This is a genomic window from Haloarcula sediminis (genome assembly GCF_035656455.1).
Taxonomy (GTDB): Archaea; Halobacteriota; Halobacteria; order Halobacteriales; family Haloarculaceae; genus Haloarcula; species Haloarcula sediminis.
Genome location: NZ_JAYMGA010000007.1, coordinates 1 through 219,566 on the forward strand (window position 1 = coordinate 1; position 219,566 = coordinate 219,566).

Annotated in this window: 230 protein-coding genes, 4 tRNA genes and 1 rRNA gene (1 of these 235 running past the window's edge); 99 read left to right on the forward strand and 136 right to left on the reverse strand. The window is 67.0% G+C overall.

Features of this window, described 5'->3' with window-relative positions; all coding sequences use genetic code 11:
• Both VJ162_RS12445 and VJ162_RS12450 read right to left on the reverse strand, forming a co-directional pair.
• A 16S ribosomal RNA gene (locus VJ162_RS12445) occupies positions 1–933 on the reverse strand; the annotation flags it as partial.
• A gap of 675 nt (positions 934–1,608) precedes the next feature.
• On the reverse strand, positions 1,609–1,917 hold the full coding sequence (locus VJ162_RS12450) for a non-histone chromosomal MC1 family protein (RefSeq protein ID WP_324664711.1): 309 nt from the start codon (positions 1,915–1,917) through the stop codon (positions 1,609–1,611).
• A 218-nt stretch (positions 1,918–2,135) separates the two neighbouring features.
• On the opposite strand from VJ162_RS12450, the gene VJ162_RS12455 reads away from it, so the two are divergent.
• Together VJ162_RS12455 and VJ162_RS12460 are read left to right on the forward strand one after the other, a co-directional pair.
• Complete coding sequence (locus VJ162_RS12455; protein WP_004516407.1) at positions 2,136–2,333, forward strand: hypothetical protein; 198 nt, start codon at positions 2,136–2,138, stop codon at positions 2,331–2,333.
• A gap of 51 nt (positions 2,334–2,384) precedes the next feature.
• A complete protein-coding gene (locus VJ162_RS12460; protein ID WP_324664718.1) occupies positions 2,385–3,437 on the forward strand; it encodes a quinone-dependent dihydroorotate dehydrogenase in 1,053 nt (350 codons plus the stop codon).
• Positions 3,438–3,717: 280 nt separating this feature from the next.
• On the opposite strand, the gene pheT is transcribed toward VJ162_RS12460, so the two are convergent.
• From pheT to VJ162_RS12490, 6 genes are all read right to left on the reverse strand, one after another.
• Complete coding sequence (gene pheT, locus VJ162_RS12465) at positions 3,718–5,574, reverse strand: phenylalanine--tRNA ligase subunit beta (RefSeq protein ID WP_324664720.1); 1,857 nt, start codon at positions 5,572–5,574, stop codon at positions 3,718–3,720.
• Positions 5,574–7,085: a phenylalanine--tRNA ligase subunit alpha gene (pheS, locus tag VJ162_RS12470; protein WP_324664722.1), complete on the reverse strand. Its 1,512-nt coding sequence runs from the start codon at positions 7,083–7,085 to the stop codon at positions 5,574–5,576. Before pheS ends, pheT begins: the two co-directional genes overlap by 1 nt.
• A 247-nt stretch (positions 7,086–7,332) precedes the next feature.
• The gene (locus tag VJ162_RS12475; protein ID WP_324664724.1) at positions 7,333–7,584 is read right to left on the reverse strand and encodes a hypothetical protein; all 252 of its coding nucleotides are present in this window, start codon (positions 7,582–7,584) and stop codon (positions 7,333–7,335) included.
• A gap of 59 nt (positions 7,585–7,643) precedes the next feature.
• Positions 7,644–9,263, reverse strand: a complete 1,620-nt coding sequence (locus VJ162_RS12480; protein WP_324664727.1) for a tryptophan--tRNA ligase — start codon at positions 9,261–9,263, stop codon at positions 7,644–7,646.
• A 233-nt stretch (positions 9,264–9,496) separates the two neighbouring features.
• Positions 9,497–10,492, reverse strand: coding sequence for a tRNA-intron lyase (gene endA / locus VJ162_RS12485; protein ID WP_324664730.1), 996 nt, complete (start codon positions 10,490–10,492; stop codon positions 9,497–9,499).
• A 53-nt stretch (positions 10,493–10,545) separates the two neighbouring features.
• Entirely contained in the window at positions 10,546–11,268 is a 723-nt protein-coding gene (locus VJ162_RS12490) for a PDDEXK family nuclease (protein WP_324664732.1), read from the reverse strand.
• A 96-nt stretch (positions 11,269–11,364) separates the two neighbouring features.
• Here VJ162_RS12490 and VJ162_RS12495 point away from each other — a divergent pair, with 96 nt between their 5' ends.
• The gene (locus VJ162_RS12495; RefSeq protein ID WP_324664735.1) at positions 11,365–12,015 is read left to right on the forward strand and encodes an HAD family hydrolase; all 651 of its coding nucleotides are present in this window, start codon (positions 11,365–11,367) and stop codon (positions 12,013–12,015) included.
• Positions 12,016–12,057: 42 nt separating this feature from the next.
• On the opposite strand, the gene VJ162_RS12500 is transcribed toward VJ162_RS12495, so the two are convergent.
• Both VJ162_RS12500 and VJ162_RS12505 read right to left on the reverse strand, forming a co-directional pair.
• Complete coding sequence (locus VJ162_RS12500; protein WP_324664737.1) at positions 12,058–12,306, reverse strand: hypothetical protein; 249 nt, start codon at positions 12,304–12,306, stop codon at positions 12,058–12,060.
• A gap of 212 nt (positions 12,307–12,518) precedes the next feature.
• On the reverse strand, positions 12,519–14,891 hold the full coding sequence (locus tag VJ162_RS12505; RefSeq protein ID WP_324665115.1) for a DEAD/DEAH box helicase: 2,373 nt from the start codon (positions 14,889–14,891) through the stop codon (positions 12,519–12,521).
• 359 nt (positions 14,892–15,250) lie between these two features.
• On the opposite strand from VJ162_RS12505, the gene lipA reads away from it, so the two are divergent.
• From lipA to VJ162_RS12520, 3 genes are all read left to right on the forward strand, one after another.
• The gene (gene lipA, locus VJ162_RS12510) at positions 15,251–16,207 is read left to right on the forward strand and encodes a lipoyl synthase (protein WP_324664738.1); all 957 of its coding nucleotides are present in this window, start codon (positions 15,251–15,253) and stop codon (positions 16,205–16,207) included.
• Positions 16,208–16,338: 131 nt separating this feature from the next.
• Positions 16,339–17,031, forward strand: coding sequence for a 2-phosphosulfolactate phosphatase (locus VJ162_RS12515; protein ID WP_407066862.1), 693 nt, complete (start codon positions 16,339–16,341; stop codon positions 17,029–17,031).
• Positions 17,031–17,801, forward strand: coding sequence for a PHP domain-containing protein (locus tag VJ162_RS12520; RefSeq protein ID WP_324664741.1), 771 nt, complete (start codon positions 17,031–17,033; stop codon positions 17,799–17,801). Before VJ162_RS12515 ends, VJ162_RS12520 begins: the two co-directional genes overlap by 1 nt.
• Positions 17,802–17,888: 87 nt before the next feature.
• On the opposite strand, the gene VJ162_RS12525 is transcribed toward VJ162_RS12520, so the two are convergent.
• From VJ162_RS12525 to VJ162_RS12535, 3 genes are read right to left on the reverse strand one after another with little or no spacing between them, the layout of a single operon-like run.
• The gene (locus VJ162_RS12525) at positions 17,889–18,728 is read right to left on the reverse strand and encodes an energy-coupling factor transporter transmembrane component T family protein (RefSeq protein WP_324664743.1); all 840 of its coding nucleotides are present in this window, start codon (positions 18,726–18,728) and stop codon (positions 17,889–17,891) included.
• Entirely contained in the window at positions 18,728–20,434 is a 1,707-nt protein-coding gene (locus tag VJ162_RS12530; RefSeq protein ID WP_324664744.1) for an ABC transporter ATP-binding protein, read from the reverse strand. The genes VJ162_RS12525 and VJ162_RS12530 overlap by 1 nt, the downstream gene beginning before the upstream one ends.
• A gap of 25 nt (positions 20,435–20,459) precedes the next feature.
• Positions 20,460–21,314, reverse strand: coding sequence for a hypothetical protein (locus VJ162_RS12535; protein ID WP_324664746.1), 855 nt, complete (start codon positions 21,312–21,314; stop codon positions 20,460–20,462).
• Positions 21,315–21,693: 379 nt separating this feature from the next.
• Between VJ162_RS12535 and VJ162_RS12540 the strand changes: the two genes are divergently transcribed.
• The 4 genes from VJ162_RS12540 (at position 21,694) to alaS (ending at position 27,733) form a co-directional block, all read left to right on the forward strand.
• Entirely contained in the window at positions 21,694–23,136 is a 1,443-nt protein-coding gene (locus tag VJ162_RS12540; RefSeq protein ID WP_324664748.1) for a dihydrolipoamide acetyltransferase family protein, read from the forward strand.
• 62 nt (positions 23,137–23,198) lie between these two features.
• Complete coding sequence (locus VJ162_RS12545) at positions 23,199–24,176, forward strand: replication factor C small subunit (protein WP_324664750.1); 978 nt, start codon at positions 23,199–23,201, stop codon at positions 24,174–24,176.
• A gap of 90 nt (positions 24,177–24,266) precedes the next feature.
• Positions 24,267–24,887 (forward strand): archaellin/type IV pilin N-terminal domain-containing protein, encoded by a 621-nt coding sequence (locus VJ162_RS12550; protein ID WP_324664752.1) that lies wholly within the window; start codon positions 24,267–24,269, stop codon positions 24,885–24,887.
• Positions 24,888–24,943: 56 nt separating this feature from the next.
• Complete coding sequence (alaS, locus tag VJ162_RS12555) at positions 24,944–27,733, forward strand: alanine--tRNA ligase (RefSeq protein ID WP_324664754.1); 2,790 nt, start codon at positions 24,944–24,946, stop codon at positions 27,731–27,733.
• Here the strand turns inward: alaS and VJ162_RS12560 are convergent.
• The gene (locus VJ162_RS12560) at positions 27,730–29,592 is read right to left on the reverse strand and encodes a cation:proton antiporter (protein WP_324664756.1); all 1,863 of its coding nucleotides are present in this window, start codon (positions 29,590–29,592) and stop codon (positions 27,730–27,732) included. The genes alaS and VJ162_RS12560 overlap by 4 nt on opposite strands.
• Before the next feature lie 80 nt (positions 29,593–29,672).
• Between VJ162_RS12560 and VJ162_RS12565 the strand changes: the two genes are divergently transcribed.
• Both VJ162_RS12565 and VJ162_RS12570 read left to right on the forward strand, forming a co-directional pair.
• Positions 29,673–30,443 carry an alpha/beta fold hydrolase gene (locus tag VJ162_RS12565; protein ID WP_324664758.1) on the forward strand — a complete coding sequence of 257 codons (771 nt, stop codon included), beginning with the start codon at positions 29,673–29,675 and terminating at the stop codon, positions 30,441–30,443.
• A 76-nt stretch (positions 30,444–30,519) separates the two neighbouring features.
• On the forward strand, positions 30,520–31,233 hold the full coding sequence (locus VJ162_RS12570; RefSeq protein ID WP_324664760.1) for a type 1 glutamine amidotransferase: 714 nt from the start codon (positions 30,520–30,522) through the stop codon (positions 31,231–31,233).
• 32 nt (positions 31,234–31,265) lie between these two features.
• Here VJ162_RS12570 and VJ162_RS12575 read toward each other — a convergent pair whose 3' ends face one another.
• From VJ162_RS12575 to VJ162_RS12585, 3 genes are all read right to left on the reverse strand, one after another.
• The gene (locus VJ162_RS12575; protein WP_324664762.1) at positions 31,266–31,742 is read right to left on the reverse strand and encodes an HPP family protein; all 477 of its coding nucleotides are present in this window, start codon (positions 31,740–31,742) and stop codon (positions 31,266–31,268) included.
• A 114-nt stretch (positions 31,743–31,856) separates the two neighbouring features.
• The gene (locus VJ162_RS12580; protein WP_324664764.1) at positions 31,857–32,021 is read right to left on the reverse strand and encodes a DUF6757 family protein; all 165 of its coding nucleotides are present in this window, start codon (positions 32,019–32,021) and stop codon (positions 31,857–31,859) included.
• Positions 32,022–32,075: 54 nt separating this feature from the next.
• Positions 32,076–32,873, reverse strand: coding sequence for a PHP domain-containing protein (locus VJ162_RS12585; protein WP_324664766.1), 798 nt, complete (start codon positions 32,871–32,873; stop codon positions 32,076–32,078).
• 131 nt (positions 32,874–33,004) lie between these two features.
• Between VJ162_RS12585 and VJ162_RS12590 the strand changes: the two genes are divergently transcribed.
• Complete coding sequence (locus tag VJ162_RS12590; protein WP_324664768.1) at positions 33,005–33,292, forward strand: DUF5789 family protein; 288 nt, start codon at positions 33,005–33,007, stop codon at positions 33,290–33,292.
• Between the two features lie 195 nt (positions 33,293–33,487).
• Here VJ162_RS12590 and VJ162_RS12595 read toward each other — a convergent pair whose 3' ends face one another.
• From VJ162_RS12595 to VJ162_RS12620, 6 genes are all read right to left on the reverse strand, one after another.
• Positions 33,488–33,724 (reverse strand): ribbon-helix-helix domain-containing protein, encoded by a 237-nt coding sequence (locus VJ162_RS12595; RefSeq protein ID WP_324664769.1) that lies wholly within the window; start codon positions 33,722–33,724, stop codon positions 33,488–33,490.
• Between the two features lie 171 nt (positions 33,725–33,895).
• Entirely contained in the window at positions 33,896–34,306 is a 411-nt protein-coding gene (locus tag VJ162_RS12600) for a hypothetical protein (protein WP_324664771.1), read from the reverse strand.
• Positions 34,303–34,989, reverse strand: a complete 687-nt coding sequence (locus VJ162_RS12605; RefSeq protein ID WP_324664773.1) for an RAD55 family ATPase — start codon at positions 34,987–34,989, stop codon at positions 34,303–34,305. The genes VJ162_RS12600 and VJ162_RS12605 overlap by 4 nt, the downstream gene beginning before the upstream one ends.
• A gap of 75 nt (positions 34,990–35,064) precedes the next feature.
• Positions 35,065–35,781 (reverse strand): Nmad3 family putative nucleotide modification protein, encoded by a 717-nt coding sequence (locus VJ162_RS12610; RefSeq protein ID WP_324664775.1) that lies wholly within the window; start codon positions 35,779–35,781, stop codon positions 35,065–35,067.
• Between the two features lie 30 nt (positions 35,782–35,811).
• Positions 35,812–36,060, reverse strand: a complete 249-nt coding sequence (locus tag VJ162_RS12615) for a DUF7577 domain-containing protein (protein WP_324664777.1) — start codon at positions 36,058–36,060, stop codon at positions 35,812–35,814.
• Between the two features lie 71 nt (positions 36,061–36,131).
• A complete protein-coding gene (locus VJ162_RS12620) occupies positions 36,132–37,034 on the reverse strand; it encodes an acyltransferase (RefSeq protein WP_324664778.1) in 903 nt (300 codons plus the stop codon).
• Positions 37,035–37,178: 144 nt separating this feature from the next.
• On the opposite strand from VJ162_RS12620, the gene VJ162_RS12625 reads away from it, so the two are divergent.
• The gene (locus tag VJ162_RS12625) at positions 37,179–38,198 is read left to right on the forward strand and encodes a CPBP family intramembrane glutamic endopeptidase (protein ID WP_324664780.1); all 1,020 of its coding nucleotides are present in this window, start codon (positions 37,179–37,181) and stop codon (positions 38,196–38,198) included.
• A 220-nt stretch (positions 38,199–38,418) separates the two neighbouring features.
• A complete protein-coding gene (locus tag VJ162_RS12630) occupies positions 38,419–39,471 on the forward strand; it encodes an aldo/keto reductase (protein ID WP_324664782.1) in 1,053 nt (350 codons plus the stop codon).
• Positions 39,472–39,782: 311 nt separating this feature from the next.
• On the opposite strand, the gene radA is transcribed toward VJ162_RS12630, so the two are convergent.
• The 5 genes from radA to htpX form a co-directional block, all read right to left on the reverse strand.
• Positions 39,783–40,832: a DNA repair and recombination protein RadA gene (gene radA / locus VJ162_RS12635; RefSeq protein WP_324664784.1), complete on the reverse strand. Its 1,050-nt coding sequence runs from the start codon at positions 40,830–40,832 to the stop codon at positions 39,783–39,785.
• Positions 40,833–41,071: 239 nt separating this feature from the next.
• Positions 41,072–41,689: a PspA-associated protein PspAB gene (gene pspAB, locus VJ162_RS12640; RefSeq protein ID WP_324664786.1), complete on the reverse strand. Its 618-nt coding sequence runs from the start codon at positions 41,687–41,689 to the stop codon at positions 41,072–41,074.
• 57 nt (positions 41,690–41,746) lie between these two features.
• Positions 41,747–42,133 carry a PIN domain-containing protein gene (locus tag VJ162_RS12645; RefSeq protein WP_324664788.1) on the reverse strand — a complete coding sequence of 129 codons (387 nt, stop codon included), beginning with the start codon at positions 42,131–42,133 and terminating at the stop codon, positions 41,747–41,749.
• Positions 42,130–42,390: an antitoxin VapB family protein gene (locus VJ162_RS12650; protein WP_324664790.1), complete on the reverse strand. Its 261-nt coding sequence runs from the start codon at positions 42,388–42,390 to the stop codon at positions 42,130–42,132. Before VJ162_RS12650 ends, VJ162_RS12645 begins: the two co-directional genes overlap by 4 nt.
• A 150-nt stretch (positions 42,391–42,540) precedes the next feature.
• Entirely contained in the window at positions 42,541–43,413 is an 873-nt protein-coding gene (htpX, locus tag VJ162_RS12655; protein ID WP_324664792.1) for a zinc metalloprotease HtpX, read from the reverse strand.
• A 115-nt stretch (positions 43,414–43,528) separates the two neighbouring features.
• On the opposite strand from htpX, the gene VJ162_RS12660 reads away from it, so the two are divergent.
• The 3 genes from VJ162_RS12660 to VJ162_RS12675 are packed head-to-tail and all read left to right on the forward strand — an operon-like array spanning position 43,529 to position 47,687.
• Complete coding sequence (locus VJ162_RS12660; protein WP_324664794.1) at positions 43,529–44,656, forward strand: 60S ribosomal export protein NMD3; 1,128 nt, start codon at positions 43,529–43,531, stop codon at positions 44,654–44,656.
• Complete coding sequence (locus VJ162_RS12665) at positions 44,649–45,752, forward strand: class I SAM-dependent methyltransferase (RefSeq protein WP_324664796.1); 1,104 nt, start codon at positions 44,649–44,651, stop codon at positions 45,750–45,752. Before VJ162_RS12660 ends, VJ162_RS12665 begins: the two co-directional genes overlap by 8 nt.
• Before the next feature lie 48 nt (positions 45,753–45,800).
• Positions 45,801–47,687 carry a halocyanin domain-containing protein gene (locus VJ162_RS12675; RefSeq protein WP_407066861.1) on the forward strand — a complete coding sequence of 629 codons (1,887 nt, stop codon included), beginning with the start codon at positions 45,801–45,803 and terminating at the stop codon, positions 47,685–47,687.
• 127 nt (positions 47,688–47,814) lie between these two features.
• On the opposite strand, the gene VJ162_RS12680 is transcribed toward VJ162_RS12675, so the two are convergent.
• Positions 47,815–49,539, reverse strand: a complete 1,725-nt coding sequence (locus VJ162_RS12680; RefSeq protein WP_324664797.1) for an ATP-dependent DNA helicase — start codon at positions 49,537–49,539, stop codon at positions 47,815–47,817.
• A 160-nt stretch (positions 49,540–49,699) separates the two neighbouring features.
• Here VJ162_RS12680 and VJ162_RS12685 point away from each other — a divergent pair, with 160 nt between their 5' ends.
• From VJ162_RS12685 to VJ162_RS12700, 4 genes are all read left to right on the forward strand, one after another.
• On the forward strand, positions 49,700–49,894 hold the full coding sequence (locus VJ162_RS12685) for a cold-shock protein (protein WP_166967680.1): 195 nt from the start codon (positions 49,700–49,702) through the stop codon (positions 49,892–49,894).
• Between the two features lie 148 nt (positions 49,895–50,042).
• Positions 50,043–50,330: an amphi-Trp domain-containing protein gene (locus VJ162_RS12690; RefSeq protein WP_324664799.1), complete on the forward strand. Its 288-nt coding sequence runs from the start codon at positions 50,043–50,045 to the stop codon at positions 50,328–50,330.
• The gene (locus VJ162_RS12695) at positions 50,330–50,737 is read left to right on the forward strand and encodes a hypothetical protein (protein WP_324664800.1); all 408 of its coding nucleotides are present in this window, start codon (positions 50,330–50,332) and stop codon (positions 50,735–50,737) included. The genes VJ162_RS12690 and VJ162_RS12695 overlap by 1 nt, the downstream gene beginning before the upstream one ends.
• A 171-nt stretch (positions 50,738–50,908) precedes the next feature.
• The gene (locus tag VJ162_RS12700) at positions 50,909–51,862 is read left to right on the forward strand and encodes a CPBP family intramembrane glutamic endopeptidase (protein WP_324664801.1); all 954 of its coding nucleotides are present in this window, start codon (positions 50,909–50,911) and stop codon (positions 51,860–51,862) included.
• Positions 51,863–51,866: 4 nt separating this feature from the next.
• Here the strand turns inward: VJ162_RS12700 and VJ162_RS12705 are convergent, their stop codons facing one another.
• On the reverse strand, positions 51,867–52,082 hold the full coding sequence (locus tag VJ162_RS12705) for a DUF7561 family protein (protein ID WP_324665117.1): 216 nt from the start codon (positions 52,080–52,082) through the stop codon (positions 51,867–51,869).
• A gap of 82 nt (positions 52,083–52,164) precedes the next feature.
• Here VJ162_RS12705 and VJ162_RS12710 point away from each other — a divergent pair, with 82 nt between their 5' ends.
• Both VJ162_RS12710 and VJ162_RS12715 read left to right on the forward strand, forming a co-directional pair.
• A complete protein-coding gene (locus tag VJ162_RS12710; RefSeq protein ID WP_324664803.1) occupies positions 52,165–53,094 on the forward strand; it encodes an NAD(P)H-binding protein in 930 nt (309 codons plus the stop codon).
• Entirely contained in the window at positions 53,091–53,822 is a 732-nt protein-coding gene (locus VJ162_RS12715; protein WP_324664805.1) for a DUF7530 family protein, read from the forward strand. The genes VJ162_RS12710 and VJ162_RS12715 overlap by 4 nt, the downstream gene beginning before the upstream one ends.
• Here the strand turns inward: VJ162_RS12715 and VJ162_RS12720 are convergent.
• Both VJ162_RS12720 and VJ162_RS12725 read right to left on the reverse strand, forming a co-directional pair.
• Positions 53,809–53,982: a DUF5786 family protein gene (locus VJ162_RS12720; protein WP_324664806.1), complete on the reverse strand. Its 174-nt coding sequence runs from the start codon at positions 53,980–53,982 to the stop codon at positions 53,809–53,811. The genes VJ162_RS12715 and VJ162_RS12720 overlap by 14 nt on opposite strands.
• 141 nt (positions 53,983–54,123) lie before the next feature.
• Positions 54,124–55,755, reverse strand: a complete 1,632-nt coding sequence (locus tag VJ162_RS12725; RefSeq protein WP_324664807.1) for a potassium channel family protein — start codon at positions 55,753–55,755, stop codon at positions 54,124–54,126.
• A 259-nt stretch (positions 55,756–56,014) separates the two neighbouring features.
• On the opposite strand from VJ162_RS12725, the gene ilvA reads away from it, so the two are divergent.
• The 4 genes from ilvA to VJ162_RS12745 all read left to right on the forward strand — a co-directional run bounded on the left by ilvA (position 56,015) and on the right by VJ162_RS12745 (position 57,954).
• Positions 56,015–57,226 carry a threonine ammonia-lyase gene (ilvA, locus tag VJ162_RS12730; RefSeq protein WP_324664808.1) on the forward strand — a complete coding sequence of 404 codons (1,212 nt, stop codon included), beginning with the start codon at positions 56,015–56,017 and terminating at the stop codon, positions 57,224–57,226.
• Positions 57,227–57,263: 37 nt separating this feature from the next.
• The gene (locus tag VJ162_RS12735) at positions 57,264–57,641 is read left to right on the forward strand and encodes a Rid family detoxifying hydrolase (protein ID WP_324664809.1); all 378 of its coding nucleotides are present in this window, start codon (positions 57,264–57,266) and stop codon (positions 57,639–57,641) included.
• Complete coding sequence (locus tag VJ162_RS12740; protein ID WP_324664810.1) at positions 57,641–57,844, forward strand: hypothetical protein; 204 nt, start codon at positions 57,641–57,643, stop codon at positions 57,842–57,844. Before VJ162_RS12735 ends, VJ162_RS12740 begins: the two co-directional genes overlap by 1 nt.
• Before the next feature lie 28 nt (positions 57,845–57,872).
• A tRNA-Ser gene (locus tag VJ162_RS12745) sits at positions 57,873–57,954 on the forward strand.
• 302 nt (positions 57,955–58,256) lie between these two features.
• On the opposite strand, the gene VJ162_RS18605 is transcribed toward VJ162_RS12745, so the two are convergent.
• The 4 genes from VJ162_RS18605 to rnz all read right to left on the reverse strand — a co-directional run bounded on the left by VJ162_RS18605 (position 58,257) and on the right by rnz (position 61,197).
• Entirely contained in the window at positions 58,257–58,331 is a 75-nt protein-coding gene (locus tag VJ162_RS18605) for a DUF7577 domain-containing protein (protein ID WP_455429320.1), read from the reverse strand.
• 204 nt (positions 58,332–58,535) lie between these two features.
• A complete protein-coding gene (locus tag VJ162_RS12750; RefSeq protein WP_324664812.1) occupies positions 58,536–58,910 on the reverse strand; it encodes a VOC family protein in 375 nt (124 codons plus the stop codon).
• Positions 58,911–58,951: 41 nt separating this feature from the next.
• The gene (locus VJ162_RS12755; protein ID WP_324665118.1) at positions 58,952–60,028 is read right to left on the reverse strand and encodes a Gfo/Idh/MocA family protein; all 1,077 of its coding nucleotides are present in this window, start codon (positions 60,026–60,028) and stop codon (positions 58,952–58,954) included.
• Between the two features lie 251 nt (positions 60,029–60,279).
• Positions 60,280–61,197, reverse strand: a complete 918-nt coding sequence (gene rnz, locus VJ162_RS12760) for a ribonuclease Z (protein ID WP_324664813.1) — start codon at positions 61,195–61,197, stop codon at positions 60,280–60,282.
• Between the two features lie 168 nt (positions 61,198–61,365).
• Between rnz and VJ162_RS12765 the strand changes: the two genes are divergently transcribed.
• The 3 genes from VJ162_RS12765 (at position 61,366) to VJ162_RS12775 (ending at position 64,303) form a co-directional block, all read left to right on the forward strand.
• Complete coding sequence (locus VJ162_RS12765) at positions 61,366–62,541, forward strand: DUF7282 domain-containing protein (RefSeq protein WP_324664815.1); 1,176 nt, start codon at positions 61,366–61,368, stop codon at positions 62,539–62,541.
• Positions 62,542–62,720: 179 nt separating this feature from the next.
• On the forward strand, positions 62,721–63,380 hold the full coding sequence (locus VJ162_RS12770; protein ID WP_324664817.1) for a potassium channel family protein: 660 nt from the start codon (positions 62,721–62,723) through the stop codon (positions 63,378–63,380).
• Between the two features lie 452 nt (positions 63,381–63,832).
• Entirely contained in the window at positions 63,833–64,303 is a 471-nt protein-coding gene (locus VJ162_RS12775) for a DUF7384 family protein (protein ID WP_324664818.1), read from the forward strand.
• Here VJ162_RS12775 and VJ162_RS12780 read toward each other — a convergent pair.
• The 9 genes from VJ162_RS12780 to VJ162_RS12820 form a co-directional block, all read right to left on the reverse strand.
• Positions 64,300–66,000 carry a methyl-accepting chemotaxis protein gene (locus tag VJ162_RS12780; protein ID WP_324664819.1) on the reverse strand — a complete coding sequence of 567 codons (1,701 nt, stop codon included), beginning with the start codon at positions 65,998–66,000 and terminating at the stop codon, positions 64,300–64,302. The genes VJ162_RS12775 and VJ162_RS12780 overlap by 4 nt on opposite strands.
• 130 nt (positions 66,001–66,130) lie before the next feature.
• Positions 66,131–66,901 (reverse strand): SDR family NAD(P)-dependent oxidoreductase, encoded by a 771-nt coding sequence (locus VJ162_RS12785; RefSeq protein WP_324664821.1) that lies wholly within the window; start codon positions 66,899–66,901, stop codon positions 66,131–66,133.
• A gap of 112 nt (positions 66,902–67,013) precedes the next feature.
• Complete coding sequence (locus tag VJ162_RS12790) at positions 67,014–67,664, reverse strand: non-canonical purine NTP pyrophosphatase (RefSeq protein WP_324664823.1); 651 nt, start codon at positions 67,662–67,664, stop codon at positions 67,014–67,016.
• A gap of 91 nt (positions 67,665–67,755) precedes the next feature.
• The gene (locus tag VJ162_RS12795) at positions 67,756–68,031 is read right to left on the reverse strand and encodes a DUF5808 domain-containing protein (RefSeq protein WP_324664825.1); all 276 of its coding nucleotides are present in this window, start codon (positions 68,029–68,031) and stop codon (positions 67,756–67,758) included.
• Between the two features lie 278 nt (positions 68,032–68,309).
• Entirely contained in the window at positions 68,310–68,726 is a 417-nt protein-coding gene (locus VJ162_RS12800; protein WP_324664826.1) for an EamA family transporter, read from the reverse strand.
• A 49-nt stretch (positions 68,727–68,775) separates the two neighbouring features.
• Entirely contained in the window at positions 68,776–70,404 is a 1,629-nt protein-coding gene (locus VJ162_RS12805) for a bifunctional N(6)-L-threonylcarbamoyladenine synthase/serine/threonine protein kinase (protein ID WP_324664827.1), read from the reverse strand.
• A 6-nt stretch (positions 70,405–70,410) separates the two neighbouring features.
• On the reverse strand, positions 70,411–70,542 hold the full coding sequence (locus VJ162_RS12810) for a 30S ribosomal protein S27ae (RefSeq protein WP_262178959.1): 132 nt from the start codon (positions 70,540–70,542) through the stop codon (positions 70,411–70,413).
• The gene (locus VJ162_RS12815) at positions 70,543–70,851 is read right to left on the reverse strand and encodes a 30S ribosomal protein S24e (RefSeq protein ID WP_053966642.1); all 309 of its coding nucleotides are present in this window, start codon (positions 70,849–70,851) and stop codon (positions 70,543–70,545) included.
• A 79-nt stretch (positions 70,852–70,930) separates the two neighbouring features.
• Entirely contained in the window at positions 70,931–71,254 is a 324-nt protein-coding gene (locus tag VJ162_RS12820) for a hypothetical protein (RefSeq protein ID WP_324664831.1), read from the reverse strand.
• A gap of 41 nt (positions 71,255–71,295) precedes the next feature.
• Between VJ162_RS12820 and VJ162_RS12825 the strand changes: the two genes are divergently transcribed.
• Entirely contained in the window at positions 71,296–71,778 is a 483-nt protein-coding gene (locus VJ162_RS12825) for a hypothetical protein (RefSeq protein ID WP_324664832.1), read from the forward strand.
• Between the two features lie 23 nt (positions 71,779–71,801).
• Here the strand turns inward: VJ162_RS12825 and VJ162_RS12830 are convergent, their stop codons facing one another.
• The 4 genes from VJ162_RS12830 to VJ162_RS12845 form a co-directional block, all read right to left on the reverse strand.
• Positions 71,802–72,809, reverse strand: a complete 1,008-nt coding sequence (locus tag VJ162_RS12830; protein WP_324664834.1) for an AAA family ATPase — start codon at positions 72,807–72,809, stop codon at positions 71,802–71,804.
• A gap of 142 nt (positions 72,810–72,951) precedes the next feature.
• Entirely contained in the window at positions 72,952–74,928 is a 1,977-nt protein-coding gene (locus VJ162_RS12835; RefSeq protein ID WP_324664836.1) for a DUF460 domain-containing protein, read from the reverse strand.
• 170 nt (positions 74,929–75,098) lie between these two features.
• A complete protein-coding gene (locus VJ162_RS12840) occupies positions 75,099–75,824 on the reverse strand; it encodes a DUF3105 domain-containing protein (protein WP_324664837.1) in 726 nt (241 codons plus the stop codon).
• 43 nt (positions 75,825–75,867) lie between these two features.
• On the reverse strand, positions 75,868–76,545 hold the full coding sequence (locus tag VJ162_RS12845; RefSeq protein WP_324664838.1) for an enoyl-CoA hydratase/isomerase family protein: 678 nt from the start codon (positions 76,543–76,545) through the stop codon (positions 75,868–75,870).
• 61 nt (positions 76,546–76,606) lie between these two features.
• Between VJ162_RS12845 and VJ162_RS12850 the strand changes: the two genes are divergently transcribed.
• The 4 genes from VJ162_RS12850 to VJ162_RS12865 all read left to right on the forward strand — a co-directional run bounded on the left by VJ162_RS12850 (position 76,607) and on the right by VJ162_RS12865 (position 78,505).
• Positions 76,607–77,230, forward strand: a complete 624-nt coding sequence (locus VJ162_RS12850) for a DUF7114 family protein (RefSeq protein ID WP_324664840.1) — start codon at positions 76,607–76,609, stop codon at positions 77,228–77,230.
• Positions 77,231–77,292: 62 nt separating this feature from the next.
• Positions 77,293–77,364 (forward strand) — tRNA-Thr (locus tag VJ162_RS12855).
• A 67-nt stretch (positions 77,365–77,431) separates the two neighbouring features.
• Complete coding sequence (locus VJ162_RS12860) at positions 77,432–77,656, forward strand: type II toxin-antitoxin system RelE family toxin (RefSeq protein WP_324664842.1); 225 nt, start codon at positions 77,432–77,434, stop codon at positions 77,654–77,656.
• Between the two features lie 117 nt (positions 77,657–77,773).
• Entirely contained in the window at positions 77,774–78,505 is a 732-nt protein-coding gene (locus VJ162_RS12865; protein ID WP_324664843.1) for a hypothetical protein, read from the forward strand.
• A gap of 30 nt (positions 78,506–78,535) precedes the next feature.
• Here the strand turns inward: VJ162_RS12865 and VJ162_RS12870 are convergent, their stop codons facing one another.
• From VJ162_RS12870 to VJ162_RS12880, 3 genes are all read right to left on the reverse strand, one after another.
• Positions 78,536–78,979, reverse strand: coding sequence for an acyl-CoA thioesterase (locus VJ162_RS12870; RefSeq protein WP_324664845.1), 444 nt, complete (start codon positions 78,977–78,979; stop codon positions 78,536–78,538).
• Positions 78,980–79,020: 41 nt separating this feature from the next.
• Positions 79,021–79,695 carry an AIM24 family protein gene (locus tag VJ162_RS12875; protein ID WP_324664847.1) on the reverse strand — a complete coding sequence of 225 codons (675 nt, stop codon included), beginning with the start codon at positions 79,693–79,695 and terminating at the stop codon, positions 79,021–79,023.
• 121 nt (positions 79,696–79,816) lie between these two features.
• Positions 79,817–80,791, reverse strand: a complete 975-nt coding sequence (locus VJ162_RS12880) for a DUF5784 family protein (RefSeq protein WP_324664849.1) — start codon at positions 80,789–80,791, stop codon at positions 79,817–79,819.
• Positions 80,792–81,083: 292 nt separating this feature from the next.
• On the opposite strand from VJ162_RS12880, the gene VJ162_RS12885 reads away from it, so the two are divergent.
• On the forward strand, positions 81,084–81,785 hold the full coding sequence (locus tag VJ162_RS12885; RefSeq protein WP_324664851.1) for a DUF2270 domain-containing protein: 702 nt from the start codon (positions 81,084–81,086) through the stop codon (positions 81,783–81,785).
• A 346-nt stretch (positions 81,786–82,131) separates the two neighbouring features.
• Here VJ162_RS12885 and citZ read toward each other — a convergent pair whose 3' ends face one another.
• Complete coding sequence (citZ, locus tag VJ162_RS12890) at positions 82,132–83,277, reverse strand: citrate synthase (RefSeq protein ID WP_324664853.1); 1,146 nt, start codon at positions 83,275–83,277, stop codon at positions 82,132–82,134.
• Between the two features lie 229 nt (positions 83,278–83,506).
• Between citZ and VJ162_RS12895 the strand changes: the two genes are divergently transcribed.
• Positions 83,507–84,739 (forward strand): potassium channel family protein, encoded by a 1,233-nt coding sequence (locus VJ162_RS12895; protein WP_324664854.1) that lies wholly within the window; start codon positions 83,507–83,509, stop codon positions 84,737–84,739.
• Here the strand turns inward: VJ162_RS12895 and VJ162_RS12900 are convergent.
• A complete protein-coding gene (locus tag VJ162_RS12900) occupies positions 84,714–84,971 on the reverse strand; it encodes a DUF7536 family protein (protein ID WP_455429319.1) in 258 nt (85 codons plus the stop codon). The genes VJ162_RS12895 and VJ162_RS12900 overlap by 26 nt on opposite strands.
• A gap of 115 nt (positions 84,972–85,086) precedes the next feature.
• On the opposite strand from VJ162_RS12900, the gene VJ162_RS12905 reads away from it, so the two are divergent.
• Positions 85,087–86,043 (forward strand): succinylglutamate desuccinylase/aspartoacylase family protein, encoded by a 957-nt coding sequence (locus VJ162_RS12905; protein ID WP_324664856.1) that lies wholly within the window; start codon positions 85,087–85,089, stop codon positions 86,041–86,043.
• Here the strand turns inward: VJ162_RS12905 and VJ162_RS12910 are convergent.
• The 3 genes from VJ162_RS12910 to VJ162_RS12920 form a co-directional block, all read right to left on the reverse strand.
• Positions 86,040–86,243: a hypothetical protein gene (locus VJ162_RS12910; protein ID WP_324664858.1), complete on the reverse strand. Its 204-nt coding sequence runs from the start codon at positions 86,241–86,243 to the stop codon at positions 86,040–86,042. The genes VJ162_RS12905 and VJ162_RS12910 overlap by 4 nt on opposite strands.
• Before the next feature lie 57 nt (positions 86,244–86,300).
• Positions 86,301–86,516, reverse strand: coding sequence for a DUF7511 domain-containing protein (locus VJ162_RS12915; protein ID WP_324664859.1), 216 nt, complete (start codon positions 86,514–86,516; stop codon positions 86,301–86,303).
• A gap of 91 nt (positions 86,517–86,607) precedes the next feature.
• A complete protein-coding gene (locus VJ162_RS12920; RefSeq protein ID WP_324664861.1) occupies positions 86,608–87,924 on the reverse strand; it encodes a tRNA(Ile)(2)-agmatinylcytidine synthase in 1,317 nt (438 codons plus the stop codon).
• A gap of 214 nt (positions 87,925–88,138) precedes the next feature.
• Between VJ162_RS12920 and VJ162_RS12925 the strand changes: the two genes are divergently transcribed.
• A complete protein-coding gene (locus tag VJ162_RS12925) occupies positions 88,139–89,110 on the forward strand; it encodes a transcriptional regulator (RefSeq protein ID WP_324664863.1) in 972 nt (323 codons plus the stop codon).
• 73 nt (positions 89,111–89,183) lie between these two features.
• Here the strand turns inward: VJ162_RS12925 and VJ162_RS12930 are convergent, their stop codons facing one another.
• From VJ162_RS12930 to pyrE, 3 genes are all read right to left on the reverse strand, one after another.
• Positions 89,184–89,432 carry a glutathione S-transferase N-terminal domain-containing protein gene (locus VJ162_RS12930; RefSeq protein ID WP_324664865.1) on the reverse strand — a complete coding sequence of 83 codons (249 nt, stop codon included), beginning with the start codon at positions 89,430–89,432 and terminating at the stop codon, positions 89,184–89,186.
• Between the two features lie 47 nt (positions 89,433–89,479).
• Complete coding sequence (locus VJ162_RS12935; protein WP_324664866.1) at positions 89,480–90,910, reverse strand: NCS2 family permease; 1,431 nt, start codon at positions 90,908–90,910, stop codon at positions 89,480–89,482.
• Between the two features lie 113 nt (positions 90,911–91,023).
• Complete coding sequence (pyrE, locus tag VJ162_RS12940; protein ID WP_324664868.1) at positions 91,024–91,548, reverse strand: orotate phosphoribosyltransferase; 525 nt, start codon at positions 91,546–91,548, stop codon at positions 91,024–91,026.
• Positions 91,549–91,664: 116 nt separating this feature from the next.
• Between pyrE and glmM the strand changes: the two genes are divergently transcribed.
• Positions 91,665–93,023 carry a phosphoglucosamine mutase gene (glmM, locus tag VJ162_RS12945; RefSeq protein WP_324664870.1) on the forward strand — a complete coding sequence of 453 codons (1,359 nt, stop codon included), beginning with the start codon at positions 91,665–91,667 and terminating at the stop codon, positions 93,021–93,023.
• A 17-nt stretch (positions 93,024–93,040) separates the two neighbouring features.
• On the opposite strand, the gene VJ162_RS12950 is transcribed toward glmM, so the two are convergent.
• The 7 genes from VJ162_RS12950 to VJ162_RS12980 all read right to left on the reverse strand — a co-directional run bounded on the left by VJ162_RS12950 (position 93,041) and on the right by VJ162_RS12980 (position 99,113).
• Positions 93,041–93,631, reverse strand: coding sequence for a DJ-1/PfpI family protein (locus VJ162_RS12950; protein WP_324665120.1), 591 nt, complete (start codon positions 93,629–93,631; stop codon positions 93,041–93,043).
• A gap of 154 nt (positions 93,632–93,785) precedes the next feature.
• The gene (locus VJ162_RS12955) at positions 93,786–94,898 is read right to left on the reverse strand and encodes a DUF7118 family protein (RefSeq protein WP_324664872.1); all 1,113 of its coding nucleotides are present in this window, start codon (positions 94,896–94,898) and stop codon (positions 93,786–93,788) included.
• On the reverse strand, positions 94,898–95,260 hold the full coding sequence (hisI, locus tag VJ162_RS12960) for a phosphoribosyl-AMP cyclohydrolase (RefSeq protein ID WP_324664874.1): 363 nt from the start codon (positions 95,258–95,260) through the stop codon (positions 94,898–94,900). The genes VJ162_RS12955 and hisI overlap by 1 nt, the downstream gene beginning before the upstream one ends.
• A gap of 42 nt (positions 95,261–95,302) precedes the next feature.
• Complete coding sequence (locus VJ162_RS12965) at positions 95,303–96,328, reverse strand: A24 family peptidase C-terminal domain-containing protein (RefSeq protein WP_324665121.1); 1,026 nt, start codon at positions 96,326–96,328, stop codon at positions 95,303–95,305.
• Between the two features lie 155 nt (positions 96,329–96,483).
• The gene (gene fer1 / locus VJ162_RS12970; protein ID WP_262179006.1) at positions 96,484–96,873 is read right to left on the reverse strand and encodes a ferredoxin Fer1; all 390 of its coding nucleotides are present in this window, start codon (positions 96,871–96,873) and stop codon (positions 96,484–96,486) included.
• A gap of 81 nt (positions 96,874–96,954) precedes the next feature.
• Entirely contained in the window at positions 96,955–98,160 is a 1,206-nt protein-coding gene (locus VJ162_RS12975) for an inorganic phosphate transporter (protein ID WP_324664876.1), read from the reverse strand.
• Positions 98,161–98,240: 80 nt separating this feature from the next.
• Positions 98,241–99,113 (reverse strand): hypothetical protein, encoded by an 873-nt coding sequence (locus tag VJ162_RS12980; RefSeq protein WP_324664878.1) that lies wholly within the window; start codon positions 99,111–99,113, stop codon positions 98,241–98,243.
• A 106-nt stretch (positions 99,114–99,219) separates the two neighbouring features.
• On the opposite strand from VJ162_RS12980, the gene hisA reads away from it, so the two are divergent.
• The gene (gene hisA / locus VJ162_RS12985) at positions 99,220–99,951 is read left to right on the forward strand and encodes a 1-(5-phosphoribosyl)-5-[(5-phosphoribosylamino)methylideneamino]imidazole-4-carboxamide isomerase (RefSeq protein WP_324664879.1); all 732 of its coding nucleotides are present in this window, start codon (positions 99,220–99,222) and stop codon (positions 99,949–99,951) included.
• Positions 99,952–101,199, forward strand: a complete 1,248-nt coding sequence (locus VJ162_RS12990; RefSeq protein WP_324664880.1) for an MFS transporter — start codon at positions 99,952–99,954, stop codon at positions 101,197–101,199.
• Positions 101,200–101,395: 196 nt separating this feature from the next.
• Here the strand turns inward: VJ162_RS12990 and VJ162_RS12995 are convergent, their stop codons facing one another.
• The 3 genes from VJ162_RS12995 to VJ162_RS13005 all read right to left on the reverse strand — a co-directional run bounded on the left by VJ162_RS12995 (position 101,396) and on the right by VJ162_RS13005 (position 102,411).
• Positions 101,396–101,614, reverse strand: coding sequence for a hypothetical protein (locus tag VJ162_RS12995; RefSeq protein ID WP_324664882.1), 219 nt, complete (start codon positions 101,612–101,614; stop codon positions 101,396–101,398).
• Between the two features lie 74 nt (positions 101,615–101,688).
• On the reverse strand, positions 101,689–102,114 hold the full coding sequence (locus tag VJ162_RS13000) for a GIY-YIG nuclease family protein (protein WP_324664883.1): 426 nt from the start codon (positions 102,112–102,114) through the stop codon (positions 101,689–101,691).
• A 6-nt stretch (positions 102,115–102,120) separates the two neighbouring features.
• Positions 102,121–102,411: a hypothetical protein gene (locus VJ162_RS13005; protein WP_324664885.1), complete on the reverse strand. Its 291-nt coding sequence runs from the start codon at positions 102,409–102,411 to the stop codon at positions 102,121–102,123.
• An 89-nt stretch (positions 102,412–102,500) separates the two neighbouring features.
• On the opposite strand from VJ162_RS13005, the gene VJ162_RS13010 reads away from it, so the two are divergent.
• Positions 102,501–103,130, forward strand: a complete 630-nt coding sequence (locus VJ162_RS13010; protein ID WP_324664887.1) for a rhomboid family intramembrane serine protease — start codon at positions 102,501–102,503, stop codon at positions 103,128–103,130.
• Here VJ162_RS13010 and VJ162_RS13015 read toward each other — a convergent pair whose 3' ends face one another.
• Entirely contained in the window at positions 103,131–103,868 is a 738-nt protein-coding gene (locus VJ162_RS13015) for a ribonuclease H-like domain-containing protein (protein ID WP_324664889.1), read from the reverse strand.
• A 170-nt stretch (positions 103,869–104,038) separates the two neighbouring features.
• Here VJ162_RS13015 and VJ162_RS13020 point away from each other — a divergent pair, with 170 nt between their 5' ends.
• Positions 104,039–104,416, forward strand: coding sequence for a universal stress protein (locus VJ162_RS13020; protein ID WP_324664890.1), 378 nt, complete (start codon positions 104,039–104,041; stop codon positions 104,414–104,416).
• Here VJ162_RS13020 and VJ162_RS13025 read toward each other — a convergent pair.
• Positions 104,413–105,138, reverse strand: a complete 726-nt coding sequence (locus VJ162_RS13025; protein ID WP_324664892.1) for a ParA family protein — start codon at positions 105,136–105,138, stop codon at positions 104,413–104,415. The genes VJ162_RS13020 and VJ162_RS13025 overlap by 4 nt on opposite strands.
• A 124-nt stretch (positions 105,139–105,262) precedes the next feature.
• On the opposite strand from VJ162_RS13025, the gene VJ162_RS13030 reads away from it, so the two are divergent.
• Positions 105,263–106,090 carry a DUF6517 family protein gene (locus VJ162_RS13030; protein WP_324664894.1) on the forward strand — a complete coding sequence of 276 codons (828 nt, stop codon included), beginning with the start codon at positions 105,263–105,265 and terminating at the stop codon, positions 106,088–106,090.
• Here the strand turns inward: VJ162_RS13030 and VJ162_RS13035 are convergent, their stop codons facing one another.
• The 6 genes from VJ162_RS13035 to VJ162_RS13060 all read right to left on the reverse strand — a co-directional run bounded on the left by VJ162_RS13035 (position 106,091) and on the right by VJ162_RS13060 (position 110,585).
• Complete coding sequence (locus VJ162_RS13035; RefSeq protein WP_324664895.1) at positions 106,091–106,507, reverse strand: HIT family protein; 417 nt, start codon at positions 106,505–106,507, stop codon at positions 106,091–106,093.
• Between the two features lie 32 nt (positions 106,508–106,539).
• A complete protein-coding gene (locus tag VJ162_RS13040) occupies positions 106,540–107,175 on the reverse strand; it encodes a uracil-DNA glycosylase (RefSeq protein WP_324664897.1) in 636 nt (211 codons plus the stop codon).
• 14 nt (positions 107,176–107,189) lie between these two features.
• A complete protein-coding gene (locus VJ162_RS13045; RefSeq protein ID WP_324664898.1) occupies positions 107,190–108,521 on the reverse strand; it encodes a glutamate-5-semialdehyde dehydrogenase in 1,332 nt (443 codons plus the stop codon).
• Positions 108,514–109,353, reverse strand: coding sequence for a glutamate 5-kinase (gene proB, locus VJ162_RS13050; protein WP_324664899.1), 840 nt, complete (start codon positions 109,351–109,353; stop codon positions 108,514–108,516). Before proB ends, VJ162_RS13045 begins: the two co-directional genes overlap by 8 nt.
• The gene (proC, locus tag VJ162_RS13055; RefSeq protein ID WP_324664900.1) at positions 109,346–110,119 is read right to left on the reverse strand and encodes a pyrroline-5-carboxylate reductase; all 774 of its coding nucleotides are present in this window, start codon (positions 110,117–110,119) and stop codon (positions 109,346–109,348) included. The genes proB and proC overlap by 8 nt, the downstream gene beginning before the upstream one ends.
• A gap of 103 nt (positions 110,120–110,222) precedes the next feature.
• Entirely contained in the window at positions 110,223–110,585 is a 363-nt protein-coding gene (locus VJ162_RS13060; RefSeq protein ID WP_324664901.1) for a DUF7344 domain-containing protein, read from the reverse strand.
• Positions 110,586–110,709: 124 nt separating this feature from the next.
• Here VJ162_RS13060 and ileS point away from each other — a divergent pair, with 124 nt between their 5' ends.
• Positions 110,710–113,913, forward strand: a complete 3,204-nt coding sequence (ileS, locus tag VJ162_RS13065) for an isoleucine--tRNA ligase (protein WP_324664902.1) — start codon at positions 110,710–110,712, stop codon at positions 113,911–113,913.
• 9 nt (positions 113,914–113,922) lie between these two features.
• Here the strand turns inward: ileS and prs are convergent, their stop codons facing one another.
• From prs to VJ162_RS13085, 4 genes are all read right to left on the reverse strand, one after another.
• Complete coding sequence (prs, locus tag VJ162_RS13070) at positions 113,923–114,777, reverse strand: ribose-phosphate diphosphokinase (RefSeq protein ID WP_324664905.1); 855 nt, start codon at positions 114,775–114,777, stop codon at positions 113,923–113,925.
• Positions 114,778–114,945: 168 nt separating this feature from the next.
• Positions 114,946–115,857, reverse strand: coding sequence for an HVO_0234 family beta-propeller protein (locus tag VJ162_RS13075; RefSeq protein WP_324664906.1), 912 nt, complete (start codon positions 115,855–115,857; stop codon positions 114,946–114,948).
• A complete protein-coding gene (gene hemL / locus VJ162_RS13080; RefSeq protein WP_324664908.1) occupies positions 115,854–117,191 on the reverse strand; it encodes a glutamate-1-semialdehyde 2,1-aminomutase in 1,338 nt (445 codons plus the stop codon). Before hemL ends, VJ162_RS13075 begins: the two co-directional genes overlap by 4 nt.
• 194 nt (positions 117,192–117,385) lie before the next feature.
• Positions 117,386–118,219, reverse strand: coding sequence for a formate/nitrite transporter family protein (locus tag VJ162_RS13085; RefSeq protein WP_324664909.1), 834 nt, complete (start codon positions 118,217–118,219; stop codon positions 117,386–117,388).
• A 551-nt stretch (positions 118,220–118,770) separates the two neighbouring features.
• On the opposite strand from VJ162_RS13085, the gene cynS reads away from it, so the two are divergent.
• Positions 118,771–119,208 (forward strand): cyanase, encoded by a 438-nt coding sequence (gene cynS, locus VJ162_RS13090; RefSeq protein WP_324664911.1) that lies wholly within the window; start codon positions 118,771–118,773, stop codon positions 119,206–119,208.
• Positions 119,209–119,375: 167 nt separating this feature from the next.
• Here the strand turns inward: cynS and VJ162_RS13095 are convergent, their stop codons facing one another.
• A complete protein-coding gene (locus tag VJ162_RS13095) occupies positions 119,376–121,811 on the reverse strand; it encodes a DUF2309 domain-containing protein (protein ID WP_324664912.1) in 2,436 nt (811 codons plus the stop codon).
• A gap of 269 nt (positions 121,812–122,080) precedes the next feature.
• On the opposite strand from VJ162_RS13095, the gene VJ162_RS13100 reads away from it, so the two are divergent.
• The 3 genes from VJ162_RS13100 to VJ162_RS13110 all read left to right on the forward strand — a co-directional run bounded on the left by VJ162_RS13100 (position 122,081) and on the right by VJ162_RS13110 (position 126,292).
• The gene (locus VJ162_RS13100) at positions 122,081–123,544 is read left to right on the forward strand and encodes a proton-conducting transporter transmembrane domain-containing protein (RefSeq protein ID WP_324664914.1); all 1,464 of its coding nucleotides are present in this window, start codon (positions 122,081–122,083) and stop codon (positions 123,542–123,544) included.
• Positions 123,545–123,826: 282 nt separating this feature from the next.
• Positions 123,827–125,593 (forward strand): nitrite/sulfite reductase, encoded by a 1,767-nt coding sequence (locus VJ162_RS13105; protein WP_324664915.1) that lies wholly within the window; start codon positions 123,827–123,829, stop codon positions 125,591–125,593.
• A 399-nt stretch (positions 125,594–125,992) separates the two neighbouring features.
• Positions 125,993–126,292: a hypothetical protein gene (locus tag VJ162_RS13110; RefSeq protein WP_324664916.1), complete on the forward strand. Its 300-nt coding sequence runs from the start codon at positions 125,993–125,995 to the stop codon at positions 126,290–126,292.
• 152 nt (positions 126,293–126,444) lie between these two features.
• On the opposite strand, the gene VJ162_RS13115 is transcribed toward VJ162_RS13110, so the two are convergent.
• The 4 genes from VJ162_RS13115 to VJ162_RS13130 form a co-directional block, all read right to left on the reverse strand.
• A complete protein-coding gene (locus VJ162_RS13115; protein WP_324664917.1) occupies positions 126,445–127,083 on the reverse strand; it encodes a chemotaxis protein CheC in 639 nt (212 codons plus the stop codon).
• 136 nt (positions 127,084–127,219) lie between these two features.
• Positions 127,220–127,678, reverse strand: coding sequence for an HTH-type transcriptional regulator Lrp (gene lrp, locus VJ162_RS13120; RefSeq protein WP_324664919.1), 459 nt, complete (start codon positions 127,676–127,678; stop codon positions 127,220–127,222).
• Positions 127,679–127,688: 10 nt separating this feature from the next.
• Positions 127,689–128,045, reverse strand: a complete 357-nt coding sequence (locus VJ162_RS13125; RefSeq protein WP_324664921.1) for a P-II family nitrogen regulator — start codon at positions 128,043–128,045, stop codon at positions 127,689–127,691.
• Positions 128,038–129,345 carry an ammonium transporter gene (locus VJ162_RS13130; protein ID WP_324664922.1) on the reverse strand — a complete coding sequence of 436 codons (1,308 nt, stop codon included), beginning with the start codon at positions 129,343–129,345 and terminating at the stop codon, positions 128,038–128,040. The genes VJ162_RS13125 and VJ162_RS13130 overlap by 8 nt, the downstream gene beginning before the upstream one ends.
• Before the next feature lie 445 nt (positions 129,346–129,790).
• Here VJ162_RS13130 and VJ162_RS13135 point away from each other — a divergent pair, with 445 nt between their 5' ends.
• Positions 129,791–131,383 carry a methyl-accepting chemotaxis protein gene (locus VJ162_RS13135; RefSeq protein WP_324664924.1) on the forward strand — a complete coding sequence of 531 codons (1,593 nt, stop codon included), beginning with the start codon at positions 129,791–129,793 and terminating at the stop codon, positions 131,381–131,383.
• The gene (locus VJ162_RS13140; protein WP_324664926.1) at positions 131,383–132,702 is read left to right on the forward strand and encodes a sensor histidine kinase; all 1,320 of its coding nucleotides are present in this window, start codon (positions 131,383–131,385) and stop codon (positions 132,700–132,702) included. Before VJ162_RS13135 ends, VJ162_RS13140 begins: the two co-directional genes overlap by 1 nt.
• On the opposite strand, the gene hemB is transcribed toward VJ162_RS13140, so the two are convergent.
• Positions 132,703–133,683 carry a porphobilinogen synthase gene (hemB, locus tag VJ162_RS13145; protein WP_324664928.1) on the reverse strand — a complete coding sequence of 327 codons (981 nt, stop codon included), beginning with the start codon at positions 133,681–133,683 and terminating at the stop codon, positions 132,703–132,705.
• An 85-nt stretch (positions 133,684–133,768) separates the two neighbouring features.
• On the opposite strand from hemB, the gene VJ162_RS13150 reads away from it, so the two are divergent.
• Positions 133,769–134,389, forward strand: a complete 621-nt coding sequence (locus VJ162_RS13150; protein WP_324664930.1) for a DedA family protein — start codon at positions 133,769–133,771, stop codon at positions 134,387–134,389.
• Here VJ162_RS13150 and VJ162_RS13155 read toward each other — a convergent pair.
• Positions 134,386–135,303 (reverse strand): hypothetical protein, encoded by a 918-nt coding sequence (locus VJ162_RS13155; RefSeq protein WP_324664931.1) that lies wholly within the window; start codon positions 135,301–135,303, stop codon positions 134,386–134,388. The two genes, VJ162_RS13150 and VJ162_RS13155, sit on opposite strands and share 4 nt — an antisense overlap.
• 91 nt (positions 135,304–135,394) lie before the next feature.
• Between VJ162_RS13155 and VJ162_RS13160 the strand changes: the two genes are divergently transcribed.
• Complete coding sequence (locus tag VJ162_RS13160; RefSeq protein WP_324664933.1) at positions 135,395–136,015, forward strand: conditioned medium-induced protein 4; 621 nt, start codon at positions 135,395–135,397, stop codon at positions 136,013–136,015.
• A 42-nt stretch (positions 136,016–136,057) separates the two neighbouring features.
• Positions 136,058–136,717 (forward strand): CRISPR-associated protein Cas4, encoded by a 660-nt coding sequence (locus VJ162_RS13165; RefSeq protein ID WP_324664935.1) that lies wholly within the window; start codon positions 136,058–136,060, stop codon positions 136,715–136,717.
• Here VJ162_RS13165 and VJ162_RS13170 read toward each other — a convergent pair.
• Genes VJ162_RS13170 through VJ162_RS13180 form a run of 3 tightly spaced genes read right to left on the reverse strand, consistent with a single transcriptional unit; the run spans position 136,714 to position 138,133 of the window.
• Positions 136,714–137,328 carry an L-threonylcarbamoyladenylate synthase gene (locus tag VJ162_RS13170; protein WP_407066863.1) on the reverse strand — a complete coding sequence of 205 codons (615 nt, stop codon included), beginning with the start codon at positions 137,326–137,328 and terminating at the stop codon, positions 136,714–136,716. The genes VJ162_RS13165 and VJ162_RS13170 overlap by 4 nt on opposite strands.
• Before the next feature lie 17 nt (positions 137,329–137,345).
• Complete coding sequence (locus VJ162_RS13175) at positions 137,346–137,861, reverse strand: redoxin domain-containing protein (protein WP_324664937.1); 516 nt, start codon at positions 137,859–137,861, stop codon at positions 137,346–137,348.
• Positions 137,861–138,133 (reverse strand): glutaredoxin family protein, encoded by a 273-nt coding sequence (locus VJ162_RS13180; RefSeq protein ID WP_324664938.1) that lies wholly within the window; start codon positions 138,131–138,133, stop codon positions 137,861–137,863. The genes VJ162_RS13175 and VJ162_RS13180 overlap by 1 nt, the downstream gene beginning before the upstream one ends.
• A gap of 100 nt (positions 138,134–138,233) precedes the next feature.
• On the opposite strand from VJ162_RS13180, the gene VJ162_RS13185 reads away from it, so the two are divergent.
• Positions 138,234–139,607, forward strand: a complete 1,374-nt coding sequence (locus VJ162_RS13185; RefSeq protein ID WP_324664939.1) for a hemolysin family protein — start codon at positions 138,234–138,236, stop codon at positions 139,605–139,607.
• A gap of 54 nt (positions 139,608–139,661) precedes the next feature.
• On the opposite strand, the gene VJ162_RS13190 is transcribed toward VJ162_RS13185, so the two are convergent.
• Complete coding sequence (locus VJ162_RS13190; protein ID WP_324664941.1) at positions 139,662–140,861, reverse strand: inorganic phosphate transporter; 1,200 nt, start codon at positions 140,859–140,861, stop codon at positions 139,662–139,664.
• Between the two features lie 291 nt (positions 140,862–141,152).
• Here VJ162_RS13190 and VJ162_RS13195 point away from each other — a divergent pair, with 291 nt between their 5' ends.
• Positions 141,153–142,397 carry an inorganic phosphate transporter gene (locus VJ162_RS13195; RefSeq protein ID WP_324664943.1) on the forward strand — a complete coding sequence of 415 codons (1,245 nt, stop codon included), beginning with the start codon at positions 141,153–141,155 and terminating at the stop codon, positions 142,395–142,397.
• 145 nt (positions 142,398–142,542) lie between these two features.
• Here VJ162_RS13195 and VJ162_RS13200 read toward each other — a convergent pair whose 3' ends face one another.
• Positions 142,543–143,253 (reverse strand): DUF5828 family protein, encoded by a 711-nt coding sequence (locus VJ162_RS13200; RefSeq protein ID WP_324664945.1) that lies wholly within the window; start codon positions 143,251–143,253, stop codon positions 142,543–142,545.
• 155 nt (positions 143,254–143,408) lie between these two features.
• On the opposite strand from VJ162_RS13200, the gene VJ162_RS13205 reads away from it, so the two are divergent.
• A complete protein-coding gene (locus VJ162_RS13205; RefSeq protein ID WP_324664947.1) occupies positions 143,409–144,101 on the forward strand; it encodes a type 1 glutamine amidotransferase domain-containing protein in 693 nt (230 codons plus the stop codon).
• Between the two features lie 53 nt (positions 144,102–144,154).
• On the forward strand, positions 144,155–144,832 hold the full coding sequence (gene upp, locus VJ162_RS13210) for a uracil phosphoribosyltransferase (RefSeq protein WP_324664949.1): 678 nt from the start codon (positions 144,155–144,157) through the stop codon (positions 144,830–144,832).
• Between the two features lie 237 nt (positions 144,833–145,069).
• Here upp and VJ162_RS13215 read toward each other — a convergent pair whose 3' ends face one another.
• Genes VJ162_RS13215 through hisB form a run of 4 tightly spaced genes read right to left on the reverse strand, consistent with a single transcriptional unit; the run spans position 145,070 to position 147,137 of the window.
• On the reverse strand, positions 145,070–145,669 hold the full coding sequence (locus VJ162_RS13215; RefSeq protein ID WP_324664951.1) for an IMPACT family protein: 600 nt from the start codon (positions 145,667–145,669) through the stop codon (positions 145,070–145,072).
• A gap of 32 nt (positions 145,670–145,701) precedes the next feature.
• Positions 145,702–146,046 (reverse strand): 2Fe-2S iron-sulfur cluster-binding protein, encoded by a 345-nt coding sequence (locus VJ162_RS13220; RefSeq protein WP_324664952.1) that lies wholly within the window; start codon positions 146,044–146,046, stop codon positions 145,702–145,704.
• Positions 146,046–146,549, reverse strand: coding sequence for an amino acid-binding protein (locus tag VJ162_RS13225; RefSeq protein WP_324664953.1), 504 nt, complete (start codon positions 146,547–146,549; stop codon positions 146,046–146,048). The genes VJ162_RS13220 and VJ162_RS13225 overlap by 1 nt, the downstream gene beginning before the upstream one ends.
• On the reverse strand, positions 146,550–147,137 hold the full coding sequence (hisB, locus tag VJ162_RS13230) for an imidazoleglycerol-phosphate dehydratase HisB (protein ID WP_324664955.1): 588 nt from the start codon (positions 147,135–147,137) through the stop codon (positions 146,550–146,552).
• A gap of 209 nt (positions 147,138–147,346) precedes the next feature.
• Here hisB and VJ162_RS13235 point away from each other — a divergent pair, with 209 nt between their 5' ends.
• On the forward strand, positions 147,347–148,174 hold the full coding sequence (locus VJ162_RS13235) for a hypothetical protein (RefSeq protein ID WP_324664957.1): 828 nt from the start codon (positions 147,347–147,349) through the stop codon (positions 148,172–148,174).
• A 58-nt stretch (positions 148,175–148,232) separates the two neighbouring features.
• Here the strand turns inward: VJ162_RS13235 and leuS are convergent, their stop codons facing one another.
• From leuS to VJ162_RS13250, 3 genes are all read right to left on the reverse strand, one after another.
• The gene (leuS, locus tag VJ162_RS13240; protein ID WP_324664958.1) at positions 148,233–150,974 is read right to left on the reverse strand and encodes a leucine--tRNA ligase; all 2,742 of its coding nucleotides are present in this window, start codon (positions 150,972–150,974) and stop codon (positions 148,233–148,235) included.
• Between the two features lie 75 nt (positions 150,975–151,049).
• A complete protein-coding gene (arsM, locus tag VJ162_RS13245; RefSeq protein WP_324664959.1) occupies positions 151,050–151,886 on the reverse strand; it encodes an arsenite methyltransferase in 837 nt (278 codons plus the stop codon).
• Positions 151,879–152,223, reverse strand: coding sequence for an ArsR/SmtB family transcription factor (locus VJ162_RS13250; RefSeq protein WP_324664960.1), 345 nt, complete (start codon positions 152,221–152,223; stop codon positions 151,879–151,881). The genes arsM and VJ162_RS13250 overlap by 8 nt, the downstream gene beginning before the upstream one ends.
• A gap of 121 nt (positions 152,224–152,344) precedes the next feature.
• Here VJ162_RS13250 and VJ162_RS13255 point away from each other — a divergent pair, with 121 nt between their 5' ends.
• On the forward strand, positions 152,345–153,001 hold the full coding sequence (locus VJ162_RS13255; RefSeq protein ID WP_324664962.1) for a lactate utilization protein: 657 nt from the start codon (positions 152,345–152,347) through the stop codon (positions 152,999–153,001).
• A gap of 141 nt (positions 153,002–153,142) precedes the next feature.
• Positions 153,143–154,327 (forward strand): inorganic phosphate transporter, encoded by a 1,185-nt coding sequence (locus VJ162_RS13260; protein WP_324664964.1) that lies wholly within the window; start codon positions 153,143–153,145, stop codon positions 154,325–154,327.
• A 6-nt stretch (positions 154,328–154,333) separates the two neighbouring features.
• On the opposite strand, the gene VJ162_RS13265 is transcribed toward VJ162_RS13260, so the two are convergent.
• The 3 genes from VJ162_RS13265 to VJ162_RS13275 form a co-directional block, all read right to left on the reverse strand.
• Positions 154,334–154,765, reverse strand: a complete 432-nt coding sequence (locus VJ162_RS13265; RefSeq protein WP_324664965.1) for a universal stress protein — start codon at positions 154,763–154,765, stop codon at positions 154,334–154,336.
• Between the two features lie 80 nt (positions 154,766–154,845).
• Positions 154,846–154,918, reverse strand: a tRNA-Gln gene (locus tag VJ162_RS13270).
• Positions 154,919–155,008: 90 nt separating this feature from the next.
• Complete coding sequence (locus VJ162_RS13275; protein WP_324664967.1) at positions 155,009–155,605, reverse strand: homing endonuclease associated repeat-containing protein; 597 nt, start codon at positions 155,603–155,605, stop codon at positions 155,009–155,011.
• Positions 155,606–155,693: 88 nt separating this feature from the next.
• On the opposite strand from VJ162_RS13275, the gene VJ162_RS13280 reads away from it, so the two are divergent.
• Genes VJ162_RS13280 through VJ162_RS13290 form a run of 3 tightly spaced genes read left to right on the forward strand, consistent with a single transcriptional unit; the run spans position 155,694 to position 157,442 of the window.
• On the forward strand, positions 155,694–156,302 hold the full coding sequence (locus VJ162_RS13280; RefSeq protein ID WP_324664968.1) for an IMP cyclohydrolase: 609 nt from the start codon (positions 155,694–155,696) through the stop codon (positions 156,300–156,302).
• 53 nt (positions 156,303–156,355) lie between these two features.
• Positions 156,356–157,051, forward strand: coding sequence for a metallophosphoesterase family protein (locus VJ162_RS13285; RefSeq protein WP_324664970.1), 696 nt, complete (start codon positions 156,356–156,358; stop codon positions 157,049–157,051).
• A gap of 58 nt (positions 157,052–157,109) precedes the next feature.
• On the forward strand, positions 157,110–157,442 hold the full coding sequence (locus tag VJ162_RS13290) for a DMT family transporter (protein WP_324664972.1): 333 nt from the start codon (positions 157,110–157,112) through the stop codon (positions 157,440–157,442).
• 271 nt (positions 157,443–157,713) lie between these two features.
• Here VJ162_RS13290 and VJ162_RS13295 read toward each other — a convergent pair whose 3' ends face one another.
• Positions 157,714–158,889 carry an aspartate kinase gene (locus tag VJ162_RS13295; RefSeq protein WP_324664973.1) on the reverse strand — a complete coding sequence of 392 codons (1,176 nt, stop codon included), beginning with the start codon at positions 158,887–158,889 and terminating at the stop codon, positions 157,714–157,716.
• Between the two features lie 136 nt (positions 158,890–159,025).
• Between VJ162_RS13295 and VJ162_RS13300 the strand changes: the two genes are divergently transcribed.
• Positions 159,026–159,427, forward strand: a complete 402-nt coding sequence (locus tag VJ162_RS13300; protein ID WP_324664975.1) for a hypothetical protein — start codon at positions 159,026–159,028, stop codon at positions 159,425–159,427.
• Positions 159,428–159,470: 43 nt separating this feature from the next.
• Here the strand turns inward: VJ162_RS13300 and VJ162_RS13305 are convergent, their stop codons facing one another.
• Positions 159,471–160,142 carry a DUF4166 domain-containing protein gene (locus tag VJ162_RS13305; RefSeq protein ID WP_324664976.1) on the reverse strand — a complete coding sequence of 224 codons (672 nt, stop codon included), beginning with the start codon at positions 160,140–160,142 and terminating at the stop codon, positions 159,471–159,473.
• A 180-nt stretch (positions 160,143–160,322) separates the two neighbouring features.
• Here VJ162_RS13305 and VJ162_RS13310 point away from each other — a divergent pair, with 180 nt between their 5' ends.
• Positions 160,323–160,853: a type IV pilin gene (locus VJ162_RS13310; RefSeq protein WP_324664978.1), complete on the forward strand. Its 531-nt coding sequence runs from the start codon at positions 160,323–160,325 to the stop codon at positions 160,851–160,853.
• 108 nt (positions 160,854–160,961) lie between these two features.
• Here VJ162_RS13310 and thrC read toward each other — a convergent pair whose 3' ends face one another.
• From thrC to VJ162_RS13325, 3 genes are all read right to left on the reverse strand, one after another.
• Entirely contained in the window at positions 160,962–162,341 is a 1,380-nt protein-coding gene (gene thrC, locus VJ162_RS13315; protein ID WP_324664980.1) for a threonine synthase, read from the reverse strand.
• A 100-nt stretch (positions 162,342–162,441) separates the two neighbouring features.
• Entirely contained in the window at positions 162,442–162,828 is a 387-nt protein-coding gene (locus tag VJ162_RS13320; RefSeq protein WP_324664981.1) for a helix-turn-helix domain-containing protein, read from the reverse strand.
• Positions 162,829–163,153: 325 nt separating this feature from the next.
• A complete protein-coding gene (locus VJ162_RS13325) occupies positions 163,154–163,843 on the reverse strand; it encodes a class I SAM-dependent methyltransferase (RefSeq protein WP_324664982.1) in 690 nt (229 codons plus the stop codon).
• A 200-nt stretch (positions 163,844–164,043) separates the two neighbouring features.
• Here VJ162_RS13325 and VJ162_RS13330 point away from each other — a divergent pair, with 200 nt between their 5' ends.
• On the forward strand, positions 164,044–164,253 hold the full coding sequence (locus tag VJ162_RS13330) for a hypothetical protein (protein WP_324664983.1): 210 nt from the start codon (positions 164,044–164,046) through the stop codon (positions 164,251–164,253).
• 10 nt (positions 164,254–164,263) lie between these two features.
• Here the strand turns inward: VJ162_RS13330 and VJ162_RS13335 are convergent, their stop codons facing one another.
• Positions 164,264–164,662 carry a DoxX family protein gene (locus VJ162_RS13335; protein ID WP_324664984.1) on the reverse strand — a complete coding sequence of 133 codons (399 nt, stop codon included), beginning with the start codon at positions 164,660–164,662 and terminating at the stop codon, positions 164,264–164,266.
• Between the two features lie 127 nt (positions 164,663–164,789).
• Between VJ162_RS13335 and VJ162_RS13340 the strand changes: the two genes are divergently transcribed.
• Together VJ162_RS13340 and VJ162_RS13345 are read left to right on the forward strand one after the other, a co-directional pair.
• Positions 164,790–165,083, forward strand: a complete 294-nt coding sequence (locus VJ162_RS13340) for a hypothetical protein (RefSeq protein ID WP_324664985.1) — start codon at positions 164,790–164,792, stop codon at positions 165,081–165,083.
• Positions 165,084–165,269: 186 nt separating this feature from the next.
• Positions 165,270–165,920 (forward strand): bifunctional 4-hydroxy-2-oxoglutarate aldolase/2-dehydro-3-deoxy-phosphogluconate aldolase, encoded by a 651-nt coding sequence (locus VJ162_RS13345; protein WP_324664986.1) that lies wholly within the window; start codon positions 165,270–165,272, stop codon positions 165,918–165,920.
• Between the two features lie 23 nt (positions 165,921–165,943).
• Here VJ162_RS13345 and kdgK1 read toward each other — a convergent pair whose 3' ends face one another.
• The 3 genes from kdgK1 to VJ162_RS13360 all read right to left on the reverse strand — a co-directional run bounded on the left by kdgK1 (position 165,944) and on the right by VJ162_RS13360 (position 170,191).
• Entirely contained in the window at positions 165,944–166,897 is a 954-nt protein-coding gene (kdgK1, locus tag VJ162_RS13350; protein WP_324664987.1) for a bifunctional 2-dehydro-3-deoxygluconokinase/2-dehydro-3-deoxygalactonokinase, read from the reverse strand.
• Between the two features lie 123 nt (positions 166,898–167,020).
• Positions 167,021–169,159 (reverse strand): glycoside hydrolase family 36 protein, encoded by a 2,139-nt coding sequence (locus VJ162_RS13355; protein ID WP_324664989.1) that lies wholly within the window; start codon positions 169,157–169,159, stop codon positions 167,021–167,023.
• A gap of 279 nt (positions 169,160–169,438) precedes the next feature.
• The gene (locus VJ162_RS13360; protein WP_324664991.1) at positions 169,439–170,191 is read right to left on the reverse strand and encodes an IclR family transcriptional regulator; all 753 of its coding nucleotides are present in this window, start codon (positions 170,189–170,191) and stop codon (positions 169,439–169,441) included.
• A gap of 446 nt (positions 170,192–170,637) precedes the next feature.
• On the opposite strand from VJ162_RS13360, the gene VJ162_RS13365 reads away from it, so the two are divergent.
• From VJ162_RS13365 to VJ162_RS13395, 7 genes are read left to right on the forward strand one after another with little or no spacing between them, the layout of a single operon-like run.
• Positions 170,638–171,828, forward strand: a complete 1,191-nt coding sequence (locus VJ162_RS13365; protein ID WP_324664993.1) for an extracellular solute-binding protein — start codon at positions 170,638–170,640, stop codon at positions 171,826–171,828.
• 12 nt (positions 171,829–171,840) lie between these two features.
• Entirely contained in the window at positions 171,841–172,965 is a 1,125-nt protein-coding gene (locus tag VJ162_RS13370; RefSeq protein WP_324664995.1) for a carbohydrate ABC transporter permease, read from the forward strand.
• Positions 172,958–173,803, forward strand: coding sequence for a carbohydrate ABC transporter permease (locus VJ162_RS13375; protein WP_324664996.1), 846 nt, complete (start codon positions 172,958–172,960; stop codon positions 173,801–173,803). The genes VJ162_RS13370 and VJ162_RS13375 overlap by 8 nt, the downstream gene beginning before the upstream one ends.
• Positions 173,804–173,806: 3 nt before the next feature.
• Entirely contained in the window at positions 173,807–174,931 is a 1,125-nt protein-coding gene (locus VJ162_RS13380) for an ABC transporter ATP-binding protein (protein ID WP_324664998.1), read from the forward strand.
• A gap of 1 nt (position 174,932) precedes the next feature.
• Positions 174,933–176,081, forward strand: coding sequence for a galactonate dehydratase (gene dgoD / locus VJ162_RS13385; protein WP_324665000.1), 1,149 nt, complete (start codon positions 174,933–174,935; stop codon positions 176,079–176,081).
• A 1-nt stretch (position 176,082) separates the two neighbouring features.
• Complete coding sequence (locus VJ162_RS13390) at positions 176,083–176,859, forward strand: SDR family NAD(P)-dependent oxidoreductase (RefSeq protein ID WP_324665001.1); 777 nt, start codon at positions 176,083–176,085, stop codon at positions 176,857–176,859.
• Entirely contained in the window at positions 176,856–178,856 is a 2,001-nt protein-coding gene (locus VJ162_RS13395) for a beta-galactosidase (protein ID WP_324665002.1), read from the forward strand. Before VJ162_RS13390 ends, VJ162_RS13395 begins: the two co-directional genes overlap by 4 nt.
• A 297-nt stretch (positions 178,857–179,153) precedes the next feature.
• On the opposite strand, the gene VJ162_RS13400 is transcribed toward VJ162_RS13395, so the two are convergent.
• Positions 179,154–179,882, reverse strand: a complete 729-nt coding sequence (locus tag VJ162_RS13400; protein WP_324665004.1) for a competence/damage-inducible protein A — start codon at positions 179,880–179,882, stop codon at positions 179,154–179,156.
• Between the two features lie 94 nt (positions 179,883–179,976).
• On the opposite strand from VJ162_RS13400, the gene VJ162_RS13405 reads away from it, so the two are divergent.
• On the forward strand, positions 179,977–180,783 hold the full coding sequence (locus tag VJ162_RS13405; protein ID WP_324665006.1) for an aldo/keto reductase: 807 nt from the start codon (positions 179,977–179,979) through the stop codon (positions 180,781–180,783).
• 397 nt (positions 180,784–181,180) lie between these two features.
• Positions 181,181–181,477: a hypothetical protein gene (locus VJ162_RS13410; RefSeq protein ID WP_324665008.1), complete on the forward strand. Its 297-nt coding sequence runs from the start codon at positions 181,181–181,183 to the stop codon at positions 181,475–181,477.
• Between the two features lie 4 nt (positions 181,478–181,481).
• Here the strand turns inward: VJ162_RS13410 and VJ162_RS13415 are convergent, their stop codons facing one another.
• Positions 181,482–182,498: an amidohydrolase family protein gene (locus tag VJ162_RS13415; protein WP_324665010.1), complete on the reverse strand. Its 1,017-nt coding sequence runs from the start codon at positions 182,496–182,498 to the stop codon at positions 181,482–181,484.
• 34 nt (positions 182,499–182,532) lie between these two features.
• Positions 182,533–183,633, reverse strand: a complete 1,101-nt coding sequence (locus VJ162_RS13420) for a DUF7537 family lipoprotein (RefSeq protein WP_324665012.1) — start codon at positions 183,631–183,633, stop codon at positions 182,533–182,535.
• A gap of 124 nt (positions 183,634–183,757) precedes the next feature.
• On the opposite strand from VJ162_RS13420, the gene VJ162_RS13425 reads away from it, so the two are divergent.
• From VJ162_RS13425 to VJ162_RS13440, 4 genes are all read left to right on the forward strand, one after another.
• The gene (locus tag VJ162_RS13425) at positions 183,758–184,315 is read left to right on the forward strand and encodes a sugar O-acetyltransferase (RefSeq protein WP_324665014.1); all 558 of its coding nucleotides are present in this window, start codon (positions 183,758–183,760) and stop codon (positions 184,313–184,315) included.
• 75 nt (positions 184,316–184,390) lie between these two features.
• Positions 184,391–185,272, forward strand: coding sequence for a halocarboxylic acid dehydrogenase DehI family protein (locus VJ162_RS13430; RefSeq protein WP_324665015.1), 882 nt, complete (start codon positions 184,391–184,393; stop codon positions 185,270–185,272).
• A 201-nt stretch (positions 185,273–185,473) separates the two neighbouring features.
• Positions 185,474–185,944 carry a DUF3592 domain-containing protein gene (locus tag VJ162_RS13435; protein WP_324665017.1) on the forward strand — a complete coding sequence of 157 codons (471 nt, stop codon included), beginning with the start codon at positions 185,474–185,476 and terminating at the stop codon, positions 185,942–185,944.
• 64 nt (positions 185,945–186,008) lie between these two features.
• Entirely contained in the window at positions 186,009–186,464 is a 456-nt protein-coding gene (locus VJ162_RS13440) for a DUF5814 domain-containing protein (protein ID WP_324665123.1), read from the forward strand.
• Between the two features lie 17 nt (positions 186,465–186,481).
• Here the strand turns inward: VJ162_RS13440 and VJ162_RS13445 are convergent, their stop codons facing one another.
• Positions 186,482–186,919, reverse strand: a complete 438-nt coding sequence (locus tag VJ162_RS13445; RefSeq protein ID WP_324665018.1) for a CopG family transcriptional regulator — start codon at positions 186,917–186,919, stop codon at positions 186,482–186,484.
• Positions 186,920–187,028: 109 nt separating this feature from the next.
• Here VJ162_RS13445 and VJ162_RS13450 point away from each other — a divergent pair, with 109 nt between their 5' ends.
• Positions 187,029–187,445, forward strand: a complete 417-nt coding sequence (locus tag VJ162_RS13450) for a VOC family protein (protein ID WP_324665019.1) — start codon at positions 187,029–187,031, stop codon at positions 187,443–187,445.
• Positions 187,446–187,448: 3 nt separating this feature from the next.
• Here VJ162_RS13450 and VJ162_RS13455 read toward each other — a convergent pair whose 3' ends face one another.
• Positions 187,449–188,057 (reverse strand): RPA family protein, encoded by a 609-nt coding sequence (locus VJ162_RS13455; protein ID WP_324665020.1) that lies wholly within the window; start codon positions 188,055–188,057, stop codon positions 187,449–187,451.
• Positions 188,058–188,999 carry a replication factor A gene (locus VJ162_RS13460; RefSeq protein ID WP_324665021.1) on the reverse strand — a complete coding sequence of 314 codons (942 nt, stop codon included), beginning with the start codon at positions 188,997–188,999 and terminating at the stop codon, positions 188,058–188,060.
• Between the two features lie 169 nt (positions 189,000–189,168).
• Here VJ162_RS13460 and VJ162_RS13465 point away from each other — a divergent pair, with 169 nt between their 5' ends.
• Positions 189,169–189,456 carry a DUF7091 family protein gene (locus VJ162_RS13465; protein ID WP_324665024.1) on the forward strand — a complete coding sequence of 96 codons (288 nt, stop codon included), beginning with the start codon at positions 189,169–189,171 and terminating at the stop codon, positions 189,454–189,456.
• A 48-nt stretch (positions 189,457–189,504) separates the two neighbouring features.
• Complete coding sequence (locus VJ162_RS13470) at positions 189,505–189,732, forward strand: hypothetical protein (protein WP_324665025.1); 228 nt, start codon at positions 189,505–189,507, stop codon at positions 189,730–189,732.
• Positions 189,733–189,948: 216 nt separating this feature from the next.
• Here the strand turns inward: VJ162_RS13470 and VJ162_RS13475 are convergent, their stop codons facing one another.
• Together VJ162_RS13475 and VJ162_RS13480 are read right to left on the reverse strand one after the other, a co-directional pair.
• Positions 189,949–190,731: an SDR family oxidoreductase gene (locus VJ162_RS13475; protein WP_324665027.1), complete on the reverse strand. Its 783-nt coding sequence runs from the start codon at positions 190,729–190,731 to the stop codon at positions 189,949–189,951.
• Positions 190,732–190,770: 39 nt separating this feature from the next.
• A complete protein-coding gene (locus VJ162_RS13480; RefSeq protein WP_324665029.1) occupies positions 190,771–191,238 on the reverse strand; it encodes a TRAM domain-containing protein in 468 nt (155 codons plus the stop codon).
• A 160-nt stretch (positions 191,239–191,398) separates the two neighbouring features.
• Here VJ162_RS13480 and VJ162_RS13485 point away from each other — a divergent pair, with 160 nt between their 5' ends.
• Positions 191,399–192,967, forward strand: a complete 1,569-nt coding sequence (locus VJ162_RS13485; protein WP_324665031.1) for a globin-coupled sensor protein — start codon at positions 191,399–191,401, stop codon at positions 192,965–192,967.
• A gap of 222 nt (positions 192,968–193,189) precedes the next feature.
• On the opposite strand, the gene VJ162_RS13490 is transcribed toward VJ162_RS13485, so the two are convergent.
• The 6 genes from VJ162_RS13490 to VJ162_RS13515 all read right to left on the reverse strand — a co-directional run bounded on the left by VJ162_RS13490 (position 193,190) and on the right by VJ162_RS13515 (position 198,638).
• Positions 193,190–193,264, reverse strand: a tRNA-Arg gene (locus tag VJ162_RS13490).
• A gap of 110 nt (positions 193,265–193,374) precedes the next feature.
• On the reverse strand, positions 193,375–195,135 hold the full coding sequence (locus VJ162_RS13495) for a histidine kinase N-terminal 7TM domain-containing protein (RefSeq protein ID WP_324665032.1): 1,761 nt from the start codon (positions 195,133–195,135) through the stop codon (positions 193,375–193,377).
• A gap of 211 nt (positions 195,136–195,346) precedes the next feature.
• A complete protein-coding gene (locus VJ162_RS13500; protein ID WP_324665034.1) occupies positions 195,347–195,643 on the reverse strand; it encodes a hypothetical protein in 297 nt (98 codons plus the stop codon).
• Complete coding sequence (locus VJ162_RS13505; RefSeq protein ID WP_324665036.1) at positions 195,643–196,743, reverse strand: DUF373 family protein; 1,101 nt, start codon at positions 196,741–196,743, stop codon at positions 195,643–195,645. Before VJ162_RS13505 ends, VJ162_RS13500 begins: the two co-directional genes overlap by 1 nt.
• Before the next feature lie 58 nt (positions 196,744–196,801).
• The gene (locus tag VJ162_RS13510; protein ID WP_324665037.1) at positions 196,802–197,278 is read right to left on the reverse strand and encodes a phosphate-starvation-inducible PsiE family protein; all 477 of its coding nucleotides are present in this window, start codon (positions 197,276–197,278) and stop codon (positions 196,802–196,804) included.
• Between the two features lie 37 nt (positions 197,279–197,315).
• Positions 197,316–198,638, reverse strand: a complete 1,323-nt coding sequence (locus VJ162_RS13515) for an MFS transporter (RefSeq protein WP_324665039.1) — start codon at positions 198,636–198,638, stop codon at positions 197,316–197,318.
• Positions 198,639–198,787: 149 nt separating this feature from the next.
• Here VJ162_RS13515 and VJ162_RS13520 point away from each other — a divergent pair, with 149 nt between their 5' ends.
• A complete protein-coding gene (locus tag VJ162_RS13520) occupies positions 198,788–199,816 on the forward strand; it encodes a radical SAM protein (RefSeq protein ID WP_324665040.1) in 1,029 nt (342 codons plus the stop codon).
• A 264-nt stretch (positions 199,817–200,080) separates the two neighbouring features.
• The gene (locus tag VJ162_RS13525; protein WP_324665041.1) at positions 200,081–200,923 is read left to right on the forward strand and encodes a DUF1109 domain-containing protein; all 843 of its coding nucleotides are present in this window, start codon (positions 200,081–200,083) and stop codon (positions 200,921–200,923) included.
• Here the strand turns inward: VJ162_RS13525 and VJ162_RS13530 are convergent.
• Together VJ162_RS13530 and VJ162_RS13535 are read right to left on the reverse strand one after the other, a co-directional pair.
• Positions 200,920–201,294: a YccF domain-containing protein gene (locus tag VJ162_RS13530; protein WP_324665042.1), complete on the reverse strand. Its 375-nt coding sequence runs from the start codon at positions 201,292–201,294 to the stop codon at positions 200,920–200,922. The two genes, VJ162_RS13525 and VJ162_RS13530, sit on opposite strands and share 4 nt — an antisense overlap.
• Positions 201,295–201,496: 202 nt before the next feature.
• Positions 201,497–202,576, reverse strand: coding sequence for an aminopeptidase (locus VJ162_RS13535; protein ID WP_324665043.1), 1,080 nt, complete (start codon positions 202,574–202,576; stop codon positions 201,497–201,499).
• Positions 202,577–202,794: 218 nt separating this feature from the next.
• Between VJ162_RS13535 and VJ162_RS13540 the strand changes: the two genes are divergently transcribed.
• Positions 202,795–204,717, forward strand: a complete 1,923-nt coding sequence (locus VJ162_RS13540; RefSeq protein WP_324665044.1) for a methyl-accepting chemotaxis protein — start codon at positions 202,795–202,797, stop codon at positions 204,715–204,717.
• A 16-nt stretch (positions 204,718–204,733) separates the two neighbouring features.
• Here the strand turns inward: VJ162_RS13540 and VJ162_RS13545 are convergent, their stop codons facing one another.
• Together VJ162_RS13545 and VJ162_RS13550 are read right to left on the reverse strand one after the other, a co-directional pair.
• Positions 204,734–204,865, reverse strand: a complete 132-nt coding sequence (locus VJ162_RS13545) for a DUF7859 family protein (protein WP_268899159.1) — start codon at positions 204,863–204,865, stop codon at positions 204,734–204,736.
• 58 nt (positions 204,866–204,923) lie between these two features.
• A complete protein-coding gene (locus VJ162_RS13550; protein WP_324665045.1) occupies positions 204,924–205,433 on the reverse strand; it encodes a metallophosphoesterase in 510 nt (169 codons plus the stop codon).
• 66 nt (positions 205,434–205,499) lie between these two features.
• On the opposite strand from VJ162_RS13550, the gene VJ162_RS13555 reads away from it, so the two are divergent.
• The 4 genes from VJ162_RS13555 to VJ162_RS13570 all read left to right on the forward strand — a co-directional run bounded on the left by VJ162_RS13555 (position 205,500) and on the right by VJ162_RS13570 (position 209,931).
• Entirely contained in the window at positions 205,500–206,468 is a 969-nt protein-coding gene (locus VJ162_RS13555; RefSeq protein ID WP_324665046.1) for a cation diffusion facilitator family transporter, read from the forward strand.
• A gap of 105 nt (positions 206,469–206,573) precedes the next feature.
• Positions 206,574–206,933 carry an SHOCT domain-containing protein gene (locus tag VJ162_RS13560; protein ID WP_324665047.1) on the forward strand — a complete coding sequence of 120 codons (360 nt, stop codon included), beginning with the start codon at positions 206,574–206,576 and terminating at the stop codon, positions 206,931–206,933.
• Between the two features lie 50 nt (positions 206,934–206,983).
• A complete protein-coding gene (locus tag VJ162_RS13565) occupies positions 206,984–209,185 on the forward strand; it encodes an ATP-dependent DNA helicase (protein ID WP_324665048.1) in 2,202 nt (733 codons plus the stop codon).
• Positions 209,186–209,247: 62 nt separating this feature from the next.
• Positions 209,248–209,931: an HAD family hydrolase gene (locus VJ162_RS13570; RefSeq protein WP_324665049.1), complete on the forward strand. Its 684-nt coding sequence runs from the start codon at positions 209,248–209,250 to the stop codon at positions 209,929–209,931.
• 3 nt (positions 209,932–209,934) lie between these two features.
• Here the strand turns inward: VJ162_RS13570 and VJ162_RS13575 are convergent, their stop codons facing one another.
• The 3 genes from VJ162_RS13575 to VJ162_RS13585 all read right to left on the reverse strand — a co-directional run bounded on the left by VJ162_RS13575 (position 209,935) and on the right by VJ162_RS13585 (position 213,470).
• On the reverse strand, positions 209,935–210,075 hold the full coding sequence (locus VJ162_RS13575) for a hypothetical protein (RefSeq protein ID WP_324665050.1): 141 nt from the start codon (positions 210,073–210,075) through the stop codon (positions 209,935–209,937).
• Between the two features lie 182 nt (positions 210,076–210,257).
• Positions 210,258–211,547: an O-acetylhomoserine aminocarboxypropyltransferase/cysteine synthase family protein gene (locus VJ162_RS13580; protein WP_324665051.1), complete on the reverse strand. Its 1,290-nt coding sequence runs from the start codon at positions 211,545–211,547 to the stop codon at positions 210,258–210,260.
• Positions 211,548–211,901: 354 nt separating this feature from the next.
• Positions 211,902–213,470 (reverse strand): DNA-directed DNA polymerase II small subunit, encoded by a 1,569-nt coding sequence (locus VJ162_RS13585; protein WP_324665052.1) that lies wholly within the window; start codon positions 213,468–213,470, stop codon positions 211,902–211,904.
• Between the two features lie 103 nt (positions 213,471–213,573).
• On the opposite strand from VJ162_RS13585, the gene VJ162_RS13590 reads away from it, so the two are divergent.
• Entirely contained in the window at positions 213,574–214,227 is a 654-nt protein-coding gene (locus VJ162_RS13590; RefSeq protein ID WP_324665053.1) for a S26 family signal peptidase, read from the forward strand.
• 79 nt (positions 214,228–214,306) lie between these two features.
• Here VJ162_RS13590 and VJ162_RS13595 read toward each other — a convergent pair whose 3' ends face one another.
• A complete protein-coding gene (locus VJ162_RS13595) occupies positions 214,307–215,851 on the reverse strand; it encodes a Cdc6/Cdc18 family protein (RefSeq protein ID WP_324665054.1) in 1,545 nt (514 codons plus the stop codon).
• 1,209 nt (positions 215,852–217,060) lie between these two features.
• On the opposite strand from VJ162_RS13595, the gene VJ162_RS13600 reads away from it, so the two are divergent.
• From VJ162_RS13600 to VJ162_RS13610, 3 genes are read left to right on the forward strand one after another with little or no spacing between them, the layout of a single operon-like run.
• A complete protein-coding gene (locus VJ162_RS13600) occupies positions 217,061–217,702 on the forward strand; it encodes an Era-like GTP-binding protein (protein WP_324665055.1) in 642 nt (213 codons plus the stop codon).
• A gap of 5 nt (positions 217,703–217,707) precedes the next feature.
• Positions 217,708–218,091 (forward strand): DUF2073 domain-containing protein, encoded by a 384-nt coding sequence (locus VJ162_RS13605; RefSeq protein WP_262179170.1) that lies wholly within the window; start codon positions 217,708–217,710, stop codon positions 218,089–218,091.
• The gene (locus tag VJ162_RS13610; protein ID WP_324665056.1) at positions 218,091–218,744 is read left to right on the forward strand and encodes an OapC/ArvC family zinc-ribbon domain-containing protein; all 654 of its coding nucleotides are present in this window, start codon (positions 218,091–218,093) and stop codon (positions 218,742–218,744) included. The genes VJ162_RS13605 and VJ162_RS13610 overlap by 1 nt, the downstream gene beginning before the upstream one ends.
• 12 nt (positions 218,745–218,756) lie before the next feature.
• Here the strand turns inward: VJ162_RS13610 and mdh are convergent, their stop codons facing one another.
• Positions 218,757–219,566 carry the 3' portion of a malate dehydrogenase gene (gene mdh, locus VJ162_RS13615; RefSeq protein ID WP_324665057.1) on the reverse strand. 105 nt of this gene lie beyond the right edge of the window, so only the last 810 of its 915 coding nucleotides appear in the window; its start codon lies off the right edge, out of view; it ends in the stop codon at positions 218,757–218,759.

Genomic DNA, 219,566 nt, shown 5'->3' on the forward strand with positions numbered 1-219,566 from the left:
GACCGGTGAGATGTCCGGCGTTGAGTCCAATTAAACCGCAGGCTCCTCCGGTTGTGGTGCTCCCCCGCCAATTCCTTTAAGTTTCATCCTTGCGGACGTACTTCCCAGGCGGCTCGCTTCTCGGCTTCCCTAGGGCGCAGCGCAGGCTCGTAGCCTACGGCACACCTAGCGAGCATCGTTTACAGCTAGGACTACCCGGGTATCTAATCCGGTTCGAGACCCTAGCTTTCGTCCCTCACTGTCGGGTCCATCTTCCTGAGGTGGTTTCCCCATTGGTGGTCCGTCCAGGATTACAGGATTTCACTCCTACCCCGGACGTACCCCTCAGGTCTTCTGGCCCCAAGCCAAACAGTTTCCACCGGACGCCGACGCGTTGAGCGCGTCGATTTCCCAATGGACTTGCTTGGCCAGCTACGGACGCTTTAGGCCCAATAATATCGGTCATCACTCGTGCTGCCGGTATTACCGCGGCGGCTGGCACCGGTCTTGCCCAGCACTTGTTCCTGTACCTCCCTACGGTACAGAAAAGCGAGGGCTATATGCCCTCGCACTCGGAGTCCCCTTATCGCACTGTCGTGCAGTGTAAAGGTTTCGCGCCTGCTGCGCCCCGTAGGGCCCGGTATCTTGTCTCAGATACCGTCTCCAGGCTCTTGCTCTCACAACCTGTACCGATTATGGGCATGGTGGGCCGTTACCCCACCATCTACCTAATCGGCCGCAGCCACATCCTATGGCGCCGGAGCGTTTCTCACTCTCTGCACTCCAGCATGAGAGTGGTATCAGGGATTAGCCTCAGTTTCCCGAGGTTGTCCCTGTCCATAGGGTAGTTTGGCCACGTGTTACTGAGCTATATGCCGCGGGTCTAAACCCGCGCGACTAGCATGGCTAAATCGGACTCCAATAGCAATGACCTCCGGCAGGATCAACCGGAATGTGTCCCGGCACAAGGCCGGGGGTTAGGCGGGTCACACTCCAGATGGAGTGTGGTCGCTATCGAAGGGTGTTCGAGGACACTCGCCGACCGAGTGTCACCGAACTATCAGGGCTCACATCAGATCCCATCTTGACGGCGGACCGCAGGGGTGGAATCCTCATTTCTTCGGACCTGCATATTATCCCGAAGCCATCTTAAAGGCTTCGAGTTCCGATGGCGACCCGGTGTCGCCGCAGTGTAGTGGCCGGGTTTCGTCGGCCCCGGCCAGGCCTCGTTCGCGTTCAACCCGAGTGCCCTGTTCCACTTAAGGGCATCGGAGTTCGCTCGCGTCGAATCGCACGACGTGAGCGACCTTCGCGTCCCATCCGAACGCCCTGTTACATTTAAGGGCGTCGGTTGGTGTGAGGCCTGGTTGGGGAACGTCGCCCCCGACCTCGTTCGCATCAGAGTCGATGGGAGTGGTATACTTAACCCCGTCGGACCGTACCCGCTTCGGCAGGCGGTTACACGGCACAGTGACACTCGTGTGGTAATCAGAGACAGAGACGCGGAACGCAGACCACAATCGGCTGGCAACTACTGATGGTCCGTGCGTGTTCGCGCGCGCAATGGCTACTGTTCACCGCGAGCGCGCTCGCCGGCCAGGGCCGTCAGCAAAAAGTCCGTACCGGGAACTAGATGTCGTCGAGGTGTTCGACACCCTCTTTCGAGACGTTCCCTTTCGTGATGTCGCCCGGCATCCAGTCCGGTTTGTCGTCGGGCGCTGTTTCTACCCAGGCCCACGCCTCGTAGATGTGGACCTTGTGGGTGCCTTTCTCCCGGAGCCGAATCTCCTGTGGGTCGGCTTCGTCCTCGCTGTCGGCCGGGTCGAGCCGCCGGGCGGCCTTCAACGCAGCCTGCCGGGGTGTCCCGCCTGAGAAGACGCTCGATTCGTCACCATCCTCACGGAGCGCAAAGTTGCGCTTGTCGCTGTCGCGTGCCATGGTTTTCTCCGCTCCATGTCAATTCAAAACATGGCACAACATAAATATACCCCCCGAATCGGGTATCCTCCCGGAGTCCGTTTATAAGATAGTGGCAGCGAACGGGAATGTTCGGTGAAAATCCCTGCCCTGAAAGCGCGTGCCCGCTTGACGGCCGAGACTCGCCGCACGGTAGACTTAAGTATATCCTACGGCGATGCACGGAGTAGGATAGCGCGATGGTGCGAAAGAAGAAGCTCAGCCCGAGTGGCGCCAAAGACGAGGACGGCGAGTACCACAATGTACATATCAACATCCACGAAGACGAACTCGCCGTCGCCGGCATGGAGATCGGCGACGAGGTGTTCGTTCGGGTGCGTGACAACAAGATCATCATTCAAAAAGCCGACCCGGAAGAGGTCGAACACGATTTCTGACGTGCTGTCGCCGGCCCCCGGCAACCACTGGGGGCCGATTCGAACGCCCCAATGAGACTCTACGATATCGCCAGACCAGTTCTGTTCTCGCTCCCGGCCGAGACGGCACACAGCGCCGTCCACGGCCTGCTGGAGACAGCACAGGGGACCCCAATAGTGGACGCGATGGCCCGCCGTTACACCGTCGACGACGAGCGCCTCGCTGTCTCCGCGTTCGGCGAGGACTTTGCCAATCCCGTCGGCGTCGCCGCGGGCTTCGATAAGAACGCCACGGTGCCGTCGGCGCTGGCAGCGATGGGCTTTGGCTTCGCCGAAGTCGGCGGCGTCACGGCCAAACCACAGGCCGGCAACGCCCGCCCGCGGATGTTCCGACTGCGGGAAGACGGCGGTCTCATCAACCGGATGGGGCTGAACAACGAGGGCGCGGCCGCCGTCGGCGAGCGGCTCTCGAAGACGGACGCCCCCGTCCCGCTGGGTGTCAACATCGCCAAGAGCGAGCACGTCGACACCGAGGCGGCCCCGGCGGACTACCGCGAGACGTACGAACACGTCGCCAGGGGCGGGGACTTCTTCGTCGTCAACGTCTCCTGTCCCAACTCACAGGGGTTCGAGGAGCTCCAGAACCGCGAGGCGATGACGGCCATCTTCGAGGAGCTACAGGACGCCGGCGCCGCGCCGCTTCTGGTGAAACTCTCACCGGACCTCCCCGACCCCGCCGTCGAGGACGCCCTGGATCTGGTGTCCGAACTCGACCTCGACGGCGTCGTCGCCACGAACACGACGACCGAACGCCCCGAGGGCCTGCGCTCGCCCAACGCAAGCGAGACGGGCGGGCTCTCGGGGGCGCCGATCGAAGACAGAGCGACGAACACGGTCCGTTTCGTCGCCGAGCGCGTCGACGTGCCCGTCATCGGCGTCGGCGGCGTCGCCTCCGCCGAGGGCGCCTACCGGAAAATCCGTGCGGGCGCGTCACTCGTCCAGCTCTACACCGGGCTGGTCTACGAAGGGCCGTCGCTGGCCCGCGATATCAACGAGGGACTGCTGGAACTACTGGAGCGGGACGGCTTCGACAGTATCGACGAGGCCGTCGGCGCGGACCTGTAGCTATCGGGACTCCGCTATCGGCAGATAGCCACGTGCCCGTCACCGGCCGGAACGATACTGAGTCCGAGGGCGCATCGGGGTCGTCGACGACCCGGTCAAAGTCAACCACGCGTGCGTCTCACAGGCCGGGTTGTCGTAGCGGTCCGGGTCGCAACAGTCGGAGTGGCTGTCAGTGACCGTCAGTTCCCCTCTGTTTGCTAGTACATGACAGGGCAGCAGAAGTACTACGTGACAAGCCGGCAAGCCAGTTACCGGAAGGTACGGCGGGTCCGTGTCTGTGCTACTCCAGAGCGTCCAGCCGGAACTCGAAGGCGGCGACGGGGAGCTCCAGGTCGTGCTCGACGAGCACCTTCGGATGCACCTCGCCGACGACGCCGACCGTCTCGCCGTCCAGCACGATGTCGGCCGCCCGGCCCCCGATGAAGGTCGGGTGCTCCGTCGCGGGCGTCGTCAGCTCCTTGCCGAAGGCCTCGGCGATGGCCTGCAGGCGGGCCTTGGCGTCCTCGTAGGAGGCGTCAGTACGGGCAAGCGCCCCGGCGACGGTCCGGTGTTCGCTGACGCCGGTGTTCTGGCTGTCGTCCAGCCCGGCGGCGAGCCCGATTTCGGCGAGGTCCTGTGGGTAGCGCCGGTGGGTGTTGTTCTCTAAGACCATCATGAGCGACGGGAGCGCCCACGTCCGGAGGATGGTGTAGTCCTCGCTGTAGGGCTCCTGGATGGTGACTGGGTCCGCAAGGCCGACAAGCGAGTCGTCGGGGTCGGCAGCCCCCGGGTTCGGGAGGTTCATCCGCTCGAAGTTCTCGGCCTCGTTTGTCATATGGAAGTTCAGCAGGTCCTCGAACCCGAGTCCCACGAGGGTATCGCGGGCGGCGTCTTCCAGGACGGAGCGGTCGTGGCGGCCGCCGACGGTCGAGACGTCGGGATAGGTCGGTTCGAGGCTGTTGAACCCGAGCGCGCGACCGATGTCGTCGACGATATCGAGAGGGTGGATGACGTCGACGCGGTAGGGCGGTATTTCGACCTCGAAGGCGACGCCGTCGTCGGTCACGACCCGCGTGGCGTCCAGTCCGGCCCGCTCGGCGTAGTCGATGATCTGTTCTGGCTCCAGGTCGACACCGAGCAGTGACTCGATGCGGTCTTTGCTGACCGTCTTCGTCCGGGTCCCGAAGTCGGGCCGTTCCAGCGTCCGGCCGGCGTACTCGCCGGGGGCGTCGTCGGCGTACTCGACGTTGACGCGCTCGATGGTCCCGCCGCGGGCCTCCAGCGCGTAGCAGATGATGTTGCACATGTGGTCGATGGTCCACTGGTCGGTCCCGGTCAGTTCGATGAAGAGGTCTCTGGAGTCCTCGCTGACTTCGGTCCGACGGCCGTTGATGACCGGCGGGAACGAGAACAGCCCGATGGCGTCGTAGATTGCGGGCACGCGCTCGAAGTCGGCAACGAGGTCGCCGTAGGTCTGGCCGGTGTCGTGTCGCTGGATGACCTCACTGGGTGTCATCTCGGCGTCGCTCTCGAGCGGGACGAAGGTGGCCTCGTCGGGGTCGGCGCTGGTGTAGGTGATCGCGTTTGTGCCGACGGTTTCGACGGCGGCGTCGCCGACCATCTCGTCCTGTGGTTCCTCGCTGGCTTCTGTCGGGTCCTGCCCGCCCGAAAGGTCCAGACTGCTCGATTGCTCGTCGGCCGGCCGGAGGTCGGTCCCTTTCAGCATCGTGAGGTCGTGGACCCCGATAGCGCCTTTCGCACGCTTGCGGCCCATCGTCGCGTGGAGCTTCTCCTGTAGCTGGATCAGCGACTCCAGGACGCCGTCGCCGAGGTCCAGCCCGCGGACGACGGCGCCGGTGACGTACGGTCGCTCCGGGGGCTGGTCCTCGACCTCGATGGTCCAGTCGGCGCTGTTCGTGTTCGGGACGTAGACGCCCCGGTCGTCGCCGTAGTGGTACCGCAGCGAGCGGGCCACGCCCTCGACCGAGAGGCGGTCCAGTCTGTCGGGGGCAAACTCCAGTTGGAACTCGTCGTCTTCGGTCCAGCCCTCGAACTCCAGGCCGAGGTCGAACAGGTCCGATTTGAGTTCGTCGTCGTCTTTCTCGTCGTGGCCAGTCAGATATCGTAGTTCGTCGGGATCAACATCGACAACGGGCATCAGTGAAGCACCTCCGTGGTCCGCAGCAGTTCGAGGTCACACAGCGTCCCGTGGACGTCCCGGATGTCCTCGAAGCCGTACATCAACATCAGTAGCCGCTCCAGGGAGAGTCCCCACGCCATCACGTCACAGTCGACGCCAAGCGGGGACAGGACTTCCTCGCGGAAGATGCCCGAGTTCCCGACCTCGACGACCTCGCCGGTCTCGGGGTGGGTGCCAAAGAGCTCGAAGCTCGGCTCCGTGTATGGGTTGTAGTGGGGCTTGAACTCCAGGTCGGTGATGCCGAACTGCTCGTAGAACTCCGTGAACGTCCCCATCAGGTCACGCACCGAGAGGTCCTCGGCCATCACCCACCCCTCGATCTGGAAGAACTCCAGCAAGTGGGTCGGGTCGAGCGTGTCGTTCCGGTACACCTTCTCGACGCTGAAAAACCGCTGTGGGGGCTCCAGCTCGCCGATTTCCTCGCCGGAGAGATACCGCATCGACAGCGAGGTGGTGTGGCCCCGCAGGTCCAGTCCGCGGGCGACCTCCTCGCCCCACGGCGAGTGGTACCCCTCGCCGTCGGGCCCGACGCCCTCCTTGTGGGCCGAGCGGACGCGGTCGACGAGGTCCGCGGGGAGGTCGCCGATCTCGTCCGGCCGTTCGAGGGCGAACTGGTCCCAGTGGGTTCGCGCGGGGTGGTCCTGGGGCATGAACAGGCAGTCGTTGATCCAGAACTGGGCGTCGACGTGAGGCCCTTCCATCTCCTGAAAGCCCATGCCCACGAGGGTATCCTTGACCCTGTTTGCGGTCTGGCGGAGGATGTGTTCCTTGCCGTGGCTCACGTCCTCGGCGTCGGCCTCGACGTTGTACTCGGTGAACTCCACGTCTTCCCACTCGCCGCTGGTGAGCAACTCGGCGGTGAGTTGGTCGACGGTCTCGGCGGCCTCGACACCACCCATCAGCGCGGTGACGCCGTCGTCGGTGAGCTGGACCGAGCGGACGGTCTCCTCGCGGACCGAGAGCAGGCCGCGCCGTTCGAGTTGGTCGAGCGCGTCGGGGTCGGCCTCGTCGAGTCGGTCGTCGGCGACGGCTTCGAGCGCCAGCATCTCCCGATCCTGGCCCGGCTTGACGTCTGGGTCGGCGGTTATCTCGCCGCTGTCTATCTCGCCGTACCCCTTGCGGGCGTAGTTGGCAAGCGCGACGTCGACGGCCCCGCCTTCGAGTCCGGACGCGCCGATGACCTGCCCCATCTGGACCGGCGCCTCGTCGGCGCCGGCGTCGATCGCGGCCTCGTAGAGGTCCTGTTCGGGGAGGCTCTCGAAGACGTACTGGGTGCCCTCGTCGGTCAGCGTGTAGTGTTCGACGGTCTCCTCGGTGACGGTCAGCAGGCCGTCGTCTTCGAGTTCGAACGCGGCCCGCGTGGCCGTCTCGGGTTTGCAGTCGGCGTCTTCGGCTACCTCGTCGATGCGCCTTGGGTCGTCTGTGTCGGCGGCCTTGAGGACGGCCACCTGTGCCTGTGGTCGTTTCATAGAGATGTCTCGGTCGTTGTGGGGATAACCGCGGGTCGCTCAGTTAACGGTTCTCACTTGCTGTCGAGTGGTTTCGTTGGCCCCGACCGCTCGGCCGGCGCCGAGTCCGCCGCCCGTCAGGACCAGAAAAAGGAGCCGAACCCGGAACGGCAGACTGGCTGGCGAGCGACGCCGGCGCGGTCGGATTCGGAAGGCATGTGTGAACGGTTGGCGTGTGTTTGCAAAAGGGTTGCGGACGGGCGGGAAGTCACCCCTCGGTGTCGGCGGCGGCCCGGTCCAACAGCCCGAAGACGCCGGAAATGGCAAGGTATACCAACGCGCCGACGAAAAGCAGCGTCGGGACGATTTCGAAGGCGAGCTCGCCAAACGCCGTCGGTGGACTCGCGCCGTACGTGTCCGACCAGCTCCATCTGGCAGCCCCCATAACGAGTGCGCTGAGCGGGAGGACCACGAGTGCGATACCACGGGTGACCGTCCGCTGGAGGGCGGGGTCAGCCATCTCGTGAGAGAGTGCGGTCAGCGACCCGATAGTAGTTTTGCTTCGACGGTAAACGGACGTTACGCCCGCTTGCGGGCCGAATCGAGGTCGATGTCCAGTTCGTCCAGTTTCTCCTCCCACTCGGCGCGTTTCTCCTGGTGCTCTTCGAGGAAGGTCTCCATCAGTTCGGCGGCCTGCTCCTTGCAGCCGCCACAGAGGCGCTCGCCGCCGACACACTCCTCGTAGACCTCCTCGGCGAAATCGTCGTCGTCGCCCGACAGCAGGTAGGCGTACAGTTCGTAGACGGGACACTCGTCGGCTTTCCCGCCCTTCTCGCGCTGTTCCTCGGCGGTGGTCCGACCGCCGGTGGTGGCCGATTTCACCTTGTCGTAGCCGTCCTCGGGGTCATCCAGCAGCGAGATGTGCGAGGCCGGAATCGAGGAAGACATCTTCCCGCCGGTGAGGCCGGTCATGAAGCGGTGGTAAATCGAGGAGGGCGGCAGGAAGCCGTAGCCGCCGTTTTCCAGTTCGACCTCGCGGGCGAGTTCGTCGGCCTCGGCGCGGTCCAGGTCGAAGGCGTCGACGTGTTCGTCGTAGACGCGCTTCTCGCCGTCGACAGCCTCGATGAGCGCCTCGAAGGCCGCCTCGGTGGCGTTGCGGTCGAGGATGCGGGTTCGCGGCCGAATCGGCTCTTTCCCGGCGTTGTCGAGCTTCGCGGCGACCGACTCGCGGGCGTCCGCGGGGGCGGGCTCGTGGGCCCGGAGCCAGTCAGCGGCCTCGACACAGCGGGGCATCGCCGGGTCCTCGGCGTATTCCTCGCGGGCGTCGTAGGCCCGGCGCAGCAGCGTCCGCTCAGCGGCATCGGCCTCGAAGCTCGCGAACGCTTCGGTCACGCCGAAGTAGCGCATCCGCGCCGCCAGGTCCCGGGCCAGCCGCATGTGGGGGTCCTGGTCCGGGCCGACGGGAATCACGGTCGGCTTTGGTTCCTCCAGTTGCGGGTAGAGGATGTCGGCCATCTGCGTGACGACCGACTGCATGTGCGAGACGTCGGTCTCGCCGTCGAAGTCGTAGATGGCCTGCAGCTCCGAGAAGTTCGTCTCGGCGCCCAGTTCGAACGCGAGGTCCTGCAACTGTCGGTTGTCGGACTGGCGATACAGCTCCCCTTCCTCGGGGTCGAAGCCGAGCGCGAGCAGGGAGAGGACGTAGCTGCGGGCGTGTTCGTCGATTTCCGACCACGACAGCTCGCGAGCGGCGTGGGCCTCCAGGTCGGCGATAAGCGCGTAGGCGTCGGCGCCCTGCTGTTGGTGCCAGATTATCTCGTCGAACACCATCTTGTGGCCGATGTGGGGGTCGCCGGTGGGCATGAAGCCCGACAGCGACGCGAAGGGGTCGTCGTTGTGCATGGCGTCGGCCACGGGGTCGTAGTCCCGATGGCCGAAGATGACCCCGCGACGCATCAGGTAGTGGGGGTTCGGGACCTTCGGCAGCACGTCGTCGAACTCCTCGATGCCGAACTGGTCGAAGAGCTTGCGGTAGTCTTCGACGGTCGAGGAGCCCCACGGGTCAAGCACCGCTTCGTCGGCACCGGCCGCCTCGGTCCCGCCGTCGGAACGGAGTGACGACTCCCGCCACGACGTTCCCGACTGGCGGCGGTCCTCGTCGGGCGATGCGTCGTCGTGGTGGGAGTCGCGGTCGGTCATGGTTTCGGACACGGCCGGGCCGTGTTGGTGTATCCTTGGCTCCGGTCGGCGCAAAAAGGGTTCGCTTCTAGCGCTCCGGTCCGAGCGACAGCCGACTGCGAATACTGGCGGTCAGAACGCCCCCGCTCGCTCGACGCCCGGGACTCGCTGTGTCTCTCGGCCGGAGCAGGCGGGGGCGTTTCGGCGCGATAGTCCGCGCTGTGTTGCGATTGTCCCCACAGAACCGACAGCTGCTATGGCGTCAGCCGCTCGACCTGCACCCACTCGATGCCGTCGCCGGCCAGGGCAAACACCATCGTCTTGCGGACGCCGTGGGCGAGTCGCACGTCCAGCGCGAGGTCGCGGGGTTCGAAGGTGTAGCCGGCGGGCAACACCCGTACCAGCAACTCGGAGTGGCCGAGGTCCTCAAGCGACTCGACATCGGCGTAAGTCCGGAAGTCGGCGCCGAACTTGAAGCCCGTCTTGGGGACGACGCCCGAATCCCGCAGCGCGGCGTACACCCGGAGCCGGCGGTCGAAGCGGTCGCCCTCGACGTCGCGGCCGCGCTCGGCGACTGCCGCCGCGCCGCCGTCGACCGTCAGTGTCCCCTCGCGGGCCAGATACGCCGCCTCCACGAGCGAGAGCTGGACGGCGTCCTCGTCCAGTTGCTGGCCGTAGAACGCCTGCTGGTAGAGCGCTTCGGGGGGGTCCCAGCAGAGTACGCGCTCGGCCAGCAGCGTGCCCTGGACGCCGGGCACGTCGGCCGAACTCGTCCCCTCGACGGTCCGCCGGCTGGTGTCCAGATACGTCAGCTCGCTCTCCTCGTCGACCACGGCGAGCACGCAGTCGCCCAGCGACGCCGCGGGCACGTCGTCGCGCTCGCCGACGACCCGGACCCGGTGGGCGATGTCGTCGTCCCACGGGCCCTTGCCGCGGGGGTAGACGACGAAGTCCACGCCCCCGGGCTCGTCGACCCACCCCTCGCGGGCGGGCGTGAGGTAGAACCCGCGGTCCCGGAGGTCCTTGTAGACCAGGAAGTCCACAGCCGAGACAGCCCCCGAGGCGAGAAGTTCGTCGACGGCCATCCCGTCGACGGCGTCGATGTCGCCGCGGTAACAGAGATGCGCGGCCTCCACCGGCGCCAGGTCGAGGTCGCCGTTGCGGGCGTGGCCGTAGCCACGCGAGTCGTAGAACCGCTCGCGGGCGCGAGAACCGGCCCGGACGACGTCGCCGTCCAGCGTGAGTTGCATACAGTGGGGTGGTCGGCCGAGCGGGAAATCCCCTGCGGGTCGGTGTCGGCGGGCTATCCGCGCTCGTCGCAGCCGCTGTCGAGACAGCGCCGGCCGCCGCTGGTCTCAAAGGTCGGTAACCCACACGCACAGCGGTCGGCGACGACCCCCGACGGGACGGCGTAGCCGGTGTCGCAGTCCGGATAGTTCTCACAGCCGGCGATGAGCCCGCCCCGGCGCAGAAGGCGGAGGTCGCCGCCACAGTGCTTGCAGTCCCACTCGCGGTCGAACAGCGACTTTACCCGGTCGTCCAAGGACTCACAGTCCCGGTCGATACAGCACCCGATGACCGCGCCGCGCTCGACCCGCATCGTGGGGAGCCCGCAGTCCCCACACCGGCCGCCGGTGACGGTGGCGTCGGTCGGCAGCCCGTAGCGCTCGCCACAGCCGGTACAGGCCACGTCGCCACCTGCGCGGACGAGCGTCCCCGGGCAGTCCCGGCAGTCGCCGACCGGGACGCCGGCCTCCGAGGCCGGGAACCGGGCGCTACCGTGTTCCTCGTGGGCGACGACCCGGAGGAACTGCTCGCCGTCGCGGGCGGTGACGGTGCCGTCCTCGACGGCGACGCTCTCGGCCCTGGTGAGCCACGCGACGGGCTGGTACCCCCCGGCGTCGTGGACCAGAACGGTGTTGTCGGGCTTGACGACGACCAGCACGTCGCCGCGTTGCTCGCGCTCGCTGGAGCCCTCGAAGACAGTCGTACACTCACCGGCCATCACGCGCGTTCCGTCGTGCATGGGCCGGGGTGGCCCCGTCCCGGTATCTAAACCCTCGGGTGGCACGGCCGGCCCGGAGCACAACAGGCAAACCGCTCGGGCGAGTGAGAGGGGACAATGAGCGACACGCCGACTGCAGTCTGTTTCGACATGGACGGCGTCCTCGTCCAGTCCGAGGACCACTGGGCCCGTATCCAGCGCGACCACATCCTGCCGACCGTCTCGCCCGACGACGACATCCCGCTGTCGGAAATCACCGGCCGGGACTACACCGAGGTGTATCCGGACCTCGACGGCAAATACGAGATGGCGGTCTCCCGCGAGGAGTACGAACGGCTCTTCGAGGAGGCGGGCAGGGAGATATACGGCGAACACGCGACGATGCTCGACGGCGTCGACGACCTGCTTGCGGACCTCCGTGCCGCGGGCGTGCCGCTGGCGCTGACGACCTCGGCGCCGTGGGACTGGATAGACGTCATCGAGGAGCGCTTTGGCCTGCTCCATCACTTCGACGCCGCCATCAGCGCACAGGACATCGACGGACCGGGCAAGCCGGCGCCGGACATCTACGAGCGCGGGGCCAGTGAGCTGGGGGTCGAGCCGAGCGACTGCTGGGCCGTGGAGGACTCCCATGCGGGCGCCACAGCCGCGGTGGTCGCCGGCATGACGACCGTCGGCTTCCGGGGCGACGGCGCGGAGACGGACCTCTCGATGGTCCAGCATCTGGCGGGCGACGCCGCGGAGCTACGCGAGGTCCTGCTCGGGTAGGTCGAAAGGGGAGTCGAAGTCCGTGCGGTGCCCGAGGGGGAGTCAGGCCTCCGCACGGTACCCCCGGCCCACAATGAGACCGAGGATGTTAGCGAAGAACACACCGGTTAGCAGGAGGAGGAGACTCCGTCCGTCCAGGCCGCTCACGAGCAGCGCGGGATACGCCAAGGGTGCCACGACGGCAGTCCAGAACCCAACGAACTGGACCGGCCGAACGGCGAGCGTCCGGATGTCGGTTGGTCCACTGGGGAGCGCATTGGTCGGTAACCGAAACGGCGAAGCACTGGACATGGGATACCTCCTCAGCGCTTCGTATGACCCATACCCCCATATAAACGCCAGACGGTTGCAGTTAATTCGTGTGGATGGGCTTCGTTTGCGTTATTTTAGCCCGTTTCACTGCGCGCTTTGGTTCCAGTTAGACAGCTTTAGACAGCGCTATACGTTTTATTCGGCCGCCTGCGTTCGTCTCTCGCACGGGACGAGTCAGTCACAGTGACCCATCACTGAACGTCGACCGTCCGCGAGGAGGTGACCGGGTCGAGGGGCTGGTCCGGGAACGTGACTTCGACGGTGAAAGTCAGGTCGTCAGCGTCGGCGCCGAAGACGGCGACGGGGAGGGTCGTCTGGCCGAGATAGGCGGGTTTGGCCGTCATCTCCCGGCCGTTGACGGTGACGCGCAGTCCCGCCCGTGTGCCGCCGCCGTTGTTCGCGACGGTCACCTCCCGCATGTCGCGGTCGCCGGCCGCGATTGTCTCGGGGAACTCGCCCCAGTCGACGACGACAATAGGGAGGTCGCGGGCGTTCGCGGCGACCTGCTCGGCGACGCCCTCGGGGAGGCCGGCAGAGACGAGTCCGGAGACGCCGGCCCGGATGATATCGCTCGGGCTGGACAGCCCCGCGGCGGCGAGTTTGCCGGCCCGGCCCGAGCCCACCCCGTCGATGGCCGTCAGCCCGACGGCGTCGTCGCTGACGCCGTGTTCGACGCGGGCCTCGACCCGGCAGGCCAGGTTGGCAAAGCGGCCGGGCGCGAGGTTATCGAGGAACTCCCGCAGCGCGGCCAGCAGGCGCAGGGCGTTCTGGCGGATGACCCAGGCGTCGCTTTTGAGCTCCGTCGGTGTCGTGCCGGTCATCCCCGAGCGCAGTATCGCCAGCACCTTCCGCTGGCCGGCGTCGAGTTCGTCGGGGGCGTCGCTGCCGACGACGGCGCTCACGGCGTCCTGTTCGTCCGAGCGGGCGCTGACGCTGTCGAACTCCGTCGCGCCCGCCACCGTCGCCAGCAGGTCCCCAGCACCTATCGGGTCGGCCGCGTCCCCGTCACCGGCCGCGGCCTCGCAGCGCTCTGCCAGGTCGGCAAAGCGGCGAGCGGTGTCGAGCCGCAGGTAGAACTTCGAGGCCAGCTGTCCGAGCCGGGTGGCCTCGACGTGGAGCCCGTCCCGTTCGACGAAGCCGTCGGCGACGAGCGCGGAGAGCTCTTCCGAGACCCGCTCGCGGAGGTCGCTGCCGGCGTCGTAGGCGTCGGGCGAGGACTTCGCGCGGGCGTAGTAGAACGTCGTCTCCAGCCAGCTCATCACGTCGTCGATGTCCCGGATCGTTCCCAGCGCAATCTCGGCGTTCAGATGGGCGTCGAGCTCGCCCGCCAGCCGGGACTCTATCTCCTTGCCGTCCCGGAGCAGGCGACGGTACTTGTCGGCCTCGCTCCGGTCACAGACGACCCAGGCGTAGCCCATGTCGTCGTAGCCCGGGCGGCCGGCCCGGCCGAGCATCTGCAGGACGTCAAGCGGGCTCATGTCGACCTCGCCCTTCAGGGGGTCGTGGAGCTTCGTGTCCCGGATGACGACACAGCGGGCGGGGAGGTTCACGCCCCACGCGAGTGTCGAGGTCGAGAAGAGGAGCTGTATCTTGCCCTCCTTGAACCACTGCTCGACCTTGTTCTTGTCCTCGCGGGCGAGGCCGGCGTGGTGAAAGCCCACGCCGTCAAGCACTGACTGTCGCAGCGTGTCGTTGGAGAGGTCCGCGGCGTCGTTGTGGAAGTCGTAGTCCCCGCGTGCGCCCATGGGAATGTCGCGCTCGGTGAGTTCGTCGCGGGCCTTCTTTGCGGCCTGAACGGTGTCCTGTCGGGAGGAGACGAAGACGAGGGCCTGGCCCTCCTCGCGGATGTGTGGCTCCGCGAGGTCGAGCGCCCGGTAGAGCCGGCGGTACTTGTCGGCGAAGGCGTTCTCGCCGTGGGAGTAGGTCTTCACGTCGGCGTTCAGCGGCACGGGCCGGTAGTCCTCGCCGAAGGCGAAGGTGGTCTCGTCGGGAGCGTCGAGCCAGTCGGCCACGTCGTCGATGTTGGGCATCGTCGCCGACAGCGCGACGACGCGGGGGTCACAGAGCCGCCGCAGTCGCGAGACCGTCACTTCCAGCACCGCCCCGCGGCGGTCCGAGTCCAGCAGGTGGACCTCGTCGATGACACAGCAGTCCACGTCCGTGATGAACGAGTAGCGAGCCGTCTCGTGTTTCCGGGTGGCCGAGTCGGCCTTCTCGGGGGTCATCACGAGGATGTCGGCCCGCTCGGCCCGGCGCGGGGAGAGGTCGCGTTCGCCGGTGACGACGTAGACCGAGTAGCCGAGGTCCTCGAAGCGCTCCCACTCGCTCTCTTTCTCGTTGGTGAGCGCGCGCAGCGGCGCGAGAAAGAGCGCCGTCCCGCCGGCTTGCAGGGCCTTGCAGATGGCCAGTTCCGCCAGCGCGGTCTTGCCACTGGCCGTGGGCGCGCTGACGACGACGTTGTCCTCGCGGTTGAGCAGGGCCGGGAGCGTCTCCGACTGCATCTCGTTGAACCGCTCGAAGGGGAAGGCGTCGGCGAACTCGGGGAGGACCTCCCCGACCGCCACCGTCGGCTCGCTGTCGGCTCGGCTTGGCACGTGGGATGGGCGGCACCGCGACGGCAAAGGCGTTTCTATCAGCGGACTGGTGGCCCGTCGCGACCGCGCTCTCGGCGCAGTGCCCGGCGGGGCTTGCAGTTGCCGGCCACGGGACCACAACCCGTGGGCCCGTTAGCGTGAGTGAACCCCATGCCAGACCAGAACACTGACGATTCTGACGTGAGCCGCGAATGCGAGGAGTGTGGGAACTCATTTCACACGAGCAGGAACGACTCGCCGCCGTTTACCTGCCCGAACTGCAAGTCGGACAACGCGAGTCCGCTGAACGGGTGACCCAAGTGCGGTGACACCGGCGAACCCAACGGCTTTTGCCCCGACAGTCAAAGGCTGTGGTAATGAGTCGTTCGCGCAAGCCCGACTGGCTCAAGAGCCGGCCGCCGTCGGGCGAGCGGTTCACAGACATCAAGCAGTCGCTCCGCGAGCGGGACTTGCATACGGTCTGTGAGGAGGCCAACTGCCCGAACATGGGGGAGTGTTGGAGCGGGCGAGAGGGACCGGGAACGGCGACGTTCATGCTCATGGGCGACCGCTGCTCGCGGGGCTGTAACTTCTGTGACGTAGAGACCGGTGGGATGGAGCCGCTGGACCCGGACGAACCCACACAGGTCGCCGACGCCGTCGCCGACATCGGGCTGGACTACGTGGTCCTGACCAGCGTCGACCGCGACGACCTCCCCGACCAGGGGGCGAGCCACTTCGCCGAGACCATCCGAGAGATAAAGCGACGGGACCCGTCGATTCTCGTCGAGTGTCTGATTCCGGACTTCCGGGGCGAGGCCGACCTCGTCCGGGCGATTGTCGACGCCGAGCCGGACGTGCTGGCCCACAACATCGAGACCGTCGACCGACTGCAGTGGCCGGTGCGTGACCGCCGGGCCGGCTACGAGCAGTCGCTGTCGGTGCTGCGACAGGCCAGTCGGGAGAGCGACGTCTTCACCAAGACCAGCCTGATGCTGGGCGTCGGCGAGTACGCCCACGAGGTGTACCAGACCCTCTCCGACCTGCGCCAGGTCGGCACCGACATCGTCACCTTCGGCCAGTATCTCCAGCCCTCCCGCTCGCATCTGGAAGTCTCGGAGTACGTCCATCCGGACGTCTTCGACACCTGGCAGCGGGTGGCCGAAGACGAGCTCGACTTCCGCTACTGCGCCTCCGGACCGATGGTGCGGTCCTCGTACCGGGCAGGGGAGCTCTTCGTAGAGCGTGTTCTCAGAGAGGGGGAGACAGTCGAGACAGCCCGAGAGCGAGCGCAGGCGAGCGACTGACTCTCCGGTCCGCTCGGGAGCGGTCGGTATCCCCATATAGCCCTCTTAGTCACGTTCAAGCGACAGAGACGACGGGTTAGCGTGTGAGCCTGCTTGCAGACGGGAGCGGGGCGTCGCTCCCTATCGACCGCATGATTCCAGCGCGCGCACAGATACCTGACGCCCCCGAACCGGGCAACTACGTCGTCGTCGACGTGGCGCAGTTCTCGACGACGGTCCCGGAGCTGTTCGCCAACGGAGCCGAGTACGTCCACATCACCGAGGAACGTGGCGACGAACCGGCGTTCAAGAAGGCCAACCCGCGGGCGAAGATAGGCGGCGCCTCCGGGCCGGACTACCGGGGCGAGCCGGGGTATGACTTCTTCAACTCGCCGAGCTACGTCCAGAGCGTAGACGTGGCGGGACGCCCCACGGCGATGACCTCGACCAACGGTGGCAACGCCGTCACCGACCTCCGGCTGGCCGGGGGCGACGACGTTACCGTCTACGTCGGCGGCCTGTCAAACGGGGTCGCGCTGGCCGAGCACCTGCGGGCACAGGACGCACCGACCTACTTCGTCGCTGCCGGCTCCAACGGGAAACCCTCCCCCGAGGACGTCGCCGGCGCGCTGTACATCGCCCGCCACTGCCACGGGGACCCGCCGAGCGACGAGGAGCGAGCGGTGTACCGCGAGATGGTCGAGTTCTCCAAAGGCGCGAAATACGAGCGCAAGCCACAGATAAAGCGGACCGACCTCTACGAGTACGCCCTGGCGTTCGACAGCCGCGATATCGTGCCGAGACTCGACGGACAGAAGCTGTACGACGTGTCGGGTGACAGCTGATGCGGACGGACGTCCACACGCACACGACCTTCTCGGACGGCGCTGCGCTGTCGTCGATGGTCGGGGCGGCCGCGGACGCCGGTCTCGACGGGGTTGGACTGACCGACCACTGCATCGTGACCGACGACGCGTTCGGTCGCCGGGCGCAGTACGACCTCGTCGAGACCTACGAGCGACGGCGTGAACTCATCGAGTCGGCCCGGGAGCGCACCGACCTGGCGCTGTACGACGCCGCGGAGGTGAGCTTCGTCGCGAGCGAGCGCGACGCGACCCGCGCGTTCCTCGATACCGCCGAGTTCGACTACACAATCGGTAGCGTCCACTTCGCCGGCGAGTACGACTACACCAGCGACGCCCCCCACGTCGGCACCGACGACGAGGCCCGCCGAGCGGCGGTCGAGCGCTACTACGACGCCGTCGTGGCGCTGGTCGAATCGGAGCTGTTCGACGTGCTGGGGCACCTGGACCTCCCCGAGCGACTGAGCACGCTCCGGGGGTACTCCCGGCCGAGCGACTACGAGCGCGTCGCCGCGGCGCTCGCCGACGCCCGGACCGTCCCGGAGATCAACGCCGGCCGCATCAACCGATCGCTCGGTCAACCCCACCCCGACCCGTCCGTGCTGTCGCGGTTTGCCGACCACGGCGTCAGCTTCGTCCTCGGGACGGACAGTCACCGACCCGACGAGCTGACCGAGCGCGTCCCGGAACTCCGGGACGTGGCCGACCGGACCCCCGTCGAGCTGGTGGGTATCGGGGACGTACTGGCGTAGCTCGGGGCGCTCTTCGAACGCGAACGGCGGACATGTCCCACCCGGCCGGACTCGTCGACGAGTCCGGCCCGGAATCCGTCGGACCGCTCAGAGGAACACCGCGACCACGACGACAAACAGCAGCGAAACCAGCATGAACGTCACGTCCCGTGGCAGGATTTCGAGGTCCCCCAGCCTGAGTTCCCGGCTGGCCTCGTTGCCAAGCGAGTGGGAGAACCCCCTCGTCTCCATCGCTTCGACGGTGACTCTGGAGCGTTTCGCGACGTTGAACGTCATCGGATAGAACGCCTTGATCGAGAGTTTCAGCAGGTACAGGTAGTACCGCCACCGCAACAGCCCGCGGTTCTCCGGGGCCTCGTTGCGGAGGCGCAAGGAGTTGACCAGGTCGTGGTACTCTTCGAGCAGGACGGGCATCATCCGGTAGCCGTACGCTATGGCGAAGGTGAACGGTCGGGGAACGCCGAGACTCAACATCCCCTTGGCGAGTTTCTTCGGACTCATCGCCGAGAAAGCCGCCAGACTCACGACGGAGATGACCGTCAGCTTCATCGTAAACGGCAGGAGCGCGACGCTGTTGTCGACGACGGCGCCCTGGAGACCGCCCGAGCCCCCTTGCCACCAGTAGACGACGGAGCTGAGGATGACGATGAATCCGATGTTCGAGAGGCTCCCCCAGATAAGGAGAGCGAGCAGGTAGACGCTGGTCTGTGAGAGGTACGCCAGGAGCAGCGACGCCACGAGCATCGCAAACAGCGGCTCGGGCTCGTAGAAGAACCAGGGGACGACGACGAAGACGGCCGACCAGATAATCACGATGCGTGGGTCGAACTTGTTCAACAGCGCCTCGTCGTTGTCGTAGGCCGTCCGCATGAGATCGACCTTGATGTCGGCGATCGTAATCGTCCGGAGTGCGTCGAGATACCCCATCAGCGGCTCGCCTCCGACAGGCGCTCGACGATACCCGATGTGGTTAACGACGGCGGGTCGATGCCGAGCCGGTTACTGAGTTCGACGACCTGTGGCGGTCGGAGGTGGGCCCGCTCCAAGAGTGCGGGCTGTTCGAACACCGATTGTGGGGGTTCGTCCGCAAGGATACCGTCGGGACCGAGGACGACGACCCGGTCGGCCCACTCGGCCACCAGCTGGAGGTCGTGCGTGGCGACGACGACCGCCTCGGTCCGTGACACCGACCGCGAGAGCATCCGGGTCACTTCGCGGCGGCTCTGGAGGTCCAGGCTCCCGGTCGGCTCGTCGAGCAACACGACGGTGGGGTCGGTCGCCAGGCCGATAGCCAGCGACGCCCGCCGCTGCTGGCCGATGCTCAGGAGCCGCCCGTCCCGGTCGGCGATGTCTTCGAGGTCGAGGAATTCGATGACGTCGTCGACCCGCTCGTCGACGTCCGGGGCGTCGCGACTTTCGAGGTAGTACGCGACATCGTCGCGAACCGTTTCCTCGACGAACATCTCCTCGGGGTTCTGGTGGATGTACACCGTCTCCTCGGCCAGTTCTTCGGGGAGTGTGGTGTTCGTATCGTTGCCGAGCACGGTTACCGTCCCCTCGTCCGGCGATTCGAGACCGGTCAGCAGCCGGAGCAGCGTCGACTTGCCGGCTCCGTTGGCGCCGACGAGGGCAACCCTGTTGCCGGCGTGCAACTCCAGATCGAGCCCGTCGAGGACCGTCTTTCGACCCTCACGAAGCGTCGGGTAGCCGTGTGTCACATCACGGATACTGATGAGACGCTCGTCGGCACCGCTGCCATCCGGCGTCATCGGATGCTGCGCGTCGGAGGCGGGCGTGGGGAAGGCATCGGCGGCCTGCTCGACCGTCACCGGGTACCGGCCGCTGGGCAGGGTGCCACACCCATCCGGGAGATTTCGGGCGATCTGTGTGACCTGTGGCGGATGGATGTCCGCATCGAGCAGTTCTTCGACCCGGTTCAGTCCGACATCGACCGGCTCGGTCCACGCCACGTCGCCGTCGGCGACCATGACGAGCCGGTCGCAGTAGTCGGCGATGAACTCCGTGTGGTGTTCTATCACGACCACGCCAACGTCCGTGTCACGCTGTATCTCCCGGAGCTGTTCGTAGGTCTGGCGAGCGTTGTGGGGGTCGAGCTGGGCCGCCGGCTCGTCGACGATGATGAACTCCGGTTCCATGGCCAGCACGCTGGCGAGGGCGACCAGGTGTTGCTGGCCGCCGCTGAGTTCCCAGACGAACCGGTCGGCGGCGTCGCCGAGTCCCACCGCTTCGAGCGCGTCCATCGCCCGGTCGTGGTAATCCGAAAACCCGTGGTTTTTCGGTGCGAACGCCACGTCGTCGCGGACGATAGGCTGGACGAGCTGGTTCTCGAAATCCTGAAACACGTAGCCGACCGTCCGCGAGAGCGACGAGACATCGCTCTCGGTCGTCACAGTGTCGCCGACGCTGACGGTCCCCTCGAACGTCCCGTTGAAAAAATGCGGGACGAGTCCGTTAAAGGCCTTACACAGCGTCGTCTTGCCGCTCCCGTTGCCCCCGACGATGGCGGTGAACTCCCCGGAATCGATCTCGACGGTCGCGTTCCGTAACACCGGCTCGTCGCTGCCCGGGTAGCGAAACGTCAGGTCGTCGACAGTGATTGTGGTTGCACTCATTGGAGTACGAAAAGTGAGAGGGTGATTACGCGGCGTCCCGCTGGCGGTAGTACACCACGCCGTAGGCGACGATTGCGGCGGCGACAATCGGCACCGCAAAGAACAGCTGGCCGTACGACTCGACGAACTGCGGTTCGAAGACGAGGAACGCGCCGCTGGTCTCACTGAACGCCTCGAAGACGAACGCGATGGGCGTCAGGACGACCCACGCGACGAGTCCCTTGAGCGTGTCGCGGTTGAACCGCTTCCCGCTCGGATGGCCGCCGACCGGCTCCATCCCGAGCAGCGGCTCGATTTTGCCGCGCATCCGCGGATAGAAGTACATCATCGGGAGGGCGCCAAAGAGGAGCCCCGCGATGATGACCTGGGTAGTCGCGCCGGCGACCTCGACGGCCCAGATCGTCTCGGGGAGCCACTCGATCGCCTCGAGCGATTCGACGCCGACGTAGAACTTCCCCACGTCGATGAACTGGGCGGCCAGTTCCTCCAGCCCTTTGGCGACCACCGCCAGCACCGCGAGCCACTTCACGTCCTCCGGGTCGGTTATCATCGTCGTCGCGATGTACAGCGAAATCGTGATCATGAGCAGGCTCTCGACGGCCCCGAACGCGCTGAAGTCGCCGATGAGGATTTCACCGAAGACGATGCCGCCGACCGGGACAGCCAGGCAGGCCCAAAAGGAGCGAAAGAGGAAAACGAGCGTATAGGAAATAAAGAGGAACGGCCCGAGTTCGAGTTCCAGACCGCCCAGCGAGAACGACGGGAGCAGCTCCGCGAACATCATCTGTAACCCGTGGAGAGACATGATGAGTATGAACACCATCATGTCCTGGTTATCGAAACTGAACAGGTTCTCACTCTGCTGGTTTGTCGTCGACATCCAGATGTGGCTGGTCGGCAGTATTTAAAGACAGTTTATATTTTTTATATTTCCCGGTACGGGACACTACGGATATCTCGATACTGTACGGAGTGTACTCATAGAGCGTGTCGGACACCGGTCTATAGTAGCCATTGAAAATCAATGCACACCCGACCGCACGACAGCAGTGCGGTCGGTGTGTAAATCGTTTCAATTGTTACTATAGCTACGCGGCGACACCACGCGTCGAACGCACACCCCAGACAGTCCGGGCCGCGACGGCGAGCCGGACCAGTCGAGCCCGTCGCGGACGGGGACGTGGCGAGGCGGCGGCGTCCGGGCCGGACAGCACTGCCCGCATCAAAGACGGTATCACCGACGCGGGAGAGTCCCGACTATGTTCGAGTTCGAATTGCCCGACCTGGGCGACGGGGTCGCCGAAGGCGAGGTCCTGACCTGGCACGTCACAGTCGGCGACGAGGTCGCCAAAGACCAGGTGCTCGCCGAAGTCGAGACCGACAAGGCCACCGTCGACGTGTCGTCGCCGGTCGCCGGCGTCGTCCGGGCGCGACACGCCGACGTTGGCGATACCGTCGCCACCGGCGAAGTGCTGGCCACCATCGGGACAGACAGCGAGAGCGAGGAGTCCCCGACCGACAGCGACGAGCAGGCGGACGAGTCGTCGGAGACGAACGGAAGCGACGGTGACACCGCCGGGCGCGTGTTCGCCCCGCCGAGCGTCCGCCGGCTCGCCCGCGAGCTTGGCGTCGACATCTCGGCTATCGAGGGGTCGGGACCGAGCGGGCGCATCACCGAATCGGACGTAGAAACGACCGCCGACGACACGGCTGCCGACACCGACGACGGTCCCACGTCCGTAGTCTCGAAGGTGAACGACGACACCGACGACGGTCCCACATCGGTCGTCTCGAAGGTAAACGACGACACCGACGACGGTCCCACATCGGTCGTCTCGAAGGTAAACGACGACACCGACGACGGCCCCACATCGGTCGTCTCGAAAGTGAACGACGACGAGGACAGGAGTGCAGACGACGACAGCCCGACCGTTGTCGTCGACACACGGGACGACACCGACGACCCGGCCGCCGAATCCGCCGTTCGGCGCGCGGCCCCCGAGTCGACAGACGACCGCCGGGAGCCCTACCGCGGCGCCCGCCGGACCACCGGCGAGCGGATGGCCCGTTCCCGCCGGGAGGTCCCCCACGAGACCCATCACGATATGGTCGCGGTACCGGAGCTGGTCGAGGCCCGCGAGCGGCTCACGCCACTCGCCGAGGAGCGGGGCGTCGATCTCACCTACACGCCGCTGGTGCTGAAATGCGTCGCCGCCACACTGGACGACCACCCGATGCTGGCGAGTCGGCTGGACACCGAGCGCGAGGAGGTCGTCTACCGGAGCGACCGCGATATCGGCGTGGCGACAGCGACCGACGACGGGCTCGTCGTCCCCGTCGTCGAAGCCGTCGACGAGAAGGGACTGCTGGAACTCGCGGGGGACGTCGACGACCTCGTCGGACGGGCTCGCAGCCGCGACACCGACCAGGCGGCGCTGCAGGGCGGCGTCTTCACCGTCACGAACGTCGGCGCCATCGGCGGGGAGTACGCCGACCCGATAATCAACGTACCCGAGACGGCCGTACTGAGCGTGGGGGCGCTGAGAGAGCGACCGGTCGCTTCGGACGGCGAGGTCACCGCCGAACCCACGCTCACGCTCTCGCTGGCCATCGACCGCCGGGTCCTCGACGGGGCCGACGCCGCTCGCTTCCTCAACACCCTGAAGGAGTATCTCGCCGACCCGACGCGGCTGCTGGCGTAGCCGTCAATGCTGTCCGGGGCGCGAACGGTTCGTTTATGCCCGGCCCGCGCCACCCCTGACGTATGAGTGAGGCCGACGCCGAGTCGCGGGCGGGACGGGAGGAAGTGTGGATAGAGAAGTACCGCCCGCAGTCGCTGGCCGACGTGAAAGGTCACGAGGACATCGTCGGGCGGCTCCAGAGCTACGTCGACCGCAACGACCTGAGCCACTTCCTGTTCAGCGGGCCGGCCGGTACCGGGAAGACCACCTGCGCCTCGGCTATCGCCCGCGAGCTGTACGGCGAGGACTGGCGCGAGAACTTCCTCGAACTGAACGCCTCCGACGAGCGGGGTATCGACGTGGTCCGGGACCGCATCAAGAACTTCGCGCGGACCAGCTTCGGCGGCCACGAGTACCGCATCATCTTCCTCGACGAGGCAGACGCCCTCACGAGCGATGCACAGTCCGCGCTCCGTCGGACGATGGAGCAGTTCTCGAACAACGTCCGGTTTATCCTCTCGTGTAACTACTCCAGCCAGATCATCGACCCCATCCAGTCGCGGTGTTCGGTCTTTCGCTTCTCGCCGCTGGGCGACGAGGCCATCGAGGCGGAGATCCGCCACATCGCGAGCGAGGAGGACATCGAGCTGACCGACGCCGGGCTGGACGCGCTGGTGTATGCCGCCGGGGGCGACATGCGAAAGGCGATAAACGGGCTGCAGGCGGCCTCGGTCAGCGGCGACGTGGTCGACGAGGCGGCGGTGTACGCCATCACCTCCACGGCCCGACCCGAGGAGATACACGGGATGGTCCAGTCGGCGCTCGACGGGGACTTCACCGCCGCGCGCGCGACCCTGGACCGCCTGTTGACCGAGGAGGGCATCGCCGGCGGCGACATCATCGACCAGCTCCACCGCTCCATCTGGGAGTTCGAGGTCGAGGACCGGGCGGCGGTTCGCATCCTCGAACGGGTCGGGGAGACCGACTACCGCATCACGCAGGGGGCAAACGAGCGCGTGCAACTGGAAGCGATGCTGGCCTCCCTGGCCAACCCCGAGTAGGCACAGTAGCCCCCGAGACGGCGTTTTCACCGCCGATAATTGCTCACGCAGGTTTATATCGGTGAGATTACCTAGCTATCAGTAAGTGAAATGTACGGCTTGAATGACCAAGTAGCCGATGACCGCGGACAGGTGGGTATCGGCACCCTCATCGTCTTCATCGCGATGGTGCTCGTCGCCGCCATCGCGGCCGGCGTGCTTATCAACACAGCGGGGTTCCTGCAGAGCTCCAGCGAGGCGACCGGCCAGGGTGCGGCCGATTCGACGTCGAACCGACTCCAGGTAGTCAGCGCGACGGGGACGTCTCTCGACGACGACGGTGTCGGCGTCGTGAGCCTCGTCGTCAAGAAGGGGCCGGGTGCGGGCAACATCGACCTCGGGACCACGACGGTCGAGTGGATCGGGCCGACGGGGTCGTTCTACCAGCTCGCGGAGAACGGCGCCGACGGGAACCCGGACGGCCGGTTCAGTATCGAGGCCATCCAGGACGAGGACGACTCCTCGCCGGTGTTGAACGACCAGGAAGACCGGCTGAAGATACAGCTGGACCTCGGGGATACGGACCTAGGGGTCGATGATAACACCTTCGGCAGCGAGATAGGGGAGGGTGAGAGCGCGACTGTGCGCATCACGACCGCCTCGGGCTCACAGACGACAGAGGAGATACTCGTGCCAAAGACCATCTCCGGTACCTCTGCGGTGCGGCTGTAGTCAGCTGCTGACCCCTTCGGAACTGTTTTACCCGCTGCTGGGCCAACACTACGCCAATGAGCGACCTCGACGAGGCCTACCAACTCGACTACTTCGACGAGGCGGGCTTTCACCGTCAGGAGTGTGCCGAGTGTGGCGATATGTTCTGGTCGCGGGCCGACCGCGACACCTGTGGCGAGCCCCCGTGTGCCGAGTACGACTTCATCGACAACCCCGGGTTCGACGAGGAGTACGCCCTCGGGGAGATGCGGGAGGCGTTTCTCTCCTTCTTCGAGGAGCGCGACCACGAACGCATCGACCCGTACCCAGTCGCGGCCAACCGGTGGCGCGACGACGTCTTGCTGACACAGGCGTCGATTTACGACTTCCAGCCGCTGGTCACGAGCGGGACGACGCCGCCGCCGGCCAACCCGCTCTGTATCAGCCAGCCCTGCATCCGGATGCAGGATATCGACAACGTCGGCAAGACCGGCCGACACACGATGGCCTTCGAGATGATGGCCCACCACGCGTTCAACGCCAAGGAGGACATCGAGGACCCCGAGGAGTACGCCTACGAGGGCGAAGTGTACTGGAAAGAAGAGACCGTCGAGTACTGCGTCGAGCTGTTCGAGGAGCTGGGCGCCGACGTGGACGAGCTCACGCTCATCGAGGACCCGTGGGTCGGCGGCGGCAACGCCGGCCCCGCCTTCGAGGTCATCTACCAGGGCGCCGAGCTGGCGACGCTCGTGTTCATGTCCCTCGAACAGGACCCCGACGGCGAGTACGAGATGAAAGACGGCAACCGCTACTCGGAGATGGACACCTACGTCGTCGACACCGGCTACGGACTGGAGCGGTGGACGTGGGTCTCCCAGGGCACGCCGACGGTGTACGAGGCGGTCTACCCCGAGATGATCGGCTTTTTGAAGGACAACGCCGACATCGAACTCACCGACGAGGAGGCCGCAATCGTCCACAACGCCGCCAAGCTCGCGGGCCGGATGGACATCGACGAGGCCGAGGACATCGAGGCCGAACGCGACACCATCGCCGAACAGGTCGGCGTCGACGTCAAGGAACTGCGCGACCTCGTCGCGCCGCTTGAGGAAATCTACGCCATCGCCGACCACTCCCGAACCCTCGCCTACATGCTCGGGGACGGCATCGTCCCCTCGAACGTCGGGACGGGGTATCTCGCGCGAATGGTCCTTCGCCGCACGAAGCGGCTGGTCGACAGCGTCGGCGTCGACGCCCCGCTGGACGAGCTCGTCGACATGCAGGCCGACCGGCTGGGCTACGAGAACCGCGACACGGTGCGGGACATCGTCCGCACCGAGGTCGAGAAGTACCGCGAGACCCTCGACCGCGGGGGCCGTCGGGTGCGCCAGCTGGCCGACGACTACGCCGAGAGCGGCGACCCCATCCCGACAGCGGAGCTGGTCGAGCTGTACGACTCCCACGGCATCCAGCCCGATATGGTCGAGGAGATAGCGGCCGAGCGCGGGGTCGACGTCGAGGTTCCGGACGACTTCTACGCGGTCGTCGCAGACCGCCACGGCGGGGAGACCGGCGCCGAGGCGGGCAGCGACGAGACCCCCTACGCCGACCGGCTGGCAGAACTGCCAGACACCGACCGGCTCTACTACGAGGACCAGCAGCGAATGGAGTTCGAGGCCGTCGTTCTGGAGGTCTTCGACCGGGACGAAGACGACCGCTACGACGTCGTCCTCGACCAGACGATGTTCTACCCGGAGGGCGGTGGCCAGCCGCCGGACCACGGCCACCTCTCGACCGACGACGTCACCGCCGAGGTTGAGGACGTGCAACGATACGACGGCGTCATCCTCCACACCGTCGACGACGACCCCGGCAAGGGCGAGTTCGTCCGCGGGCAGGTCGACGCCACCCGGCGCAAGCGGCTGATGCAACACCACACGGCGACCCACATCGTCGTCCACGCCGCCCGGCAGGTGCTTGGCGAGCACGTCCGCCAGGCCGGCGCCCAGAAGGGCGTCGACTCCGCCCGCATCGACGTGCGCCACTACGACTCGGTGGACCGCGAGCAGGTCAAGGAGATAGAGTCCATGGCAAACGAGCTCGTCCAGGACAACGCCACCGTGACCCAGCAGTGGCCCGACCGCAACGAGGCCGAGGCCAAACACGGCTTCGACCTCTATCAGGGCGGCATCCCGGCCGGCGAGCAGATCCGCCTCATCCAGGTCGCAGACGACATCCAGGCCTGCGGTGGGACCCACGTCGCCCGCACCGGCGACATCGGGACCATCAAGCTGCTCGGCACGGAGCGGATTCAGGACGGCGTCATCCGGCTCACATTCGCCGCCGGCGACGCGGCCATCGAGGCGACCCACCGAACCGAGGACGCCCTCTACGAGGCCGCCGACACCTTCGACGTCGCACCGACCGAAGTGCCCGATACCGCCGCCCGCTTCTTCGACGAGTGGAAGGCCCGGGGCAAGGAGATAGAGGAGCTGAAAGAACAGCTGGCGGAGGCGCGCGCCTCCGGCGGCGGCGACTCCGAGGAGGTCGACGTGGCCGACACGACGGCGGTCGTCCAGCGCATCGACGCCGACATGGACGAGCTGCGGGCCCAGGCCAACGCCGTCGTCGAGCAGGGACAGATTGCGGTGCTTGGCTCGGGCGCCGACGGCGCGCAGTTCGTCGTCGCCGTCCCCGAGGGCGTCGAGGTCGACGCCGGCGAAGTTGTCGGCGAGCTCGCCGGTCGGGTCGGCGGCGGCGGCGGCGGCCCCGCGGACTTCGCCCAGGGCGGCGGTCCGGACGGCGACAAGCTCGACGGCGCCTTAGACGACGCCGAGGACATCCTGCAGTCCGTGGCGAACGCCTAGTCGCCACGTAACACTCGTCTGGCCGACTGCATCGCCGTGTTCGTCTCACAGACCAGCGTCAGGTGGTCCCCGTGTGAGACCACGAAGTCGCCGTCGGGCACCCGGTCTTCCCCGCCGGCGCTGACCATCGCCACGAGACAGCCCTCGGGCAAGGCGTCGGTGAGCGTGTCGACGGACTGGTCGGCCAGCGACTCGTTTTGCAGTTCGACTTCCAGCACGTCGCCGGTCTTCCCGGCGTCGGCCAGCCAGTGGGACAGCGCCGGCCGTTCGATGGCGTCGTCGATGGCGTCGGCGACGGCGAAGCCGGCCGAGATGGTTTCGACGTCCAGGTCTCTGAAGGCCTCGACGTTGTCGGGGTTGTTGGCCCGCGCGACGACGGTGTCGACATCGAACCGCGTCGTCGCGAGCTGGGCGACAAGCAGGTTCACGTCGTCGTCGGCCGTGGCGGCGACGACGACCCCTGCACGGTCCGCGTCGGCCGATTCGAGCGTGCTGGCGTCGGTCGCGTCGCCGTGGACGACCCGATAGCCGTCGGCGCGAACGCGCTCGACGGCCGCCTGGTCGGTGTCGATAAGGGTTACTTCCTCGCCGCGTGCCTCGAAGCGGTCGGCCAGTTCCGTGCCGACGCGGCCGGCGCCGACCACGAGCGTCTGTGTAGGCAAGATATCAAGCCCCTGTGCGATGTGACGGGCCAGGCCGGCTTGAAAGATGACGGTCGCGAAGATGACGAGAAACACCGTCCCCACGAGGACGGTCGCAGCCTGCGGGTTCGTCGGCCGTAACTCGATGGCAAAGAGGGTCGCGACCGACGCCGGGATGATGCCGCGCGGGCCCATCACGCCGACAAATACCCGCTCGCGCACGCTCATTGACCCGCCGATAGTCGAGAGAGCGACGCCGAGAGGGCGGATGACGGCGACGACGGCGACCACGACGACGACACCGCCCAGCCCGAGTGCCCGGAGGTCCGAAAAGGAGAGCAAAGCGGCCAGCACGACAAAGACAAAGGAGAGGACGAAGACGGTGATGCCGCCCTTGAACTCCGCGACGTCGGCCTCGTGGGGGATGTCGGCGTTGCCAAGCACGACGCCGGCGACGGCCGCGGCCGCGATGCCGGCCTCCGAGAGGAGGCTGCTGCCGACGGCGTAGGCGACCAGCGCGGCGGTCAGCACGACCAGTCGGGCGTTCTGCCCGGCGTTGTCCTCCGAGAGCGAGACGTACCGGGGGAGCAAGGCGACGGCCCCGCCGACGAGGACGCCGACGACGACACCAACCAGCAGGCGCGCGAGGAACGCCTCGACGACGACCAGCGGTGAGGCGCCGTCAGCGACGACAAACTCGAAGGTGGCGACGGCAAGGATGGCCGCGACGACGTCGTTGATGATGCCCTCGGTCTCCAGCGCGGCTGCGACCCGCTCGCGGACCGGGACGACGGCCATGATGGGCGTGATGACCGTCGGGCCGGTCGCCACCAGCAGCGACCCGACGAGGACGGCCACCGGCCACGAGGTGGCGAAGACGAACCGGACGGCGATGGCCGTCCCGGCCAGCGAGACGAACGCGCCGACGGTGACCAGCCCAAGCGCCTCGCGGGAGGCCTCCCGGACCCGCTCGGCGGTGAGATGAAAGGCCCCCTCGAAGACGATGAGACCGACGCTGAGGCCGACGATGGCCTGCAGACCGGCCTGTCCGAACTGGGCCGGGTCGACGAAGCCAAAGCCCTGTGGGCCGACGAGAATCCCGGCGACGAGCAGGAACGCCACGCTGGGGACCTGCAGGCGGTCGGCGAGCAGTTGGGCGACGACACCGATACCCGCGACGAAGACGACGGCGCCGATGAGTGACGCTGCCCCGGACACGATATCGGGGGTTGGCGAGCCACCGCCATAGACGTGGGGCTTCGAAACAGTGACCAGACGGCCGGCCGAACCGACGGGTAATGCCTACCGCATCCAACGACGGGGTCTCGCTGCACTACGAGACGACGGGGGACGGTCCGACCGTGGTCTTCGTCGGCGACGCCGGCTACGGCGCGTGGCTGTGGGGGTGGCACCACGACGCCGTCGCGGGCCCCTACGAGGCGCTGGTGTGGGACCTCCGGGGAACCGGGGAATCGGACGACCCTGCCGGACCCTACGACGTAGCTACCCTCGCGGCGGACCTCGAAGCCGCCCTCGCCGACCACGGCGTCCGGAAGGCCCACCTCGTCGGCGCGGGACTGGGCGGGATGGTCGCCCTGCAGTACGCCCACGAGTACGGCCGCGCGCGCACGCTGACGCTGTACAACACTGCAGCGGCGGGCGACAGTATCGACGGCGACGCGCTGGCGGGGCTCTCGCTGGACACCGGTCCGGAGCAGTCTCTCGCGGGCGCGTTCTCCCCCGCGTTCCGCGAGAACGCGGCCGACCTCGTCGAGCGCATCACCGGCTGGCGACGCGAGGAGGACGCGACCGGCGACGCCTTCACCGCCCAGGCCGCGGCGATGACGGGCTTTTCGGCCCCGCCGCTGTACGAGGTGACCCAGCCGGCGGAACTGTACTACGGCGTCGACGACCCCGTCGTGCCCGGCGACGCGGCCGAGTCGCTGGCGCGGGACCTGCCCCGCGGAAGCGCGACGGCCGTCGAGGGACGCCACCTGTCGTTTGTCGAGCACGCAAGCGCCGTGACCGACCGGCTGGTCGCGTTCTTAGACGAGCACACCGAGGAGTGAGCGGGGCGTCGCCGACAGTGGCAGATATAGCCGTCGATACGTGGGTTTTTACTCGTCGACAGTTTGGGTTCCGGTAATGAGTCTGCGTATCGCCCTGCTGAACGCGGCCCACGACGGCGCCGACAACCGGCGGAACTTCCGGCGGGAACTCGACGCCGACCTCGTGGAGTTCGACGTCACCGAGCGCGAACTACCCGACGGCTTCGCGTTCGACGCGTGTCTCGTCACCGGCTCGCGGGCCTCCGTCTACTGGGACGAGCCCTGGATCGCCGACCTGGAAGCCTGGGTCAGCGAGGCGGTCGACCACGGGCTGCCGTTCCTCGGGGTGTGTTTTGGCCACCAGCTGCTCGCCCACGCGCTGGGCGGGACCGTCGAGCCGATGGGCGACTACGAGATCGGCTACCGGACCGTCGAACACGACGGGTCGAACCCGCTGCTTTCCGGCGTCGACGAGGAGTTCACCGTCTTCACGACCCACTCGGACCACGTCGCGGAGCTACCGCCGGGAGCGACACAGTTCGCCGAGAACGACTACGGCGTCCACGGCTTCCGCCGCGGAGACGTCTTTGCGGTGCAGTTCCACCCCGAGTACGACCCAGAGACCGCCGCGGACGTGGCCTCGGGGAAGGACCTCCCCGACGAGCGCATCGAGCGCGTCCTCGACGGCATCACCGAGGCGAACTACCGGGCGGCCTGTGAGGCAAAGCGACTGTTCGACAACTTCACCGACTACGCCCGCGACCAGCGCGTCGCCGCCGGCGGGAGCGAGCAGGTCGCAAGCGACGACTAGGGCGGCTATTTGTCGGGACTTCGCTAAAGGTGTCAGAGACGGGTCAGCAGCGCCTGTTGTGCGACCAGTGCGCCCACTGCCAGTACGATAATCGCGCCCTGTCGCGGCGCGGCGAGGATGCCCAGTCCGACGATGAGCGTCGTCGCACAGGCCGGGGCGTGGCCGGTGTCGGTGAGGGCCATCCCGGCCGTGGTGAGCGCGACGGCGACGACGCCGCTCGTCGCGAGTCGGAGGCCGGCCATCGAGGCGGGACCCATCGACGCGGTGATGACAGCGCCGCCGGCGATGGCGTGATAGGCGACGAGTCCGGCGAGGACGCCGACAGCGTGTCCGCCAAGCACCCGCCGAGCCGCCGACTGTCTGGCCGACGGCTGGGTGGCAAAGAGATAGGCCGTGGGGCCGAGACTCGGGAACAGGAATGGGAGCCCGGTGAGCCAGACGACCCCGCCAAGCGCCGCCAGCAGGGCGCCCGCGTGGCCCGACTGCCGGACCCAGGGGACCGCAGACACTGTGGGCGAACGTTCCCGTCGTCGGGCAAAACGGTATCGTTCGGTCGCGGTCAGTTCGGGTGGTCGAGAACGGATAGACAGGTGGTGTGTCGCCGGCCGGTTCGACAGAGGAGCCTACTCTCGCCGGTCGATATCAAGTTCGTCTTCGAGGTCGTCGAGCCAGTCGGCGTCTTCGAGCTCGGCCATCTGCTCGCGGAAGTGCGTCTTGCAGACGCCGACCTTGACCCCGTCGCTGTCGACGGCGATGTCCGCGTCGCGGTCGCAGTAGTGACACTGCATACGCGGGAGTTGGACCCGTGGGGCATTGAACCCTCGGATTCCGTCTGCCGGCCGTCAGACGGAGCGGGGTCGTCCGTCTCCGGCGACAGCGCCCCGGACCCGGGCCCACGCAGTCCCGTCGAGGCCCGCGACCCCCAGCCGGTCGTCGTGGGCGTCGCTCCCGCCGGTGGGCACCAGGTCGTGGCGTTCGATGGCCGCGTCGAGGCGGTCGGTGTCGACGGGACGGTCGTAGGGGTACCACCGCTCGACGGCGTCTAACTCCCCACAGCGAGCCAGCGCGGCGTCGGTGTCGGGATACCGGAACGGATGTGCCAGCCCGACCAGCCCGCAGGCGTCGGCAAGCAACTCCCGGCCCCGCTCGAAACCGGGAACGTCGCGGGAGACATAGCAGGGGCAGTCGTCGCCGATGAGGTCGTCGAACGCCCCCTGGACGCTGTACTCGGAGACCTCGGCGATGGCGCGGGCGATGTGGGGCCGGCCCAGCCCGGCGCGGGGTTCGACCGGCAGCGAGCGACCCAGACGGTCCTCGACGCAGTCGATGATAGCCCGACCCCGTTCCCGGCGGTCGCGCTGGATGCGGGCACACTCGGCACGGAGGGCGTCGGTCGGCTCGACGCCGTAGCCCAGCAGGTCGAGCCGTTGCTCGCCCGCGTCGACGCGCAGCTCGATGCCGTGGACGACCGTCACGCCGTCGCGGGTCGTCACCGCCCCGTCGAGGGCCGGCTGGAGCCGGTCGTGGTCGGTGACCGCGACGACCTCGACCCCGGCGTCGGCGGCCGCGGCAGGGAGCGCATCGAGTGTGAGCGACCCGTCCGAGCGCGTTGTGTGTACGTGGAGGTCCGCGACGACCATACGGACACACGAGTACCCAGCGGCAAACCAGTTGCTCCCCGACCGTGTCACACCGACGCAATTAACGTCATTAAGGAATATTATCATTAAAGACCATGAGGTTTATGGTCGACGAGTCTCTCCCCTGTGGTATGACGATGATGACAGCCGCGGAGGAGGCGTTCGACGCACACCAGTACCCGATCACCGCCGAGGAGCTCATCGAAGCCGAGGGCGACATCACCCTCGAACTGCCAAACGGGACCGAGAAACTGGCCGAGGCGCTCTCCCGGTCGGCCCCGGAGACGTTCGAGACGGCCGAAGACGCACGACTGGCCGCCTACAACGGCGTCTCGGGCAAGGCTATCGGCCGGAAGGGATACTCGGACCGGGACCCGGTCTGCATGGGCGAGGACGGCCCGGAAGAAGTCTCGTTTTAGAGCGGCAGCGGCCCCAGCTACGCTTTTTTCGGCAGCGACAGACAGCCAGCGCCAGCCACACTGCCGGCTGTGACGAACCGACCACCGCGAACACGTGACGAACCGCCGGCGGCGTTACACTGGTGGGTGTAAGTTCGTAGAGATATTCGCCACCCCGGGGTGGCGAATTACGTCAATTTGTTACAGCTACCAGTATTAGAACCCGTAATCGTCGTCCATCTGGGCGGGGTCCTGCTGTTCGGACGTGGTCTGGCCGAACATCTCGTCGTCGACCGGCGATTCGGACTCGTCGGTAGTGACGTTGTACGCCGAGATACCGCGTTTCAGCAGGTCCTCGACGGCCTGGTCGCGGTTGAGGAACTCCCCCTGTTCGACGAGGCGCTGGATGTCGGAGTCGACCTGGTCCGGCAGTGACAGTTTGATTCGGCTCATATGGGCCGGCTTGTCTTGTCGAGTATATAACCCTGTTGCCGGGAGGGACAGTCATCGCTACTGCTCTCCGGCACACTTCGTTCGCCTTCGAGACGCTTCACTCCGTTCAGCGTCTCGCTACTGCTCTCCGGCTCCCGTTGGTCGCCGTTCCGCCGAGGGCCGCTCCCCTCGCTACCGCTCAAGGAAGTCGGGTCTGTCGACCGCTTCGGTGCTGTCGACGTCCTGGCGGTCCAGCAGGTCGCCCGAGTCGAGCGCGCCGGGGAGGCCGTCCCGCCCGCGCGTCGGGAGGTCGTCGGGGTCGACCGTCGTCACCTCGCCCTGGACCAGTTCGGCCCAGACGGCGTCGGCGTCGTCGCTGCCGGGGTCGGCGGCGGCCTTGGCCTCGTTGCGGCCCTCCTCGTAGGCGAGTTCGACCATGCTGCGGTGGTACGCCGAGTCCATCTCCGCGTAGATGGCTTTCAGCGCCTCGCGGTTGTCCTCGCCCAGTCGCTCGGCGACGCCGATGGCGTAGGCCCGCGTCGTCGCCTCGTCCTTATCGAGCGAGGCCCACCCGCTGTCGAACTCGCGCTCGTAGCGACTCATGACTCGACTTTCTCGTCGGCGTGGACCTGCAGGCCGCGGTCGCTAAAGGATATCCGGCGGATGTCACAGTCGATGGCGGTGCCGCGCATCTTGATGACCTGGACGCCACGGGTCATGCTCCCGCCGTCCAGGAAGTTGTGGAAGAAGACGACGCCGTGGGCGAGGTAGTGCTCGTCGCTGTAGGAGGAGGGGTCGGTCATCTCCGAAATCAGGAGCGTCGTCGCGTCGGTCTGTTTCAGCGCCGAGAGAAAGCCCGTTATCTCGTCGTCGACGTCGCTCATGAAGTGTTGCAACAGCATCGTCGAGTCGATGACCACCCGCTGGATGTCGTTCTGTTCGATGTAGGCGACCAGGCGGTTGGTCAGGCCGCCCTCCGTTCCGAACTGGGTGATAGTCCGCTTGCCGCTCTCGGTGACGAGGTTGAGAAACTGAACGGCGTCGGACTGCATCGCCCGGTCGAAGCCGAAGTCGTAGCCGGCCATGTCCTGCATCAGCTCCTCTTTGGTCTCGTGCATCGTCACGTAGAGACAGGTCTCGCCCTCCTTGGCGCCCTGTGTCATGAACTGCGAACAGAAGGTCGTCTTCCCGCTGCCCGGCGGGCCGCTGACGACGTAGAGACGGTCGGGGAGCAACCCCCCCTCGACGAGTTCGTCGAACCCGGGAACGCCGGTGGAGAGTCGCATATCACCAGCATGCGCGCGTCGTGGCATATGTCTTCGTGTTCTGTTTTCACCGGTGATAACTCTCCCGGCCCGAGTTCAATCGTTGATTCGGCCGGCGGCTTCGGGGGCCTCCTCGGCGAGTGCAAGCAGCGTCGCCGTCCCGTCGGCGTCAAAGCGCATCGGCCGTCGCCACCACGGCCCCTTCCCCGAGTCCGAGGACTGCTCCGTGACCAGCCAGTTGGCGTCCGTCCCGCCCGAGGGCGCCGACAGCGGGACGACCGTCTCGTAGAGCCGCGACCCGTCGGGGTCGCCAAGCAGCAACACGCGGGCGTCGAACTCGGCCCGCTTGACGTGGGCGTTGGAGTCAAAGACCGTCCGCTCGTCGGCCGGGAGGTCGCGGTACGCCTCGCCGGTGACGGGGTCCCGGGCCAGCCGGAAGTGGCCGATGAGGTGGGCGCCCCACCGTGGCGGGGCCCACGCCGGTGCTTCGCCGGTCGTCGAGAGCGTCGCGTAGAAAAACAGGTAGTCACCGGCCGACAGGTCCGATAGCGGCCCAGCCTTGATGCCGTGTTCATCGCCGTAGGTGTAGCGCTCGCCGCCGACCTCCGGGAACTCCGGGTCGAAGTGGACCGGCCGGTCGGCGACGCCGCTCACGTCCGTCTCAAGGTCGAAGTCGGCGTAGGTCGGCACCGGTTCGGCCGTGGGCTCGGCCTCCGGGATTGGGATGTACTCGAAAGAGCCGTCGGGAAAGAGGGGGCCGCGAAAGCCGGGTTCGTTGGTGTTGGCGCCGACGTTGATGGCGATGGCCCGCATGGTCGGGAGTCGCCGCCGTCGGCCAAAGGGCTACCGGAGCGACTCGGCGCAGGCGCCACAGTACCGGATCATGCTGTGGGACTCGTTGACCGCGCCACAGTGCCCGCAGACGACGGTGTCGGTCATCTCGGCGCCGACCTGCCGGCCGCCGTCGGCCCGCGTGACACGCTCTTCGGGCGGCTGCGGGGACGCCGGCCGGCCGCTGAAGTGCCGATAGAGCAGCACCTGCAACAGCCCGAAGCCGAGGACGTACGCCGTGAGCCACACCCAAGGTTGCATACGCGAAACTGGACGGGAGAGCTACTTCGGTATTCCCCGCCAGTTTTCAGAAGTGATACTGAGGGACGGTCTCAGCGGTCCGGCGGCGCGAGGTCGCGCTGGAACTCGTCGAAAACGGTGATATCGTCCGGGACGGAGACGTCGAGTTGGCGCTCGGCGCGGCGGTCGGCGTTGGCGTCTTCCAGCGGGTCGGCGACCGACTCCCAGCCGTCCTTGATAGCGATTGACTTCGCGGGCGTGCCGGCCGCGATGTGGTGGGCCGGGATGTCCTTGCCCGCGATGGATTTCGCCGCGAGGATGGCGTTTTCGCCGACACGCACGCCCGCCCGGACCATCGAGTCGTAGGTCAGGCGTACGTCGTCTTCGATGATGGTGTGGTAGTTGTCGACGTGTGTCTGGTCGACCGCGTCGTGGTCGTGGCTGTAGACGTGGGTGTCGTCGGAGATGGAGACGCGGTCCCCGATGGTGAGCTTGCCGCGGTCGTCCAAGTGGACGTCGTCGTGGACCACCACGTTGTCGCCGAGTTCGATGTTGTGGCCGTAGGTAAAGGAGATGTTCTTGAAGAAGCGGCAGTTATCGCCGCAGGACTCGAAGAGGTGGTCGGCGAGCATCCGGCGAAACCGCAGCGCGAACTCGACGTTGTCGGCCATCGGTGTCGCGTCGAACTGGCGCCAGAGCCACTGCAGGTGTTTGGAGCGTTTGAACCGCGCCTCGTCTTTCTCGGCGTAGTACTCGCTCTCTAGGGTCGTGTTACAGGGGTCATACCCCTGGAGGCGGACCCGCTCGGCGGGCGAGACGTCCCCGCCTGACTGCCAGCGCTCGTAGGCCTCGCGGTCGCCGTGGAGGTCAACGAGCACGTCCGTGACCACGTCACAGGTGTCCTCCTCGCCCGAGAGCCGCTCGTCGACCTCGTCGATAAACTCCCGGAGCCCTTCTTCGGCGACCGGCGGCAGCGACACGTGGCGCTTCGTCATGTCACAAGCCTGGCCGCGAGGGCAGATAGTGGTTTCCGTTACGTCCCCACCAGCGGGTAACGTGCGTGTCACCACTCCGCCGCCGGCGAGTCAGCGGCGCCGACGGAGCCGATAATATAAGCCGCCGCCGGCCGAGACACCGCCATGAGCAGGTCGGACCCGGTGTCGGCGCTGCGTGGCTATCTCGTCAACCCCGCCGAGAGGCGGCTCCGTGCGCCGTGGCGCATCGGCCTCTGGATACTGCTTGCCGGCTTCGGTGCGGTCGTGCTCACGCTGCTCTTTGCCGTCGTGCCCGCGCCGACCGGGGAGACCGGCGTCGTGGCGGCGCTGTACGCACTGGCCGAACTCGGCTGGGGGTTTCTCGCGATGGGCGTCGCCGGGCTGGGCTTTGGCTATCTGCTGGACCGCCGCACACTCGCCGACTTCGGGCTGGGGCTCGACCGCCAGTGGTGGCGCGACGCCGGCTTCGGTCTCGCGCTCGGCCTCGGGCTCCCGACTCTCGTGCTTGTCGCCCAGGTCGCCGTCGGCTGGACCGCCGTCACGAGCGTCCTCCCCGCGACGACGGGCGGGACCTTCGGCCTCGCCTCGACGGGCGCCGTGGTCGGGCTGGCGCTGCTGGTCCCCTTCTTCGTCGTTCAGGCCAGCGTCGAGGAGATTCTCGTGCGTGGCTACCTGCTGACGAACCTCGCGGAGGGAGCGGCCGGCGCCGTCGGCAGAGCGGCCTCGACCGTCGCCGCCACGGTCCTGACTGGCGCGCTCTTTGGCGTCCTCCACTGGACTAACCCCAGTGCCACCCTGCTTTCGGTGACGAACATCACGCTGTATGGCTTCCTGCTCGGGGCCTGTTACGTGCTCACCGGCCGCCTGGGTATTGCCTGTGGCTTCCACGTCGCCTGGAACTACGGCCTCTCGCTGTGGGACTTCCCCGTCAGCGGGCTCGACACCGGCGTCGCCCTCGTCGGCACCGAAGCCACGGGCCCCGAGCTGGTGACCGGCGGCTCGTTCGGTCCCGAGGGCGGCCTCATCGCGCTCCCACTGCTCGCGCTCGGGTCGGCGGCGCTCTACTGGTGGGTCCGTCGGGAGTACGGCCGCGTCGAGATTCTGGACGACATCGCCGTCCCGGAGCTGCGGATTCCGGCACGCGACGGGGAGCGAGGCTCGTAGCCGATTGACCAGCCGCCGAGGAGGGACTGAAAGGGGCGACACGTTCGACGAAGGCGGACGACGTAAGCACCGCAGCGAGTGGAGCGAGCGAGGAGCGAAGCGAGTCCCCCGAGTCGAACGTGTCGGGGCTTTCTGGCTTTCGCTGTTCACGCAGACAGTGTTGAGTATCACTGCGCCGGGAACCAAGAGCGATAAGTGCGTTCTCCACTAACACGCCTCCATGAAGTACGATACGCTCGGGAACACGGAAATCGAGGTCTCGGAGGTCGGCTTCGGCGCCTGGGTCGTCGGCACGGACTGGTGGGGCGACCGCACGCAGGACCAGGCCATAGAGATGCTCCAGCACGCCGTCGACCGGGACGTCACGTTCTTTGACACCGGCGACGTCTACGGCCACGGCGACAGCGAGGAACTCGTCGGCGAGGCCCTCGCGGAGGTGCGGGACGAGGTGACCGTCTCCACCAAGGTCGGCTACGACTTCTACAACAACCCGCAGGCGGGCCACGGCGAACTGCCGAAGAAGGTCACACCCGAGTGGATTCGCACCTCGCTGGACCGCTCGCTCGACAGGCTCGACATGGACCACGTGGAGCTGTTGATGCTCCACAACGCCAACGTCGACGAAGTCACACCCGACGTGCTGGAGACGCTCGACGAACTGCGCGAGGAGGGCAAGGTCGAGGCCATCGGCTGGGCGCTCGGCCCCTCTATCGGCTGGCTGGCCGACGGCGACGCCGCCGTGGCAAACGAGTTCGACGCCCTCCAGACCGTGTTCAACCTCTTCGAGCAGACCCCCGGCCAGCACTTCATCGACACCATCCGCGAGCAGAACGCGGACACGTCGGTGCTGGCCCGGGTGCCCCACTCCTCGGGGTTGTTGAACGAGCAGGTCACGCCCGACACCGAGTTAGAGGAGGGCGACCACCGCGGCCACCGCCCCACCGAGTGGTACGAGACCGGCTGGGAGAAGTTGGAGACGCTTCGCTTCCTCGAACGCGACGGCGAGCGGACGATGGGCCAGGCCGCCATCCAGTGGCTGCTCGCCCACGACGAGGTGGCCTCTGTCACCCCCACCTTCCGGACGAACGCCGACATCGACGAGTGGGCCGGCGCGCCCGACACCCCGCCGCTGTCGGACGAGGAGTACGACCGGGTCCAGGAGCTCCACGCCGACAACTTCGGTATCGACCGCGACGACGGGATGGACGCGCTTCGCTCATCGGTCGGCGGCGAGGACCTGGAGGGCACCGGGATGAAATCGGCCGGAGACTGAAACCCGGGCCCGCCGAATCTGCAGTCGAGAACCTACCCCTCGACGATCAGTCGAGTCAGTTTGCTGTCGTGTGGTTTGCGGTCACAACCCCCTCGTTTCGACAGGAGATGTACCGCCGTCTGTCGGTTTTTCTCCGCACGGACCACTTTCACTCCGGTGCGTCAGACGCACGAAAGACGCCGGACGGCGGGGAGTTCCACGTGAAACGAGGGGGTTCGAGGCGTGGGGGCACGTCCCACGCCGGCGTCACGGACGGACAGCGCCGTCGCTCATGGAGGGTGACAGCAAGAAGAAAAGACGGACGAGGCGGACTACTCGTTTTTCAGGCCGGCGCCCTCGACGCGCATGACGCCCTCGCCGTCGGGGAGGTTCGGCGCGTCGACGAGCTTGACGATGCGCTTGTTCCCCTTGGACTTGCGGAGGTAGATGCGGAACGTGGAGGTGTGACCGAGGATGTTCCCGCCGATGGGCTGGGTCGGGTCGCCAAAGAACGAGTCGGGGTTCGAGGCGACCTGATTGGTGACGACCACCGCGGTGTTGTTGAGGTCGCCCACGCGCATCAGGTCGTGGAGGTGCTTGTTGAGCTTCTGCTGGCGGTCGGCGAGCTGGCCGCGGCCGACGTACTCGGCGCGGAAGTGTGCGGTCAGGGAGTCGACCGCGAGCAGGCGGACCGGGAACTCGTCGTCCTGGCTCTCGCTGGCGATCTCCTGGGCCTTCTCGGCCAGCAGAATCTGGTGGTTGGAGTTGAACGCCTTCGCGACGTGAATCTTGTCCAGCACCGACTCGACGAGGTCGGCCAGCAGGTCGTCGTCGGTCGCGTCGGCGGCCTCGTCATCGCCGACGATACCGTGGAGTTTCATCATATCTTCGAGCACGTCGTCGTCCTGGCCCTCGACCATCTGCTCGATACGTTCGGGACGGAAGGTGTCCTCGGAGTCGACGAAGATGGCGCTGCCCTCCAGCCCGCCGTGTTCGGCCGGGAGCTGGACGTTGACCGCGAGCTGGTGGGTCACCTGTGACTTCCCGGCGCCGAACTCGCCGTACACCTCGGTGATGGACTGGGTCTCGACGCCGCCGCCGAGCAGCTCGTCGACCTCGTCGACGCCCCATGAGAGCTTGCCGATCTGCTCCCGTCGTTCGAGCACCGCGGCGCCCGTCTCGAACCCGCCGATGTCGGCGGCCTCGCGGGCTGCGTTGATGATGTCGGAGGCGGAGGACTCGCCGATGTCGGCGGTGTTTGACAGCTCACTCGGGGAGGCCACGGCGATCCCCTGATAGGAGTCAAAGCCGTTGTCTTTGAGCTTCTCCGCTGTCGCGGGCCCCACGCCCGGCAGGTCTTCGAGGTCTGCAGCTTCGGACATGGACGTAGCTTACGCCCGACGGGATATAAACCCCCGTTAACAGCATAGTGAAAGTAAAACTGGGGGACGGCAGTCGAGTAAGTGGGACGCGTATCGGGAGGTTTAGAAGGGAAGGGAGTGGCGGTGCGTCCCAGAGCCGGTGTCGGGCAGGGCGGCGACGCCGGCAAGGGGCGGGCCAGTCGGGACGGAGCCGGTCGAGCGCAGGTGGTCGTACACAGCGATGTCAGGAACCGATATCGTCACTCCCACGGGTGGTCGCCCGCGAGGTCGGGCCAGAGCGGGTACCAGTAGGCCTTGTCGTCCTCGACGCTGAGTTCCCCGTCGAGCGTACTCTCCAGTTTGAACTCCGTCGCCTGGTCGCGCTCGTGGTCGGTATCGGACTTGGGCGCGAACGGGTAGTACGCCCCCCGGCGGAACGAGTACACCCAGTAGGCCCGCTGGTCGCTTCGGTCGTTCTCGAAGCCAAAGAGCGCCGCCAGCAGCCGCGAGCCGTACCGGCGCTCGATGAGCGTGTCGGCGGCGAAGTGGATGGACGTGACGAGGTCGTCGAAGTCGTCGTCGTGAAGGACGACCCACCGGTGGCCGTGGCTGTCGTCGGTGAACTCGGCCTGCGTGCCGGTCTCGGCCTCCCCCGCGTCGAGGATGGCCTCGACCTCGTCTGTGGCCGCCCGGAAGTCCTCGCTGTCCACGTCGCCGAAACACAGCGCCGCGTCGCCGGTCGGAGCGTAGCCCAGTTCGGCCTCCATCGTGATGTGGGCCGTCGACATCCCAAAGAGGTCGTCGGGGTCGGCGTCCCGGGTCGCGTCGGCCTCCGCGCGCATCCCGAGGACGCTCTTGAGTCCGGAAAGCAGTCCCATACGGACACATCGGGCGCGAGCGGTAAGGCGATTGCCGTTCCGGGAACGGCGACGACGCTATCCTCGGTACGTCTCGACCGTCACCCCATCGACGGCGTCGAAATGGTTGTCACCGACCACGAGTGGAACGCCAAGCGACCGCGCAGTGCCCGCAATATAGATATCGCTCTTGTTTATCATCTCGCCGTCGGCGCGGAGAGCGGCGTAGATAGCAGCCGCTTCCGTGGCGGCCTCGTTAGTGAACGGCACCGGCTCTACCCACTCGTACTTCGACAGCGCCTCTTCCTGTGTCATCTCCTGAGTGAGCAGCAATCCCCGATAGACTGCAGAGAGAACGATAGTCGATGCGCCGATCACTTCCTCGTCGTGGGCAGCGAGGTAACCGATTGCAGCGTCGTCGCCGCGGGCGTAATCGACGAGAAACGACGCGTCGACGAGCTTCACCGGTCCCCCGAAAGCCGCTCGTCGATCTCGTCGCCGAGGTCCTCGAGCGAATCGTCAGCGTCCTCAAGGCCCCGAGCGACCGCCGCTTCGAGGTCGGCCGCCGCCTCGTCAGTGAGAAAGCCCGCGTTCGTCCGCCAGTCGGAATCGAACTCGTGGAGAAGGCGGTCGAGCGTCTCGCTGAAGCTCTCGTCACCACGTTTGTGCGCTTTCAGGCGCTCGTAGACGTCTTCCTTGATGCCGATGTTCTTCGAGGCCATCCCTATTTTGTGTATGGGTTTGTGTACCAATCAATCTTGGCCGCTGAGCGGGACCGGTCGTCGCGTCCGAGACGTATCCCGTTCACTCCCGCCAGGCCGGGTCGTCCACGGGGTCGGTATTCGTTCCATGACCCCCGCTCCCGAACGCAGCTACAGCTCCCGCTCCAGCTCGCGCAGCCGTTCGATGCGCTTCTCCGTCGAGGGGTGCGTACTGAACAGCCGACCGATAAAGCCCGAGCGGATGGGGATGATGAAGAAGGCGTTCATCTCGGACTGACCCCGCAGGTCCTCGCTGGGGACCTTCCCCATCCCGCTGTCTATCTTCATCAGCGCGGTCGCTAGCGCTGCGGGCCGACCGGTTATCGAGGCGCCGCCGCGGTCGGCGGCAAACTCCCGATACCGCGAGAGCGCACGGATGAGCAGGAAGGAGAGAATCCACACCACGAGCGACAGGAGGATAGCGACAAACACCGGCGCCTGCTGCTGGCCGCCGCGATTTCGCCCGCCCGAGAACAGCCACCCCCAGCGGACCACCAGAAAGGCGATGGTCGAGAGGAAAGAGGCGATGGTCATCACCATCACGTCCCGGTTCTTGATGTGGGCGAGCTCGTGGGCCAGCACGCCCTCCAGCTCCTCGTCGTCGAGCAGGTCCATGATACCCGTCGTCACGGCGACGGCGGCGTTGTCCTGAGAGCGCCCCGTCGCGAAGGCGTTGGGCGTCCGGGAGTCGGCGACGGCGACCTTCGGCTTTGGCAGGTCGGCCTGCTGGGCGAGCCGCTCGATGCGGCGGTGCAGGTCGGGGTACTCGTCGGGGTCGACCTCGCGGGCGCCCATCGAGTACAGCGCGAGCCGGTCGCTGAAGAAAAACTGCGCACCCATGAACAGCCCCATCACGAGGACGATAGCGACGATACTCTCGAAGTACAGCGTGAGGACGCCGAGAAAGACGATGTAGAGCCCGAACAGGAGGAACATCGTCAGGGCCATGCGCCCGCGGAGCCCCCAGTCGGTTTGCCACTGCATACGTCGACTAGGGAGTCGAGACGCTAAAACCCCCTTATCGTGCTTGCATGTCACACTCGGTTGGCCGGGCGATGGAACGCACGGCTTAAACAGCCCAGTCCAGTATTGGCTGTCAATGAGCCGGTCCGGCGCCTTCTGTCCGAAGTGTGGCGACGAGTTCGAGCCACCCGAGGACCGCCCCGCGCTCCCGGGCGCACAGCGGAACTCCGAGCGGGTGCTGTGTGACGCCTGTTACTTCGAGGAGTTCGACCTGGTGGACGCCCCCGAGACCATCGAGGTCCGGGTGTGTTCCCGGTGCGGAGCGGTCCACAAGGGGAACCGCTGGGTCGACGTGGGCGCGGACGACTACACCGACATCGCCGTCGAGCAGGTCAGCGAGGCGCTCGGGGTCCACGTCGACGCCGAGGCCGTCGACTGGCAGGTCGCGCCCGAACAGCTCGACCGCAACAACATCCGCATGCACACCGAGTTCTCGGGCGTGGTTCGGGGGGTCCCGGTCCACGAGCAGGTGAGCGTCCCCGTGCGCATCGCCCGCCAGACCTGCAAGCGCTGCGGGAAGATAGCCGGGGGCTCCTTTGCCAGCGTCGTCCAGGTGCGTGCCGACGGGCGGGAGCCGACCGACGAGGAGGTAGACCGGGCCAAGACCATCGCCGAGGAGTACATCGCCGAGCGGGAGGCGACGGGGGACCGCAACGCCTTCATCACCGAGACGAACGAGGTCGACGACGGGCTGAACATGAAGATATCGACGAATCAGATGGGCCAGGGCATCGCCAAGCGAATCACGGCCCAGCTGGGCGGGGGCTACTCCGATTCGAAACGCCTCATCAGCGAGGACGAGGACGGCCAGAAGCTCTACCGGATGACCTACGCCGTCCGCCTGCCCCGCTATCGCCAGGGCGAGATAATCGACCCCGAGGACGGCGACGGACCCGTCCTCGTGCGGTCGATCCAGGGGAACCTCAAGGGGGTGCGCCTGGCGACCGGCGAGGCCTACGAGGCCCGCTTCGAGGAGGGGGAAGCGCCCGACGCCCGGCGGCTGGGCTTTCGCGAGGACGGCCAGCCGACGACGCTCGTCGCCGTCGAGGACGCAAACGCCGTCCAGGTGTTAGACCCCGAGACGTTCGAGAGCGTGACCGTCCCACGGCCGTCGTATCTTGACACCGACGCCGACGAGGTGCCCGTGCTGAAGAGCCACGCGGGGCTACACGTCCTGCCGGAAGGCGAGAGCGACGATGCGTGAGGACGAAGCGGAGCCGGCGGAGACGCCCGACACGGCGGCCAAGGGCGAACTCGCGGACGACCGACATCTGGCCGTCGTCGTCGCCAAGCCCCGCGCGGAGTCGGTCATCGACGCGCTCGAAGCGGAGGGCGTCTACGACGACAGCCACAGCGTGCAGTCGTGGGACGACGACGGGGTCGCCGTCCCCGTGACCGCGCCGCCCGAGACGGTCGCGGTGCGTGAGGTCGTCGAGCAGGTCGGCAAGCGGCGGCTGCGGAGCCTGGCCGACCACCTCCGCCAGCGGGGGTGGACAGAGGCGGAACTCGACGCCGCGCCGTCCTCGTGGGCGGTCGTCGGGAGCGTCGTCCTCGTGGCGATGGGCGATGCGCCCCGACCCGGCGAGGTCGGCGAGGCGCTGCTGGCGTTGCACGGCGAGGCCGACACCGTGCTGGCCCGCAACGGCATCAGCGGCGTCCACCGCGAGCCCGACGTGACCGCCGTCGCCGGCGAGGGCGACACGGAGACAGTCCACACGGAACACGGCACCGAGTACGCCCTGGACCTCGCCGAGGTGATGTTCTCGCCGGGGAACAAGGCCGAGCGGGCGCGGATGGGCAACGCCGTGAACGAGAGCGAGCGAGTGCTCGATATGTTCGCCGGCATCGGCTACTTCACGCTACCGATGGCCCGGGCCGGCGCCGAGGTCATCGCCGTCGAGCACAACCCCACCGCCTTCCGCTACCTGGTCGAGAACACGATGCGAAACGGCGTCGACGGGCTGGTCCACCCGTACCGGGCGGACTGCCGGGACGTGATCGAGGCAGGTCTCGACGGCGGCCCCGTCGACCGCGTGGTGATGGGCTACTACGAGGCGAGCGAACCCGACGGTGCGGGCGGGTTCACGTATCTCGACAGCGCCATCGACGCGCTCGCGCCCGGCGGCGTCCTGCACATGCACGAGGCGACCCCCGAGGACCTCGTCTTCGACCGGCCAATCGAGCGGCTCGAAGCGGCCGCCGCCGACGCGGGCCGCTCGGTCGAGGTGCTTGACACGCGCCGCATCAAGAGCCACAGCGAGGGCGTCGCCCACGTCGTCGTGGACGCGCGGATTCAGTAGGCCTGACTCCGCAGTGCCTTTTTGTTGAGTCGTTCGATTACTGGGGGTATGGACGACGGTGTCACGCGTCGAGGTATCCTCGGCGCGAGCGCGGGCGCACTCGCGGCGACGGCACTCGCAGTCGGCAGCGCATCACAGACACAGGGAAGGGACGCCCCGCCGGACTACGGCGGCTGGCTCGACGCCGTCGGCAACTACGACGGGACGACCGTCGACAGAACCGGGCAGTCGACCGTGACCGTCACGGTCGCCGCCGAGGGCAACGGCGGGAACTTCGCCTTCGACCCGCCGGCGGTCCACGTCGACAACGGGGCGACGGTCCGGTGGGAGTGGACCGGCGAGGGCGGTGCCCACACCGTCACGTCGCCCGAGGGCGCCCCGCTCGACTCGGGGGATGCCGTCGCCGAACCCGGCGTCCACTACGAGTATACGTTCGAGGACGACGGTATCTACCAGTACCGCTGTCGCCCCCACGAGGGACTGGGCATGAGAGGCGCCGTCGTCGTCGGCGACGACTACCCGACGCGGACTCCGGGGACGCCGACACCCGAACCGACACCCACCCCGGAGCCGACACCGACCGGCGAGGCGCTGTCGAGCGCACCGACCGGGGACTGGGCCACACGGGAGTACGGGCCGGCAAACCGGAGCTACGCACCTGAAACGAGCGGGCCGGTCGAGGACGTGAGCGAGCGGTGGCGGCTCGGGTTCGGCCACGCTCTCTACGACCCGGTGCTGTCCGACGGGACGGTGTTCCTCTCGACCGACGAGTTCTCGACGGCCGCCGTCGACGCCGCGACCGGCGAACGGCAGTGGGAGCGGGACGTGCCCGGCCGGGTCCGCGCGGTCGATGACGGTCGGGTGTACGTCACGTCCCGTGCCGAAGACTCAGGGGGCGGGTTCGTCTTCGCCCTCGACGCCGACACCGGCGAGACCCAGTGGACCCGACAGGACGCCGAGGACGCCGTCAACGGACTCCAAGTGGCCGACGGACGCGTCTACGCGGCGATAGGGAACACGGTGGAGCGTCTGGACGCGACGCGCGGGAACCGTCGACTGCTCGCCGAAGTCGACGGGGAAGTCATCGGCCTCGCCGTCGTCGACGGGACCGTCTACGCCAGCGGGCAGCGTCACTTCGGAACGAGCCCGCAGACCCCACGGCTGTGGGTGCGGGCCTTTGACGCGGACAGCGGGGCCGAAAAGTGGGCCTTCTCGCAGGAGTCGCACCCGCCGACGCGCCCGAGCGTCGCCGACGGGACGGTGTACGTCGGGAGCGACTCCCACGCGATACACGCAATCGACGCGAGCGACGGCAGCGAACGGTGGACGGCCGAACTCGGCTCCGCCGTCAGGGGGCTGGCGGCCGTCCCCGACGACGCCGCCGACGCGGTCAGCGGGACGGTGTACGCCGGCTGTGGCGACTACTACCTGTACGCTTTCGACGCTGAGAACGGCGACCGACGGTGGCGCACCCGGACCCGCGGGGCGGTCAACACGCCGGCGGTCGCCGGCGACGTCGTCTACGCCGCGAACCGTGGTTACATCATCGAAACGAACGACGACGGCAGCGTCCGCCACGACGAGGACGGCAGTATCGACCGCGACAAGGCCGTCCACGGCTTCGACGGGGGAAGCGGTGAGGTCCTGTGGACCGTCGAACTCGACAGCCAAGTCGCCGACGGGACGACCCCGTCGTACTTCGGGGGCGAGCCGATAGTCGCCGACGGGACCGTCTACGTGACGACCAACGCCAGCGACGGGACGTTCACGCTGTACGCGATCGGCGGTGCGACGGCACAGGGCGGAGCGACGCCGACGCGGACGGCACAGTCGACCGGCGCCGACGGGAGCGGGTTCACGGCCGTCGCCGCCGCGCTCGGCCTCGTGGGCGCCGCCGGCTGGCAGCAGTGGCGACGGGGCGACGACCGGGGGTGAGCGCCCGTCGTAACGCCTAATTGGGTGTCGGGGAAAAGGACCGTATGGACAGACAGCAGATACTCGCCATCATCCTCGTCTTCCTGATGGTCGGCTCGTCGTTCGTCTACGGCGCCGCCTTCCTCATCTAGTCCCAGACGTCCGACAGGGGGTGGCTCCCGCTCGACCGGGACCGGGAGCGGTCGTGCCGACGTTTCGAACTCGCCGACACCCCGGCGAGCGCTCGGTCGGGCGCGAACGCGGGCAGGTCGGGCGCTGCACAGCGGTCGACCTGCTGGGCGAACCAGTCGGGCATGTCGGTGCGTGCGCGCTCGAAGAGATCGAGCAGCGACGAGTCCGCCAGATAGGTCGCGCCGTAGTCGTCGGGCGCCCGCACCACCCGCCCGCAGGCCTGGATGACGGTCCGCAACGCGGTGCGGTAGTACCAGCCCCACTGGCCGTCCTCCAGCCGGCGCGCGACTCGCGAGTCCCGGGTGTTGGGGTAGGGGGCCTTACAGAGTACCTGCCACCGACAGAGGTCGCCCTCCAGGTCCAGAGCCTCCTCCATCTTCACCGAGAGGAACAGGTCGGGGTTGTCGCTGCGCTTCCAGGCCGACAGCGCGCCGTCGCGGTCGGCCTTGTCGTGGCTCCGGACGCGGGGCCCGACGCCGAGGTCGGTCAGCAGCTCGTCGAGTCGCTCCTGAATCGCGTACGAGTGACAGTGGACCAGCCCCTTCTCGTCGGGGTGGCGGGCCATCGCCCGGACGATCGCGCGGGCGACCTTCGGCAGGGTGTCGTCGCGGTGCTCGTAGGTCATCTTCCCCTGCGTGATGTCGTACAGCGGCCGGTTCTCGACGGGGAAGGTGTGGCCCACCTCCACGAGCGCCACGTCCGCCGGGTCCAGCCCGACGTTCCGGCAGAAGGCGTCCTTGTTGAGAATCGTGGCCGACAGCAGCGCAAAGCGGTTCCCCCGGTCCCAGACGGTGTGTTTGAGGTACTTCTCGGGGTTCATCGGCTTGATCGTCACCGGCGCGCCCTCGCCGCCGTTCTGGTCGACGACCCACGTTGTCGCGCTCTCGGGGTCCCGGTAGTCCTCCTGGAACCACGAGAGGTCGCTGCGGAGCTTGTTCAGGGAGTCGCGCTCGGCCACCTCCTCGCCAGTGAGTTCGGCGTTGCCCCGCAGCTCCTTGACCCGACGCTCGGTGACGTGTTCGATGCGCTCGGCGAAGGCAACGGCCTCGTCCAGCCCGTCGAGGTCGGGGATATCGAGGTCGGCCCAGAACGGAATCGTCGAGGGCGACAGCTCGATGGTGGCGTACATCTCGGCCCACTCGCCCAGCCCGTGGGCCTCGTCGACGACCACCACGTCCCGCTTGCCGAACACGTCGCTGCCGGCGGTCTGCATGAAGTAGGCGAGCGTCATCGCCGCGATTCGGCGATTCGAGGCGATGGCCCTGTCCGAGAAGTACGGACACCGGTGTTTGACCTGGCAGTCGAACTCCCGTTCGCGCACGCAGGGGGCCTGGTCGACGGGCGTGTCCGTCTCGCCGGGCAGGATGCAGTCGTAGTTGTTCTTCCCCCGGATGACACAGAGGTCCTCCAAGAGGTCGTCTTCGGCCACGTCATCCAGTTGCGAGACCTGCGGCGTCGTGTAGTAGGCGTCGACGACCTGCTCGGGGGCGGCCTCGCCGGCGGTGCGGGCCGCGCCCGCGATGGCTCTGGCGAGCAGGGACTTGCCGCTTCCGGTCGGGGCTCGAACGAGGACCACGTCCTTGCCGCCCTCGAAGGCCGCGCGGATATCGGCGAGCGCCTGCTGCTGGTTGCCCCGGTGGCTCGGGGCGGGAAACTCGTCGGGAATCCGCGACGGGTACACACCCGAGCGAACGGCCGGGTCGGGGTAAACCTTTCCCGTCGGACGGCAGCCGGCGGTCGGCGTCCACGTGACCGGGCGTGTTCCCTGTTCACACCCACGCGGTCGTGGTAGCGCGACTCTCAGTAGCCTTATACGTTCACCGGCTGTACAGTTATTTGCAATGGCAAACGGTAAGGTTGATTTCTTCAACGACACAGGCGGCTACGGTTTCATCTCGACTGAGGACGCGGACGAGGACGTTTTCTTCCACATGGAGGACGTTGGCGGTCCGGACCTCGAAGAGGGCGAGGAGATAGAGTTCGACATCGAACAGGCCGACAAGGGCCCCCGCGCGACGAACGTCGTCCGCAACTAACTCGGATTTCCGGTCGCGTTAGCGACCACATCTGATACTTTGTTTTACCGACACTCACCGGCGAGTGACCGCGTCGCCCGTCGGCTGGGCTGTCCGCCCGCTACCGAACCCAGTGTTAATCAGTTGATAGTTCGTAGCCACGGGTACCATGGCAGACACGACCAGTCACGAGAGCGAGCGGACCAGAGCTGAAACCGCCGAGTTCCTGCGCGCCATCGCGGACGAGCTGGACGCCGAGAGCGCGCGAATCCGGGTCGCTATCGGGAACAAGCGGGTCCGCCTCTCGCCGCGCGAGCGCATCGCCACGGAGGTGACGGTGACCGAGCGGTCCCGCCGGCTCCGGAAAGACGTCGAGGAGTTAGCGCTGCGGTTCCGGTGGACGCCGACGAAGGCGGCGGCAAACGGGGGCACGCCGGACGAGAGCCGGTCAGAGTGATGGTCGGAACGCTGGCTAGCCCGGTCCTGCAGGGAGCGGTTGCGACGGAGTCACTCGTCAGCGGCGTCTTCGTCTTCCTCGTGAGCCTGCTCGTCGGGACGGTGGCGATAACGCTTGGCGCACAGGCACTCCTCGACCGGGACACGGGCTTTCGGCGGGCGGCCATCACCGCCCTGCTCGGGGCGCTCGTCTACGCGCTGGTAGGCGTGTTCTTCGGCTGGATTCCGCTGCTTGGGCCGGTTCTGATGCTCGTCGCCTGGGTCGGCGTCATCAACTGGCAGTACCCCGGCGGCTGGGGGACAGCGCTGGGCATCGCCTTCGTGGCCTGGCTTGTCGCAGTGATACTCCTCTACGGGCTCGGGCTGCTTGGCATCGCGACCGACGCCTTCGGTATCCCCGGAGTGTAGACACGCCGGCAGCCACCGGCCCGGCGCCGACGGCGAGGGCCCCGCCGTCGACGGTCCCGCGTACGCGTGGTCGGCATTCCACCAGGGGGACTGTGGTAAAAACAAGTCCGCGACTTCCGACCCGGAAACGATGCGTCCGTTGATACGAAGGCGGGGGCCGTCTGTGGCGGTATGTCGTTACAGTTGCCGTCCGACGGCACGGTATCGGCCGCGCTCCGGCGGTGGCTCCTCCGGCCGGTCTGGAACCGCGAGCAGCGGCGACTCCGGGCGCCGTTGCGTGCGGTGCTACCTCTCGTGGTGAGCTTCCTGGCGCTGGCCGCCCTCCAGCCGGCGCTCAGAGCGCGGTTCGACCACCCGGTCGTCGAGACAGTCGAGATGGGCGCGCTCGCCGCCGTGCTCGCGGGGACGGTCCTCCTCAGCGGGCGGCTACTCGACAAGCGACCGCTCGCCGAGTACGGGCTGGCACTGGACCGACAGTGGTGGCACGCGTTCGCCGTCGGCGGGGCGGTGGCGACGGCGGTCCACGCCGTGACGCTCGTCACCGCGCTGGCGGCCGGATGGGTGACCGTCACCGGGTTCGCGGACGGGGCCGGCGCGCTCCCGTTCCCGGCGGCCATCGCCGTCGTCTTCGCCTACATCGCCGTCGCGGCGTCGTGGGAGGAGTTCCTCTTCCGGGGCGCGATGCTGAAAAACCTCGCCGAGGGGGCCGACGGGTACGTGCCCCGATGGGCAGCAGTCGGCGCCGCGGTAGGGCTCAGTGCCGCCGTCTTCGCCGTCCTCCACGGCGGGAAAGTCACCGACCCGACACAGTACGGGTATTACCTCCTGGCCGGCGGTATCTTCGGTGTCGCCTACGTCCTGACCGGGGAACTCGCCCTGCCGATCGGGTTTCACGTGTTCTATAACTTCACGATGAGCGGGGTGTTCGGGTTCGGAGTCTCACAGCGGACACCGGAGCTCATCGTCCTCGACATCACCGGCCCGGCGTTCTGGCTCGGCGAGACCGGCGCGCTCCACACGGTCTCTGCGGCGCTTGGCGGGGTGGGACTGCTCGCGTATGTCCGCTGGCGAGACGGCCAATTAGGCCTCGCCGACCGCGTGACCCGGTGGACGCCACGGAAGTGACAGCTCAGGCGCGGTCGTCCAGCGCCGCGACGTCCGCCGCCCGCACCTCGCGGTCGTCGGGCAGGCGGTCGATACAGTCGTAACACAGGAAGTGCTCGGTGCCATCGCCCAGTTCGAGTACGATACCTTCGGTCGGTCGGCTCTCCTGTGTCCAGATGTTGGCGATACCCCCCGCTATCGAGACGGACTCGCCACAGCCGTCACAGGGCTGGGAGGCCATACCGACGCTACCGGCGACGGACGGAAGGCGTTTGCGCCGATAGCGGGTGGGTTTTAATCCCTTGCCACCCTGTGTCCGTGACATGCACGTTCTCGTGACCGGGGCGACGGGGTTCGTCGGCAGCCATCTCGTCCCCGCCCTCCGTGGCGCCGGTCACGAGGTCAGCGTCCTCGTCCGGGACCCCGACAGCTACGACTCGCCGGCGGGGGTCACCGTCGCCGCCGGTGACCTGCTTGACCCGGGGAGCTTCGAACACGCGCTCGAAGGGGTCGACGCCGCGTACTATCTGGTTCACTCGATGCGGGCTGGCAGCGACTACGCCCAGCGGGACCGCCGGGCGGCGCGGAACTTCCGGGCGGCCGCCGACGCCGCCGGGGTCGACCGGGTCGTCTATCTCGGCGCGCTGGGCGAGGACAGCGAGATACAGTCGCGACACCTCCGCTCCCGGCGGGAGGTCGAGGGTATCCTCGACGCCGGGGCGTTCGAACTGACGACGCTCCGGGCGGCCGTCGTCATCGGTACCGGGAGCGCCAGTTTCCGCCTCATCCGGGGGCTGGCCGAGCAGTTGCCGGTGATGCTCACCCCGCGGTGGGTCCACACGGAGTGTCAGCCGATAGCTATCGAGGACGTAATCGGGTATCTCGTGGGCGTGCTGGCGGACCCCCACACCGCCGGGGAGACCTACGAGATCGGCGGTCCCGAGGTCATGACTTACGCCGAGATACTCCGGCGGACGGGCCGGGTCGTCAGAGGCAGCGAGCCGACTGTCGTCCCGATTCCGATACTGAGCCCGCGGCTCTCGGCCCGCGCCATCGGACTGGTGACCGACGTGCCCCCGACGGTCGCTCGCCCGCTCATCCACGGACTGAAGACGCCCGTCGTCGCCCGCGACGACCGTATCGACGACGCCGTCCCGGTGGAGCTGACCGCGTTCGACACCGCCGTCGAGCGGGCACTCTCGGGGACCCGCGAGCGGGTGTCGCCGGTCGCAGTGGAGGGTATCGGTCAGTGAGCGACGAGACCCCCCGCCCCGAGTACGGCGAGACGTGGGTGTACGAGAGCATCGTCGGCGCGTTGCCGGGCATCAGGTTGCCGACGTGGGCGGCGCTTGCCATCCAGCTGGTCGTCTTCGAGGTCGCCGTCGTCGGCCTCTCGTGGTACTACGACACCTGGAACGTCGCCGTCGTGGCGACGGCAGTCATCTTCGTCGCGACCGTCGGCAGCGTCGAGATGCTCCGCATCAGCACGCTCGTCCGGCGCATCGACGTCCCGCCGACCTACCGGGCGCTACTCTTCTCCTCGAACATGGAGGTGGTGCTGTCGGTGCTTGCCTACATCGCCCTGCTGACACACATCTTCGTCTTCGACCCACAGACGGCGAGTTCACCGTTGCTGAACACGCTCTTTGGCCCGAATCCGCCGGTGCTCGTGGTGTATCTCATGTTGCTCATCCTCTGGGACATCTGCTATCGCATCGGCACCGGCTGGTGGGCCAGCGTCACCGGCCTCTGGCGGTCCTTCCGGTTTCAGTTCGACCCCGAGACGGCCCGGGTGTTCCAGCGAGCGGACATCGAGACGTGGGGCTTTGGCGTGTTACAGCTCGTACTCGTGCCGTTCGTGTTGAACCAGCGCGTGTTGCTCGCGGCCTTGCTCGCTCACGTGACCGCCGTCACTGTCGTCACCGGCGTCTCCGTGGCGCTGTTACAGGTCAGGTCCAGGAGCGGCCTCACCCGGAGTTGATCTGCTTGAACTGGTCCAGCAGCTCCTCGGTGGACTCCTCGCCGTCGTAGTCGACCGTCCCGTGATACGCAGTCCGGTCGTCGTCCTCCGACATGTCGACCTCGTTGTTCTTGCGCTCACGGCGCTCGTGTTCGTCGTCGTCATACGCTCCCATAGACATAAGCTACCACACGTAACGTAGCATGGTATCAATTATCAATGTAACGGCGAACCTTTTTGTTCCGGGAGTGCAGTCCCGCCGGCGGAGGTTCACACGAGCCGTCGTCACGCTGTTCCCGGAGTGGGGAGCCAAACGAGAGGGTCAGTAAAGCTGCTGGAACCGGTCCACACCGGCGTCGGTGCCGGCGATGACGAGGCTGTCCTCGTACGCGATCCGCACGTCCGGGCCGAGGTCGGTCAGCACCGTCCCGTTGCGCTCGACGGCGACCACGGTGCAACCGGTCCGCGAGCGGACATCGGCCTCGCCAAGCGTAGTCCCGGCCAGGTCACCGGCGTCGGTCCGGATTATCTCGACTTGCTGGTCCATCGAGATCACGTCCTCGTCTTCGAGGATCGTCGAAGCGAGCATCCGGCCGCTAACCGTGGCCAGAGAGAGGACGTAGTCGGCGCCGGCACGGTACATCTTCCTGACGTTTTCGGTCTCCTCGGCGCGGGCGATGACCTCGACATCGGGGTTCAGGTCGCGGACAACGAGCGTGGCGAACTCGGTGTCGGTGTCTTCCGAGAGCGCGAGGATGACGGTGCGGGCGTCCTCGACGCCGGCGGCCCGCAGGTCGTCCGGTTCGATGGCATCGCCGACGGTGTCGACGCCGTCTTTCCCGTCCTTGTCGAGGACCGTGTAAGGGACGGACGCGGTCTGTAGCGCCTCAGCGACGGTCTGACCGACCTCGCCGTAGCCGACGATGACCGTCTCGCCGCGGCGAAACCCCCGCACGGTCGAGAGGGTCCGTGATTTCAGCTGTTCGAGCTGTCGGGCCGTCCCGGCGGCGAGCAACACAGTCGAGCCGTCGAGTTCGGCGTCGGGCGAAGGCGGGCTGACGAACTCGCCGCGGAACCACGCGCCGATGACGTTGACGCCGGTCTCCTCGCGAATCCCGCTGTCGGCCAGCGTGGTGCCGACGAGGTCACTGCCCCGGTGGACGGGCAGCTCGGCGATGTCGAAGTCCTTCCCGACCTCGATGGAGTCGCCAAGCGTCGTCGAGACGCCCGTCGTCACCTTGCTGGCGAGGCTCTCGCCCAGCAGCCGGCGCGGCGAGAGGACGGCGTCGGCGCCCGCGAGGTCGTGATACTTGGCGCGGTCGGGCTCTTTGACGACGCTCACCGTCCGGACGTGCTCGTCGACCTCCCCGGCTGTGAGGACGATGCTGGTGTTGACCTGGTCGGAGGCGTCGGCGACCAGCGCCCGGGCGTCGGTGAGCCGGGCCCGTTCCAACCCCTCGACGGACTGGGGGTCGGCATGGATAACGTGATAGCCCGCCTCGTGGAGGGTGTCGGCGCGGTCGCTGTCGGGTTCGACGATCAGATAGTCGACATCCCACGACTCCAGTTCGGCTATGAGCGTCTCGCCGCGGGGCGTGAAGTGACAGATGACGACGTGGTCCTTGATGTCGTCTTCGAGGGCGGTCGGCGCCGTCGTCTCCATGGCCTCCTCGAACAGCGGGAAGAGCAACACCGGCAGGGCCAGGAAGATGAGGACCACGCCCGTGAGGTCCATCACGACGATAAACAGCCGCATCACGTCGGTCGACCAGGGGGAGTCGGAGCCATATCCCGTCGTGGTGAAGGTCTCGACGACGACGCGGAGCGAGCGGGTAAACGGCTGCGGGCTGTTCTCGACAGTGGCCATCAGGTAGTCGTAGGCCAGCGCGTACCCGAGCATCACGGCGACGAGCCCGGCGACGTAGATTACCGTCCGCCGCTGCCACGTGTCCATCTACCCCGTACGTTGCCGAGGCCGCGTAAAACAGTTCTGACAGCCGGCTGTCCAGTCAACAGCTTATATGTAGCCCCGTCCTGACACGGGAGTGGTATTTTCCTCGTATAGCCTCCTCGTCTCCCGGTTACACTTTCACTCCGGTTCGGCTGGGTTTAAGTGTCGCCGACTGTTCCGTTTATTCGCAGTCACACGCTCCCTCCCTATCCGTTTTCGGCGGTCCAAACAGCATAACACGCCACGGCCAGTAGCCAGTGCCATGCTCTCGTTCGAAGACGTGCAGGCGGCGCGCGACCGGGTCGCCGAGACGACCCGACAGACACCGCTCGAGTACTCCCATACCTTCTCCGCGATGACCGGCGCCGAGATACACCTGAAGCTCGAACTGTTCCAGCGGACCGGCTCGTTCAAGCTCCGGGGTGCCACCAACCGCATCGCGACGCTCTCGGCGGCCGAGCGCGAAAACGGCGTCGTCACGGCCAGCGCCGGCAACCACGCACAGGGAGTCGCGCTGGCGGCCACCCGCATCGGCGTCGACTCGACCATCGTGATGCCCGAACACGCCCCCATCTCGAAGGTGAAAGCCACCCGGAGCTACGGGGGAAACGTGGTGCTGGCCGGCGAGGACTACGACGAGGCCGCAGAGCGCGCCCACGAGATCGAGCGAGCGGAGGGCCGCACCTACGTCCACGCCTTCGACGACGACTACGTGATGGCCGGCCAGGGGACGATCGGCCTCGAAATCTACGACGAACTCCCCGAGGTCGACACTGTGGTGGTCCCGATCGGCGGCGGCGGGCTCATCAGCGGTATCGCCACCGCACTCGACGGGCTTGACCCGTCGGTTCGCGTCGTCGGCGTCCAGGCCGAGGGGGCCTCCAGCGTCGCCGAGTCCCTGGAGAAGGGTCACCGCATCGAACGGGACAGCGTCGAGACCATCGCCGACGGCATCGCCACCCGCACGGTGGGCGAGCGCACGTTCGAGATAATCGAGGAGCGCGTCGACGAGGTCGTGACCGTGACGGACTCCGAAATCGCGGTGGCGCTTACGACCCTGCTGGAGCGGTCGAAGACGCTCACGGAGGGCGCCGGGGCCGTCGCCCTCGCGGCCGTCACCGAGGAGAAGTTCGACTACGCTGACGGGGAAATCATCGTCCCGGCGCTGTGTGGCGGCAACATCGACCTGAACACGCTGACGAACGTCATCGTCCGCGGGCTCGTCGAGACCGGCCGGTACCTCCGTCTCAAAACGGTGCTGAAAGACCGCCCCGGTGCCTTAGAGGAACTCGTGGGCGTCCTCTCCGAACAGCAGGTCAACATCTACGCCATCGAACACGACCGCACGAACCGGGACGTGGCGATGAACGACGCCGAGGTGGAACTGGACCTCGAAACCCGCGGTCCGGACCACGTCGACGACCTGCTTGCGGCGTTGCGGGATCAGGGCTACCCCGTCGAGGTGCTGGTCTGACGGGGCTTTTATACGGTTTGCGGGCCCGCACTCTGGTATGAAAGACATCGTCCACACCGACGACGCGCCCGCCGCCGTCGGCGCGTACAGCCAGGCCACCGCCACCGACGACCTCGTCTTCACCGCCGGCCAGATCCCGCTGACGCCCGACGGGGACCTGCTCGACGACGCGCCGGTCGCCGAGCAGACCGAACAGGCACTCGAAAACGTCGCGGCCGTCCTCAGCGAGGCCGGTTCGGGGATGGACGACGTGTTGAAAGTCAGCGTCTTCCTCGACGACATCGACGACTTCGACGAGATGAACGACACCTACGCCGACTTCTTCGACGAGGCGCCACCCGCCCGCTCGGCCGTCGGCGTCGACGCGCTCCCGAAGGGAGTCGCCGTCGAAATCGAGGCCGTCGCCGTCCGCTGATGCACCCCCGAACACGGTCCAGCCTGCTGTGGGGCGTCGTCGGCGCGCTGACCTTCCTCGTGCTCCTGCAGGGGTACGAGCTGCTCGCCGGCCAGCGGGTGACCGTCGCCGCGAAAGCCGGCGTCGGCCTCGCCGTGCTGGTCGGTGCCACGGCGCTCAGCCACGCCGCCCGGGGCCGCCTGCCCGGAAACGAAAGCCCTTAACCGAACGCCCTCCCACTCTCGCCTGCGAGCCAGGATGGCCGAACGGTAAGGCGCACGCCTGGAAAGCGTGTTCCCTTTCGGGATTCTGGGTTCAAATCCCAGTCCTGGCGCTTTCTGCTCCGAGCAATACGCGAGGAGCGAAGCGTCCCGACTGAGATTTGAGCACGGGAGTCGCAGCCCCGGGAGCGCAGCGAAGCGAGCACCCCGGAACGTCTCCCACCTGTTCAAATCCCAGTCCTGGCGTACCACCTTTTTCATCGTCGCCCTTCCTCGCGAGCCTGCGGCTCGCTGTGGAGAGGGCTCCTCGAAAAACGTGGGCGAAAAAGGCCGGACGCTCACTGCGTTCGCGTCCAGTGAAACCGCGCCTTCGGCGCGGTATGCTACTGCACCGCGACAACGGGAATTTAGAAAGCTATAGCGCCCGCAAGCATTCCTCACAGTACGTGTAGCCCGCCGCGTTCTCCGTCCCACAGTGCTTGCAGCACACGCCGACGACTTCGCTGCTGTGTGCGTCTGGTGGGTCGGGCCCGCCCCACCGCAGTCACTCACGACCCTCCATCGCGATGTCGCACAGCACCGGCACCGCCGCCACGAGCGCGACCAGCGCCAGCACGGTCGCGGTGAGGACGTACAGTTCGCCGGCCGTGACCATACCGGGGGTTCGGTCCCCACAGGGGTAGCTCCTCGGTCGCTACAGCCCGCGGTAGAGCTCCAGCGTGTACCCCTCGGGGTCCTCGACGAAGGCGGCGTAGGCGCCCGCGGGCTCGATTTCGGTTGGCTCCAGCACCGCCGCACCGCCGGCGTCGAGGGCGGTCTGGAAGGTCGCCTCGACGTCGTCGACGGTGAAGGCGACGTGGTCGGTGTCGGCCCGAGACGGGGCGACAGGCGTCGTCCGGTCGGGGTCATAACGCAACTGGAGGGCGCTGTCACTGCCCGGTTTCCCGACGTAGACGTTCTCGACGCCGTCGAGCGTGAAGCGGTGGCTCTCCTCGAAGCCGAGGGCGCCGTAGAATTCGAGCGCGCGGTCGAGGTCGGCGACGCAGATAGCGACGTGTGCCAGGTCCATACCGGCTGGTGTGTCCGGCCACGGAAAGACTGTACCGGTCCCTACTGCACCTGCGCGACGGCGCGGGCCTCGTCCAGCAGCGTCGGCACCTCGACGGCCTGGCCGGTCTCGCTGCTCTCGATGGCGGCAAAGACAATAGCCATCGACCGCAGGGTCGACGCCACGTCGGTCGGCATCGGCTCGCCGCCGCCGAGCCAGTCACAGAACTGCTCGATGAGCCAGGCGTTGGTCCAGGTCGCTCGCTCGACGGGCGGGACGTGTTCGCCGTCGTCCCGGCCGACGCTCTCCCCGGCCCGCTCGGCGTCGCGGCCGAACCGCTCGACGTTCCGGTTGTCGAGCACGATAGTCTCGTCGGCACACTCGGCGCGGAACTGCTCGTGGCCCCAGCCGTTGAGCGTGGTCGCGTTGGCGTAGCTGCCCTCGTAGTGGGCGCGGGTGCCGTCGGCGAAGGTAAGCGTCACCATCCCCGTGCAGTCGCCCCGGTAGTCCGCCCCATCCGGTACCCAGGTGTCGGCGTACACCCGCTCGCAAGGGGCGTCGACGAGCGAGGCGAGCATGTCGAGATGGTGGACGGCCCCATCGAGCAAGAGCATGTCCTCCATCTCGTGGACGTACGGCGAGTAGTGACCGCGCTCCCGCACACTGCCGGTGAAACGAGCCGTGAGATAATCCACCGGGCTGGCCCCCTCGACGGCCCGCCGGAACGTCGTCTTGTCCTGGTCGAACCGGTGGGTCATCGTCAGCCCCATCTTCGCGCCCGCCGCCTCGACCGCCCGCGCGATACGCACGGAGCCTTCCAGCGTGTCGGCGATGGGTTTCTCCGAGAGGATGTCCAGGCCGTGGGCAAGCGCCGTCTCGATGACCGGTTCGTGGGCCGCCGGCGGCGTGACGACCGAACAGAAGTCGGCCTCGCGCTCGGTCAGCGCGGTATCGAGGTCGGTGTAACAGCGGTCCGGGGACAGCCCGAGTTCGTCCCGCGCCAGTTCGTGTCGCTCGGGGTCAGTATCGACCGCGGCGACGACCTCGATTCGGCCCGCCTCGACGTTTGGCGGGATTGCCTCGGTGAGCCAGGTCCGCCCCTGACCACCGAGCCCGACGTGTACCATCCGATAAGTCATGCCTATCGATGCGTCTGGAGCCATAAAGCTCGCACTATTGGTTCGTTGTCATACATTACTATTCCAGTACGACGCCCTCGACTACCCCCGGCGGTCGCTATCCGGGGCCGCACTACCATCCGGCTTTCCACACCGCTACTGCTCCGCGGGTTGCTGCGCTCCCCGCGTCGCTCCGAAGTGGTTCGCTTCGCTACTGCTCGCGGCTACGCCGCTCGCGGTTTCCGAGGAACCTCCCTTCGTTCGATTCTTCGCTAGTCGGGAAACTGCACGTGTCGCTCCAGCCCGTCCTCGGCGACGACGACCTCGCCGTCGAAGACCTCCCCCGCTTCGGCGCCGAGCCGGTCGGCCTGGCCGGCGTAGCGCGTCGAGATATGGGTCAACGCGAGCGTCCGGACGCCGGCGTCGCGGGCCACCCCGGCGGCCTCCTTCGCCGTCGAGTGGGCCGTCGCCTCGGCGCGTTCTTTCCGGTCCTCGGCGAAGGTGGCGTCGTGAACGAGCAGGTCCGCCCCCTCGCTTTCGGCGACGACGCTGTCGGTCGGGAGGGTGTCCCCGGTGTAGACCAGGGTGCGGCCGGGGCGGGGCGGCCCGACGACCTCCTCGGGCTCGACGGTCCGACCGTCGTGTTCGATGGCCTCGCCCCGGTGAAGCTTCGAGTACTTCGGCCCCGGCGGGATGCCCAGTTCGTCCTCGGCTTTCTCGCGGTCGAACTCGCCCTTGCGGTCGTCCTCGGCGAGGACGTAGCCGACCGACGCACAGCGGTGCTCGGTCGCGATGGCCCGGACCTCGTACTCGGGCCGGTCCAGGACGGTGTCGCCGGCCGAGACCTCGTTGATGCGAACCGGATAGGAGGGGGTCGTCCCGTTGGCCTCGATGAGCTGTTTGACGTTCCCTCGCGTGCCCGCGGGCGTGTGGATGGCCACGGGCCGTTCGCGGTCGTTGAAGTCGAACGTCTGTAGCAGGCCCGGAATCCCCAGGACGTGGTCGCCGTGGAGGTGTGTCACGAACAGGTGGTCAACGGCGAACCCAGTGCCGTAGCGCATCATCTGGCGCTGGGTGCCCTCGCCGCAGTCAAAGAGGAGGTAGTCGCCATCCCGGTTACAGAAGATACTGCTTGTGTTACGCTGGGTCGTCGGGATGGCCCCGCTCGTCCCGAGAAACGTCACTCGCATACGGTCCGTTATCGGCCGCGCCCGCCTAAACCCGTGTCGAAAGGCGGCCAGATAAGGGCGCCTTTCTCAGGCCGTGTGGCGGGCCCTCGTCGGATGGCCGCACCTTCCGTGCTGAACTGTCGGTTTAGTTTATCAATCCGCCTTCTGTCCCCTCGTTTGCATTACAACATGAAACGGAACACGATACTCGTCGCCATCGCTGTCGCGGTCGTGACAGCGGCCCTCACAGCGCAGGCCGGCGCCGTCCCCGGGCCGGTAGCACAGCAGGAGACACCGACAGCAGACGAGACGCCCACACCGGCTGAGGAACCGACGACGCCGGCAGACGAGACGCCCACCGAGACGCCGGCGGACGAGCCGGTGACCCCCGAAAACGAGACACCCGACGACGGCATCGGAGTGCCGACGGACAGCGAGACAAACGAGACGATGAACGAGTCCACCGAGGGTCCGTCACTGACCTTCGAGGACCAGGAGACCAACGGGACGGCCGTCACCGTCTCGAACGTGACGCTGAACCAGTCCGGCTACGTCGTCATCCACGACGGGAGCCTCGATATGGGCCAGACCATCGATAGCGTCATCGGGGTCTCGGAGTACCTCCCCGCCGGGAGCTACGACAACGTGACCGTCACGCTGTTTGATGTCCCCGGTACGAACTACACTGCGGAGGGCGAGCAGATGTCCAACGCGGTCGCCAACGAGTCGGCAAACGAGACAGCGCCCAGTCTGGAGGGAACGCAGGAGCTCACCGCGATGATCCACGTCGAGAGCACCCCGAACCAGACGATGGACGACGGTTCCCAGACGACGGCAGCGGAAACGCCGACTGACGGAACGGAGACGCCGACCGAAACGCCAGGCGCGGGAACGGAGACGCCGACCGAAACGCCAGCGTCCGACAACCAGACTGCGGGTGCTGACAATCAGACCGCGGGTGCTGACAATCAGACCGCGGGTGCTGACAATCAGACCATGAGCACCGACAACCAGACGTTCGACTTCGTCGACACCGTCGGTCTGCTCGACCCGCCCGCACTCGTCAACGACACGCCGGTCACGGACACCGCGAACGTGACCGTGGTCGAGGACACCGAGGCGAACGAAACCGACACCCCGACCGAAGGCGAGGCTGACACGCCGATCGGAGACGAAACCGACACCCCGACCGAAAGCGGGACTGATACGCCGATCGGAGACGAAACCGACACGCCGACCGAAGGCGGGACTGACACGCCGACCGAAGGCGGGACTGACACGCCGACCGAAGGCGACACCGGCACACCGACCGAGACCGAACCGGCTCCAGCCGACGGCACGGAGACCCCCACCGGAATACTGTGACGCCGGTGACGCGGTGAGCCGACACCGCTTACGTCGGTGACCAGTCCGAACGGACCGACGATTACCCCTTTTTCCTTCGGACCGCTCGCCAGTGGCCCCGCTTCGCTTGCGGACCGCCGCTGCGCTCGATACCCTGTCATACGTTCACATTTTTAATGCTGGCTGTCGTAGCCGCTCCCATGAAGTTCGTCATCGTCGGCTACGGTCGCGTCGGGACCCGGACCGCACACATTCTCCAGAGCGAGGGTCACGAGGTCGTTATCGTTGAGCGGTCCCAGGAGAAAGTCGACCGGGCGACAGAGGCCGGCTTCGAGGTCGTCACCGGCGACGGCAGCGAGGAGTCGACACTGGCGGCGGCGGGCATCGACGGGGCCGACGCCATCGGCGCGCTCACCGGCGACCTGAATACCAACTTCAGCGCCTGCATGATCGGCAAGGAACACGGGTGTCGCACCGTGTTGCGAATCGACGCCGACTACCGCGAGGAGATATACGAGAAGTACGCCGCCGACGTGGACGACATCATCTACCCCGAGCGGCTGGGCGCTGCCGGCGCCAAGACCGCCCTGCTGGGCGGGGACTTCAACGTGCTCGCGGACCTGACCGAGCGCCTCTCCATCGCCTCGATCGACGTCCCCGAGGGGTCGTCGGTCGTCGGCAAGCGCGTCGTCGAGGTCTCCCTGCCCGGCGACGCCCACATCTACGCCCACGGCCGCGCCCACGAGTCGATGACGATCCCGCTGCCACAGACTACCATCGAGGCCGGTGACAGCCTCGCCGTCATGACGAGCCACGACGGCATCGACGAGGTGCGGTCGGCGCTCCACGCGGAGGCCTGAACGCCAGCGCTGGCTGTGACTGGGAGTCCAGTGACAGTGCCTGGCCGGGAACCCGAACGTCACAGCGTTTGAACCCCCCGTAGCCGGTTGGCCAGTCGGCGCTGGGCAGGGATAAAGGGGCCCAGACTGTCTGGCCGTTCGCGTTGTCGATACCGTCGGTACTAGCCGATGCTGGGTTGCAGTCGTTCGCAGCAAGTATCCGGGCGCGCGACAGGAGGATGGGACGTGCTACAGACGTAGCGAACGTAGCTGCCAGTGCGCGCCCGTACTCAGGGCGAGGGTGGGATTTGACATAAACTCCCGTCAGACGGATGGCAGACGGCACGGCTTTTTGTCGGTGGTCCCTACCCCGGCCATGGACTGGGCCGACCTGTTCGAGCGCGCCAGCGACCACGAGACCACCGTCGAGACCGTTCAGGAGGCACTCGCCAAGCGGCGCACGGAGGCCAAGGATGGCTGAGAGCGCCCCCGCCCGCGTCGTCGCCGATGCAGACGTACTCGCGGCGGACCTGCTGTGTGGCGGCGATGCCCGCAGAGCCCTCGACCACGTCCGGCGCCACTCCTGGGTCCGGCTCGTGGCAAGCGACCGCCTCCTCGACGACGCCGAAGCGATCATCGCCGACCAGGCAGATTCCGACCTCGCGGCCGACTGGCGCGAGCGAATCGAGCGCGAACGCGAGTCAGTCGACCACCCGGCGGGCGACCACCCGGCGCTGGCCTCGGCCTACCGGGGCGAGGCCGCCCACGTGCTCAGCTACGACGAGACGCTGCGGAGCGCGAAGACGGGGGTGGCGCTCAACGAACACATGGACGTAAGCGTTCGCACGCCCGACGCCTTCGCTGCGCTGTTCGATCCCGAAGCGCTGTACGAACTGGTCGAGGGCGGCGCGTACCCGGGTCCGGACCGGGACCCGCGGGCCTAGTCGTCGGCGCTGGGCGCGAACACTTCGGTCGTATCGCCGGTCCGGGTGTGTGTCCCGGTCACGTCGAACTGCTGGAGCAGGTCGCGGAGGTCGTCGGTGCGCCCGGCGAGTGACTTGACCTCGCCGGTCACCTCGGAGATTGTCGCGGTCTGTTCTTCCGTCGCGGCGGCGACGGACTCGGCCTCCCGCTTTGTCTGCTCGCTGACTTCCGCCACCTCGTCGACGGCGGCGACCACGTTCTGTGTCGTCTCGGCCTGCTCGGCCGTCGCGTCCGAGATTTCCTGGATAGCGTCGTTGACCTCGCCGAGTACGTCGACGATGTCCTCGAAGTCCCGCAGTGTCGCCTCGATGCTGTCGGTGCTGTCGGCCACGCGCTCGTTGGTCTCCTCCACGTCCGCGACCGTCGCGCCGGCTCTGTCCTGGACCGCCTCGATGCGCTCCGATATCTCCTCGGCGGCGTCCCGGGTCTCCTCGGCCAGGGACTTGACCTCGTCGGCCACGACGGCGAACCCGTCGCCGTCGGCGTCGGCGCGGGCGGCCTCGATGGAGGCGTTCAGCGCCAGCATATTCGTCTGTTCGGCCACCTCGGTGATGAGATCGACCACCTCGTCTATCTCGCCGATCTCGTCGACCAGCCCCTCGACGGCGTCGGCGATCTCGTCGATACGGGTCGTCATCAGCTCCAGTTCGTCGATAGCCGCAGCGGCCTCGGCGCGCCCGTCGCGACCCCGCTCTGCGGCCCGGTCGGCGGTCTCGGCGGCGTCGGTGGCCGTCGCCGCTATCTCCTCGACGGTGGCCGACAGCGTGTTCATATCGCCCGCCACGGCGTCGTGGCGGTCGGCCTGCCGGCTCGCGTCCGCGGAGATGTCCTGCACCGAACGCGCTATCTCGTCGCTCGCACGGTCGATTTCGGCGACGCTCTCGGTGACCCGGTCGCTGGTTTCGGCCACCTCGTCGGCGAAGGAGACCACCCCACCGACAGTGTCCGACAGGGTCTCAAGCAGGTCGTTGTAGTCCGTGACGACCTGCTGGAACTGGTCGTCGACGTCCTCGAACTCCGCGTCGATGGTCGCCGTGAGGTCCCCGCCTTTCGCCCGCTCTGCCGCGTCGCCGAAGGCCGTCACCAGCTCGGAGAGTGCCGCCGAACGCTCCTCTAGGTCAGCGGTCATCTGCTCCAGTTCCGCGGTGTAAGACTCCATGTTGGTCGCCATCCGGGAAAGCGACTCGCCGAAGGTTCCGGGCACGTCCTCATCGAGGACCGGGTCGTCGAACTCCTGGGCGGCCAGGGCGTCGGCCTGTCGAGCGACCGTCGAAAGCGTGGCCTGCATCGCTCCGAAGGAGTCGAGCAGGCTCGCCACCTCGTCCCCGCGATCGCTGTCGGGGATGTCGACGTCGACTTCCCCGGCCGCGATGCGGTCGGCCCGCTCAGAGAGGGTGACGATGGGGTCGACCATGTCCTCGCGGGTGATGAAGACAGTGTTGGCAAAGGCCACGGTCGCACCGGCCAGCAACAGCCCGATGAGTGCGAACTTGAGCGTCCCGCTGAAGAGGACGGCCACGGTCGCGAGGCCGACGGAGGCACCGAATTGGAGGCCGACAGCCGCCAGCACTTTCCGCTCGATGGACCCCGAGACTCTAAAGAGGTCAAGCGACTGGCGTATCAGCCCCTTGTACTGTTCGACGACGGGTCGTGTCATGCGCGCTAGTTCAACACCGCCCTACTTCAACTACACCTGTGATTATCGATATCTGAAAATAAACCGCACGTGCACGTTACAGTCAGGTAGCCCGAGCGCCGGCGGGCGCTATCGCTCTCGGGACTGAGAGCTACCGGTCGCTGTTGACCCACGCCGCGACGCGCCGGACGACGGAGCGGGGCGTGACTCGCCCCAGCAGCTCGACGAGCCACATTACGCGGCCGGGAACGACGACCGTCTCACCGGCCAGCATCCCCTCGTACGCGGCTTCAGCGACGGCTTCCGGGGTGGTCGAGAGCACCGCCCCGACAGCCGAGTCGCCCATCCCGGCGCGGCGCTGAAACTCCGTGTCGACCGGCCCGGGACAGACCAGTGTCACGGCCACGTCGCCCCGCAGTTCCTCGGCGATGGCCTCGGTGAAACTGTTGACGTAGGCCTTGCTCGCGTAGTAGGTCGACAGGCCCGGTCCGGGCTGGAACCCGGCCACCGAACCCACGTTCAGCACACGCCCTCCCCCTCGGAGTTCGCCGAGAAACAGCCTGGTGAGCTCGACGGGCAAGACGACGTTCAGCCGGAGCTGGGTCCGCTCGGCGTCGAGGTCGCTGTCGGCGAAGGGGCCGTACGTGCCGACACCGACGTTGTTGACGAGGATATCGATATCGAGCCCACGCCCCGTGACCTCCTCGTGGAGGTCCGTCGCCGCCGTCGCGACGTCTAAGTCCATCGCGATGGGGGTGGCCGTCACACCCTTTCTCTCCAGTTCGTCGGCGAGCGCGCGGAGCCGCTCCTCGCGGCGGGCCACGAGCACCACGTCGTGACCGTGGGCCGCGAACTCCCGGGCCAGCGCCGCGCCGATACCCGCCGACGCGCCAGTGACCAGTGCGGTACCGGAGTCGCTCACCGCCCCACCACCCCGTCACGCCGGGCGCGTCGTCTGGACTGCAACAGCGTCACGTCGCGCCGGTGGTGCAACTCCCGGACGACGCTGATCGGCTGTTCGACGCATGCCTCGCTCATCGCTTGGCATACCACTCCGCGAACTTCGCCAGCGCCCGCCCGCGGTGGGAGACGGCGTTTTTCTCGTCGGTGCTCATCTCCGCGAACGTGGTCCCGTCGTGCTCGAAGACGGGGTCGAAGCCGAAGCCGCCCTCACCTCGGGGCGCGACAATCTCCCCCGGAACCCGGCCCTCGAACAGCTTGACCGGGAGTGCATCCTCGCCGCCGTGGACCTGGTCGCCGGTCGTCGCCGTGTCCCGCTTGTCCGCCCCGAGGTCCTGCCCGCGGCGCTCGTCGAGGTCGACAGGGTCCGGGGTGGCCTCGAACCCCTCCCCGTCGCAGTAGGCGATCACTGTCTTAAACGCCGCGCCGTGGTCGGCCTCGGGTTCGGTCATGCGCCAGACCCGCTCGATGCCGACCTTGTCCTCGACGTACGAGGAGTAGGGGCCGGGGAACCCGTCGAAGGCGTCAATAAACAGTCCCGCGTCGTCGACGATGACCGGCCCGTCGGCCGCCCGATAGGCCTCGCGGGCGCCGTGGGCCGCCACCGCGCCGAGCTCGTCGGCCTGCATCTCGGGGTAGTCGAAGTCGAACTGGACCACCTCGTCGTCCAGATAGGCCGTCGCCTCCCGGACCTTCCCGGGGTTGGTCGTCACGAAGTTGAGCATACCGCTACACGAGCGGGCGGCCCCAAAAGAGGCGTCGAAACGGTGCTCCCGGCTTCGGCGGTCGCATCTCCCCGCCGACAGCGTCGGCGGGTCAGTCGACGACGACTTCGACCGGCTCGTCGGCTTCCTCGTCCTCGAAGGACTCGCCCTCGCCCCGGCGCTCCTGGTACAGCATCGCGCCGGCGACCGCCAGCACGATCCACGCGCGCCAGTTCGCCAGGTTCAGCGTGTAGCCGATGCCGAAGGGCTTCTCGACCAGCATCCCGTCGCCGGGCTGCCAGTACGAGGAGACCAGCCGTTTCAGACTGGGGCGTTCGAAGTTGTACGGCACGCCGAACAGTTCCCCTGACTGGGGTTTGTCTACCATATCTGTCCGTACTCGCGGGTGGACTAAATTCCTTCCCCCCGACCTTTTTCATCGTCTGGTGTCCTCGGGCCGCTTCGCGGCCCTGCGGGCACCGCTCCTCGAAAAACGTCGATGAAAAAGGCCGGAAGTGCGCCGTCGGCGCGCTTCCGGGGAAACGGCTCGCTCCGCTCGCCGTATGCTATGGCTCAATTACGCGTGTTTCGCTCTGTCGGCGGCCCTGCCTTTCCCCGGGTCGCTCGGGTGCGACAGCTGTCGCACCACTCGCTCCCGGCCCCGCGCTACTCCACCGAAGTCAGGTAGACGGCGGCGACGGCCAGCGCGATACCCGCCACCTTGCGGCCGGTCAGGGGTTCATCGAGGAAGGCGATGCCGATGATGGAGCTGGTGGCGATGAACATCCCGAAGACGGGGACGACGACGCTGATTGGGCCGGCGGCCAGCGCCCGGTAGTACGAGACGATACCGACGGTGAGTGCGATGCCGGCGGCGTAGGCGTAGACGGCCTGCCCGTCGGTGAGATACGGCGTCACCGACACGTCCGAGGAGAGAACGATAGCCAGCCCGACAGCGACGAGAATCCCGTTCGAGATGACAAGCACCACGTCGCTGGGGATGGTCGCCGTCGCCATCTTCACCAGCGGCGGGACGAGCGTGTAGCCGATCAGCGCCAGCACGGCCCAGAGGAGATAACGCATTGTCGGGCGAACGCGTGCCGGACAGGTGTGCGTTCGGATTCCCGGCCGGCTACTGGTAGCGCCCGCGGCCCTCGATGTCGGCCAGGCTGGCAAAGACGGCGTCGGCGTGGCCGGACTCGGCCCGATAGGCCTCGCGGGCCGCCTCGAACAGCGCCTCGGGATCGTCGGCGGTGCCGGCGAGCGACTGGGCCAGCACGTGGAGGTCCATCGCGTGGTCCTCGGGCTCGTCGGTGTAGTACCCCAGCCCGAAGTCGATGAGGAAGACGCGCCGCTCGCGGGGCGCGACGCGTGCGTTTCGCGTCGTCGGGTCGCCGTGGACGAAGCCGGCGTCGTGGATGCGGGCGAGGTACTCACCGACAGCGCTCACCGTGTCAGCGGCGAGTCGCTCCCGCAGGTCGGCCTCGCCGACGCGCTGGAAGGCGATGCGGGCCTCGTCGGGGTCCACGTCCAGCACCAGCGGCGTCGGGACACCGTGCCTGCGGGCGTCGCTCGTCAGCCGGACTTCCTGTCGGGTGCGTTCGGTCCGCAGCCGCTCGTCGAGCGCCGGGTGGCGGTAGCTCCGCGGGTTGCGCGCCTTGAGAACCCGGTCGGCCTCGATGGTGACCGTCGCTTCGGCGCCCTGGACCTCGGTTTCGCCCCGGTCGCGCCGGTCCACGCTCTCGTCGGGCCCGCGCCACGTGACGGGGATCTCGTCCGGTCGGAAGTTCGAGTCGATGGCCGACTCCTCGATTTCGAGGGTGTCGCCGGCGGCGTACATCTTCGCGCCAAGCATCGCTATCATGCCGGCGTTGTCCCGCAGGAAGCGGTTCTCGGGCGCGTAAAACTGTGCTCCGCGCTGGTCACACATCTCCCCGAGCATCCCCTGAAGCCGTTCGTTCTGACCGACGCCGCCGCCCAGCACCAGCTCGTCCGCGCCGGTGAGCGAGAGCGCCCGCTCGGAGACCTCGGTGAGCATCCCGAAGATGGTCTCTTCCAGCCCGCGACAGACATCGTCGACCGGTACCCCGTCGTCGACGGCCTGCTTCGCGGCGCTCATGACGCCCGAAAACGAGAAGTCCATCCCCTTGACGACGTACGGTAGCGGGTGGTACTCGCCGTCGAGAGCGTGCTGTTCGACCTTCGGCCCGCCGGGATGTTGCCAGCCGATGTGGCGGGTGAACTTATCGATGGCGTTGCCCGCGCCGGTATCCATCGTCTCGCCTAACACGCGGTAGCGGCCGTTCCGATAGCCCAGCACGTGGGCGTTGGCGCCGGAGGCGTTCAGGCAGACGGGCGAGTCAAAGCCCGAGCGATGGCGACCCACCTCCAGGTGGGCGACCATGTGGTTGACGCCGACCAGCGGTACGTCAAAGCGCTGGGCGACGGCCCGCGCCGCGGTGGCGACGATGCGCAGACACGGCCCCAGTCCGGGGCCCCGCGAGAAGGCGACCGCGTCGAAGGGCGCGTTCTCAGCGGCCCCAGCACGCTCCCGTCCGTGCCCGATGGCCGTCTCGACCACGCGTGGAATCGCCTCGCCCATGTGTTCGGCGGCCTCGCGCGGATGGATGCCGCCGCTGTCGGGCTGGTAGGCGTCCGTCTCGATGAAGACGTGGTCGTCGCTGGCGCTATCGAGGTCGTCGGTCTCGTAGACCGCAGCACTGGCTGCCCAGGCGGTTCCCTCGATACCGAGAATCCGCATCGCGCCCTACTTCCACTCGGTGTAGCCGCACTTCCCGCAGTGCTGGCGGTCGTCGTGGTCCGCGAGGACGGTGTCACCGCAGCGCGGACAGAGGTCCTTGGTCAGCTCGCCGTCGTCGTAGTAGTCGGAGCGGGGCATCTATGCTTCCTCCGCCTCTTCCTCGCCGTCGGCGACGATCTTGTTGCGCTCGAGCATGTGGTCCTGCTCGACGTCGCGGGCGTACTCGGGGCTGTCGTAGACCTTCGCGTAGCCGACGGTCTTTCGCATCCCGAACTTCGTGTCGAGCTTGTGGATGACGACCTCTTCGGCGTCCTTGTTCAGGGTGGCTGCGAGGGAGTCACGCACGGACAACCGGGACGGCGTGGCCTCGTCGTGGACGACCTCGAAGCGGACGTCCGTTCTGTGCAACATGGGGTTCTCGTCTTCCTCGATGATGTCGATATCCATGGTTCGTTGTCCATAGATTCCCGCCGTAGCGCCTAAAAGGATTTCGAAGCCGCTACCCCGCCGTATCCGATGCGTGCCGTCACTGACTGTCGTCGCCGGACGCCTCAGGGTCGGCAGCGTCGTCCGGGGCCGAATCAGCCTCCCGTACATCGGAGGCCGCGGGGAGACGGTTCGCGACAACCCACAGCGTCAGTCGATAGACGCCGTAGCCGACGCCGGCAAACAGGACGAGGTCGATGAGATACAGTTCGAGGAACTCGACCGGGGTAATCTCGCTCAGGACGAGGTCCCCGGAGAGGATGAGAAATTCGAGCGTGGCGACGACGAACAGGGCGGGGGCGAAAAGCAGGAACAACCCGACGAGAAGAACCGTGAGATTGTTCCGCTGCCCGGACTGTGACATGGTCGTCCCATCGGGACCCGGTGCCAAGAGTCCTGCGTAGTGTGTCGAGCGAAGAACACTACAGCACCCCGCTCGAACGCACCGGTGGAGGAGTCCCTATCTACTCGAAACACCACTTCCTGCTCTCTGTCGCCGTCGGGCTGGCCGCCGGGCTGTACGCCGGGCTGGACCTCCTTGCCGGTCTGGGCTGGGTCGCCTTCGCCGCTGTCGTCGGCGTCGGCATCGACTTCGACCACTTTCTGGTCGCCTGGTACAACACGGGCGACCCGCGTGCGATCCGCTACTGTCTGGCGAACCCGCGTGCGGTGTTTACCGACCAGGCGTCGATATTCCACGAGTACGAGCTCGGGAAGCTCGACCGCCTCCTGAGTCACGTGCTCATCGGCGGGCCACTGGTCGCCGTCCTCTGGGTGCTCGCCCCGGCGCTTGCGGCCCTGGCAGCCGTGACGCTGTGGGTTCACGTCGTCGCGGACCTGATCCAGGACATCCGTGACGTGCGCGGGTCGGGCGGGTCGCTGGGCTGAGCGACGTCCGACGGCCAGCCGGGTCAGAGCTGACCGATATCCGCGAGCAGCCGCGAGAGGTGAATCCGCTCGTTTGCGGCTTCCGTCAGCGCCATGTCGGCCTCGCCGGCCAGTTCGTGGACCCGCGCCAGCCGCTCTCCGGAGTACCGCGAGCGGGCCACATCCAGAATCTCCTCGATGACGTCGTCCGCGCCGTACCCCTCGTCGACGAGCAGGTCGTCCAGTTCCGACCGGGCGTCGGTGAACCGTCCCTCCTCGGCGGCCTCGACCATCGACTCGACGGCGTCGTCCGCTTCGAGTCCGGTCAGCGTCTCGTAGGCCGTCTCCATCGTCACCGAGCCGGTCTCCTCGTGGGTCGTCTGAGCGGCTAAGACGGCCGTCCGGAGGTCCCCCTCGGCGTAGCCGGCGACGTACTCCAGCCCCTCCTCGTCGTGGTCGACCCCCTCGGCGGCGACGATGTCGGAGAGGACACCCACGGTCTCGGCGTGGGTCGGTTCCCGCATCACGACCGGGAAACACCGCGACCGAATCGGCGGGATGACCGCCGACGGCTGGCGCGTGGCGATGACGAACTGGGTCGCCTCGTAGTACTGCTCCATCACCCGGCGAAGGGCCTGCTGGAAGTCCTCGCGCATCCCCTCGGCGTTGTCGAGCAGGATGGTCTTGTACGTGCCCGACATCGGCGTGTAGCTCGCCGACTCCTTCAGGACGTGGTTGATGAGGTCGGCCTTCGAGGACTCGCGGCGGCGCTTGCTGTCGATGAACGAGGAAAATCGGGGGTCGTTAGCGACCTCCTTTTTCGTCATGTCAAACACGTCGGCGACGTTGAGCTCGGTGAAGTCGGCGTCGGGGTTGTCGTGGACCTCGCGGGCGTAGGCCCGCACGGCGGCGGTCTTGCCCGCGCCCTTGGGCCCGTGGACCAGCAGGTTCATCGGCTCCTCGATGGCCCCCTGCAGGTGTTCGCGGGCCGCCGACTGGGGGACGTCTTCGAGTGCCGGCGCGTGCGTCTCGGTCCACAGCGGCGCGTCCATCTGTCGTCCCGGCGTAGGCGAGGGCCCGACAAGTATCCCCCGCTTCGCGAGGCGATGAGCGAAGCGAATCGCCTCGAACGCGACGCGGGGAGCCACGCGACCCGCGTCGCTTCAACGGACATCCACTACGTTCCGGTCCCCACTACTCCCCACTGACAGGTCTATCCGCCCGGTGCTCGCTGATAATCTGGTCGACCATCTCGGCTTTCTGCTCCTGGCGGCGCTGCTCGGCCCGGTCGCGCCAGTCGTCGATGGCGTCCTCGACGACCTCCTCGCGGGCGATGGCGAGCTCGTCGACCTCCTGGACGGGGACCATCTCGGCGGGGGCGACGGGGATATCGTGGTCGAACAATACCTCGTCAGCGGCGTCGGAGAGGCCACCGTTGCGAAGCACCACCCGCGGCTCGACCTCGGCCAGCCGCTGGGCCGTCGACCGGCCCGCGCCGGAGGCGTCGCGGAACATGACGATGTCGCCCGCCGCGAGGCCGAACTGCTCGTCGGCCTCGTCGATGTCGCCGCGGGTGAACTGCTCTACGACCTTCACCGGGACCAGTCCCTCCTCGTGTTCGGAGACGTCCGCGAAGTTCGAGTGGTCGAGTTTCCAGAGCTCCTTGAGCCGTTCCAGTTTCTCGCTCAGGGCCTCGCGCTTTTCCTGCTCTTCCTCGACTTTCCGTTCGAGGGCGTCGTTGCGCCGCTCCAGGCGCGTGACCTCGCGGTCCTTGCGGACCTCCCGCCGACCCTCCTGGCGGGCTTTCTCCAATTGCTTGTCCTTCTCTTCGAGCTGTTCGTCTTTGCGCTGGATGGTCCCCTTGAGCTCCTCGACGTGGTCCTCCAGCCGGTCGATGCGGGCCTCCAGTCGTTTGATCTCCTTCTCGTCGGCGGTGAGTTCCCGGGGCTGGTGGCTGTCGGCCGCCTCCTCGGGCTCGTCTTCGCCCTCGATATCCCGCAGCACGCTCTCGACGGACTCCTCGCCGGCGACGACGCGGGCGACGACGGGGCCGACCTCGTACCGGGGCGGCACCTTCTCGGCGACCCGCTCGAACTGGCTCTCGTGGTGGTCGAAGGCATAGAGGGCGGCGGCCATCGCGTCCCGTTCGTGGTCGTTGTCGTAGGCCTCGTGGCGCGTGCGGTGTTTCTTCTCGTCGACCGGCAGGTCCCGCTCGGGCGCCCACCCCGCCGCGTCGAACGACCGGCGGAACTTCCCGACGGTCTCGGGCATCGGCTGGACGTCGGCGGCGACGACGACGGGCCGGCCCCGCTCGATGATCCACTCGATGACGTCGGCCTGGTCGTTGGTGCGAGAAGAGTAGACGTCCAGCACCTCGCCGTCCAGACCGACGATAGCGACCGCCGTGGTCGTCCCGGGGTCGACGCCGACGACGACGTGGTCCCGACGCTTGGCCAGCGGGCGGAACTCGATGCCGTCACGGCGCACGCGCTCGATTTCGACGCGGGTGTCGCCCGACCGGTGGGTGGAGACCGGGATGTCCCCCGGCCGTGCTTGCACGCGGAAGACGGCGTTCGAGAACCCGCCGTACTTCTCGGTCACGTCCCGTTCGTACTCCAGGCCGGCGGCGTCGAGTTCCGACTCGACCTCCCTCGCTTGGGTCTTGACCGCGCCGTGGATGCGCCGCGTGTAGCGGTCCTCGGACCACCCGCCCTTGCCGGTCGAGCGACCGCGGGCGACTTTCACCTCCGTCGTGTCGGTGAACGCGGAGACCTCCTGGCCGACGTTGGCGGCGGCGAGTCTGGCGGCGGCCTCGGCCTCCTGCATCGGCTCCTTGCCGTAGGGGACGCCGTGGCGTTTGGCCACCCGCGAGAGCGGTTCCGGGCGCTCGTCGCCGGTCACCTGGACGAGTTTCGTCTCGTCGGGCAGCGACCCCAGGAAGTGGACCAGCTGGTCCTTGTCGGCGGCCAGCTCGTACATGTTGTCCGTCGCCACGATGGCGGGTTCCTCGCTCTCGATGCGCCGACGGAGTTTCCGCCGCGAGACCACGTCCCGCTCAAGCTCGTCGCCATCGAAGACCACCAGCGCGTAGGAGGGGGCGTCACCGCGGATGTCGCCGCTCTGGATGTCCACCCCGAAGATGACGGCGTCGAGCGCTGCCGTGCGATTCACGCCCGCCGCTAGGGGGTGCGTGCTAATAAATGTCGTTCCGCGTCTAGCGGTCGCGTTTGCGGTAGCAGGGGACAGTTCAGAGAGCCCCACCCGCTGTGGCCCCGCGGCTCGTCAGGCTCCGAGCGGGTTCCTGCGGCGCTTACGTCGTCCGCGTTCGCACAGCAGACACGTCACGCCGGATTACGAACCGGGTTCTCGGGGCCGCGGCCGAGGAACTCCGAGAGGAACGCGTGGACGGTCCGGGCGTCGTAGCTGTCCATGTACATGCGGTTGCGCCACGCCGTCAGGACGAAGTCGGACTCGGCGGTCTCGTTGGGGTTCGGGACGACGACGACGCTGCGCCATCTGCCGGTGTGGGTCGCCGCGAACTCCCGGAGGCTGGTGCGGGCCGACTCGCTCAGCGCGCTCTCGTCGTAGTAGATGACGACCGCGCCGTGTTCCAGCGCGTGGACGATGTTGCCCGCGGGCTGGGTCTGCTCGTAGAAGCCGCCCTCGGTGGCCGTGCCGTAGTGGGGACCGGACAGCGGGGGCGACTGCTCGTATTCGATATCCTGGCCCTCGGAGACGTGCTGGGTCCCCTCGCTGGAGAACGTCTCGACCGCATCGAGACGGGCGCTGTCGCCCGATTCGTTCAGTCCGGCGGCCTCGATTCCGTCGGGCGAGACGCCCCCACCGCCCGAGAAGAACGTCAGGTACAGCGTCGCGCCGACGGCGATAGCGGCGCCGATCCCCACCGCCAGCGCCATCAGCGAGATGGACGACTCGTCGTCGCCCGTACGGCCGTCTACCCGCCGCTGGTCGATGGCACCAAGCTCCCCCGCGTGCTCGTCGGCGAGGTGGTCCAGATACGTCTCCTCGCCGTCGAACGACGCCCCGCAGTACTCGCAGTCCACCATTGGCCCTACCGTATGTGGCGGGGGGGTTTGAACGTATTGCTACCTAGAACTCCGCCGTATCGACGAGGTCGGCGAAGGCCGCCCGCTCGCGCTCGTCACCGGTCGCCTGGTCAGTATCGTCCCGCAGCCGCCGTTTCAGCGTCCGGAGCGCGGCGTGGTCGACCGCGGCCAGCTCGTCGGCCACGGCCCGGGGGGCGTCGGTGACCCGCGAGACCAGCCCCATCCGCAGCGCCGCCTCGGCGCCGACAGTCCGGCCCGACAGTGCCAGGTCCATCGCCTCGCCCTCACCGACGACGCGTGGGAGCCGCGTGGTCCCGCCCCAGGCGCCAAAGAGCCCGAGTTTCACCCCGGTCTCGGCGAACGTCGCCTCGGGCGTGGCCACCCGCAGGTCACAGGCCAGGGCCAGCTCGACGCCGCCGCCCCTGGCGGCCCCGTCGATGCCGGCGATAACGGCCCCGTCGTACCCTTCCAGTTCGTTCGCGACCCGCTGGCCCAGGGCAGCGAAGTCGGCTGCCGCGTCGCCGTCGAGGTCCCGCACCACCTCCAGGTCCGCGCCGGCACAGAACGCCGTCCCCGCGCCGTGGAGATACAGGACGGGTTCGCTCGCCTCGGCCACGGCGTCCGACAGTTCAGACAGGGCATCCCTGTCGAGCGCGTTGCGCCGCGCCGGCCGCGACAGCGTCAGCACGCGCACGTCCCCCTCGACCGTTGTCCGGACCATGCCCCTGCTTGATGGTGGTGTTTCCAAAGGTCTTTGCCCTTGCCTCCGCTAGAGCGCGCCAATGGAGGAAGTGGCGGCGGTCCGGCAAGCCGCGCTGGCGGGTGTCGACGACATCGAGCCCGAGCGGCTCCGGGACCGTCTCTCCGCCCGGCTCGAGGACGCCTCGTTCGCGCCGGGCGTTTTGACCCTCGTCGCCGAGGCGGCCGCCTGTGGCCACGCGGTCGACGACAGCGACGCGGACCGTGGTGCCGGCGTCCAGCTCATCTACGAGGGGCTCGCACTGACCCGCCGGCTCGCTCGCGACGACCCCTGGACAACCGGCGACCGCGACGCCGCCGACCTTGACATCCTCATCGCCGACATCCTCGTCTCCCGTGGGTTCTATCTGCTGGCCCGCACCGAGGCCGCCGGAGCCGCCGTCGACGTGGTCCGGGAGTTCGGGAAAGACCAGACCGAACTCCGAACGACCGGCAGCGACGACCGAGACGGCAGTCTGGAGGGCGACATTTGCGAACTGGCCGTCGTCGCCGGCCTCACCGCCGGCGGCAGCGAGCCGACCCCGGAACTGCGCGCGGTCGGCCCCGACCTGGCGACCGACGGCCTCCCCGAGGTCGAGGCCCTGCTGAACGGGGAGGTCGCCGACCGGCTGGCCGGCCACGACAGTCAGGCCACCGCCGACGACTGAGTGCCCGCCGTCGATCGGAATCGAAACGCCTAAAGACAACTGCCGGATACAGATGAGTGCGTGCCTGGGTAGCTTAGCGGTAAAGCGCGTCCTTGGTAAGGACGAGACCCCGGATTCAAATTCCGGCCTAGGCTTTCTCCAAGTTACTGACCTAGAGCGACAGCGACGGGTCCGGAACGCGTGGAAAGCCGGACCCGGGATTTGAATCCCGCCGAGCAAGACCGGAGACTCGACAAGCTCGACGGGATCGTCGCCTCGCCGTGGCGCGACCCGCCCGACTACGGCGAGCCACTCCAGAACAGTCCGCACAAAAAGATACGTATCGGGGAGTTTCGGCTCTCCGTGAGCTTTCGTCGGAGCAGCGAGTGGCTGGTCGTTGCGCGTGTCAAGCGTCGTGACGGCGCGTATACCGCTGACGACGACTAACAGAGGGTCCTTTCTACACGCAAACCGCGAGCGGCGCGGTTCATCGCGCCGCGTCCCGTGTCGGCCCCACCCACGGGAGAGGCATTTATCATCGTGGCTTCGACAGTGTGGGGCAGGATGTACCAGTACGAGGCGGTCGCGGAGGTGATGCGGGAGAACGGGGGATACGCGACGCTGAAGGCGCTGTATCAGCGGGCGCCGGCCGTCGAGGGGAGCGAGTGGGGGACCAAGACACCCAACGCCAGTATCCGCCGTATCGTCCAGACGCGTGAGGACTTCTTCAAGATACGGCCCGGGCTGTGGGCGCTGGAGAGCCACCGGGAGCGGCTTCCGGCCGGCGTGTACGACGAATCGGCCGACGAGGCCCGGCGCGACCAGTACTCACACTGGTACTTTCAGGGCCTCCTCGCGGAGGTCGGCAACCGCCGACAGGCCGAGACGTGGGTCCCGTCCCAGGACAGGAACCGCGCCTTTCTGGAGACGACACTCGGAGAGGTCCGAAGCCTGGACTCGCTGCCGCAGTTTGGCTATCAGGAGCTGGTTCGGCGGGCGAGTACAGTCGACGTCGTCTGGTTCAACGAACGCGAGATGCCCGCCAGCTTCATCGAGGTCGAGTTCTCCACGGACTTCCAGAACTCGCTGCATAAGTTCCTCGACCTGCGGGACTTCCACGCGGGGTTCATCATCGCGGCGGACGAGCGGAGAGAAGCGCAGTTCGAGAAGCGACTGGGCCAGTCCGGGTTCGGGCCGATTCGCGACCGTGTATCCTTTCTCACCTTCGACGAGCTCTCCCGGCTGCACGCGGCCACGGACGCGACAGCCGGTGTCGCGGCACAGCTCGGTGTGTAGCCGTCAGTCAGAGACTGAGCCGACCGCGACTCACTCCCGGTTCGGTTCCTCGGCCAGGGCCTTCTCGCGCAGCTCCTTGCATTTCTCGCCGCCGATCTCCAGGTCGGGCACCGGCGTCGGCTTGCCGTCCTCGACGGCGACGAACGTGGCGTAGGCGGAGGTCGTGGATTCAGTCTCGCCGGTGTGTGGGTTCTCCGCGCTGACCTCGATGCGTACGCGGACGCTCGTCCGCCCGGTCTCGTAGGCGTATGACTCCACGAGGGCGTTGTCGCCGATGGGAATGGGCCGCTCGAAGTCGACGCTCGACATCTGGGCGGTGACACAGGACTCCTCGGCGGCCCGCATCGCGGACATCGCGCCGATCTCGTCCATCCACTTCATCACGATGCCCCCGTGAGCGCTGTTGTAGTTGTTCGCGTGGGTGGGCTGGACGCGCTCGCGGTTGACGATATGCGTATCGGCGATCTTGGGCATGGGACGGGATAGACAGCCCGGAGATAAAAGCGGGCGTGTCCTTACTGGTGCTGTGCCGGGTTGCCTTCCTCGAACGGCTGAACGATGACGAAGCCGTCGGGGTTGGTGAACTCGAGCTGGTACTGCTCGCCGGAGGACTGGCCAACCATATCGGAGAGGCTCCGGTTGACGCTGCTGGAGGGGGAGTTGTTGGCGCTCCAGGCCACCGTCGCCTGCGGGTCCGTCTTGACTGGCGGGGTGAGCACGAGCGGGCTACCGTGGGTCGTGATGGCGATGTGGCCCGGCCCTTCGAGGAAGACGTTCGTCAGGCCGCCCGCGGAGGCCCCCGAGAGGCTTCCGATGGTCGAGATGCTGTAGTCGACGCTCGACTCGAAGGCCAGCACGTCGTTGCCGTTGACAGAGATGGACTCGTCGGCGCCGAGGTCCATGATCTGTATCTCCTTGGCGTCGTCGGCGACGTAGAGGTGGCCGGTCCCCTCGACCTCCATGACGGGGGTCCCTTCGCTGGTCGCCTTCGACTTGATAAAGCCCGTGATACCCCCCTCGGCGTTCGAGCTGCCGGTAAAAGAGAGGTCGCCCTCGTACGCGACCATCGCTCCCGCCTTCGTCGTGACCGAGCCGTCGACGGCGATATCGAGGAGCTTGCTGTTCTCTAGCTGGAAGGTGTCACCACCTTCTTCGGGCCTGTTGTCGGTGATGAACTGGTCTATATCCATGTGTATCCCGGCCGAGCGGTCGGCCGCTATCGGCGGGTTCGTCACGGGAGTATGAGAATTTTGTCCCGCCGAGAGGTTGAGTCACTCCCTGTGAAAACGCCGCCAAGCGTCGCCGGCGATATCAGAACGGGAGCGGGAAGGGGACCGACCCCCGCGAGTACCCCTCGACGCGGCCGTCGGGCCGGTAGCGGAAGACGACGAGCGGTTCGTAGCCGACGCTTGGCTGTTCGGCGAGTATCCGTCGCCACTCGTCGTCGCGGAAGGACGTACAGTCCACGGCGAGGACGGCCCCGGGGTGGGCCGCAAGCTGGTCGCGGGTCTTGGCGTCGCCCGACGCCTTCAGTGCCCCGATAGCGGTGTCTATCTGGCGGCGGCTCGGCGGCCGCGGCCGGGTCACCTCGACGAGGGTGTCGTCGACGCGGAAGTCGACGGAGTGGCCCGAGTCCAGTTCGACCTCGGGGACGATGTCGTTGCCCGCGTCGACGAGCAGTTTCGCGGCGTTGAACTCGCCCATCGTCGCCCGCATCCGCGAGAGGTCAAAGCCCTGACTGGTCCCCAGTTTGCTGGCCATCGTGTAGCGGTAGTCGTCTAACACGCCGGTCGCGAGGAAGTCGTCATAAAAGCTCAGTCCGTCCTCGCGGTCGGCGTCGGGAAAGCCGCCGGCGTGGTCGCGGAAGAACGTCCGCGTGGACTCGCGGCCGTCCTTCGAGAGGAAGACGGGCAGGAAAAAGTGCGCGAGCGCCTCGTACTCGGTGAGCCACGGGTCCTCGACCTCCAGCTGGGCGAGCAGCTCCCGCTGGCCCCACTCGGCGACCGGGTCGGGGCTGCGTTCGAAGGTCTGTTTGTCCGTCCGCCAGAGGGTCTCTGGGGTCTGTGTGTTGCCGAGCCAGTACGCTTCCTGTCCGTTCCAGATGAAAAGCGCCAGGTCGCCGTTGTCCATCTCCAGCCGGCGGGCCGCCCACCCCTCGGGTGGGGCGAACCACGGGCCGTTCAGTTCCGCGCCGAAGGTGTCCTCAAGCGGGGAGAGCAAGTCACGCCGGACACGGTCCTCGTTCCAGCGTTCGGTCGAATGTCGAAATCGAATCGGGCCAGCCACGGTGTGTTATAACCGGTCAGTGCTCTTGTGCGTTCCGTTGGGTGAGCCGGGTGCGGTCCGGACAGTTTGTTTCGCCACGTCCGTCGCGACGGGGTTGGCGGTGGGTCAGGTTTTCGACCCCGAGTTGTATCGCTCGTCGTCGTTCGCCCGGACGCCTGCAGCGCCCGTAGCGACGAACAACGATTGCCGAGTCAGCAGGCCAAGCCGGTGAAGTCGTCTCAAACCCACGATCGCGGACCTACGCCGACGGGGCCGTGGAAGTACTTTCAACGCTGGTATCGTATCGCTCTGTATGGCCGATGAACCGCCAGACCGCTCGGACCAGGAAGATGGAGAGAAACTCGGCGGCGAGATGGCGACCGACAGCACGGAGATGAGTTCGATACTGGGTGATGCCTATCGCGGGGAGCTGGACCGTGAGACGACGTGGCGGTCACGGCTGGACCAGACGACGACGTGGGGGGTGACGGTCGTCGCTGCGATCCTCACGTGGGCCTTCTCCAGCGGCGACAACCCGCATTATATCATTCTCATCGGCATGCTCGCTGTCGGTCTTTTCCTGTTGATTGAGGCTCGGCGGTACCGCGACTACGACATCTATCGCTCGCGGGTGCGTCTCTTCCAGCAGAACTTGCTCGCCGACGCGCTTGACCCGTCGGCGGGGGTCGAACACGAGGACTGGCGGAGCAAACTCAGTCAGGATTACCGGACACCGACGCTGAAAGTATCGACCTGGGAAGCCACAGCGAACCGTCTCCGACGGATCTATCTCCCGCTGCTTGCCGTGTTGCTCGTCGCGTGGCTGTTCCGAATCACGGCGTTCGCACCAAACGAACGCCCACTGTCAACCGCTGCTATCGCCGTCGTCCCCGGAACCCTCGTCGTGGCCGTCATCGGGCTCGCCTACGTGGCCGCTGTTGTGCTTGTACTCTGGCCCCGTGAAAGGGACGCGAAAGGGGAGTTCGAGGAGGGAGACCCCAAAAAATGGAAATAGTTCCCCGCTCGGAGTCAGAGACTTGCGACACGAGCCCGGGATCGCGGCTGCATCGCGACGCCGAGGCCTGGACCGGAGCGGTCATCAGAGCGTCGACACGGCGGTGAAAAACGGTCTACAGCTGCCACACAGTTGCTTTTATCGCTCGTCCAGCGGCACGAACTCCGTCTCGTCGGGGTCCGGGCCGGTGTACCGGGCACGGGGGCGGATGAGGCGGTTGTCCTCCACCTTTTTCATCGTCGGGTCCGCTCGCTCCGCTCGCGAACCACTCCTCGAAAAACGTGGGCGAAAAAACAGCCACTCACTCCGTTCGTGGCTGCGAAACCGCGCCTTCGCGCGGTACAGGCTACCGCTCGTCCAGCGGCACGAACTCCGTCTCGTCGGGGTCGGGACCGACGTACCGGGCCCGTGGCCGAATCAGGCGGTTGTCCTCGATGTACTCGGCGACGTGGGCGACCCAGCCGCCGACGCGGGACATCGCGAAGATAGGGGTGTAGATGTCGATAGGGATGCCCATCTGGTAGTACGTCGAGGCGGAGTAGAAGTCGACGTTCGGGGCGAGCCCCTTCTCTTCCATGAGGTACCGCTCGATGGTGGTGGACATCTCATACCACTTCAGCGAGCCGGCGGCCTCGCCCAGCTCCTTCGAGCGCTCGCCGAGAATCTTCGCGCGGGGGTCCTTGACGCTGTAGACGCGGTGGCCAAAGCCCGACACCCGGCGACCGCCGTCCAGCGCATCCTTGACCCAGTCCAGGGGGTCCATCGCGGCGTCGTCGACCTCCTTGAGCATCTCCATGACGTCCTGGTTGGCGCCGCCGTGGAGCGGCCCCTTCAGGGTGCCGATGGCCGACGTGACGGCGCTGTGGAGGTCTGAAAGCGTCGAGGCGGTGACCATCGACGAAAACGTCGAGGCGTTGAGGCCGTGGTCGGCGTGGAGCACCAGCGCCTGGTCGAAGACGTCGGCCAGCACGTCGTCGGGCACCTCGCCGTTGAGCATGTAGAGGAAGTTCTCGGCGTGGCCCAGGTCCTCGCGGGGGTCGACGGGGTCCGCACCGTCGCGGATACGCGCAAACGCGGCGATGATGGTCGGGAGCTTCGCGGTGATGCGCCGGCCGGTCGCGAGGTTCACGGCCTCGTCGGTCGGGTCGGCGTCCTCGGGTGCGGGGTCGAACCCGGAGAGCATCGACACCGCGGTTCGGAGCGCGGCCATCGGGTTCTCGTCGGCCTCGGCCAGCTCCCGGACCGTCGCGAGCACGGCGTCGTCGACCGCCCGCTCGCTCGCCATCTCCGACGCGAAGTCGTCGAGTTCGGACTGGTCTGGGAGGTGGCCATACCAGAGGAGATAGAGGACTTCCTCGTAGCTGGCGCCGTTTGCGAGCTCCTCGATAGTGTACCCCCGATAAACGAGTTTACCCGCGTCACCGTCGATCACACTGAGATCGGATTCGGCGACGAGGACTCCCTCCAGCCCTTTCTTGAGGTTGTCGGACATACCCAAACCGTATCCGACCTGCCGGGAAAAACATTTTCTTTCTGAGCGTGAGTGTCACAGCCTCGGCGGCGGGAAAGTGAACGTTCAGTCACCGATTTCCGACGGTAGTGTGTCGATACCTAAGCCTCTCGCCCGTCGAAGCGCCGTTCCGTCGTCGTCCCGGGGAAAGACGGCCTGAGAGGGACAGACGGAGCGAACGCTTTTCACCGGTGGTGGCAAATCGGGGGATATGGAGTCTACGGGCACGGTCGAGTACGAGCCGGTGAGCGTCAAGGCGGTGCTCTCGGAGATGAAAGACACCGCCGAGTTGCTCATCGACCTCTCGTACTCGGCCGTACTGCTGGGCAGCGACGACGTGGCCAGCGAGGTACTGGAGCTGGAGGCAAAGATGGACGTGCTCCAGCTCCGGGCCCGCATGAGCCTGCTGATGGCCTGCCGGTCGACCGAGGACGCCGAGTCGCTGGCACCGGTGCTGGGGATGGTCGGCGCCGCGGAGAAAATAAGCGACGCCGCCGGCGACATCGCGAAGGTCGTACTGGAGGACATCGGCCTGCCGGACACGATGCGGGCTGCCCTGCCCGAGGCCGTGGAGACGCTGGTGCGTGCGACCGTCGCCGCCGACTCGCCGCTGGCGGGCCAGACGCTTGGCGCGCTGAACCTCGAAACCGAGACGGGCGTGCGGGCGCTGGCCATCCGCCGGCAGGGCAACTGGTTGCTCAACCCGACCCGGGAGACGGAGGTGCAAGCCGAGGACGTAGTCCTGCTTCGCGGCCCGGAAGACGGCGTCAGCGAGGTGTTCCAGGACGCCACGGGCGACCCATACGAACCCCCGGAACCGCCACAGGGCGACACACAGGACCTCGAACGGGCCGTCGACTCTATCGTCCTGATGAAAGACATGGGCGAGCTCGCGGTGGACCTGGCCTACGGCGCCGTGCTCTTCGACAGCGAGGCCGTCGCCGAGGAGGTCGTCGAGCTGGAAGCGGAGGTGGACGCGTTGCAGTCCAGATTCGAGGCGTGGACGCTCCGGGCGGCCGCCGACATGGACGACCCCGTCTCCCTGCGCGGACTCGTCCACCTGGCCCGCTCGACGGAGGTCATCTCCGACGCCGCCCTCGAAATCAGCGAGGGCGTGTTACGTGGCCTCTCGACTCATCCCGTCGTCGCCGAGGCCGTCCGGGAGTCCGACGAGATAATCGTCCGGGCGACGGTGGCCGGGGAGAGCGACCTGGCCGGCCGGACCATCGGCGACGTCGCCGTGAAGACCGAGACGGGGATGCGTATCATCGCCATTCGACGGGCCGGCGGCGAGAGCGACCGTACCGGCCGCGAGGGCGGCGAGTGGGTCGTCTCGCCCGGCCCCGAGACACCGCTGATGGCCGGCGACGTACTGCTGGCGAAGGGGACCCGCACGGGCGGCGAACGGCTCGGGACGCTCACGGGGCCGAGCGAGCGAGCCTGACCGCCGAGACGACCGTAAAGAGAGCCGTAAGCAGGCCGCCCAGCGAGACGAGCAGGACGAAAGCGAGCGCCCCGTAGAGGTACGTCGGGCGGGCGGTCCCGGGGAGGACGAAGAGGGCGACCAGCCCCGCCGTCAGGACGGCGGACAGCGAGAAGCCATACTTCGCGTTCCGGGGGACGTTCAGCGCGGCGACCAGCGCCGCCGCGCCACTCTCCGGTTCGGACTCGGACACGACCCCCGATAGGGACGGGGAGAAAAAGACCCCATCGGTGTCCAGCGGGGCCACGAGGCGGTTTCGCCGCGGGGAATCCGAACCAGTAAAGTCGGACAACCCGAATGGGGGCGTAATGGTAACTCTCGGTACGGCGAGTGCCGCTCCCGGTGAGATAGACACCGGGCGTCTGGAGGTCGGCGAGAGCCGGGACGGCAGCCCCGTCGGGCTGCCCGTCGCGGTCGTCAACGGGTCACAGGACGGCAAGACACTCTACATGCAGGCCGCAAGCGACGGCGACGAGCTGAACGGCGTCGGCGTCATCCAGCGCGTCGTCCCGCAACTGGACCCGACCGAGCTCTCGGGGACGATTCTCATCTGTGGCATCGTCAACTACCACGCCTTCCAGATCGCCGAACACCGCAACCCCATCGACGACACGAAGATGAACCGGGCCTACCCCGGCGACGCCTCGGGGACCTCAAGCGAGCGCATCGCCGCGGCGACACACGACGCCGCCGTCAGCGCCGACCTCGTCGTGGACCTCCACCAAGGCTCTACCTCCCGGATGATCGAGGAAGTCCGGGTCCGGTGTGGCTCCCGGCATCGCCTCCACGAGGAGTGTCTCGAACTCGCGAAGGTGTTTGACTGTGGCTACATCCTAGACCAGAAAGGGCCCGACGGCCAGCTCGCCCGGACCGCGCCGGACGAGGGCGTCCCGACAATCGACCCCGAACTCGGCGGCTGTGTCGGCTGGGACGAGGAGTCGATTCGGGCCGGCGTCGACGGGGTCTTCAACGTGCTTCGGTACTACGGCTTCCTGCCCGGCGCGTACACGCCCTCGCCACAGGCCCGCGCGACCGGCTTCGAGCAGTACGGCTCGCCGGTCGGCGGGCTCGTGGACTTTCACCCGAACCTGGGCGACCGCGTGAGCCGCGGGGACACGCTGTTCGAGGTGACCGACGTGTTCGGCGAGACGAAATCGGAGATAACGGCCGACTCGGCCGGTATCTTCTGGCGGTCGCGGCGACTCCCGCAGGTCGCCACCGGCGAGTACGTCTGCTCTGTCGGCACGAACATCGATACGTACTAGCGCCACAACACCAGCGACACGGGCGTGTCGGCGTTGACAGAGACCCACTGTGAGTCGACCTCGGCCGGGTCGACGTCGGCGGCGTAGCAGATGTACCGCTCCGTCCCGTCCGAACGACTGCGGACGACCGCCGGAAGGACGCCTTCGTCCGGGTCCGGCGAGGGCGTCCCGCCGGCCGCTTCCTGGTGTTCAGTGCCCATAGACGGGCTGTAGCCGAGAACCGGTATTGTTACCGGTCGGTTATGCGGCCGAAGGCGTCACCGAATGTCGTCGAGGTCGACGAGAAGCCCCTCGGGGACCGCGAGCCAGTGGGTCGCCATCTCCGTGTCCGGCTTGTCGGTCGGGTACAGCAGGGCACGCTGTCCCCCGTCAGCGGTGGGTTCCAGTTCGCTGGTGAGCAGTGCCTCGCTGAACTCGTCTTGCGGGAGTGGTGGTCGCGTCTCGACGTCCGACGGCGACGACTCGCTGCTCATAGACGCTTTACCGGGACTATACGTATTGTTATACAATCCATAACCGCAGCCCGGCGAGGGTTTCCCCGGCTTACCGTCCGGGTCGTCGCGGCTACCGCTCCGGATGCGTCGGTCCGTCGAACCCGCCCCGGACCAGCGGCTTGGCGATGTGGCGCCGCGCCACCGGCGGGACCTCGTACCAGCCCGGTTCGAGGGCGCGCTCTATGGGGCGGTCGACCTTGCCGTCGGCGCTGGTAGCGCAGTCCCGACAGCGGTAGCCCTGGTTCCGCCCGGCCGAGGACATCGTCGCGCCGCAGTCCGGGCAGGTCGGGGTGGCCGGTTCGGTCCGGACCAGCTCCCGGACCGCGAACTTCTCCAGTTTGAGGGTGCCGTCGGTCACCTCCCCACAGACGGTGACGCGGTCGCCCGGACGCAACGCTCGCACCCGGTCGCGGAACCGCTTCGTGGGTTCGAACGCGGCACACTGGAGCCGGGCGTCGCCGTCGGACCCGGGGTCCGAGGAGAGTCGCGACCCGTCGGGTCGCTCGCCGCCGTCCGCGATGGACAGGAAGACGTGGCCGCCCTCGCGGGTCTCGGGCGCCGCGGCGACGGTCCCGTCGACGCGGTAGGCGCTGTCGTCGGCCAGCGACCCCACAGCGCCGTCCTGCAGGTGGACATCGGTCCCCTGATTGGTCACGAACGTCGCGCGCCGGTCGATCGGCTCGCTCTCGATGGCGTCGGCGACGGCCCGGCAGGCGTCGGGGTCGTCGCCCCGGATGCCATAGAGGATGGGACAGGGCGTCCGGGGGACACAGACCGGGTAGCCCGAGGCGCGGTCGACGGTGTCCCACACCGCCGGGTAGTGTCTGTCTGCCGCGGCGCGGACGCTCTCGGCGTCGACGTCGCGGTCGCTGCCCCAGCGGTCGGGTTCGCGGTAGGCGATGTGTTCGTACGTCCAGTCGTCCAGCGCGGCCCAGGCGCCGACGGCCGCCAGCGCGCCGACGAGCCCCCGGCCGTTGCCCGCCTGCAGCCGGGCGAAGCCGGCGGTGTCCGCGAGCAGCGTCGCGGTCGTCCGGTCCTGAATCGAGCGAATCGCGTCGACGGCGAAGTCGGCGACCCGCGGCGGGACGTTGTCGGGCGCGCAGTCGGCGACGACGGCGCCGGGGTTCGTCTTCGGGTCGTCGGTCTGTGCCAGGTCGAGCGTCTCGCGGGCCAGCGTCGTCGCCCGGTCTGCGTCGAGGTCCGTGTGTACTGCCAGTGCGGCGTTCCCGCGGGTCTTGTGCTCTACGGCCGGGTTGAGACGGACGAGGAGCAGCCGCTCGACCGCCCCGCCGGCCTCGCGTATCCGCTCGGCGAGCTCGGCGGCGGCGTAGGTCGTACACATCCCCGTCTCCCGGGAGTCCGTATCGTCCAGTCCGACGACGGTCACAGACCCGGATACTGGATTCACCGGGATAGCGGTTTCGTCGCTCGGTCGGGTGTTCCGCGCCGACCGGCACACGGGTAGAACGCGTGTAGCGGGATGTGAGTGGGTGCGTCGCCGTTTCCGGCCTCGAAAACACGGTCAGGGCGCGGCTAACCCGGTGGCGGGGACGGCACAACGCATATATGGGGTGACTGGCTTAACCCTCAATAGAGAAACGATGTCACGGTCGGCACTGGTAGGCAACGTGACCGCCATGCTCGAGGACGCGGGGTTCCTCGTGAGCGACCGGTGTGCGATTCGACCCAAGAGCTTCGACATCGCGGCCAGACGGGGCGAGGACGTGTTGCTCGTGAAGATACTGGGAAACATCGACTCCTTCGACGCCCGGACCGGCGCGGAGATGCGCCGGCTGGGGACCTACCTCAACGCGACGCCTATCGTCGTCGGGCTGCGCACCCGCGACGAGGAACTGAAACCGGGCGTCGTCTATTTCCGCAACGGCGTCCCCGTCCTGTCGCCGGACACCGCCCTGGACCTGTTCGTCGAGGAGGTCCCCCCGCTCATCTACGCCGCGCCGGGCGGGCTGTACGTCAACATCGATTCGGAGGTGCTGGCAGATGTTCGGGAGGAAAAGGAGTGGTCGCTTGGCAAACTGGCCAAAGAGCTCGGCGTCTCCCGGCGGACGGTCTCGAAGTACGAGGACGGGATGGACGCCTCCGTCGAGATAGCGGCCGAACTGGAGGACCTCTTCGATGCGCCGCTTACCTCGCCGGTCAGCGTGCTGGACGGCGCCGAGGAGATACGCGACGAGGAGCCGACCCCGGAAGACCCCGACGTGGCGCCGGAGGACGAGCCCATCGCCACGGTCTTTACCCGCATCGGCTTCGAGGTCCACCCGACCAACCGGGCGCCGTTCAAGACCGTCAACGAGAACGCCAACCGCCGCGAGCAGGTGTTGACCGGCCACTCGGCCTTTACCGAGGCCGCCGAGAAGCGCGCCCGCATCATGTCCTCGGTCGGCGAGGTCACACGGACCCGCTCGGTGTACGTCGTCGACGAGCTGACCCGGGAGTCGGTCGACGGGACGGCCCTCATCGAGAAAGCGGAGATGGAGGAGATCCGGGACGCCGACGACCTCCGGGACCTCATCATGGAACGCGGCGACGAGCCCCAGGAAGACGCGGCCTGACGGGGCTATTGTTACCGGCAGCGAGTGGTCCGCGACGCTCTACTGTAGCCGTCACAGGGCGCAGAATCGTCGTTTACGCGCCGTACGTCTCTTCGAGGTACTCAACGATGTCGTCGGACTCTGGCATCCCCTCGACGCCGTTGTCGGGGTCGACGAGTACCGGGACGCCCGTCTGGCCGGACACTTCCTCGACTTCGGTGCGGTCGCTGTGGGAGCGTGGCACCATGTGTGACTCGTAGTCCAGATCGAGTTCGTCGAGTTTCTCTGTTACCTTCGCGCAGTACGGACAGCCGTCCAGTTCGTAGAGTTCGAGATTCGCCATTACGGAGGGCGCTACGGGGTCGACCGGAAAAAGCGCATTGGTGGTCCTCAGAGCGCGCCGCCGATGATGCCGCTCGTCCGGACGAAGAAGTAGAAGACGAACGCGCCGGCAAGCACCCACTGCCCGACGTGGATGTCACGGGCCTCGCCCTGTGCGAGTTTCACGATGGGGTAGGCGATGATGCCGGCGGCGATGCCATACGAAATGGAGTAGGTAAACGGCATGATGAATATGGTCAGCCCGGCCGGGATGGCGTGGCTCAGGTCGTCCCAGTCTATATCGACGATGTTGCGAAGCATGAGCACGGCGACGACCACCAGCGCGATGTGGGAGGCATGCAGGGGGACGGCAGCGGCCAGGGGGACCAGGGCGAGCGAGGCCAGGAAGAGCAGCGCGACCACGAGCGCAGTCAGGCCCGTCCGGCCGCCTTCCTCGACACCGGTCGAGGACTCGATGTAGGTCGTCACCGTCGAGGTGCCGATGATGCCGCCGACGGTGGTGCCGATGGCGTCGGCAAGCAGGGGCCGGTCCATCTCGGGGAGGTTCCCGTCCTCGTCGAGAAAGCCCGCGATCTGTGAGACGCCGGTCAGCGTCCCGGCGGTGTCGAAGAAGTCGACGAAGAAAAACGTGAACACGATGAGCGAGAAGCCAAGGGCATCGACGTTCGAGAAGCCCTGGATGAACGCGCCGATAAGCGGCGTGATGTCGTAGCCGGCCGCCGAGTAGACGACGTCGGTCTGTCCGGTCAGGCTCGCGGGCGTGTACAGCGAGACGCCCTCCGCGACCTTTGGGTTCGCCGCGGTAAAGCCCAGCGCGCTGGCCACGTAGGAGATGGCCGTCGTGATGACGATACCGAGGACGATAGAGCCCGGCACGTCCGCCGAGTACAGCGCGAACGTGAGAAAGAGACCGATAACGGAGATGATGGCGATTGGGTCGGTCGCGAAGACGGGGTTGAACTGCAGGAAGGTAGCGGGGTCGGAGGCGACGACGTGCATCGCCTCCAGCCCGATGATTGCCAGGAACAGGCCGATACCGCCCCCGACGGCGAATTTCACCGGTTCGGGGAACAGTTTGATGAGGTACTCGCGCGCGCCGACGACAGTCAACACGGTAAACAGTACCCCCTGGACGACGACGGCGGCCAGCGCCGTCTGCCACGGCACGCCCAGTCCGAGGACGACGGTGAACGCGAAGAAGGCGTTCAGCCCAAGCCCCGGGGCCTGTGCGAACGGTCGGTTCGCGTACAGTGCCATGATCAGCGTGGCGACGGCAGCCGAGATGATAGTCACCACGGCCAGCATCTGGATGGTCTGGCCGGGCGTCCGCCCCTCCACCGAGATGGCGGCGCTGAGGATGGCGGGATTGACGATGACGATGTAGCTCATCGTCAGGAACGTCGTTACCCCCGCGAGTATCTCGGTCCGGACGTCGGTGCCGTGATCGTCGAGGTCGAAGAACTGCTCCAGCGTACCCATTACGGTGGCGTTGCCAGCGGGCGAGTTAAGCGTGACGAGTCGGGCCAGAAATGATGTCGAACGGGCGACGAGTTGGCGGCCGTCGGGCCGGAACGACCCCCGCGTAACTGCGCCTACGGCGCGTCCGCGAGCAGGTCCGAGGCGGTCACGAGCGACTCCAGTTCGAGGTCGTGGTCGGCGAGGTTCTCCGTTGCGCCCTGCTCGCGGTCGACGACCACGAGCACGCGCTCGACGACGGCGCCGGCCTCGCGCAGCGCCTCGGCGGCGTCGATGGCGCTCTGGCCGGTCGTCGCGATGTCCTCGATGACGACGACTTCCTCGCCCTCGGTCAGTTCGCCCTCGACGAGGTTCCCGGTGCCGTACTCCTTTTGCTGTTTGCGGGCGATGACGTAGGGGAGCCCCGTCTCGACGCTGGTGACCGCGACCAGCGGCACCCCGCCCAGCGCGACGCCGGCGAGTTTGTCGTCGCCGAGCCGTTCGGCGAAGGCCGCGGCGATGAGTTCCAGACACCGGGGGTTCGTCTCGAAGACGTACTTGTCGACGTAGTAGTCCGACGTGCCGCCGTGAGAGAGTTCGAACTCCCCGTACTTGACCGCGTCCGCCTCGCGCAGCGCCGTGATGAGGTCCTGGTTGGCCATATCTGCTGTGGGCGGCCCGGTGGCTAATGGCTGTTGGAACGGCGGCGTGTCGAGCGACCGACACCGGCTGTGACTGTCGACATTCATAAGCCGGTCGGCGACGCAGTTCCCCACGAATGCACGTGTTCGGGTCGAGCGGCGTCCGGGGCGTCGCGGGCGAAGAGCTGACGCCGGAGGATGCCATGCAGGTCGCACAGGCCGCGGGGAGCGTGTGGGCCGCCGACATCGACCGGGTCGCCGTCGCCCGGGACACCCGGACCACCGGACGGACCTACGAGAACGCCGCGACGAGCGGGTTCACCGGACTGGGCTTTGACGTCGACAGGCTGGGCGTCGTCCCGACGCCGGGCCTGCAGGCGTACTGCGAGGCCGAGGGAGTTCCGGGGCTGATGGTGACGGCGAGCCACAACCCCCCGGCGTACAACGGCATCAAGCTCGTCGGCGCCGACGGGGTCGAGCTGAGCCGCGAGAGCCTGGACGAGGTCGAGCGGGCACTGACTGCGGAACCCGGCTACGCGTCCTGGGACCGGATGGGGACCGACCGGCGCGTCGAGCGAGCCAGACGGGAGTACAGGACCGGCGTCCTCGATGCGGTCGACCGCGAGCGCATCGCCGACGCCGACCTCACCGTCGTCGTCGACCCGGGCCACGGCGCGGGCGCGCTGGTCAGCCCGGAGCTGTTCCGCGAGCTGGGCTGTACGGTCCACACGGTCAACGCCCAGCCCGACGGCCACTTCCCCGGCCGGAACCCCGAACCGGTCGCCGCGACGCTTGGCGACCTCCGGAGCTACGTCAGGGCGACCGACGCGGACCTGGGTATCGCCCACGACGGCGACGCCGACAGGGCGATGTTCGTCGACGAGCGGGGCGAACACGTCGACGGCAGCGCGATGTTCGCGGCGCTGGCCGCCGCGGAGCTGCGGGCGGGCGACGGCGTCGTCAGCGCGGTCAACGCCTCCCAGCGTATCGTCGACGTGGTCGAGGAGGCCGGCGCGACCCTCTCGCTTACCCCCATCGGCTCGACGTACATCGTCAGCCGCATCAGGGACCTCCAGGCCGAGGGAACCCACGTGGCCATCGCGGGCGAGGGCAACGGCGGCATCCTCTTTCCGGACTACCGCATCGCCCGCGACGGCGCTTACACCGCCGGCCGCTTCTGTGAGCTGCTTGCCGACCGGCCCGCCAGCGAGCTGGTGGCCCCCTACGACGACTACTACAACGTCCGCCGGAACCTCCACGTCGACGGCGAGGCCGACCGCGAAGCGATGCTCGCCGGCATCGAGGGCCACGCCACCGAATCGACGGCCGACCTCGATACGACCGACGGCTGGCGACTGGACTACGGCGACGGCTGGGTGCTGGCCCGCCCCTCCGGGACGGAGCCGGTGGTTCGGGTCTACGCGGAAGCGCGGACGCCGGAGCGCGCGGAGGAACTCGCCGGCCAGATGGTCAGCGCGGCCGAACGCGGTGAGTAGTCGCCGAAAACGGCGGCTCAGTCGTCGGCCGGAATCGGGTCCCCGTGGGACACCTCGTCGCCGAGCAGGTCCATGAACTGCGCGAGCCACTCGGGGTGGTCGGGCCAGGCCTGTCCGGTGACGAGGTTGCCGTCGGTCACGACCTCGTCGACCCACGAACAGCCGGCGGCCTCGCACTCGGCGCGACAGGCCGGATACGACGTCATCTCGTAGCCGTCCAGTACGTCCGCGGCGGCGAGAATCTGTGGCCCGTGACACAGCGCCGCGACGGGCTTGTCTTCCTCGAAGAAGTGCCGTACCGTATCGAGGACTTCGTCGTACGTCCGGAGGTACTCGGGCGCGCGACCACCGGGGACACAGAGCGCGTCGTAGTCGCTCGGGGTCACGTCGGCCATCGTCGCGTTCAGGACGAAATCGTGGCCGCGAGACTCCATGTAGGTCTGGTCGCCCCGGAAGTCGTGTATCGCTGTCTTGACCGTCTCCTCGGCTTCCTTGTCGGGACACACCGCGTCGACCTCGTGGCCGACCGTCTGTAGCGTCTGGAACGGCACCATTATCTCGTAGTCTTCGCCGAAATCGCCGACGATCATGAGGATGTCTTTGCCCATAGCTGTCACCAGTGGCGTGTACGCACATAACCTAAATAAATCTACAGGAGAGGTGCCGAGCCACCGGTATGTGTCGGGCACGGTGAACCCGTATCCGAGAGCGGGCGGGACGGACGCTGTAGTGTTCGAACCGGCGCGAGCGGGCCGGAGACGGTCACAGCGCGCCGTGCTCGGCCAGCGCGTCCTCGATAGCCGCTTTCTCCTCGCGGGCGTCCCGCAGTTCCGCCGCGACCGCGCCGCTGGCCAGGCGCTCGCGTTCGTCGGCGGCCAGTTCCGCCCGGGCGAGCGCGCTCTCGCGCAACCGCTCGTAGTCCTCGCGGCGGGCGAGTGCCCGCACGTCCCGCAGTCGCTCGATGACCTCGTCGTCAGCGAACGCAGAGAGCACCGACCGGTACTCACGGGCGAGCCACGGCAAGTGGTCGGCCGGCGGCGGGGGCCACCCGACCGTCAGGGGCTCGGCGTCGAGGTTCCGGAGGTAGGTCCGCCGGGTGCCGACGGCCCGTTTGAGCGCCGCGGTGTCGTCGACGTAGTGGTCGAGCTTCGAGGCGGAGTAGTCGGCGTATTCGAGCAGCGTCGGAATCGGCTCGGTGCCGGCGTCGTAGCGTTCGACGTAGCCGATCAGGTCCTCGGGCGGCGACTGGTACTCGACCAGCGGGAACGCGTCGGCCCGTGACAGGGCCGACAGCACCTCCCGGGCCGGCGCCGACGAGCGGAACTCGCTGAACGCCGTGCGCACGCGCTCGTCGTAGGCCTCGATGGGGTCCCGGAGCCGCTCGACCGGCGCGTCGAGGTCCGCCTCGCCGAGCCGCCGGAGCCGCTCCAGCTCCTCGATGCGGTCGTCCAGCTCGCCCAGTCGCTTGCGGGCGTCCCGGCGGGCCTCCCGATACCGCTCGCGGGCCTGTTCCCACTCGTCCAGACGGCCGGCCACGTTGCCGACCGGGTCGAGCTTCCGCCGGGCGGTCTCGAAGTCGGACTCGCTGAGCCGGCGCTGCTGGAGGTAGTCGTCGACGGCCTCGAAGGTCTCCTTCTCGGGGAGGTCCTCGTCGAGGTCGTCGGTCAGTTCGGCGACCCGCCCCTCGAACTCCGTAAACGCCTGGAAGTTTCCGCTCCCGGTCGCGGTGTCCTCGTAGCGGTCGAGCAGGTCGTGTAGCTCCCTGAAGAGGTCCCGACAGCGGCGCAGCTCCTCCTCGCCGACGGCCTCGACTCGCTCGCGGGCCCGCTCGCGCTCCGCGGCGGCGTCCCGGAGCGCCCCGGCAGCGTCCGTCATCAGTAGACGTCGTCGGGCTCGAACACCTTCTCCCCGACTTCCTCGCCGTCGAGGGTCCGGTGGAAACAGGACTCGTAGCCGGTGTGGCAGGCGCCGCCGGACTGGTCGATGCGGTACAGCAGGGCGTCGCCGTCACAGTCGACCCGTATCTCTTCTATCTCCTGTGTGTGGCCGCTGGTCCCGCCTTTCTTCCAGAGCTCGTCGCGGCTGCGGGAGTAGTAGTGGGCGTAGCCCGTCTCGCGGGTCTTTTCGAGGGCCGCCTCGGTGACGTAGGCGAGCATCAGTACCTCGCCGGACTCGGCGTCCTGGGCGACCGCCGGGATGTACTCGTTGTCGTCGAAAGCCAGCGTGACGTCGGTCATAGTTCGAGCGTCGCCGGTCCCGAAGATAGGTCTTTTGCACGGTCACGCGAAGCCAAGCGCCGACAGCAGCGCGTACAGCACGTCGCCGTAGGTGAGCGCCGCGACCAGCCCGACGAACATCGGGACGAGGAAGGGGATGCCCGGCGACACCCACACCTCGTCGGCGTCAGCGACCACGTCCAGCCCCGCCCGAAGCGTTTCGGGGTCGGTGCCGTAGGCCGACCCCTCGATGTCGTCGAGGAACCGCTCGGCCCCCCAGGGGTCGGCCCCCGACGGGACATCGGCGGGCTGGCCGTCGGACGGCGCCGCCCCATCGGTCACGGGGTCGTCGACGCCCCCGTCCGTCGCGAACGAGCCGTCCCCCGGCGGGTTCGGGTCGGCGGGCAGCGAGTCGGGGTCGCGGTGGGCCGCGGGGTCGGCGCGCAGTTCCGCCAGGCTCGCGCCGCGCCACTGGAGGTACATCCGGAGCGCGTCGAGGTCAAGCCCCGAGCGCGTGAACCCGTCGGTGTCCTCCAGCAGGCGGCCGTACTCCTCGGTGAGACGGTCGGCGGCCACCGGCTTCCCCAGGAACATCGCCCAAGAGAAGCGCCCCCGGAGGAGGTTGCCGGCCGCGACGCCCAGGGGGTAGACCACCCCCGCCAGCACGGTGTTCGAGAGGATGGTCAGCGAGAAGACGCCAATGCGTGACGGCTCCAGGGGCAGTGCCGCCCCGGTCAGATAGTAGGTCGGATAGATGGGAAAGAGGACGGCGACGAGCATGAACGCCTTGGCGTCGGCGCCGCCGAAGCCGCCGATGAGCCAGAAGCCGTAGGCGAGCGGTGCGACGAAGCCCAGGCTGATGGCGACACGGATGAAAAACAGGCGGTCCGGTGTCGGCCCGGCCGGCCGGCCGAACGCCCCGCCGTTCATCACGGCGTAGGTGTCCCAGAGCAGCAACACGACGCCCAGGGCGGCCAGCGGGAGCCACGTCTTGTTGGGGACCCGCCGGGTCTCGATGTCGCGGTAGGCCGCCCAGCCGAACACGGGGACGGCGAGCAGGCGCAACAGGTCCGGTATCGACCCCAGCACGACTGCCCATGCCACGTCGACGGTCCTAATGGTTCCGGAACACCGGGCGTCCGGCGTCGGCTGTCCCACGGGGAGTCCAGCGGCTAGTCGGGGAGAAGAGACGGGAACGTGAGTTCCCGAGAAATCGCGCGTTCAGCGAACGCACGTGTCTGTGTTTATATGACGCGGTTCTGCAGGTAATCGAGGTGCTTGGCGTTGTAGACGATCTTGACCTCGTCGGCGTCGGGGCTGCCGATACAGGTCAAGCGGACGTTTTTCTCGTCGACTTCCTCGTCGCTGAGGATCTGTTGCATGTCCATGTCGATGTCGCCTTCGAGGACGATAGCGGCGCAGTTCGCGCAGGCGCCGGCGCGACAGGAGAAGGGCCAGTCGTAGCCCTGGGCTTCTGCCGCTTCGAGGATGTACTCGCCCTCGTTGACTTCGAGCGAGCCGTAGTCCTCGTCGTCGAGGTCCATGTCCTGGGCCTCGCCGAAGACGTCATCGTCGTACATGTCCCAGCCGTTGTCGTCCACTACTTCGTAGTTTAGGTACTCTACCGTGGGCATCATAGCCGGGTTCGAACCCCGTCCTGTTAGACTTTGCCCTTCGAACAGGCCGGGCGTGCAATTGTGACAGACGGAGCGGGGTCAAAACACCGGGAGAAAGCGAAAGACGAGGTACGCGGCGACGGTCGCGATGGAGGGGACGACGTTCTGGAGGAAGATGACGCGGGCGGTGGTCGCCGGTTCGAACAGGTCAGAGGCCTTCGGCAGGTCCTCGCGGGACTCCTCGCCGATGGGCTCAGGTTCGGTCGGTTCGGGCGTCCCCTTTTGCCCCCCGACGGTCGGCGCGTCGTCGGCATCGGCGGTCAGCGCGCCGACAGAGACGTCGGGGGTGTCCTTGCCGGTGACGGTCTCGGAGAGGCGGGTCATGCGTGTCGCCCGGCCCCAGCCCAGCCCGACGATGCTCATGGTGGCGATGATGACGAAACTGGCGGGGATACCCAGCGCCGAGAGGAAGGTGACGATGGTCGAGGCGACCGTCGCGACGACGATGGCCGCGACGAGCGGCAGGTCCGTGAGGTCGTTTCCGACGGTGTCCATCGTCCGGCGGGCGATGGTGAAGGCGCCAAGCCCGATGGCGGCCCCGCCCAGCAGGATAGCCGGATAGAGGTCAAGCGAGCCGTTGCCCACGAGCGGCGCGACGGCGTTGGCGACGTTCGACGCGCCGGCGGAAAAGCCCATGTAACAGCCGATACCGATGACGACGGTGGTCCCCACGAACTCCCGCCGGGTCGTGTTCTCGCCCAGGGAGGGGCGGGGAACCGGCCCCGAGCGGTCGAAATCGAGCAGGGCCCCCTCGCTCTGGGAGACGGCGAACCACGCGACCAGTTTCGGGTAGAAGTACCGCCCGATGACGCCGCTGACCCAGAACGCGATGATGGGCGAGACGAGCCACCAGACGACGATTTCCAGCATCAGGCCGGCGTTGAGCGTCCCGCGGGCGAGGCCGAGACCGGCGATGGCCCCCACCGCTGTCATCGAAGTCGAGGCGGGGACGCCGACGACGTTCGAGAGGAACAGCGCGACCCCGATGAAAAAGAGGACGACGATGCTGATGAGCGGCGAGAACTGCGTGCCGACGAGATTGCTCCCGAGGTTCTCGACGACCGCGGGACCGACGATGAGCCCCCCGGCCATCGCAAAGACCGTCATCAGCGCGGCCGCGGAGAACTTCGAGAGCGTGTTCGACCCGACGGCCGGACCGAACGCGACGCCCGTCGAGGACCCCCCGATATTGAATCCGACAAAGATAGCGACGGCAATACCGAGCGCGAAGAGAACCTCGACCATACAGATGCGAGACCGTGGCGCCGTTAAAGATTACCGTCTCAGTGTTCCTGTGGCCCGAGTGAGCAGTCCACAGCGCGCCATCAGGTGCCGTCGGCCGACTCCGAGTCGTCCGCCAGCCGCTCGCGCTTCTCGGCGGCCGTCTCCTCGACGTCGCTTGCGGTCTCCTTTGCCGCCTCGACCTCTTCCGTGACCGACTCGGCGGTCCGTTTCGCGTCGGTTGTCTTGTCTTTCACCTCGGTCGTCTTGTCCTTGGCCTCCGTCGTCTTGTCTTTCAGGTCGGTGGCCGCGTCTTTCACCTCGGTCGCCGTGTCCTTGACCGCCGTCGTCGTGTCTTTCACCTCGGTCGTCTTGTCCTTGGCCTCGGCCACGGTCTCGACGGCGTCGTCGTCGCCGGTCTGGGCGGCCGTCTGCTCTACCTCGTCGGCCGTCCGCTCGACCTCGTCTGCGGACTGTTCGACCGCGTCCGCGGACTGTTCGACCTCGTCGGCCGTCTGTTCGACCGCGTCCGCGGACTGTTCGACCTCGTCTGCGGTCCGCTCGACATCCTCGGCGGCCTCGTCGACGACCTCGGCCGCAGTCTCGACCTCGGTGGCGGTCGTCTCTATCTCCTCGGCGGTCTGTTCGAGCTGTTCGGCCGCTTCTTCGAGTTCGGCGGCCTTGGTCGCGACGTCCTGGTTCGTCCGTTCGAGCACGTTCGCAAGCACCAGAAACTGCAGGAGGCCAACGACGACGAACGCAGAGATAGCGACGCTCGCGGCGGTCGCGATAACCGACGCGGTGGCGCCGCCGACCGGGACAACACCGAGCGCGACGAGGCCCCACGCGAGCGCCAGCCCGATTGCGACGGCGGTGACGGCCTGCTCGAACAGGCGGTACTTCCGTTCGTGTGGACCGAACATCACGGCCTCCAGCCGGCGGGCGAGCGGCGTGAGAAACAGGATTCCAGCGGACATGGTAGGGAATTCTTGTCGGGCCGGATAAGGGTGTGGGGTGGCTCCGGGGCGGGGCGGAGCCGCCGGGACCGACACGCTTTCGACCGGGGCCGCCCCACCCACGGCCATGTTCCCGACGTTCGAGGTCGTCCCGGCAGTCGACATGCAGGACGGACAGGTGGTTCAACTCGTCGGCGGCGAGCGCGGCACCGAGAAGACCTACGGCGACCCCGTGGCGGCCGCAAAGCGGTGGGTCGACGCCGGCGCCCGCACCCTCCACCTGGTCGACCTCGACGGCGCCTTCGAGGGCGAGCGAGCCAACGCCGACGCCATCGACGCGGTCATCGACGCGGTCGGGGCGGGCGTCGACGTGCAACTTGGCGGGGGTATCCGAACCGCCGAGGACGCCACGGCGTTGCTAGTGCGGGGCGTCGACCGGGTCATCCTGGGGACCGCGGCCGTCGAGAACCCCGATATCGTCGCCGAGATAAGCGAGACCTACCCCGACAGCGTCCTCGTCAGCCTCGACGCGAAAGACGGCGAGGTCGTCGTCTCCGGCTGGACCGAGGGGACGGGACTGGACCCGGCCGAGGCCGCACAGCGCTACGCCGACCTGGGCGCAGCGGGCATCCTCTTTACCGACGTGGATGTGGAGGGGCAACTTGAGGGGGTCCGGACCGAACCCGTCGCGCAGCTGGTCGAGTCAGTCGACATCCCCGTCATCGCCAGCGGGGGCGTCGCCACCGTCGACGACGTGCTGGCCCTACAGGACGCGGGCGCGGCGGCCGTCGTCGTCGGCTCCGCGTTATACGAGGGGGAGTTCACCCTCGAAGCGGCCCAGCGCGCCGTCGGCGAGTAGATGCGCGACGCGGCCACGGGAGCGGAGGGTGGTCAGGCGGGGGCGACGGCCAGCGACCGAGCCGTCGAGGGGAGTGGGGTCAGCGACCGAGCCGACCCCGAGCCGTCGGGCCGGCGCTGGTGGACGGTCGCTATCTTCGCGTACATCACGCTAGAGGGCGCCGGTCTGCAGATGCGCGGAGCGGTCATCCCCGCACTCCGCCGGAGCTTCGACGTGCCCGAGTGGCAACTCGGGCTAGTGGCGCCCGCGGGCACCGTCGGCTACGTCCTCGCCGTGGTACTTGTCGGCGCCGTGGCGGGCCGACTCGACACCCGGGGGCTCCTGGTGGTCGGCTTCCTCGGCACCGGCGCCGGCATCCTGGTGATGGGCGTCGCGCCCTCCTTCGGGCTCTTCCTCGCGGCACTGCTCGGCCGCGGCCTCTTTACCGGCGTCGGCCGGGGGACCGACCGACCGCTGCTCTCGCATCTCTACCCGCGAAAGCGGGGCCGCGTCTTCGGCTTCTACGACATGATGTGGGCCCTCGGCGCGACGGCCGGCCCCTTGCTCGTGGCCGCCGCCGTCGCCGCGGGGGACTGGCGGCTGGCCTACTACGCGCTCGCGCTCGCGTTCGTCCCGGTCGTCGCGCTGGCCCTGGCGCTGCCGACGCCCGCCGTCGAGGGCGGTGACGACCCGCTCGACTGGGGGGAACTGCGCCGCATCGCGCGCCAGCCGGCGGTCCTGACGATGGCGGTCGCGCTCTTTCTCTCGACGGGCGTCGAGGGCGGGCTGTTCACCTGGGTAACCACCTACGCGCAGGGCCGGCTGTCCGAGACGCTCGCGACGGCGTCGCTGTCGGTGATGCTCGTGGCCTACATCCCGGGCCGGTTCGCCACGGGCTGGCTGGCCGAGCGGGTCGGCTACGTCCGCCTTGCCGCCGGGCTGGTCGGGCTGACGATTCCGGCCTTTGGCTACACGTTCTTCCTCGCGGAGGGGGCTGGCCTGCTCGTCGGCCTCTTCTGTATCGGTCTGGGGCTCTCGGGGATGTACCCGACGCTGCTTGCCTACGCGACCGAGGCCGTCCCCGAACACAGTGCGCCGGTCAACGCGGCCGCCGCCGTCACGAGCGCAGCCGGTATCGCCCTCGTCCCCGCGGCGATGGGTGTTCTCATCGGCGACGCGGGCATCAGGGGGGCGATGCAATTGCTGGCGCTCCCGCTGGCGCTGCTCGCCGTCGTCCTGTCGTACGCGCTGTCACGGACGGTTCGGTAGGTGGTTGCCGGGGGTGAGAGTATCCCCGGCGGTCGCTCCTCGGCGAGACCTCTCTCCTCCGGGTCACGTTCGTCCGCGCCAGTAGACAGCACAGTACTGGCGGTCACGTATCGGTACCACGCTCAAGCGCGCTCGTGAGAAAAGGTCAGCACACGACTGTACGGAAACGCAGCGATGGCCCCGGCGTCGCCACACCTCACTCCCGGGGGTCGTGTCCCGCCGGGCCGTCGGGTTCGAGGTGTTCGGTGAGCCACCCGAGGTCCGCGCCGTCGGCCGCCGGGCCATCTTCCAGGGCCTGGATGAGTTCGTCCGACGCCCGCACCGTCGTGTAGAGGTCACAGACCAGCTGCTTCAGCACGTCCGGGTCGTCCGGGAGGTCCTCCGGGCGGAGCTCCGTCGGGAGTTCGTCGCTCATGTGTCAGGGGACAGACGGAGAGGGGAAAAAGTTGGCGTCGGCTGCGGCGGACACTCGGTCGGAGCGAGCGGGCACTAGCCACACGCACTGGCCTCCCCATGGGCCCGCTCGACGGCTGCGACCAGCGTCTCGCGGTCCTCACAGCGGACCAGGTGGGAGCGACAGCCACAGTCCGAACAGCCAAAGTCGGGGACAGCACCTCCCACAGCCTCGGCCAGTCGCCGCGCGACGCCACACTCGATATCGGCGGCGGTCGTCACGACCGTCTCGACACCCGTCGCGTCGTCGCCCAGCAGATAATCGACGTGCCAGTGGCGGGCGTCGTTCTCGCCGGCCGCGACGGCGCGGTGACGGTCGACACGCGAAAAGCCGCCCGCGCCCAGCGCGCTGCCGGTGTAGGCGTACCAGCCGGCCGGGAAGTCAATGGCACCCAGCGCGCCCACCTCGATAGTGGCGCCGCTTGCACGTTCGAGCACGAGCGTGTACGTCCCGCCGTCCATCCGCCGTCAGCCGGTGATGGTGGGGTCAGCGCCGAACGGGCCGTACCCCTCGATGCGGAACTCCCGGGAGTCCGTACAGTCCTCGTTGTCGGCCGCGAGATCGCCCACGAGCCAGTTGAACGCCTCCCGGAAGTCGGCGTAGGGGGCGCCCTCGAAGCGGTCCAGCACTGCCTCGCTCGTCAGCTCCTCGTCGTACTGCTCGGCGAAGGACTGGACGTTCTCGGCGGCCGCCTGTGCGGTGTCTGCGTCGGTCCGCTCGCCGAAGGCGTCGGCGAGGTCGTCGGTGAGGTCGGACATACGCGGGAGCAGACGCCGGAGCCACCTATGCGTTCTGGAACCACGAAAGTAGCCGGGCTTTCTTGTACGCTGCCCGCCACAGTCTGGGTATGTACGCCCTCCGGCGGAGCCCGACGGCCGTGACGCTGGCGCTCGTCGCCGCGGTGTTTGCCTGCCAGCAGGTCGCCGGACTGGTGGGCTGGCGGGGGCTGTTCGCGCTGTCGAACCCGCTGTTTTCGCGGCCGTGGACGCTGGTAACAAGCGTCTACGCCCACGCGAGCGTCACGCACTTGGTCGCCAACGCCCTCGCGCTGGCGCTGGGCGGCCTGCTGGTCGAGCGGGTGACGACGGCCGCCCGGTTTCACGCCTTCTTCGTCGGCGTCGGCGCGCTCTCGGGGGTGACACAGGTGACCCTCACCGGCGTCGTCGGGACGCTCGTCCCCGGGATGCCCGCGCAGGTGAGCGTGCTCGGCGCGAGCGGGGCCGTCCTGGGGCTGTATGGCTACCTGCTGGGGAGCAACCCGCTCACCGAGCGGCTCGTCGCGGGCGTCGAACTCGCCCCCCGACACCAGCTTGCTCTCGGGGGCGTACTCGCGGCCGCGGTGACCCTGCTGACGGCCAACCCCGGTGTGGCGCTGCTTGCACACTTCACGGGGCTGCTGGTTGGCTTTCTCGCCGGGCGCGTCCACCTGCTTGCGCCGGGCAAACAGGCCCGGAAGCGCCGGCCGGCAGTGGAGTGATCAGCTAATAAAGACCCGCTCGTCGAGCCGCGTCGTGACCTCGTCTGCGAGCCGCTGCAGATTGACGGTGTCCTCGCGGTTGTAGGAGACGAGCGTCTCCAGGGAGCCGTCCTGGCCCCGTTCGTGTTCGCGCCAGAGCCGGACCGCGTCTTCTCCGGAGATGTCGGGCCGGTCGCGCTCGATACCGATATCTTTCTCGACCTGCTTGAGCCCGCCCGAGAGCCCGATTTTCTTGCAGGTGTACAGCAGGTCCAGATGCGGGCGCCCGAGGTCGATATCGAAGTTCGCTTCGAGGAAGGGCACGTCGAAGCGCTTGCCGTTGAACGTCACCAGCAGGTCGGCGTCGGCAAACGCCGCCCGGAGGTTGTCGGCAGTGAGGTCGTCGCCGGCGACGAGCGTCTCGGTCTCGCCGGCCTGGTGTACGGAGACGGTCGTGACCTGATTGCGGCGTTCGTCCAGCCCGGTGGTCTCGATGTCGAAGAAACACGCCCGGTCGTCGAAGGTCTCGTAGAGGCGCCACTGCTCGCTGCTGGGGAACTGCCGGTCGAAGTAGCCCACGTCGGCGGCGTCGAGGTGCTGGCGGCCCTCGCGGATGAACTGGTCGATGCGGTCGCCGCGTTTCCCGCCGACGACGCCCGGTTCGAACTCATCCCAGTGGGTGACACCCTGCTCCCAGATGGACCGCTCTGTCTGCTCGCCGACGCCGTCGACCCCGATGAAGCTGTTCTCGACGCGCACGTGCTCCGGTAGTGGCGGAGGTGTATGTAAACCTCTCGGGTAGCGGAGAAGCGGCCGCGGGGAGTCCCCGAACTGCGAGCGGGGAGAACCGACCCGCGAGCAGCGGCGAAGCGTCCTCGAAAGCGACAGCGGTCGAAACCTCGAAACCCTCGGGCCACCCAGAGGAACTCATGACCGACTATCTCGTTGCCACCGCGTCGGTCCACGTGACCGCGGCGGCGGCCGACTACCTGGAGGGGCGACTCGACCCGAACGAGGACAGCGTCGTCGTGGTCGGCGTCCGCGAGCCCGACAGCCACGACCGCGACGCCGGCGACGCGGCCAACGTGGCCCGGTCGCGGCTGGCGGCGGCAATGCCCGAGACCGAACTCCGAGAGGGCGACCCGACGGCAGAGCTGCTGGCGGCGGTCGACGACCACGACCCGGATGTCGTCATCGTCGGGGCCAACGGCGGAACCGAGGGGGCGTCGGGCGTGGGGTCGACCGCGACGGCGCTGCTTTCGGCGGCCGACCGGCCCGTAGTCGTGGTGCCGTTACCGGCTCTCTAGAGCCGGTCGAACAGCCCCGGCTCCTCGAATTCGAGCCCCAGATCCACGCCGAACAGGTCCGAGACGGCCGTAGCGACGGCGGGGGCGAGCGGCGAGTCGGGGTCGAGCGCGCTCGGACCGACCGGGTCGTCCGCGGGGAGGCCGTGGTCGGCAGCATCGACGGCGACCGCACCGGAGGCGTCGGTCCGGGTGGCGACGACGGCATCTGCGGGGGCATCGATATCCCGCAGTCGCCCGCGCTGTCTGGGTAGCAGGTCGGCGCCCCGCCGGGTCGACGGCGCGACGAGTGCCCGCCGGTCGGCGGCCGCGAGCGCGGCGACGGCCTGGTTGGCCGCGACCGGCGGGACGTCCACCAGCACGTGGTCGAACCGGGCGGCGGCGTCGGCGACGGCGGTCTCGACGGCCCGGGCGGCCTCGGGGGCCTTCGCGCGGGCGATGCGTTCGAAGGGGGCGTGGGCGGGACAGAACGTGACCCGACCCGGAACGTCGTAGTCGGCGTCGTACAGCGCCGCCTCGAACGCGCTCTCGTCGACGGCGACAGCGGTCATATCGTCCGTGATGCGACCGCTGACGTACGTCGCAAGCCCCTGTGTCCCGAAGGCGGCATCAATCACTGCAACTGAGCGGTCGGCCCGCCCCAGCGTCGCCGCCATCTCCACGGCCGTCCTGGTGGTCCCGGCGCCGCCGGCGACCCCGACCAGCGCGAGCGTCGATATGTCCATACGATACGTAGGAAACGCCCTGAAATAAAAAGTTCAGTGCGGCGGCAGCTATAGTTATTCATCTGATTGATAAGAATACTTATCATATACTCGGCCGTACAGTACTAGCAAGTGAGACTCATATATGACAGTTAATCTAAACGATAGCGCGTGGAATCGGCGAACGTTTCTCAAACTGGCGGGAGCCACCGCGGGCGCGGGGCTGCTCGCGGGCTGTAGCGAGGTGACAGACCAGGAGTTCGTCGCTGACGCGGTCGTCCTGCCGGAGGCCGACCAGGACGAGCTCGGGTTCGCCCCGGTCGTCGAGCGGACGGAACGACGGAAGTTTTCCGAGACAGTCGGCGGACAGGACGTGACCGCGACGGTCGAAAGCGCTGCCTCGGTGTACGTCGAAGCGGACGTGGAACTGGAGTTCGGGACCGAAGCCGGGACGGCGACCGGAACGGCCACGAACGAGACCGGGGCACTGGACGACGTGGACACCAGCGCGCTCTCGGGCGGCCAGCTCAGCGTCGGCGCGCTCAGCACGCCCGCCGCGACCGTCGCCGGCCAGTCGCTGAACCCGCTGGCCAGCCTCGGACTGTCCGAGATGCTGACCAGCGACCAGGCGGAGTCGTTCCTGACCTCCGCCGGCGTCGGCGAGGGCGACAGCGTCGAGTGGGAGCGGGGCCCGACCGAGCTCTCGACGGCCGAGGGGACCCTGCTCGACCAGGACGTGACCGTCGAGACCCACGCCGGCGTCGTCAGCGGCGAGACGCCCAACGCCACCTACCTCCACATGGCCCGCGTCGAGACCGACAGCAGCGTCGTCATCGCGGTCGGCATCCAGAGCTTCGACGTCGAGGACACCTCGAAAGAGCTCGTCGGCCCGGACGGCTACGTGAGCGAGAGCGAACTCGACGAGGCCCGCTCGACGGTCGCTGACGTCGACGCGGCGCTGGTCGTCGAGTGATTACCCGCTGATTGCCGCCGCGATATCGTCGAGTTCGTCGTCGCTCAGCTCCGGCCGGTCGCTGACCAGGGCGTGAATCGGCCGGCCGCCGTCGTCCTCGAACCTGGGGACGATGTGACCGTGGACGTGGGGAACCTCCTGACCGGCGGCCTCGCCGTTGTTGAACGCCACCGTGCTCGCGGGCGCGTCGACCGCGTCCTCGACGGCCGGCGTCAGGCGGTGCAGCGCCGACATGACCTCGCTACCCAGTTCTTCGGGGAGGTCGTTCAGCGACTCGTGGTGGTCCTTGGGGATGACGAGGGTGTGTCCCGGCGCGAGCGGGTTCGCGTCCAGGAAGGCGAGCACGTCGTCGTCCTCGTACACCGTGCGGCTGGGGATGTCACCGTCGACGATCTGACAGAAGATGCAGTCGTCCATAGTCGGCGGTGTGAGCGGCGGCCGTATGAAGGTTACTCCGGCGGCGACCGGCCGTCGGTCACACTCCGCACCGCCGCCGCTATCGCCTCGACGTACCCCTCGTTGCTGTAGCCCAGCCGCGAGCGCCACACCTCCTGATAGCTGGGATGCAAGAGCGGGACCACCGGAACCCCCAACGCGTCGCTCTTTCGCGACTCCAACACGCTGTCGAGAAAGCCCGAAAGCGACTCGCCGTCCAGTGCCAGCACGGTCTCGGTGGCGTGCTTGCCGGTGGTGAGCACGACCTGTGGCCCAACGGTCTCGACCTCCGCGGCCAGATACGGCCGGCAGTTGGCCAGTTCCTCAGCCGTCGGGTCCCGGTTCCCCGCCGGGTGGCATTTCACCGCGTTCGTGAAATAACACTCGTCGTGGCCGAACCCGGCGTCGGCGAGCAGCTCCCTGATTTTCCGGCCCGACGCCCGCGAGGTGTAGGCCATCCCCGTCAGATTACCACCCCGCCACTGGTCGGCGCCGGGGTCGCCCTCGGCGGGCGCCTCGCCGATCACTACCACGTCGGCGTCCAGCGGCCCGTTGCCCCACGAGATACAGGCACGGCTCTCGGCGAGTGCGGGACAGCGCTGGCAGTCGTCGGCGAGAACGTTTCGGCTGTCGGGGTCGGGAAACTCCATCGGGAGCGTCGGCGTTACTCGTCGGCGAGGTGGCCGGGCGTCCACTCGCCGTCGAACTCCCGGTGGGTAAAGGGCAGTGCGTCCTCACCGGCGTAGCTTGCGACCAGCTGACCGTCGCCCTCCAGGTAGTACTTGTAGGTGGTGAGTCCTTCCAGGCCGACGGGGCCGCGGGCGTGAATCTTGCCCGTGGAGATGCCGACCTCGGCGCCGAGCCCGTAGCGGTAGCCGTCGGCAAAGCGGGTCGAGGCGTTGTGGAAGACGCTGGCGGCGTCGATGCCGGTCATGAACGTCTCGGCCGTGTCGGCGTCCTCGGTGACGATGGACTCGGTGTGTTTCGAGCCGTTCTCGTTGATGTGGTCGACGGCCTCGTAGACGTCCTCGACTACCTTGATAGCGAGTTCGAGGTCGCCGTATTCGGCCCGCCAGTCGTCGTCGGTGACGGGGTCGACATCGACGACTTCGCGGGTGGCGTCGTCCCCGCGCAGCGTGACTCCTTCCTCGCGGTAGCGTTCGACGGCGCCGGGGAGGAACTCCGCGGCCACGGCCTCGTTGACCAGCAGCGTCTCGACGGCGTTACAGACCGCGGGGTACTGGACCTTCGCGTCCAGCGCGATGTCCTCGGCCATCTGGAGGTCGGCCGCCTCGTCGACGTAGACGTGACAGACCCCCTCCGTGTGTCCGAGAACGGGAATCTGGGTGTTTGCCTCGATGTAGGAGACAAACTCCGAGGAGCCACGCGGCATCACGAGGTCGACCATGTCGTCCATCTCCAGGAGCGCGTCGACCTCCTCGTGGGCCTCGATGAGCGTGGCCCAGCCGTCGGGCAGGTCGGCAGTGGCCTCCAGAATCGTCTCGTAGAGGACGCGGTTGGACTCGCTGGCCTCGCTGCCGCCCTTGAGGATGACGCTGTTCCCGGATTTGAGCGCCAGGGCGGCTATCTGGACCAAGGCGTCGGGCCGGGACTCGAAGATGGTCCCGACGACGCCGATGGGGACCGACAGCTTGTACAGTTCGAGGTTCTCGTCGAGCTCCCGGGCCGCCAGCGTCTCCCCGAGGGGATCTGATTGGCCGGCGACGGACTCGACCATCCCGGCGATGCTTTCGAGTTTGCCCTCGTCGAGCTTGAGCCGGTCGACCAGGGCCTGCGTGTACTCGCCCTCGGCGAGCATCCGTTCGGCCTCCTCGACGTCCTCGTCGTTGGCTTCGAGAATGGCCTCGCTGTTTGCCCGGATCGCGTCGGCGATCTCGGCGAGCGCGGCGTCGCGCCGGTCGGCGTCGACGTTCGCGAGCCGCAGTGCGGCCCGGTTCGCCTGTCGCACCTGCTCGTGTGTGTCTGTCTCAGTCATCTACCTCTCCGTTGATAGGGACGAATATTGTGCCCACCGATTCCGCGTCGGCGACCTTCCGGAGCACGTCCGGTTCGGCCGACCCCGCGATGACGGCGGGGATGCCGTGTTCGGCCACGTCGCGGGCGCCCCGGACCTTCGTCTGGATGCCGCCGAACCCGCCCGTCGCGCTCTCGGTGACGATGTCCTCGACGGCGGCGTAGTTGCGGCCGACGGCCTCGATGCGCTCGGCCCCGGCGTCTTCTTTCGGGTTGCCGGTGTAGACGCCGTCGACGTCCGTGAGCGTGACCAGCAGGTCGACCTCGACGCCGACGGCGATGGAGGCCGATATCATGTCGTTGTCGCCGATTCGGAGCTCCTCGGTTGCGATGGCGTCGTTCTCGTTGATGATGGGGACGATGCCCCACTCCAGCAGCGTCTCGACGGTGTTGCGGAAGTTGGTAAAGCGCTCGGGGTTGTCGAGGTCGTGTTCGGTGATGAGTATCTGGGCGACCTTGCGGTCGTAGCGCTCGAAGCTCTCCGTGTAGCGACGCATCAGGTGGCTCTGGCCCACCGTCGAGAGGGCCTGGGATTCCTCGACGGTCTCCGTGTCGGTACCGTTGCCGACCCGACCGATACCGGCCCCGACCGCGCCCGAGGAGACCAGCAGGACCTCTTTGCCCCGCGAGAGGAGGTCCTCGATGTCGTCGACCAGTTTGTCGAGCTTGGCGTCGTCGAGGTTCGACTCCTCGTCGGTCAGGGAGTTCGTCCCCGCCTTGACGATGACCCGCTCGGCGTCGGCCGCCAGCTGTCGGGTCGCCGCGAGCGTCGTCTCGGAGACGGCCTCACTCATCGTCGAAGTCGGCCGCCAGTTCCTCCGAGCGGCGTTCGGCGGCGGTGACGGCGTCTTTCAGCGCCGCGTCGGCGTCGCTGTCCCACAGCACCTCCATGCCCTCGATGGTCGTCCCGTTGGGCGAGCAGACGGCGTCGATGAGCTCGTCGGCCGAGCGGTCGTCCCGAACCACCGTCTCGGCGGCGCCCTTGAACGTCTGTGCGGCCAGGGTCTGGGCCTCCTCGTGGTCGAGCCCGCCGGCGACGCCGGCCTCGGTCATGGCCTTGATGAAATAGAAGACAAAGGCCGGGCCGGAGCCGTTGACCGCCGTGGCGATGTCCATCTGGGACTCCTCGATTTCGGCGAATTCGCCCACGTCAGCGAGGAGTTCGCGGACCTCGTCGGTGAGGTCGCCGGTGGCGGCGGCGGCCATGTCGCGCGTCTCGGCGGCGAGGTTGGGCATGATGCGCACGACGCGGGCGTCGGTGCGGGCCTCGACGAAGTCGGTCGGGACGCCGGCGGCGATAGTGACGAGCGTCTGGTCGGCCGAGAGATCGAGGTCCGCGAGGACCGCTTCGACGATGTCGGGCTTGACCGCGACGAAGACCACGTCGGACTCGCCCGCCCGCGAGATGTCGTCGGTCGTCTCGTCGGCGTAGTCGGCCACCGCGGCGAGTGCGTCCGGGTCCAGGTCACACGCGACGATGGTGTGACCGCCGGCCTTCGAGAGGCCGGTGACCAGCGCACTGCCCATATTTCCGCAACCGATGACGCTCGTATGTACCATTGGTAGTAGCTACACACACAAGCGACAGATAGTAACTACGTTTTCCTCGCGTGTGGGCCCGGGACCGGGTCCACACGCGAGAGTGCCGCCGGCGGCACCGCCCTCAGCGGCCGTTCCAGGCTTCCAGGGCCTCGACGACCGGCATCTCCAGCCACTCCTCGCCTTCCAGGGGGAGGTCCCCGGCCGAGACCAGACCGCGCCCCGGGTCGTACCGGAGCAGTCCGGCGGCCGAGAGCGGCGGGATGTCGGCGTGGTGGAGCCACACCGCGGTGCGCTCGCGTTCGCGTTCGGTGACCGCCTCGGTGGCCGTCCCCGCCTCGTCGGCGGCGACTCGCCCGGCGAGCCAGTCGAGCGGGACCGCACCGTCGGCCTCGCTGACCCGTGCAAGCAGGAGCCGCCGGCGGTGGCTGCCGAGGAGGTCGAACGCGTCGCCCGCGTGGTCGGCGAGAGGAGACTGGGATTGCATCACCCGTGAGAACGCCGCCCACCGGTATGAGTTAGCTGCCGGAAAAATGCGGCCCACCCGCTAACGCGCGTGCGCCGACAGTGTAACCGATTCCCATTTAATGCCGGCGGCGAATAGGCCCGGTATGGAACGGTTCGCCGCGGTCGACGACCAGTACGACCCCGAGAGCGTGGAGTCGGGGGTCTTTGACTACTGGGACGACGTCGACGCCTACGAGCAGACCAAGCAGCACCGGGCCGACGGGGAGGACTTTTTCTTCGTCGACGGGCCGCCCTACACCTCCGGGGCCGCCCACATGGGGACGACGTGGAACAAGACGCTGAAAGACTGCTACATCCGCTACCTGCGGATGCAGGGCTATGACGTGACCGACCGGCCGGGCTATGACATGCACGGCCTGCCCATCGAGACGAAAGTCGAGGAGCGCCTGGACTTCGAGAACAAGAAAGACATCGAGCGCTTCGGCGAGGAGAACTTCATCGAGGAGTGCAAGGCCTTCGCCAACGAGCAACTCGAAGGCTTACAGAGCGACTTCCAGGACTTCGGCGTCTGGATGGACTGGGACAACCCCTACAAGACCCTCTCGCCGGAGTACATGGAGTCCGCCTGGTGGGGGTTCCAGCAGGCCCACGAGCGCGGGCTGGTCGAGCAGGGCAAACGCTCCATCAACCAGTGTCCCCGGTGTGAGACCGCCATCGCCAACAACGAGGTCGAGTACCACGACGTCGGCAAGCCATCTATCTACGTCAAGTTCCCCCTCTCCGACCGCGAGGGGAGTCTGGTCATCTGGACGACGACGCCCTGGACCATCGTCGCCAACACGTTCGTCGCCGCCGACGGCGACCTGGAGTACGTCGGCGTCGACGCGACGAAAGGCGGCGAGACCGAGCGCCTCTACGTCGCCAAAGCCTGTGTCGAGGACGTGCTGAAGGCCGGCCGCTACGACGACTACGAGGTCGTCAAGGAGCTGACCGGCGAGGACCTCGTGGGCTGGGCGTACGACCACCCGCTGGCCGAGGAAGTGCCCGACCACGCCAAGGCCGAAGGGTCGGGGCAGGTCTATACCGCCGACTACGTCGAGGCCGACCGCACGGGACTCGTCCACTCCGCGCCGGGCCACGGTGAGGAGGACTTCGAGCGCGGGCAGGAGCTTGGGCTGGAAATCTTCTGTCCGGTCGGCAGCGACGGCACCTACACCGACGCCGCCGGGAAGTACGCCGACACCTTCGTTCGCGACGCCAACGACGACGTGATCGCCGACCTCGACGAGAACGGCCACCTGCTCTCAAGCGAACAGGGCCACACCGTCCGCGAGGGGCAGTGCTGGCGCTGTGACACGGACATCGTCCGCATCGTCACCGACCAGTGGTTCATCACGGTCACCGACATCAAAGACGACCTGCTTGCGAACATCGAGGATTCGGAGTGGCACCCCCAGTGGGCCCGCGACAACCGCTTCCGCGATTTCGTCGAGGACGCCCCGGACTGGAACGTCTCCCGGCAGCGCTACTGGGGGATTCCCATCCCCATCTGGCTGCCCGAGGACTGGTCCGGTAATATGGACGACGCCATCGTCGTCGGCGACCGCGAGGAACTCGCCGACCGCGTCGACCAGGACATCGACCCCGAGGACGTGGACCTCCACAAGGGGACCGTCGACGACCTGACGATCACCGAAGACGGCACCACCTACAGCCGCGTCGGCGACGTCTTCGACGTGTGGCTCGACTCCTCGGTGGCGACGTGGGGCACCGTCGACTACCCCGCCGAGACCGAGGCCTTCGAGGACCTGTGGCCCGCCGACCTCATCATGGAGGCCCACGACCAGACCCGCGGCTGGTTCTGGTCTCAGCTGGGCATGTCGACGGCGGCGACCGGCGAGGTCCCCTACAAGGAGGTGCTGATGCACGGCTACGCCAACATGCCCGACGGCCGCGGGATGTCGAAGTCCAAAGGCATCCTCGTCGACCCCCACGAGGTCATCGAGAAACACGGCCGGGACCCGATGCGGCTGTTCCTGCTGTCGGTGAACGCCCAAGGCGAGGACATGAACTTCTCCTGGGAGGAGACCGGCGAGATGCAACGGCGGCTCAACATCCTCTGGAACGTCGCCCGCTTCCCGCTGCCGTACATGCGCGCGGACGATTTCGACCCCGAGGAGACGACGGTCGAATCGACGCGTGACTCGCTCGAACTCGTCGACGAGTGGGTCCTCTCGCGGCTCCAGACCGTGAAGTCGGCCATGACCGACCACATGGACGACTACGAGAACGACAAGGCCGTCGGCGAGCTGCTCGATTTCGTCGTCGAGGACGTCTCCCGCTTTTACATCCAGGTCGTCCGCGAGCGGATGTGGGAGGAGGAAGACAGCGACTCCAAACAGGCCGCCTACGCCACGCTGTACCGCGTGCTTGAGGAAGTAGCTGCGCTCTTTGCCCCCTTCACGCCGTTCGTCGCCGAGGAAGTGTACAGCTCGCTGACTGGCGACGCGGGCCACCCGACGGTCCACATGTGTGACTGGCCGGAACCGACCGACAGCCTGCACGACCCCGAACTGGAAGACGAGATCGAGGTCGTCCGCGAGGTCGAGGAGGCCGGCTCGAACGCCCGCCAGCAGGCCGAACGCAAGCTACGCTGGCCCGTCACGCGCGTCGTCGTCGACACGGACAGCGAGAGCGTGGCCGACGCGGTGCGCTCCCAGGAGGCCATCGTCGCCGACCGGCTCAACTCGCGCGCCGTCGAGGTGGTGGGCGCCGGCGACCAGTGGGGCGAACTCCACTACTCGGCCGAGGCCGACATGAGCGAGCTCGGTCCCGCCTTCGGCGACGACGCCGGTCGCGTGATGAACGCCATGAACGAGGCCAGCATCGCAGAGCCGTCCCTGGCGACGCTCCAGGAGTCGGTCGTCGACGCGCTGGGGGAGGACGTCGAGCTGACCGAGGAGATGGTCACCTTCCGCCGGGAGACCCCCGAGGGCGTCACCGGCACGGAGTTCGAGGCGCTGGACGGCGGCGGCGTCGTCTACGTCGATACGGCGCTGACCGAGGACATCGAGAGCGAGGGCTATGCACGAGAAGTCATCCGCCGGGTCCAAGAGATGCGCAAGGACATGGAACTCGATATCGAGGCCCGCATCGTCGTGGACCTGGCTATCGACGACGAGCGCGTCGACTCGCTGGTCCGAGAGCACGAGGACCTCATCAGAGAGGAGGTCCGGGCCGACGAACTCGACGGCGTGGAAGACGGCCACCGCAAGACGTGGGACGTGGAAGGAGTCGAGATGGAGATCGCCGTTAATCCGGTCGCCGCGGCGGAGGCGTCGGACTAAGCGAGCACGCTATAGTTCGTCTGCGACCACGGGCGCGGCGCTGACCTCGCTGACCGCCCGCTCCAAGGTGTCGGTGCCGTAGACGGCTTCGACGCCGGCACTCGACAGTTTCGTCAGCGCGTTGCTCGCGAGCATCGGGTGGACGCAGGTGACGAACACGCGCTTTGCGTCGCGGTCGTTCAGGACGGCGACGGACTCGCTCATGGTCGAGCCGGTCGCGATGATGTCGTCGACCAGCACCACGTCCCGCCCCGCGACGGCGGCGTCGCTCGGCGTAATCGTGATGTCGCCGCTGTCGTAGTCGCGGTCTTTCTCGAAGAAGTCCGTCTCGCCCCCGCCGTAGGCCGCCCGGACCGTCTCCGCCAGGTCGATAGCGCCCTCGTCGGGCGAGAGAAAGAGCGGGTCATCGAGGGCATCCGGCAGCGGGTCGGCAAGCACCGACGCGGCGTCGACGTGGGTGGCCGGGACGGTGAAGAAGTCACAGACGGCCGGTTCGTGTGGGCTAACGGTGATAACGCGGTCGGTCCCCGTCGAGACGGCCCGGGCCATCGCCCGCGAGGAGACCGGCTCGCCCGGTTTGAACGCCTGGTCCTGGCGGGCATAGCCCATGTACGGCAGGACGGTGACGACCTCGCTGGCGCCGGCCTCGCGGGCGGCGTCCTGGAGCTGGAGCACCTGGACGTGGGCGTCCGAGTCGACCGTGGAGGCGACGACGACCGCCCGCTCGCCCGCGACGGCCTCGGGGACGCGGACGACGTGTTCCCCGTCGGCGAACCGTTCGTACTCGACCCGTCCCAGCCGTTCGTCGGCCGCCTCCGAGAGAGCCGCCGCAAACGCCTGTGTCTCCGCACCGGGGATAATCATGTGTGAGGGGTAACTGGCCGGGCTAAACCGCTTTTCGATTCGCGGGCTAGTAACCGTGTGGAGCTTCGTCGGTATGTACGCCAGCACCACTGCAAACAGACAGAAAGTCCCGCCCGTCAGTTGTGTCGCCGGCAGAAACCTGTCGGCTGTGTCACCGGCAGTAGCGGGTCACGCCACCGCCACGCCGACGACCTCGGGCACGCCGAGCGAGCGGCCGCGCCAGCCGCCCCGCCCGTCGGCGGTGGCGTCGTCGGCCGTGTTCACGAGGAAGGTGCCGTCCTCGGTGATGGCGTAGGTGTCCTCGCCGTAGGCCACGTCGACGACACGCTCGCGGACGGGGAGATCACAGGGACGCCAGTGGGGGTCCGGGCTGGCGCCGGCGTGGTCGGTCAGTTCATAGAGCGTGTCCCCGTCGGCGGTGTGTACACGCCCCCTGCCACTTGCTTCGGGGGGCTGGACACGCCCCCCGTCAGTTGCGCCGGGTGACTGGCCCCGAGCGCCGTCCGTGGCGACGACGCCGTGGGCGCCGGACCTGACCGGCGTCCAGTTTTTCGTGGGACCGACGGTCCCCGCCTCGGCGTCGCGCCTGTAGAGCCCGTCGGCGGTGGCGGCGAAGGGGCCGGCCACGTCGGCGGCGTCGTGGAGCCCGAGATACGCGCAGCCGGGCAGCCCGTAGACGCCGTCGGCGGCCGCGACGAGGTCGTCGGAAAGGGCCCGCACGTCGGCGACCTCGCCCATCTCCCACCACTCGCCGTCGTCGTAGCGGGCGATCCGGTCCTCCCCGGCGGCCACCAGCCCGTCGGCGTCGTAGCCCACGGCCGTCGCGGGGCCGAAGCCGGCGGCGGCGAAGCCGTCGTCGGTCGAAATCAGGACCGCCTCGTCGGTGGCGACGGCTATCTCCCCGTTCGCGCCGGCGATGTCGCGGGCCGAACAGCGCTCGGCGAGGGTGAACCGGCCGATCTGTCCGCCGGCGGTCTCGACACGCGTGACCCCGAGCCCGGACGCGACGTAGGCGTGAGTCTCCGGGCGGGTCCGGCCGTACATCCGCTTTTCGGACAGCGAGAGGACGTCGTCGCTCATATGGCGGTCTTGTAGGCCTCCAGGGTCTCCTCGATGTCTTCCTCGGTGTGGGCGTCACAGACGAACTGGGACTCGAACTGGTTGGCGGTGAGGAACACGCCCTGCTCTTTCATCGCGGGCCAGAACAGCCGCTCCCAGCGCTCGGTCTCGGCGCGTTTCACGTCGCCGCCGTTTTTCGGACAGGTATCGTAGCGGGGGCAGTCCTCCCGCTGAGTGCAGCCGCTCTCGCAGTGCCCCTCAAATGAGTCGGGTGCGTTGCGCGTGAAGATGACCTTGAACATCGAGTCCGTCCCGACGACCGTGTACTGGGGCGCCTGGTCTTCGAGGATGTCCTGTAGCCCGGAGCGCAACTGGTCTGCCAGCCCGTTGACGTGGTCGTAGACGTCGTTTTCGGCCGCGTACCGCAGCGTTTCGAGGCCGGCGGCCATCGTCACGGGGTGGCCCGAGAAGGTGCCCGACTGGAAGACGTCGCCGGCGGGCGTGAACTGCTCGATGATCTCGCTTTTGCCGCCGATAGCGCCCACCGGGAAGCCGCCGCCGACTATCTTCCCGAAGGTGGTGATGTCGGGGTCGATGTCGAACTTCCCCTGGGCACACTGGAGCCCGCCCACCCGGAAGCCGGTGATGACCTCGTCGAAGATGAGCAGCGAGCCGTGGGTGTCACACAGCTCTTCGAGGGTCTCGTGGAACCCCTCGACAGGGTGGACGATGCCGTAGTTGCCGAGGATGGGTTCCGTGAGGACGGCGGCGATGTCGTCGCCGTGTTCGGCGAAGATCTCGCGGGCGGCCTCGCTGTCGTTGAACGGAACCGTGAGCGTGTGGTCGGCGAAGCTCTCGGGGATGCCCGGGCTCGACGGCGCGGTGTGGTCGCCCGCCCCTTCGACCAGCGTGGACTCCTGGGCGCCGTGGTAGCCACTCTGCATCACGACGATTTTGTCCCGGCCCGTGTAGCCGCGGGCGAGACGAACGGCCGAGACGGTGGCCTCGGTCCCCGAATTCACGAAGCGAGTCATCTCGACGCTCGGGACATGCCGGGCGACAAACTCCGCGAGTTCGACCTCGACCTCCGTCGGCGCGCCGTACATCGGCCCCTCGGCGGCGCGTTGCTGGACCGCCGACTGGACGGACTCGGGCTGGTCGTGACCGAGCAGCAGCGGGCCATACCCCATCACGTAGTCGATGTATCGGTTGCCGTCGGCGTCGATGACGTGGCCGCCGTCGCCCTTCTCGATGAAGAAGGGGTACGGGCGGATGGCCCGCACGGAGGAGTTGACGCCGCCGGGCATCACGGAGAGGGCCCGGTCGTACAGGTCGCGTGACTGCTCGTGGTTCATACCGCCGGCTTCGGTAGCGGGGTGAAAGAAACTGTTGGGTCAGACGGGACGCCCGGGCCATCGTCGGCTGGCCGCGAGCCGGCACAGCGGGCGCCGTCCGTGTCAGGTCGGGAGACCGCCGAGCGGTCCGACCCCCCGGCCGGCACTGACCGTCGGACAGTACAACAGAAAGCGAGGGTCGCTACGCGATGCGTTCAGTCGTCGCTGATAGTCGTCCCGGTGACGACGTTGTCGTCCATGCTCCAGTCCCACTCGAAGCCGTACGAGGAGGAGATGTAGTAGTACGCCATCCCCATAAAGAGGATCCCGCTGGCCATGTTCCCGGCGGTGACGACGGCCAGGTTGTACCCCATGCCGGCCCAGGAGACGGCCTCGGCGCCGGGGGCAGCGACGTTTGCGGCGAACAGGATAGTCATGTTCGCGATGCTGTGTTCGTAGCCCGAGCCGATGAAAGCGAGCAGGCACCACCAGATCATGATGAGCTTCGCCGACGTGTTCTCCAGCTGGAAGTTGCTCCAGACGGCCAGACAGACCAGCCAGTTACACAGCATCGCCCGCAGGAACAGCGGGACGAGGTCGCGGGTCATCTTCGCGCCGCCGACGGCCTCAAGCAACGGTGCGGCACCGCCGAGCACACCGGCCTGCCAGGCCATCGCGCCCACGAGAATCGAACCGAGGAAGTTGCCGACCCAAGACCAGGTCCACACTTTCATCGTGCCGGGGATGCCGACGCGGCCCGAGAGCAGCCCCATCGTCATGATCATGTTGTTCCCGGTGAACAGCTCGGAGCCGGCGACGATGACCAGACTCAGTGCGCCGCCGAAGACGGCGGCCATGACGAACCCGCGCATCGGTTCGAACGTCGTCTGGAACATCGCACCGCCAAAGAGGAACGTCATCACCACGATGAGACCGAGATACGCCCCGGCCATCGCGGAGTGAACGAGATACGCCGGGAGGCTTTTTTCGATCAGTTCTACCTGTGCAGCGGCCGCCTTGCTGATTGAAGTAACACTCTCCTGATACATTTACGCTCCCCCCTCGAACTTGTATGGAAAATCTGGGCTTTTCTCGCTTATAACTGGACGTTCAGCTGAGTCTACAGCCAATAACCCACCGATGTGATGGCTAACTTCGGTCATTGTGCAACAAGACTCTCTTCGGAAGAGGTGGTATATAAACGTGGTTCTTCGATAGGGTTTTAGACTTTAGAATGTACTAGGAGTATGGTCGGATATACCTGTGTGTTCGCCTATATTTTTGAAAAAGAAGACGTTCGTGCAGTTCTGCCGAGTCAATTTAGGATTGTTCGAACCCAAAGTGAGTCAGTCGGTGTCGCTGCCCAGCTCCGACTGTCACGATGGGGGAGACGTGACAGCTTAAGTAATAGATGTCCAGTTATATCTAGCTATCTAGTATAATATGGTTAAATGCTGCCCACGCATTGCCTGTATTTCCAGAGTTATTAGGAGAAACCTTTAATATCACCTCTCGCACCCTCCAAGCGGGACAACGTCCCACGTTACAACCTATGACAGTAGACCGCACTGATATGGAGCCGTACTCGGACCGCGAAGAAATGCGAAGCAAGATCATCGCCGCAAAGGAAGAGGAGGACCTGAAGTTCTCCGACCTAGAGGAGATAACCGGAATCGACAAGACGTATATCGCCTCTGCCGTCTACGACGGCGCGAGCACAACTGAGGAGGAGGCGCTGGCCATCGCCGAAGCGCTCGGTCTCGAGGGTGACAAAGACGTCGTCGACGGTCTGCAGATGCCGCCGATGAAAGGCGAGGAGGAGCCGAGCATCCCCTCGGACCCCGCGCTGTACCGGTTCTACGAGGTCCCGCAGGTGTACGGGCCCGCGATGAAGGCGATCATGCACGAGGAGTTCGGCGACGGTATCATGAGCGCGATCGACTTCGAAGTCAGCGTCGACAAGGAGATTCAGGACGGCGAGGAACACGTCGTCATCACCTACGACGGCAAGTTCCTCCCGTACAAGAAGTTCCCGTAGCGGTCGGAAAGCGAAACTCGACACTCGGGCCGTTTTTATCTATTCGACCAGTCGGCAAGCGACAGCGCCGGGTCGCGTGTGTCAGAGTCCCATACAGCGTCTGGCGACGACGCGGTGAGAACGAAAGCCTGCCACTGTCGAACCCCGACGGGAAGCCACGACGGCGGTCAGTCGGTACTCGGGACCGTGATCTTGGTCGTAAGCGTCGAGTCGAGCGGCTCCCACTCCAGGCCCGGCTGGTACCGGAACGTCGTGTCGTCCTGGGTGGGGTCGATGACCAGCAGGGAGAGCCAGTTGTTGTCGAGCAGCGCCGCCAAGTCGGCGTTTCGGTCGAGGATGTCGGTGACGGTGTCGACGGGAGCGTGGATGACCGTCGAGAGCCGGACGGGCGTGTGGTAGGTCTGGCGGTCGTCGGCATACAGCGACTGCAGGGGCAGCCCCATCTGCAGGTCGCCGCCGTTGCCCTGTAACACGCCGACGTTGCCCACGGCGTTGTGGGTCGTCTTGGACCCGCTCCCGTATATCTCGTTGTCGACCGTCGAGAAGTAGTACTGGGCGTTTATCATCTGGCAGACGACCAGCGGCCCTGCCATGATGTTCTCCAGGGCCTCGCCCTCCGGGTCGTTGTTCCAGTCGTAGGAGTGGAGGAACGACCGGCCGTCGAGGTCGACGTCCTCGGTCAGCTCCCGGGGGCCGATGACGAAGCCCGCGTTGCCCGACAGCCCGATCTCTGGCCGGGGCTGGGCCCAGTCGTCGGTGCGGGTCTCGACCTCGCGGACGCTGTCGTCGGCGTCGACCCCCAGCGTCTCCAGTCGCTCCTCGGCCGCGTCGGCCTGGGCCCGTTCGAGGTCCCCGCGGAGGTCGTCGACGACGGCCTGCTGGCGCTCGGTGAGGTCGTGGCCCTCGGTGTAGACGGTCACCTCGTCGGTCGTGGTGTTGTGCCGGCCGGCGAGGAAGACGGTGTCGTCGGGGACGTCGATGCCGCGCTCGGCGAGTAGCTCACGGACCTCGGGATCGTTACAGATGGTCGCGAGCACGCGCGCGTTCGGCGTCCCGGGACTGCCCGAACAGGCCCCGCAGTCGATGCTCGATTTGTACGGGTTGTTGACCGTCTCGCTCTCGTGGCCGGTGAACACGACCACGGGAGCGAAGTCGTCCCACCCCATCAGGTCGAAGGCCGCCTCCGCGTAGAAGGCCTTCTGGTCGGTGGAGATACCCATCGCCGGGGAGCGCTCGTCGTCGTCGGTCGGCTCCCCGAGCGTCAGCGACGAGAACCTCGCCGGGTCGTCCGGGCCGACGCGGCCACGTGCGTCGTGGACCTTCGACGGGAACAGCGTCCGGGAGGCCAGCGCGGCCCCGAAGAACGCCCCGGAGGCCTCGACGAATCCGAAGGCGGCGGCCAGGTCGTTTTTCAGGGCCTTGAGGAACTTGTTGCCGTCCGCCTTCAGCGTGTGCCACCGTTCGTATGACGTCGTCGCCGGGTCCTCGGCCGGGGGCTGCTCGGTGATGTGGTGTTTCGGGTCCACCATCACCGGAGCGGAGTCGGTCTGGACCTTGGACTTGTGGCCGCTGTACTCTATGGGGACGCCGAAGAAGCCGGCGTAGCCGTGGGTCTCGTACTCTCCGGTCGCTTCGAGATGCCGGCGGATTATCTCCGAGCGCGTGTCGATACAGAAGACCAGCTGGGCCTCGGGCCGGTCGGCGTCCACCTCGGTGTTCGACGCCGCCAGTCCCCTGTTGATGTCCTCCAGCAGGTCCTCCTGATAGCTGCGCTCCCAGGCCGTCAGCCATATCTCCTGAAGGCGGAAGTCCACCTGTCTGGGCCGCTCGGGCCCGTCGGTTTCTGGCAGTATCTCCACGCCCATGTGCTTTGCCAGAATCAGCCGGACGCCGAGATAGTCGGTCAGCGTGACGGGGTATTTGTCCTGCCAGGGGTTGTTGTTCGCCTCGGCCCGCTGTTTGATGAGCCCGACCCAGCCCGGCAGGGCGGCCAGGTGGTGTTCGAAGATGGCCTCCCACTCGTCCTCGTCGTAGGCACTGAGGACGGCGAAAAGCGCCTCCTCCGCCGTCTCCGGGGCGTCCGTCAGCCGCTCTCGGTAGTACGTCGCGACGTTGGTTTCGGACTCCGGAATCGCCCTGTCGTAGGGCGCGATCTGGCGCCAGGACTGGTAGAACCCCTGCTCGCGGTCGGGCATGGGCCAGCCGGCCTGGCCCTGGTCAAGGAAGGCCGCCAGCCACTTCGAGCACAGTCGATTCAGCCGCTCGTCGTGGGCGTCGGCGGTCGAGCGCTCCGCCTCCTCGTGGGCCATCCGGCGCAAGAGCATCCCCGGTTCGTCGTCGATACCGTGTTCCTCCAACAGGTCGTTGAGGATGGTGGCGTTTATCTCGCCCGCGTCCCAGGCACGCTGGAACTGTTCGGCTGTCGGGTAACCACGGCCGTCGAACAGCGACTCGGCGTCCTCGACGGCCTGCCGGAAGGGCCGGTCCTCGAACCCGGAGAGCGGATTGGCGGCCACGTCGGAGTACAGCGGCCAGACCCGACCCAGACGGTCGGCCGCGTTATCTATATGCGTCCGAACGGTCGTCGGATCGATATCTACCATCGTATAGATTACACCAGTTGTAGTTGAAAACCGCGAGCCATATCTTAATATCTTCGCATATATGTAGATGTATCCGGCTGAATTCCTAAAACAATCCAAAGACGCTAGGTCGGTTCCGCGCCCTCAGAGCCACTGAGACAGCGTCGAAGCCACAGCACGATAAACGTCCACCGATTCGAGAGAAAGGCACCCATTTTAGGAATTATACCACGATATATCAGTCGGGTACAGAAATTTTAAACGTATAAGTTGTCATCCTCCGGTATCTGATGACCAGTACTAGTCAACAGTACAGCGCCGTCCCAGTCGTCTCGACGACCCTCGTCTGGACGCTGTTCGTTGGGAGTGTCGTTCTCGTCGCAGCAACTACCTGGTTCAGCATCGAGCTCGCGGCCGAGCCGCTAGTCCGCATCGACGGCCTGACGAAGGTGATGTGGGTCGCAGTCACATTCTTCAGCGGTATCGTCCAGAGCTTTTCACGGCGGTACATGGCGGCAAACAGGGACGTGGACCTCTTTTTCGCACGTATCATGCTGTTTACCGTCGTGGTGATGGGGCTGGTCGCAGCCGACCACATCGTCCTGTTCCTGGCGCTGTGGACGGTGATGGGCCTGCTGATGGCGGAGCTCATCGGTCACGTGGACGCCTGGCCACAGGCGCGGGCGGCCAAGCGCCTCTCGCGGCGGTATTTCCTCGCCGGGAGCGCCCTGCTGGGTATCGGCCTGCTCGCGCTGTCGACCGGGAGCGAAAGCGGGACCATCTCGGGGATACTGGCGTCGGTCGACTCGCTGCCGCGGTCGACGCTGCTGCTGGGCGCAGCGCCCATCCTGCTTGGGGCGCTCGTCCAGTCGGCGCTGGTCCCGTTTCACGGCTGGTTGCTCTCCTCGATGACCGGACCGACGCCGGCCTCGGCCATCATGCACGCCGGCTTCGTCAACGCCGGCGGCGTCTTGCTCGCGCGGCTGGCCCCGGTGTTTGCGGTCCAGCAAAACGTGATGTTGCTCATCGTCCTCGTCGGCGCGGTCGGGTCCGTCCTCGCTCAGGCGATGATGCTCGTCAAGGCCGACTACAAGGGCCGGCTGGGCTGTTCGACCGTGGCACAGATGAGCTTCATGATACTCCAGTGCGGGCTGGGCTTTTTTGTCGCGGCCGTGACCCACCTCATCGTTCACGGGTTCTACAAGGCCTACCTGTTCCTCTCGACGGGGTCACAGGTGGTCAAGAAGGCGCCAAAAAAGAAGAAACACGGCTACCCCTCCGTCGTGGGCACGGGCGTGGCGCTGGTGACGGCCGTCGGCGGCGGCGCACTGTTTGCCGCCCTCACCGGGAAAGGGACCACCCTCACCGGAACTGCCCCCATCGAAACCGGTATCTTCCTCGCCGTCATCGTCGTCATCTCGGTGTTTCAGGGGTCGGCTGAACTGCTCAACAACGACTCGCTGCCGGCCACCGTTCGGTACATCGGCATGCCCGCGGTTGCGATTCCAGCCCTGGCGGTGTACGCGGGCGTGTACAACGGCGTCTACGCGCTCATGGGCGACCTGCCGATGGTCTCGGTCCACATGGAAATGACCCCTGTCCACTGGGGACTGCTCGGGCTGTTCGTGCTCGGCCATCTGGCAGTCCAGCTGGGCTGGCTCCAGCGGAGCCGGCGCCTCTATGTCACGCTTTTGAACGCGGCACAGGCCAATCCCGCCACGATTCCGGGCCAGGCCGGCGAGTACGAGAACTGAACGGCGGGGCCAGCGAGTTCCCGACCACGGACAGTTGTATTCCCTACACGTTCGTCGCGAACAGCCGCGCCAGAGCCGAATGGACGTATTGAACCGGCAGCCACTATACACCTTAAACACCTGTAGGCAGGTATAATTTTGAACGTTTAACTAATTCTCCGAATTAGATTGCGATTGTGTTAACGAACAGGTTTTTACTTGGGAAGACAGTTGATTTAGCCGAGTATAAGCGCACAGAACAAAAGACACTGTGCAGGCGTTCACCTTTCGAGGTTACCAACAATGGGAAACAAATCTGAACTAATCAAAGACGAGATGTACGGGGACGAGGTGCGGGAAAAGATAGAGGAGTTCGCGGAGCGGGGCTGGGAGAACATCCCCGAAGACGAGCGCGACGAGTGGTTCAAGCGGTTCCTGTTCTGGGGCGTGTTCCACCACCGGGAGGGTCAGGAGTCGTATTTCATGATGCGGCTGACGAACTGTGGGGGCGTTCTGGAACCGGGCCAGCTCCGCGCCGTCGGTGAGGTAGCGCGCGAGTACGCCAGCGGTCCCGTCGACAACCCCGAGTTCGGCGACGCGTGGATCGACTTCACCACCCGCCAGTCCATCCAGATGCACTGGCTCAAGCTCGAAGACGTCCCCGAGATATGGGACAAGCTCGAAGGCGTCGGGCTGACCTCACGGTCGGCCGGCGGCGACACGATGCGGAACATCTCGGGCTGTCCCGTCGCGGGCAAGGGCGAGGAGTATATCGAGTCCCGGCCCATCTTAGACGAGATTCAGGAGACCATCCGCGGGGACAACGACCTCAGTAACATGCCCCGGAAGTTCAACATCTCGGTGTCGGGCTGCAAGCAGGGGTGTGCCCAGGACGCCATCAACGACATCGGCCTAGAGCCGGCCCACAAGTTCATCGACGGCGAGGACGTCAAGGGGTTCAACGTCCGCGTCGGCGGGGGACTGGGCGGCCGCGAACCGCGCAACGCTCGCCCGCTGAACCTGTTTATCCGGCCCGAACACGCCGTCGAGACGGTCCGGGAGTTCGTCGAGTACTACCACGAGAACGGCAACCGAACGAACCGGTCGAAAAACCGGGCGCGCTTTTTCGTCGACGAGCACGGCACCGAGAAGATCCGTGCGGACCTAGACGAGCGCCTGGACTTCGAGTTCGAGACCGCCGGGACGGACTTCCGCGGGGAGTACACCTACAACGCCGGCAAGAACACGGAGTACGGCGCCCACGACCACGTCGGCGTTTACGACCAGAAAGACGGCAAGAACTACGTCGGGCTCTCCGTGCCCGTCGGCCGTCTGCCCGCCGAGGACGTCATCAAACTGGCCGACCTGGCCGAGGCCTACGGCTCGGGCGCAGTGCGGCTCACCCGCCGGCAGAACCCGCTCATCATGGACGTACCCGATGGCAACCTGGCGAACCTGCTGAACGAGCCGTTCCTGGACAAGTACTCGCCCGAGCCCAACCCGTTCACCCAGGGCGCGGTGGCCTGTACCGGGACGGAGTTTTGCTCGCTGGCGCTGACCGAGACCAAAGCGCGGATGGCCCGCATGCTGCGCTGGCTGGGCGACAACGTCGAACTGCCAAGCGACGTCGACCGCATCAAGATGCACTACTCGGGCTGTACCGCCGACTGCGGCCAGGCCATGACCGGCGACATCGGACTGCAGGGGATGCGCGCCCGCAAGGACGGCGAGATGGTCGAGGCCCTAGACGTCGGCGTCGGCGGCGGCATGGGCGAGGAGGCGGAGTTCACCGAGTGGGTCCGACAGCGCGTCCCCGCCGACGAGGTACCCGGCATGATTCGCAACATCGCAGAGGCCTACGCGGCGTTGCGCTCTGAGGGCCAGACCTTCAGCGACTGGGTCGCCGCCACCGGCCACGAGACCCTCGTCGAGCTGGCCGAACCCGAGGAGGTCGAGGGGTACGAGGACCCCTGTCTCAACGACGCCAAGCAGTCGTGGTACCCCTTCGAGGACGGCGAGAGCCCGGCACCGACGGACGCAAGCGGCGAGCCCATCTCGGCGGACGACTGACCATGCAGGAGCCAGAACAACCCGACCAGGAGCCGGAGGGGCCGGCGACACACGCCCAGGAGGTGGCCTACGACGCCGCGCCGGAACTCATCGAGTAGCGAGGGCGTATCGCCCTCGTAGTCGCTCGCGGCGGCGCCGCGAGCGATGACACGCGGCCACCGGTCCGCCACCGGAACCCCGATGGCACCGCTCGTGTCCACCTGTGCCGTCGGCTCGCTTTCTGCGGTCAGAGACGTTCCCTAGTGGGGGCGGAATCGCTGAACGCCACGTATCGACCCGCTTGCGGCGGGAGTAGACTGATTGCTGCGTGGGAGGTATCGAACCAGTTTCGCCACCGGCCTTAGGTGGCTTGAAATATAAACACAGGGTATGGTTCTTGACTCCGGCGTCAGGACCCGTATGTCGGTGCAGACAAGCCTCAGAACAGCAATCGAACGGGCGCTCACACTGGAGACGTGGGTCTCCAGTTCCCGCGAGCGGATCGCCTCAGAGTCGTTCATTCGTCGCCACACGCAGTTTGGCTCGGTAGAGGAGTTCTGTGTGGCCAGCCCGTGTGACGACGACAGTATCGGAAGCGTCCAACAGCTTTCGGCGGATGAACGCGACGCTTTCGTGGCACGGACGACCGAGTTCGAGACGTGGGCGGAGATGAAGGAAAGCGCGGCTGTCGAAGACCTCGTCACTCTCCAGAACGTCTGAGTACCCCGGCAGTACAGTATGATAGAGCGCGAAGGTAATCGCGACCCCGCCGACCAGCCCAGTCCCGGCGACGCTGGAAATCATCACTGTGGTGAGTACACTCACACTATGCAACAGGCGACTGGAGGTGATACGGCCGTCGTGCGGCGGGCTCAGACGAGGTCGTCGGCCTGCGTGTCCGCCACCACGTCCGTATCGAGGTCGATGCCCTGGATGAGTTCCACGAGGTCTTCGAGTTCGGGGAAGGTGTAGACGGTCATCCCCAGGTCGCCGCCCTCGACGGTTATCTGGGAGTCGATGACGAAGACGAGCTCGGAGTCGGGCCAGCCGCCCATCTTCTCGATGATGTTGCTGGCCGGGCCGAGCACGAAGGTCGGTGTCCCCATGTCGATGGTCGTATCGAGGACGTTCGCCCACCCGTCGATGAAGCCGCTGGTCATGATGTTGCCGATCTCCTGCATGGCCGACCGTTCCATCTCCGAAAAGCCCTCGTCGTCGTCCCCGCCCATGCCGCCCATCATCGCGCCCGCCAACCGCTTGCTATCGGCCGGGTCGAGCATGAACAGGACGTAGCCGTAGGGCGGTTCGTTCAGTTCGACGTAGATGCCGACCTGTCGCTCGCCGCCGATGTGTGTCGTGACGTCGTCGATGTCGAGGAAGTTGATCTGGGAGGTGTGGACCGAGGCGTCCAGTCCCGTGAGCTGCCCGAGGTGGTCCGCGACGGTCTCCGACCCCTCCTTTGCCATCTGGTTAAAGAGGTCGAGCTTTCGCACGTCGACTTGCAGGCCCATACCCAATCGAACGGGGCGACCGGCTTAATGGCACCGTCGCCACTATCAGAAGTGGTTCCGGTGGCGCCGCTCTCGATGTGGAAAACGGAGAACACACGCGGCCGGTCCGGCGCGGCACTTGCAGCCGCGAAATGTGTCACTCCCCGGTGTCGTCCACCGGGAACTGTTCGTGCTCGCGGACCGTGTTCAGCACGACCGACGTAGAGGCACTGCGAATCTCGGGGTCGGTCAGCAGTTCCTTGATGTGTGCGTTCATCTCTTCGGTGTCGCGGAACTTCCCGACGGCGACGATGTCGTGGCTACCGGTCACCTCGTACACCGCGACCATGTTGTCGAGGTCGCGGAGCCGCTCGGTCACCGCCTTGAGCCCGCTGCCATCGACCGACAGCTGGAAGACGGCAGTCACGTCGTACCCCAGCGCACCGTAGTCGACGCGAGCGGTGTACTCTTCGATGACGCCGGTCTCGACCAGCTGGTCCATCCGTCGCGACACCGTCGTCGCGGCGACGCCGGTCTCGGCGGCGACATCGCGGGCACTCGCCCGGCCGTCGCGGAGTAGGGCGTTCACCACCTGTCTGTCGATATCGTCGACCATCGCCCGCCGCTCAGACTGCCTCGGGACCGGTCTTGCCTGTTCGGACCTGGTAGGCGTCGTCGACCGGGAGGACGAATATCTTCCCGTCGCCTTTCTCGCCCGTGTGGGCGCCGTCGGCGATGGCTTCGACCACGTCCTCGGCGGGGATCTCCGCGACGACTGTCTCGATTTTGACCTTCTGGTGGAGGTCGACGACGTACTCCTCGCCGCGCCACTGGCCCTTCTTTGCGGGCTGGGAGCCCCGTCCGGAGACGTTCGTCACTGTCAGCGAGGGCGCGCCGACCTCCGCCAGCGCCTGTTTCACGTCGCCGAGTTTGTCCGGTCGAATCATTGCCATTACCATCTTGATTTCGGATTCGTCAGTCATCGTTGGAACCTCGAGTTGCTTTGATGTCTTCGCTCATGATACCACCGTCTGCCACAACGCTGTCGCCCGAGCCGAACTCGGGGTAGGTCTCGACGCCGTGTTCGGAGACGTCCAGCCCTTCCTGCTCGTGTTCGGGCGTGACACGGGACTCGCCCAGGGCCTTCAGCGCGAACCAGATAACGGCAGTCGCAGTCAGCGTCCAGCCGCCGATGAGGAACACGCCGACGGCCTGAGCGGCGAACGCGCTGCCGATGCTAACGCCCTCGGGCAGCGAAACGGCCACGAACGGGTACATCAGCGTGCCGATGATACCAGCGCTCCCGTGGACCGGGAAGACGGCACAGACGTCGTCGATGTTCAGCTTGGACTCGATGAACTTGAACACGATGGGGAGCTGAGCGCCGGAGACGACACCGACCAGCAGCGCGCCCCACCAGGTCGTGGTGTGGGGGATCGCCGTGATACCGACCAGACCGGCCAGCAGGCCGTTTGCGACGTAGAGGGTGTCGACCTTGCCGGTCTGTGCCCACGCGACGCCGCCGGCGGCGATGGCGCCCATCGCCATCGACAGGGTCGTCGTCATCGCGACGCGGCCCAGCTGCTCGCCGAGGAACGCGTCACCGATGATGGCCGAGGTACCGACGTTGAAACCGTACCAGCCAAAGGCCAGGATGAGCGTCCCGAGCACGGCGAAGGTCATCGAGTGGCCGGGGATGACGTTCGCGGTGCCGTCCTCGTTGAACCGACCCATGCGTGGGCCCAGGACGGCCGCCGCGGTCAGGCCGGCGACGCCGCCCATGCCGTGGACGATCATGCCGCCGGCGAAGTCAGTGAACGCGACACCGGTGAGCTGCTGGACGAGCCCGGTGTCGGCGGCGCTCCAGGTGAACGCGATGACGACGGGGTAGATGACCCCAGCCAGCAGGATGGTGTACGTGACGTACGCACGGAGCTTCGCGCGGCCGGCCACCGCCCCGGAGACGATGGTCGCGCCGGTCATCGCGAAGACGGCGCCGTACAGCCAGTTGATCCAGCCGGTGCCGGAGGCCAGGTACGCGGCGCCCCAGTCGGCCCCGCCCGCAAGGGACGCGACGCCGGAGCCGATGAGGAAGAACACCACCACACCGATCGACCAGGTGAGCAGGTTCTTCGTGAGCTGGTTCGCTACGTTCTTCGAGCGCACCTGCCCCGCCTCGAGCATGGCGAAGCCGGCGTGCATGAAGAAGATCAGGAACGATACCATCAGTATCCACGTGAAGTTGAGTGCTTCTGCGGTGACTTGGAGTGGTGCGAGTACCATTGTTTGTATGAGTTGTGATTATTGCGTTTGAACGTCCAACTTTATCGGCGCAAGCGCCAACTTCGTCAAGTCGTTCACGGAGAAATCTCTGGCCAGAACACTACATAAAGATTTGCTTTACGAAATCGCACATCTGGGACTATAGGAGGACGAACGTCCAGACTACCACATGATATAATGCATTTAAGGTTATTCTCCGTCAAGAAACTCGGTATCTGTCGACTTGGTATTTGGACGTTCGTAAACCGCGATTTCGCCGCTTCGAGGCCATAGCGGGGTGTTTCGCTTGCGCGCGGACCGGCCCACAGATGTTGCCAACACCACCAGCATTATACCAGTAGAAAAGTTTTGTTCTTTTGAGGTAAGAGCCCGAGACAGCCCATATCGGCAGATAATAGCGATTTATATGAGCGATATGGGCTATACTACCGGGTAAAATTAGAATATGGATGGAAACGTTGTCGACGATACGGGAGAGTCGAGCGACGAGCGAACTATCGCGAACGCACAGGGCGCACTCGATGTGGTGCAGGCCGCCTCGAAGACCGTCGACGAGGAGCTGGCGGCTATCGACCAGCGTGCGAGCGAACAGGCGAGCGACGCACAGTGGGTCGTCGAGGAGATCTCGACGCTCTCGGCGACTATCGAGGAGATAGCGGCGACCACCCGGGAGGTCAGCGAGCAAAGCGAACAGGCGGCAACGGAGGCAGCAGAGGGCCGGGAAGCGGCGGCGGCCGCGATAGACACCATGGAGGACGTCCAGGCGGTGAGCAGTGCCGTCGCCCAGGAGGTCGATTCGCTCCGGGAACGGATCGACCGCATCGCCGACGCGCTGGCCGGTATCGACCGTATCGCCGACCAGACGAACATGCTGGCGCTGAACGCCTCCATCGAGGCCGCACGGAGCGACAGCGACGCCGACGGCTTCGCGGTCGTCGCCGACGAGATCAAACAGCTCGCAAGCGAGTCCCAGCAACAGGCCGAAGAGATAGAGGAGGCGCTTTCGGCCGTCCGGACGGCGACCGACGAGACGGTTTCGGAGCTGGAGACGGCCGCCACGGAGATCGAGAGCGGGGCCGACCAGGTCGCCGACGCCATGGCGAGTCTCGACGCGGTCGCCGACACCGTAGAGGAGACCGCGGACGGCATCACCAGCGTCTCCGACGCGACCGACGAGCAGGCCGCAACCAGCGAGGCCATCGCCGAGCGATGTGAGACGCTGTCCGAGCGCGCGACGGCCATCGACGACGACCTCGATTCGATACGGGGAGCCCGCTCGGAGCAGACGGCGATGCTCGGCGAAATCGACGGGCTACTCGGTGACATCGACGCCGACCGCCGTGCCGGGCTGGCCGAACGCCCGCGGCTCGCGACCGGCGTGCCGGGGCTCGACGACTGCTGTGGCGGCGGGCTGGTCGTCGGCGGGCAGGCGGTCCTGCGGTACGGCCCCGAGGCGAGCGTCGACGGGGCGCTCGCACAGCTCTGTGCGACGACCGTCGCCGCCGGCACCGGCGTCTCGCTGATGCCGACGCCCACCCTCGACAGGGAGACGCTGGCGAGCGCGTTCAGGGGGACCGACTACTCGCTGACCGACGCGCTGGCCGACGACCGGCTGTTCATCCTCGACGCCTTCGGGGGATGGCGCGACGAGTACAACGTCTTCGACATCGAGCGCCAGTCGCTGGCGGCGGTAAACGAGACGACCGTCGAGCGGCGGAACGCCCCATTGCTGGTCGTCGGCAACATCGAGGGGGAAGTCGCCACCGTCGGCGAGCAGGCCGCACGGGAAGCGCGCTACGAGAACGACGACGGCGTCTTCGCGGCCCAGGACACCGTGCTCAACGTCATCGCCGACGATAGCGTCCCGGAGACGCTGTCGGCGTTTTACGTCGGGTCGGCAGACCAGACGCTCACGCTGGCTCGCGAGGACGGGCAGCTGTCGGTCGAACTCGACGCGGGGTCGGTTGGGTCGGACGGCGCCAGACGGCCGGCGTCGACGCTCCCCGAGCCACCGTTTCTCCGCGTCGAGGCGCGGTGATGTTCGGTATCGACGAGACGGGCACGGTTGATTTCGCCACCGAGTCGTTCGCGTCGTGGCTGGACACGACGCCGGCCCACCTCACGGGGACGCGGTTCGAGGCCGTCGTGGCGCCGGACAGCGGCGACCCGCTTGCCGACGTCGAGGCGCTCCGCGAGCGACCAGCCGGGCGGACGCGGCGCTGTCAGGCGTTCGTCCGACGGGGCGAGGAGCCGGTCGCGGTGACCTTCGAGTTTGCCGCCACCGAGCGCCGACAGGTCGTCGGCACCGTCCAGCGGCGGACCGATCGGTACCGGAAGCTCTTCGAGGAGAGCCACGACGCCATCGTCCTGTTCGAGATCGTCGACGGGCGCCCGGTCGTGCGTGCCGTAAACACCGCGTTCGTCACCACGTTCGGCTACGAGCGAAACGATATCGTCGGGGAGTCGCTCAACGAGTTCATCGTTCCGGACGAGCTGTGGGACGAGGCGACCGATTACGACCGGCGGACCGCCGCCGGCGAGACGAACCACGCTGTCGTCAGCCGGAAGACCGTCGACGGACGCCGCGAGTTCGTGTACCGCGGGCTCAGCTACACGACGGCCGACAATCACCGCTACGGGTTCGCCATCTACAGAGACGTGACCGACGACCGGCGTCGCCGCCGCCGGTTACAGGTGCTCCACCGGGTGTTGCGCCACAACATCAGAAACGACCTCTCGGTCGTCATCGGGACGGCCGACTACATCGAGCAGACGAGCCACGAGTTCGAGCACCGGGAGGCCGCCGCACGGATACTCACCGCCGCCGAACGCATCTCGTCGGTCAGCGAGCAGGCCCGCGCCGTCGAGCGCGCGCTTGCCAGCCGGTCCGACAGGGCGATCGACGCCGCGGAAGTGGTCCGTTCGGTCGTCGAGACGTACGACTGCGTCCGGGCAGACGCGCCGGCGAGCGCGCCGGTCACCGGCGGCGTCGCGGTGTACAGCGCCGTCCAGAATCTCGTCGAGAACGCCGTGACCCACACCCGCGACGGGGCGGCGGTTCGGGTCACCGTCACCGACGAGACGGACGAGTGGTGCCTCCGGGTCGCCGACGACGGTCCCGGAATCCCGGCCATCGAGCGGGGCGCTGTCTTCGACGACGAGGACATCACGACGCTCAACCACGGCACCGGGCTGGGCCTCTGGCTGGCCCGCTGGGTCGCCGAGTCGGCCGGTGGGGAGCTCCGGTACGACCGCGACGAGGGCTGGACGGTCGTGACGCTGGTGCTCCCGCGGGCCGACACCGACGACGTGCTCAGCCCGCGCGCCGTCGAGTCCGACCCGACCGCGGCGCGGTGACTACAGCCGGTCGGCGATGTCCTCGGCGAAGTAGGTGAGGATGAGGTCGGCCCCGGCCCGCTTGATAGAGAGCAGGGACTCGTAGGCGACCTCGTCGAGTTGCAGCCACCCCTTCTCGGCGGCGGCATGCAGCATGGCGTACTCCCCGGAGACGTTGTAGGCGGCCACGGGGTGGTCGTAGTCCTCGCGGACCGTCGCGACGACATCGAGGTAGGGCAGGGCGGGCTTGACCATCAGCACGTCCGCACCCTGGGAAACGTCGAGTTCGACCTCGCGACGGGCCTCCCGAGCGTTGGCGGGGTCCATCTGGTAGTGGCGCCGGTCGCCGAAGGCGGGCGCGCCGTCGGCGGCGTCGCGGAACGGGCCGTAGAAGGCCGACTCGAACTTGGCGGCGTAGCTCATGATGGGCACCTCGCTGTGACCATCGGCGTCCAGCGCCTCGCGGATGGCCCCGACCATCCCGTCTATCATCCCCGACGGCGCGACCATGTCCGCTCCCGCGCGTGCGTGGCTCACCGCGACGTTGCCCAGCAGGTCGAGGGTCTCGTCGTTGCGGACGGTCAGGTCGGGGTCGTCCTGTGCGTCTTCTTCTAGGAGCCCGCAGTGGCCGTGGCTGGTGTACTCACAGAGACAGACGTCCGTGATGACGTAGGCGTCGGTCGCCTCGGTGATTCGCCGGACGGCCTCCTGTACGACGCCGTCGCTGGCCCAGGCCCGCGAGCCGCGCTCGTCTTTGGACTCGGGGATGCCAAAGACCATGATGGCCTCGACGCCGGTCGCCAGTACCTCCTCGACGCGGGCGACGCTCTCCTCGACCGGGACCCGCTCGTGGCCCGGCATCGTCTCGATGGGGACCCGCTCGTCGGCCGTCGCGTCGACGAACACCGGGGCGATCAGGTCCGACGCCGATACCTCCGTCTCCCGCACCAGGGGCCGCACGCCGTCGGTCCGGAGCCGGCGTGGGCGACGCGTCATATCCATGTGCTGGTGTGTGGCCCTGACGGCCATGAACCCACCGCTCGCCGGAACGCAACTGATATGTCGTGGTCGCGATATGTCCGAACCGATGGCAGCGGACGCCACGTCGGTGAGGGTGTTCGCCGAGGACTACGGCCTGCTGGTCGTCGCCGGCCTCTTTGCCCTGCTCGGCGTCGCCGGCATCGCGCTGTATGTCTTCGGGGACGCGAGCTACGCGGAGACGCTGCTCCGGCGGTACGGGCTCGCGGCGCTCCTGTTCGTGTTCGTCCTCGAAGGGGCGATGTTGCTCTATTTCGCGCCCAGCGAGGCGCTCGTCCCGGCGGCGGTCACAGTGTTGGCCCAGCGGGCCGGGGGGTACCACGTCCCGACGGTGGCCGGCATCTTGCTGGTCGCCGTCGCCGGGGCCACCGTCGGCCAGACGGCGCTGTTCCTGCTGGCAAAGCGGGGCGGCCGGGAGTGGCTGCTCGACCGCCCGTGGTTCCGCGTCGACGAATCGCGGCTGGACCGCTTCGGGGCGGCCTTCGACAGGTACGGCGTCCTGGCCGTCCCGGTGAGCAACACGCTACTGTTTACACGCGGGATGTTGACCGTGCCCGCCGGGGTCGCGGGGATGACGACGCGTCGCTTCGTCGCCCTCTCGGCGCTTGGCACCCTCTCGTTCGAGCTGTTGCTCGCGGGGGCCGCGATGGGCGTCCTCGAACTGCTCTAGGCGTAGTACTCGCCGGCGTCGCGGGTCCCGGTGATGATTCCCTTCCGGCCCTCGGTCGTGTAGGAAATATCCTCGACCGCCCCAAAGCGGGCGTCGACCCCCTCGGAACTGTCATCGTTGGCGGCCACGTACGCTTCGAGCGCCGCCGTGTCCACGTCGCGCGGGCGGTCGTAGAGGTAGACCCACTTCTCCTCGACGGTCGTCCCGTCGACGACGCTGCGGGCGCCCTCGGCGACCAGATTCTCGAACCGGCCGCTCCGGGCCGCGCCCGACTCGGGTTCGTCCATCGTCCGGCCGCCGACCAGCGTGGCCCGCCCCAGCTCCTCGACGAGTGTCCCCATGTCCTCGTTGTCCTCGGCGTAGCGGTCCACGTCGCCGGTCGCCGCGTCGATTACCGTCTCGATTCGGCTGGTGGGGTCGGCCGACGTGGTGCCGTACCGGTCCACCGCCGAGACGAGTATCGTCCCGTCGGCGAGGGCAAACACCGTCCCCGTCTCCCCGTTGCGGTAGCGGACGTGCCCCTCGTACTCGCCCGCACGCTCGTATCCCGCCGCCTGCAGGTCCGAGACGGCGGCGTCGCGGTCGAACTCGGCCGTGACGACATCGACCGAGTCGACGGTGACGACGGCCGTGGCGTCGTCCCAGGCGAGACCGAGGGGCTCCCACGTCCGCTCGAAGACGGTCGGGTCGCCGCCGAGATGCGCCCGCTGGGCGGCGAGGGTCCCCAGGTCGTAGTAGTCGAACCGGTAGTGGTCCGTACTCCGGAGCGCCGACGGCGACGGGAGCCACCTCGTGAACACGTCGGCGTCCCCACCGGAGCCAAACGGGCTCGAACAGCCGGCGCCGACGACGGCGCCCGCCGCCGCTGCGCTCCGGGCGAGTACGGCACGTCGCGTCGGGTCGGCGCCGGACATAGGCGGTGAGATAGCTGCGACCCAGTTGACGCTTGTGATACGCGGAATCACCAAACAGCTATATACCTCCGCGTCACGAAATTACGGTCGGATGGACGAGAAGACCGAAGAGCTCCGAGACATCTTCATCGACGTCTCCGGCGAGGAGTCGGTGACGGAGTCCCAGTCGGCCGGACGCGGGTCGCTGACCGACAGCGACGAAGCGTCGGTCGAGGAGCGCCTGGGCGAGACCGTCGCGCGGATGCGCGAGCGGTACGGGTTCCGGACGGAGCTGGACGACGGAGCGTTGGTCACACTGGTCCGTGGGTTCTACGCCGGCCGCGACGACGCGGCGCTGGCCGACGACCTCGGCGTCGACGAGTCTGTCGTCGTCGAGGCCCGGCTGGACCTGCACCTCCTTCGGGAGACCGACGACGACGCCGGCTTCGACGTGGCCACGTTCCGGAAACGCGTCGTCGGCGGGGACACGAGCGACGACGAACTCGCCGCGGCGTTCGATATCGACGCCGAGACCGCAGCCCACTACCGCCGCGTGGTCGAGACCCAGCAGGCCGCCCGGCAGGTGAGCCACCGCTTTACCAGCGAGTTCGAGGACGCGCTGGCCGACGCCGGCCTCGCGACGCGACACACGTCGGCCATCCGGGAGACGGGGCTGGACGAGGCCACGGAGGACATCGACTCGCTCGACTCCGACGCCGACGTCTCGATGTGAGCGGGCGTATCTTTTTGAACCATCGCGGGACCAGGCCGGACCATGGCCGACCACACGTTCCGAGAACTGGAGACAGCGGCCTACTGCCCGCGCAAGCTCTACTACCGACGCCGTGACGGCCCGCCGGACGTGCCGGCGGAAGTCGAACGAATCCGCCGGCTGGCCCGCGAGTACGAGCGTCTGCTGACCGACGACGCTGCCTTGCTGGCTGCGCCCGTCGAACCCGACCCCGCCACCGTCCGCGAGCGGTTACGGGCGGCGCGGGACCGGCTCGACGAGTGGGACGCGCTGGCCGACCCCGCCGAGACGGACGTCTATCTCGGGGGCAAGGACGCCCGCGGTGTCGCACACAAGCTCGTCGCGACTGACAGCGGGACTGTCCCCTCGCTGGTCTTTGCCGGCCGTCCGCCCGACCAGGGCGTCTGGGAGCCCCAGAGCGTGCGGCTGGTCGCCGCCGCGAAGGCGCTGTCCTGGGAGCGCGAGCGGGCGGTCGAGCGGGCTATCGCCGAGTACCCGGCCTACGGCGTCGTCCGAGCGGTGGCGGTGACGGCGAGGCGGAGCGGGCAGTACCGGCGGGCCCTGCGGGTCGCAGAGAGTATCGACGGGCCGCCCGCCAGAGCCGACAGCGACGCCAAATGTGACCCCTGCGAGTACCGCGAGAGCTGCGGCACCAGAACGCGGTCGCTGCGGTCGCTCCTCTAGTGGTCGGCCAGCCACTGCTCGACGGCGTCGGCCTCGGCCCCCCGGCGGTGAATCGTTCCCGCTTCGACGTCGACGACGGTCGAGCCGGTCCCGCCGGTCTCGCCGCCGTCCAGCACCACGGCCGCCATCTCGGTGACGGCGTCCAGTTCGTCGACGCGTGTGGCGCTCGGATTGCCGGTGACGTTCGCGCTGGTCGCGGTCAGCGGCGCGACCGCTTCCAGCAGCGCAAGCGCCACGAGATGGTCAGGGACGCGGACGCCGACGCGGGGGGCGCCGTCGGTGAGAACGTCCGGTACGGACTCGCGTCGCTCGGTGACGACGGTGACCGGCCCGGGGAGGAACGCCCGCATGAACCGCTCCTCGCGGTCGGTCGGGTCGACGTAGTCGAGCGCGCTGTCGACGTCCGGCACCGCGAGCGAGACGGGCTTGTCGCGGGCCCTGTCTTTCGCCTCGAACACCCGCGCGACCGCGTCGGGGTCGGTCGCGTCGGCGGCCAGCCCGTACACCGTCTCCGTCGGATAGACCACGAGGTCGCCGTCGCGGATGGCCGCCGCCGCGTCGTCGATGTCCTCGGCCGCGTCGAACGCGGCCGGGTCGATAGCGTCTGTCACGTCGATACCATCGTCCGTCACAGCTGCGCTTCGACGGCGTCGTAGTCGGGGAATTCGGGCCACTCCTCGCCGACCCAGGCGTACTCGACCGTGCGGTCCGAATCGAGGACGAAGACGGCGGGCCGGGGCTCGGCGATGCTTTCCATCCCGTCGAGGTCCATATCGATGCCGTAGGCCTCGGCGACGCCGTTTGTCGGGTCGGAGAACAGCCGGGCCTTCCCCGCAACGTCGCGCTCGTCGAGCAGGTCCTTGTGGGCGTAGGGGGTCGAGACGGAGACGCCGACGACGGTGGCGTCCTCGTGCCACGCCCGGTCCCGGACCTCGTTCCAGAGGTACGTCGCCGGGAACGCGCCGTCCATCGCGTGAAAGAGGACGAGGACGGGGTCGTCGCTGTCGGCACAGACCTCCGAGAGCGAGGTGTCCTCCCAGTACTCGTCGTTGACCAGCGGCCGCGTGAAGTCGGGCGCCTGCTCGCCCTCCTCGGGGTGGTCGACCGGCCCCAGTTCCACCACGTCGAAGTCGAATTCGGCCATCAGGCGGTCCCCTCCTCGGCGCTTTCGGCCGGGCCGTACGTCCGCTCCAGATACGAGACGATGTTTCCGCTCTCGCTCATCGTCACGCCCGTCTCCTCGTCGACGATGGCGGGGACGGTGCGCTTGCCGGTGAGCCGTTTGACCGCGTCGCGCTCGGAGTGCATCGGTTCGACGAACCGCGAGCGATAGGAGAGGCCGAGGTCGTCGAGCGTGCGGACGACCCGCTCACAGAACGGACAGGCCTGCAGGCGGTAGAGTGTGATCTCGGTCATACGGCCGCAGGTAGGAGCGAGACACCCCTAAGGGCTTCGCCACGGACCACAGGCGGTGACGGCAAGGCTTAATCCCCGGCGATGACAACTCGGACTGTTGATGGCCTCACCCACGGCGGTCACGTTGTCAGCGGTGCCGCTCCAGACGTTCGACGTCGTCGGCGTCACCGTCCCCGAGAGCGCCGTCCTCGTCGGCGGCATCGGCACGATACTCCTCCTCATCGTCCTGTCGGCGTTTTTCTCCTCCTCGGAGATAGCGATGTTCTCCCTGCCGGCCCACCGGACCGAGGCGCTGGTCGAGGACGGCGTCCCCGGTGCGCGGACGCTCAAGGCGCTCAAGGCCGACCCACACCGGTTGCTCGTGACCATCCTGGTCGGGAACAACCTCGTCAACATCGCGATGTCCTCCATCGCGACGGGACTGCTTGGCTTTTACCTCTCGCGGGGACAGGCCGTGCTCGCGGCGACCTTCGGCGTCACCGCCATCGTCCTGCTCTTTGGCGAGAGCGCCCCCAAGAGCTACGCCGTCGAGAACACCGAATCGTGGGCGCTTCGCATCTCGAAACCGCTGAAAGTGTCCGAGAAGGTCCTGCTTCCGCTCATCCTCTTTTTCGACTACCTGACCCGCATCGTCAACAAGATAACCGGCGGCCGGTCGGCAATCGAGACCTCCTACGTCACCCGCGAGGAGATACAGGACATAATCGAGACGGGCGAGCGGGAGGGCGTCTTAGACGAGGAGGAACGGGAGATGCTCCAGCGGACGCTGCGGTTCAACGACACCATCGCCAAGGAAGTGATGACCCCGCGCCTGGACATGACCGCCGTCGCCAAGGACGACTCCATCCGGGAGGCCCTCGAAACGGCCATCCAGAGCGGCCACGCCCGCCTGCCCGTCTACGAGGGGAGTCTGGACAACGTCATCGGCGTCGTCCACATCCGCGACCTCGTCCGGGACTTAGACTACGGCGAGGCCTTCGCCGACGACATCGTCCTCGAAGACCTCATCGAGCCGACCTTACACGTCCCCGAGTCCAAGAACGTCGACGACCTGCTGACCGAGATGCGGGCCGAACGCCTGCATATGGTCATCGTCATCGACGAGTTCGGCACCACGGAGGGGCTCGTGACGATGGAAGATCTGACCGAGGAGATCGTCGGCGAGATACTCGAAGGCGAGGAGGAAGAGCCAATCGAGTACATCGGCGACGACACCGTCACGGTCAAAGGCGAGGTCAACATCGAGGAGGTAAACGAGGCACTGGAGCTTGAGCTCCCCGAGGGCGAAGAGTTCGAGACCATCGCCGGCTTCATCTTCAACCGCGCGGGCCGGCTCGTCGAGGAGGGCGAGACCATCACCTTCGAGGGTGTCGAGATACGCATCGAACAGGTCGAGAACACCCGCATCATGAAAGCCCGCATCGTCAAGCTCGACACCGGCGGGGACGAGGCCGAGGAAGCGCAGGTCGAATAGCGATAGGCCGACCGCTGAGATGGGACGAGACCTAGCAGCTGCCTCTCGGAGGCGCTACGCTAGGGTGTCGACGGCGAAGAAGACGCCATACGAGAGCGCGAAGGCGAGCACGAGCGAGCCCAGCCACGCCAGCACCGTCTTGCCCATCTTCCCGCGGCTGACTTCGCCGTCGCCGGCCGCGGCGCCGGAGCCGACGATGGCCGAGACGATTATCTCGTTGAACGAAACGGGCAACCCGAAGAAGACCGCCGTCTGGGCGATGAGGAAACTCGGGATGAGCGCGGCGATAGAGCGCCGGGGGCCGAGCGAGGAGTAGTCCTGTGCGATGGCCTTTATCATCCGCGGGGCGCCGGTCCAGGAGCCGATGAGCAGCCCGAGCCCACCGAAGAGCAGGACGCCGGTGATGGGGATGACCGACGCTGGCCCCGAGTCAAGCAAGGGGAGCAGCGGGCCAAGCGCGAGCCCGACCTGACTCCCGCCGGCCGAGAACGCGACCAGCCCCCCGAGCACGAGCAGGAAGTGGCGCTGGCCGGCCTCGGTGTCCGCTCGCACGTCCCGGTAGAGCAGTCCGCCGCCGAGTAACGCCGCAAGGAGCGTGACGGCGGCTATCGTCGGCAGCATCGGCGTGCCGATCGACCGACCGACCGCTCGCGCGACGGAGGCCTGCCCGGAGCCCGGCGCGAGCAGGACAAAGCGGACGTTCGCAAGCAGCGCGGCGACGAGCCCGCCAAGCAGCGGGACCACCACGTCTTCGGGGACCGACTCGTTGCGCAACAGCGAGGCCGTCGCGTAGGCGATGCCACCGCCGACGAAGGGCACCGCGACCCACAGGGAGACGATTTCGATGTACTTCGCGGTCGCCGGCTGGCCGCCCATCGCCAGCCCGACGCCGACGACGGCGCCGGTGACGGTAAAGGCCGTCGCGATGGGGTAGCCGGTGAAGATGCCAAAGGCCACCAGCAGCGCCGCGGTCACGAGCGCGACGATGGCCGCTATCGCGGAGAGGCCGCCGCCGTCCGGGAAGAGGACGAGACCGCCACCGACGGTCTCGGTGACGTTCGCGCCCTGCAACACCGCGCCGGCCAGTCCGAGGATGCCGACCAGAAAGCCCGCCCGCATCACGGATATCGCGTTGGCTCCGACCGCCGGCGCGAAAGGTGTCGAGCCCGAGGAGCCGGCCCCGATCGCCCACGCCATGAACAGACTCGCCACCGACGCCACGATGAGCGTCACCAGTACACTCGTCGCTACCATCTACACCGGCGTTTGCCCTACCCACCCATGAGCCTACCGTTCCCCGCGTGATCTCCACCCGAAACGAGGGGGGCATGAAACAGAGTGACACGCCACAGGCAGAGAGCGGTACCAGTCGGCCGATGTCTCGCCACGCCCGGGTTGACGCGACGACGGTGTCCCAGCGTGGGGCTGGCGACCCGTTGCTGCCCGGCGTCAGTGTGGACGGGACAGCGCCAAACCGGGACCGCCTGTCGTTCGAGGGGTGTCAGAAGTTATAACCCCGAGTCCGGTAATGTTGACGCAACTACGATGGTGGAACTTCTGACCGTCGTCGGCGTCGCTGTCGCTGTCTTTGTCGGGTTCAATATCGGCGGGTCATCGACGGGGGTCGCGTTCGGTCCGGCCGTCGGCTCACGCCTGGTCCGGAAGACGACTGCTGGGGCCTTGTTTGTCGGCTTTGGCTTTCTCGGAGCCTGGACCGTCGGTCGGAACGTCATCTCGACGATGAGCAGCAGTATCGTCCCGGCGGCGCAGTTTACGCCCATAGCAAGTGTCGCCGTGCTGTTTTTCACCGGTGGGTCGCTGCTGGTGTCGAATCTCTACGGCGTTCCGGCCTCGACCTCGATGACCGCTGTTGGTGCCATCGTCGGACTCGGGCTCGCCTCGGGCACCCTCAATCAGGCGCTGATGTTCGTCATCGTCTCGGCCTGGATCGTCGCCCCGCTTGTGTGTCTGGTCATCGGGGTCGTGGTCGGCCGCTATCTCTACCCGTATCTCGACCGCTATATCGCGTTCACGACGTTCAGTATCCACTTCATCCAGCTCGACCGGTCGGGCGTTGTGCCCCGGCCGTACATAAATCAGAACGCGTCGCTGCAGGACACAGTCGGCTCCCTGTCGGTGGTCGTCATCGGCTGTTACATGGCGTTTTCGGCGGGGGCGTCGAACGCGGCAAACGCCGTCGCCCCGCTGGTCGGCGCGGGAGGGTCGCTCACCGTCGATCAGGGCGTCCTGCTCGCGGTGGCGGCCTTCGGGTTGGGCAGTTTCACAATCGCCCGGCGCACGCTGGAGACGGTCGGGGACGACATCACGGAGCTGCCGATTCTCGCGTCACTGATAGTCTCCGTGGTCGGTGGGACGGTCATCACCGTGCTCTCGTATCTCGGAATCCCGGCGAGTCTGGCGGTCAGCACGACATCGACGATCATCGGGCTCGGCTGGGGCCGGGCAAGCCGGGCGGCGACACTGGCCGAGCTAGCGACGCCGGCACCTGAGGGGCCGGGGTTAGACGTGACGACCGGCGCACTGGTCACGTCGCGGGCAGAGGACGCTCCCGCTGGCCCGACGATCGGGGACATCGCCCGACACGAGCAACCGCCCGAGAAGCCGGACGAGACGCCGGCGGTCCCGGACGTCGGCGCGGAGGGACCGGCGGACCTCGACGAGCGGAGCCTCTTCGACCCGGCGGCGGCCAAGCGAATCGTGTTGATGTGGGTGTTGACGCCGTCGCTGGCGATTGCCGCCTCGTACCCGGTGTTCGTATTCCTGCTGTGACAGACAGGTCGACAAACCGACGGCAGCGAGCTTAGTTCGATTTGGCGTCTACGATGCTGGAAGCCGACGCCGCTCGCACGGCGGCGAGCTTAGTTCGACTTCGCTTCTCGGACACCAAACCGATGCCGGCGGCATGGAAGCCGCCTTAGTTCGATTTGGCGTCCGTCTCCTCGCCCGGTTCGACCGCCTCGACGCCCTCGGCGGCTTCGACCGCCTCGGTCACCTTCTCGGTGTCGACGTGCCACCGGTCCACGTCGGAGTCGTAGTCGGCCAGTCGGTTCGAGACGCGCACCTTCAGGTCGTCGTCGTTGACGTTGACCTCGAAGACGTATTCGGGGGACTCCTCGTCGCCGATGCGGCGGAGGTTCGCGCTCACGAGCGGGTTGTCGAAGTAGTAGGGCGCGATCTGTGTCATCACGTTGCGGTAGACGGTGTCCTCGACCTTGCGCAGCGCCTTCCGGCCCGCGGAGTCGGCCGCGCGGGCGACGTAGTCGACCGACTCGCCCCACTTGTCGATAGCCTCGTCGGGTTCATCGAGGTTCTCGTAGGACTCTGTCAGTTTCTCGCCGGCCGTCTGGAGGTCCTCGTCGGGACCCTTGCCCGCCTGTTCGCCCTTCCCCTCGGAGACGCTGGCCTGTTCGGCCGTCTTCTCGTTTACGTCCTCGTCGAGCCGCTCGTGGCTCTTTGGCCGCCACTCGTCGAACTCATCGAGGGCCTCGTCGTCGACGTCGGTCTCGACGGACTCGTCCTCGAACAGCTCTTTCAGTGCCTGTGTGATGCGTTCGCCGTGCTCGACGACGTCGACCCAGCCGCCCTGTGTCTTGAATCCTGAGACGCTCTCTTCGATATCTGCCATTGTAGAAAGTCCGGACAGTGTGGTACCGTGTGGCCGGTAGTTGGCGCTGGGACTGGTTAAGCGTTTCCGCCGAGCGTGGCCGACAGTGTGCCGGCGGCCAAGCGGCCCAGCCGCTGGTGTTCCCCTTATCCGTCTTCGCCGCCTACGCCTCAGCGATGGCATCCGCACTATTCGTAGTCAGCGAAGAGGGGTACTGGGGCGAGGAGTGTATCGAACCGCTCACGACACTTACCGACGCGGGCGTCGACATCGAGGTCGCGACGCCGAGTGGCTCACCGCCGGTCATCGACGAGCGCTCCGTCGACCCCGAAGAGGTCGGCGAGGAGACGGCCGAACACGTGATGGAGGTCCACGAGAGCGACGAGCGGCTGAACGACCCGTCCCCGGTCGCACAGGTCGACGCCATCGACTACGACGCCGTCGTCTTCCCGGGCGGCCACGGCACCGCGTGGGACGTCAACCAGGACCGGGACGCCCGCCGGCTGCTGCGGGACGCCGTGGCACACGAGGACGGCAAAGCCCTGGTCGTCTGTCACGCCGTCGGTATCCTGGCCTTTACCAGAGAGAGCACCGGCGACTTCCTCGTCGACGGGCGCGCCGTCACCGGCTTCCCCAACGAGTGGGAGGAGGGTATCGTCGACGACAACGGCGTGATGCCCGACGGCCGCAAACTCCCCTATTGGGTCGAAGACGAGGTCATCACCGCCGGCGGCGACTGGGACGCCGAACTGGACGACGACACCAGCGTCACGGTCGACGGCGACCTCATCACGGCGCGTGGCCCGCCCTCCTCGGCCGAAGCGGCGCGGACGCTGCTGGAGGAGCTGGGCATCGAACAGCCCGCCTGAGGCGGTCGCGGCGCTGTCGTCAACGTTTACTTCCCACCTGCCGAGGCGACTGTATGGCACTCGAACAGCGCGGTGACGCCTCGATAGTCACACACGCGCTCGCACAGGACGAACTCTCCCGCCTGCGCGAGAAGGAGACCGAACAGGTCGAGTTCCGGAAGGGGCTCGTCCGGCTGGGACGGCTCTGTGGCTACGAGATAATCGACGGACGCATGGAGACCGAGTACACCGAGATAGAGACGCCCCTGACCACGACGATGGGTGAACGGGTAACCGGGCTGGACGACGTGGTCATCGTCAATGTCCTCCGGGCGGCGACACCGTTCGTCGAGGGGCTTCTGAAGGCGTTCCCTCGCGCCCGCCAGGGCGTCATCTCGGCGAGCCGGGACGAGTCCGCGGGGATGGACGACGACGGCGAGTTCCCCATCTCTGTCGACTACGTCAAACTGCCCGACATCGACCCCGAAGACACCGTCATCGTCGCCGACCCGATGCTGGCAACGGGGTCGACGATGTCCGCCGTGCTCTCCTATATCACCGACCAGGGGGCCGGCCCCGAGCATCTGATTGCCCTCTCGGCCGTCGCGGCCCCGCCCGGCATCGTGCGTATCTCGGAGGCGTTCCCTGACGTGGACCTGCTGACCGTCGCCATCGACGACGAACTGAACGAGGACGGCTTCATCGTCCCGGGGCTTGGCGACGCCGGCGACCGGGCGTTCCGGACGACCTGAGACGAGCTGTCAGAGCCCATTGCCGGGTTAGAAACGGCCCGGCCCGGGACAGCGCGGCGGTAGCCCGTATGGCGGGACGAGTCGAAACGTCTTTTAGACGGGTCGGACTACAGAAGACACCGCGTCGTTTCGCCGGCCATCTAACCCCCTTACTTCCGCTGGAAACCGACAGAAAGCGACGTGATTGTACTCCACTTGAAATAGATTTCCGTGAGACACGTCCCGCATCGGCCGCAGTCACTGGTCGATGTCGGCCCGGCCGCTCGTCGCGCTGCGGACGCGGTCCCGGAGCTCGCTTCCCTCGGCCGCCGGCACGCGGACGTCGAAGGTCACCTCGGCCTCGTAGTCGGCGGTAAAGTCCACGTCGGCCGACTCCAGCAGCCCCCGGACGCTGCCCGAGTCGTCGTAGTCGACCGTAATCACAAAGCGCTCGTGGGGGACCGACTCGACGACGCCGGCGGCGTCGACCCCCTCCTTGACCGCTCGCGAGTACGCGCGGGCGAGCCCGCCGACGCCGAGGTTCGTCCCGCCGTAGTAGCGGGTGACGACGGCGGCGACGTTCTCGATGTCGCGTTGCTGGAGCACGTTCAGGGCCGGCTTGCCCGCGCTGCCGCTGGGTTCGGCGTCGTCGCTCGAATACTCCCGGAACGGGGAGGCCCGCACCCGGTAGGCGGGGACGTTGTGGGTCGCGTCGGCGTACTGGTCGCGGATATCGCCGACGAACGCCTCGGCCGCATCGACCGTCTCCACGGGCGCGACGTGGCCGATGAACTCAGAGCCCTGCACCTCGAAACTGGCGGCGGCGCGCTCGGCGACGGTCCGGAAGCGCTCTGTCACACCGACGACTAGGCCCGGCGGGCGAATAGCCCTTACCGTTGGGCGCTCCCGTCGCGCTCCCGACTCCCCCACACCCGCTTGTCGAGCATCTGGACGGACATCCCGTCGCGAACCCGGAGCTGACAGGACAGCCGCGGGTAGCCAAAGCGGTCGGCGAGGTCGTCGTGCCAGTGGTCGGGGTCGGGCGGCTCGGCCAGCCGGACGCCACAGGTCGCACAGAGCCCGCGGCCGCCGCAGTTGAGCGATTCAGCGTAGCGGCCGTGTGGAGTGATGTCGGCGTCCAGAAGGACATCACGGAGGACGGCCCCCTCGGGCGCCGTCAGGTCCTCGACCGCACCGTCGGGCGTTTCGACGGTGATGGTGACTGGGTGGGACATCACGCCAGTTCGATAGTCCGGACGAACGTCATCTCGCGCAGTTCGTTGATGAGGTCGCCGGGCAGCGGTTCGTCGGTGATGACATAGAGCCGGGGGTCGTCGGTGAACTCCGGGTCCTCGCTGAGCACCTGCCGGATGGAGATGTCCCGCTCGGCGATGGCCGCCGTCACCCGCGAGACGATGCCAGACTCGTCGGCCGCCCGCACGGAGATGGTGGCGGCGGCGAGGTCCAGGACGGGCGCCAGGTCGAGCAGACTGGGCACGGCGGAGATGTTACGGAAGATGCGCCGCAGTTCGTCGTCGGCGAGGATGGCGTCGGTCGTGGCGTTGACGACCCGCCGGTCGACGCCGGCCTCGCGGGCGATACCCGTGTTGGGAATCTCGATGCCGCCCGAGACGACCCGCCCGTCCGCGTTGACCGAGAACCCCCGTTCCAGCAGCAGGCGGATGACGGCCTGCTGGCCCGGGGAGTCCTCGAACTTCTCCATGATCTCGTCGAACATCTACAGCTCGCCTTTCGTGCTGGCCACGTCGCTGCGCCGTTCGTCGATGCGGGTCGCGTCGTCCAGTGCCCGCGCGAGCCCCTTGAACAGCGCCTCTATCTCGTGGTGGGCGTTCTCGCCGGAGACGCCACAGTGCAGCGTCAGCCCGGCATTCATCGCCAGCGAGCGCCCGAAGTGTTTCGCCATGTGGCTGGTCATCCCGCCGACCTCGGCCTGGGAGAACGCCCCCTCGAACTCGTAGTACGGCCGCCCGGAGATGTCGACGACCACGCTGGCGACGGCCTCGTCCAGGGGCACCTTCCGGTCGGCGAAGCGGACGATGCCGCGTTTCTCGCCCAGGGCCTCCTCGACGGCCTCCCCCAGCGTGATGGCCACGTCCTCGACGGTGTGGTGGTCGTCGATGTCCAGGTCGCCGTCACAGTGGACGGTGAGGTCGAACAGGCCGTGCGTCGAGAACGAATCCAGCATGTGGTCGAAAAAGCCGATACCGGTGTCGATAGTCGAGTCGCCGTCGCCGTCGATATCCAGCGTCACCTCGATGTCCGTCTCGGCCGTCGCCCGGGTGACGGCCGCCGTGCGGTCGGTCATACCCGGAGTTGCGCGGGCGGGCTATTTGGGGATTGTGTCCCACAGAGAGTCACAAGCTATATTCGGCGCGCGGCAAATTACGGATGTAGTTGCGGGAAATATTGTAGCAAGATGGTGCCACGAGACTCCGTGAGCGACCGGCGCCTCCTGGTCGCCGCCGCCCTCCCGCCCTGTCTGTCACCGCCGCCTACAGCGTCGTCTACACCGGCGTGGCGTCGCTCGGGCCGAGCGAGTTCGTGGTGCCGGGCGACGGCGGGGCCGCGGGGGTCACCCTCGCCGTCCTCGGAACCTGGGTTACGGGAGTGTTGTGGTACATACCGTATCTGGCGGTCGTGCTCCGGTACCTCGCCGAGCCGAGCGGGGAGAGCGCCCTGAGCGGGGCTATCATTATCTACGCCGCGGGGCTGCTGTTCGCCTGGGTGCCGACGCGGGTACTGGGCGCCGAGGCGACAGTCGCGACAGCGGTTGTCCCGCTGGGCGACGTGGCCGCGTATCTCGCGGTGGTGGCGGCGGTGTGGCTCGCCTACCACGGCGGCGCCGAGCGGGTCGCCGAGGGCGTCTCCCACCCCATCGCGGCGATCGGTGCGGACGCGCGGCTGACCCCCGGCCTGCCCCTCCAACGTGGCCTCTTCGCCGCGACGGCCGCCGCAGTACTCGGGACCGGCGGACAGCTACTGACCGGCGTCCTCCACGAGCAGGTACGGTCCGCAGCGACGGCGGGGTTCGGGGCCAGTTTTACCACGGGCGTCGGCGTCCCGCCCGAGCGGGTCCCCCTGGAACTGGCGTTCGAGGCGGCGTTCCTGCTCGGGGTCTTGCTGGTCACCGGCCCCCGGTTGAAGTGGCGGACCGTGAAAGCGGCGGGCGCCGTCGTCGGCGTGCAGGTGACGGCGACGGTCCTGTACGCCCTGTTCGTCGGCACCGAACTCGTGGCGGGTGGGCTGCTGTTGCGACCGGTGGCCGGAGCGGGCACGCTTCTCGCCGTCGCCGCCGCCGTCTGGCTCGCCTTTCACGACGGCCTCGAGCGGATCGGGCTGTAGCGGGCGGCCACGACAGCAAGACCGGACGAGGGCGGCCGGGCCACGGAACACCAAGAGCTCAGGAGATGTGAATGGCGGGCTTGTTCGGCTTGGCCTTCGCCGCCAGGTCGTCGTCCCCGGTCGCCCGCCGCACCGTCACCTCGGCGCCGAACTCGTCCTCGAAGAGCCAGACGGCCTGCTGTAGCACGTCGAGTTCCCGCTCGCCGTCGACGATGGGTTCGAGCCCCTCGCTCCGGTCGGCGAGGTCGGCGGCGTAGTCGGCGGCGGCATCGCCCCGTTCCTGCATCGCCTCGTCGCTCATAATCTCGCCGACGATGGCGTCGTCGGATAGCTCCGCTATCCGACTGCTTGTCGGACTACGTCCGACTCTGTCCTCGGGGTCGGCCCGCTGTGCGATACGGTAGGCCTCGTACTTCCACTCGGCAGCGACGGCGAGCTCGATGTGCTCGGGGTCCGAGATGTCGACGACGTCGGTGATGTCGCGCACGTCGGCGAGCGTCGTCCGGACGAGCCCGCGCTCGATGCGGTGGTCGGCGACGTCCCGGAGCGGCTCGGGCCAGTCGGCCTCGGCGACCAGTCCCTCTTCGTCCAGCAGGTGCCACAGCTCCTCGGCCAGATAGGGGGCGATGGGCGCGAGCAGCTTCGTCAGGGTCCGCAGACCGCGGCCGTAGGCGAACAGGTAGGGGGGCTCGTACTCGGCGTACCGGCGCAACAGACGGGCAAACCGCTGGAGTTCGCCGACGACGCGGTGGTATCGGAAGCGGTCGTACTCCTCGGTGACGGCGGCGATAGTGCGGTCGATCTCCCGTTCGAGATAGGCGTCGTGGGGCTCGCTCTCGGTGCGGACGGGCGCGGTCTCCTGCGAGCGGCGGCGGCGCTCGCGCCCCTCGGCGAACTCGGCGACCATCCCGTAGACGTCCTGCTGGAACTCGTAGGCCGTCGAGACGTCCTTGACCGTCCACTCGAAGTCCTGGGCGGGGTGGGCGGCCGAGAGGACGAACAGCCGGGTGGTCTCGGCGCCGTACTCGTGGGGCGCGACGGCGTTGCCCGCGGACTTTGACATCTTCTTGCCGCTGTGAAGCACCGTCCCCTGGTTTATGAGCCGCTCGACCGGTTCGCGCCGGTCCAACAGCCCCAGGTCGGCGAGCGCCCGCGCGAAAAAGCGGATGTAAAGCAGGTGCAAGACGGCGTGTTCCTCGCCGCCGACGTAGACGTCGACGGGGAGCCACTCGTCGGCGACTTCCTGGTCGAATGGGGCGTCCTCGAACTGGGGCGAGAGGAATCGCAGGAAGTACCACGACGAATCGACGAAGGTGTCCATCGTGTCCGTCTCGCGGGTGGCGTCGCCGCCACACGCCGGGCAGGTCGTCTGCTTCCAGTCCTCGGCGGCGTCCAGCGGGTTCCCGGTCGTCTGGACGTACTCCGGCAGCTCGACGGGGAGGTCCTCGTCGGGGACCGGCACGGCCCCGCAGTCGTCACAGTGGACGATGGGGATGGGCGTCCCCCAGTAGCGCTGCCGGGAGATGAGCCAGTCGCGCAGCCGGTAGGTGGTCGCTTCCTCGACCCCGTCGTGGTCGAGCAGCCGGTCGCGGGCGGCGGTACTGGCCAGCCCGTCGTACTCGCCACTCGACGTGAGCATGCCGTCCTCGGTGTAGGGGTCGTCCGGCAGGTTGGTCCCGCTGCCGTCGACGGGCTCGACGACCTGCGAGACGGGCAGGTCGTGTCGGTCGGCGAAGGCGTGGTCCCGGTCGTTGTGGGCGGGCACGCCCATCACCGCGCCGGTGCCCACGTCGTCTAGCACGTAGGCGGCGACGTAGACGGGAATCTCCGCGCCGGTGAAGGGGTGGGTCGCGGTCAGGTCCGTCTCGATACCGGAGAGCCCGGCGTCGTCGGTGCTGGCGACCTCCTCCAGATAGGCCGCCACGTCGTCGTCGGTCTCGGCCAGCTCGCTCACGAGGTCGTGGCCCGGCGCGAGCGCGAGGTAGGTCGCGCCGTAGACGGTGTCCAGTCGCGTCGTAAAGGCCGACACCTCGCCGTACTCGCCCACGTCGAAGGCGACGCGGGCGCCCTCCTGACGGCCGATCCAGTTGCGCTGGCTGTCCCTGACCCCCTCGGGCCACCCGTCGAGGTCGTCCAGCCCGTCGTAGAGCTCGTCGGCGTAGTCGGTGATGGTGAAGAACCACTGGTCGAGGTCACGCTGGGTGACCGGCGTGCCACAGCGCCAGCAGACGCCGCCGGCCGCGTGGGCGTGGGCGGCCACCTCCTCGGTCTCGACCTGCGCGTCCGCGAGGACGGTCTCGCAGTCCGGACACCAGTTGACCGTCGCCGAGTCGTACTCGACGAGGCCCTCCTCGTGGAAGCGGGTGAACAGCCACTGGTTCCAGCGGTAGTAGTCGGGGTCACAGGTCGTTATCTCGCGGGACCAGTCGTAGCCAAAGCCCATCTCCGCTAAGTCATCGCGCATCCGCTCGATGCAGGCGCGGGTCCACGCCTCGGGGTCCGTATCGCGCTCGTAGGCCGCGTTCTCGGCGGGAAGGCCAAAGGCGTCCCACCCCATCGGGTGGAGCACGTCGTCGCCCGCCATCCGACGGTAGCGGGCGTGAGCATCAGTGATTGCGTAGTTTCGGATGTGGCCCATATGCAGCGAGCCCGAGGTGTAGGGGAACATCCCCAGAACGTAGGTCGGGTCATCGCTCGCTGACGCGTCCGAGCCCGTCTCGGGCGTCTCGTAGACCCCCTCCCGCTCCCAGACGTGTTGCCAGTACTCCTGGACCCGTGCGTGGTCGTAGCGGCGCGACATTCGATAGTGGGAGTGGGTCGCCGCCCCACATGAGTGTTCGGCTCACGCCCCGTCAGGACGGCCCCGGCGTCCCGGTCACTCGGGTTTCCGGGCCTCGATGGTCGCCGAGACGAGGTAGTCGCTGGGGTCGTAGTCGTCGGCCCACTCGCGGATGAACGTCTCGCTGTCGTCTTTGGGCGCGATGTCGACGGCCTCGAAGCCGGCGTCGACGAGCATCCGTTCGAGCGCGTCGACGGTCGCCGCGCCGGCCACACACGCGGCCAGCGAGCCGGGATCACGCGTCACCTCGGGCGGGAAATCGGCCGTCTGGACCACGTCCGAGATGGCGAGTCGACCGCCGGGACGGAGCGCCCTGAACGCCTCGCGGAACACCTGCGGTTTGTCCGGCGAGAGGTTGACGACGCAGTTCGAGATGACCGCGTCGACGCTGGCGTCGGTGACGGGCAGATGTTCGATTTCACCGAGGCGAAACTCGACGTTGGCGGCGTCGTTCGCTCCGGCGTTCGTCCGCGCCTTCTCCACCATCTCGGGCGTCATGTCGACGCCGACGACACGACCCTCGGGCCCGACGGCGTCGGCCGCGAGAAAGCAGTCGAAGCCGGCGCCGGACCCGAGGTCCAGCACTGTCTCGCCGGCGTCGAGGTCGGCGATAGCCTGCGGGTTCCCACAGCCCAGCCCGAGGTTGGCCTCGCCGGCGACGGCGTCGATAGCGTCGTCATCGTAGCCGAGTTCGCGCGCCGTCACGTCGGCGTCTCCGGTGGTGCTGTCCGTTCCGTCACAGCACCCACTGTCGTCGTCGGGTTCGGGGGCACAGCAGCCGTCGCTGTCGGTGGCGATATCCGCGTAGCGCTCGCGAACGATGCGGCGCTGGTCGCCGTCGGTTCTGTCGGTCACGGTGGGCGTGTCAGTCATCGGTGTGGAGTGTGTCGAGGGTGTTCAGCAGCGACTGTGCAGCCGGCGTCAGGTCGTAGTAGCGCCAGCGACCGTCCTTCTCGCGGCTGACGAGGCCGGCGTCGAACAGCGTCGAGAGCGCGTGGCTCACGGCGCTCTGGCTCAGCCCGACGGCCTCGGGCAACTCACACGCGCAGACGGCGCCGTCGGCGGCCGACAGCAACCGGAGCAGTTCGTATCTGGTGTCGTTGGCGGCGCCGGAGAGCAGGCGCACGTCGGCGGCGAGTTGCTCGTCGTCGATGTCGTGGGCCAGCGGTTCACAGCAGTCCCGGTCGTCGGTCCGTTGGTTCTGTGCCATCTACCTTGATTTGATATATGAGCATATATGCATATGAGTGTTCCGTCGGCGGTGATACCGGTGTTACCGGGTAACAGCCGTGTCCGGGAGCGTTTTTGCGTGGTGGCTGCGATGGACCCGTATGGCATCAAACAAGGACGGCTACGCCGAGACCGTCGACTACGACGAATCGCTTGACACCCACCCCACGGACGAGGAGCTCGACGCCGCCGTCGAGAACCTCGAAGCGAGCGGCTTCGACGTGGTCGTCGTCGAGGACGCCGACGCCGCGCTGGCGGAGGTTAACTCGCAGATTCCGGCCGGCGCCGGCGTGATGGACGGCCACTCGACGACGCTCGAAGAGATCGGCTTCATGGACCACCTCATGGAGGGCGACCACGACTGGGACAACCGCCACGCCGAGGTGTACGGCATCGACGACGACGCCGAGCGCCAGCGCGCCCGCCGGGAGGCCCAGGCCAGCGACTACTTCGTCGGGAGCGTCAACGCCATCGCCGCCAGCGGCGAACTCGTCGCCGCCGACGCCTCGGGCAGCCGCGTCGGGGCCTACCCCTTCGCCGCCGCAAACCTCCTGCTCGTCGCCGGCACCAACAAGATCGTCGACAACCTCGACGCCGCGCTCGACCGACTGGAGAAGGTAGCCTATCCGCTGGAGAACGCCCGCGCACAGGACGCCTACGGCGCCGGGAGCATGATCGGCAAGCAGCTCATCTACCGGCAAGAAGCCGAAGAAGGCCGGACGACACTGGTGCTGGTCCGGGAGTCGCTTGGCTACTAGACGGGACGTTCCGTAGGTAGCGGCCCGTTCTGTCTCGCAGCCGCCGTTGCTATCGACACGAAACTGGGCGCGAACGCTTATCGGGCCAGCGCGTGAACTGCGACCAATGACGGCGCCAGCACGCTGGGAGAGTGGTACCCAGTGGTAGACGTTCTCTTCTGGGCGCTGGTGGCCGTCGCCACGCTGACCGGCCTCGTGACCGCCTGGACGCTGGGGGCAAACAGCAACTCGCCGCCGTTCGCGCCCGCTATCGGCGCCAACGCCATCTCGACGATGCGAGCGGCGTTTCTCATCGGTATCCTCGCCGCGCTGGGGGCGCTGACCCAGGGCGGGGCCATCTCCGAGACGGTCGGGGCAGGGCTCATCGACGGCGTCCAGATAACGTCGCTGGCGGCCACCGCGGGCCTGCTGACCGCGACGCTGTTCATGGGTTTTGGCATCTACAGTGGCTACCCCGTCCCGGCCGCGTTCGCGACGACCGGCGCCATGGTCGGTGTCGGGCTCTCGCTGGGCGGTGCGCCCGTCTTCGGGACGTACCAGCGCATCGTTACCTTCTGGGCGCTCGTGCCGCCGGTCTCGGGCGGGCTTGCGTACCTCACCGCGACCATCCTGCGACGGGACGACATTCCCGAGACCGTCGGGGTGCCGCTGCTGGCGGCGGTCGTCGGCGCCATCGTCGCGAACGTCCAGCTGAGCATCGTCCCCGCACCGCCGGGCGCGACTCAGAACTCGCTTGCCGGCTTCGCCGCCATGCTCGTCCCGGCCCCCGGCGTGGCCGTCGTCGCAACGCTGCTGGTGGCGGCGATGAGTTTTGCCTACATCCGGCGGAAGACACAGGCCTCCGTCGACGAGGGTATCAGGACCTTCCTCGTGGCGCTTGGCAGCGTCGTCGCCTTCTCCAGTGGCGGGAGCCAGGTCGGGCTCGCGACCGGCCCGCTGGAGAACCTCTACACGGCGGAGCTGGGGATACCGGGTATCCTCCTGCTCGGCCTCGGTGCGGTCGGGATTCTGGGCGGCGCGTGGATGGGCGCGCCCCGCCTCCTCCAGGCCACCGCACGCGAGTACGCCCAGCTCGGCGTCCGGCGCTCCATCGCCGCCCTGGTCCCCGGCTTCATCATCGCTCAGACGGCCATCGCGCTGGGTATCCCCATCTCCTTTAACAACATCATCATCTCCGGCGTCATCGGCGGCGGCCTGGCAGGGGGCTCTGCGGGCGTCTCCCGGCGGAAAATAGGGGTCACCGTCGGCTTCTGGCTCGTCACGCTCGTCACCTCCGTCGTCGTCGGCTTCGCGCTCTACCGGGCGCTGGCGCTCGTCCTCGCCTGACTACCGCTACCGGACGACCGTCACCGTCACCGACGCCTCGCCGACGACGGCCGTCGCCACCGTCCCGAGCAACCGCCGGGCGACACTGCTCCGGCCCCCGCCGTGGCCCCCCATGACCACGTGGTCGACATCGTGGCCGTCGACAAAGCCGAGGATGGCGTCGGCCGGGTCGCCCGTCTCGACCGCCGTCTCGACGGTCCGGTCGGCCGCTGTGGCCTGGTCGCGGGCCCGCGCGACGAGCCGGTCGGCCCGCGCTTTCGCCTCCACCCGGCGGTCCTTGCCCGGCGCCAGCACGCCGCCCTCGCTCATCGACGTGTCCAGCGGCGCGACGACGTTCAACACCGTGACCCGACAGTCGAACGTCTCCAAGGCGTGTTCGAGCGCGTCGTCGGAAAGCGGCGAGCCGTCGAGCGGGACGAGGACGTGGTCAGGCGGCATGGGCCTAGTGAGTCGTGCAGTGGCAAGTAAGGGGCGGCTGAGTAGGGATGACACTCCCCAATTTGTTACGACTGAAAGAGTAGTTCCACCAGGATTCGAACCTGGGTCGAAGCCCCCAGAAGGCTTCAGGATTGGCCGCTACCCCATGGAACTCTGACATTTTTGCCGCCGGCCGCGGTTGGCGACGCGTATCCTATCTTACCGGTGTGTCGTATTTCAGTGTTGCGGAGTGGCGGGATTATGTCATTCGTCGGCATCCCCCACTTTCTCATCGGCGGTCCGAGCGTAGTCGGGGCGTGTGTAGTGTTCCCGCCTGTGGCAGTTGGTACAGAGAAGCTCACATTTGGCCATCTCCGCGCGGAGTTTATCCTTCGAGTAGCCGTGGGTGACCATCTCACAGATGGTCATTTCCTTGTCGGATCCCTCCCGGTGGTGATAGTCGAGACAGGCCGGGTCGGTCTCATCACAGCGGACACACCCGCCACTCCGTCGTTTTTGTTCATATACCCACGCACGATTCCTTGCACGTCGGTTCAGTGTCCGCTCTCGGTTCCGCTCCCGACTCCGGTAGTGCCAGCGCTGGTCCTGGCTGAGTTCGGCCCACTCCAGGCCATCGAGCAGGTCAACGTCGTCGGGTTTCGGCTCGACACGCGTTCCGGTCGAGGCGTTCGTCGCCAGCCCGGCCGCTTCCTTCGCCTCGTTCCAGCCGACCATCACGCGCTGGATAGTCGCCGAAGCGGGCGTCAGCCCGAGTTCCTCGTAGGCGGCTTTGGTCGGCGACTCGCCGAGTCGGTCGGCAGCTTCCCGCAACGCCTCGATACAGTCGTCCTCGCTCGCCATGGCGAGGCCTGGTCGCGTACCGGTTTTTCAACGTTCGGAGCTGTCACACATCGACACGGCTTTGCCACGCTGGGCGCGAGAGACCTGTATGTACGTCGGACGCTTCGTCGTCGTCGGCCCAACGGTCGGCGCGTACCGTGTCTCCTCGCGCTCGTTCCCGAACCGCCAGGCAGTACAGCGTGACGGCACCGTCACCGTCGAGCCGACGCCGGACGCCCCCGAGACGGACAACCCCTACATCTCCTACAACGGCGTCCGGCTCACCGACCGGGGCGCGGTCGTGGGCAACGGCTCCCACGTCGACCCCATCGCGGAGAAGCTCGAACTGGGCTACCCCGCGCGGGACGCTATCGCCGAGGCGCTGCTCGCGCTGGACTTCGAGAAGGACGACTACGACACGCCACGCATCGCGGGCATCGTCGGTGTCGACGCCGCGGACCCGACGACGCGGGCCGACGGGCCGGGCGCGGTCATCGGCACCGTCCGCCGGGACGCTCTCGTCGTCGAAGAGGTCACCGAGCCGACGCTCGTGGCGACCTACGAGGAGGACAGCCCGACGGTCTTCGACCTCGGGGCCGAAAGCGCCGACGCGGCCGCCCGCGAGGTGTACGACCACGAGTTCGAGCACGCCGTCTGTTCGGCCGGCGTCGCGGGCGAGTCGGGCGAGTTCGACCTCTCGGTGTACAACGGAGCGTAGGTCCCCCGAACGATGGCGGACACTCAAGACCCCCGGCGCAGTAGTACCACGGCATGAAAGTTGGCGTCATCTCCGACATCCACGGCAACCGCGTCGCCCTCCGGGAGGTGCTCGCCGATATGCCCGAGGTCGACAACCTCGTCTGTGCCGGCGACGTCGTGGGGTATAACCCGTGGCACGCGGACTGCGTCGACGCGATGCGGGGCGAGCCCGCGGCGCTGGCCGAGGGGCCCTGGCCGACCGTCCCCATCCCGACGGTGATGGGCAACCACGACCGGGCAGTGGCCGGCGAGACCCCGTTCACGTTCAACGGGATGGCCCAGGCCGGCGTCGAACACGCCAAGGGACAGCTCGACGACGACCAGTTCGACTGGCTCGCAGGGCTTCCCGACGAACGGCTGCTGTTCGACGACCGCGTGAAAATCGTCCACGGCCACCCGAAGGACCCTGACCACTACACCTACCCCGAGGAGTTCAGCCCCGAACTGCTGGACGGCGAGGAGCTGCTGATCATGGGCCACACGCACCACCAGCACCACGAGGTGTACGGCGAGGGTATCGTCTGCAACCCCGGCAGCGTCGGCCAGCCCCGCGACGGGAACCACCGCGCGGCCTACGCCGTCGTCGACCTCGACGAACGGACCGTCGACGAACACCGCGTCGACTACGACACGACGGCAGTCATCGACGCCGTCGAGGATGCCGGCCTCCCCCGGGAGATCGGCTTCCGGCTGACGCAGGGGCGGTAGCGAGCCGGCGGAACCCGCACAGCTTTGTACCGCGGCCGAAACACCACCCGGTTGACGGATGAATCCCTACGCCCTCCTCGCGGCCGGAATACTGTCTGAACTGGTCGGGACCACCGCCCTGAAACTCTCCGATGGGTTCTCGAAGCCGCTCCCCACGCTCGGTGTCCTCGTCGGCTACGGGCTGGCCTTCTATCTCGTCTCGCTGACCCTCGAAGAGCTGCCGCTCGGCCTCGTCTACGGGACGTGGGCCGCGCTGGGCATCGTCGGCGTGACGGCCATCGGGATCGTCGCCTTCGGCGAACAGCTCGACCCGGCCGGCGCCGTCGGCGTCGCGCTCATCGTCGCCGGCGTCTACTGCATCAACGTCGTCTCGGAGATGTCCGTCCACTGAACCCGGAGCGTTGTGGCCGTGAGCGAGTGGACTGGCGTCGCCAGTCCCGAGCGAAGACGGGGAAGGGCAGGCTGTGTCCCAGTAGACACAAACAGTTTATACGCAGTAAGCATCCGGCGAGCGAAGCGAGCCGGTTCCACCGCGACGAGCCGACTAACGCACGCCTCCGGCGTGCGGCAGGAGGCGAAGTCGCGATTTTTCCCCAAGTTTTTGCCGCGGAGGCGTGTCGAGCGCAGTCGCGCTCGACCGCCGGAGCGTGCAAAAAGTGGGTTTAAAAGACGCCCTGGACCAGCTGCAGGGCCTGCTCGCGGTCGTCCCACGGGACGAACACGGAGACGGACGTCGCGGAGGTAACCACGTCATAGATGTGGATGTGGGCGTCGGCGAGCGGTTCGATGACCCGGTACGGCAGCGCGTGCTCGCTCGGGTCGCCGCCGGTGACGCGGATGACGGCGATGCCGTCCTCGACGGTGACAGAGGAGAGGGTGTCATCGTCGACGATGCGGTCGTGGAGCAGCGCCTCGACCTCGTCGGCGTCGTCCTCGGCGACGTAGAAGGTAAGCGAGTCCATGCCCGAGGAGTTGGCGTCGATGTTGATACCGGCGTCGCCGATGGCGGAGGCCAGGTCCGCGAGGATACCGGGGCTGTTGCGGATAGCGCGGCCGGCGACGGTGACACACGCGACGGGCCCCTCGTGGAGGTCGATGAGGTTCTCGAACTCACCCTCGATGGAGGTGCCACCGGTCAGCAGGTCGCCGTGCTGGTAGTGGGCGACGCGGACCCCGAGCTTGGCGTCCTTATACGAGAGTGCGGAGGGGGCGACGACTTCGGCCCCGCGGAAGGAGAGCGAACGGAGTTCGTCGACGCTTATCTTGCCGACGTTGCGGGCGCCCTCGACGACGCGGGGGTCGCCAGTCATGACGCCCTCGACGTCGGTGACGATGACGACCTCGTCGGCGTCCATGTAGTTGCCGAGCATCACGGCGGTGGTGTCGGAGCCGCCCCGACCCAGCGTCGTGATGTTGCCCTCGTGGTCCTCGGCGAGGAACCCGGTGATTATCGGGACGACGTCTTTCATCTGGCCCGCCAGCGCGTGGGCGCGCTGTTTGGTCTCCTCGACGTCGACCTCGCCGTACTCGTCGGTGATGATGGGCCAGTCCTCGCTGCCGGGTTCGAGGAAGACGGCGTCGATGCCGCGGGCGTTCAGCGCGCCCTTGAGCATCCGGACGGAGATGCGCTCGCCCATGGAGACGATCTCGGCGCGGTCCTCGTCGGCGGCGTCGTACTCGATGCCGTCGAGCAACTCGTCGGTCATGTTGCCCATCGCCGAGGCGACGACGCCGACCTCGTGGCCCTGCTGTACCGCGGTCGCGATGGAGTCCGCGGCTCGGTTGATTCGGTCGCCGCTTCCCAGACTGGTACCGCCGAACTTCGCGATTACGCGCATTCGACCACCCTGTGTCCGTGAGTCATGCACGCGGGTTTGCCGTCGCTCGGGATAACTGTGTTCATCTTCCCTGCCACCGGTCGGCGTGGGAGCGGTCGACACACCGTTTATTTGCGTGGGGCACACAGTGTCGGGCATGGAGATACGCGACGCCGTCGAGGCCGACGCCGGGCGTCTCGCCGAACTCGCGGACAGCCCGCCCGACGTGATGCGCAACCTCGTCCACGACCGGACGGTCCGGGTGGCGACCGAGAGCGAGGAGGACGTAGTGGGGTTTGTCAGCTACGACGCCAAACAGGGGACGGTCCACGTGACACAGCTCGCCGGCTCGACGGAGGTCTGTGAGCGCTTGCTGAAAGAGCCGATAACCTTCGCTCAGCGGGAACGCATGGCCGTCGAGTTGCTCGTCCCGGCCGACGAGTCCGAGGTCGAGGCCGCCGTCGAAGCCACCGGCTTTACCGATTCGGGGTCGGGGCCGAAGTTCGCGGGGGAGTCGACGGTCCGGTATCGGTTAGAGCCCGAGGCCGCCGAACAGTAGTGCGAAACCGGGTCGGTAGCGGTAGCTCCCTGCTGTAGTAACCTCACACCGGCGGGAGCTTGGGGAGCGTGGCCATCGGTTTGAACCGCTCGATGTCGCGATCGCCGCGGGCCTCGCTGGCCTGGGTAAACGTCCCCCGGTAGCTGAGGATGTGGCCCGCAAGCGGGTTCTCGACAGTCGCCAGCACGTGGTAGCGCTCGCCGGCCTCGTCGTAGCGGTCCCGGACCTCGACGCCCGCGGCCAACGCATCAGGGAGGGCGACGTACCGACCCGTCCGGTGGAGCCACTGCCGGCCGGCCTCGACGACCAGCGCGCCGTCCTCGACGCGGGGGTGGAGTTCGGTGGCGACGAGCCCGCCCCGACCTAAATAGTCCAGCAGCCGCTTGTTCTGCTCGTCCCACACCGTCACGGAGTCAAAGCGGCGGCGGGTGCCGTCGAAATTAAACACCCGGCGGGTCGTCATAGCCTCGTTCCCGCCGAGTTCGTAGCCGACGGTGGTCACGGCAAAGCGGACATCGTGGCCGGCCTCCGGAAACAGCATGTCACGCGTCGTCATCGCGTACAGCGCGGGGAGCGTGTGGACCCCGCGGGAGATGTCCATCCGACCGCGGCCGACGGTGACGCCGTCCCCGGGACCGAGGGCGTAGCGTTCCCGGACCTTCGGATGGAGGTCGTCGGCCGCCTCGCCCAGCGCCCGCTCGTAGACGCCGGTCATACGTCGCCCCGGGTGCGAGCGAGGGTCATCGGCGCTGTGCGGGACGGACGGAAAGCGGGGGCCTCCATACCGTGTTGGTTTCAGTCGGAGAGCGAATAAAACTGTGTGGGAGTCCGTCACAGTGGGACCCAGCCGGCGAAAGCTATTTTCCGATATATCTACGAGTTACCATGAAGGGTAATGGGACAGGGGACAGCACGGGGTATGGCGTCGCTCATCGGAGTCTTGCTGATGGTCGGCGTAGTGGTGGTCGTCGCCGCGACGATGACGGTCTTCGTGTTCGATATCGGCTCGGGCGTGTCGTCCCCGGCGCCGACGGCCGAGACCGACTACGAACTCGTCGCCGACGGCGACGAGCGGACCATCGCGATTACGCTCACTGCCGGTGACGCGATAGCGACGGAGAAACTCTACGTGGTCGGGTCGAAGGATATCGACATCGGCGGAGCCCCGGGGAGTGACACACCGGCACTGGAGGAGCACGCGTCGGAGCTGGAGACGTTCACCGAGTCCAGCGGCGACAATTCGCCACAGGTCGGCATCGGGGAGACCTGGGACGCCGGCGAAACAGTGTACATCGACCCGGTGGACGGCGTCGACGGGGTCAGGATCACGATCTACTGGACGAGTGAGACTGTCGAAGGGATCAATCCCGGCCAGCCGGAGGGCGAACACTCCTACAAGATCAGCGAGTTTACCGTCAGGGGCTGATCGGTTCGGGGTCGTTACCGGCCGATAGCTGCATCGATAGCAGTGATACGGTTGTCGTGAGAGACGCCTACCCTGTGAGCGGACGACCCGCTCTCGCTATCGGCGCCGCTACTCCGTCGAGCGGAGTTTTCGGTAGAGATACGCGAGGCCGACGCCGCCGGCGAGCAACGCCAGCGGCGAGGTTGCGGCCGTCGATGCTTTCTGTCGAAGCGACTGGCCGACAGAGGACGACGCACCGATGTGGTCGAGCACCGCGTCGGTGCTGTTTGCGACCGGTTCGGGGTCGTTGCCGGCCGCGGCAGCCGCGTCGGGGTCCTTGAGCAGGTGGCCCGTCGTCAGGCAGACGACCGACTCGTCGGCCCCGACGACACCCTCCTCGCGGAGTTTGTGGAGGCCGGCGACGGAGGCCGCGGAGGCCGGTTCGACGCCGACGCCCTCGCCGGCGATCTCGCGCTGGGCCTCGGTGATTTCGTCGTCGGAGACGGCGACGGCGGTGCCGCCGGTGGCGCGGATGCCGGGCAGAGCTTTCGGGGCGTTGACCGGGTTGCCGATGCGGATGGCGGTCGCGATGGTCTCGACATCGTCCCAGCGGCGGACCTCGTCGTTGCCCTCCTCGATGGCCTCGACCATCGGGGCGGCGCCCTCGGCCTGGACGCCGGTGAGTTTGGGCACCTGGTCCTCCGTGATGGCGCCCGATTTGACGAGCTCGCGGAAGCACTTGTACAGCGCGGCGGTGTTGCCCGCGTTGCCGACGGGGAGGACGATGCGGTCGGGGTACTCGCCGTAGTCCTCGTAGTGTTCCTCCATGATTTCGAGGCCGATTGTCTTCTGGCCCTCCAGGCGGAACGGGTTCAGCGAGTTCAACAGATACGCCTCGCCCAGCTGGGCGAGGTCCTGGACGATGTCGAGACACTGGTCGAAGTTGCCGTCGACCTCGAGGATGCGGGCTCGGTGGAGGGCCGCCTGGGCTATCTTGCCGGCGGCGACCTTCCCGGCCGGCAGCAAGACAAGCGTCTCCAGCCCGGCGCGGGCGCCGTAGGCGGCAAGCGCCGCGGAGGTGTTGCCCGTCGAGGCACACGCCAGCCGGTCGACGCCGACCTCCTTGGCCACCCGGACGCCGACGGTCATGCCCCGGTCTTTGAAGCTCCCGGTGGGGTTCATCCCCTCGTGTTTCACGCGGAGGCTGTCGACGCCAGCCGCGTTCTCGATGCGTGGGACCTCGTGCAGCGGCGTGTTCCCCTCCGGGAGCGTGACGCCCACGTCGAAGGGCAGGGCGGCGTGGTAACGCCAGACGCCCGACCCCTCGCCCTCGAAGTCCTCGAAGGTCGGCAGGTCGGCGTAGCGCACCTCCAGTAGCCCGTCGCAGTGGTCGCAGGTGTAGCGGATGTCGTCGAATGGGGCGAACGTCTCCCCGCACTCGATACAGGAGAGCCAGACGCCGTCGTCGGCATCCGGGGGCACGTCGTCGGTGAGTTGCAGGTCGGCCATTACCGGTGGGACGGCCCCATCGGGCAAAAGTCGGACGGTTACGAGCCGGACGAGTCGGCTCCGGCAGATACTGGCGAACGTGACCCGACGGGGGCGTCGGTCAGCCCTCGTCGCCCTCGAACGCGTCGATGCTGTCGTGGACCGCCGCGGCCCACCTGTCCAGTGCCTCGTGCATCAGCTCCCGGGCTTCCTCAAGCGGCGTCGCGGTGTACTGGTAGACGTGGCCGCCGCCGTCGAGCAGGCGGCGTTCGCGCTCGGCCAGGCCCTTCTCCCGCAGCGTCGACAGCGAGCGGTTCACGTTCGAGCGGTCCCGCTCCAGCGCGGTCGCCAGCTCCTCGACGGTGCTACCCGGGGCCGAAAGCAGCGTCCGGTAGGTCCGGACCTCGTGGGCCTGGACGCCGAAGACGCAGGCCATCACCTCCGCGAGGTCAGGCTCGTCGGTGGCCATCAGGTCGCGGAACTGCTCTGGCGAGGGGTCGAGACTCATACACGAGCCGGTAGACGCGCCGGGCGCATAAACGGGGTCGTTACCCCTGGCTCACCCGGCCTCCCGACCGTATCCCCTGTCGGTGGAGCGCCGAGTGGTCACAGTCGACGAAAGGGTAACGTTTCGGGTGGAACTGCTGTGACAACCGTTCTCTGCCGACGGAGACGTGGTGCCGGTTCGAGTGGAAGCGTCGGTGTTCACCGCTGTGGTCACCGCCTTTCCGTTGAGAACTGTTCGCATACGTATCCAAAAGGGTAGTGTTTCGGGTGGAACTATCGGCTGTGTCCGGCGACCACACACAGGATAGCGCCGCGACCCCGAGTCGTCAGCCCTGCTCCGGCCGTGCCTCAATGAGGGTGACCGTACCGAGCAAGAGCGATTCGCTGTCGACAACGGTCAGGTCCGTCCGGTCGAAATGGGCGAGTGGCTCCTGGGTCCACCGGCAGCCGTGTCGCTCGTAGTGGGTGTCGGCACGCCAGTCCTGGAGTCGGCCGAGGAGTTCGGCGTCGCTACGTCCGTGTTCGAGCAGTAACACGCGGCCGTCGGGGCGACAGACTCGCGCCATCTCCGACAGGGCCGCGACCGGGTCGGGGAAGGTACACGTCGAGAGCGCGGAGACGACCATATCGAAGCTGTCGTCGGGGAACTGAAGCGCCTGGGCGTCCATCCGGTATATCGTCCCGCCGCGGCCGATGCTGTCGAGTTCGGCCCGCGCCGCCGCGACCATGTCGGCGCTGATGTCGACGCCGACCAGCTGAGCGGTGGGCGGCAGATACCGGAAGTTCGTCCCCGTCCCACAGGCGACATCGAGCACCCGCCCGCCCGCGTCGGCGAACGCACGCTTCCGGAGCGGGCCGCTGAACAGCCGGTTGGCCCAGTCCCACCGGTCGTACTGCTCGGCCAGTTCGTCGTAGAGGTCGGCGATGTCCGCACTGGACATAGAGCGGGTTCGCGACGGGTCGGCACCGTCGCTGTCCGTCGGGTCGGCCGCGTTCGGGGGGCTGTGTGAGGACATCGGTCTGTGTGGCCGTACCGATAGCTCCGTCCGCGGATGACATATATGCTGTCCGTGCGACGCCGTTGTCGATGCGCGCCGGGTCCCGCATCTGCCGCCGCAGTCGCGACCCGGCGTGCCCGCTCTGCCCGGTCCGCGACACGACGACAAATATCGGGCCTACCTGAACGGACTTGACCCCGGAGCCCACCATACCATGCATGGGGGACCCGCCATCGCCCGACCCGGACGTGCTTCGAGCGCTCCAGCTGGCCGACGGGTATCTCGACGAGGCCGAAGACCTCCTGTGGACCGCCGCCACGGAGAGCGGCTCCGAGGAGGTCAGCGCGTCCATCGAGGAACTCACCCAGGACGTGTGGGACCTGCAGGGCAGACTCGAAGCGCTCCAGGAGGAGTTCGAGACCGAGTAAGCGGCGGGCGCTACGTGGGGTCGGTGTACCAGTACGCCCACAGAATCAACACGCCCTGGAGGGGCAGCCGTCCCCACCGAGCGAGCGGGGACGGGTCGCCCCCGCCGGGCATCCCCGCGACGGCGACCCCGCTTGTCGCCATGTAGACGTTCGCGGGGAAGATAGCGAGGAGCAACGCGATGGTCGCCCACGCCGCGTACCGCCGGGTCGGCGGCCACAGGAGCCCGACGCCCACGGCGACCTCGGCGAGCCCGGACAGATACACCAGCGCGAGCGGCGCGGGCAGGACCGGCGGAACGATCTGGACGTACAGCGCCGGGACGACGAAGTGCAAGAGCCCCGCGACGACGTATGCGGGCCCCATGACGTACAGCAGCGGGCGTTTGAGGGCTGCAAGGCCAGTGGGCATCTGTGCCCAGCTACGGCGACGGCAGTGAAGCGGTTTGGGGTGTCGCCCCGCGTCCACAGCGCAGTGTATCGAGGGGGTTGCACTCGCAAGTCGACCGGCTATCTGCACCGAGCGCCATCACGTAGGCATGACCTCACAGCTGACGGTAAAGGCCGTCGAGGAGCACGGCAACCACTACCACGTCCGGTTTCGCGACGAGGAGGAGCTGGACAACCTCGAAACACCGGACTGGGCGGCGGACCTCGCCGAGTCGGAAGCCCCGGGAAGCGACGTCCGGATGGGCGAGGACGACACGGACAAGTGGGTCGTCCAGAGCGTCCGCGTCCCCGTCGGCCTCGTCGACGGCGAGGACGACGCCTCCCGGAAGGCCCTGCAGGTCGTCACCGTCGTCAGCGAACACGACGCGCCCGAGTCGGAGTGATTGGTCGAGAGCGTTGCCGTGGCCGGCCAAAAGAAAGGGGGAGCCAGTCCCACCGGTATCGAACCGGGCCGACACGGAAGGCGTCGGTAGAACCACCGTGACGGAAGCCAACCGCGTGAGTGGGGGTCCGGAAGGGTGTCGGCGGATAGCGGGGACACTTTACCCCAGCCGTCCGTCCTCGCGGGCATGCCGACCAAACAGCAGACAATGGAGAGCATCGTCGATAGCGGCGTCGTCGCCGTACTGCGTGACATTCCCGAGGACGACGTGGTCGACGTTGCGAAGGCGATCTACGAGGCCGGTGTGACCGCACTGGAACTGACCGCGGACGCGAAACGGTGCTCGGAGCTGATCGCCGACGTGGACCGCGCGCTCGGCGACACCGACGCGGTCGTCGGTGCGGGGACGGTTCGCGACGCGGCGACCGCTCGGAACGTCATCGAGGCTGGTGCGGAGTTCGTGCTGGCGCCGAATATCAGCGAGGACGTCATCGAGGTGTGCAACCGGGAGACTGTCGTCGCCGTCCCGGGCGTGATGACGCCGACCGAGGCCGACCGGGCGATGGCCGCGGGTGCGGACGTACTGAAGATGTTCCCCGCGTCGACCGTCGGTCCGGGCCACATCGGTGCGCTCCAGGGCCCGCTGGGTGATGTGCCTATCATGCCGACCGGCGGCGTCTCGACGGACAACGTCGCGGAGTACTTCGACGCCGGTGCGATGGCTGTCGGCGCCGGCTCCGCACTGGTCGACTACGAGGCCATCGAGAACGGCGACATGGAGCGCGTCCGCGAGTCGGCGGCCGAGTTCGTCCGGGCCGTCGAAGACGCACGGAACTGAGCGCTGTCCGGCCAGCGGCCCCGTTACCGGGAGATGCCTGCACTGGCGCCGTCGATGACTGACTCGACCTCCTCGGGACTCACGACGGCGATATCGCCGGGGACCGTCCGCTTGAACGCGGCCGTTGCCGCGGCGTACTCCAGGGCAGCAGGGATGTCCTGTCCGTCGAGGTACTGCGAGAGGAACCCGCCGACGAAGGAATCACCGGTCCCGATCGGATGTGCGTCCGTCGACTCGAAGGTCGGCTGTTCGTAGACGGCGTCCCCGGAGACCGCGAGCGCCGGGTCGGTCCCGCGGGTGAGAACCGTCACTTCGAGGTCGTACGTCTCCGAGAGTTCGGTTGCGATCGCCGCGCTCTCTCCGGACATATCCAACACCTTTCGGGCGTCCCGCTCCGCGATAGTGAACACGTCGACGTCGGGCAAAAGCCCCGTGAGCGTCTCTCTGGCCTCGTCCGGCGACCAGAGCTTCGACCGGTAGTTACAGTCGAAGCTCGTCGTCGTCCCCGCCTCCTGGGCGGCCGCAAGCAGGGCCGCCGTCGTCTCGGAAAGCGTCTCCGACAGCGCCGGCGTGATGCCGGTCGTGTGGAACCCCGCGGCGTTCTCGACTCTCGTCACGGGAAGCTCCGCGGGAGTCGCGGTCGTGACGGCGGCGTCGGTGCGGTCGTAGATGACGGTGTTCCCGCGGGGCGAGTCGCCCGTTTCGAGGTAAAACGTCCCCTGGCGGCCGCTGTCGCTCCAGACGGGGTCGACCGTCACGCCGTGGCTGCGAAGCTCCCCGACGACGCGGCGCGCGACCGGCGAGTCGGGGAGCTTCGAGGTCCAGGCCGCGTCGAGGCCCAGTCGCTGGGCCGCCACGGCGACGTTGCTCTCCGCGCCCGCTGTGTGGACCCTGTACTCGTCTGCGGTCTCGATGCGCTCGTCATCCGGTGGTGAAAACCGCAACATCGTCTCGCCGAACGTCACGAGGTCGTCCATGTTACTGGGGCGCATCAGACCGGTTATAAAACCGGCCGGTTTTGGTTCTCGGAGCGGGCACCGGGCGAACTAGCCCGGGAGTACCGGCCCGGGTAGAGCCGACTCGACAGGCGGCGAGGGGACTCAGGTGCGCTCGAAGGGGAGCGTCGTCGGTCCCGGACCGACCGTGACCGTACACGTGTCCATCGCGCCCGCACCGTCGACGCCGGCGCGGGTCCAGCCGTCGGGGACCGCGACCACGACCGTCTGTGGCGTGGTGGCGTCGACTGAGAGAGTCAGTCGACCCTCCCCGCCGTCGGCGCTCCAGGCGACCCGCTCCAGGCGCGAGCCCAGGCCGGCCAGGTGGTCGGTGCCGAGCGCGTGGGGCCGGTTGCTCGCGGGGGCGACGTGGACGAGCAGACAGCCGTGGGCCGGGACCGTCCGCTCGACCGCACCTCCGACGGAGATAGCTTCGCCCTCGAAGGCGTCCCAGCCACACTCGTCGTCGGCCAGCGACAGCGACAGCGTCTCGGCGGAGTCGCTCCAGTTGAACAGCGCGACCGCACGGCCGCCGTCGGCCGCCCGCTCACAGACGAGTCGGTCGGGAAACTCCGTCCGGCCGATACCGTCGATCGTCCCCTCACTCACCGGCGGGAGCGACCGCTCCAGTAACGTACGGTTCGCGGCGCCGGTGTCGGCGATCTTGTCGCTGAAGACGTTCGCGCCACCAGTCAATGCGACCACCGTCGCGAACGTCTCCCGTTCGGCCGCCGACAGTTCGGTCGTCTCCCGGACGAGCTGACAGTCCGGGTCGTTGAGCCACCACCGCCGGTGGAGGTAGTCCCGGTTGAGCACGTTCCGGATGGCGTTTTCGTGTGCCGGTTCGCTGGCGGATTCGCCCTCGTGGGTCCAGTACTCGGCGGTGTCGGGGCCGACCCGCATCGTGTCGACGAGGCCGACGCTCTGGCCCTGCGGGGCCCCACAGCCCAGGATGTGTGTGTCCTCGCCGACGGCCTCCCGGATGACCGCGAGACCCGCGCGGTAGGCCTCGGCCCGCGTCACGTCGGCGAACCGCTCGCCCGGCAGCGCCCCGGCATAGAGGAAGTCCAGTTTGAGGTAGTCAAAGCCCCACTCGTCGACGACGGTGCGGAACGTCTCCCGGAGCCACGTCTGTACCTCGGGATGGGTCAGGTCCAGCCCGTACATCTCGCCGTGGCGCTCGCCGGCCGAGACGAACTCGCCGTCGCCGTCGGTGACGAGCCACTCGGGGTGGGCCGCCACGAGGTCGGCGTCTTCCTGGACAAAAAACGGCGCGAGCCAGAGCCCGGGCGTGTAGCCCCCGTCGCGGACATCCGCCACCAGCGAGGACATATCTTCGAACCCCTCGGCCAGCGTCCGCCAGTCGCCGAAGGCGGTCTGGTAGCCGTCGTCTAGCTGGACCAGGTCCACTGGGAGTCCCCACTCGTCAAGTTCGGCGCGGTTCGTCCGGACGTCCTCGGCGGTCACCTCGGTGAAGTAGTGGTACCACGAGCACCACCCCGTCGGAACCCACTCGCCGACGCGGGCGTCCATCCGCTCGCCGGTCCGCGCTGCCAGCGCGGCCAGCGCGTCGTCGACCGGTCGAGACGCGTCAATCCACAGCGGCGCGCTGGCCACGCGCTCGCCCGGTGCCAGCGAGACGCCGTCACCCGGACAGACCGCCGTCAGTGACTCGACGCCGTCGCCGCGTTCGTAGTCGAACCGGTCGACGTACGCCGAGTGGTCGAGGAAGCCGGCCGTCAGGCGGCGGTCGCCGTCGGCCAGGCCGATCTGACAGTGGCTCGTCGTCTGCGGGGCGTCGACGTCGGTCATCATCGGGACGTCGACCGGTTCGACCGAGGGAAACGACGCCTCGACCGGGAGCGCTGCCGTCGGCGTCCACGACTGGTAGCCGTGCCGGTAGAGCTGGGTCGCCGGCCCGAAGGCCACCTCGTCGGCGGCGAGCGGACACAGTCGGCCGACCGACCGTGGCGTCTCGGTTTCGTTAGCCACGCTCACGGTCAGAGTGGCGCCGTTTGCCGCCTCGCCGAGGCGGACCGTCGTCCCGGCGTCGTCGTCGTATCGCACCCGTACACCGTCCGCGGTGGTCTGTACGTGATAGGCCTCAGTGGCGGGGAAGCGGTCGCCGCCCAGTTCGGCGACGACCCGCCCGGCCGCCAGTGTGGTTTCCTCGGCCAGTACCGTCACGCGAGCCGTCTCCGGCACGAATTGGACAACCGTCCCGCCGGCGTCGACCTGAACCATACGCCACCTCCGTGTCCGAACCCTAATAGGTATTTGGAGGTGCTCTACCTCCCGATTTCCCCATTTTAATAGATATGCTGATATCAGGTCACACCAGCGACACAGGCGAATTTGTTCAGTATGGCTAAACACATCTGTTCGAGTGGCTGTTGTCCACGTTTGTTTTTTCAACCTAATGATACTGCAGCGGGACGCATCGGTGTGATACCGAAGCCGTTCAGTATGACTAAACAGGTATCCTATCGGGCGTCAGTTACCGGCAATTATCTACACTACTAGCTAATTGGATAAGTCAATGGAAATACTGTTCGCGCTGCTGACAACAAGACCGGTGATATCCTCTTCGAGCCGCTTCCCGCTCATACGGTCGGCGGAGCCGGTAACACACACTGCGCCGACCGCCCATCCATCGTCGGTTGTCAACGGGGCGGCCACGCTCCGTGTCCCGTCTTCCCGTTCCTCGCGGTCGAAGGCGACGCTCTGTTCACGGACTGTCCGCAGTTCCTCGAACAGCTCAGTTTCGTCGCTTGGCGTCCAGTCGGTCCCCGCCCCGAAACCGTCGGCCGCGAGCAGGTCCCGGACCTCGGCTTCCGGCAGATGTGCCAGGATAGCTTTCCCCGCGGCGTCGGTGTGGAGCGGCCGGCGAGAGCCGTCCCGCACGGCGGTCTGGTCCTCCTCGCCACCCAGGACCAGAACGTACACCGCCGTCCCGTGTTCCTCGACGACCAGCGCGGCCATCTCTCCACTTGACCGCGCGAGACGGGCGACCTCCCCACGTGCAGCACGGTATGCCGGTATGCTCTCTCGTGCACGTGAGGCAACGTCGAGAAACCGGGAGCCGACGCGGTACTGACGGCCTTCGCGTACGACAAACTCCATCCGGTGAAGGGTCTGGAGGTGGTTGTGTACCGTCCCCTTCGAGAGGTCGAGCGCCGTCGCGAGTTCCGTCACCCCCGCCTGGCCGCGGTCGAGCAAGGCTTCGACGATACGCATCGTCGTCGCAGTCGTCTGGACTGGATACGACGTGTCCATAGTCGGCTATGTGCAGCGTGATACATATTTGTTCACCATAGATGAACGGACTTCGCCCGTGACTCGCGGCGAGTGACCGGTAAAAATAGCGAAAGATGCCGTTTGAAGCCCTATACGCCGGTTTCTTCTGAACCGGCCGCGTCTCGGTTCGCAGCTTGTTCAGATATAGTGAACACAGCAATCAGTAAGAATTGTTATGTATAGAGATATTAGACGCGCTCAAATTAGCGCAAACTGCTATACGGCGGTGGGATTGCCGAACCTGAGTATAATTAGCAAAAGTATTAAATAATGGTCAATCATGTGTGTGACTAGCGCCGATGACTGACTCAAATCGCCGACTCGACCGACGACGCGTACTACAACTGAGCGCGGCCGGACTCGCGGGCCTGGCCGGCTGTGGCACGGGCAGCCAACCGAATTCCGAGAACGGTGGCAGTTCACAGATGGCGTCGAAGGCCACAGTCTGGGGCTGGGACGTGGCAGCGAAGGCCATGGACGTCGTCGACGACACCTACGAGGACGAACACGGCGGCGACATCACCGTCGAGCAGTTCGGTCGCGCAAACATGAAAGACAAGTTCAAGTCGCGCCTCCTCTCCGGGTCGGGCGCGCCGGCAGCGGCCATGATGGAGAGCGTCGACGCGGCCGCCTGGGTCGACACCGGTGGCCTGCGCGACATCAGCGGGTGGGTCGATGACGCCGGTATCAGAGACGAGTTCGTCTCCGGGAAGTGGGGGCCGCTCACGAAGGACGGCAACACGTACGCGCTCCCGTGGGACGTCGGCCCGGTCGCCGCGTTCTACCGCAACGACGTGGCAAAGGAACACGGACTGGATATGGACGGTATCGAGACGTGGGACCAGTTCATCGCCGAAGGCGAGAAGCTACCGGACGACATCGATATGTTGAATCTCCCGCCCAACGACTACGACGGCGTCTGGCGGATGATGTTCCGTCAGCTGGGCGGGCTCCCGTTTACCGATAGCGGCGCGGTCAACATCAACTCCGAGAAGTCCCTCCGCGTCGCCCGCCAGATGAAGGCGGCCCACGACGCCGGAATCACGTCCAGCGTCGCCTCCTGGTCCAGCGAGTGGTTCAGCCGAGCCGGCGATGGCTCTATCGTCTCGATTCTGAGCGGCGCGTGGCTGGAAGGCACGCTGAAAGCCGAGGTCGGAGACACCGCCGGGAAGTGGCGCGTGATGCGCCCGCCGGCCTACGAGTCCGGCGGCAACCGCGCCACCAACTGGGGCGGCTCGAACCTCGTCATCCCCAACCAGGTCAGCGACGCCAAGGCCAACCGGGCGTGGGACTACCTGCAGTTCGCCCTCGGGACCAAGGAACAACAGGTCACGATGTACGAGGAGTACGGGCTCTTCCCGGCGTACAAGCCCGCATACGAGTCGGACGCGTTCGACCAGGGGTCGGAGTTCCTCGGCGGCCAGGCCGCCGGTCGGATGTTCGCCGACATCGCGCCGAACATCCCCACCTACAACTACACCACCGACACTCCGGAAATTACCAAGGCCATCAACAGCGAGTTCAAGCGGATGATCAGCGGCGATCTCTCGCCGGAAGAGGCCGTCGAGTCGGCGGCACAGCAGGTCGCCGAACGGACCGATCGGGACCTCGCGTAACACCCTCCCCTCATGTCAGCCAAGTCATCGAATCCGGTTAGGGACAAGTTCGACGCGGTCCGCAAGCGGGCCGGCCGGGCCGTCGCGCCAGTGTGGCAGTCGGCGATAGACGCCGTCCGCCCGCTCCGACAGCGACAGATCCGGCGCACGCGCGCGGCCGCCGACAAGTTGCCGTTCTCGGTGGCCGTCCCGTACCTCTTTCTGGCCCCGTTTTTCGTGCTGTTCAGCGTGTTCCTGGCGTTCCCGATATTCTATACGGTGTTTCTCTCGCTTCACACCTACAAGGGTATTGGGACCACGACGCTGTTCTGGATCGACCTCGGACCGGTACAGTTTCACCTGACACGGATCGCTGAACTGGAGTTCGTCGGGCTCCAGAACTATCAGCGGCTGCTGGGCGATGCGCTGTTCCACAACGCGCTCGCGAACACGACGTTTATTCTCCTGGTGCAGGTGCCACTGATGATCGTCCTCGGCCTGGCGCTCGCGCTCGCGCTGAACGCCTCCTGGCTGCGGTTCAAGGGGCTGTTCCGGACGACGATCGCCCTGCCGGTCGCCGCCAATCTCGTCGCGTACGCGACGGTGTTTCTGCTCCTGTTGCAGGACAACGGCATCGTCAACACCGCCTTGCAGATGGCCGGTCTCCCGATGGTCCCGTGGCTCACCGGCGGGACGGCGCTGTTGCCCGGCCCCCTCAAGTCGGTTCTTGGCACCGGGTTCTGGCCGCGCATATCACTTATCGGCGCGGTCACCTGGCGCTGGACGGGCTACAACATGATAATCCTGCTGGCGGGGCTCCAGAGCGTCCCACAGCAACTCTACGAGGCCGCCGAAATCGACGGTGCGAGCCGCTGGGAGAAATTCCGGTACGTCACGCTCCCGCAACTGCGTCCCGTGCTACTCTTCGTGGTCGTCACCTCGACCATCGGGACCTTCCGGCTGTTCTCCGAGCCGCTGATAATCTCGGAGGGTGGCGCTCCGCTGTCGGCCACGCGGACGCTCGTGATGTACATCTACAACATGGCGTTCCAGCAGTTCCAGCTCGGCTACGCCAGCGCGATGACCGTCGTGCTGGTCGGTATCGTCGCCGTGCTGTCTATCGTGCAGCTGCGCATCGGGAGTGATTCCGATGAGTAGTATCACCCGCGAGGAGGCGGGCTGGCGGTTCCTCGGCTACACCTTCGTGTTGCTGGTCACGCTGTTGATGGTCGTCCCCATCTACTGGATCATCGTCGCCTCGACGCTGCCCGAACAGGCGTTCCTCTCGGCGGGGACCGACGTCCAACTGTTGCCTGGCTCGAATTTCCTGGCGAATCTCGACGCGTTACAGGCCCGTGAGAGCGTCGACTTCATCCAGAGCATCGGAAACTCGGTGTTCATCGCGGTCGTCTACACGCTCCTGTCGCTCGTGCTGTGTTCGATGGGCGGATTCGCCTTCGCAAAGTACGAGTTCAAGTTCAAGGAGCCGATATTCTACGCGATTCTGGCGACGCTGACCCTGCCCATCCAGTTGCTCGTCATCCCGCTATTCCTGTTGATCTCCCAGATGGGACTGTCGAACTCCTACTGGGCCATCATCCTGCCGTGGGCGGCCAACCCGCTGGGTATCTTCCTGATGCGCCAGAACATGAAACAGATACCCGACGCCCTGCTGGAGTCGGCGCGTATCGACGGCGCGACGGAGTTTCAGCTCTACTACCGCATCGCACTCCCGACCATGAAATCGTCCATGGCGGCGCTCGCCATCGTCCTGTTCCTGTTCCAGTGGAACCTCTTCCTGTTCCCGCTGGTCGTCCTCGAACAGGGCAAGTACACCATCCCGGTGGCTATCAACGAACTGGTCGGCGCCCAGCGCGTCTACTACGATCAGATCATGGTCGCGGCAGCGCTCAGCATCATTCCGCTGTTCCTGGTGTTCCTATTCCTCCAGCGACACTTCGTCAGCGGGATTCTCGCAGGCTCGGTCAAGGAATAATCAATGGCACAAATCACACTCGACACGGTACGAAAGGAGTTCCGCGACGACGGGCGCACCATCGTCGCCGTCAACGACCTCGATCTGACTATCCAGGACGGGGAGTTCCTCGTCCTGGTCGGTCCCTCGGGGTGTGGCAAGACGACGACGCTGCGCAGCGTCGCCGGACTCGAATCGGTAACGTCAGGCACCATCACCTTTGGCGACAAGGACGTCACCGACCTCCGAGCGCGCGACCGCGAGGTGGCGATGGTGTTCCAGAACTACGCGCTGTACCCCCACATGAACGTGGAGCGAAACATCGGCTTCGGACTGCGCCTCTCGACGGACCTAGACTCCGAGGAGATCACGCGCCGGGTCGAGGACACCGCGGAGATGCTCGGCATCGAGGACCTCCTCGGGAAGAAGCCGAAGGCGCTCTCGGGCGGCCAGCAACAGCGTGTCGCGCTGGGACGGGCTATCGTCCGGGACCCCGAGGTGTTCCTGATGGACGAGCCACTCAGTAACCTCGACGCGAAGCTGCGCGCCCAGATGCGCACCGAGCTCCAGGAACTGCAACACGAACTCGACGTCACCACCGTCTACGTCACCCACGACCAGACGGAGGCGATGGCGATGGGCGACCGCATCGCGATTATGGACGACGGCGAGCTCCAGCAGGTCGGCACCGCAGAGGACGTCTACCGCACCCCGAACAACGAGTTTGTCGCGAACTTCATCGGCTCCCCGTCGATCAACCTGCTGGGCGCGACCGTCGAGGACGGTCGCCTGACGGGGCCCGGCGGGTTCAGTTACCAGCTCGACGATCCGACACCGGTCGAGGGGTACGACCGCGTCCGCGTGGGCATCCGACCCGAGGACATGACCCTCGTCGAGGACGGCATCGAGGCAACGGTGACCGTCGTCGAGCAGATGGGCAACGAGAACTTCTGTTACATGGAGATGGGCGAGGTCGACCTGACCGCCCGGATCGACGCCAGTCTGCGACCGAGCCCCGACGAAACCGTCCAGTTTGACTTCGAAGAGACGGCGTTGTACCTCTTTGACCCCCAGACCGGCGAGTCGCTGAAGACGATGACCGACGAGACTGACGTCTCCATCGAAGAGTACGTCACGCAGACAGAGTAACATGATTATCACTGACTACGACCTGTACGAAGTGCCGCCGCGATGGCTGTTCTTGCGCCTCGAGACGAGCGAGGGAATCGTCGGCTGGGGCGAACCAGTCGTCGAGGGCCGCGCTCGCACCGTCAGGACAGCCGTCGAAGAACTGCTCGACACCTACCTGCTGGGGAAGGACCCGATGCGCATCGAGGACCACTGGCAGACGATGTACCGCGGCGGGTTCTACCGCGGCGGCCCCGTCCTGATGTCCGCCATCGCCGGTATCGACCAGGCGCTGTGGGACATCAAGGGGAAACACCACGACATGCCCGTCTACGAACTGCTCGGCGGAAAGGCCCGCGACCGGATGCGGGTCTACCAGTGGGTCGGCGGCGACCGCCCCGAGGGTGTCGCCGACGCCGCTCGCGAGAAGGTCGAGGCGGGCTTTACCGCGCTGAAGATGAACGCCACGGCCGAGCTCCGCCGAGTGGACTCCCCGTCGGCTATCCGGGCCGCCGAGGACCGTCTCGCAGCTGTCCGCGATGCCGTCGGCGAGAAGATAGACATCGGTGTCGACTTCCACGGCCGCGTCTCGAAGTCGATGGCGAAGAAGCTCGCGGCGGCCCTGGAGCCGTATGACCCGATGTTCATCGAGGAGCCGGTACTGCCCGAACACAACGACGCGCTCCCGGAGCTTGCGAGCCACACGACCACCCCCATCGCGACCGGCGAGCGGATGTTCTCCCGGTGGGACTTCAAGGAGGTCTTCGAGGACGGCTGTGTCGACATCATCCAGCCCGACCTCTCCCACGCCGGCGGGATTACGGAGGTCAAGAAGATCGCGTCGATGGCCGAAGCCTACGACGTGGCGATGGCCCCCCACTGCCCGCTTGGCCCCATCGCGCTGGCGGCGTGTCTCCAGGTCGACGCCTGCACACCGAACGCGCTGATTCAGGAACAGAGCCTCGACATCCACTACAACGAGACAAGCGACGTCCAGGACTACCTCAAGGACCCCTCGGTGTTCCAGTACCGCGACGGCTACGTCGACCTGCCGGAGGGGCCGGGGCTGGGTATCGACATCGACCACAGCTACGTCCGGATGCAGGCCGGCGACGTCAACTGGCACAACCCCGTCTGGCGCCACGACGACGGGAGTGTCGCGGAGTGGTAAGATGAACCGCTTCGAGAACGACGTCGCTATCGTCACCGGTTCGACCAGAGGTATCGGCGCGGGCGTCAGCGAGCGCCTCGCGGCCGAGGGCGCGAGTGTCGTCGTCTCGGGGCGCTCCGAAGACGACGGCCGGGAGACTGTCGAGACCATCCGCGAGGCCGGCGGCACCGCCCACTTCGTCCGGGCCGACATGCGCGACCCCGCCGACATCGAGACGCTCGTCGAGGCGACCGTCGCCGAGTTCGGCGGCCTCGACGTGCTGGTCAACAACGCCGGTGTCGAGACCTACACCGGCGCCGACGAGGCGACGATAGAGGACTGGTCGTTCGTCGTCGAGACGGACTTCCGGGCGTTCTGGCTGGCCGCGAAACACGCCTACGAACACATGGAGACCGGGGCCATCGTCAATATGTCCTCGAACCACTCCATGGCGACCACGCCCGACATTTTCCCGTACAACGCCGTAAAGGCCGGTATCAACGGGATGACGCGGGCGATGGCCGTCGACTTCGGTCCACAGGTTCGGGTCAATACTGTCGCACCCGGCTGGGTCGCGGTCGACCGGACCACCGGCGATATGGACGCCGAGCGCCGCCGAGAGCTCGAGAGCATCCACCCGACCGGCCGACTGGGGACCCCCGAAGACGTCGCCGGCGCCGTCGCGTTCGTCGCGAGCGACGACGCCGCGTTCGTCACCGGGAGCACGCTCACCGTCGACGGCGGACGGACGGCCGTCCTGCAAGACGACTTCCTGCCGGACTACCGGGAGGAACGATGACCGTCGGCGTCTGTTACTTCCCCGAACACTGGCCCCGGGAGCGCTGGGAGCGGGACGTAGAGCAGATGGCCGCAGCCGGCCTCGAATACGTCCGCATGGGGGAGTTCTCGTGGTCCCGTATCGAACCCGAGCCCGGCGAGATAGACCTCTCGTGGCTCGACGAGGCGGTCTCGCTCATCGGCGACCACGGGATGCAGGCGGTGCTGTGTACGCCCACGGCGACGCCCCCCAAGTGGCTCGTCGACGAGCATCCCGAAATCCTGCAAGAAGAGCCCGACGGGACCACTCGACACTACGGAAGCCGCCGGCACTACTGTTTCAACTCCCCGGCGTATCGCGACCAGACCCGGCGTATCGTCTCGGCGATGGCCGAGCGGTTCGCGGACAATCCCCACGTCGCCGGCTGGCAGACCGACAACGAGTACGGCTGTCACGAGACGATTCGCTGCTGGTGTGACGACTGTGCCACGGCGTTTCGTGGCTGGCTCAGGGACAAGTACGGCGACATCGAGTCGCTCAACGAGGCCTGGGGGACGACCTTCTGGAGCCAGCACCTCCGGTCGTTCGACGAGGTCGACCCGCCGCGCCACACCGCCGCCGAACACCACCCCTCGCGGCTGCTGGACTACTACCGGTTCAGCGCCGAGAGCGCCGTCGACTACAACGCCATCCACACGGAGCTACTGCGGGAGGCAAACGAGGACTGGTTCGTCGCCCACAACTTCATGGGCGATTTCGACTCCTGTGACGCCTACCGCTTCGCCGACGACCTGGACCTGATAACGTGGGACTCCTATCCCACCGGGTTCGCACAGGACCGGCGGCCCGGCGCGGCCAGCGCCGACGAACTGCGGGCCGGCGACCCGGACCAGGTCGGGATGAACCACGACCTCTACCGCGGCGCCAAACAGCAGCCGTTCTGGGTGATGGAACAACAGCCCGGCGACGTCAACTGGCCGCCCTATGCGCCCCAGCCGGGCGAGGGCGCCATGCGGCTGTGGGCTCACCACGCCGTCGCCCACGGCGCCGACGAGGTGCTGTACTTCCGGTGGCGTCGCTGCCGGGAGGGCCAGGAGCAGTACCACGCGGGCCTGCGCAAGCAGGACGGCTCGCCCGACCGGGGCTACCACGACGCCGACCGGACGGCCACGGAGCTGGCCGAGCTGGATCTGGACCCGGTCGATGCCGACGTGGCCATCCTGCACGACTACGACAACCTCTGGGCGACGAGCATCCAGCCACATGCCCCCGACTGGGAGTACTGGACCCACATGCGACAGTACTACGCCGCGCTCCGGGCCCGGTCGGTCCAGGTCGACGTCGTCCATCCCGACTCGGACCTCTCGGGGTACGACGCCATCGTCGCGCCCGCGCTCCACCTCGTCGACGAGGACCTCGCCGGGACGCTCGAAGCCGAGGTCGAAGACGGGACGGAGCTCCTGCTCACGGTCCGTTCGGGCGCCAAAGACCCCTTCAACAAGCTCCCCGACGCGCCCGCGCCCGGCCCGCTTTCGGACCTTGTCGGCGCAACCGTCGACCAGCACGAATCCGTGCCGGAGCAACTGGACCGCCGCGTCTCCTACGACGGGGCGACCTACAGCTACCGCACCTTCGCCGAGTGGCTCGCCCCCGACGGCGCCAGCGCTGTCGGCACACACGTCGGCGGCGTCGGCGACGGCCGCGCGGCGGTCACGGAACACGAGTTCGGCGGGGGCCACGCCGCCTACTGCGGCGTCTGGCCCGAGAGCGGACTCGCCGACGCGGTGGTCTCGGACATGCTGGAGCGGGCGGACGTGGCCCACTCCGAGCGCCTGCCCGCCGGTGTCAGGGCCACGCAGCGCGACGGCTACACCTGGGTGACGAACTTCACGGGCGACCCAGTCACCGTCACGGTCCCCGACGACGCCCGGTGGCTCGTCGGCGGGGAAACCGTCGACGCCTTCGACGCGGCGATCTACGAGGGTGCTGTGGCGAATCTCTCGCTCAATCGGGAGTAATCGACGCTCCCGCGGCGTCGGCGAGTGCACTCAACGGGAGTGAAAACGCACTCTCGACAGCTACCCGACCGAACACTGCTTCGTTTCGGTCGGGTTAAAATCAGGTCCGGGCGCGGGAATTGAACCCGCCTCTTAGCCACCACAAGGCTAAAGGATGCCACTACCCCAGCCCGGACACGCTGGCTGAAGCGTTCTGAGGTACTTCGCTGGCACAGAAATACGTTACGAAACGCACCCCCTGTGGTGTGGGCCGCCATCGCACGAGAGTCCGCTCGACGCGACACAGTCTCGACGCGGTCACTCCGTCTCGATTCGCTCCCGGAGCCACGCCGCCGCGTCGGCGACGGCGGCCGGGTCGTCACCGGTCACTTTCACCCGGCCCGGCGCGTCGGCTTTCCGGGGGTAGCTCCCGACGGCGACGGCGAACCGCTCGCGGGCGGTCGTAATCGCTCCGACCAGTGCGCCCTCCGGCGCCGGCGTGTAGATCGTCTCCGTCGTCCGGTCGCCGCCGAACTCGTCGGCCACGGTCGCGTACATCGCCTGCAGCTCCTCGGGGACGCCGGGCAGGACGTAGACGCTCTCGACGACACAGCCGGCGGCGAAGCTCTCGTCGGTCAGCAGCGCCTGGCCGCCCTCGGGGACCGACGCCCACGCGTCGAGGTCCAGGTCCATGTCGTAGCGGTCGACCATCTCGGGGTTGTCCGCGGCGAACGCTTCGGCCTTTGCTTCGAGGTGCGCTCTGACGTCTTCGGGGACGACGAGGTCGCGGCCGAAGGCCTGTGCGACGCCGGCTTTCGTCACGTCGTCGGGCGTCCCGCCGATACCGCCGGTGACGACGACCGCGTCAAAGGCCTCGTGGTACCGGGCGACGGCGTCGGCGATGACCGACTCGCTGTCGGGTACGGTCAGCACGCGGGCCACGGTCGCTCCCGCCGCCGTGAGCTGGCGGCCCAGCCACGACGCGTTCGTGTTCTCCGTGTCACCGGCCAGCAGTTCGTCGCCGACGGTGAGCAGTGCGACATCCATCTGTTCGCTCTGTGGCTCTGACAGTGGTAAGCGTTTGGCTGTCGGTGCGAACCGAAATCGAGGAGCTAACGGGTCTCCGTACTGACTATCGGTTATGGACGTTCCAACCGTCACGAACGGGCTGCCGGCGCTCGGTCTCGGCACGTACAAGAACACGGGCGAGCAGGCGACCGAAAGCGTCAGGACGGCCCTGGAGATGGGGTATCGCCACATCGACACCGCGGCGTACTACGAGAACGAGGCGGCCGTCGGCGCCGGTATCGAGGCGGCCTCGGTCCCCCGCGAGGAGGTCGTCGTCGCGACGAAGCTCTGGTACGACGACCTCGCCGGCGACGACGTGGTCCCGGCCGCGGAGGCGAGTCTCGACCGGCTCGGGCTGGACTACGTCGACCTTCTCTACGTCCACTGGCCGGCGGGCAGCTACGAGGCCAGCGAGACGATGGCGGCGTTCAACGAGCTCTACGACGAGGGGCTCGTCGAGAACGTCGCCGTGAGCAACTTCACGCCCGAACAGGTGGCGACCGCACAGGAGCACTCGGCGGCGCCCATCGTCGCGAATCAGGTCGAGTGCCACCCGCTCCTCCAGCAGGACGAGCTCCGGGCGTACTGCGAGGACGAGGACGTCGCCGTCGTCGCCTACGCCCCTATCGCTCGCGGGAAGGTGGCCGACGTGCCGGAGCTGACCGAGATAGCCACGCGCCACGACGCCACCGAAGTGCAGGTCGCGCTGGCGTGGCTCCGACAGCGCGACATCGTCGCGATTCCGAAGGCGACGGGGGAGGCCCACATCCGGGCAAACTGGGAGAGTCAGCAGCTCACGCTCGACGACGAGGAGCTCGCGCGGATCGACGGCCTCGACAACGAGGAACGGCTCATCGACCCCGACTTCGCGCCGTGGTAAGTCAGGCGTTGCAGGTGTGAGAAGACCAGTACGCTGTGCCCTCCTCCGAGACCGACTCGACGACGCTCGCGACTCCAGCACGGTGGCAACGCGAGTCGGGACGTGGTGCAGGCCGAGAGTGAGCATCGAGAGAGCGGACCCGGGCGCGTACTGTCTCGAAGCGCGACTGGAGCCCGGAAACGCGGCGGGAACGTGGATACCCGTGGGCCATCCGCCAACGACGGCGAAATTTCGGGTGGCTATGCGGACGCTGTAGCCAGCCTGTCGACCTCGGTGCGCGGACGGGTGCCCTCGATTGAGAGTCTCGAACGGAGCGGACTCCTGTCGGCTCGCACTGGCGGTCAGGGCGAATATTTATAATGTATAATAACCAACTTTCGGACAGTGCGTGGTATGTATGCCCACACCACACAGACGCGCGAAGACGGATGACGGCCCGTACACGCCATCTGAACAGTTCCCCTCGGGGACGGTCAGCACTGCCGAGCACTGTCTCTGTGGCATCGCCGGGCTGGTCTGTACCGGGGCGATACTCGCGCTGTGGTATCCGGCGCTGGTGGCCGTCACACAGCCGCTGTACGTGCTCTCTTCGACGGCGGTGGTCGCCGTCGTCACGACGCTGTGGCTTCTGACCTCGCTCGGGGTCGAGTTCGTGTGGGAGTGGCGAGCCGGTCGACTGAGCGGAGAGTCATAGCGTCTCAGACCAGCACCCGCTCGACATCGAGCGCCGTGGCGCGCCGGACGACCGTTTCCACCGGGTCGGCCGACCCGGCGAGGTTGTCCGAACCGCCGTCGAGGACGGTAAGCGCCGCGCGCCGGCCGGGTTCGATGCGGCCACAGTCCAGGCCGGCGATATCTGCGCCGGCCGTCGTCGCCATCCCCAGGACCTCCCGCGCGCTCACGTCGAAGTGCCGCGCCGTGTAGGCCATCTCGCGGAACATGCTCGGGGGGTTCAACATCACGTTGTCCGTCCCGAGCGCGACCGTCGTGTGGTCGAGTAGCTCCCGAATCGGCGGCCGGCCGACATCGAGGACGGCGTTCGTCCGCGGGCAGGCCACGACGGGGACCGACTGGTCGGCGACCCGGTCGAGGTGGTCCTGCCGGGCGTGGACCATGTGGACCAGCAGGTCGGGCTCCAGGTCGAGCGCGGGGTGGATATCGGAGGCGTCGGGCTCGCCGGCGTGGATAGCGAAGGGGAGGCCGCGCTCGGCGGCCGCAGCCCGCTCCGCGGTGAAATCAGCGTCGTTGGCGCCCGACGCGCCGTAGCCGTCGGCGACGTCGAGGACGGCAGTCTCGTCGCTGCCGAAGATGAACGGCTCGATAGCGAGCGGGTCGGCGGCGTCACGGAGCGCGCGGGCCCCGGAGACCCCGAACTCCCGGAAGTCGAGACAGGTCACCGTCCCGGTGCGGTGCATGTGTCGAAGCGTCCGGCGCATGGCCGTCACAAGCTCGTCCCGGTCGGCCGCCTGTAGCCGCCGGTGTTTCAGGCTCTCCGGCGGCACCACCGCGTCCTCGAGCGACAGCCCGACGGCCGCGTCTTTGGCGACGCTGTCACCGATGTGCGTGTGTGCGTTGACGAAGGCCGGGAGGACGATGTCGGTCGAGTCCGTCTTGGCTTCCTCGACGGCCTCGATTCGGCCGTCCTCGACGACGACCCGCCCCCGAATCGGCTCGAACGACTCCCCGACGAGAACGGTCCCGGCTAGTGTTTCCATACCGGGGCTCCGGAGCGGGAACGGATAGGGATTGCTACGCGTCGCTCCCGCCGGCGTCGCCCGTCGCCCCCTCGCTCACGGATTCGGAGCCCCAGTCCATCCCGACACTGAGCAGGGTCACGCCGTCGGCCGTCGAGATTGTGACCGACGCCGGGCCGTCGAAGGGCTCGGTCGCGGCGGCGGCCGGTCGGTCGTCGGTCACCACGAGCGAGCCGTTAGCCGCCGCGAAGTACGCGTACCGGGTGTCGCCGGCTTCGAGCGGAGCATCGAAGGTGGCGGTGCCGGCGGTGCCGGCGGTGTCGTTTACGGTAAACTGGAGGGTGGTGTTCCGGGGGACCGTGTCACCACCGTCGTGGTCGATACGGAGCGCGGAGTCGTCCACGACGGTCGTCGAGAGGTCGGCCTGCAGGTCGGCCGTCGGCGGTACGTCGGCCAGCCAGTCGGGGGCAGCGACGCTGTCGACGCCGGTCTGGCGGCGCTCGTACGTGTACGTCGCCGTCTGACCGTCGCGCTGTCCGGTGACGGTGAGGTTCCGGACGGCGCCGTCCTGCGTGAGTACCAGCCGAGCGTCCTGTGGCGTCGCGCCGTCAAGCAGCCGGCCGTCCAGCGGGCCACTGAACGCATCTGCGGTCAACACGACGGTCGCCGAATCGCTCGACGCGTTTTCGACGGTGAACTCGCCGGCAGCCAGAGCGGTTTCGAGCGACGAGGTGACAGCACCGAGCGGTCGGAAGTCCCGCTCTACGACGCGGTAGCTGGTCTCACCGTCGGCGTTCGACCGCACGTAGGTTGCTGTATCGTTGGTGTACCGCGAGACGGTGGATTCGTTGCCGTTTGCCGACACCGTCCGCGAGAACCCTGACGTCCCGTCCGCGCCCACCGTCAGCGCCACCCGCGTCTCGCTGTCGGGGCCGGCCTGTGTGATTCGTATCGCGGCGCCGTCGTCGGCGATGCCGGCGGCGTTGGCCGTCGCGAGGGCGGTAGCGTTCGTCAGTGTTCCGTTCGCAACGCCCGGTATCTCGTCGGGTTCGGCGTCAGTCGGCTCAGCCGTCGGTGTGGTTGGGCTCTGGACGCCGGAACAGCCCGCTAGCACCACCGAGACCAGGACGAGGAGGACGAGCGGTGTTCGTATCATCACGTCGACTGTCAACTGGACGTAAATTAAGGCCTCGGGAGGCTCAAACGGGGATTTGTGCGTGAGCGGTCCACACGGGGCCGGACGGCACCAGCGCTATCCGTTCGTCGCCGAAAGGACTCGTATGCCCACCGAGAAAGAGCGGATGCTCGCCGGGGAGCTGTACGACCCGCGGGACCCGGAGCTCGTCGCCGAGCGCGAACGCGCGCGAGAGCTGGTCCGGTTGTACAACCGGACGACAGCGACCGACCGGGGGAGCCGGGTACGCCTGCTTAGGGAACTGTTCGGCGACGTCGGCGACGACCCGGCCGTCGAGCCGCCCATCCGGTGTGACTACGGCGACCAGATAACCGTCGGGGACCGCTTTTTCGCCAACTTCGGCTGTGTCTTCCTCGACATCTGTGCCATCGAGTTCGGCGACCGGTGTTTGCTGGGGCCGTCCGTCCACGTCTACACGGCGACCCACCCGCTGGACGCTGCCGAGCGAGCGGCGGGCAAGGAGTACGGCAAGCCGGTCACCGTGGGCGACGACGTCTGGATCGGGGGCCAGGCCGTCCTCAATCCCGGCGTCGACGTCGGCGACCGGTCGGTGGTGGCGTCGGGCGCCGTGGTCACCCGGGACGTCCCGGACGACGTCGTCGTTCAGGGAAACCCCGCAGACGTGGTAAAAGAGCTGGACTGACGGGCAGTCAGACGGCGAGTCCCACACCGTGCAGGCTGGGTCGGCAGTTAACAGCCCGGGGCCCGTCGCCACGGTATGGACAGGAGCGACCAGCTGTACGAGATGGCGGCGACGGGGTGGCAGCGAGGGGTGTACGACGACGTTCAGCGGACGTTCCGGGCGCCCATCGTCAACTGGATATGGCGGACGACGATGGCGAACTACCCCGACTTCTGTCGGCACCTGTGGGCGCAGGTGAAGCCGCTATTCGAGACGAAGGCGTTCGCGCGGTTCTCGGTTCGCTACCGCGAGACGGTGCTGTCGGCCATCGAGCGCGAGGTCGAGATACCGACGTATCGACGGAGCGAACTCGGCGTGGCACCCGCCGAGTACACGGAGCTACGGGGACAGCTGGCCACGTTCGACATCGTCGCTCCCCGGCTCGCGGTGCTGTTCCGGGTGACAAACCGGACGCTCCACGACGAGCCGGTCGGTGCCGACCTCGAACCGGACCGCGCGGCGACGGCGCCGTTCCCCGCGTGGCTCGATTCGGACCGTGGCCGAGCGCCGTCGATGGTGCCCGTCGACGAGTTCGACGAGGATATCGCCGAGACGGCCGCGGCGTTGCAGGATTTCCACGGCTTCGACGACGGGTTGCCCAGCATCTACCGCTGTCTGGCACAGTGGCCGGTGCTGTTTAACACGCTCTGGGCGGACCTCGGAAGCGTACTCCAGCACGAGCCATACGAGCGGGCGTGTGGCCGCGCCGACGACCTGACTGACGCGTTCGTGGATTCGGCCCCGTACTCCCCGGGGCTCGCCCCCGACGCGCTCCGGGCCCAGGGGTTCGACGAGGCGCTCATCGAGGACGTTCAGGGGCTGTTCCGCGAGTTCGACGAGGGCGCGCTCGACGACGTCATCCCCGGACTGCACCTCTGGGCCGCGACCGTCGACGCGGTCGGCGAGCGGGAGTGGTAACCGAGGTGGTTGCCCGGGCGTGGCCCGTGAGACTGGCCGCGAGTCAGCCGACTGACCGGATTCGGCTCAGCTACCGTCGAAGGAAAGAATTGGCGACAATGGACGAGCGGCCGCGATTCGAGGTATAAATGGGTTCGAGTGAGTTACAACAAGAGAAACACAGCCGCCCGTTTTATCGGGCCGCCACCGCCCCGCAAACGTATGGAGGTCAGTTTCAACGGCCCGTCCGGAGCGCTTCAGGTCGCGCTCGCGGTGCTCCTTGGGCTCGGAACACTCGGCTACGGGGGGTACAGTTACGCCGCCCAGTCGACGGCACTGGGTTCGGCGGAGACAGTCGAGGCGACCGTCGTCTCGACGTCGGTCGAAACGGTCGACAAGCGGCGGGGGACGGGCTACGCTCCGCGGGCGACGTTCAACTACAGCTACGACGGCGAGTGGCACACCTCCTCGAAGGTCTACCCCGGAAAGCTGCCGCGGGAGTTCGACACCGAAGCGGCCGCGAGAGCGCAACTCGACGGCTACGACGCCGGCGAGACTGTGACCGCCTACGTGCGACCGGACGCCCCCGGAAACGCGTTTCTCAAACACGAGCGAAGCAACAAGCCGTTACTCGTGATGGGGTTCGGCCTGCTCGTCTTGCTCGGGACGGGCGTCTCCGCGGTCAGGAACTAGGGCGAAACGACCGGTGAGCGTCCCGAGACGCTTTTACTCCGCCGAGTATTACGGTGACCTACGCGTGGCCATCACGGACAAGATATACGTCAAGAACCACCAGCAACTCGCCTCCCAGCTGGAGACGAGTTTCCCGAAGGGGGCGTTCAAGGGGGCGACACTAGATATCCTCTTCCAGGGCGAGGGACTGGCGAAGTTAGACGACGCCTCCCGCGAGCGGGTGCTCGACTTCGCCGAGGACTTCATGGACTGTGAGTGTCAGGCCGCTCCCCACTGTGGCTGCCCGGAGCGGAAGTTCATCACCTACCTGCTGGAGCTGCGCGAGCAGGGGCTGGGTCCCGACGCCATCGTCGACGTGATGACCGACGACTACATGCTGTATGCCTACCCCGGCGACGTCCTCTCCTTTCTGGACAACAGCATCCGCACGCTGGAGGCCGTCGAGACGCTCGCGAGCGTGGACGGGAACCGCGAGATAGAGCGGCTGGCGGGCGAGCGCCGGAACCACCTCGCCAGGTGAAAAGAGCGCTGGGCGCGTCAGTACTCGTCGTCGAAACTGCCGATGCGGTAGGAGGCGTCTTCCTCCTCGCCCTCGTCTAAGTCTTCGAGGTGGATGACCTCGTCCTGGTCCATCTCGTCGAGCTGGGTGCGCAGCTTCGTGACGTAGCGCTTGTGCTCCTCTAACTGCTCGCGGAGATGCTCGGCCTCCAGTTCGAGGCGCTCGTGCTCGCGGACGAAGCTCTTTGGCACCTCGACTTTCGGCGGGAAGCTCTCGGAACTGGTCTCCTCGGCTCTCGCGGCCTCGATCTCGTGGTCCGGCGCGACCGTCACCTGCCCGTCGTGGTCTACGAGCGTGTCGACGTAGTCGCGAAACACCGCCGACAGCGAGATGTCCCGCTCTTCCGCTATCTCCCGAAGGGTCTCGAACTTGTCCTCGCTGACCCGGAACGAGATAGTCTTGTTTTTGTTCCCCATCGTTGTGTCCTACTCGGCTCTCCTGGTATTTAATCGTTTGTCAGACGCTCGCACGCCACAGCGGATGGGACACGCGAAACGGTTTATCTCCGGGCCAAGACGGTCCGATATGGACCCTACTGCACACCACTTCGCCGTCACCGTGAGCGACCTCGACCGCGCCGTCGCCTTCTACCGGGATACGCTGGGGCTCGACGTGCTGAGCGAGTTCGCCGTCGGCGGCGAGGCCTTCGCGACCGGCGTTGGTATCGACGGTGCGAGTGCCGATTTCGTCCACCTGGACGCCGGCGATGCCCGAATCGAACTCGTCGAGTATGCGCCCGAAGGCGACGACCGCCCCGAAGGCCACCTCAACCAGCCCGGGGCGACACACCTGGGGCTGGAAGTCGACGACCTCGATTCGGTGTACGACTCGCTGCCCGAGAGCGTCGAACCCATCGCCGAGCCACAGACGACCGAGAGCGGGACCCGGATCTGCTTTCTCCGGGATCCGGACGGGACGCTGGTCGAACTGCTCGAACTGTAAGTTCTAGTCGGCGCTGGCTTCCGCGGCGTCTTCCATGCTCTCTAGGGCCCCGACCACCGATTGGCGGTAGGGCGCGACATCGTCACCGTACTCCTCGTGGGCCATCCCGACGTACTCGTCGACATCCGGACCCTCCGGGTCGGCGTCGGTAAAGCGGCGGATGCGCTCCAGCGTCCGCTCGGCGGTCTCGACGACCCAGCGGTCGCGGGTGGCCTCGTCGACCTCCGAGATGGACTCGGGACGCACCGAGACGTTCACGTCGCCCTCGTCGGTCTCGTAGGTCCGCGGTTTGCCCACGACGGCGACGTAGGCCGGCGGCTCTAGCTCGCGAAGCATCGAGGCCGCGTCGGGCTGGTACTGCCCGGCGTACATGAAGAACGTATCGCCGTTGGGGTCGACGACCCGTCCCTGCCAGTACTCGCTGTCCTCGCCGACGTCCTCGGTCTCGGTCAGCGTGCCGACCAGGAACACGCGGTTGGCGCGCTGGCCGGTCGGCAACAGGACGTACACCGGCGCTCGGTCGTCGTCGGACTCCTTGAACGTGTAACTCGCGTCGTTGAACTCGCTGGCGAAGACGCGTCGCGCGACTTCGCGGGTGGGGGTTGTAGCCATCTATATCGACCTCGCTTTGATGAGTAGCTCGTCCGCATCCACTGGCCCGGTCAGTCGCTCCTGGTCGTCCGCGAGGACGTAGCGACCGAACGTGGGACCGGTGACCCTGTAGTAGCGCCCGAGGATGTCGGCGCGCATCTCGTCGGCGACGACGGTCGTATCGAGCGCGTCCATCGCCATCTCCTTTGCCTCTTCGAGGGTGATGCCGGTGAGCGTCTCTGTGGCCTCCTCGTCGAAGATGACCTCGGTGACCTCCTCGCCGTCGTCTAAGACGCCCTTGATGCGGAGGTCGAACTCCCCTTCGACCTCGCCGTGCTCGCTGCAGCGGCCGTTCTGGAGGACGCGGGTGCAGTCCTCTTCGGGACAGCGCTTGATGAGCCCCGAGCCCGACTGGATGTCTACCAGCGCGCCCTCGACCTCGACGTTGTCGTCGCCGACCTCGATTTCCTCGTCCAGTTCCTCGATAGTCGTCGTCCGGTTGAGCTTGACCGAAAAGCGGCCCTGATACTCGTCGGTGACGACGTTGCGGAGGCTGTAAGACTGTCCCTCCGCCAGTTCCGGCAGGTCGGATTTGGACCACTTGGTGAACTTGATGGTCCCCGTCTCGTCGCCCAGCAGCCCGACCTGGGCCACGGCGTCGGCCCGCGGGTCCCACAGCTCGACCACTTTCGCGCGGATGTCGACCCACTCCTCAGGGGCGTCGATGTCCGCGAGGTCGGCCTGTTCGTTGCCGCCGCTGCCGCCGCCGAGCTGGTCGCGGTCCATCCCGGCCTCGTCTAAGTAGGTGTTGACGACGCTCCGGCGGGCCTCGGTCGCGGGCACCTTGTACTCGTTGACCAGCGTGTCGAGACGCTCTACGACGTCGTCGACGTCGACATCTAGCTGGTCGGAAAACTGCTCGTGTATCTCTTCGGCGTGGGTACGCAAATCTGTCTCTGACATTGGCTTTCACTGTCTCCGCTTTGTTTTTCGGTGGGAGACAACTGACAGTTGGTCGGCTTCGGTTATAAACTCTCGTTTAGCGTGGTGAAAGTGAAAGCCGGGGGCAGCCAACTGGCAGGCAGGTGGCCCCGTCGGGAAGATTGATTTGGCGCCGGCCGGTAGCGTGGGTATGGCCGACGACGACGACCGTCTCGGGCGCTTCGTCAGCGGGAGCCTCCGGTCGGTCGGAAACCAGCTCTCCGAGGCCAAACGCGCCTACAGCGACGGGAAACGGGCCGCGATGGCCGGACTGCCACGGGACGGGGACGGCCGCGCCCGCATCGTCTGTCGCCGCCACGCCGACCGCCGTGCCGTCTCGCTGGACGAGCAGGTACGGCCCGAATGTTTCGACCCCGACCACCGTGACTGCCAGGGCTGTGTGGAAGACATCGACGACGGAACCGTCGAGACGTGGTGACAGCGAGCCGGCAAAACTGTCATTACCATCGCCGACGAGTGGGCGTGTATGAGTGCCCTCCGGCAGTTCTGGCTCACCGTCGTGCCGCTGCTGGGTGGGGTCTCCGCCGTCGGTCTGCTCGTCCTCGCCGCGCTCTTTCCCGAACAGCTGTTCGCTGTCGGTAGCACCGGCTACATCGCGACCGCCGCCGTCGCGCTGGTCTGTCTCGGGCTGTTGGTGTGGCAGCTCGCGACCGGCGACGGCGCCGCCCGTGACCGGTTCCAGCCGCCGGAGTAGGCGAGGGTCCGACTACCGGGAGGACCCTCGAAGTGGAACGGCTCACTCCGTTTGCCGTTCCGCCACGAGGAAGCTCCCGTCGGTCTCCCGCCTGCTCCACGGCTCACTCCGTTCGCCGTTCCGCCACGAGGAAGCTCCCGTCGGTCTCCCGCCTGCTCCACGGCTCACTCCGTTCGCCGTTCCGCCACGAGGAAGCTCCCGTCGGTCGCTTCCTCGCTAGCTCCGCATCGACCCACCGTCCACTGGGAGCGCGGTACCGGTAACGTACGACGACCGGGCCGACGACAGATACGCCACCACGTCGCCGAGTTCCTCGGGCTGGCCGACCCGGCCCAGCGGCGCGTCGGACCACGACGCGATGCCCTCCTCGTAGGAGTCGTACTCGCCGCGTTCGACGGCGGCCTCGACGAGTTCCTCGATGCGGGGCGTCTCGTGGGCACCCGGGAGGACGGCGTTGACCCGCACCTCGGGGGCGAACTCGCGGGCCTGGGTCTTCATCAGCCCGATGACCGCCCGCCGAACGGCGTTCGAGAGGACGAGGTCGTCGATGACCTCGCGGACCGACCGGGAGGTGATGTTGACCACAGTGCCGGCGTCGGACTCCGCGAGGTAGGGGTAGGCGGCGCGTGTCGTCCAGACGACGCTCATCACCAGCAGGTCGTAGGCGGTGTACCACTGGCGCTCGGTCGTCTCCATGAACGAGCCCGGCGCAGGGCCGCCGGCGCTCGTGACGACGTGGTCCAGACCGCCGAAGGTCTCGACGGTCTCCTCGACCAGCGCCTCGACCTCGTCGGGGTCGGTGATATCGGCCTCGACGGCCAGTACGTCGCCGTCACCGATGTCTTCAAGCGCCTCGCGGGTCTCCTCGACGTGGGCCTGTGTCGTCCCACAGACCGCCACGTCCGCGCCCTCGCGAGCGAACCGCTCGGCGCTCGCTCGTCCGAGTCCACTCGTCGCCGCCGTACACAGTACAGCGTTGCCCGCAAGTTCGAGGTCCATACCCGACGTACGGGTGAGCCGACCAAAAAGCTCGGTGACCTAGCTGCCCCAGAAGTTGTCGCGGCTGCCCAGCCGCTCGCTCTCCTCGTCGTCACCCTGGTAGCCGTCCTCGTCCTCTTCGTCGGCCGCGGCGTCCTCGTCGTCTCCGTCAGTCTCGTCGTCCTCGTCGGCCTCCAGTTCGAGCCGTTCGAGTTCGTCCGCCCGCGCGTGGTTCGACCGCACCTTGGTAATCTTGACCTTGGACCTGGCCGGCGGCAGGACGCCATCGACCATGACGATAAAGCCGTCCTCAGTCCGGCCGACGCCGGCACCGCTCTCGTGGATATCGTCCACCTCGACGACGACCTCCTGCCCCGGTTTGACCGGCTGGCTCTTCAGGTCCGAGATGGGCTGGTTGTAGTGGTTACACCACTCGGCGCCCCCTCGGTCACCGTAGTGCGTACAGCCCATCCCCTCCATGCGTTCGGTAAAGCTCGGGCAGTCGTCGGCGAGCGGACAGTCGGGCATATCTCGGCGTACAGTGGCCGCCGGCAAAACGCTTGCGACCTGCCAGACAGGACAGATATCGCCGCGGGCGCCACGACAGAACGCGCTATCGGACCCCGGCAGTATCAATCGTGAATATCCGCGACGCAGGTATAAATATCGGTGGAGAGTCTCTGCCCCCATGACCGACTACGCGGCGATGTTCGGACAGGGCGGGTTGAACGACCGGGTCGACGTGGACGCGCTCGTCCGGGAGATCGGGTTAGACCGAAGCGAGATAGACTGGCGAAAGGAGTTCATCAACTTCGACGCGGCCGACAGGCGACGGCTTGAGGCCCTCCAGCCGCTGTTCGAGGACAACGCCGACGCCATCGCCGACGCGTTCTACGAGAACCTCACACAGTACGACCAAACAGTCGAGGTCATCGGCCGGTCGCCGAAAGCCGTCGACGCCCTGAAAGACACCCAGCGAGCGTACTTCGTCACGCTCGCCGACGGCGAGTACGACGAGGAGTACTTCAAGAACCGCGCTCGCATCGGCAAGCTCCACGATATACTGGAGATGCCGATGAAACAGTACATCGGCCAGTACGGGGTCTACTACGACCTCATTCTCCCCTTGCTCACCGAGCGGGCGAGCGAGCGCATCACGGAGCGGCTCGAAGCGACAGTCGGGGACGCCGCGACCGACGGCGGCACTGCCACAGCCGAGACAGGCGAGGCGGGTGACACCCTCGACGCCGTTCAGGACGTGGTCGAGGAGGAAATCGTCGACCTCCGCGAGGAGATCATGTCCGTCCTGCGCATCATCAACCTGGACATGCAGGTCGTCGCGGACACGTACATCCACTCCTACAACCAGAAGCTCGAAGCCAAAATCGAGGAGCGCGAGCAGCTCGCCACGGAGGTCGAGGAGGACCTCGAAACCCCGATGGACGAACTGCGCGAATCGGCCGACGGCGTCGCACAGTCCTCCCAGCAGATATCCGACCTGACCGGCGAGCAGTCCGAACGGATCCAGTCCATCGCGGGCGAGGTATCGAACATGAGCGCCACCGTCGAGGAGGTCGCCGCCAGCGCCAACGAGGTCGAAGGCAACAGCCAGCGGGCCCGTGAGCTCGCCGAGGACGGACAGACCGCCGCCGACGACGCCATGGGCGTGATGGACGACGTCGGCGACGCCGTCGACGACGTCTCGACCGACGTAGACGAGCTTCAGGACCGCGTCGGCGAAATCGACGCCGTCGTCGAGGTAATCAACGACATCGCCGAACAGACCAACATCCTCGCGCTGAACGCCTCCATCGAGGCCGCCCGCGCCGGCGAGGCGGGCAGCGGCTTCGCCGTCGTCGCCGACGAGGTCAAGTCCCTGGCCGGGGACTCACAGGAACGCGCCCAGGAGATAGAGGCCCTCGTCGACGCCATCGAGGCCGACACCGAGGACACCGTCGAGAGTCTCGACGAGACGACCGAACAGATCGAGGCCGGTATCGAACGCGTCGAGGAAGCGATGAAACTGCTCGACGACATCGCGGACGCCGTCCAGGAGACCGCACAGGGCATCCGCGAAGTGTCCGACGCCACCGACGAACAGGCCGCAAGCACCGAGGAGGTCGCGAGCATGCTCGACGAACTCGTCGCACAGGCCGACACCGTCGCCGCCGAAGCCGAACAGATAGCCGCCGCCAACGAACAGCAGGCCGCGACGATAGAGGACGTGTCCCAGACCGTACAACGGCTGACGGAGTGAGGCCGCCAGACCGGAATCCCCCAGCGTTGCGGACTCTCCGCGCGAACGATGCGCGGTCGCTTGCGACCGCGGTAGGCGAGCGGTGCGAAGCCCCGTGAGCCAGCGAGCGCGGTTCACGGGGCCGAGCGCAGCGAAGTCACGCCTTTTGTACTGTATTTTTGCGAGTGGGGGTTCCCGCAGCGACCGCAGGGAGCGAGGAACCCCCCGAAGTGAAAATTTAGGCGGGCACGGTGGGATTCGAACCCACGACCATCGGATTAGAAGTCCGACGCTCTATCCGGGCTGAGCTACGTGCCCACACGCGGTGGAAAACGGGGCAGCATCAAAAGCCGTCCGAATTCGGCGGCGACGCAGGGCCTTACTTGTCCAGTTGAGATAGCCTCCGCTCCGGCAAGGAGCGGGCGGTCTCAATCCTCTGGCGTGTCGACGTTCCGGAACTCGAAGCGAGCCCCACCCGAGTCGCTCTCGGTGACGGTCACCGACCACTCGTGGGCGTCGGCGATAGTGCGGACGATGGACATCCCGAGACCGGTCCCGTCGTCGGCCGTGCTGTAGCCGTGGTCGAGAACGGAATCGCGCTCCTCGGGCGGGATACCGACGCCATCGTCGGCGACGAAGAAGCCGTTCGCAAGCGGACCGACGGTGACGGTGAGGCCGCCGCCGTCACCGATTGCGTCGCCGTCGTCGGGGCGGCCGTGGTCTATCGAGTTCCGGAAGAGGTTCTCGAAGACGTGGAGCAGGTAGTCGGTGTCGGCGAGGATGATGTCGTTGTCTGGCACCCGGAGCGCCGTGCCGTCGGTGTCGACGTGGGCCCAGGCGGTGTGGGCGGCCCGGGCGATGTTGACGCGTTCGATGTCGAGGCTATCGCGGTCGACGGTGGTCAGCTCGCGCAGGTCCTCGACCATCTCGCCCATCCGACGGATGGCGCGGTCGACGTCGTCCAGCCGCGAGAGGTCCTCGGTCTCGCGGACGAGTTCGACGTAGCCGGAGGCGACCTGAATGGGGTTTCGCAGGTCGTGGGAGACGTACTGGCCGAACTGGTCGAGTCGTTCGTTCTGGCGTTCGAGCTGGGCGGTTCGGACCTGGAGCTGACCGCGCTGGCGCCGCTCCTCGGTGATGTCGCGGCCGACGACGACGACACCGGCCGGCTCCCCGAAGGAGTTGGTAATCGTCGAGACACTGATGTCGTAGAAGCGCTGCTCGCCGTCGATCTCGCAAGCGAGGATATCGTCGTCGACTGGCTCGCCGGCGACGGACTGTTCGTAACACGACAGGAGCGTCGGCCGGGCTGCGAAGGCCTCGGCGACGGGGTCGGTCGGGGCGTCGGCGTCCGGGGGTCTGCCGAGCAGTCGGTTCCCCGAGGGGTTCGTGTATCGAATCGTCCCCTCGCAGTCGGCGATGTAGACGGCGTCGTCCATGCTGTCGACGACGGCCTGGCGGGCTAGGGGCTGGATGTCGAAGAAGCAGTCGTTGACGTACGACCAGCCGATAGGCAGGGCGGCGATGGCCGCCCCGTAGGTGATGAGCTGGACGTTGGGCCAGGGGTTGAGGGCGGGAAGCAACGCCGTGTGTTCCGAGAGGAAGAGTCCGGCGAGCACGAACCCGATGGCGCCGACAGCAGCCATCACGAGCAGCTGGGGGCGGTAGCTGGCGAAAGTGCGTTTCCAGACGGAGACGATGACGACGTGGGCGGCGGCGACGACGCCGAAGATGTAGACGCAGTTGAGCCAGAACAGCGGGCCGAGGGTGAGTTCCAGCAGGAGGAGCGGCCCCATCGGGTCGAGCGCGAGCGTCGACCAGTACAGCTCGCCGGGATTTATGAGGATCAGACCGACGAGGGCGAGCCCGACGGCGACGATAGGGACCAACAGTCGTCGGTCGAGCAGATCGGTTCGGTCGGTGTACCGGGCGGCAAAGACCCAGAACGCTATCGCAAACAGCGGGCTCATCGCGTGGCGGGCGACGAACCACGGGCGTTTGCCCGCCACCGTGGACACCAGCAGTTGCCCGACGTACAGCGTCGACCACACCGCCACCGTGGCCATCAACAGCGTGTAGGTCCGCGCGCCACGCGTCTCGCGCTGTTGCCACGTCACCGCGGCGATACCCAGCGCGAGCGCTGTCGAGAGCACCCCAAACACCACGACGGGATGGGTGAGCGTGCTCATGTGCCATTATTATTCAAGTGATATGAATTAGTTGCGAATTCCGAGCCCCGTCACCGGTGTGCGAGTGGCCTACAGTGGCCGGCCGGCAGTACCGCCCTGCACGGCGTGCCGACCGGACGCCGCGGTAAGAACCCACGGGGTGACGGTGGGAGTCCTCGGTGCAACCGGGCGGTATAGAAGCTCCACGGGAACGGCGGCACTGACAGTGGCGTCACCCGTCGAACTCGACGTCCTCGTCGGTCGCCGCCTCGGTCGTGATAGCGATGGCGTCGGTCGTCTCGACGGCGTCGACGCCGTCGATGGCACAGACGTCGTCGATCCCCTTGTGGGCCACCGAGACGGCGAGGTCGCCAAACTGGAGGCGGCGCTCGACGGTTGCGCCCACCGCCTCGGCGGCCGCGGCGACGGCCTCGGGGTCTGCGTCGTCGGCGGTCGTCAGCGCGAGCGCGACCGACTCGCCCTCGATGGGGTCCTCGCGGATGCTCCTGACGGCGCGTGAGACGTACATCACTCCGAGGAGGGGCCGCTGGGGCCTTGATTGTGGCGCTCGGCGCCCTCCAACCGGGACTCGGCGATTGCAAACGCGAGCGTGCTCGCAAGCCCCAGCAGCGTGCCGCCGGTGAGGACGACAGCGAGATACTCAAGCGTGCGGCTGCCGAGGAAGAAAGCGGAGAGCCCGTGGAGCACGCCGCCGATGGCGAGCACGTAGAACGGGGCGTTGAGGTAGCGCCACTCGAAGGCGCCGTGGAGGTACTCGTCGGTGACCCGGCCCAGGCTGGACGTGATGCCCGCGGCGGCGAACCACTGGACGGCACCGTTGACCAGCGCCGCCAGCACCTCGACGGCCGAGAGCGGTTTCGACTGGGCTTCGTAGGTGTTGACACCGCTGACGCCGCCGATGGCCAGCAAAGCGGCGGCGACGACGTAGGTGATGATGGTGACGCGGCCGCCGTAAAAGCCAGCGGTCGCGCGGCTGACGGCCTTGTCCAGGAGGCTCTCGACGCCGAGCCCGCGTCCGAGGACGTACAGGCCGAGCAGCCCCGAGATGATGCCAAGCGCCGAGCCGGGATAGCCAAGCGACTCGACGGCGATGGTCATCGGGTAGATGAGCAGGAGGATGCCCAGGGGCACGAGGATAGTCCCCCGCGTCTCGGGGTCGTCCAGCACCTGTTTGATGGTGTAGTACATCGACTCCAAGTCCTGTGCCTGGCGGACGACGACGCGGCGCACCCCGTCGATGCGGATGCGCGAGCGGATGACCGGGACCACGGACTCGTCCTGGGCGCCGTCGGTGACGACCAGGGCCCGGACGTCCTCGCTCGCCGTCAGCGAGGCCAACACGGTGTCGACCTCCTCGCCGACGGCGCGGTTGGCGGCCACGTCGCCGGCGTCGACGCCCGTGACCGCCGCGACCTCGACCGGTTCGTCGTCTATCTCGTCGGCGATGTGGACCCCCTCGAAGAGGACGTTCACGTCCGAGTCCTCCGGGTCCGCGCTGGCCAGTGCGACCGCTGCGTCGACGACGTTGTCGCGGCCGACGACGGGCGTCTCGACGTCGGTCTTGCGACCGAGGTCGTCGTCCAGGTCCACGCACAGCACCAGCAGCATTGGTCGGCAGTACGCCGGCGTCGTTTAACTGTCTTCGGGGATGGCAGTCCGTCACACGCTACGTGTAGCGTTCAACCACCAGCAGTACCGCGAGCCCGGCGATAAGCAGCGCGTACGAGCCGGCGGCCATCAGCGCGGCCCCCTCGTCGGCGTACTCGCCGGTCCGGAAGATGATCGCCTTCCGGACCATGGCGATGACGCCCGTGTAGATGACCAGCCGGACGATGCGGCGCGTCTCGCTCTCGCGGGTGTAGGCGACGACGGTCTGGTACACCTCGACGATGATAAAGAGGAGCAAGGCGGTGTCGATGAAGCCGACGACGACCAGCGGGTCGGTGATGCGGCCGCTGAGAGCGCTCCTGAATATCTTGAGGCCCAAATCGAAGACACCGATGGCAAACAGCAACACGAGGACCAGCGCGGCGACGACCTCGATATACCGGATGAGTTCCTCGCTCGCCGCCAGAATCCGCTGGTCCGTCGAACCGTCCGAGGGGAGCGAGCCCCCGACCGGGTCGGACTCCTCGTCGTCCATGTCCCGTGTTAGGGTCTGACAGGTATCAACGTCGTGCCTATCTGACGTGGCCGGGGTCGGCCGGCCGCGGGTCTTCGGCCCCCGCGTCGCGGCCCAGCCGGGCGACCAGCGCGACGACGGGCAACAGGAGCAGGCCGCCGACGACGAACGGCGACCAGTAGCCGACGCCGGCGTAGAGAGCGCCCATCACCGGCGGGCCGACCGTGCGAGCGAGGCTACCGGCCCCCTGCGTGACGCCGAAGGCGCTTCCCTGCAGGTCCGCGCTGGCCCGCTGGGAGACCAGCGCCGTCAGCGTCACTGAGAGGATGCCGTTGCCGACCGGGAGGAGAGTGAGCACCGCCAGCAGCCCCAGCAGGTCGGGCGTGAGAGCGGGGACGAGCCCAGAGAGGTCCGGTAGCAGTCCGCCGAGCGGGCGGGAAAAGGGGAGCAGTCCCGTGGCGGCGGCAAGCACTGACGCGCCCGCGACGGCCAGCGGGACCGGGCCGTAGCGGTCGGTCAGCCGGCCGATGAGCACCCCCTGTGTGAGGACGGCGAGGAGGCCGATATACGTGAGCAAGAGCGCGCTCTGGGTGGCCGTGTAGCCGTAGATGTCGGCAACGTAGGGGATGAACATCACCGTCACGCCCGAGAAGGCGACGGAGACGAGAAAGAAGGCGGTCAGTAGCTCCCGCAGGCCGGGGGTGCCGACCGGGGCCCGGAGCTGGGCGACGGCCGACGGACGGCTGGAGTGGCCGGTCCCGGCGTCCGGGCTCCGCGACTCGGGCAGGAAGGCCAGCGCGACGGCGACGCCACCGAGACTGAACAGGGCAGCCGCGAAGCTCGGCAGGGAAAAGCGGGTGACGGGTATCGCGGCGGGGGCGACCGAATCGACGGCGGCGACGGTCGCGTCGAAGCTCAGGACGGCGCCGATGCCCGGCCCGAAGATGAACCCCAGCCCGAACGCGGCGCCGATGTACCCGAGCGCCGTTGCCCGGCGTTCCGGCGGCGTCACGTCGGCGACGTAGGCCTGGGCCGTCGAGAGGTTCCCGCCCATCGCGCCGGCCAGCATTCGGGCGGCAAAGAGCAGCCAGAGCGCCTCGGCCAGTCCGAAGAGGGTCCAGGCGACGACAGAGCCACACAGCGAGAGCACGAGGACGGGCCGGCGGCCAACGCGGTCCGACAGCGACCCCAGAAGCGGCGCGAAGACGAACTGCATCGCCGAGTAGGCGGCCGCGAGCAGCCCGATGACGAACTCCGTCCCGCCCGAGAACGAGCGGGTGTAGTAGGGGAGGATGGGGATGATGATACCGAAGCCAAGCAGGTCCAGAAAGACGACGGCCAACACGATAGCGAGCCCGCGCCTGCGGGCGGCGGCGTCCATGGCGCGAAGTGGGGCTGCCAGCCGGATAAGGCCGCGGGAGGGCGAGACGCCGAGGGACGTGGGAGTCGCTGTCGGCCCATGTCGACTCACACCACACCGACGTGGATGCGCACGCTTTTTCCCGCTGGGCGCTGTCCTAGGCGTATACGATGATCTCCGAGGGCTGCGAACAGTGCGCCAAGGGCGGGAAGATGGTGCTGTTCGTCTATGGCTACTGCGACCAGCGGGACTGCTTCTACTGCCCCCTCGGGGAAAACCGCAAGAACGTCACCCAGATGTACGCAAACGAGCGTCCCATCGAGGACGACGAAGACGTCATCGAGGAGGCAAAGCGCATGAGCGCGCTGGGGACCTCCATCACGGGCGGCGAACCACAGGAAGTCCTCGACCGGACCTGTCACTATCTGGAACTGCTGAAAGAGGAGTTCGGCGAGGACCACCACACCCACCTGTATACGGGTATCACCGGCGGCCGCGAGAACATGCGCCGGCTCAGCGAGGCCGGACTGGACGAGATCCGTTTTCACCCGCCCCTGGAGCTGTGGGGCGACATGCACGGCACCGAGTGGGAGGAAATCCTCTACATCGCCCGCGAGGAGGGACTCACTCCCGCCTTCGAGATTCCCGGCATCCGCGCCGAGGAGGAGTTCCTCGAGTTCTTAGACGAGGGCGCCGCCGACTTCTGTAACATCAACGAGTTCGAGATGTCCGACGGGAACTACCGCCGGATGCAGGAGGAGGGGTTCGAACTCAAGGAAGACCACATGAGCGCCGTCGAGGGGTCTCACGATATCCTCGAACAGATGGGCGACCACGAGAAGGTGTACTTCTGTACGAGCGTCTTCAAGGACGCCGCCCAGCACCGCTCCCGGCTCAAGCGGATGGCCAAGAACATCCGCCGGGAGTTCGACGACGTCACCGAGGACGGCACGCTCGTCTACGGGAAAGCGTGGGTGGGCGAGGCCCGGCTGAAAGAGCTTGGCGTCCCCGAGGATTTCTACGCGGTCAAGTCCGACCACGTCGAGCTGGCCTGGTGGCTGCTGGAGGAGATGGTCGAGGACGGCGACGTGCCAAAGGGCGAACTCGTCGAGCAGTACCCGACCTACGACGGGACCGTGGTCGAGCGGACGCCGCTGTCGAGCGGGGCAAGTAGCGGGCGAGCTACCGCGGACGACTGATTGTACGGCGGCTTCGCCGCCGTTTCCCGGGACCGACCGGAGGGAGGTCCCGCTTTTTCGCCCACGTTTTTCGAGGAGCCCTCACCGCAACGAGCAAAGCGAGTGAGGAAGGGCGACGATGAAAAAGGTGGAGTGGACGCCGCTGTCGAGCGGGGCAAGTAGCAGGCGAGCTACCGCGGACGACTGAGCGGTCGGCTGCCGGCGCAGCCGGTCTCGACCCCGGTTTTGATATTGTCGTGTCGAGACACTGCACACAAGCCCTCCATGAGATTCTCCATCGACAGCGGGAAGCTGCTGTACGCGCTCGGCGTGGCCTTCGCCGCCGCGGCGCTCCTGTACTTCTCGCGTGACGTCGTGTTCAGCCTCTCGATTACCGTCAAGGCGGCGCTGCTCTTTCTCGCGTTCGTCGCGCTGTTTCTCGGCGGTGTCACGGTCCAGCGCGATGTGCTTGACGTGGTCGCCTTTGCCCTCTCGGGTGTCACGTACGTCGTCTTCGTCGGCTACGTCGTCCTCCGGTACGGCCCCGGAGAGACCGGGACCTTCCTCCTGCTTGCGTTCTCGGCGGGACTGTTCGTCACGCTGGGCTATCTGCTCCGGACGGGCGAAATCGCGGTGCCGCGGCGACAGGCGGTCGGCGTCGCGGTGGGGCTGTTGCTCGTCGGCGCCGTGCTGGTCGGCGTCGACGCCGTCGGGGGCGGGGTGACCTACGACCTGTCGACCGAGTCGTCGGCCACTGTGCAACCGGTCGGTGACGGGCCGTCGCCGTACAGCGAGCGGGAACGGCAGGTCGGGACGCTGACGGCGAGCAACGACTTCGTCTTCACCCGGGCGCTCTCGCTCCCGTCGCTCAGTGGCTGTCTGGTCGGCGTCGACACCGCTCCCGACCGCGAGCCGTACGTCTCCTACGAGTACCCGGGCTACGCCCAGCCCGACACCATCGCCGGCGGGACGACCCGAACCTTCCCCGTCGTCGCGGACCTCCCGATAGACCGGAACGCGACCGAGCCGGTGACCTACGCCGTCGAACGCGGCGGGGACTGCAGCGCCCAGCGCGACCGGCCGACGCTGCTGGTCTCGGTCGACAGCGAGGACCGACGGCTGGACTAGTAGCTGTACAGCGAGACCACGAAGGGGAGCTTGTTGTACATCCACACCGCAAGCGGGATACCGACGATAGTCAGCGTCAGGACGTACGCGATACCGGTCCAGACGCCGCTGGCCCACCAGCCGACGAAGACGAACCACACCGCTCGCACGGGGATGGAGTACTGCGACCGCCGCTCGGTCTCGTCGACGAGCCGGTCGCGTTGCTTCAGCGAGAGGACGTAGGGCACCTTGTTTATCATCTTGATTCCCAGCGGGATACCGATGATAGTGACGTTCAGGAACCAGGCGACAGAGAGCCAGAGGCCGGTCAGCCACCAGCCGACGAAGACGAACCAGACGGCGCGGACGAGCAGTGAGGGTCGGTCGGTCATATATCGGATTGACCGTCGAGGAAGATAAGTGACTCCACGGCTCACTGCGTTCCCCGCTTCGGTCGAGGTCGCTACTCCACGGGGGTCACTCCGTTCCCCGCTTCGGTTCGAGGTCGGCGCGATGCGCCGACCTCGCTACTCCGCCACGGGTCGCTTCGCTCCCCATTCCGGCACGAGGTTCTTCGCTGCACTCGGAACCTCGCTACTCCTCGAACACGAACGTCCCGTCCTCCTGTACCCGCTCCCCGTCAACCTCGATGAACGAGTCCTCGCTCATATCCACGATCATGTCGACGTGGACCGCCGAATCGTTCTGTTCGTTGTCCTCGCCGACGGTGTCCTCGTAGGCGCGGCCGACGGCCATATGGACGGTGTCGCCCATCTTCTCGTCGAACAGCATGTTGTAGGTGAAGCGGTCGATGGCGCGGTTCATCCCGATGCCGAGTTCGCCCAGCCGGCTGGCGCCCTCGTCGGTGTCGAGCACTTCCGACAGGAGGTCCTCGTTCTTGCCGGCGCTGTGCTCCGTGACCTCGCCGCCCTCAAAGCGGAGGTAGACGTCGGTGACCTCCCGGCCCTGGTGGTACAGCGGTTTGTCGAACAGCACCTCGCCCTCGACGCTGTCGGCGACCGGGGCAGTGAAGACCTCGCCGCCGGGGAGGTTCTTCTCGCCGTAGTCGTTGAGCGTCGGGTTGCCGGCGACGGACATCCGAACGTCGGTGGTGTCGCCGGAGACGATGCGGACCTCCTCTGCGGGGTCTAAGATATCGACCATCTGGGACTGGTGCGCTCGCACCGCGTCCCAGTCCTTGTTGACGGCGTCCCAGACGAAGTCCTCGTAGGCCTCGGTGGACATGCCCGCGAGCTGGGCGTTGGCCGCGGCGGGGTACTGCGTGAGACACCACGGCTTCGAGAGCCGTTCCGAGAGCAGCGGTTGCATCGCCTGCTGGTAGGCGGCGTTGGTCTCGGGGTCTACGTCGCTGGTCTCGGTGACGTTGGCGTTTGCCCGGATGGCGATGTACTTGTCCATCGCCTCGTACAGCGCCTCCATGTGGCCAGGGGTCTCGAACTCCTCGCGATTGCGGAGGAACGCCCGCTGATAGCGCTCGCCCAGGCGGTCCTGGACGACCAGCGGGTTGGCGCCGCGGTCGGCGGCGAGTTCGTGGAGCGCGACGACGAGGTCCTCTGCGACGGGGTGGGCGTCGATGACGAGGTCGTCGCCGGCCTCCAGGTTGATCGAGTGGTCGACGATGACGGACGCGTGTTCGCGGATTCGCGGGTCCATACGTGTGGGTCCGGCCTCGCCGGCAAACTCTTTTCGGCGCGCGCGGTCGACACAGCCACGGATAGTGTCGCGATGTACCGGTGGGCGCCGACCGCGGGGCCAACGCTACCGGGGATACGCTACGAGCAGTAGCAGGCCGGCCAGCCGTCCGGGACGGGTGTCATCACGTATAACAGTTTTGGCAACACGTACATTAATTACCACAGATGCCTCTATGTATGGGACGATTAGAGAGGTACAGCGGGACACACAGCGACTCCCTCCCGGTCGAACTGCTGAATTTTATTCCCAACGGCGAGACAATTCCGGCGGAGACGTGGCGAACTCGCCACAAGTACTTCCTCGTGGTAGTGCTGTTGCATATCCCGGTGTTGCTCGCTATCGGCCTGCTGGAGGGGACGGAGTCCGCCGTGACCGGGGCGACGCTGCCGGCGCTTTCGCTTGCGGAGCTCCTCGGGTTGCCCGCGGTCATCGCCGCACTCTCGGCTGTGGCCGCGGTCCCGAGGCTGAGCCGTCGGTTGCGGACGGTGCTTGGGGTCACGGCACTCGCGTTCTGTTCGCTGGCGCTGGTGCGTTTCTCCGGGGGCTACATCGAGGCGCATTTCCACTTCTTCGTCGCGGTCGGGATAATCACTATCTACGAGGACTGGCTCCCGTTCGGTATCGGTATCGGCTACGTGGTCGCAACCCACGTCCTGTTCGGGACGATAGACCCCGCCAGCGTCTACAACCACACGGCTGCGCAGGTGAACCCGTGGGTCTGGGCGATTATCCACGGGCTGTTTGTCACCTTCCTCTCGGTCGCGCTGACAGTCCATCTGAGTTCTATCGAGCGGTCCCGTCAGAACGCACAGCAGGAACTGAAACGGGCCCGGGAGCGGGCCACCGAGATAGAGGACCTCCAGGCGAAACAGGCGGAGATAGCGGCAAAGCGGTCCGAAGCGGAGGCGCTCAAAGCCGACGCCGTCGAGAAGCGCGAGACGGTCGAGGCAGTAAACGAGGAGCTGCGACAGACGGCCGAGGAGTTCCAGACGACCATGGAGCGGGCCGCAAACGGGGACCTCACAGTCCGGGTGAACGCCGACAGGGACAACGAGGCGATGGCCGCCATCGGAAGCACGTTCAACGACATGCTGGGCGACATCGAGTCGACAGTGAGCGACATCCAGTCGTTCGCGGACGACGTACAGCAGCGGGCGGAGGCAGCCGACAGCAGTACGGAGCAGGTGGCGACCGCAAGCGACGATGTGAGCGAATCGATGCAGGAGATCGCCGCCGGGACCGACGACCAACAGGAGATGGTCAGCGAGGTGGCCACCGAGGTAAGCGAGTTCTCGGCGGCGGTACAGGAGATCGCGGCGTCGTCCCAGCAGGTCGCTGAGGCCTCCCAACAGATGAAAAGCGTCGCCACCGACGGACAGGAGCTGACCGAGACGATGACGTCGGACGCCGAACGCGTCAAGGCGGCTATCGACTCGACGGCCCAAACGGTCAACGAACTGGAGGCGGAGATGGAGACCATCGCCGAGATAACTGACCTGATTGCAGACATTGCGAACCAGACGAACATGCTCGCGTTGAACGCGAGCATCGAAGCGGCCCGGGCCGGCGACGGCGGGGCGGGCGGTGACGGGTTTGCGGTGGTCGCAGACGAGGTGAAGCAACTGGCCGAGGAGACCCAGGCGTCGGCGAGTGACATCCAGTCACAGATCGAGACGGTCCAGAGAAAGACCCGGACAGTTGCCGCGGAGGTCGAAGACGCAAGCGAGCTGATGGACAGGGAAATCGAGGCGGTCACCGAGGTGGCCGACGCCTTCGAGCAAGTGGTAGCGGAGGCGAGACAGACTGCCGACGGAATCCAGGAGATCAGTGACGCGACCGAGCGACAGTCCGCGAGCAGTCAGGAGGTCGTCTCGATGGTCGACGAGATAGCCGAGATAACGACGGCTGTCGCGGCGGAGGCCAGCGACGTTTCGACCGCCGTCGAGGAGCAGTCGGCGTCGATAGACGAGATCAGCGCCAACGCGTCGGCCATCTCCGACCGGGCCGGCGAACTGGAGGAACTCGTCGGCGTCTTTACAGTCGGGACTGGGCAGTTCGACGGGAGCCACCAGGGGAAGCCACAGCCAGCGGATATGTGACCGCCGAGCGCGGGGCCTACTTCTCGCGGCCGCCTTGCATCCCCTCTTTGAAGCCGAGGATGGACCGGCGGACCATCAGGTACATAAAAAAGAAAAAGCCCAGCACGAGGGCGAGAAGCACCCAGGTGAGTAGCCCGACCTCTATCATTGTCGACGGTTGAGGGCCACCGGACAAAGAGGTTTCGCCGGCACGCGGCCGGCGCCTCTCACGGCGACCGCGTGACCGTCTCAAACGTCTCGCCGTCGGGCGAGCGCAGGCGGGCCCGCAGTGTCCCCGCATCCGCGACGAGTTCGGCGTGGGCCGGCCGGTAGCGACGGGGGTCGGCGTAGCTCCCGGGGTTGACCAGCAGGCGACCGTCAAGTTCGCCGAGTTCGGGGCGGTGGGAGTGACCAACGACGACGATGTCGGCGTCTTCCTGCCGGGCCAGCACGCCGAGTGCGGTGTCGGAGTGACGGTGGCCGTGGACGACCAGCAGCCGGTACCCGTTCCATTCGACGGACGCTTCGGCGGGCAGGCGCTCGCGCAACGGCGGCCGCTCGTTGTTGCCGGCGACGGCGGTGAGCGCACTCGCTTCGGCCTCGATGGCATCGTAGACCGCTTTGGTCATGAAATCGCCGGCGTGGACCACGCGGTCCGCATCCCGGACCGCATCGAGAGTGCGGCCGGTCAGACGGTGCTCGTCGGTGCCGTGCGTGTCGGAGATGACGGTGAGCATGCGCTTCCTTGGACCTCCAGCCGTAAATCCAGAACCACTTTCACCTGTCATCGAGAGAAGGAGATAATGGCAGGCAGCAAATCAGTCGTCATGGCAGCGCTCGTCGCCAACGGAGCCATTGCCATCCTGAAGTTCTTCGGCTTCCTCCTCACCGGGAGCGCGGCGATGCTCTCTGAGACCTACCACAGCATCTCCGATACTGGCAACCAGGTGTTCCTCCTCATCGGCATCCGCTTTTCGGGCCGGGAAGCGGACCGACAGCACCCCTTTGGCTACGGCAAGTCGCAGTTTTTCTATAGCTTTCTCGTCTCCGTGTTTCTTTTCGGAATCGCCGGCTGGGAGAGCCTGAAACACGGCTACAACGAGATCACGAGCCACGGCGGCCACGGCGGTGGCAGCGGCGGCATCGACTTCCTGTTCATCCAGTATACGCCCCCGGCGTGGCTCGACCCGCTGTGGGTCAACTACACCGTCCTGCTTGGGGCCTTCGCCTTCGAGACGTGGGCGCTCTACAAGGCCCGTGCGGAGATGCAGCGCCAGATGAAACGCAACGACTGGGGGAGCTACCGCGAGGCGTTCCGCAAGACAAGCGACGTGACCACCCTGACCGCGCTGACCGAGGACACCATCGCGCTGCTGGGGATTATCATCGCGCTCGCGGGGCTCGTCCTCGCACAGGTGACCGACAACCCGTTCTACGACCAGCTCTCGGCAGTGCTCATCGGCATCATGCTGATGGGCTTTGCCCTGGCGCTGGCCTGGGAGAACAAGCGGCTCCTGCTGGGCGAGAGCCTCCCGGCCGACGAGGGCAAGCGGCTGCGCGACGTCATCACCGCCAACGAGCACGTCGACTCTATCGTCGACTTCCGGACGGTGTATTTCGGCCCCAACGAGGTCATCGTCTCCGCGGATATCGCCTTCCGCGACGGGCTCGAAACCGAGTCGATAGACGACGCCATCACCAGTATCGAGGACGAACTGAAAGCCACTAACGGGGACATCCGGAAGGTGTACATCGAGCCGGAATCCGCCTGAGCCTCCCGGCTCGCCGCGTTTGTTTTCGGGAAGTAGCAACTCACAGTCTCAGACTTTGGATTGTTAACCACAACCGAGGTGAACGGGGACGGCGTAGCTAACCGTATGGACGACAGTGCCAGAGACGCGCTCGGTCGTATCGTCCGGCTCGCGGTCGTCGGCCTGGTCCTAGTAGTCGCGGCGAGCGGGCCGGTCGCCGCACACGCCGGCGACGACGGCGCCCACCACCACGACGGCGTGATGGGGACCCACGACGGGATGGGGTGGGGCATGGGCTGGGGCGCCTGGTTCCTGTGGCCCGCGCTCGCAGTTCTGGGTGGGGTCGCCGGCTACGCCCTGCTGGCGCGGTCCGGCGGCGACGGCAGCGACGACGCGCTGTCGACGCTCAAGGAGCGGTACGCCCGCGGGGACATCGACGACGAGGAGTTCGAACGGCGGCGCGAGCGACTGGAGGAGCGCCACTGAGTCCACGGGCGACCGAACCCTTTTGCCCGAGAACGGCCAACCCATCTCCAGTGACGACAGACGACGGCTATCTCCGCTTTTTCCCCTACGACGAGCCTTACGACCACCAGCGGGAGGCGATGGCAACCATCTACGAGGCCCTTTCGGAGGGCGACGACGTCCTCTTCGAGGGGGCCTGCGGGACGGGGAAGACGCTGGCCTCGCTCGTGCCGGCGCTGGAACACGCCCGCGAGACGGGCAAGACCGTCGTCATCACGACCAACGTCCACCAGCAGATGCGCCAGTTCGTCGAGGACGCCCGCGCCATCACCGACCAGGAGCGGCTTCGCGCGGTCGTCTTCCGCGGGAAGGGGTCGATGTGTCACATCGACGTGGACTACGAGGAGTGTCAGGCCCTTCGGGACACCACGCGGGAACTCGTCGACGTGGAGGAAGACATCGCCCAGCTCGAAGAGCGCGAGGGGGAGCTGCTGGCGGCGGGCCAGGAGGGCGACAGCGAGGCGATGGAGGCCCGAAACGCCGTCGTCGAGGAGCTGCGCGACCTGCAAGAGGAGATGGAAGAACTGGAGAGCGAGCGCTCGACGTGTGACCACTACTACCGGAATCTCACCGTCGACACCAGCGACTTCTACGCCTGGCTCTACGACGACGTCCGCACGCCCGACGACGTCTACGAGTACGCCGGCGACCGCGGCATGTGTGGGTACGAGCTGCTCAAAGAGGGGATGGAGGGCGTCGACCTCGTCGTCTGCAACTACCACCACCTGCTGGACCCGACCATCCGCGAGCAGTTCTTCCGCTGGATCGGCCGGGACCCCGAGGACATCATCGCCGTCTTCGACGAGGCCCACAACGTCGAGTCCGCGGCGCGGGACCACGCCCGCCGAACCCTCACCGAGAACACCCTCGACCAGGCCATAGAGGAGCTCTCCGGGGTCGAGGACGCGCGGGCCGAGAACGCGGCGAACGTGCTCGGAGCCTTTCGGGACGCGCTGGTCGAGACCTACGAGGACGCCTTCGGGTTCGGTGACAGAGAAGCGGTCGACGAACACTGGGACGACATCACCATCGCCAACGACGACCGGAAAGACGATCTGACACTCGCCTTCTTCGAAGGCTACAGCGGCCCGGGCTTTCACGAGGAGGTCGACCTCGCCCTGGACCTGGGCCGGGAGCTAGACGAGCGCTACGAGGAACAGTTCAAGGAGGGAGAGCTGGACACCCGCAAGGAGTGCCAGACGCTCCAGGCCGCCGGCTTTCTCGCCGACTGGCTCTCCGAATCGGACGCCACCGGACAGTACCCCGTCGTCAGCGTCCGCCGGGACGAATCCTCGGGCGAGGTCTATGGCCGCGCCGAACTCTACACCTGCATCCCCGAACAGGTGACCCGCGAGCTGTTCGACGACCTGCACGCCGCCGTCCTGATGAGCGCGACGCTGCGCCCGTTCGACGTGACCGAGGACGTCGTCGGCCTGGACGACCCCGTGACGATGGCCTACGGCGACCAGTTCCCCGAGGAGCGCCGGCGGACCTACGCCGTCTCCGGGCCCGCGCTGTTTTCGAGCGAGCGCGACGACCCCGAGACCCAGCGGACGATAGCGCGGACGCTCGAAGACATCATCCGCTTTACCCCGGGCAACACGCTCGTGTTCTGTCCTTCCTACAGCGAGGCCGAGCGGTACCACCAGATGGTCGCCGTCAGCGGGACCCGCTACCTGGACGAACCGGGCACACAGGCCCGCGACCTGCGGTCGGCTTTCACCGACGACGACGGCGCCGTCCTCTTTACCTCGCTGTGGGGCACCCTGGGCGAGGGCGTGAGCTACGACGGCGACGACGCCCGGACCGTCGTGGTGCTCGGGGTCCCCTACCCCCACCTCGACGACCGCATGGAAGCGGTTCAGGAGGCCTACCAGACGGCGTTCGGGGACAGCGAGGATGACCCTCGGGAGTCCTCGAACGACGACGAGGCCGGCTGGCGCTACGCCGTCGAGATTCCGACGGTCCGCAAGACCCGACAGGCCGTCGGCCGGGTGGTCCGCTCGCCCGAGGACTTCGGCGCCCGCATCCTGCTCGACAAACGCTACACCGAGGCCGCCGAGATGGAAATGCACGACTACGCCGTCCGGGGCCGGTTCCCGCCCGAGGAGCGAAAGGAGATGGTCGACATCGGCCCGGAGAAGCTGAAGTTCGCGTTGCTGAACTTCTATCAGGACATGGGCGCGTACGACGGCCCGCCGCCCAAGCCGTAGTTCGGTATCCGTTCGGTTCGAAACCGGATAGTTTGAAACCCCTGCCGCGCTATCACCGGGCAATGCTAGTCGCGTTCGACTTCGACGGGACCCTCTCGGACTCGGAGATGACTGTGCTGCTGGGCGAGCAAAACGGCACCGCCGGGGACATGGCCGATATCACCGAGCGGGCGATGAACAACGAGATCGAGTACGCCGAGAGCCTGCGCCAGCGGTGTGAGCTGCTTGCGGACCTGCCCGACGAACAGGCACAGGCCGCCTTCGACGAGGTCCGACTGCGCCCCGGCGCGGGCGAGGTCATCGCGGCGCTTCGCGAGGCCGGTCACTACGTCGCGATTCTGACCGGCGGGTTCGAGCGCGGCGTGGAAGCCGCACTCGAAAGGGAGGGCGTCGAGGTCGACGCCATCGTCGCCAACCGCCTGCCCGTCGTCGACGGGAAGAGCGAGGCGGATACCGCCTCGGAAGACACGAGCGGACAGCGCCCGCGAGTGCTCAGCGGGAACGTCCGCGGTCCGCTCATCGAGGGGACCAAAGACGACGCCCTGGAGGTCGCGACGGCCATCGTCGGCGAGGACCGCGAGGAGACCATCGCCGTCGGCGACGGCGCCAACGACCTGCCGATGCTCGAAGTGGCCGGACTCTCAATCGGTTTCGAGCCGAAACCCGCCGTCGAACCGGCCTGTGACGTGACGGTGTCGACGATGGACGAGCTGTACGTGCTGCTGGAAAAGCGGGACGTGCTGTAGCTCTCAGCGGTCTGGTTCTATCGGGCCACAGCCACAGGCCGGGCAGTTGCGACGCTCCCGCTCGAAAGTGAGCCGACAGAACCGACAGACGTAGGATTCGTTGCGGCCGCCGAGCGCGTTCGTGAGTCGCTTGAGCACGGGCATGGGGGACAGCTCCCGGACGTGTGACAACGTTCGAGTCGAGCCGACTTATTTCTTTGGTATCAGATATTCTAACTCCCTTAGTTAGACGGACAAGCATAATGTGCGCCAATATATCGTTATACAGCACAAAATAGTCCGTTCTTCGGGACAACAAAAAGTCGACAGCGATCGGGGACGGGGCGCTACGACGACGCCGTAATGGCCTGGTCGAGGTCGGCGATGATGTCGTCGACGGCCTCGGTCCCGACGGAGAGGCGGACCATGTCGGGGGTGACGCCGGCGGCGGCCTGCTCCTCGTCGGTGAGTTGCTGGTGTGTCGTGCTTGCGGGATGGATGATGAGCGTCTTCGCGTCGCCGACGTTGGCAAGCAGTGACGCTATCTCGGTCGACTCCACAGTCGAGCGGGCGGCGTCGTAGCCGGCTTCGAGGCCAAACGTTATCATGCCGCCGTAGCCGCCGTCCAGATACTCGCTCGCGGCCTCGTGGGTCTCGTGGTCCTCCAGCCCGGGGTAGGTGACCCACGAGACCTCGGGGTGGTCCGAGAGGAACTCCGCGACGGCCATGGCGTTGTCGCAGTGGCGGTCCATCCTCGCCGGCAGGGTCTCCAGGCCCTGCATCGTCTGCCAGGCGTCGAAGGGGGACTGCTGGCAACCCAGGTCCCGCAGCCCGCGGGCGATGGCGGCGTAGGTGAACGCGGCGTCGCCAAAGCGCTCCTCGAAGTTGACGCCGTGGTAGGCGGGGTTGTCGCCGGCGATCTCGGGGTACTTCTCGCTGTGCTCGTCCCAGGGGAACGACCCCCCGTCGACGAGAACGCCGCCGACGGTGGTGCCGTGGCCGTGAATCCACTTCGTGGTGGAGTTCCAGACGAGGTCCGCGCCGTGTTCGATGGGGTTGCAGAGATACGGTGTCGCGAAGGTGTTGTCCACGAAGAAGGGGACCCCGTGGTCGTGGGCGATGTCGGCCAGCCGCTGGAGGTCCGGCGTCACCAGCGCGGGGTTGCCGATGGTCTCACAGTGGACGTAGGCGGTGTCCTCGTCGATGGCCTCGGCGTAGGCGTCGTAATCGAGCGTGTCGACAAAGCGGGTCTCGACGCCGTTTCGGGGCGCGGTGTGGGTGTAGTAGGTGTAGGTGCCGCCATAGAGCGAGGAGGCGGTGACGACGTTGTCGCCCACGTCCGCAAGCAGGAACGTGGCCAGGTTCAGCGAGGCCATCCCCGACGCGGTGGCGACGGCACCCACCCCGCCTTCGAGTGTGGCCAGCCGTTCCTGGAGCTGGGAGACGGTGGGGTTCATCAGCCGCGAGTAGATGTGGCCCGGCTTTTCAAGTGCAAACTGTGCGGCCGCGTCTTCCGCGTCCTCGAAGACGTACGAAGTCGTCTGGTAGATCGGCGGCGCCCGCGCGCGGGCTTCGCTGTCCGGCTCTTCCTGGCCGACGTGCAAGGCGTCTGTCTCGAATCCGTGGTCGTCGCTCATACAGACGGTCTTAAACGGGTACCCCCTTAATTCCCTACTGAGCGGCGACAGCGGCCGGTGGTCGCCGATTGCGGCGAATTTGCGGGTCAGTTGATGACGACACTGGGACATCCACAAGTAGCGAGAACCGTTCCGGGACACCGACGCTGTGGCCGTGACCGCGTTTCATCGCGCGAAGACGGGGAAGGGCAGGCTGTCGCAAAAAGTATCCGGCGGCGGAGCCGCCGGTTCGACCGCAGCGCGCGGACTGGCGCGCGGCTCCGCCGCGCAAAAGGAGCACGCAGCGGTTTTTCCCAAGTTTTTGCCCGAACGAGCGCGGCAGAGCCGCGCTCGTGACGGTGCAAAAAGTGGGGTCTAGGTGAATTTCCGGACCGTCATATCCAGCGTGTCCAGATCGAGAATCGGCGCGTAGCCGGCGTCGGGGTCGATGTTGACCGATTTCTGGAACTCGGTCTGGGCCTGCCAACAGCCCGAGTTCAGCGCCAGCACGTTGTGGTACTTCCCCCACCCGAGCTTGTGGACGTGGCCGGTGTGGAACACGTCGGGGACCTCCTCCATGACGAGGTAGTCCCTGTCTTCGGGCGCGAGCCGGGTGTGGCCGCCGTACTGGGGCGCGACGTGGCGCTTCTTCAGGAGCTGGTACATCGCCTTGTGGGGCTCCTCGTAGCTGGCTTTCTCGTCGGGGAGCTCGGCGATGACCTCGTCCAGCGAGACGCCGTGGTACATGAGGATAGTGACCCCCTCGACGGTGACGAGGGCCGGGTTCGAGTGAACCGAGGCATCGTGAGCGGACATGATGTCCCGCAGCTCCTCGTCGAAACCCGGCTGTGGTTCGGCCAGGCGGACGGCGTCGTGATTGCCCGGAATCATGCGAATCTCCATATCGCCGGGCACCTCCTTGAGGTACTCCGAGAACTGCTCGTACTGCTCGTAGATGTCGATGATGTCGAGCTCCTTGTCCTGTTCGGGGTAGATGCCGACGCCCTCGACCATGTCGCCGGCGATGAGCAGGTACTCGACGTGTTCGGCCTCTTCGGTGTGGAGCCAGTCGGTAAAGCGGTGCCAGGCGTCGGCCATGAACTCCTGGCTGCCGACGTGGACGTCGGAGATGAGCGCGGCCTGAACCGGCCGGTCGGCAGTCGAGGGGGAGTGCGTCCGGGGCACGTCGGGGAAGTGCAGTGAGTCGACGAACAGGATGCCGGCGTCGTCGGCCAGGGTCCCGTCGACGGCGATGACCTCGTCAAGCAGTAGTTGTTGTACGAGGTCGGCGATGGGGCGGTCTTTCATCACGAGACACGGGAAGGTCCCGTTGGTGTCTTCCAGTTCGACTAGCCAGTGGCCGCTGGCGGTCGAGCGGATGTCCGAGACCATCCCGATGAGGGCGGCCTCGCTTCCCCCGCCCATGTTCTCGATGGCGTCGGTCGGCCGATGGTTTACCCGGCCCCGGAGCTTGCTCGCGAGCTTCTCGTAGCGGTCGCGGAACACGTTGACGAAGTCCTGGTACTCACCGGTCCCGGTTGAGTGGCCCGTCATGTCGTTTGCGACCTCGATGGCACGCTTGGAGAGATCGACGTCACGAGACCCCTTCGTTTCAACTGGAGTGACGTTCCCTCTGTCTGTCGACTCCGGGTCCGTGGTTCCAGTTGAAACAGAGGGGTCTTCGGCGGTCGTCGGCCCGGTCTGGCTGTCGGCATCGCCCCGGGGCCCCGCCGTGGCCTCGGCCCGCGATTCCGACCGGTCGAGCACCGAGTCGACGTGGTCGACGGTGAGCTTCAGCGCGTCGTCGGGCATCGTTTCCAGTGCGCGTTCGAGCGCGGCCGCCGACTCCGGCGCGCCGGCCAGCCGCGTGACCGCCTCGGGTTCGGCGTTGTAGCCGCGGCTGGCTAGTTCGCTGACGATCCGGGCCGGGGTCGAGAGCGGCACAGTAGCTCTCAACGCGTCGGTCCGCAAAAGGCTAGCGGACAGCGCCGGAAGCGATTGCCACAACGGAACGTTGATTGCCCGCCTCCCGGTAATCGTAGTACGAATGTCCGGTGACGACGGGCCGCCGTCGAACGACGACGAGCCGCCACAGTTCGTCCAGTACGGGATGGACATCGTCGGGAGCGCCGGCGCCGTTATCCTGGTCGGCCTGTTGCTCTTTACCGTCAGCGGCGTCTGGCCGCCGCTCGTGGCCATCGAGAGCGCGAGTATGGACCCACACATCGAGAAGGGTGACCTCGTGTTCGTGATGGAAGAAGAGCGGTTCGAGGGCCCGAACGCGGTCCACGGTGTCGTGACGGAACAGCGCGGGGATAGGTACGTGCGCTTCCAGCAACCCGGTGATGTCATCGTCTACGAACCCGACGGGAACGAGCGGCGGACACCAATCATCCACCGGGCGATGCTCTACGTCGAGGACGGGGAAAACTGGTACAGCCGCGCCGAGTCCGGGTTTGTCGGGGGTGCCGACAACTGCTCGGAGCTAGCCAACTGTCCAGCGCCCCACGACGGGTTCATCACGAAAGGGGACAACGAGCGGTCTAACACGAACTACGACCAGGTCGGTTCGAACCCGATCAGCGAGCCCGTGAAACCCGAGTGGGTCATCGGCACCGCCGAGTACCGGGTCCCGCTGCTGGGGGAGATTCGCCTCGGCTGGAATCAGGGGACACAGCCGGCGTCCGTGACGGCCGGCTAGGGGCGCCGTCGGGAACCGACGGACGTGCATCCGCTCGTGGGAAGCGGCGTGCCCGCCACTCGGCCAACGGGCGACAGCATCAGTTGTCGAAGCGGGCCTGGACGAACGGCTGCACGTCGTCGATGTCACCCAGTCGGGAGTCACTGAGGAGCACGGCTTCGGTCTCCTCGGTCGGCACCGACAGGGATATCTCCTTGGTCCGACCGTAGCGGCCCTTCGAGACGACGACGGCGTTGACGATGCCCAGCATATCGAGTTCGGAGATGAGGTCCGTGACGCGACGCTGTGTGAGGACATCGGCGTCGATCTCCGCACAGAGGTTCTTGTAGATGTTGAACACCTCGCCGGTGTTGATGTTGTGGACGCCGTTTTTCTCCAAGAGAATGATGGCAAAGAGGACGATTTTCGACTGGGTCGGGAGAGTGCGGACGACCTCGACCACGCGGTCCAGTTCGATTTTCTCCTGGGCCTGGCGGACGTGGTCCTCCTCGACGTCGTCGATCTGGTCGCGCTCGGCGAGTTCGCCGGCCGTTCTGAGCAGGTCCAGCGCCCGGCGGGCGTCGCCGTGTTCCTGTGCGGCGAAGGCCGCACACAGCGGGATGACATCGTCGGTGAGCGCGTCGCCCTTGAACGCCACGTCGGCGCGGGCCTGGAGGATGTCCCGCAGCTGGTTGGCGTCGTAGGGCGGGAAGACGATCTCCTCCTCGCCGAGGCTGGACTTTACGCGCGGGTCCAGGAAGTCGGTGAACTTCAGGTCGTTCGAGATGCCCATGATGGAGACCCGGGAATTCTCCAGCTCGGAGTTCATCCGGGAGAGGTTATAGAGGGTGTCGTCGCCCGACTTCTCGACGAGCTTGTCTATCTCGTCGAGCATGATGACGACGACGCGCTCGTGGTAGTCGACGGCGTCGAAAAAGGAGCTGTAGACGCGGTCGGTCGGCCACCCGGTCATGGGGACCTCCTCGAACTCGTCTTTCTCCGCTTCGAGCTCGTCGATAGCGTCGTCGAGCGCCGCCAGCGAGTCGTAATCGCTGTCGGCGAGCTCGCTCGTGTCCTCTCTCGCGCGCGACCGGAGTTGCTCCAAGTCGTCGATGCGCTCGTCGATGACGTCTATGTTCTTGTTGATGAACTTGTTCGCGAGCTGGGCCAGCACCCGGTACTGGGTGTCGGTCACCTCGCAGTTGATGTACTCGACCTCGCAGGGGACCTCGTACTTCTGGGATGTGGTCTCCAGTTCCTCGCTGACAAACTTCGCGCTCGCGGTCTTGCCGGTCCCCGTCTTCCCGTAGATGAGGATGTTCGATGGCGTGTCCCCACGCAGTGCGGTAACGAGGATAGTCGCCATGTTGTTTATCTGCTCCTCGCGGTGGGGGAGCTTGTGGGGCGTATACGAAGGTCGTAGGACCTCCTTGTTCTCGAAGATAGGTTCGCCCTCGAGCAGGTCGTCGAAGAGGCCACGGGAGGCCTCGTCGGAGGTCTCGCCCGTGCCTGTGTCGAGATTGTCGAGGACGACATCGTCGAGGTCCGACACCGATTGGTCGTCCGTCGAACCGAGCGCTGTCGAATCACCGACATCCTCGTCCGGGTCGATAGTCGCCTCCGGGTCGTCGTTTGAATCAGTCATACTCGGGAAGTTGACCCCATCGTTTCAGGTGGAGTGGCGCCTGCGGACCGCTAGATTGGACGTGAGGAGCCTGTTTCGGCCACTCTCTGGGCGTTTCCGCCCACACGGGTGCGTCCAGTTGAACCACATGAACCCGTGGCTGAATGAATATTAAATATTTCGGTCCAACTGGCTCTGGGGGTGGACGGGAACTGGGGGTGGACCGGAGAGAGCGACGGGCCGTGGAACGACCAGACTGGCGATAGAACCTCCGGACGGGACAGCGACGAGAGCGGTTCGTTTCAGTTCGAACTTGGGTCGTTGTCCGGTTGCACGGGAACCCGGGGCGGGTCGGTTCGAGTGGCGCGGAGCGGCGAGCCGCGCTGTCAGCGCGATAGGGCGGTCCACCGGCGTGCTCCGCAGATTCTTGAGAGGGAGTACCACGATGACGACTAGACCCCCCCACCCCTTCGTTTCGGGTGGAACGGAGAAGAAGGGTGGGTGGGGGTCAGAGCGAACTGGAGTTGCTGTCTAGTCTAGGAAAGGTTTATATCCTATACTATATAACCAAATCCGCACTAGAAAGAAAAAGAAATTCTACTAGCTCTTTCTAGACTATACTGCTTGTAGAGAGTTCTTTCACCGTGAAATCCCTAGTTTAGCTCGCGTCCACTCCGGTCCGTTCACCCTTCGAACGTCCGTCGCGTCGGGGGTGGCCCCGTGTCTGTGTCCCGTTCCACCTGAAACGAAGGGGTGGGGGGCTTCCCATCCCTTTTCCTCAACACCCGACAGTGGCGTGCTCCTGTCGGCTCCTAGACCAGATGTTGGCTCCGCCTCGCACTGGCAGGGGACCGTTTCCTGTCCGCACCGCTTTTCTCCCGTTCCTGTCTCACCCGCTGTTCTACCTGCCCTGTGTTCTCATCCCCCGCTCAGAGTTACGACCCAGCTGAAACGGATACGTCTGGGCCGTCCTCGCCGGCTGTTTCGTCCTTGTCGCTCTCTACCGGACTGTCCTCGACGACGCGCTCTCGTCGTAGTCCACGCTTCGCCGCTAGTTACGTACCAGTTCACCCCCTGTTTCGGCTGGAACGCCAGATTCAGACCCCTCCGGCTCGGTCCGCCAGAATTATCAGTTCGATTTTATTTGTCTGACGTAGTCTTAAGTGAATTCCCGCATCTCTTGGAGGTAGAAGCCGCCAGACCGGCACGCCCGGGCGGCGGGAGGATAGGATGGGACTGCTCACAAATCTCAAAGATTCGATTTCGAGGGCGGCGTCGACGCTGTTCTCGGAGGAAGACCCGAAGCGTATCGGCATCTACGGACCGCCCAACGCGGGCAAGACAACGCTCGCGAACCGCATCGCGCGTGACTGGACCGGCGACGCCGTCGGCCCGGAGAGTCACGTACCCCACGAGACACGGCGGGCCCGTCGGAAGGAGAACGTCGAAATCGAGCGCGACGGCAAGACGGTGACCATCGACATCGTCGACACGCCCGGCGTGACGACGAAAGTCGACTACACCGAGTTCCTCGAACACGACATGGAGAAAGACGACGCGGTGCGTCGCTCCCGCGAGGCCACCGAAGGCGTCGCCGAGGCGATGCACTGGCTCCGCGAGGATGTCGACGGCGTCATCTACGTGCTCGACTCCTCGACGGACCCCTTCACACAGGTCAACACGATGCTCATCGGCATCATCGAGAGTCAGGACCTCCCGGTCCTGATTCTCGCGAACAAGATCGACCTCGAGGACTCGTCGGTCCAGCGCATCCGCAACGCCTACCCACAACACGAGACCATCCCGCTGTCGGCCCTAGAAGGGGACAACATGGACGAGGTCTACGACAAGATAGCGGAGTACTTCGGGTGATATAGATGGCAGAAGTGAAAGACCCAAGCGACGGCGTCCAGATCGACCTCATCAGCGGCGAGCGAATGGACGGCCTGACTTCGATGGAGAAGATTCGGCTCATCCTCGACGGCGTGCGGGACGGCAACATCGTCATCCTCGAAGAGGGGCTCTCCCCCGACGAGGAGTCCAAACTCATCGAGGTCACCATGACCGAGATAAGCCCCGACGAGTTCAACGGCATCGAAATAGAGACCTACCCCAAGTCCGAGGCGGCCGACGCGAGCCTGCTGGACCGCATCATGGGCAAGGAGTCCACGAAGAAACTCACGGTCATCGGGCCGGCCAACCAGATAGAGACGCTTCACAAGGACAAGAACCTCATCAGCGCGCTGGTCTCCCGGAAATAATGCCACACCAGTGTACGAACTGCGGCCGCGGGTTCGAGGACGGCTCACAGGAGATGCTGTCTGGCTGTCCGAACTGCGGCGGCAACAAGTTCCAGTTCCGCCCCGAGGGGGGCGATAGCTCACCCCCCGCGGAGGACCCGCCGGAGCCGCCAGAACCACCGGGCGGAAACAGCACTGTCGCGAAGACGGTCGGCAAGACGGCGGCGACGGTGCGGGACCTCGTCGGCGGTTCGGACGGTGAGCCGGGCGTCGGTGCCAGAGCGGCCGACAGCGCCGACGCTCCGACCGGGACGGACGGACAGATAGAGGCCGGTCCCGCTGGGACGGAAAACTCCGCGCAGGCGAGCGCTCGCGGGGAGGTCGTCTCCCCGGACGAACTGCCCGACCACACGGGCGAGGGCGACCGCGAGGTCGAGCCGGCGGGCGCCGACTCGGCGGCGTCGGTCGAACCGCCGACCGACGACACGCAAGACCGACCGGACCTCAAGGAACTGCGCGAGGAGCTAAACAGCCAGTTCGAGTCGGTCAAGGTCGTCGCGCCCGGCCAGTACGAGCTGAACCTGATGGAGCTGTACGACCGCGAGGAGTACATCGTCGCCCTGCAGGAGGACGGCCACTACTCCATTCAGGTCCCGGAGACCATCCGGGAGTAGCTGTCGACCGCCCTACGAGATTTTGTCGTACTGCTCTTCGAGTTTTTCGGCGGCCTCGGCCATCAGCTCCTGTTCGTAGTCGTCGAGTTCCCACTCGATTATCTCCTCGACTCCGTCGCTGCCCAGCCGGACCGGAACGCCGAAGGCGGTGTCATCGTGACCGAACTCCCCCTCTAGCTTGACCGACGCCGGGAACACCGCGCCGGTGTCCCGCAGGATGGCCTCGACCATGTGGGCGACACCCCGTGCCGGCCCCCACTCGGTCGCGCCCTTGCGTTCGATGACGTCCATCGCCGACTCCTGGAGGTCAGAGAGGATCTCCTCGCGCTCGTCGGCCGAGAACTCGGGGTCGCGGCCGTCGACGCGGACCTTCGAGAACACCGGGACCTGTGCGTCGCCGTGTTCGCCCAGGATGGTCGCCTCAACGTTGGTCGTCGGCGCGTCGAAGCGCTCGGCCAGCACGTAGCGAAAGCGTGCCGAGTCCAGCCGGCCGCCAAAGCCGATGACCTGCTCCCGCGAGCGGTCGCCGGCCTCGTAGAGGTGGCGGTTCAGCAAGTCGACGGGGTTGGAGGTGGTCAGGGAGACGTAGTCGTCGTTGTGTTCGTCCAGCGAGGACTGGATGTCCTCCATGATGGGCGCGTTGTCGCCCGCGAGGTCGATGCGGGTCTGGCCGGGCTGGCGCGGGATGCCGGCCGTGATGACGACCACGTCCGAGCCGGCGGTGTCGGCGTAGTCGCCCTGTCGGACCGTGGTGTTCGAGTCGTAGGCGATGCCGTGGTTCGCGTCCGCGGCCTGTCCGACGGTGTCTTCCTCCTTGTCGGG

Excerpts from the sequence above, each read along its gene's own strand:
- VJ162_RS12540 (WP_324664748.1), top strand. The coding sequence starts at position 21,694 with ATGTTCGAGTTCGAATTGCCCGACCTGGGCGACGGGGTCGCCGAAGGC.
- VJ162_RS13470 (WP_324665025.1), top strand. The coding sequence starts at position 189,505 with ATGAGTGCCCTCCGGCAGTTCTGGCTCACCGTCGTGCCGCTGCTGGGT.
- VJ162_RS13410 (WP_324665008.1), top strand. The coding sequence starts at position 181,181 with ATGCCCACACCACACAGACGCGCGAAGACGGATGACGGCCCGTACACG.
- VJ162_RS12600 (WP_324664771.1), bottom strand. The coding sequence starts at position 34,306 with ATGAGTCGCTACGAGCGCGAGTTCGACAGCGGGTGGGCCTCGCTCGAT.
- VJ162_RS13125 (WP_324664921.1), bottom strand. The coding sequence starts at position 128,045 with ATGACTGACGAATCCGAAATCAAGATGGTAATGGCAATGATTCGACCG.
- VJ162_RS12675 (WP_407066861.1), top strand. The coding sequence starts at position 45,801 with ATGGACGACGGTGTCACGCGTCGAGGTATCCTCGGCGCGAGCGCGGGC.
- VJ162_RS12950 (WP_324665120.1), bottom strand. The coding sequence starts at position 93,631 with ATGGGCAAAGACATCCTCATGATCGTCGGCGATTTCGGCGAAGACTAC.
- VJ162_RS12975 (WP_324664876.1), bottom strand. The coding sequence starts at position 98,160 with ATGGTCGAGGTTCTCTTCGCGCTCGGTATTGCCGTCGCTATCTTTGTC.
- VJ162_RS13225 (WP_324664953.1), bottom strand. The coding sequence starts at position 146,549 with ATGTTCGACGAGATCATGGAGAAGTTCGAGGACTCCCCGGGCCAGCAG.
- VJ162_RS13300 (WP_324664975.1), top strand. The coding sequence starts at position 159,026 with ATGGAGATACGCGACGCCGTCGAGGCCGACGCCGGGCGTCTCGCCGAA.
- VJ162_RS12800 (WP_324664826.1), bottom strand. The coding sequence starts at position 68,726 with ATGCGTTATCTCCTCTGGGCCGTGCTGGCGCTGATCGGCTACACGCTC.
- VJ162_RS13415 (WP_324665010.1), bottom strand. The coding sequence starts at position 182,498 with ATGGAAACACTAGCCGGGACCGTTCTCGTCGGGGAGTCGTTCGAGCCG.
- upp (WP_324664949.1), top strand. The coding sequence starts at position 144,155 with ATGGCACTCGAACAGCGCGGTGACGCCTCGATAGTCACACACGCGCTC.
- VJ162_RS13595 (WP_324665054.1), bottom strand. The coding sequence starts at position 215,851 with ATGACTGATTCAAACGACGACCCGGAGGCGACTATCGACCCGGACGAG.
- VJ162_RS12570 (WP_324664760.1), top strand. The coding sequence starts at position 30,520 with ATGAGTCTGCGTATCGCCCTGCTGAACGCGGCCCACGACGGCGCCGAC.
- VJ162_RS12585 (WP_324664766.1), bottom strand. The coding sequence starts at position 32,873 with ATGGTCGTCGCGGACCTCCACGTACACACAACGCGCTCGGACGGGTCG.
- VJ162_RS12530 (WP_324664744.1), bottom strand. The coding sequence starts at position 20,434 with ATGAGTGCAACCACAATCACTGTCGACGACCTGACGTTTCGCTACCCG.
- VJ162_RS12480 (WP_324664727.1), bottom strand. The coding sequence starts at position 9,263 with ATGACCGACCGCGACTCCCACCACGACGACGCATCGCCCGACGAGGAC.
- VJ162_RS12990 (WP_324664880.1), top strand. The coding sequence starts at position 99,952 with ATGCGCGACGCGGCCACGGGAGCGGAGGGTGGTCAGGCGGGGGCGACG.
- VJ162_RS12875 (WP_324664847.1), bottom strand. The coding sequence starts at position 79,695 with ATGGATATAGACCAGTTCATCACCGACAACAGGCCCGAAGAAGGTGGT.
- VJ162_RS13155 (WP_324664931.1), bottom strand. The coding sequence starts at position 135,303 with ATGTCCGGCGCCGACCCGACGCGACGTGCCGTACTCGCCCGGAGCGCA.
- VJ162_RS13525 (WP_324665041.1), top strand. The coding sequence starts at position 200,081 with ATGAGATTCTCCATCGACAGCGGGAAGCTGCTGTACGCGCTCGGCGTG.
- pspAB (WP_324664786.1), bottom strand. The coding sequence starts at position 41,689 with ATGGGACTGCTTTCCGGACTCAAGAGCGTCCTCGGGATGCGCGCGGAG.
- endA (WP_324664730.1), bottom strand. The coding sequence starts at position 10,492 with ATGCAACTCACGCTGGACGGCGACGTCGTCCGGGCCGGTTCTCGCGCC.
- VJ162_RS12865 (WP_324664843.1), top strand. The coding sequence starts at position 77,774 with ATGTACCAGTACGAGGCGGTCGCGGAGGTGATGCGGGAGAACGGGGGA.
- VJ162_RS12610 (WP_324664775.1), bottom strand. The coding sequence starts at position 35,781 with ATGCGGGCCATCGCCATCAACGTCGGCGCCAACACCAACGAACCCGGC.
- hisI (WP_324664874.1), bottom strand. The coding sequence starts at position 95,260 with ATGACCGACGTCACGCTGGCTTTCGACGACAACGAGTACATCCCGGCG.
- VJ162_RS12955 (WP_324664872.1), bottom strand. The coding sequence starts at position 94,898 with ATGACGGACGCTGCCGGGGCGCTCCGGGACGCCGCCGCGGAGCGCGAG.
- ileS (WP_324664902.1), top strand. The coding sequence starts at position 110,710 with ATGGAACGGTTCGCCGCGGTCGACGACCAGTACGACCCCGAGAGCGTG.
- VJ162_RS13310 (WP_324664978.1), top strand. The coding sequence starts at position 160,323 with ATGGGACAGGGGACAGCACGGGGTATGGCGTCGCTCATCGGAGTCTTG.
- VJ162_RS13600 (WP_324665055.1), top strand. The coding sequence starts at position 217,061 with ATGGGACTGCTCACAAATCTCAAAGATTCGATTTCGAGGGCGGCGTCG.
- VJ162_RS12515 (WP_407066862.1), top strand. The coding sequence starts at position 16,339 with ATGATTCCAGCGCGCGCACAGATACCTGACGCCCCCGAACCGGGCAAC.
- htpX (WP_324664792.1), bottom strand. The coding sequence starts at position 43,413 with ATGCAGTGGCAAACCGACTGGGGGCTCCGCGGGCGCATGGCCCTGACG.
- VJ162_RS12895 (WP_324664854.1), top strand. The coding sequence starts at position 83,507 with ATGGAGTCTACGGGCACGGTCGAGTACGAGCCGGTGAGCGTCAAGGCG.
- VJ162_RS12615 (WP_324664777.1), bottom strand. The coding sequence starts at position 36,060 with ATGCAACCTTGGGTGTGGCTCACGGCGTACGTCCTCGGCTTCGGGCTG.
- VJ162_RS13360 (WP_324664991.1), bottom strand. The coding sequence starts at position 170,191 with ATGGACACGTCGTATCCAGTCCAGACGACTGCGACGACGATGCGTATC.
- VJ162_RS13570 (WP_324665049.1), top strand. The coding sequence starts at position 209,248 with ATGCTAGTCGCGTTCGACTTCGACGGGACCCTCTCGGACTCGGAGATG.
- VJ162_RS13255 (WP_324664962.1), top strand. The coding sequence starts at position 152,345 with ATGGCATCAAACAAGGACGGCTACGCCGAGACCGTCGACTACGACGAA.
- pheT (WP_324664720.1), bottom strand. The coding sequence starts at position 5,574 with ATGCCCGTTGTCGATGTTGATCCCGACGAACTACGATATCTGACTGGC.
- VJ162_RS13105 (WP_324664915.1), top strand. The coding sequence starts at position 123,827 with ATGGGAAACAAATCTGAACTAATCAAAGACGAGATGTACGGGGACGAG.
- VJ162_RS13445 (WP_324665018.1), bottom strand. The coding sequence starts at position 186,919 with ATGGGGAACAAAAACAAGACTATCTCGTTCCGGGTCAGCGAGGACAAG.
- VJ162_RS13460 (WP_324665021.1), bottom strand. The coding sequence starts at position 188,999 with ATGTCAGAGACAGATTTGCGTACCCACGCCGAAGAGATACACGAGCAG.
- VJ162_RS12690 (WP_324664799.1), top strand. The coding sequence starts at position 50,043 with ATGGCAGACACGACCAGTCACGAGAGCGAGCGGACCAGAGCTGAAACC.
- VJ162_RS12795 (WP_324664825.1), bottom strand. The coding sequence starts at position 68,031 with ATGGTAGACAAACCCCAGTCAGGGGAACTGTTCGGCGTGCCGTACAAC.
- VJ162_RS13380 (WP_324664998.1), top strand. The coding sequence starts at position 173,807 with ATGGCACAAATCACACTCGACACGGTACGAAAGGAGTTCCGCGACGAC.
- VJ162_RS13510 (WP_324665037.1), bottom strand. The coding sequence starts at position 197,278 with ATGGACGACGAGGAGTCCGACCCGGTCGGGGGCTCGCTCCCCTCGGAC.
- VJ162_RS12710 (WP_324664803.1), top strand. The coding sequence starts at position 52,165 with ATGCACGTTCTCGTGACCGGGGCGACGGGGTTCGTCGGCAGCCATCTC.
- VJ162_RS12595 (WP_324664769.1), bottom strand. The coding sequence starts at position 33,724 with ATGAGCCGAATCAAACTGTCACTGCCGGACCAGGTCGACTCCGACATC.
- VJ162_RS12910 (WP_324664858.1), bottom strand. The coding sequence starts at position 86,243 with ATGGGCACTGAACACCAGGAAGCGGCCGGCGGGACGCCCTCGCCGGAC.
- VJ162_RS13130 (WP_324664922.1), bottom strand. The coding sequence starts at position 129,345 with ATGGTACTCGCACCACTCCAAGTCACCGCAGAAGCACTCAACTTCACG.
- VJ162_RS13290 (WP_324664972.1), top strand. The coding sequence starts at position 157,110 with ATGAATCCCTACGCCCTCCTCGCGGCCGGAATACTGTCTGAACTGGTC.
- glmM (WP_324664870.1), top strand. The coding sequence starts at position 91,665 with ATGCACGTGTTCGGGTCGAGCGGCGTCCGGGGCGTCGCGGGCGAAGAG.
- VJ162_RS13420 (WP_324665012.1), bottom strand. The coding sequence starts at position 183,633 with ATGATACGAACACCGCTCGTCCTCCTCGTCCTGGTCTCGGTGGTGCTA.
- VJ162_RS12925 (WP_324664863.1), top strand. The coding sequence starts at position 88,139 with ATGTCACGGTCGGCACTGGTAGGCAACGTGACCGCCATGCTCGAGGAC.
- VJ162_RS12630 (WP_324664782.1), top strand. The coding sequence starts at position 38,419 with ATGAAGTACGATACGCTCGGGAACACGGAAATCGAGGTCTCGGAGGTC.
- VJ162_RS12580 (WP_324664764.1), bottom strand. The coding sequence starts at position 32,021 with ATGCAGTGTCACTACTGCGACCGCGACGCGGACATCGCCGTCGACAGC.
- VJ162_RS12525 (WP_324664743.1), bottom strand. The coding sequence starts at position 18,728 with ATGGGGTATCTCGACGCACTCCGGACGATTACGATCGCCGACATCAAG.
- fer1 (WP_262179006.1), bottom strand. The coding sequence starts at position 96,873 with ATGCCCACGGTAGAGTACCTAAACTACGAAGTAGTGGACGACAACGGC.
- VJ162_RS13250 (WP_324664960.1), bottom strand. The coding sequence starts at position 152,223 with ATGGCACAGAACCAACGGACCGACGACCGGGACTGCTGTGAACCGCTG.
- VJ162_RS12725 (WP_324664807.1), bottom strand. The coding sequence starts at position 55,755 with ATGGACACGTGGCAGCGGCGGACGGTAATCTACGTCGCCGGGCTCGTC.
- VJ162_RS12775 (WP_324664818.1), top strand. The coding sequence starts at position 63,833 with ATGGCTGAGAGCGCCCCCGCCCGCGTCGTCGCCGATGCAGACGTACTC.
- VJ162_RS13435 (WP_324665017.1), top strand. The coding sequence starts at position 185,474 with ATGGAGGTCAGTTTCAACGGCCCGTCCGGAGCGCTTCAGGTCGCGCTC.
- VJ162_RS13370 (WP_324664995.1), top strand. The coding sequence starts at position 171,841 with ATGTCAGCCAAGTCATCGAATCCGGTTAGGGACAAGTTCGACGCGGTC.
- VJ162_RS13205 (WP_324664947.1), top strand. The coding sequence starts at position 143,409 with ATGGCATCCGCACTATTCGTAGTCAGCGAAGAGGGGTACTGGGGCGAG.
- VJ162_RS12870 (WP_324664845.1), bottom strand. The coding sequence starts at position 78,979 with ATGCCCAAGATCGCCGATACGCATATCGTCAACCGCGAGCGCGTCCAG.
- VJ162_RS12455 (WP_004516407.1), top strand. The coding sequence starts at position 2,136 with ATGGTGCGAAAGAAGAAGCTCAGCCCGAGTGGCGCCAAAGACGAGGAC.
- VJ162_RS12915 (WP_324664859.1), bottom strand. The coding sequence starts at position 86,516 with ATGAGCAGCGAGTCGTCGCCGTCGGACGTCGAGACGCGACCACCACTC.
- VJ162_RS13395 (WP_324665002.1), top strand. The coding sequence starts at position 176,856 with ATGACCGTCGGCGTCTGTTACTTCCCCGAACACTGGCCCCGGGAGCGC.
- VJ162_RS12495 (WP_324664735.1), top strand. The coding sequence starts at position 11,365 with ATGAGCGACACGCCGACTGCAGTCTGTTTCGACATGGACGGCGTCCTC.
- VJ162_RS13560 (WP_324665047.1), top strand. The coding sequence starts at position 206,574 with ATGGACGACAGTGCCAGAGACGCGCTCGGTCGTATCGTCCGGCTCGCG.
- VJ162_RS13025 (WP_324664892.1), bottom strand. The coding sequence starts at position 105,138 with ATGGACATATCGACGCTCGCGCTGGTCGGGGTCGCCGGCGGCGCCGGG.
- VJ162_RS13180 (WP_324664938.1), bottom strand. The coding sequence starts at position 138,133 with ATGACCGAGATCACACTCTACCGCCTGCAGGCCTGTCCGTTCTGTGAG.
- VJ162_RS12605 (WP_324664773.1), bottom strand. The coding sequence starts at position 34,989 with ATGCGACTCTCCACCGGCGTTCCCGGGTTCGACGAACTCGTCGAGGGG.
- VJ162_RS12770 (WP_324664817.1), top strand. The coding sequence starts at position 62,721 with ATGAAGTTCGTCATCGTCGGCTACGGTCGCGTCGGGACCCGGACCGCA.
- VJ162_RS12720 (WP_324664806.1), bottom strand. The coding sequence starts at position 53,982 with ATGTCTATGGGAGCGTATGACGACGACGAACACGAGCGCCGTGAGCGC.
- VJ162_RS13150 (WP_324664930.1), top strand. The coding sequence starts at position 133,769 with ATGGCAGCGGACGCCACGTCGGTGAGGGTGTTCGCCGAGGACTACGGC.
- VJ162_RS13580 (WP_324665051.1), bottom strand. The coding sequence starts at position 211,547 with ATGAGCGACGACCACGGATTCGAGACAGACGCCTTGCACGTCGGCCAG.
- VJ162_RS13500 (WP_324665034.1), bottom strand. The coding sequence starts at position 195,643 with ATGTACGTCTCACGCGCCGTCAGGAGCATCCGCGAGGACCCCATCGAG.
- VJ162_RS13135 (WP_324664924.1), top strand. The coding sequence starts at position 129,791 with ATGGATGGAAACGTTGTCGACGATACGGGAGAGTCGAGCGACGAGCGA.
- VJ162_RS13220 (WP_324664952.1), bottom strand. The coding sequence starts at position 146,046 with ATGTCCCACCCAGTCACCATCACCGTCGAAACGCCCGACGGTGCGGTC.
- hisB (WP_324664955.1), bottom strand. The coding sequence starts at position 147,137 with ATGACCGACCGCACGGCGGCCGTCACCCGGGCGACGGCCGAGACGGAC.
- VJ162_RS12520 (WP_324664741.1), top strand. The coding sequence starts at position 17,031 with ATGCGGACGGACGTCCACACGCACACGACCTTCTCGGACGGCGCTGCG.
- arsM (WP_324664959.1), bottom strand. The coding sequence starts at position 151,886 with ATGACTGACACGCCCACCGTGACCGACAGAACCGACGGCGACCAGCGC.
- VJ162_RS13530 (WP_324665042.1), bottom strand. The coding sequence starts at position 201,294 with ATGACCGACCGACCCTCACTGCTCGTCCGCGCCGTCTGGTTCGTCTTC.
- VJ162_RS12490 (WP_324664732.1), bottom strand. The coding sequence starts at position 11,268 with ATGCACGACGGAACGCGCGTGATGGCCGGTGAGTGTACGACTGTCTTC.
- VJ162_RS13195 (WP_324664943.1), top strand. The coding sequence starts at position 141,153 with ATGGTGGAACTTCTGACCGTCGTCGGCGTCGCTGTCGCTGTCTTTGTC.
- ilvA (WP_324664808.1), top strand. The coding sequence starts at position 56,015 with ATGCTCTCGTTCGAAGACGTGCAGGCGGCGCGCGACCGGGTCGCCGAG.
- VJ162_RS12790 (WP_324664823.1), bottom strand. The coding sequence starts at position 67,664 with ATGCTCAACTTCGTGACGACCAACCCCGGGAAGGTCCGGGAGGCGACG.
- VJ162_RS12535 (WP_324664746.1), bottom strand. The coding sequence starts at position 21,314 with ATGTCGACGACAAACCAGCAGAGTGAGAACCTGTTCAGTTTCGATAAC.
- VJ162_RS12980 (WP_324664878.1), bottom strand. The coding sequence starts at position 99,113 with ATGTCCGCTGGAATCCTGTTTCTCACGCCGCTCGCCCGCCGGCTGGAG.
- VJ162_RS12750 (WP_324664812.1), bottom strand. The coding sequence starts at position 58,910 with ATGGACCTGGCACACGTCGCTATCTGCGTCGCCGACCTCGACCGCGCG.
- VJ162_RS13200 (WP_324664945.1), bottom strand. The coding sequence starts at position 143,253 with ATGGCAGATATCGAAGAGAGCGTCTCAGGATTCAAGACACAGGGCGGC.
- VJ162_RS13340 (WP_324664985.1), top strand. The coding sequence starts at position 164,790 with ATGACCTCACAGCTGACGGTAAAGGCCGTCGAGGAGCACGGCAACCAC.
- VJ162_RS12850 (WP_324664840.1), top strand. The coding sequence starts at position 76,607 with ATGGAGGAAGTGGCGGCGGTCCGGCAAGCCGCGCTGGCGGGTGTCGAC.
- VJ162_RS13450 (WP_324665019.1), top strand. The coding sequence starts at position 187,029 with ATGGACCCTACTGCACACCACTTCGCCGTCACCGTGAGCGACCTCGAC.
- VJ162_RS12550 (WP_324664752.1), top strand. The coding sequence starts at position 24,267 with ATGTACGGCTTGAATGACCAAGTAGCCGATGACCGCGGACAGGTGGGT.
- leuS (WP_324664958.1), bottom strand. The coding sequence starts at position 150,974 with ATGTCGCGCCGCTACGACCACGCACGGGTCCAGGAGTACTGGCAACAC.
- radA (WP_324664784.1), bottom strand. The coding sequence starts at position 40,832 with ATGTCCGAAGCTGCAGACCTCGAAGACCTGCCGGGCGTGGGGCCCGCG.
- VJ162_RS13405 (WP_324665006.1), top strand. The coding sequence starts at position 179,977 with ATGGACGTTCCAACCGTCACGAACGGGCTGCCGGCGCTCGGTCTCGGC.
- VJ162_RS13355 (WP_324664989.1), bottom strand. The coding sequence starts at position 169,159 with ATGGTTCAGGTCGACGCCGGCGGGACGGTTGTCCAATTCGTGCCGGAG.
- VJ162_RS12735 (WP_324664809.1), top strand. The coding sequence starts at position 57,264 with ATGAAAGACATCGTCCACACCGACGACGCGCCCGCCGCCGTCGGCGCG.
- VJ162_RS13295 (WP_324664973.1), bottom strand. The coding sequence starts at position 158,889 with ATGCGCGTAATCGCGAAGTTCGGCGGTACCAGTCTGGGAAGCGGCGAC.
- VJ162_RS13035 (WP_324664895.1), bottom strand. The coding sequence starts at position 106,507 with ATGGACGACTGCATCTTCTGTCAGATCGTCGACGGTGACATCCCCAGC.
- VJ162_RS12740 (WP_324664810.1), top strand. The coding sequence starts at position 57,641 with ATGCACCCCCGAACACGGTCCAGCCTGCTGTGGGGCGTCGTCGGCGCG.
- prs (WP_324664905.1), bottom strand. The coding sequence starts at position 114,777 with ATGATTATCCCCGGTGCGGAGACACAGGCGTTTGCGGCGGCTCTCTCG.
- VJ162_RS13320 (WP_324664981.1), bottom strand. The coding sequence starts at position 162,828 with ATGAGTCTCGACCCCTCGCCAGAGCAGTTCCGCGACCTGATGGCCACC.
- VJ162_RS13030 (WP_324664894.1), top strand. The coding sequence starts at position 105,263 with ATGACAGTTAATCTAAACGATAGCGCGTGGAATCGGCGAACGTTTCTC.
- VJ162_RS12705 (WP_324665117.1), bottom strand. The coding sequence starts at position 52,082 with ATGGCCTCCCAGCCCTGTGACGGCTGTGGCGAGTCCGTCTCGATAGCG.
- VJ162_RS13475 (WP_324665027.1), bottom strand. The coding sequence starts at position 190,731 with ATGGACCTCGAACTTGCGGGCAACGCTGTACTGTGTACGGCGGCGACG.
- VJ162_RS13060 (WP_324664901.1), bottom strand. The coding sequence starts at position 110,585 with ATGCAATCCCAGTCTCCTCTCGCCGACCACGCGGGCGACGCGTTCGAC.
- VJ162_RS13575 (WP_324665050.1), bottom strand. The coding sequence starts at position 210,075 with ATGCCCGTGCTCAAGCGACTCACGAACGCGCTCGGCGGCCGCAACGAA.
- rnz (WP_324664813.1), bottom strand. The coding sequence starts at position 61,197 with ATGCGAGTGACGTTTCTCGGGACGAGCGGGGCCATCCCGACGACCCAG.
- VJ162_RS12665 (WP_324664796.1), top strand. The coding sequence starts at position 44,649 with ATGCGTGAGGACGAAGCGGAGCCGGCGGAGACGCCCGACACGGCGGCC.
- VJ162_RS12840 (WP_324664837.1), bottom strand. The coding sequence starts at position 75,824 with ATGGTGGACTGCGAGTACTGCGGGGCGTCGTTCGACGGCGAGGAGACG.
- VJ162_RS13375 (WP_324664996.1), top strand. The coding sequence starts at position 172,958 with ATGAGTAGTATCACCCGCGAGGAGGCGGGCTGGCGGTTCCTCGGCTAC.
- VJ162_RS13280 (WP_324664968.1), top strand. The coding sequence starts at position 155,694 with ATGTACGTCGGACGCTTCGTCGTCGTCGGCCCAACGGTCGGCGCGTAC.
- VJ162_RS12660 (WP_324664794.1), top strand. The coding sequence starts at position 43,529 with ATGAGCCGGTCCGGCGCCTTCTGTCCGAAGTGTGGCGACGAGTTCGAG.
- VJ162_RS12930 (WP_324664865.1), bottom strand. The coding sequence starts at position 89,432 with ATGGCGAATCTCGAACTCTACGAACTGGACGGCTGTCCGTACTGCGCG.
- VJ162_RS13480 (WP_324665029.1), bottom strand. The coding sequence starts at position 191,238 with ATGCCCGACTGTCCGCTCGCCGACGACTGCCCGAGCTTTACCGAACGC.
- VJ162_RS13190 (WP_324664941.1), bottom strand. The coding sequence starts at position 140,861 with ATGGTAGCGACGAGTGTACTGGTGACGCTCATCGTGGCGTCGGTGGCG.
- VJ162_RS12810 (WP_262178959.1), bottom strand. The coding sequence starts at position 70,542 with ATGCCCCGCTCCGACTACTACGACGACGGCGAGCTGACCAAGGACCTC.
- VJ162_RS13000 (WP_324664883.1), bottom strand. The coding sequence starts at position 102,114 with ATGGACGGCGGGACGTACACGCTCGTGCTCGAACGTGCAAGCGGCGCC.
- VJ162_RS13455 (WP_324665020.1), bottom strand. The coding sequence starts at position 188,057 with ATGGCTACAACCCCCACCCGCGAAGTCGCGCGACGCGTCTTCGCCAGC.
- VJ162_RS13305 (WP_324664976.1), bottom strand. The coding sequence starts at position 160,142 with ATGACCGGCGTCTACGAGCGGGCGCTGGGCGAGGCGGCCGACGACCTC.
- VJ162_RS12905 (WP_324664856.1), top strand. The coding sequence starts at position 85,087 with ATGGTAACTCTCGGTACGGCGAGTGCCGCTCCCGGTGAGATAGACACC.
- VJ162_RS13610 (WP_324665056.1), top strand. The coding sequence starts at position 218,091 with ATGCCACACCAGTGTACGAACTGCGGCCGCGGGTTCGAGGACGGCTCA.
- VJ162_RS12620 (WP_324664778.1), bottom strand. The coding sequence starts at position 37,034 with ATGACGAAGCGCCACGTGTCGCTGCCGCCGGTCGCCGAAGAAGGGCTC.
- VJ162_RS13325 (WP_324664982.1), bottom strand. The coding sequence starts at position 163,843 with ATGTCCTCACACAGCCCCCCGAACGCGGCCGACCCGACGGACAGCGAC.
- VJ162_RS12935 (WP_324664866.1), bottom strand. The coding sequence starts at position 90,910 with ATGGGTACGCTGGAGCAGTTCTTCGACCTCGACGATCACGGCACCGAC.
- VJ162_RS13540 (WP_324665044.1), top strand. The coding sequence starts at position 202,795 with ATGGGACGATTAGAGAGGTACAGCGGGACACACAGCGACTCCCTCCCG.
- VJ162_RS12685 (WP_166967680.1), top strand. The coding sequence starts at position 49,700 with ATGGCAAACGGTAAGGTTGATTTCTTCAACGACACAGGCGGCTACGGT.
- VJ162_RS13100 (WP_324664914.1), top strand. The coding sequence starts at position 122,081 with ATGACCAGTACTAGTCAACAGTACAGCGCCGTCCCAGTCGTCTCGACG.
- VJ162_RS13115 (WP_324664917.1), bottom strand. The coding sequence starts at position 127,083 with ATGGGCCTGCAAGTCGACGTGCGAAAGCTCGACCTCTTTAACCAGATG.
- VJ162_RS13515 (WP_324665039.1), bottom strand. The coding sequence starts at position 198,638 with ATGGACGCCGCCGCCCGCAGGCGCGGGCTCGCTATCGTGTTGGCCGTC.
- VJ162_RS12475 (WP_324664724.1), bottom strand. The coding sequence starts at position 7,584 with ATGGCTGACCCCGCCCTCCAGCGGACGGTCACCCGTGGTATCGCACTC.
- VJ162_RS13345 (WP_324664986.1), top strand. The coding sequence starts at position 165,270 with ATGCCGACCAAACAGCAGACAATGGAGAGCATCGTCGATAGCGGCGTC.
- VJ162_RS12830 (WP_324664834.1), bottom strand. The coding sequence starts at position 72,809 with ATGGACGCGCCGCTGTGGACCGAGACGCACGCGCCGGCACTCGAAGAC.
- VJ162_RS13095 (WP_324664912.1), bottom strand. The coding sequence starts at position 121,811 with ATGGTAGATATCGATCCGACGACCGTTCGGACGCATATAGATAACGCG.
- VJ162_RS13285 (WP_324664970.1), top strand. The coding sequence starts at position 156,356 with ATGAAAGTTGGCGTCATCTCCGACATCCACGGCAACCGCGTCGCCCTC.
- VJ162_RS12780 (WP_324664819.1), bottom strand. The coding sequence starts at position 66,000 with ATGACACGACCCGTCGTCGAACAGTACAAGGGGCTGATACGCCAGTCG.
- VJ162_RS13550 (WP_324665045.1), bottom strand. The coding sequence starts at position 205,433 with ATGCTCACCGTCATCTCCGACACGCACGGCACCGACGAGCACCGTCTG.
- VJ162_RS12805 (WP_324664827.1), bottom strand. The coding sequence starts at position 70,404 with ATGCGGATTCTCGGTATCGAGGGAACCGCCTGGGCAGCCAGTGCTGCG.
- pheS (WP_324664722.1), bottom strand. The coding sequence starts at position 7,085 with ATGAAACGACCACAGGCACAGGTGGCCGTCCTCAAGGCCGCCGACACA.
- proB (WP_324664899.1), bottom strand. The coding sequence starts at position 109,353 with ATGAGTGAGGCCGTCTCCGAGACGACGCTCGCGGCGACCCGACAGCTG.
- VJ162_RS13590 (WP_324665053.1), top strand. The coding sequence starts at position 213,574 with ATGTCCGGTGACGACGGGCCGCCGTCGAACGACGACGAGCCGCCACAG.
- VJ162_RS13140 (WP_324664926.1), top strand. The coding sequence starts at position 131,383 with ATGTTCGGTATCGACGAGACGGGCACGGTTGATTTCGCCACCGAGTCG.
- VJ162_RS13390 (WP_324665001.1), top strand. The coding sequence starts at position 176,083 with ATGAACCGCTTCGAGAACGACGTCGCTATCGTCACCGGTTCGACCAGA.
- pyrE (WP_324664868.1), bottom strand. The coding sequence starts at position 91,548 with ATGGCCAACCAGGACCTCATCACGGCGCTGCGCGAGGCGGACGCGGTC.
- VJ162_RS13545 (WP_268899159.1), bottom strand. The coding sequence starts at position 204,865 with ATGATAGAGGTCGGGCTACTCACCTGGGTGCTTCTCGCCCTCGTGCTG.
- VJ162_RS13265 (WP_324664965.1), bottom strand. The coding sequence starts at position 154,765 with ATGCCGCCTGACCACGTCCTCGTCCCGCTCGACGGCTCGCCGCTTTCC.
- VJ162_RS12625 (WP_324664780.1), top strand. The coding sequence starts at position 37,179 with ATGAGCAGGTCGGACCCGGTGTCGGCGCTGCGTGGCTATCTCGTCAAC.
- VJ162_RS12700 (WP_324664801.1), top strand. The coding sequence starts at position 50,909 with ATGTCGTTACAGTTGCCGTCCGACGGCACGGTATCGGCCGCGCTCCGG.
- VJ162_RS13555 (WP_324665046.1), top strand. The coding sequence starts at position 205,500 with ATGGCAGGCAGCAAATCAGTCGTCATGGCAGCGCTCGTCGCCAACGGA.
- VJ162_RS13005 (WP_324664885.1), bottom strand. The coding sequence starts at position 102,411 with ATGTCCGACCTCACCGACGACCTCGCCGACGCCTTCGGCGAGCGGACC.
- VJ162_RS13160 (WP_324664933.1), top strand. The coding sequence starts at position 135,395 with ATGGACGAGAAGACCGAAGAGCTCCGAGACATCTTCATCGACGTCTCC.
- cynS (WP_324664911.1), top strand. The coding sequence starts at position 118,771 with ATGCGAAGCAAGATCATCGCCGCAAAGGAAGAGGAGGACCTGAAGTTC.
- lrp (WP_324664919.1), bottom strand. The coding sequence starts at position 127,678 with ATGGTCGACGATATCGACAGACAGGTGGTGAACGCCCTACTCCGCGAC.
- VJ162_RS13495 (WP_324665032.1), bottom strand. The coding sequence starts at position 195,135 with ATGAGCACGCTCACCCATCCCGTCGTGGTGTTTGGGGTGCTCTCGACA.
- VJ162_RS13275 (WP_324664967.1), bottom strand. The coding sequence starts at position 155,605 with ATGGCGAGCGAGGACGACTGTATCGAGGCGTTGCGGGAAGCTGCCGAC.
- VJ162_RS12885 (WP_324664851.1), top strand. The coding sequence starts at position 81,084 with ATGGCCGATGAACCGCCAGACCGCTCGGACCAGGAAGATGGAGAGAAA.
- VJ162_RS13165 (WP_324664935.1), top strand. The coding sequence starts at position 136,058 with ATGGCCGACCACACGTTCCGAGAACTGGAGACAGCGGCCTACTGCCCG.
- VJ162_RS12650 (WP_324664790.1), bottom strand. The coding sequence starts at position 42,390 with ATGGCCTCGAAGAACATCGGCATCAAGGAAGACGTCTACGAGCGCCTG.
- VJ162_RS13425 (WP_324665014.1), top strand. The coding sequence starts at position 183,758 with ATGCCCACCGAGAAAGAGCGGATGCTCGCCGGGGAGCTGTACGACCCG.
- VJ162_RS12815 (WP_053966642.1), bottom strand. The coding sequence starts at position 70,851 with ATGGATATCGACATCATCGAGGAAGACGAGAACCCCATGTTGCACAGA.
- VJ162_RS13330 (WP_324664983.1), top strand. The coding sequence starts at position 164,044 with ATGGGGGACCCGCCATCGCCCGACCCGGACGTGCTTCGAGCGCTCCAG.
- VJ162_RS13175 (WP_324664937.1), bottom strand. The coding sequence starts at position 137,861 with ATGGCCGAATTCGACTTCGACGTGGTGGAACTGGGGCCGGTCGACCAC.
- VJ162_RS12695 (WP_324664800.1), top strand. The coding sequence starts at position 50,330 with ATGGTCGGAACGCTGGCTAGCCCGGTCCTGCAGGGAGCGGTTGCGACG.
- VJ162_RS12820 (WP_324664831.1), bottom strand. The coding sequence starts at position 71,254 with ATGTCACAGTCCGGGCAGCGGAACAATCTCACGGTTCTTCTCGTCGGG.
- VJ162_RS12565 (WP_324664758.1), top strand. The coding sequence starts at position 29,673 with ATGCCTACCGCATCCAACGACGGGGTCTCGCTGCACTACGAGACGACG.
- thrC (WP_324664980.1), bottom strand. The coding sequence starts at position 162,341 with ATGGCCGACCTGCAACTCACCGACGACGTGCCCCCGGATGCCGACGAC.
- VJ162_RS13465 (WP_324665024.1), top strand. The coding sequence starts at position 189,169 with ATGGCCGACGACGACGACCGTCTCGGGCGCTTCGTCAGCGGGAGCCTC.
- VJ162_RS12460 (WP_324664718.1), top strand. The coding sequence starts at position 2,385 with ATGAGACTCTACGATATCGCCAGACCAGTTCTGTTCTCGCTCCCGGCC.
- VJ162_RS13110 (WP_324664916.1), top strand. The coding sequence starts at position 125,993 with ATGTCGGTGCAGACAAGCCTCAGAACAGCAATCGAACGGGCGCTCACA.
- VJ162_RS13085 (WP_324664909.1), bottom strand. The coding sequence starts at position 118,219 with ATGTATCAGGAGAGTGTTACTTCAATCAGCAAGGCGGCCGCTGCACAG.
- hisA (WP_324664879.1), top strand. The coding sequence starts at position 99,220 with ATGTTCCCGACGTTCGAGGTCGTCCCGGCAGTCGACATGCAGGACGGA.
- VJ162_RS13485 (WP_324665031.1), top strand. The coding sequence starts at position 191,399 with ATGACCGACTACGCGGCGATGTTCGGACAGGGCGGGTTGAACGACCGG.
- hemB (WP_324664928.1), bottom strand. The coding sequence starts at position 133,683 with ATGGATATGACGCGTCGCCCACGCCGGCTCCGGACCGACGGCGTGCGG.
- dgoD (WP_324665000.1), top strand. The coding sequence starts at position 174,933 with ATGATTATCACTGACTACGACCTGTACGAAGTGCCGCCGCGATGGCTG.
- VJ162_RS13020 (WP_324664890.1), top strand. The coding sequence starts at position 104,039 with ATGACCGACTATCTCGTTGCCACCGCGTCGGTCCACGTGACCGCGGCG.
- VJ162_RS13535 (WP_324665043.1), bottom strand. The coding sequence starts at position 202,576 with ATGGACCCGCGAATCCGCGAACACGCGTCCGTCATCGTCGACCACTCG.
- VJ162_RS12500 (WP_324664737.1), bottom strand. The coding sequence starts at position 12,306 with ATGTCCAGTGCTTCGCCGTTTCGGTTACCGACCAATGCGCTCCCCAGT.
- kdgK1 (WP_324664987.1), bottom strand. The coding sequence starts at position 166,897 with ATGGACGACCTCGTGACGTTCGGCGAGACGATGTTGCGGTTTTCACCA.
- VJ162_RS13010 (WP_324664887.1), top strand. The coding sequence starts at position 102,501 with ATGTACGCCCTCCGGCGGAGCCCGACGGCCGTGACGCTGGCGCTCGTC.
- hemL (WP_324664908.1), bottom strand. The coding sequence starts at position 117,191 with ATGAACCACGAGCAGTCACGCGACCTGTACGACCGGGCCCTCTCCGTG.
- VJ162_RS12845 (WP_324664838.1), bottom strand. The coding sequence starts at position 76,545 with ATGGTCCGGACAACGGTCGAGGGGGACGTGCGCGTGCTGACGCTGTCG.
- VJ162_RS13400 (WP_324665004.1), bottom strand. The coding sequence starts at position 179,882 with ATGGATGTCGCACTGCTCACCGTCGGCGACGAACTGCTGGCCGGTGAC.
- VJ162_RS12590 (WP_324664768.1), top strand. The coding sequence starts at position 33,005 with ATGACGATGATGACAGCCGCGGAGGAGGCGTTCGACGCACACCAGTAC.
- VJ162_RS12755 (WP_324665118.1), bottom strand. The coding sequence starts at position 60,028 with ATGACTTATCGGATGGTACACGTCGGGCTCGGTGGTCAGGGGCGGACC.
- VJ162_RS13365 (WP_324664993.1), top strand. The coding sequence starts at position 170,638 with ATGGCGTCGAAGGCCACAGTCTGGGGCTGGGACGTGGCAGCGAAGGCC.
- VJ162_RS13040 (WP_324664897.1), bottom strand. The coding sequence starts at position 107,175 with ATGGAGTTTCCCGACCCCGACAGCCGAAACGTTCTCGCCGACGACTGC.
- VJ162_RS12995 (WP_324664882.1), bottom strand. The coding sequence starts at position 101,614 with ATGAGCGACGAACTCCCGACGGAGCTCCGCCCGGAGGACCTCCCGGAC.
- VJ162_RS12450 (WP_324664711.1), bottom strand. The coding sequence starts at position 1,917 with ATGGCACGCGACAGCGACAAGCGCAACTTTGCGCTCCGTGAGGATGGT.
- VJ162_RS13430 (WP_324665015.1), top strand. The coding sequence starts at position 184,391 with ATGGACAGGAGCGACCAGCTGTACGAGATGGCGGCGACGGGGTGGCAG.
- alaS (WP_324664754.1), top strand. The coding sequence starts at position 24,944 with ATGAGCGACCTCGACGAGGCCTACCAACTCGACTACTTCGACGAGGCG.
- VJ162_RS13045 (WP_324664898.1), bottom strand. The coding sequence starts at position 108,521 with ATGACTGAGACAGACACACACGAGCAGGTGCGACAGGCGAACCGGGCC.
- VJ162_RS13505 (WP_324665036.1), bottom strand. The coding sequence starts at position 196,743 with ATGCTGCTGGTGCTGTGCGTGGACCTGGACGACGACCTCGGTCGCAAG.
- VJ162_RS12765 (WP_324664815.1), top strand. The coding sequence starts at position 61,366 with ATGAAACGGAACACGATACTCGTCGCCATCGCTGTCGCGGTCGTGACA.
- VJ162_RS13335 (WP_324664984.1), bottom strand. The coding sequence starts at position 164,662 with ATGCCCACTGGCCTTGCAGCCCTCAAACGCCCGCTGCTGTACGTCATG.
- citZ (WP_324664853.1), bottom strand. The coding sequence starts at position 83,277 with ATGTCCGACAACCTCAAGAAAGGGCTGGAGGGAGTCCTCGTCGCCGAA.
- VJ162_RS12545 (WP_324664750.1), top strand. The coding sequence starts at position 23,199 with ATGAGTGAGGCCGACGCCGAGTCGCGGGCGGGACGGGAGGAAGTGTGG.
- proC (WP_324664900.1), bottom strand. The coding sequence starts at position 110,119 with ATGGTACATACGAGCGTCATCGGTTGCGGAAATATGGGCAGTGCGCTG.
- VJ162_RS13185 (WP_324664939.1), top strand. The coding sequence starts at position 138,234 with ATGGCCTCACCCACGGCGGTCACGTTGTCAGCGGTGCCGCTCCAGACG.
- VJ162_RS13520 (WP_324665040.1), top strand. The coding sequence starts at position 198,788 with ATGATCTCCGAGGGCTGCGAACAGTGCGCCAAGGGCGGGAAGATGGTG.
- VJ162_RS13605 (WP_262179170.1), top strand. The coding sequence starts at position 217,708 with ATGGCAGAAGTGAAAGACCCAAGCGACGGCGTCCAGATCGACCTCATC.
- VJ162_RS13075 (WP_324664906.1), bottom strand. The coding sequence starts at position 115,857 with ATGAGCGACGACGTCCTCTCGCTGTCCGAAAAGCGGATGTACGGCCGG.